Here is a 200,217-nt window from a genome sequence, read left to right as displayed (position 1 = left end):
TTAAATAATACTGAAATATAAAGAATAGAAATAATTAAGATTTTACTCAGAAAACTATTATATAATGAAATAGAAGACATACAGATTACACAAATACTGTATGTCTTCTATTTCATTATATAAACATATTATTATTTCATCAATTTAACAAGGACAGCCTTTTGTGCATGTAATCTATTTTCAGATTCATCAAAGATTGAATTTGCATGTTCTTCTAAAACTTCAGCTGTAATTTCTTCACCTCTATGAGCTGGAAGACAGTGAAGCACCATTACATTTTTATCAGCTACTGCCATTAAATCTTTGTTTATTTGGAAGCCTTCAAAAGCTTTAGCTCTTATTTCAGCTTCTTCTTCATGCCCCATACTAGCCCAAACATCTGTGATTAATACATCAGCATCCTTAGCAGCTTCAGATGGCGAAGTAGTTACTGTAAAGTTAACTCCTTCCTTTTCTGCAATTTCTTTTGCTCTATTTAAGTATTTTTCAGATGATGTATAATCTTTTGGTGATGCAACTGCAAAGTTCATTCCAACTTTTAAGCAACCGATCATTAAAGAATTTGCCATGTTGTTACCATCGCCTATGAAAGCAACCTTTAATCCTTCAAGAATATTTTTATTTTCTCTGATTGTCATTAAGTCAGCTAACACTTGGCATGGATGTTCATCATCTGTTAAACCATTAATAATTGGAATTGATGAATATTTAGCTAATTTTTCAGCTTCTGTATGAGAAAATGTTCTAATCATTATACATTGTATAAATCTTGAAAGAACTCTTGCAGTATCTTCAATTGGTTCGCCACGACCTATTTGTAAATCCTTATCACTTAAGAATAATGAATTTCCGCCTAATTGATACATACCAGCTTCGAAAGAAACTCTAGTTCTAGTAGATGATTTTTCAAATATCATACCTAAGCTTTTGCCTTTTAAGTGATGATGCTCTATACCATGTTTTTGTTCATATTTCAATTGATCTGCTAAATTTAAAATATCTAAGATTTCTTCTTTAGAAAGATCATCCATTTTTAATAAATCTTTTTTCATATATGCCCCCAAAAATAATTTATTCTTCTATCTTAGACAAAATTTCAAGAATAATATCTAATCCTATCTTTAATTCTTTTTTAGTTATAACAAGAGGTGGAAGAAGTCTTACAACATCCTTTCCAGCTGTTAATACTAATAGTCCCTTTTTTATAGCTTCTTTTTGAACTAATGCTGGATCACATTTTACTTTTATTCCAATCATTAATCCCATACCACGTACATCTACAATCTGAGGATTTTTAGCTTCTTCTAAAAGTTCTTTTACATAAGCACCTCTATTAGATATCTTTTCAAAAGTTTTTTCATTGCAAAGCTCATCAAGAACAACTAAAGCACCAACACATACAACTGGATTAGCTCCAAAAGTTGAACCATGATCACCTGGCTTAAATACATCAGCTACTTTAGAAGAGCAAAGTATTCCACCTATAGGAAGTCCAGCTCCAAGACCTTTAGCAACAGTAACTATATCAGCTTCTACATCAAAATTATTATATCCAAACATTTTACCGGTTCTACCTATACCACATTGAACTTCATCAAATATAACAAGTACATCTTTTTCATTACATATTTTAACTACTTCTTGGACAAATTCTTTATATAGTGGAATTACTCCGCCTTCTCCTTGAATTGCTTCTAGCATTATAGCACAAACTTCATCTGTAAGCTTTGCTTTGAAATCTTCCAAGTCACTTGCTTTCACATAATCAAAGCCTTCAGTAAAAGGAAAGAAGTATTTATGAAATTTTTCTTGTCCAGTTGCTTTTAAAGTAGTTATTGTTCTACCATGAAAAGATTGCATTAAAGTAAGAATTGTACTTCTTCCAGCACCATATTTATCATAACTGTATTTTCTAGCTAATTTAATTGCACCTTCATTAGCTTCAGCACCGGAGTTACTAAAAAATACTTTGCTCATATTAGCTTTTTCAGTTAATTCTTTAGCGAGTTTTACACTTGGTTCAGTGTAAAATATATTTGAGACATGAGCAAGAGTTTTTAATTGTTTGCTAGTAGCTTTAACCCATTTTTCATGACCATATCCTAAGCTACTAACACCAATACCACTTGTAAAATCTAAATATCTATTTTCATCTGTGTCATAAAGGTAAATACCTTCACCATGAGTGATTACAGGATCTAAACGACCATAACTATTTACAATATGCTCTTTTGCTTCATTAAAATCATATGACATAAAATTACCTCCCATATAAAATAATTAGTAAATCATTGTCCCAATTCCTTCAGGAGAGAACAATTCTAAAAGAATAGAATGGGGAATACGTCCATCAATAATAAGTGCTCTTTCAACACCCATTCTGATTGCTTCAACGCAACAATCAATTTTAGGAATCATACCACCTTTTATTACTCCTTCTAAACATAACTTAGGAATTTGATGTATTCTTAAAACACTAAGTAATGAGGATGGGTCTTTTGGATCCATAAGAACTCCAGGTACATCAGTAAGTAACATTAATTTTTCAGCTTTTAGAGCAGCAGCAATTTTTGATGCACATATATCAGCATTAATGTTATATGGTTTATTATCTTCTTCACCTAAAGCAATGCTACCAACAACAGGAATGTAACCAGAACTTATAGCCATTTTTATAACTTCAGTATTAACCTTAGTTATTTCACCTACATAACCTAAATCAACATCAGTTTTTAATTTTCTAGCTTTAAGAAGAGAACCATCCATTCCACATAAACCAATAGCTTTGCCACCAAATTTTTCAATTAAAGAAACTAAGTTCTTGTTTACTTTTCCTCCAAGAACCATTTGAACTATATCAATAGTATTTTCACCAGTATATCTTAGACCATTAATAAATTCGCTTTTTTCACCTAATCTATTTAAAAAATCTGAAATATCTGGTCCACCACCATGGACAACAACCGGTTCAATACCAACACATTTCATTAGGATAATATCATTTATAACTGTTTCACGAAGTTCCTCACTTATCATTGCATTTCCACCATATTTTACTACTATAATTTTGCCGTAGTAACGTTGTATATAAGGCAATGCATGAACTAAGACCTCAGCTCTTTCGTTAATATTCAATTTAAAACCCCCAATATTCAATTGATAATTGACAATTGTGCATTGTCAACTGTCAATTAGTTTAACTTCTATAGTCTCCATTTATTTTCACATATTCATAACTTAGATCACAACCCCAAACATAAGCACTATAGTCACCTAAGAATAAATTAACTTTAATAATTATTTCATTTTCACTTAAGACTTCCTTAGCTTTATCTTCATCAAAAGGTAAAGAACTACCAGCTTCACAAACTTTTATAGAGCCGGCAGGGCTTTCAAAGGAAACATCAACTTTCTCAGGATCAAAATCAATTTTTGTATATCCTAGAGCACATAGGATTCTTCCCCAGTTTGCATCACTACCAAACATTGCAGTTTTTACTAAACTAGAATTAATAACACTTTTACCTAAAACAACAGCATCTTCTTCAGTATTCGCACCGATTATTTGACATTCTAATAATTTTGTAGCACCTTCACCATCTTTGGCAATGTTTTTAGCCATAATTGTGTTTAATTCAGTAAGAGCTTTAAGAAAAGCATCATAGTTTTCATCTTTTTCAGTTATAGTGGGATTTTCAGCTAAGCCATTAGCTAAAATTAATATCATGTCATTAGTACTTGTATCACCATCAACACTAACTCTATTGTAAGTAACAGTAACACTTGACTTTAAAGCTTCATCCAGTAATTCTGGAGAAATAGAAAGGTCAGTTGTAAGAAAGGAAAGCATCGTTCCCATATTTGGTTCAATCATTCCAGAACCTTTTGCCATTGAACCTATAGTAACTTTTTTGTCTCCTATGTAAAATTCTAATGCTAATTGCTTTTTGAATGTATCAGTAGTCATAATAGCTGAAGATGCATCATCAAATCCTTCTTTTGATAATTTTTCAGTAAGTAGAGGAATACCGTCTTTAATAGCATCTATATTTAAAGGAACTCCAATTACTCCTGTAGATGCAACTAAAACATCATCTGCTTTTAACTTTAATTCTTTAGCTTGCAATGAAGTCATCTTTTCTGCTTTATGTAAACCATCATCACCATTACAAGTATTTGCATTACCACTATTTATAATTATTGCTTGTGCTTTTTTATTAGTTAAATGCTCTTTTGTAATATAAATAGGAGCACCTTTAACTCTATTTTTAGTATACATTCCAGCAGCTATAGCTGGTACTTCAGAATAGATTAAAGCTAAATCCTTTTGTAAATTATTTTTCTTTAATCCACAGTATATACCTGAAGCTAAAAAGCCATTAGGAGCTGTAACTCCACCATCTATATATTTTATATTCAAATTTATAACCTCCTTAATTTAACTTAAAATGCTGGTGCAATTAAGTTTAATCCTTCTGTTTCATTAAAACCTAAAATGATATTCATATTTTGGATCGCTTGTCCTGCAGCACCTTTAATCATGTTATCTATTGTACTTACAACTATGATTTGATCTTGCCTATGGTTTAAATGTAATGAGATAAAACAATCGTTTGTTAATCTTACATTTTTTATTGAAGCAGTTTCTCCAAGAGGTAAGATGTTAACGAAAGGTTCATCTTTATAACAGTCCACATATATTTTATGAATTTCTTCAATATTTACTTTATTATTTGGAGTACAGTAAATAGTTGAAAGTATACCCCTATTTATTGGAAGTAAATGAGGTGTAAAAGTTATACTTACTTTATCATTTGCCATAGTAGATAAGGTTTCTTCAATTTCAGGTGTATGTCTATGAGCTCCAACTTTATATGGTGCAAAGGTTTCATTTTCTTCTGGAAAATGAGTATTTAAAGTTAAGCCTCTTCCAGCACCTGTAGTTCCAGATTTTGAATCACAAATAATACCATCTAATTTAATTAATGAATTTTTAAGTAGTGGCATTAAGCCTAATTCTATAGTTGTTGGATAGCAACCAGGGTTAGCAATTAAAGAACAGTCTTTAATTTTTTCTTTATTCAATTCTGGAAGTCCATAAACACTGTTTACATGTATGTCAGGTTGTGTAAATTTCTTACCATACCATTCTTCATATTCATCTTCATTAGATAATCTAAAATCGGCACCCATATCAATACAAATCTTTTTATTGTCAATTGCCTTTTTAGCAATATCTTCACTTAATCCATGAGGAAGGGCAGTGAAGATTACATCACATTTTTCAACAACATCATCAGCAGATTCACAAACTAAATCTGTTTTATTTAAAAAGTTTTTATATACGTTACTAATTTCTTGTCCTGCAAAAGAAACTGAGCTTAATGCAGCAACTTCAACTTTTGGATGAGATAATAGTAATCTTAATAGTTCCGCACCAACATATCCTGTAGCACCGATTATTCCGATCTTAACCATCTTTTAATTAGCCCCCTTAATTTATTAAGTATTATATTTCAATTGTCTATAAAATTTCATAAGAGAAACTTGATAATATAAATTTCATAGACAATTGAAATTTTAATGTGCCTTAAAGAAGAAAATTTCAATTTCTTCTTTAAGACTTATAATTATTTTATTTATTTAGATTCATTTATAAAGTTTTCTAATGCAGCAATTTGCATTTTAACCGATTCAGTAGAAGGGCCACCAATAACTTTACGTTCTTCTACACAAGTTACTAAATCTATTGCATGATAGACGTCTTCCTCAAAGATAGGAGAGAAGCCTTTAAGTTCTTCAAGAGTTAATTCTTCAATCATCTTGTTTGCCTTTATACATTCAAGAACTATTTCTCCAACTACTTCATGAGCATTTCTAAATGCCATTCCTTTTTTTACTAGATAATCAGCTACATCAGTAGCATTAGTAAAGCCAAGACCAGCACCTTTTCTCATGTTATCCTTTTTAACTTTCATAGTTTTAACCATTCCACAGAAAGTTTTAAGTGAAAGTGTAACAGTATCTAATCCATCAAAAAGTGCTTCTTTATCTTCTTGCATATCTTTGTTATAAGCAAGAGGAATGCCCTTCATAACAGTAAGTAAAGTCATAAGATCTCCATAAACTCTTCCTGTTTTACCTCTAACTAATTCAGCAACGTCTGGATTTTTCTTTTGAGGCATTATACTACTACCAGTACTATAGCCGTCATCAAGCTCAACAAAACTAAATTCATTAGTACACCAAAGGATTATTTCTTCTGAAAATCTTGATAAATGCATCATTATCATTGAAAGACAAGAAAGTGTTTCAATGGCATAATCTCTATCAGATACAGAATCTAAACTATTTAATGTAACCTTTGAAAAGCCAAGATCACGAGCAACAGATTCTCTATCAACAGGATAAGTAGAAGTAGCTAAAGCTCCAGAACCTAGTGGCATTTCATCTACTCTCTTATAACAATCAGAAAGTCTTCCAAAATCTCTTTTAAGCATTTCAGCATAAGCTAAAATGTGATGAGCAAATGTAATTGGTTGAGCTTTTTGCATATGAGTATATCCAGGCATTATTGTATCTATGTTTTCTGTAGCTTTTTCTAAAAGAACTTTTTCTAAATCTATAATATCTTCTTTTAATCCTACAATTGCCTTTTTTAAATATAATCTTAAATCTAAAGTTACTTGGTCATTTCTACTTCTGCCAGTGTGAAGCATCTTTCCATTTTCACCAATGTAATATGTCAAAGTACCTTCAATAAAACTATGAATATCTTCAGATGTTTCATCAATTTCAATAGCACCACTATCAAGTCTCTTTAAGATTTCAAGAAGGCCAGAAGTAATTCTATCACTAGCTTCTTTTGGTATTATATTTTGATTTCCAAGCATTGAAGCATGAGCAAGACTACCTTCAATATCTTCTCTATACATTCGTGAATCAACATTTATAGAAGAATTAAAATCATTAACTAATTTGTCAGTACCCTTTTTGAATCGTCCGCCCCAAAGCTTCATTATATACCCTCTTTCTTAATTTTTTCTTGCATTTTAGATCTAACAACTGATGGAAGACCAAATAGATTTATGAATCCAGCAGAATCCTTTTGATCATATACGCCGTCTTCTCCAAAAGTTGCATATTCTTCACTGTATAATGAGTATGGTGAAGTCATACCAGCATTGACAATATTACCTTTATATAATTTTAATTTAATTTCGCCAGTAACTGTTTCTTGAGTTTTTGTAACAAATTCAGATAATGCTTCTCTAAGTGGAGTAAACCATTGTCCGTTATATACTATATCAGCAAATTTTAAAGCAATTTGTTCTTTATAATGTGAAGTTTCCTTATCTAAACAAAGTTCTTCTAAATCTTTATGAGCTTTGTAAAGGATAGTTCCACCTGGAGTTTCGTAAACGCCTCTTGATTTCATACCAACAAGTCTGTTTTCTACCATGTCAGTAAGACCAATAGCATTTTCTCCACCAACTTTATTTAATGCATCTAATAATTCAACACTGTTCATTTTTTGTCCGTTTAAAGCAACAGCATTTCCTTTTTCAAAAGTTAAAGTGATATAAGTTGGTTCATTTGGAGCAGCTTCTAGTGTCTTACAAAGTTCTAAAATTTTATCATATTGTGGTTCATTTTCAGGAAATTCTAAATCTAAACCTTCATGACTTAAGTGCCAGATATTTTTATCTTTACTATAGTTTGTTTCACGATTAATTTTTAATGGAATATTTTTAGATTCTGCATAATCTATTTCATCTTCTCTTGATTTAATATCCCAAATTCTCCATGGAGCAATTATTGGCATCTCTGGAGCAAATGTTTTAACTGCTAATTCAAATCTCACTTGGTCATTTCCTTTACCAGTACATCCGTGACAAATTGCATCTGCACCTTCAGCTTTAGCAATTTCAGCTAATCTTTTCCCAATTATTGGTCTAGCAAATGAAGTTCCAAGTAAATATTTTCCTTCATATATAGCACCAGCTTGAATAGTAGGGAATATATAATCATCAACAAATTCTTGTGTTAAATCTTCTATATATAATTTTGATGCTCCTGTCTTTAATGCTTTTTCTTCCAATCCATCTAATTCATCCTTTTGGCCTACATTACCACAAACAGCTATAACTTCACAGCCGTAAGTGTCTTTAAGCCATGGAATGATAATTGATGTATCTAGTCCTCCTGAATAAGCTAAAACTACTTTGTTATATTTTGTCATTTTAAAAGCCCTCCTCAATAAATATGTAAAATATAAATTAAATTAATATAATTTTCTAAGTTAATGTACTGTTTATAATTATACAATTTAATAAAACAATAATCAAGTAGTATTAGTGATAATATTCATAAAACATAAAAAATATACATAAAAACATAAATTTTATGCATGAAAAATTAATTTTTATGCATATAATATTATAAATTTTAATGTTGTAATGATTATGTATATTTATGAAACATTAAAACTTAGGAATATGAAAGAAATAGACCTAGAATACTGACTTGTTATTAAGTATTTTTGTTATTACTAAAGTATATTTTCTAAAGTTGGGATTTGTAATTTTTTTATGTGATCAGCATTATATTTTACTAAGTGCAGCGATGCATGAGCTTCTGTTTCATCTTCATGGACTAAGTATGTTGATAATTTTAATGCTTCATTTAGTAAATTATCAAATTCTTGATGATTAAGATATATAGATGTTATTAAATTTTTCTCTTCAATGGAGTTTAACAACTCAAGAGATTGATAATAGGCATCTTCAATCTTGCCACCTGTAATTTTAAGTTCTATATCTTCGCATTGTGTTTTAATATTATTGCATAAATTAATAATAGAGTTATTTAAAAAGAATATACATATAATAATGGAGAGAAAGAGAAGTACAGATAGTAGTGCATTTCTCATTATTTATCCTCCTTTTCATATTTATCAAAAAGTTGAAATTTAAATTTGCCTTCAGTGTCGTATGAAGCTATTAATACGTGTTTTATTGATGAAATATTATGGTTTTTAAGTAAATTAAGTATCCACTTCTCATCTTTATTCATAGAAGTTAATGAATTTCTATTTATTTTACCATCAGAAATTAATACCCTAGGCAATTTAACTTCAGTTTTTTTAGATGCTAGATTCTCTGAACTGGACTTTTGAGAGGAATTATAATCTACAGGCAAGATGGACATTTGCCCATCATTTTCTAATATTGCATATTGAATTTCATCAAGATTGAAATAATTTGCAAGTCGTAATTCTTCTAATAATTCATCAATATTTAATTGTTGTTTTTTTAAAGTTGAATAATTGATTTTCCCTTTACAAATTAATATACAAGGTTCTCCATCCACAAGCTTTCTTGTAAATTGAAATTTTAATCCTATCTGTGTTAAAACTGTTTTCAAAAATAATAAGGTTATTATAGGAATAATTCCTTGTAATAATGGTAATCTTGCATCTTGCATGGGTAAGGAAGCTAGATCAGAAATCATAATTGTTATTACAAATTCATAAGGTTGAAGTTCACCTATTTGCCTTTTCCCCATTAATCTCATTGTTAATACAACTAATAAATATAAAATTGCAGTTCTAATAGACACTACAAACATAAAAAACCACCTCAAAAATTAATATTTGCAAAAACAAAATTAATATACACACCTTAGAAAAAAGCAGCTATGCTGCAATTAAAATCATTTCACCTTAGAAAAAAACTTTTATCCTTTTTAGTAAAATTGTATATAATATATTTGAAACTATTTAATGATATAAATAAATAGAATGATTAAATTATTTAAAATAAATATGACTTATAACTAAATTGAGAGGAAAGGTTTTAAATTATATGATTAATAAAGAGTTCGAGTCAAAAAATAATATTATTAAAGCTAAAAAGGGAATAACATTTTATAATTTAATTATTGATAATTATAAAGATAAAGTTAAAGATGTGGCTATATGCAAGCTTAATGGGAAATATTATGAATTAACTGAAGTTATAAAAAGTGATGGAGATGTAGAACTCATAGGCTTTGATACAGAACTTGGAATAAAAATTTATGCTAAAACGTTACAATTTATTTTTATTAAGGTAGCTTTAGAATTATTTTCAGAAGCTAAAATAACCATAGAGCATACTATAAGTAAGGCAGTATATGGTGAAGTTCATAAAGAAATTCCGTTAAATAAGGATGATATTAATAAAATTAAGACAAGAATGCAAGAAATAATAAATAGTGATGTACCAATAAAGAGTATTATGACTTCAAAAGAAGAGGCTATAGAAATTTTTAAAAATTACAAAATGAATGATAAAGTTAATCTTTTAAAGTATTGTGATGTAAAGGATGTACATCTTTATGAACTTGAAGGAAGATACGATTATTTTTATGGACATATGGGATATTCTACAGGTATAATAAAAAAATTTAATGTATTTAATTATGAATCAGGATTTATTTTGCAAATACCCTTAAGAAAAAAATTAAATGAACTTCCTGAATTTAAAGAACAAAAAAGCTTAACTAAGATTTTTATAGAAGCACAGAAGTGGCTCAATATATTAGGGATAGAAGATGTTGGAGAATTAAATGAAAGAGTTATTAATAATGAATTGAGAAATATAATTATGGTTTCGGAAGGTCTTCATGAAAAGAAGATAGCTAATATTGCAGATGAAATTTTGAATAAAAGAGATGTAAAAATTATACTTATTGCAGGACCATCTTCTTCAGGAAAGACTACTTTTGCTAATAGATTAAGTATACAACTGAGGGTAAATGGATTGATACCTACTCCATTATCTTTGGATAATTACTTTGTAAATCGTTTAGAGACACCTAAAGATGAGAAGGGTGATTATGATTATGAATCAATTAATGCTTTGGATTTAAAATTATTAAATAAAGATTTACAACAACTAATGAATGGAGAAGAAGTTGATCTACCGATTTATAATTTTAGAACTGGAGAAAAGGAATGGCATGATTATAAAGTTAAAATACCTAAAAACGGAGTATTAATACTTGAAGGAATTCATGGATTAAACCCAAAGCTAATTTCAAGTGATCTAAACAGTAATTTATTTAAGATATATATTTCAGCATTAACCCAATTAAATATAGACAATCATAATAGAATTTCTACGACTGATGTAAGAAAAGTAAGAAGAATAGTTAGAGATTCATTATCAAGGGGATACAAAGCAGAGGACACTTTAAAGATGTGGGATTCTATAAGAAAAGGAGAAAAAAAGAATATATTTGTTTATCAAGAAGAAGCAGATGTTGCATTTAACTCCACATTAGTCTATGAGCTTGGAGTATTAAAGACGCATGCATTAAAAGAATTAAATAAAATAACTGAGGAAAGTCCAGTGTATTCCGAAGCTATAAGATTAAAAGCTTTATTAAGCTTTTTTAAAGAAATTGATATTGAGGAAGTACCAAAGAATTCACTTTTAAGAGAATTTATTGGCGGATCGGCTTTTTATGAATATTAAAATAATGCATACATTCTAATATGGAAAAATTTACACAATATATGTTTTCGAAGAATATGATTGTAAAATGTGAATCGAATTTTTTTACTCCATAGCAGATAGTTCTTGAAATAGCAAAACTATCTGCTATTTTTGTTATATAATATTAAATTTCAATAATCATAGAAAAGCAAAGACATAGGGCTTAAATAAATGAAAAACTTATATAAACATGAATTGGCATATAGCATTTAATACATCTATAAGTTTTATGACTAATACCAATTTACAAGACTACACAGGAGAATTAAATCTAACTAATCTTTCTCAAATGATTGTAATTATATTTATGATGTTTACATCTGCTGCAACAGGATTTGCTGCAAGTGGGGAATTTATTAAAGGAATTACAGGGAATGAGTTAGGGGATTTTTATAAGGATTTAATAAGAATAATAACAAGATTATTGTTACCTGTATCAATAGTTATGATATGGCAGGGGGCACCACAAACCTTCCAGGCTCATAAATTTGTACAAATATTAGAAGGTGGTACATAAACTTTAGCTTATGGACCAATTGCAGTGCTAGAAAGGATTAAACAGTTGGGAATAAATGGTGGTAGATTCTTTGGTGCAAATTCAGCACATCCATTTGAAAATCCAACTCCATTCACTAATATATTAGAAATATTATTAATGATGTTTACACCAGGGGCATACTTTATTTTCGCTTGTTACTACTGCCTTTACAACAGGCTCTGTAAACAACATGCATGATTCTTTAACACCAATAGGCGGAGTAATTACCATGTGGAACATGATGCTTAATGTGGTTTTTGGTAGAAAAGGTGTAGGTTTTATGAACTTAATTATATATGCAATGTTAGCAGTCTTCATATGTGGACTCATGGTAGGCAGAACTCCAGAGTTCTTGAGAAGGAAAAGAAATGAAACTTATGGCAGCTGTAATTCTGATTCATCCAATATTAATATTATTGCCAACAGCATTAGTAGCAGCAATAGGACAAGCTATACCACTCTCGCTGAAAGTATCAATGCAACTAATAGAATGGCTTAACTGCAAAAGTCAAGCCATTATTATTTTTTATAATTATTTAACATATTCATAATAAGGTAGTTTAATTGTAATTCCTGTTTCATCAAATTTATAATTTGTACCATTGAGAGGATAAGCGCCAGAGACTAGATTCATTCCTATGGTATAGATTGCGTTTGCATGAGCACGTGGATCTTGCACAACAGTACCCGTCATAACACCTTGTTTAATTAATTCTTGAGCTTCTGGCAAAGCATCAACTCCAACAACTGGAATATATTTTGAGCTAGCACCTTTATTGTATCCATATTTCTGAAGTGCTTTAATAGCACCTATTGCCATAGCATCATTATTGGCAATTATTGCTTCAATTTTACCATCAAGCGTTAATAAATTTGATTCCATTGCAGTTTTAGCACATTCTTCTTCCCAATTACAAACGACTGATAAAAGCTGCTGTGTTTTTATTCCTGCCTCATTAATTGTTTGAATGGAATACTTAGTTCTTGCAATTGTTTCTGGACTATTAGCTGGCCCTTTTAACATAACATATTGCATTATATTATCTTGATTTTTATCTAAATTTTCTTTATTAGCATTCCACGTATCAACAAGGATTGTACCTTGTCGAATCCCAGATTCATTAATATCTGTATCAATAATAACAGCGTTATGGTAAGGTTTAAGAAAATTTACTATTGGTGTAGTTTGTGCGTAGTATAGAATTAATGGAATATTTTTCTGTTCTATTTCATTAAGAATACCTTTAAGGTTATCTATGTTAGTACTAACTGGATTTAATATAAGAAGGTTAAAGTCTTGATTAAGTGCTTGATCAATACCTTGATTTTGGACAACTTGATTCCCTTTTGCATCAAAAAAAGTAAATTGAACTTTATTTTCATTTTCTTTTTGAATATCCTCTAAGTTTTTTTTGACATTAGAAATGAATTGATCGTTAAAATCATTTAAGAATACAGCTACTTTAAGTGGATTTTGAGGACTAATATCTGGACTAGCATATGCAGTATTTTTAATACTATGCAATAATAATATAGAGATAAAAGTAAGTGATAATATCTTTTTTAATATCTTCATTTTAACCCTCCATGCATATTTGTTGAATTGCAATATTTAGTATTAGGTTATCATTTGATCTAAAATTTATTCGTATTATAGGTAATATCGTATAAATATAAAAACAATAGTATAAAAATCATTTTAAATTTATTTATAATTTGGAATATACAGAAGGGAATACATAAATTAATATCCTAAACCATATCTATTCTAAGGTATATTACCATATATATTCTTCAGAATATGCGGGGAAAATGCGGATTTAGGGGATTCACTCAAAAAAACACCTCATGAAAATTGATGGTTCACATCAGTTTTCATGAGGTGTTTTTTTCTTTCACGTGCCTTATATTGAATTATAAGGAACTACAATTATTTGAATATCCTTAGCTTGTTCCAAAAACTTATTAGTTGTAGATCCTCTAAAAAGTCTTTGGAACTTAGTACGTTTTGGATGCTCTATAACAAGTTTGGTTACATGTTTTTCATGGGCAATTTGCAATAAGGTTTTAGAAACTGAAGTTCCTTCTAATTTTATAACTGTACCGTTAAGCTTTTCAGCCAATTCTATATTACTATTAAGCCCATTAATTATTTCAGGTCATAAGTGTTGATTAACCCAAAAAACGGAAATAAAAATATATAAAAAATGAGGTCATTCTGTAGTAATATTAAAGTGCAAACAAAAACAATACTAAGGAGAATGCCCTCATGAAAAAATACTACCACTATATTTGATATATTTCAGTTCATCAGGTGACTGTCACCCTTGCAACCCTTGCACATTGGATGTAAAAACGCTCATTTATAGTATATCTTCTAATATGGAAGAATTTACACAATATATGCTTTCGAAGAATATGATTGTAAAATGTGAGCCGAGTTTTTTTACTTCATAGTAGATAGTGGTTGAGATAGCAAAACTATCTGCTATTTTTGTTATATAATATTAAATTTCAATAATCATAGAAAAGCAAAGATATAAGGCTTAAATAAATGAAAAACCTATATAAATATGAATGTAATCAGCTGATATTACGGAAAATAACAAATAATTCACTTAAATCATATTGTTTAACTAGAACAGTGGAAGTATAATTCAGTTCATGGTTAAATTTTAATTTTAGGGGTGATTACATGGAATGGCTATCTTTAGTTATACTCATAGGATTATTTGTATTAATATCAATTTACATTGGTAAATACATGTACAATATTTTATTTAAAACAAAGTCATTTGTGGATCCAGTTATGGACAAGGCTGATAATGTTATATATAAAATAGCAGGAATAGAAGACAAAGAAATGAATTGGAAAGAATATATAAAGGCGTTACTTACAACTAATATTGTAATGATAGTTATAATTTTTATATTACTTATGGTGCAGCAATTTATTGTAGGAACTATAAATCCTAATCTTAACATGAATTGGCATACAGCATTTAATACAGCTATAAGCTTTATGACTAATACAAATTTACAAGACTATACAGGAGAATTAAATCTAACTAATATTTCTCAAATGATTGTAATTATATTTATGATGTTTACATCTGCTGCAACAGGATTTGCTGCAAGTGGTGCATTTATCAAAGGAATTACAGGGAACGAGTTAGGAAATTTTCATAAGGATTTAATAAGAATAATAACAAGATTATTGTTACCTATATCGATAATTGTATCAATAATTATGATATGGCAGGGAGTACCACAAACCTTGCAGACTCATAAAGTTGTACAAACATTAGAAGGTGGTACACAAACATTAGCTTATGGACCAGTTGCAGCTTTAGAAAGTATTAAACATTTAGGAACAAATGGTGGTGGCTTCTTTGGTGCTAACTCAGCACATCCTTTTGAAAATCCAACTCCATTTACTAATATATTAGAAATATTATTAATGATGTTTACACCAGGGGCATACTTTTATGTATTTGGAAAGGCAACTAAAAACAAAAAACAAGGAGTTGCATTATTTTCAGCAGCATTAATTTTATTCATAGCAGTTATTCCAATAATGTATCATTTTGAATTTTTGGGCAACCCAGTTATGAATAATATTGGGATAACTAATACTTTAGGTAACATGGAAGGCAAAGAAGTAAGATTTGGAATGTTTGATTCATCTTTATTTTCGGTTGTTACTACAGCATTTACAACAGGCTCAGTAAACAATATGCACGATTCTTTAACACCAATAGGAGGAGCAATTACCATGTGGAACATGATGCTTAATGTAGTTTTTGGTGGAAAAGGTGTAGGGTTTATGAATTTGATTATATATGCAATGCTAGCAGTTTTCATATGTGGACTCATGGTAGGTAGAACTCCAGAGTTTTTGATAAGAAAAATCGAAGGAAAAGAAATGAAACTTATGGCAGCTGTAATTTTAATTCATCCAATATTAATATTATTGCCAACAGCATTAGCAGCAGCGATAGGACAAGCATCCTTAAGTGGATATCATGGATTATCACAGGTCCTATATCAATTTACTACTTCGGCAGCAAACAATGGTTCAAGATTTGAAGGGCTAACAGATACAACCGTATTTTGGAATGTATCAACAGGTATAGTAATGTTTTTAGGTAGATATGTTTCTATGATATTATTATTAGCTTTAGCAGGATCAATGAAAGAAAAGAGATTGGTAGCTGAAGGAGCAGTATCATTTAGAACAGATACATCCTTATTTGTAGGGGTGTTAATAGCAGTAATTATAGTAATTGGAGCATTAACATTTTTACCAGTACTAGTACTTGGACCTGGTGCAGAATTCTTGACAATATGTTGATTGGAGGAGTAAGAAATGAAAAGTAGTAAAAAGAGCTTTATTACAAATAAAATGCTTAAAAGTGCTATAAAAGATTCTTTTAAAAAGTTAAATCCAAGGGATATGATTAAGAATCCAGTAATGTTTGTAGCATATATAGGTATGATAATTACAGCAATTTTAACATTATTTCCTCAAATAGCAGGGGGAAATGGAAAAATATATAATGGGATAGTTACAGTAATTTTATTTGCAACAATAGTGTTTGCTAATTTTGCAGAAGCTATTGCAGAAGGTAGAGGTAAAGCACAAGCTGATACTTTAAAATCAACTAAAAAGGATACAAAGGCAAAGCTTTTAAAGTCTGATGGAAGCTATACTATAGTAAATGCATCTGAACTTAGAAAAGGAAACATAGTTTTAGTTGAAGCAGGGGACATGATACCTAATGATGGTGAAGTTATTGAGGGACTCGCATCAGTTAATGAATCAGCAATAACCGGTGAATCAGCACCAGTTATTAAGGAAACAGGTGGAGATTTTTCCTGCGTTACAGGAGGTACTACAGTAGTATCAGATTGGATTAAAGTGGAAATTACATCAGAACCAGGAGAGTCATTTTTAGATAAGATGATTTCCCTTGTTGAAGGTGCTTCAAGGAAGAAAACTCCAAATGAAATAGCACTTTCAACTTTGCTTATAGCCCTTACAGTAATATTTTTAGTAGTAATTATATCCTTGTATCCAATAGCAAGTTTTGTAGGAGTAAAACTTGAAGTTTCAACTTTAGTTGCATTATTGGTTTGCTTAATACCTACTACAATAGGAGGTTTATTATCTTCAATAGGAATAGCAGGTATGGATAGAGTTACAAGATTTAATGTTATAGCAATGAGTGGTAAAGCAGTAGAGGCTTGTGGTGATGTTGATGTAATGATATTAGATAAGACCGGAACTATTACATTTGGTAATAGATTAGCAGCTGATTTTATACCAGTTGAAGGAGTAGCAAAGGATGAAATAATAAAATATGCCCTTATAACTTCTATTAAAGATACAACTCCAGAAGGAAAATCAACAATAGAACTTGGACAAAAGCTAGGCTTTCAAATAGATGAAAAAGAATATGCACAAGACGAATTTATAGAATTCACAGCTCAAACTAAAAGTAGTGGAGTGAATCTTAAAAATGGAGAGAAGATTAGAAAAGGTGCTACGTCAGCAATCATGGAATTTGTCAAAAATAATGGTGGTACTGTTCCTAAAGATTTAAAAGAAAAAGTAGATGGAATATCTAAATTAGGTGGAACTCCATTAGTTGTAGCTAAAGATGATAGAATTTATGGAGTGATCTATTTAAAAGATACAGTAAAACCAGGGCTTACAGAAAGATTTGTAAAACTTAGAGAAATGGGAATAAAAACTATAATGTGTACAGGGGATAATCCATTAACAGCAGCTACAATTGCTAAGGAAGCTGGTGTGGATGAATATATAGCTGAATGTACACCAGAAGATAAGATTGAAGCAATTAAAAGAGAACAAGAAATGGGAAAGATTGTTGCAATGACTGGTGATGGAACTAATGATGCACCAGCACTTGCACAAGCAAATGTTGGAATTGCAATGAATTCAGGAACTATAGCAGCAAAGGAAGCAGCTAATATGGTTGATTTAGATTCTGATCCAACTAAGATATTAGACGTAGTAGGAATAGGCAAACAGCTTTTAATAACTAGAAGCGCGCTTACAACATTTTCAATTGCTAATGATGTAGCTAAATATTTTGCGATAATACCTGCTATGTTTATGATAGCAATTCCTCAAATGCAAATATTAAATATTATGAGACTATCTAGCTCAAAATCAGCTATAATAGCAGCATTAATATTTAATGCAATAATAATACCACTTTTAATTCCAATAGCCCTAAAGGGTGTTAAGTATGTCCCTATGAAACCTGAAAAAATATTAAAGAGGAATTTAAGTATATATGGTCTTGGAGGAGTGTTAGTACCTTTCATTGGTATTAAGATAATAGATATAATAATAACACCATTATTAGCCTTATTAGGTATGTAGGAGGAACAGATTATGAATGAATTAAAAAAAGCAATAAAATTAACTTTAGTATTAATAGTAATTTGTGGTCTAGCTTATCCACTACTTATTACAGGAATTGGACAAGTATTATTTCCAAGCCAAGCAAATGGAAGTGTAATAACTCATAATGGAAAAGAAGTTGGTTCAAAACTTATTGGACAACAATATAATGATGATGGTAATTTTGTAGGCAGGATATCAGCTGTAAATTACAATACTTCAGCTGATGGGAAAGAAATTGATGCCACATCAGGCTCAGAAAATTTAGGACCAACAAGTGATGTTTTAAAAGAAAGAGTTGAAGGAGATATTAAATCATTTTTAGAGAAGAATCCAACTTTATCTAAAGAAGATATATCATCAGAACTTATATCACAGTCAGGTTCAGGACTTGATCCAGATATAACTCCGAGTGGTGCTAAGATACAAATAGATAGGATATCAAAGGCGACTGGAATTTCAAAAGACGATTTAAATAATTTAATTGATGAAAATACAAAAGGAAAATGGCTAGGATTGTTTGGAGAAGAACATGTTAATGTATTAGAATTAAATATGTCAGTAGATGATTTGAAAAAATAAAATAATAAGATGATTTCTGCATTGATGGAAATCATCTTATTTGACATTGATAAGAAATACAAAAATGATAAAATAGAGATAATAGATTATTATGAAATTAATGTTAAAGTTGAAAACTTAAATTTATATTTAAATGAATAGCTTAAATTTGAATGTTATATGTAGGACTAGGAGGAATGAATTGTAAATGATGTCTATCAGCATAACCGTAATTTTAATAGCAGTAATTTTAATAGCACTTATTTTTGCACTTTCGAATGGGCTGCATGATGCAAGTTCTGTAGTTGCAACTTGTATTGTTTGCGGTGCAGCAACGCCAAAGCAAGCAATTGGAATTGCATCAGTTTTTGGAATGATTGGTTCTATTTTCGGTGGAAGTGCAGTAGCGGATACTATCTCTAAGGTGATAGATTTACCAGTGAATACTTCGATACTCACAATACTTTTTGCAGCAATTATGGGAGCAGTTATATGGAATTTAGTAACTTGGAGATTAGGATTGCCATCAAGCTCTACACATGCTTTGATAGGAGGAATTATTGGATCAGTATGGGTATCTTCAGGTTATAAACATATACTATGGGGCTGGAATGAACTAATTGGTGGACAGCATCAACTCACTGGAATTGTGAAAGTAGTTGCAGGTTTAATAATTTCACCGATGCTTGGATTTATAATTGCGTTTATTCTTCAAAAAGTTATGAAGGTGTTACTAAGAAATGCAAAATTTACATTAAATAATACTTTGAATAAGCTGCAATTAGGAATAGCGGCAGCACTTGCCTACAGTCATGGTGCTAATGACACTCAAAAAATAATTGGAATAATAACATTAGCACTGATGGCAGGAAAGGGTATAGCTACAACACCACTTTGGGTAAGAATAGCTGGCGGACTTGTAATGTTTATTGGAACAATGCTTGGAGGATGGACAATAATGAGAACTATCGGTAGAGGAATATTTAAAATAAGGGTTATTCATAGTGTAAACTCTCAATTAGCTTCTTCAGGGTCATTACTATTGGCTACTTTTATTGGAGCACCTGTTTCTACTACTCATGTAGTAGTTGGTAGTGTTATGGGAGTTGGTGCAGCTGACGAATATAAAATGGTTCATTGGGGTGTAGCAAAGGAGATTATTTTAGCTTGGTTTATTACAATACCACTATCTGCGGTAGTTTCTGCATTGATATATAGTTTATCTGATTTTATTTTCAAAGTAATATAAAGTGAGGGCAGGGAATATGGATAAAAGAAATGTTTTTGATAGGTTTTTTCCAGTAAAATATGATTTTTACGGAATGTTAAATAAACAGGCAGAGCTTAATATGTTAGGTATTCATATGTTACATAAATGGTTGAGTAGTAGATCAAAGAATGAAAAGAAAGAACTTCTACAGTATGTTAAAGAAGCAGATGAAGTTAGATTGGATATGGAAAGTAAACTGATAGAGGCGTTTATAACACCTTTTGATAGGGAAGATATTTATTCTATTTCCGTTGAAATGGATAAGGTAATTGAGTTTGCTAAATCAACATTAGAATCAATGGAAGCATATGAAGTGGAACCAAATGATGTCATTATTAATATGGTCGAAAAGCTTAAGGAAGGTACGGATTTTCTATTTGAATCCTTAACAATATTGGAAAGCAATCCAATAAAATCGCAGCAAAACATTATAAAAATGAGGGAAACATATGTTGAAGTAGAACAGCTTTATCGAGATGGAATGGCTGAATTGTTTAAGTGTAATGATCCAATGCATGCTCTTAAACAAAGAGAAGTGTACCATCATATAAAAGATGCCTCAGCTTATTTAGAATATACTGTTGATATATTTCACAGGATAATTGTAAGAAGAGTATAATTTGGGGAGTTTTTTTATTATAAGTAATCCATATAGGCTGCAGAATTATATAAAAAAGCTTATTATTTAACTTTCAATTATCCATCAAATCTACACAATCTGTAGATTTAATGTTGTATATAAAAAAGTTGTCCTAATAATAAATTATAAGGACAATTGTATAAATATATAAATTGACTGTGAAATTAAATACTATTTAAAATTAAGTATCTATTTTTCAATTGTAATAGCTATTTCACCACTACCAATTACTGCAATGCGATCATCATCTAAGATAGTACCTAAGTTTACAGGATCATTTACAGTATTAAATTTTTTATAAAAAACTTCATTGCCACTAGGATCAATTATAATTAGACTCATAGTGGTGTTTGGTGTTGTAAGCATAGCTGTAGCTTTAACTTGTGGCGTATTTGTAATGTCATAGACTCCTTCTTTATAGGTATTTGACTCAAAAATTGCTTTTGGGGTTTCTGTTAAAGCAATTGTAAATATTAAGAAAACTATTAAAAATTTTTTGAAATTCATTGTATACACCTCACAATATTATATTTTGTTTACTTTGATAAAAATATACAATGAAAGTCATATATGCGATATTGAAATTGTTGGAAAGTAATGAATTGTAAAAGGACCATAGGTAATGCACAATACTAATTTAATTTTAAAATGCTTAGTGTTTTTTATTAATTATATGGCTAAAATGTTATTAAATCACCTAAAAAAGGTGAAGATTATTCTTATTTAAATAGAACTGTTACTATTATAATGAATCATAAGGAACTATAATTACTTGAATATCTTTGGCATGCTCTAAAAACTTATTGGTAGTAGATCCTCTAAAAAGTCTTTGAAGTCTAGTACGTTTTGGATGTCCTATAACAAGTTTGGTTACATGCTTTTCGTGGGCAATTTGTAATAAGGCTTTAGAAACTGAAGGTCCTTCTAATTTTATAAATGTCCCATTAAGTTTTTCAGCTAATTCGATATTACTATTAAGCCCATTGATTATTTCAGGTGTTTCTTTAGGAGACATAAAATGAGTACAATTAACATAAACAACATACCAAGGGCATTTATACGTTTTAGCTAATCTAGCACCAAATCGTATCAATCGTTTAGATTTTGGGTTAGAGGAAATTGATACCATAATTTTCTCGGAAGTATACCAGTTATCATGAATGTCATGTTTGTTTTTATATTCCTCTAAATCTTCATCAACTTCATCTGCAATTTGCCTTAGGGTTAATTCTCTAAGAGCGCTAAGGTTACCAACTCTAAAAAAGTTTTTAAGTGCTGATTCTATTAGATAAGGTTTGTATATATTACCTCGTTCTAATCTTTTTCTTAGAGCTTCAGGGGGCATGTCTATAACAACTACTTCAGCATCAGCAATAATGTTGTCAGGAATAGTTTCATTAACACCTATACCTGTTATTTGTTTTACAATGTCGTTAAGACTTTCTAGATGTTGAAGATTAACAGTTGAATAGACATTAATACCAGCATCTAATATTTCCAATACATCTTCATATCGTTTCTTATTCTTAGATCCAGGTGCATTAGTATGAGCTAACTCATCAACTAATACTAACTCAGGTTTCCTTTCTATTATAGCTTCTACATCCATTTCTTTTAATGTAATTGAATTATAGGTTATTTCTTTTAAAGGAATTACAGGTAAATTTTTAAGCTGCTTAATTGTCTGTTCCCTTTCATGGCTTTCAAAATATCCTATAACTACATCTTTTCCACGTTCAAACCTTCTATTAGCTTCATTTAACATGGTAAAAGTTTTGCCTACTCCTGGGGCATATCCCAAAAATATCTTAAGATTACCTCTAGTTTGTTTTCTATATTCTTTTAATGCTTCTTCGGGGGTAATTCGTTGTTTTTCATCAAAGTCCATATAAATCACCTGGGCACATTCAAAAAATAACAAGTCATATGCTAGTCTATTTCGCGTTTTTGATTTGTTATTTTCTTTCACATGCTTTACTTCAAATTTTTTAATTCTTCAGAGAATTTTATAAATAAAGTTCCTTTTTCAATTTCACCTTTTGATATTAATAAATCACCAAATTTTTTATAAGCCAGAGGATCTGTAGAAATAACGTTATTTGATAAATCTATATGTTCTTTAAGTGATTTATTATTTGATGTGTAAGGAACAGATAGGTTGTTATAGTCAGGAAATATTTCATCTAGTATCTTATGTATTGTATTGGCGGTGAATGGTTTTTGAAGATAAGCCATTGCACCAAGTTTAGTAGTTGTGACTGCATTTTTTATTGTTGCAAAGGCAGTCATTATTACTATATTAAATTCATAGCCATCTTTTCTAATTTGTTCAAGAAGAGCAGTACCACTCATTGTTGGCATTTTAATATCAATAAAGGCAATGTCAAAATCTATAACAGATATTAATTCTAGTGCTTCACTGCCATTACTAGCACAATGCACTGTAAATCCTGAATCTTTTAAGCAATGAGATAAAAGAATTCTTATATTCTTTGTATCATCAACTATTAATGCAGTTTTCATAAGAAATCCTCCTGTAGTAGGCACATTAAAGAGAATAATAAATTAGCATGCGACTTGCTATTTTTTTAATATGCCTTAATAAATTTATACTACTTTAGATTAATTTTTTTATCAATAATAAATACTTTGAGTAAAGTAGATTATATTAACAAAAACAAACGCAATAGGAAGGAGATTTAAAATAACGGTCACTAAAAGTATGGATTATAAATTAACAAAGAATTATGGGAGTTAGATAATGCACTATAAGGTATAATATAATTTAATAAGTATGTTAGGCACGTGAAATAAAATAAAAAGTCAAAGATTCAATGTATATTTTATCTTGTTATTTTTTGAATGTGTCTTATAGGGAGGATAAAAATGATAAAGAGCATAAAATCTAAGATTTCTCTAATTTTAATAGTATTTATATTATTAACCATAGGGAACAGCTTTGTATCAATTAACTTTTTTAATAAATTACAAAAATCTATAGATTCAATAATGCATGCTAATTATGATAGTGTAGTTTATGCTCAAAATATGAATAATTCATTAGAAAGGCAAGATAGTTTAGAACTTTCTTTTATCTTTGAGAATAATTTAGAACTTTTACCTGAGTATGAATTAAATCATACTAATTTTTTAGAGTGGTTAGGTAAAGCTAAAAATAATATCACAGAAGAAGGGGAACAGGAGACTATAGATTTAATTGAAAAAAATTATACTGATTATACAACTAATGTTGAAATATTAATAAGTATTAAAAAAAATCAAGGAGGCAATGAAGCAAGTAAATATTATTATAGTAATGTTTTTCCAAAGTTTAAAGATGTAAAAGAAAATTGCAATACTCTTTTAGATATTAATCAAAAATCAATGATAAATATGAAAGAAAAATCAAAAGAATTAGTGACTACAGCGAAAAAATTTACACTAGGAATTGCTGGAGTGGCTCTTATAATAGGAATTTCTATAATAAGTTATTTACTACGAAAGATTATACATCCAATTGAAGATTTAGCAATTGGAATAAATAAGGTATCAGAAGGAAATTATGAATATACGATTCCATTAAGAAGAGAAAAGGAAATTAATTTTATATTTGATTGCTTTAATAACATGGTAGAGAAATTGAAAGAATATGATAGGTTAAATGTAAATAAAATTTTAAGAGAAAAACAAAGAACTGAAGCAATAATAGAAAGCATAAAATCCCCAATAATAGTTACAGACGATAAAAATAAAATAATAATGTTAAATCAGTCAGCTGAAAGATTATTTGACGTGAAAGAAAAGAAGGTTATTAACAGAAAGTTTTTAGATGGAATTAAAGAAAAAAAGATATTTGATATGATACAGGAGGCACGCAATTCCATTGAAGATTATAAAGCTTTTGAGGACATAGAGCTGGGAAATAATCAGCATAAGGACTACTATAGAATAACAATAAGTCCTATTTGGTTTACTGATATTGAGAATTTAGGAGCTGTTACTATTATGCAAGATATAACAAAATTTAAAGAATTAGATGAAATGAAAACAGATTTTATATCAAATGTATCCCATGAATTTAGAACTCCTTTAACATCCATTTGTATGGCAGTTGGATTACTTCGTGATAGAAATGTAGATATTAATGATGATGAAATGGAACTATTAACAATAATAAAAGAAGACAGTGATAAATTAGACAATTTGGTTGGTGAATTATTAGATTTATCCAAAATGAAATCAGGGAAGATTGAAATGGAGATAAGGGATATAGATATAAATGAGGTTATATCTCAAATAAAAAGAGCATTTAAAATTCAAATTGAAGAGAAGAATGTAACATTGAATATTGATACTAATCGAATAGTAAAAAAAGTAAAAGCAGACATAAATAGAATATCCTGGGTAATAGCAAACTTACTTGGAAATGCTTTAAGATATATTAAAACTGATGGTACGGGAATTATAGAAATAAAAGCAAGAGAAGTAAACAATACGATGTTAGTATCTATTTGTGATAATGGAGAAGGAATTGCAGAAGAGTACCAAGAATTAATATTTGAAAAATTTATGCAAATAAAAGATAAGAATGGAGAGACAACTGGAAGTTCAGGATTAGGGCTTGCTATATGTAAAGAAATTGTAAAGGCTCATGGTGAAGAAATATGGGTAGATAGCACGGTTGGAGAAGGTAGTTTATTTTACTTTACACTTAAATCCGGAGAAGCATTATGATTTATAGAAATACTTTTTGAGGGTACTAATTACTCAAGGAATTTAGGCTATGTTGATGCTAAATTAATAAAATCTTATCTGTTTTGAATATGTCTTAACTAAATATGTGTTATGATAGCAATAATGTCACATTCTATTATTGCTACAACATATAAGTATATCTTCTATTTGATTTTAGAATATATACTTGTAGGTAGAAAAACAGGATAACCTAACGTAAAACAGTATTTACCATATATACAATAATATTGATGAACATAAATATTTAATCATTGAATAATTGATATTTATATAATAAAATAAATTAAGATTCATAGTTTTAATCAATATTTACCTAATCAAAATTCATTATATTGAATAAAATACCATTCGTATTATTCAAATGAAAAAATTTATTTTTTACGAGGTTATCCTAGTAGAAAAACATATAAAGAAATCATAATCTTTATTACATCTTTAGCTATAGTTGATGATTGAGGGCTATTATCATAATTGATATATTTTATAATAATATATATTAAACTAAATATAACTAAAAAATTTATTTTGGGGGGCTTAGAATGGAAAAAATTATAGAGCTTGAAGGGAAAATGTTAAAAAATCTTAGCCGTAAGGCGCTTGAAAATAATAAAATTAATGCTGAATTATTTACAAAATACCAGGTTAAAAGGGGACTTAGAGATATTGATGGGAGGGGCGTGCTTGTTGGTCTTACAGAAATTGGAGATGTGCGCTCATATATAGTTGAGGAAAATGAAATGGTTCCTATGCCTGGGAAGTTGTTTTATAGGGGGTTTGATATCTCCGATATTGTTAATGGTTTTATGAAAAAAGACTCTTTTGGCTTTGAAGAGACATGCTATTTGCTTTTGTTTGGCAATCTTCCTACAAAAGAGGAACTGAATGATTTTGAACAGCTTTTGTCAGAATACAGAAATTTACCAGATGATTTTGTGCGTGATATGATATTAAAAATGCCTAGCAAAGACATTATGAATTCAATTGCGAGAAGTGTGTTAGCATTTTATAGCTTGGATGATTCAGCAGAGGATACTTCTATAGAAAATGTATTAAGGCAATGTTTAATACTAATAGCATGTTTTCCACTAATGGCGGTTTACGGTTATCAGGCTTGTACTCATTATCACGATAATAACAGTCTGTTTATACACAGTCCACAGCCAGATTTAAGTACTGCTGAAAATATTCTTCATATGCTTAGACCAAACAGCCAATATACAAAGCTTGAAGCAGCTCTTCTTGATCTTGCACTTGTTCTTCATGCAGAACATGGTGGAGGAAATAACTCAACCTTTGTCACACATGTTGTTACCTCATCAGGTTCCGATACATATTCGGTTATGGCTGCTGCTCTTGGCTCCTTAAAAGGTCCAAGGCATGGAGGCGCAAATATCAAAGTTGTACAGATGTTTGACGATATAAAACAAAATATCAAGGACTGGGATAATGATGCAGAGGTTGAAGAATATCTTATGAAAATACTCAATAAGGAAGCCTTTGATCATTCTGGACTGATTTATGGAATCGGCCATGCGGTTTATTCTATATCAGATCCAAGAGCTGTTATTTTTAAAGAGCATGTCGCAAAGCTTGCAAAAGAAAAAGGTTTCGAGAATGAATATAATTTGTATGATAAAATTGAAAAGCTTGCACCTGAAGTAGTTGGCAAGAAACATAAAATTTACAAGGGTGTAAGTGCAAATGTGGATTTTTACTCAGGTTTTGTATATAGAATGCTTGATATACCACCAGAGTTATTTACACCAATTTTTGCTATTTCAAGAATAAGTGGCTGGAGTGCCCACCGTATTGAAGAAATTGTGAATTCGGGTAAAATAATTAGACCTGCATATAAGAATGTTGTTAAAAGGAAGACATATGTTGATATAGAGCAAAGATGATGTTTTTAAGAATTCATTTTACAGACTAATTCTCAAGCTAATAGTAAAACTCTAATAGATGCTAGAACGGTGTCTATTAGAGTTTTTTTCGTGTAAAAAATATTTTGATGTTTTGAGAAAAATAATTTTGCAACAGTCTCTATATTAAAATTAATGATAATATGGTTTAATAAATATAAAAATAAACAAATTAATGATGTATTTACATATGAATGTTGTGAGAAAGAGGAGCAATAATGAAAGGAATAGGAGTTTTTGATATTTTAGGACCCATTATGATAGGTCCATCAAGTTCACATACAGCAGGTGCAGCAAGACTTGGGAAAATTGCAAGTAGTATAGCTGGGGGGGATATAGCAGAGGTAACATTCTTATTGCATGGCTCCTTTGCAAAAACATATAAAGGACATGGAACAGATAGAGCATTGGTTGCTGGAATCTTGGGAATGGAACCAAGTGATGAAAGGCTTAAAAATTCTATAGATGTAGCAAAAGAAAAAGGAATTAAATTTTTATTTAAGGAAGCTGATTTGGGTGATGTTCATCCTAATACAGTGAAATTTATTATGAGGACAACAAATGATAAATATTGTGAAGTTATGGGGTCATCTATTGGTGGAGGAAATATTCAAATTATAGAAGTTAATGACAATGAAGTTGATTTTACTGGAATGTATGAAACTTTAATAGTAGCTCATAAAGATGCTCCTGGTGTTATTAACAGTGTAACTAGTGTTCTTTATAGTGAAAATATAAATGTAGCATTTATGAGAGTTTTTAGGCATACTAAAGGTCAAGAAGCTACAATGATTTTTGAAATGGATAATAAGATAAGTGATGAAATAATAGAAAAGATTAGAAATATTGAATTAATACATAATACAATTTCAATAAGTCCAGCTAAAATCAGTTAACAATTAACAATTAACAATTAACAATTAACAATTAACAATTAACAATTAGCGGGGAAGAAATATAATAGTAATTCATTAAAATTTACAGTATATATTTATAATTAGATTGTAAGAAAATTAATTGTGCGGAAATTTAATATATACAGAAGAAGACAATAGTTAAGGAAGGTGGAGCAGTTTTTTATGATAGCAAGGACAGGAGTAGAATTGTTAGAAATATGTGAGAAACATAATATTTCATTAAGTGAATATGCCATAAGATGTGAAGTAGAGGAAAAGCAATTAACAAGAGATAAAGTTATAGAAATGATGAGAAAAAACTTAAAGGTTATGATTTCAGCAGCTAATGAAGGCATGGAAAAGGAAGTTTATTCAGTTAGTGGATTAATAGGCGGAGATGGTTTTAAGTTACATAATTATGCTAAAGAGGGCAAAACGCTTACAGGTACTGTAACAAATATGGCAATGGCAATGGCACTTTCTTCATCAGAAGTTAATGCATCTATGGGAAAGATAGTTGCATGCCCAACAGCAGGTTCTTGTGGTATATTGCCAGCAGTAATTTTATCCACAGGTAAACAGCTTAACTTAGATGAAGAAGAACTTTTAAAAGGATTATTTGCAGCAGCAGCTATTGGAATTATTATTGGATTAAATGCTACATTATCAGGAGCAGAAGGTGGATGCCAGGCAGAGTGCGGCTCAGCTTCTGCAATGGGAGCAGCTGCTGTTGTTGAAATGATGGGTGGAACTCCTCAAATGAGTTTAGATGCAGCAGCAATAATACTTAAAAATGTTTTAGGGCTCGTTTGTGATCCAGTTGCAGGACTTGTTGAAATACCTTGTGCTAAGAGAAATGCTCAAGGGGCTATAACTGCATTATGTACAGCAGATATGGTAATGGCTGGTGTAGCATCTAAGATTCCTTTTGATGATACAGTAAGTGCTATGTATAAGGTTGGAAAAAGTTTACCAGAATCTCTTAGGGAAACAGCTTTAGGAGGAGTTGCTGTAACTAAAGAAGGTTTAAGACTTAAGGAACAAGTTTTTGGTAAGAAGTAATATTCCAGTAATGTATAATTTACAATTCACAATGAAGGATAAAAAGCCTAAGGGCTTTTCAGAAAAAGAAATTATGAAGTGATTTTATTCTTAATTGTTTATTGCAAATTGTTAATTATCAATTAATAAAAACATTATTGAGGTAGGGGGAGTAATATTTGAATTCATTAGCAAAAGAACAAATTAATATTCTTATAGTGGATGATGAAAAAAGCATAGTTGATTTTATAAAAATGGGATTAGAAGCAGAAGGGTATAATGTATATGAGTCTTTCGATGGAAATGAAGCAATTAAATTAGCTCAAAAAATAAATCCACATATAATTATATTGGATATTATGCTGCCAGGAATGGATGGATATGAAGTATGCTCAAGGATTAAAAAATCCATGAAAACATCAATTATTATGCTTACAGCAAGAGATGAAGTTGATGATAAAGTAAAAGGATTAAATACTGGAGCAGATGATTATATGGCAAAGCCTTTTAGTTTTAAGGAACTTTTAGCACGTATTAATGCTAGGATAAGAAATAGTTTTCCTGAATTAAATAATGTTACTAGAATAGGTGATTTTACTATAGATGATGGAGCACATGAATTTACTTATAGTGGAAAAGTATTGGATTTACCACCTACGCAGTATAATTTATTAAGATTTTTACTTATGAATAATGGAATGGTATTAAGTAAATCATTAATACTTGAAAAAGTATGGGGATATGACTTTAATGGAGAGGAAAATATTGTTGAAGTATACATAAGATATTTAAGAGATAAAATTGAGGATAAAGAACATAATATTATTAAAACTGTTCGTGGTGTTGGATATAAAATGGTGGCACAATGAAAAAGTTAAAAAATAAGTTTAAAATAAAGAGTTTAAAGTGGCAATTATTATCTCGTTTTTTCATGATATTAATTGTTTTGTTAGTTTCAATGGGAGTTTTTCAATATATAAGTATGAAGAATTATTTATTTCAAACTAAAAGACAAGTATTACAACAAAAGTTTCATAATTTAGATTTTAGTACCTTATCAAAACAAAATATAGAAACTATGACGAAAGAAGATATTATTAAAATTTTAAAGAAATTAAAAGATAAAAATATAAGTATTTCATTAATTAATAAAAATGGGGAATTAATAACTGAAGAAACTAATGTAGATAATATAGTTGAAGAAGAAGATAATGATGGTGATGAGGATTCTAAGGAGATAGATGAAAAGAAAATAAAAGAGGTATCAGTACCGGTGCTTTCTAAAGAGAAATATATAAATATTCTTAATGAAACTGGTAATTTAGAACATATGCATGAAATTGCAGAAGATGAAGATAATAAGTGCCAAATGATTGCATGGATAAAGATAGGAGATTTAGACTCACCATCTGGATTAATACAATTGAGTACACCAATAGATGATGTTAAGGAAATATTAGACCGTGAAGTATACATGCATACAAGTCTTTCAATTTTAATTTTAATAATAGGTGCAGTACTTGGAACTACAATTTTTAAACATACATTAAACCCTTTATATAATATAACAGACACTGTAGAAAAAATAAATGTAACAGATTTAGATAAAAGATTGAGTGAAGAAAGTGGTCAGCTTGAAATTGATAGATTAGCAAAATCATTTAATATTATGCTTAAAAGAATAGAGACATCATTTCAAAAAGAGCAGTACATTAAGGAAAAAATGAGGCGTTTTGTATCAGATGCTTCACACGAATTACGTACACCATTAACCTCAATTCATGGGTTTGTTGAAGTGTTATTAAGAGGGGCGGCTAAAAATGAAAAGCAATTGGATTTAGCATTGAACAGTATATTAATGGAAAGTGAAAGACTCACTAAATTAGTAAATGATCTTTTAATGTTAACAAGATTAGATCAGCAGCCGATTGTAGAAATAAATAGAGAGAATATAAATGGTGTAATAAATGAGATATATCCACAGCTTCAGATTCTTTCTAAAGACAGGACTTTAAATTTAGAATTAAAAGATAATATAAATGTATATATAAATAAAAATCAAATTAAGCAAGTTATATTCAATATAGCCCAAAATGCAGTAATTCATACTGATAAAGACAATGGTATTATAACAGTATCTACTGGCATAGAAGATTTTGAAGATGAAACTTTTGCAGTTTTAAGGATATCTGATAATGGAACTGGCATACCAGAAGAGCATCTAAGTAAAATATATGATAGATTTTTTAGAAGTGATGCTCATAGATCTAGAGAACAAGGCGGATATGGATTAGGACTTTCTATAGTGAAATCTATAATAGATAGCAATGGTGGTAAAATTAAAGTAAAAAGTCAACTAAATGTTGGAACAACATTTTCTATATATTTAAAATTATTAAAGTAAAATTTAAGGGGGATTTTCTTAAGAAAGACAATCCTCCTTAAATTTTTTTATTTTCTCAGCAAATTCTCAGTTTAAATTCAGAAACAATTAAGGCTTAGTTGCTATACTTCAAATAGTAAGGTATATGAAATAACGAAATAAGTAGGTGATTTAATTTGATTATAAGTGGAATAGGAGTGCAATTATTAATAATTGCCATTATAGTAGGTTTAATTTTGCTTTTTATATTTACTACTGGAAAATATGAAAAACCAAAAGTAGTAAAAAGCAGTTATGCTCTTGGAACTATAATAAATTTAAGTGCATATGGCAACAAGGGAGAACAAGCAATTGAAAAGGCAATAGAAAAATTAAATGATATTGATGATAAGATGTCAGCTTTTAAGGAATATAGTGAAATATCCAAAATAAATGTTGCAGCGGGAATTTCTGCGGGAAGTGTAAGCAAGGATACTTATTATGTAGTAAAAAAGGCTATAGAGTATAGCAAAGTATTAGAGGGAACTTTTGATCCAACAATAAGACCATTGGTAAGCCTTTGGAATATAGGAACAAAAGAAGAAACAATTCCTGAAAATTCTCAAATAGAAGAAAAATTAAAACTTGTAAATTACAATGATGTGATTTTAGATGAAAATAATCACTCAATAATGCTAAAGAATAGGAAACAGGCTTTGGATGTTGGTGGAATAGCTAAAGGATTTGCAGCTGATGAAGTTCGAGATATTTTTCATCAACATAATATTAAAAGTGCTCTAATTGATTTGGGTGGGAATATTTTTGCTCTTGGAAGTAGAACAGATGGAAAATCTTGGAGAGTTGGAATTCAAAATCCAATTGAACCTAGAGGAGAGTATATTGGAATATTGAGTGTCAAAAATAAATCAATTGTTACATCTGGTAATTATGAAAGATATTTTATGAAAGATGGAAAGAGATTTCATCATATAATTGATCCTAAAACAGGGTATCCATCAGAAAGTAAAATTATAAGTGCAACTATTATATCAGATAATTCTATTGATGGAGATGGATTATCAACAGGTGTTTATATTCTTGGTGTAGATAAAGCATTAAGCATTATAGAAGAAATTAAGGGGATAGATGCAATACTTGTCACAGAAGATAAGAAAGTATATATGACAGCTGGTATTAAGGATAGTTTTGTGTTAACAGATGAGGAATTTATATTAAATTAGGCACATGGACTTGTTATTTTTTTGATTGTGCCTTAAGAAGTTATGAATAACTTAATTGTTAATAATTAGATATTTCAATTTGCAATTGTGGATAAATATTAAGTTTAGAATGGAGAAACAAATATGGCTAAGAAAATAAAGAAATCGCAAATTTTAAGACATGGTATACAATTAATTTTATTTATATTGCTGCCTGGCCTTTATGCAATGACATTTAATGAAGTAAAAACAGTTTATCAAATGATTATGGGAGGAAATTTTGATTTTCTTCAAGCATTACCCAATTTAATGGAATTTGCAGCTGTAATGCTAATAACGATGGTAATGGGAAGATGGTTTTGTGGCTGGATATGTTCTTTTGGAGCCTATAACGATTTAATATATTTTATATCAAAAAAAATCTTTAAAGGAAAATTTAAAGTAAATGAAAAAGTTGATTCTATATTAAAGTATACCAAATATGTAATATTACTATTTATAATAATTGTTTCATGGACAATTGGAAGCAACATTCTAGAAAGTGTAAGTCCTTGGGATGCATTTGGACAAATAACTAATTTACCTACTGTGTTTTCTACTTTACTAATTGGTTTAATACTTTTAGTGTTAATTACAATAGGGGCAGCATTTATTGAAAGATTTTTTTGTAGATATTTATGTCCTTTAGGAGCTATATTTGCAATAATATCTAAAATTGGAATAACAAAAATTAATAAGCCTAAAGATGATTGCGGCAAGTGCAGAGCATGTACAGTGAATTGTTCTATGGGATTAAAACTTTATAAAGTGAATGCTGCTAGAGGTGGCGATTGTATCAATTGTTTAAAATGCACAGAAGTATGTCCTAGAAGAAATGCTAACATAAACATTCTTGGACAAGATTTAAATCAAAATTTAGCTGGTTCTGTAGCAATGGCTGCAATGTTAGGTGTTTATGGACTTACAAACTTTGGAGTAGATGCTTTAACTAAGGCTGGTGTAATTTCAAACAATAACACAATTTCAACTTCAGATAGTTCAGCCTCTGACAGTTCTTCAAAAAAATATAAAGATGGAACATATACAGGAACTGGTACAGGTTTTGGAGGTGCAACAACTAAAATTTCTGTTAATATAGCAGATGGAAAGATAACTGATATACAAACTGTATCAAATGGGGATACTCCAAGTTACTACGACAGAGCTTTTGGAACAATATCTAAAGGAATAATGTCAAATCAAACAACTCAAGTTAATACAGTATCAGGAGCTACATATAGTTCAAAGGGAATAATAAACGCAGTAAAAGATGCATTAAATCAAGCTGCTGTTTCAAGTTCAGATATTGATACTTCAAACAATGATAGTGCAGCTAAAAGTGAAACAGCAGCTTCAAGCCCAACAGAAAATTCAAATAGTATAGCTTCAAGTACAACTTTTGATAACTCATCAAAAACATATAAAGATGGAACATATACTGGAAGTGGACAAGGATTTCATGGAGGAACAACTAAAGTTTTGGTTACTATAGCTGATGGAAAGATAGCCAATATAGAAATTTTATCGAATGGAGATACTCCACAGTATTTTGAAAGAGTTTTAGGAACTATAACAAAAGAAATACTTTCAAAACAATCAACTTCAGTAGATACAGTTTCAGGAGCTACTTATAGTTCAAAAGGAATCATGAGTGCAGTAGCAAATTCTTTGAGTCAAGCAAAATAATAAAACATTCTTTAATAGGCACTTTTCAATGAATATGATAACTTCATTGAAAAGTGGTTATTTATTAAGAGGAAAATATTAACATATAATTTTAATTCAACAATTCATGCATATTAAATATACCTAAGATGATTACATGATAACTAACACATTTATAGAAATTGTTAATATAATAATTGAAGGATTTATAATATTAACAGGAGTATGATATAAATGCCAAGCAAAAATAGAACTAGAAATAATATAGATAAAAGCTCTAACATGGTACCAATAAAGCGAATTAAAACAAAGAAAGAGACAATTTTAATTGAAGTTGCAAAAAATCAAGTTATAGATCAATTTGTTAATGGCTTTGAAGTAATAAAACCTGTGAAAAGGTATGGGAAATATTATGTATTAGCAAAGAATAAGTAAAATATATACTTGACGTTTTAAGCTTAATGTTATAATCTTTAGGTTGTGAACGATAATTTTAGAATTGAATAACTAGGGGGGCTAATATTTTAGCTGAGATTGGAGAGATTGATTTCCTGACTCTTATAACCTGATTTGGTTAATACCAACGTAGGGAAGTATATTGATATTTGTGCATATTTTATTGATGTATTCCTTAGGGGATACATTTTTTTGCGTAAAAGTAATAAACCTCTTTAATGTTAATCGATTTAATGAAATATTATTTCACAAGAAAATAATCTATTATTTTAAGGGGGGAAGATTGTAAATGCAAGAAAAAAGTAAAGCACAAAAAATTGCATTAAGTGGGGTATTAATTGGTATTTCAGTTATTTTTGGAACATTTTCAATGCCGATTGGAGTAGCTAAAATATCACCAGTACAACATTTTGTAAATGTAGTAGGAGCAATAACACTTGGACCAATTTATGCACTCTTAAATGCATTCGTTACATCATTTATAAGAAACATTATGGGAACAGGAAGTTTACTAGCGTTTCCAGGAAGTATGGTAGGTGCGCTGCTTGCAGGTATTCTTTATAAGAAATTTAGAAAACCAGTTATAGCTGTAATTGGAGAAATAATTGGAACAGGAATAATAGGAGCATTACTAGCTTATCCAATAGCATCAATACTTTTAGGCAAAGAAGTAGCACTTTTTGTATATATAATTCCATTTACAATGAGTTGTAGTTCAGGAGCTGCCATAGCATATCTCTTTGTGAAGATTCCTATTATAAGGAAAACATTAATAAATAATTAGTCACCAATAAATGAGAAAGATTCGAAAAATACAAAAGAAATTTAGATGATTTTAAATTGTATATTATTAAAAATTGAAAAATAATTTAAATAAGAATGTAAATGAAAGGATGATTTTATGTTTAGAGGATTAACTATTGCAGGGTCTGATACTTGTGGAGGAGCAGGAATTCAAGCTGATCTAAAATCTTTTTCAGCTAATGGAGTTTACGGCATGAGTGTTATTACAGCTGTAACTGTTCAAAATACTATGGGTGTTTTTGGCATTCAAGACATAAATCCAGAAATAATTGAAGCGCAAATTGATGTTATTTTTGATGATATTAGAGTTGATGCTATTAAAATAGGAATGGTATCACAAATTCCATCTATTAAAGCAATATCGAAAGCTTTAAGAAAAATAGAAAAACTACCAGCAATAGTTTTAGATCCAGTTATGATTTCTAAAAGTGGATTCAATCTATTATCAAAGGATGCAAAAGATACTTTGGTTAAGGAATTATTTCCTTTAGCAACATTAATCACTCCTAATTTACCAGAAGCAGAAGAAATTTTAGGAATTAAGATAAAAACTTTAGATGAAATGAAAGATGCTGCTTTAAAACTTAAGGAACTTGGACCGAAAGCTGTTTTAGTTAAAGGTGGACATTTAGAAGGAGAAGCTACTGATTTATTATTTGATGGAAAGGAATTTATATTCTTACCACAAGAAAGAATTAATACTACTCATACTCATGGAACAGGATGCACTTTATCTTCTGCTATAGCTGCCAATTTAGCTAAAAATATGACTATGGACGAAGCAGTTAGAGAAGGAAAGAGATACATAACATGTGCCATTGAACATGGATTTGATCTTGGAAAGGGTGTTGGACCTACTAATCATTTTTATGAACTTTATAAAAAGGCAGGAATGCTTTAACAGTTCACAATTTATAATGCACAATTTAGGAGCAAGCTCACAGAGAAAGTTCTAGGCTCTAAATATAAAATACGAGTTAAGGTATAATTAAATTAAAAAATAGATGTAAGGAGAGAATAAAAATGAATTATAAAACACAAATGGAAGCAGCTAAAAAAGGTATAGTTACTAAGGAAATGCAGGTGGTAGCTAAGAAGGAAAATATCTCAGAAGAAAAATTAATGAAGCTTGTAGCAGAAGGTAAGGTAGCTATTCCAGCTAATATTAATCATAAATCACTTAGCCCAGAAGGGATTGGTGATGGACTAAAAACAAAAATAAACGTAAACTTAGGTGTTTCAGGAGATTGCATTGATTATTCAAACGAAATGGAAAAAGTAAAAATGGCAATTGAGTTTGGTGCTGAAGCTATAATGGATTTAAGTAACTATGGAAAGACTCAAGAGTTTAGAGAAAAACTTATTGAATATTCTCCAGCTATGATAGGTACAGTTCCAATGTATGATGCAATTGGATATCTTGAAAAAGATCTTTTGGATATAAAGGCTGAGGATTTTCTTCGTGTAGTTAGACAACATGCAAAAGCTGGAGTTGATTTTGTTACTATTCATGCTGGAATAAATAAAAGAACAATTTCATTATTTAAAGAAGATAAGAGAAAATTAAATATTGTATCTCGTGGAGGATCTTTATTATTTGCTTGGATGGAAATGACAGGAAATGAAAATCCATTTTATGAGTATTATGATGAATTACTTGAAATTCTAAGAGAATATGATGTAACAATAAGTCTTGGAGATGCAATGAGACCAGGTTGTATTGATGACTCAACTGATGCAGGACAAATTACAGAACTTATAGAATTAGGTTTATTAACAAAGAGAGCTTGGGCAAAAGACGTTCAAGTTATGATTGAAGGACCAGGACATATGGCTATGAATGAAATAGCAGCTAATATGCAAATTGAAAAAAGATTATGTCATGGGGCACCATTTTATGTACTTGGACCTCTTGTTACAGATATCGCGCCAGGATATGATCATATAACGTCAGCTATTGGCGGAGCTATTGCAGCAACAAATGGAGCAAACTTCCTTTGTTATGTAACACCAGCTGAACATTTAAGACTTCCAGATTTATCAGATGTTAAAGAAGGAATCATAGCATCAAAAATTGCAGCACATGCAGCAGATATAGCTAATGGTATTCCAGGCGCAAGAGATAGAGATAATGCAATGGCAGATGCTCGTCAAAAGCTTGATTGGGAAGAAATGTTTAAGGTTGCTATTGATGGAGAAAAAGCTAGAACATATTTTGAAAGTCTGCCACCAGAAGAAAAACATAGCTGTTCTATGTGTGGGAAAATGTGTGCTGTAAGAACAACTAATAGAATTTTAAATGGTGAGAAAGTAGAGTTGCTTCAAAAAGAGGTGAAATAATTATTAGTAATGAAATAGTTATATTATGTGCAATTAACAATTAAGGTGAAGGTCATTACGTCATTTTTATAAAATATGTTCAAAAAATTCCTTGAAGGAATTTTAATACAAATGATTTGTTAAATATAAAATTTAAGTTTAAGAAGGAGGGGAGTTTAGTAGGAATTTTGGTATTATTAAATCTAAATTCTTGCTAAGATTTTTATGGACAATAAGATTGTTTTGGAGATAGGAAAGTTATTAGAAGAAGTTAGAAACAAGAAGCCTCTTGTACATAACATAACTAATTATGTTACTGTTAATGATTGTGCAAATATACTACTTGCAATAGGTACATCACCAATTATGGCTGATGATATTAATGAAGCAGCAGATATTACTAAAATTTCTTCTGCTCTTGTAATAAACATTGGTACATTAAATGAAAGAACAATTGAATCTATGATTGTATCAGGAAAGAAAGCAAATGAATTAAACATTCCAGTTGTTTTTGATCCAGTAGGTGCAGGTGCATCTGAATTTAGAAATGTAACTACTAAGAGAATAATAGAGGAAGTTAAAATAAGTGTTTTGCGTGGAAATATGTCTGAAATTAAATTTATAGCAGGTTTACAATCTACTACTAAGGGTGTTGATGCTTCGGAAGTAGATACTAAAGGTGGAAATGATGAAGGTATTAATGTAGCTAAAAATTTAGCTAGTAAACTTAATTGTACAGTTGCAATAACAGGAGTAACTGATATTGTATCAGATGGGAAACGGGTAGCAATGCTTGAAAATGGACATAAAATGCTTGCAAATGTTACAGGAACAGGTTGCATGACAACTGCATTAGTTGGTGGATTTTGTGGTGCAGGTTCAGATTTTTTTGTAGCAGCTGTTTCAGGAATTATTTCCATGGGTATAGCTGGAGAAATTGCTTTTGAAAAAGCAGGACAAATAGGAACAGGCAGTTTCCATATTGCAATTATAGATGCAATTAGTAATTTAGATAATGAAATTATTAATAATATGGTTAAAGTTAAAGAGCTAAAATAATAATTATTATGAAGGCATATGAAAAAATAACAATTCCATGATTATGGGAGTAGTTATTTCCTTTCATATGCCTAAAATGATTTTCATATTATATAAGCCCTAATTAGTATTGTACACCTTAATTAGACAAAGTAATTTTAGAAATTCTGAAAGAATTTCATCCTTTCATTATTAATTGACAATTGTACGTTGTTACTTGGAACATATATAATATGATTAAAAAATAATTTTAAGGAGGAAAAATAATGAAATCTAAGATAGATTACAGTATTTATCTTGTAACAGATAGAGATTTAATGAGCACAGAAACTTTAGAAGAGGCTGTAGAGCAGGCTATTATTGGTGGCTGTACATTAGTCCAATTAAGAGAGAAGGATTGTTCATCTCTTGATTTCTATAATACTGCAGTTAAAGTAAAAGAAATAACAGATAAATATAATATTCCATTATTAATAAATGATAGAGTAGATATTGCATTAGCAGTTGATGCAGCGGGGGTACATGTGGGGCAAAGTGATTTACCTTTAACAGTTGTTAGAAAAATTGTAGGTGAAGGAAAGATTATTGGAGTTTCAACAGGTACTTTAGAAGAAGCACTTAAAGCACAAAAAGAAGGAGCAGATTACTTAGGAGTTGGAGCCATGTATGCAACTGGAACTAAAAAAGATGCAAATCCAACTAGTATGGAAGAATTAAAGAAAATAAGAGAAAATGTATCTATACCTATAGTGGCAATAGGTGGAATAAATAAAGATAGAGTCAAAGATTTTGATGGCATGGGAATTGATGGACTTGCAATAATTTCAGCTATTATTGCTCAAAAAGACATTACGAAGGCTACGAGAGAGATAAAAAATCTATTGATATAAAAATAATTTTTATTTAAAAAGAATAAAACTTTTTTGTTAATATTTTTAAGAATGAAAGTTTTTTAATTTATATGCTTAAATGTTTTAATTTAATCATTGAATAATTTATATTTATATAATAAAATAAGTTAATATTTATAGTTTTAAGAGGGATCTACATAATCAAAATCCATTATATAGAATTGAATACCATTCGCATTATTCAAATGGAAAAGTTTACTTTTTACTAGGTTATGCTATTTTATGTGGGAATTTACTTGATTATAATCTTTTTACTGTGGTAATATAAGAAGGAAGTGTAATTAATTAAAATGTGGTATTTAAGAAAGTAATAATAAAACAATCCTAGTATATCAGTAATCTTTACAAAAAATATAAAATTTAATAAAATATTAATAAATATATTGGTAAAGGAATTTGATTATGGGTACAGAAAAAAATAAGAAATTAAATTAAATTTTAGATTCAAACATTAAATTTATTACAACTTTTAATGATAGTCATTATGGTTTAATAAAGTGGAAGCAAGAAGACCAATATGGTAAAAGTTGTTATGTTCACTTTACTAATCTTGACTTTGTAAAATTTGCGGAAAGTATCTATGCAAAAGGATACCATGTAGAAAATGCAGAAGATTTAATTCTAACATTGGAAGAGGCATTTAAGCAAAATGTAGCAGTAGTTATTGATTGTCAAGTTGATTATGTTGAAAATGTAAAATTAACAGAGCATCTAAAGGAAGTTTATGAAAATCTTTAGACATTTAATGTAGAAATAACATTAAAAAACTCAAACAAATTAACTTAGGTTATATAAAAACATGAAATTATTCTACAAGGTAAGTTCATGTTTTTATTATCCATAAATTTATGAAGGAATATTATGGGTATAAGTAATATACTTAACTTAAGCAGATGAGAAAAATATCATTAGATATAGTGTAAAATTAGAAATTAATTTTTGAAAATTTATGTTTATGAAGGGGTTAGATTATATGTTTTTATTAGATGAAGCAAATAGATGTTTATTGTGTAAAAATCCAAAGTGTCAAGCCAATTGTCCCATAAATACTCCGATTCCGGAAATAATAGCACTGTATAAAGATGGAAGGTTAAAAGAAGCAGGCGAAATTCTATTTAATAACAATCCACTTTCAGTAATATGTTCAATTGTTTGTCCTCATGAAAATCAATGTGCAGGAAACTGCATAAGAGGGATAAAGCAAGAACCAGTTAAATTTTATGATATTGAAAAAGAAATATCAGAAGGATATTTAGATGCAGTAAAATTTGAAAATTTACCAAAGGATAAAGATAGAATTGCTATTATAGGAGGCGGGCCAGCAGGACTGACAATTGCTTTTATATTGGCAAGAAAAGGATACAAGGTGACAATTTTTGATTCAAAAAATAAAATTGGAGGGGTATTACGTTACGGAATTCCAGAATATAGGTTACCTAATTATTTAATAGACAAACTTGAGGATAAGCTTATTGAGCTTGGTGTCATGATTAGACCTAACACACTTATAGGACCAGTTATAAGTATTGATAGATTATTTGAAGAAGATTATAAAGCTATATTTATTGGAACGGGTGTATGGAATGCTAAAACTTTAAATATTAAGGGAGAAACATTAGGAAACGTACATTTTGCCATAGATTATCTTAGATCACCAGAAACATATAGGTTGGGCAATAAAGTTGCAATAATTGGTGCTGGAAACGTTGCTATGGATGCTGCAAGAACAGCAAAAAGAAATGGTTGTAATGAGGTTACAGTTATTTATAGAGGTAATTTTGAAGATATGAGTGCTACTAAAAGAGAAATAGAAGAGGCTAAAGAAGATGGTATTTTATTTAAGTTATATAGTTCTCCAATTGAATTAACAGAAGAGGGAGTAAAAATAATTAATAAAGAAAATCAGAATAATGAAAAGGAAGAATTATTTGAATGTAATTCTACAATTATTGCAATAAGTCAATCACCTAAAACCAATATAGTTTCTAATACTACTAAACTTGAAACTAATAGCGCAGGACTTATTATTGCAGATGAAAAAGGTAACACTACAAGGTCAGGAGTATTTGGTTCAGGAGACGTAGTTACAGGTGCAAGAACTGTTGTTGAAGCAGTAGCACATGCTAAGATAGTTGCAGAAGCTATAGAAGAATATTGTAGATCCACAATTTGAAGTTATGAAAATTACAGGTGATCAATACTATAATGAAGCAGAATTTGTTAACAATATGTCTGATGAAACAACAAAAGCTATATTACAGACTGCAGTAACTGCACAAAGTCAAGCAGAGATGGTTGAAAAACTTAGTGAAATAGCACAAGAATTCAAAATTTAAGTATGCTAAAGGGCATTCAATTCTTATAAGGGTTGAGTGCTTTTTATTATGATAAAAGCATTAAACTTTTCAGCACAACTTTCGGGTGGAGAGCAGCACAGAGTAGCAATAACATTGGTAAAAAATCCATTACTTTATGGAAAATTTAGTAGCATTAATGCGAAACTCTAGTTTTGAAGTTATTTAAAAGTGTTTTTTTAATTTGTGTTTAAGAAATAAAAAGTGTGGTATATACTGTTACTAAGGTATAATTTTTAAGGAGATAATTTAATTTCAGTTTATTTAAATAAAGAAAGGTAAATTAAAGTTGGATAACAAAGAAAAAATTTTTTATGTTTTAAAAAAATGTTATGGATTTGATACTTTAAGAAAAGGTCAATTTGAAATTATAAATAACATTTTAAATGGTGCAGACACTTTTTGCCTTATGCCAACAGGCGGTGGTAAGTCTGTTTGTTATCAGATTCCAGCAATAATATTTCAAGGGATAACTATTGTAATATCACCTTTGATTTCACTTATGAAAGATCAAGTAGATAATCTAGTAGGTGTTGGAATTAAGGCAGCATATATTAATAGTACTCAAAATATGGATATGATAAAAAATATATTAATTGAAGCATCTATGGGGGAATATAAGATAATTTACATTTCCCCTGAAAGGCTTGAATCTAAAATATTCAGAGATATGATTAAAGACCTTCATATTTCTCAAATTGCAATAGATGAAGCTCACTGTGTATCACAATGGGGGCATGATTTTAGAAAAAGTTATTTAGAAATTTCAAGTTTTTATAACATTCTTAAAAATAAACCAGTTGTTTCAGCATTTACAGCTACTGCAACAGAAGAGGCTAGAGAAGATTCGATAAAACTTCTAGGCTTAAATAACCCATATGTATATAAAGGAGATATTAATAGGGAAAATCTAAATCTTAATGTGCTAAAAGAAGTAGATAAACTTGAAATACTTAAAGATATAATAAGAGATAATGAGAGCGAAGCAGGAATAGTTTATTGTGCATCTAGAAAAGAAGTGGATGATCTTTATTATTATTTAAAGGACTTAGGATATAATGTAGGCAAATATCATGGTGGGCTTAAAGATGAAGAAAAAGAAAAATTTCAAGAAGATTTTTTATATGAGAATTTGGATATAATTATTGCAACTAACGCCTTTGGTATGGGAATAGATAAATCTAATATAAGATTTATTATTCATTTTACGCTTCCACAGAATATAGAATCCTACTATCAAGAAATAGGTAGGGGAGGAAGAGATGGAGAAAAATGCGATTGTTATTTATTTTATTGTGAAGCTGATATAAGAAGAGTAGAATATATAATAAATAAGAGCTCTTCGATGAATAGAAGAGAAGTGCAACTTAGAAAGTTTCAATCCATGATTAATTATTGCAATTTAAAAGAATGTTACAGAAAATATATATTAAATTACTTCAAAAATGAACGTAAGTTAAGTTACTGTAATAATTGTAGTAATTGTTTAAATGATGATGAATTAAAAGATTTTACAAGAGAGAGCCAAATGATTTTATCCACAGTTTTTAGAACTAAAGAACAATATGGTATATCTGTTCTTGTGGATATCTTAAAGGGATTTAAAGGACCTAAAATAATACAGAACAATTTGGATAAGGTAACCACATACGCAATAATGAAAGAGTATGGTAATGGTTTTATAAAAGATTTAATTAAAAGTTTATTAAATGAAGGGTTTGTTGATTTAAAGGAAGGTACATACTCAATGCTAAAACTTAATGCTAGATCAATGAAGATATTAAAAAGTAAGGAAACAGTAGTATTCAAGATTTTAGACAAGGAAGAACCAATTTTAAATAAAGAGTTATTTGAGGTCTTAAAGAAGTGGAGAAAAGAAAAATCTTATAAAGAAAAAATAAAACCATACATAATATTTTCTGATACAAGCTTAATTGCTATATCAAATAGTAAACCTAAAACTTTAGATGAGCTATTAGAAATTAGAGGTGTTGGTACTAAGAAGATTGAAGCTTATGGAAAAGAATTATTGAATATAATACAACTAGCTAGTGAAAAAGAAGTCAAACGATAAATACAAGGTTGGAATTAAAATTAATGTTTCAGCCTTTTTCAACCCTGTCAGGCTTACAAAATAATTCGTTTTATTCTCATATATATGTTTTAGAATAATCCAAATATATTTATTATTTTTGTTTTATGAAAGTACAAATAAAATTTAAAATATGTTAAAATAAATACTATTACATCAAAAAAAGTTTATAATAAATATGTGAATTGATAGTCAATAATTAAGTTAATTTAATATTGACTATATATTTTGTGTCCTAAAGTCTATTTATAGAGTTTAATGTTTTTACAAAGGAGCTTAATAAATGAAATATTTTAAAGAAAGTATAGAATCTGTTCTAAAAAACCTAGATGTTAACTTTGAAGTTGGTTTAAATGACTCAAAAGTAAAAGAGAGAAATGAAAAGTATGGAAGAAATGAATTTACACGTAAAGAAGAAGGAAGCATATTTAATGATATAAAGAATGCTTTATTAGAACCAATGATGCTTATTTTATTGGTAGCAGCTTTAGTTAGCGGAATTATTGGAGAATATTATGATGCCATTGGTATAGTGTGTGCAGTGGCTATAGGAATTACAATTGGAATAATAACTGAAGGGAAATCCAAAAAGGCAGCTGAAGCTTTAGCTAAAATGACAGAAGATATTGTGGTAAAAGTACTTAGGAATGGTACAGTAACACAAGTTAGTAAAAGTGATTTAGTCCCAGGAGATGTTGTTTATCTTGAAACAGGAGATATGATACCAGCAGATGGAAGATTCATTGAAACAATAGATTTAAAAGTTAGAGAAGATATGCTAACAGGTGAATCGGATGATGTTAAAAAAGATGCTAAAGCTATAATTAGCATGGAAGAAATAGAGGGAAGTGGTGTTAAGAAAATTCAGGACCCAATCCCAGCTAAACAAATTAATATGGGATTTGGAGGAACGTTAATTGCCTATGGTAAAGCGATTATGGTTGTGACTGGCATTGGTGACAATACTGAAATGGGTAGAATAGCTCAAACACTTCAAATTGAAGAAGAAGAAACTCCACTTCAAAGGAAATTGGGCAATTTAGGAAAAACAATTACTAAAATATCTAGTGTTATAGCAGGACTACTATTTATATTTATGGTAGCAAAAATGATTTTATCTAATGTATTAAATGTAGATATGTCAGGGATAATACCTTTTTTAAATTCAATAGATGCTGTGAAGACAGCTTTTGTTGTATGTATTGCTTTAATAGTTGCAGCGGTACCAGAAGGCTTACCAACTATGATTAATATGACACTTGCAATCACAATGCAAAAAATGGCTAAGATTAATGCATTAGTTACTAAAAAAGAAGCTTGTGAAACTATAGGTTCTGTCAGCGTGATCTGTTCAGATAAAACTGGAACTTTAACACAAAACAGAATGACTGTAGAAAATCTTTATTTGAACGGAAAATTTTTCACAGATAAAGAAGCTATTGATGATCACTTTATAAAAAATTGCCTTGTAAATTCAACTGCACATATTAGTTTTGAAGATGATAAATTGAACTACTTAGGGAATTCAACAGAGTGTGCATTGCTTGCATATTTAGAGGATTATGATTATAAAAGGGAAAGAAAAGAAAATGAAATTATTCATCAGATTCCTTTTAATTCTAAAAACAAGTTTATGGCAACAATTATGAAGATTAAAGAAAACAATGTAGTGCTTGTAAAGGGTGCTCCAGAGATAATATTATCAAATTCTACTAATGAAGTAATAGATGGTAAATTTGCTAATTTAACAGAAGATAGAAAAAATGAAATAATAAAAGAGATACAAAAATTGCAAGCAAAATCTATGAGAATTTTAGGTTTTGGATTTAGAATTATAGAAGATGTAGAAGCAGAGGTTGCGGTTACAAGTGAAATAAGCATTTTAAAGCCAGAATTATCAAATGGAAATAATGAATTAGTGTTTAGTGGCTTTGTTGCCATAAGAGATCCGTTAAGACCAGATGTAATTGAAGCTATTGCAACAGCTAAAAAAGCTGGTGTTGAAACTAAGATGTTAACTGGAGATAATATAAATACAGCGATTGCAATAGGAGAAGAGCTTGGAATGCTTAAAGATGGTAAAAAAGCTGTAGAAGCAACTTATATTGATACTTTAAGTGATGAAGAATTAAAAGATGAAATTAAAAGTATAGCTATTGTAGCTAGAAGTAAGCCAGAAACAAAGATGAGAATTGTAGGAGCACTTCAAGATAATGGAGAAGTAGTCGGCGTAACTGGAGATGGAATAAATGATGCACCAGCTTTGACAAAAGCCGATGTTGGTATAGCAATGGGAATTTCAGGATCAGAAGTTTCAAAAAATGCTGCTGATATAATCTTAACAGACGATAACTTCACTACAATTATTCATGGAATAAAGTGGGGAAGAGGAGTATATCAAAATTTCCAAAGATTCATACAATTCCAAATTACAGTAAATATAATTGCATTTTTAATTGCAATTATATCACAAATTTTAAATTTTGATATGCCATTTACTACAATTCAATTGTTATGGATTAACATTATAATGGATGGACCACCAGCATTGGTTCTAGGCTTAGAACCAATTAGAAATAATCTATTTAATAAAAAACCTGTAGATAGAAACGCAAATATAATTACAAAAACTATGATTACATGTATAGTTTTAAATGCTATATATGTAACATCAATTTTACTTATACAAATGAAATTTAATATTTTAGGAGCATCAACAGAAAAGATTGGATTTGCTAGCGAAATGGAAACTGTTTTATTTGGATTGTTTGCATTTAGTGCTTTATTTAATGCATTTAACTGTAGAGAATTTGGAACAGATAGTATATTCCCTAATTTCTTAAAAAATACTATAGCAATTAAGACAATATGTATTACAGGAGTAGCACAAATTATATTTACACAAGTATTTACTAGTTTCTTTAGTTCAGTAGCATTACCACCATTAATGTGGATTAAGGTCTTAGGATTAGCATTTATGATAATAGTAATAAATGAAATTGTAAAATATGTTTTAAGAAAATACAAAAGACAAAAATAAAATATTTCATAAGAGATTAAATGACTTAATCTTTAATTAAAACTATAGAAGATGCATAAGTGATGAAATATGTAGAGAAGAAACAAGTAAAAAATCAAGGTATAATGTATGATTCTAAAATTGCAGGATGTATGCTTAAAAATTGAAAAAGATATTAGATAAGGTTTATAATTAAAGTTGTAACTATATATAGTTTTTTCTATAGTATAGTTACAATTTTTTGCGTAATAACAATAATAAATGCACACACCTCTATTTTAATAAAATATCTGCATAAGCATAATTTTTGCTTTGGATATCTATAAAAAATTATAAATAAGGTAAATTACCTCCAACTAAAAAGTTAGATATCTCTTTTTCATTAAGATACACATCACCTATTATTCCATGGGCTCTATAAAATTCATTGCAACTATGAAAATCTGAGCCAGCTGTATAAAGTAAATTTTTATCTTTAGCTACTTTTAAAAAGTATTCAGTATCCTCATCTCTATTACTGAAGTATTTAGCTTCAAGTCCATCAAAATCCATTTTTATAATAGCCTTAAAATCAGCTCTGTTTAAAAGGACAGGATGTGCTAAAACAACTGTGGCCCCAAAGAATTTTAGAATTTCAATGCCTGTCTCTACGCATAGTTTATCTTTTCGAACATGAAAGTTTATATGCTTTCCTAATATATGTCTAATGCCTGAGAGTTTATGAGCTTTTACATTTTTTAATACTTCAACAAGTAGCTCATTTTTATAACTATCATCTTTAAAATATCCCAAAACATGTACGCCAACATTATTATATCTGGTCGAAAGTTCAACTCCAGGAATGACTTTGATTCCAAACTCTTTTCCAGCCATAATAGCTTCATCTAAACCACAAGTGTTATTGTGATCTGTTAAAGCAATAATATCTACGTTCCTTTTCTTAGATAGCATAACGACTTCCCTAGGGGTATATCCTCCATCTGAGTAAACAGAGTGAATATGAAAATCACCTTTTTTATACATTATAACTCCTATTTAAATGTTATCCACTTTTTAGTATATGTGAATTGTTAAAGCATATATTCATAGATAATATTAAAAGGATAATTCTTGTATTATACAATAGCTACAATATTTCTTGAATATGCCTAATGATAGAATTGTTAAAGGAATAAAATGTATTGGTGAAATTTTAAAGTAATATGTATAAAAAAAGTGGTTTTAAGTGAATGTTAATAAAGAGTTGTTTTAAGATAATTAAAGTACTTTAAAAGAGCTCTTTACTATTTAAAATGCTAAGTTTGAGGATACAGTCTTACAAATGTCTTAAAGAAAAATGGATTGACGAGCTTTAGATTTATTTGAAAATAGTGTTCAATTTTATAATTATATAAATAAACTTTGGTATAATATATATAAGATTTAATTAAAACGGTTAAGGAGAGGATTCAAAATGATAAAACTTATTGCATCAGATATGGATGGGACTCTATTAAATGAAAAACATAAAATAGATGAAGAAACGGTAGTTGCTATAAAGAAAGCAGAAGAGGCTGGAATTGTATTTGCAATTTCAACAGGTAGAGAATATGATACTGTTGAACCTGTTTTAAAAGAAAATAATATAAAGTGTCAATGTGTTCTTATGAATGGTGCAGAATATAGAGATGAAGAGGGAAATATATTACAAGAAATTAATATAGAACAAAATACTGCAACTAGAATAATACATATTCTACAAGAAGAAAAAGTAACTGCAAGAATATTTACTAATAAAGGAATATATACTACTGATACAAAGGAAGAAGCACTAAAAGAAATGTTTTATAGAACTTTATCATTTAATCCACATTTTACCCAAGATAAAGCTATGGAAGTTGCTAAGGTTCAACCATACTTTGTTAATCTTAAATATATTTCAGATTTAGATGAATTTTTAAATAGTGACATGGAAATTAGAAAGTTTGTAGCTTTTCATAATAATATAGAACTTATAAATAAAATGAAAAAAATCATAGGAGAAATAAAAGGAGTTGCTGTTTCATCTTCTTTTAAAGATAATATAGAAATTACCAATATAACTGCACAAAAAGGAATTATACTTGCAAAAGTAGCTGAAAAAATGGGATTCAAAAGAGATGAAGTCTTAGTACTAGGAGATAGCTTCAATGATTATTCTATGTTTACAGAATTCACTGAATCAGTTGCAATGGGAAATGCTATTCCAGAAATAAAAGAAATAGCAAAATACACAACTGATACTAACATTAACTTAGGAGTTGCAAAAGCAATTTATAAAGTTTTAGAAGAACAAAAATAAATAGTTAACAAGAAAGATAATTAAATATTACGGATTGGTTTTTTAGCTTTGCTAGAATATATATTTGTGATAAAATGATAATATAATCTGACTTTGAAGATAAAACCTAGAAGAAAGATTTATCTGATGTCTAGTCGTTCTAAAACTCTCATCTCTTTAGATTAAGCTAAGAATGACCCGACCCTAGACTTTGTAAAAACGAAATCGTTCTGAAGTACATGAGGGTTAGTCCCAAATGATAAGGCGGTATTATAAGATAGCTTTGAATACACTATCTCTGTGCCTTTTTTTGCACAGAGATTATTTTTTTGAAAGGAAATAATTAATATGGGTACAAGAATTGCATTAATTGGAATCGTAGTAGAAGATACCAATGTTACAGAAAAAGTGAATACTATTTTGCATGAATATGGGCAATGTATTATTGGCAGAATGGGAATACCTTATAGGGAAAAGAATGTGAGCATAATAAGTGTAGTTATTGATGCTACTAATGATGTTATAAGTTCATTATCAGGGAAATTAGGTATGATTGAGGGCATAAACGTTAAAACAGTTTATTCGAAAATTGGAAAATAAATTTATGCAATAAGTTAATTGCCATTCAAAAAAATATAAGCTAATAAATAGATTTAATAAATAAATTTATCTTATGAACACCTTTAGAGACACCCAAAGAGGTAAGAAAAGAAAAATTTAATTAAAGAAGGAAGAGATAAATATATGTATAACGTAAAATCAAAAATAGCAACAGAATTTATTGATGACAAGGAAATTCTAGAAAGTCTTGAATATGCTAAGGTAAATAAAAACAACAGAGAATTAATCAATGAAATTTTAGAAAAAGCTAAAGAGTGCAAGGGACTTTCACACAGAGAAGCAATAGTTTTACTTGAATGTGAATTAGAAGATGAAAATGAGAAAATTTATAAACTTGCACAAGAAATTAAGCAAAAATTTTATGGCAATAGAATAGTGATGTTTGCTCCGTTATATCTTTCTAACTACTGCGTGAATGGATGTATTTATTGTCCATATCATCATAACAACAAACATATAGCAAGAAAAAAACTTACTCAAGAAGAAATTAAGAAAGAAGTAATAGCACTTCAAGACCTTGGACATAAAAGACTTGCATTAGAAACTGGAGAAGATCCAATAAATTCTCCAATTGAGTATGTGCTTGAGAGTATAAAAACAATTTATAGCATAAAACATAAAAATGGAGACATTAGAAGAGTTAATGTAAATATTGCAGCTACAACTGTTGAAAATTACGCAAAGTTAAAGGAAGCAGGAATCGGAACATACATATTATTCCAAGAAACATATAACAAGAAAATATATGAAGAACTTCACCCAACAGGACCAAAGCATGATTATGATTACCATACAGAAGCAATGGACAGAGCAATGGAAGGTGGGATTGATGATGTTGGCATGGGTGTATTATTTGGATTGAATATGTACAGATATGATTTTGTTGGACTTCTTATGCATGCAGAACATTTAGAAGCAGCTAAGGGAGTTGGACCACATACACTAAGTGTACCAAGAATAAGACCAGCTGATGATATAAATCCAGATGAATTTACTAATGCAATTTCAGATGATATATTTGCTAAAATAGTAGCAATACTTAGAATTGCAGTTCCATACACAGGCATTATTGTTTCAACTAGAGAGTCTCAAAAATCAAGAGAAAGAGTGCTTCATCTTGGAGTCTCTCAAATAAGTGGAGCATCATCTACAAGTGTTGGCGGATATGCAGAGAAAGAAAAAGAAGAAGAGAATTCAGCTCAATTTGATGTAAATGATGATAGAACTTTAGATGAAATAGTAAATTGGTTGCTTGAAATGGGCTATATTCCAAGTTTCTGTACTGCTTGCTATAGAGAAGGAAGAACAGGAGATAGATTTATGAGTCTTGTTAAGTCAGGGCAAATAGCAAATTGCTGTCAACCTAATTCACTTATGACTTTAAAAGAGTATTTAGAAGACTATGCGTCAGAAGATACAAGAAGAAAAGGTGAAGAAGTAATTAAAAATGAAATTCCAAAGATTCCAAGTGAAAAAGTTAAGAAAATTGTTGAAGAAAATTTAAGTAAATTAAATGAAGGAAAACGTGATTTTAGATTTTAGTAAACAAGTTAGTGAAAATATAATTAAAAAAATCAATCAGTTCAATTTTGAGCTGGTTGATTTTTTCAATGTAGTTAACACCCTTCAGTCGTTAACTAAGTTCGAGAAACCAAATGTAAAATTTGGACTCTCACTTAAGAAATTTGATAAAAGTATGAAGAATTTCGTATGGAGAGTAAATCATAAGGTATATATAATTAGTGATGTAAGCAAAAACAAAACCAAACACTTTTTTTATATAAGTTAAATAAAGGCGATGCAGCTAATCAAGGTAAAGCTACTGTTAATATTCATATGCCAGGGGTAGATTTTTATAAAACTAAGAAAGAGGTGGAGAAAATTGTATTCATATTAAGAAACTTCACCTGAAATTAAGAATCACTTTATAAATCATCAACATCTTGTTCCTCTCCATATCTAACAGTTCCTTCAGAACTAAAACTATCATTTGGATTTTTTTCAATAAAGTATCCATCATTAGGCTCTTTTGAAGGTTTAGCATGTTTGGTAGAAGTGAGCGATTGAATAACATTTGTGAAATCTTTAATATATTTCATTTTTGACATAATAAAACCCCTACTTTCATTTTATATTACTCTTAGTATTACCAATAGTTAAAATAATATTTTAATATTCAATAGTGGGTAATAATAATAAACTTTCACCATTCATATTTAGAAGGAATTTAGTATTACTTACTAGTATAAACTTTTTTATTAAAATGCATAATAGAAGTATAAAACTATACTCAATTAAAATAGGTGTATTATTATACAGATTTGATGATGTTTACATTTCGCTAGTTCACCAAAATTTAGAAGAAATTCAAAAAGGAAATAAAGGAAAGGTTGAATTTACTTTTTATGATGGCAAGAATGATCAGTCCATACAAAATAAGAGTATTGATACATTACTTGAAAAAACAATGTGGATCTTTTATTATTAAATTTAGTGAAAACAAACAGTATACGAGTAGTTATTAATAAAATTAAAGAAAAGAATATTCCAGTAATTCTGTTTAATAGGAAACCTGTTGCCATAGAGTCTATCAGATCTTATAGTAAATCTTGTTATACTAGGAACAGAGACGGAAGAAGTTGGGGTGTTACAAGGAAAAGTTGTTATTAAGGCATGGAATAGTAATAAAGCAACTATATATAAAAAAATAATAATGTACTGCAATATATTATGTTAATGGGTGAAAGTAATAATCTAGAAGCAGTTACAAGAACAAAATATTCTTTACAACACTCCAAACTTAACTTAATATTAATTTAATAAAATAAATATATGTAAGATACCAACTAAATTTACGAGGATGTGGGGCTAAATGAGTAAATTAGAACAAATAATAGATTATAATAGAAATTTTATAAACAATAAGGGTTATGAAGAGTACGTAACAACTAAAATACCTAAGAAAAAAATGGTGATATTATCATGTATGGATACAAGATTGACAGAACTATTACCGAAAGCGCTGAATATAAAAAATGGTGATGCAAAAATAATAAAAGATGCAGGGGCAACTGTTATGCATCCTTTTGGTGGGGTAATGAGAAGTATATTAGTTTCAGTATATGAATTTGGAGCAGAAGATGTTTTTGTAATAGGACACCATGGCTGTGGAATGAGTAATTTAGACACAAAAAGTCTTATTAATAAAATGATAGATAGAGGGATAAAAGAAGAAACTTTGTTAATATTAAAAAATGCAGGAGTTAATGTTGAAAGGTGGCTTCATGGATTTGAATCTGTTGAAGAATCAATAAAAGAAAGCGTAAGAATAATAAAGGATCACCCTTTATTTCCCAAAGGTGTAAAAGTACATGGTCTTATTATGAGTCCAGAAACAGGAGAAATAGAAATCATAATAAATGGAGACAACTAGTGTCGCAAGATTTAATTAAGTGGACACTATACATTTGAGTAAATTTGATTTTTTTTCATTTAATTACTTGTAAAAAGAATAAAAAATATGCATGATAGTATTGCTTAAACCAACTTTAAAAAAAGAAGAGTACTATCATGCATAATAAAACCATGACTAAAATTCAAATTACCATATTAGTAGCGTATATTGTATCTTCTTCTACTATAAGTTTTTGTTGAATAGCAAAATTTATAAGTCTGTTTATCTCATAGTTTATCATTTTGAGTTCCTCTTATTTAGGGTCTCCATAGCCATCTGGATGATTTTTATGCCATCCCCAAGCAGTACTTATGACATCTTTTACATCTGTATATTTAGGATCCCAACCTAATATTTTCTTTGCTTTTTCATTTGAAGCAATTAATTTTGCAGGATCTCCAGCACGTCGTGCGCCTATGATAATTTTAATATCTTCATTAGTAGCTTCTTTTGCACAATCAATCATTTCCTTAACACTAAAGCCAACGCCATTACCAAGGTTGAAAATATTACTTTCATTACCTTTTTGTAAATATTCAACAGCTTTTATATGAGCATCTGCTAAGTCAAGTACATGAATATAATCTCTAATACAAGTACCGTCCGGAGTTTCATAATCATCTCCAAAAACAGTTATAGCATCTCTCTTCTTTAATGGAACTTGAAGAATTAATGGTATTAAGTGACTTTCAGGAAAATGATCTTCACCGATACTTCCATCGGAAAGAGCACCACATGCATTAAAGTATCTTAAAGAAACATAAGTTATTCCATAAGCTTTGCTAACCCATTTCATCATTTTTTCCATAGTTAATTTTGTTTCGCCATAAGTATTAGTTGGATTTGTTTCATCGTCTTCAAGAATAGGAATTTTCTTTGGTTCTCCATATACTGCAGCAGTTGAAGAGAAAACTATATTTTTAATGTTATGTTTTACCATACTTTCAAGTAGAATTTGCATTCCATATACATTATTGTTGAAATATAACAGAGGTTTTTCCATACTTTCCCCAACTAAGGAATTAGCAGCAAAATGTATCACAGCTTCAATGTTATTTTCAAAAAAAACTTTATCTAAAAATTCAGCATCTCTTATATCACCTTTATAAAACTTTGCTTTAGGATTTATAGCTTTTATATGACCTGTTTGTAAATTATCAACTATTATAACGTCCTTATTTTGATTTATAAGTTCATGTACTGTATGTGAGCCGATATATCCAGCACCACCACAAACTAAAATTGACATAATAACATCTCCTTTTATTTTCGAATATATTAATTATAATAAGCTTATTTTAGGCGGATATCAACTTAGTTTTCTTTAACAATACTAACTGTACATCCACCGAAGCCTGCTCCTGTCATACGAGCACTAACCACGCCATCAGTTTCCAAAGCTAAAGAAACCAAGGTATCTAATTCTACTCCAGTAACTTCATAATCATCTCTTAAAGAAATATATTAAATTAACCCTTCCAGGAGAAAAGAAAACATTTTCAGAATGTTTTTGAAATAATTCAATAAAATCAATTTTTAACTTAGGTGTCTGTAGGATAATAGAAGAACATTGGGGTAAGATAGAAAAGGGTTACTGATATTGTAAGGGAATAAGAACTTAAAATTATTCTAAACGCATACTTAAAGTTAATTATAATAAGTAGCTTAGAACTTAAGCTACTTATTATAATTCATATTATTTTTTTGAATGAGAATGTCTACTTGAATTATTATTTACAGGATTCATGTTGTTCATATTTCCTGTGTTATTTTGATTTCCCATTAACATGCTTAAAAGTGAATTGATATCACCCATGTTGTTCATGTTAGTATTAGTACTATTCATATTAGCATTATTCCTATTAGAATTATTTCCATTCATATTATTAAAAGGATTACTGTTAGCATTGCCACCACCCATACTATTCATTAACATGCTCATTAAAGGATTTCCATTCATAGAATTTCCACCGCCCATGGCTCCCATAAGCATATTTAATAATGGATTAGCAGCCATCATATTAATATTAGGATTACCACTTATTTGGTTTAAATTATTTCCTCTATTTTGATTAGGCATCATAGGATTCATCATGTTATTTCCCATTCCCCCTACCATACCAGAAAAAATTGAAGAAATTATCATGCTTAATAAAGGATTCATTTTACCACCTTTTTTGTTAATTGCTTTAGTATAATCTATTGCAGTTAAGGGGAAAACGATACAGATAAATTATTTTTTTAGAATTAAAAAAATATATTGAAAATCAAAGAATGAAATGAGGTAAAATAATGTTAAAAGCTTATAAATACAGAGTGTATCCAAATAAAGAACAAAAAAACATACCTAGCTAAAACTTTTTCTAATCCTAAGCACTTAAAAAAATCAGAAAAAAGGTTAACATAGCGCCATCTATTTCTATAAGTGGTGGTAGTTCACATACAGTAATCGTGTTATTAACTACAAATGATGCTAATAAGTGAAATTTGAATGTATATAAAATAATGAAATAAGGAAAAACAAAAAGAGAATATATTTTTAAGAATTCAGGAGTAATTTATGAGAATTGGAGACGTTGAGTTAGAAATAATTGATATAATCACATTTATAGGAATAATAATTACTTTTTTTACAGGAGTATTGAACTTATTTCTAAATAAAAAGGGTCTTTATATAAATAATATTACAAAATTTAGAGTAATATGGATTACTACACTGAGGGGACATATTGCAACGCTGAAAGAATTGAGCAATATAACTAATTTATATATTATAACTAAAGAGGGAACTAATAAAATAGCTTATAGAAGAGAGCTGGAGAAAAATGTATCATTAATAAAAATGTATCTTGATTTTACATCAAAGCTCGATAGTAAATTAATTTCTAAAATTGAGGAATTAAAAGATACAATTAATAGTTATTTGTTAATGTATTATTGTAGAAATACTATTAAAGCTGTGGATAATGATGATGAACTTGTGACTAAATTTTATGAAGTTGTGGATGTAATAAGTGAAAGAAAAGTATTAATCGAGATTTTGAATATAGCAATAAATAATAAAAAAATTCAAAGGATAACTGAAATAAAAGAGACGAATTTATTGGGTTTAAGAAATAATGCTAAAGTAGCTTATAAGGATGATTGTGTACTAATAAGAGAAATAGTTAAACAAAGTGATTATATAATAAATGATTGGGAGAATGAGATTGAAAAATTAAATAGAGATATAGAAGATATTGTGCAAATATATTTAAAAGCAGAGTGGATTAGGTGTAAAATAGAAACTAAAATGTGGCCATTTAATAGATATAATGAAGAAAATGTAGTAAGTAAATTGCAAAAAGAATATAAGGCAAATTCAAAAAAATATGCAGGTTTTAAAGTATAGATATTTCTCTATAAACAAAACCCGCATTTATTTGTTAGGTGTAAATTAGATGATAAAAATTCAATAACAGCAATAATTAAACATTCAGGAGAGATAACAGGATATGAACTTTCCAATGGAGAACAAATAACAAAAGAAAGAGGTGTAGAATTAGCTAAAGCTGGCACTATATCTGGAGTATCGGTTGCAACATCAAGAAAAGGTAAAGAATACTTAAGAAGTTTGTGAGATGAGGATGAATTAAACAATTTAAGTTCTTTACCAATTATAGAAGAATAAAAAAATTTTTCAAAATATAATGTAAGTGTAAAATATTATGGAATTGTAACAATTGAAATAAAAATATATGAATTATAAAACTCATATCATTATAATAGAATGATATGAGTTTTTTGATAAAAGTGTTAAAATGATAAAAGAGGCATAAGAATGAATAGATATATGCCTTTAGGGAAAAATTAACAATAATAAAAACTTGGTTAATGTTAGGAGATGTATGAATGAGTGATTTAAGTGATTTAAAAGAATTGACGAAGGCTAAAGCAGCGCAAGAAAAGAAAGAATTAAAAGATAGAATAATAGAAAGATTAAGATCTATTAAAAGAGAGGGAATAGATGAATTAATAAAATATCTTGTAGATAGAACAGATTATTTTACTGCACCAGCATCTACAAAGTTTCATTCAAACTTTGATGGAGGATTAGCATTTCATTCAGATAATGTTGTTGAATTATTAATTCAGAAGAATAAACAATATAAGCTCGGATTAAGTAATGATACGATTTATTTAACTGGGTATTTACATGATCTTTGTAAATGTAATCTCTACGAAAAAACAATGCGATTAAAAAAGAATGAGTTGACAGGAAAATGGATAGGATATGCGTCTTATGAATTTGATGAGAAAATTCCTTTAGGACATGGAGAAAAGAGTGTGATTTTACTTCAACAATTTGTTAAATTAACATTAGAAGAATGTTTAATGATAAGATGGCATATGGGGGCTTATGTACCTAAAGATGAATATAGAGATTTTAATAAGGCAATAGAAATGCATAAATCAGTCTTAGCATTTACTAATGCTGATGCAGAAGCATCACATTTCTTAGAAGAAGTAAGAGAACCACAACTTTATACAATAGAAGAATATAACCAATATGTAAAAGATAAGGCTATGAAAAAAAGTAATTAACTATTTTTCATTTATATGTATAAGAAATAGGAAGTATTTTAAAATAAAATGGAGCATAAGCGACTTGAAATGAATTTATAAATGTATATAAGAAATATTGTCATAAATAGTAGCAATTTTAAAGATAATATAGTAAAATGTCAATGTTGTATGATAAAATGTTTTATTAGATAAACTTAAAATTAAGTATTTGTAATATTTTAATTATTAAGTTTTTAAAACAAATTCTAATGCAAATTTAATTTAATTTGAACTAGAAAGGTTGTGATGTTAGGGTTGGACAACAAGCTGAAATTATACGGCTTTAACAACCTCACAAAAACACTTAGCTTTAACATCTATGATGTATGCTATGCAAAAAGTGAGCGAGAACAAAAGGACTATATTGCATATATTGATGAGCAATACAATTCAGAAAGACTTACAAGGATTCTGTGTGATGTAACAGAAAGTATTGGTGCACATGTACTTAATATTTCAAAACAAGATTACGATCCTCAAGGAGCGAGTGTAACTATTTTAATATCAGAAGAGACTTTAGCAGTTAAGGAAATAGATGCATCTTGTAATAAAGGTGAAATTGACATTTTGAAGACGAGAGATACTGTTGTAGGACACTTAGATAAGAGTCATGTAACTGTGCATACTTATCCAGAATATCATCCAGATAACTCAATTGCTACTTTTCGTGTGGATATTGATGTAGCCACTTGTGGAGAAGTTTCTCCTTTAAATGCATTAAACTACCTTATAGGAAGTTTTGATTCAGATATCATAACCATAGATTATCGTGTCAGAGGCTTTACTCGAGATGTTGATGGTAAGAAATTGTTTATAGATCACAAAATTACATCAATACAAGATTATATTGATGAAGGTACTTTGAAGAAATATGATGCTATGGATATAAATGTATATCAGTCGAACATATTTCATACTAAAATGTTAATTAAAGAAATTGAACTTCAAAATTATCTTTTCAATAGGGATGTTTATGAAATTAAGCCAAAAGAAAGACTTGAAATCGAAAGCAACCTACGTAAAGAAATGATTGAAATTTTCAGTGGAACTAATATATATTAATGGGGGGATGAGCCAAAATGAAAAATAAAGAATCCCACTCAAAAGCACCTATTTATGAAGCTCTAATGGAATATAAAAAGGCAAGAGTGGTTCCTTTTGATGTTCCAGGTCATAAGCAAGGTCGAGGAAATGCTATGCTTAGAGAATTTTTGGGTGAGCAATGTCTTTCAGTAGATGTAAATTCAATGAAACCACTTGATAATCTTTGTCATCCAGTATCAGTTATAAAGGAAGCAGAAGAACTTGCGGCAGGTGCTTTTGGGTCTAAATATGCATTTTTAATGGTAAATGGAACAAGTTCATCAGTTCAAGCTATGGTTATGAGTGTTTGCAAAAAGGGCGAAAAGATTATAATGCCACGTAATGTCCATAGAAGTGCAATTAATGCATTAGTAATTAGTGGGGCAGTTCCAATTTATATAAATCCAGGTGTTAATAAAAAACTTGGTATACCGCTTGGAATGTCAGTTGAAGATGTAAAAAAAGCAATTAAAGAAAATCCAGATGCTAAAGCTGTACTTGTAAACAATCCAACTTATTATGGAATTTGCTCTAATCTAAAAGAAATTACTAAACTTGCTCATGAATATGGAATGTATGTTTTAGTAGATGAAGCACATGGAACACATTTTTATTTTGGAGAAAATATGCCAATATCAGCTGTAGAAGCAGGAGCCGATATGGCAGCAGTTAGTATGCATAAAACAGGAGGTTCTTTAACTCAAAGTTCTTTTTTATTATTAAACTGTGATTTACATGTTGGATATGTTCGTCAAATAATTAATTTAACACAAACAACAAGTGGTTCATATCTTTTAATGTCATCACTTGATTTAGCAAGAAGAGATCTTGTACTACATGGGAGCGAAATCTTTAAAAAGGTAACACAAATTGCAGAGTATGCAAGAAGCGAAATAAATAAAATAGGTGGTTATTATGCTTTTTCAAAAGAATTAATTGATAACGACGCAGTTTATGATTTTGATGTGACCAAGTTATCTATATTTACTAGAGAAATAGGACTTGCAGGAATTGAAGTATATGATCTTTTAAGAGATGAGTATGGCATACAAATTGAATTTGGTGATATTGGAAATATACTTGCAATAATTTCTGTTGGGGATCGTAATCTTGCAATCGAAAGATTAATTTCTTCATTATCAGAAATTAAGAGATTACATTCAAAAGATGGAGCAGGAATGTTTGATCATGAATATATAAATCCAGAAGTTGTACTTACGCCTCAAGAGGCATTTTACTCTTCAAAGATTTCTGTACCTATGAATGAAAGCGACAAAAAGATATGTTCTGAATTTGTAATGTGTTATCCACCAGGAATACCAATTCTTGCTCCGGGAGAAAGAATTACTAAAGAAATCTTAGATTACATAGATTATGCAAAAGAAAAGGGCTGTTTTTTAACTGGAACAGAAGATATTAAAATTGAAAATATTAATATTGTGGAGGAAAAATAAATGGAGTTATGGTATACAGAACAACATACAGAAAATGTTAGATTTTCAATTAAGGTTGAAAATCAAATACATACTGAACAAACTGAATTTCAGAGAATAGATATTCTAGAAGCAAAGGAATTTGGGAAATTTTTTACGTTAGATGGATTAATGATGATAACGGAAAAAGATGAGTTTATTTATCACGATATGATAGTTCATGTACCAATGGCAACTAATCCTAATATTAAAAAAGTTCTAGTTATAGGTGCTGGAGATGGTGGAACAATAAGAGAACTTACAAGATACAAAACAATTGAGAAAATAGATATGGTTGAAATTGACAAGAGGGTTGTTGATGTATGTAGAGAATATTTTCCACAAACAGCATGTAAGCTTGATGAACCAAGAGTTAACTTATTCTTTGAAGATGGGTTGAAATTTGTACGAACTAAAGAAAATGAATATGACTTAATTATAGTAGACTCAACAGATCCTTTTGGACCAGGAGAAGGACTATTCACTAAAGAATTTTATGGAAACTGTTATAAAGCATTAAACGAAGATGGAATTTTGGTTAATCAACATGAAAGCCCCTATTATAATAATGATGCGATAGCAATGAAAGAGGCTCATGAAAAAATAATAGGGTTCTTTCCAATTATCAAAGTATATCAAGCACACATTCCAACTTATCCATCAGGACATTGGTTATTTGGATTTGCTTCAAAAAAATATAATCCGATTAAAGATTTAAATACAGATGCTTGGAATAAATTAGGTATAAAAACAAAATACTATAATACAGATCTTCATGTGGGATGTTTTGCTTTACCTAATTATGTTAAAGATATGTTAAATGGACTTACTGAATAGAAATTAATATTTTATATTGTAATACTTGTAATTAAAAAAATATATTAATTTAGACATATTCCAGAAAATAGTAAGTCAATATGCTAATATATTTGACTTGTTATTTTCTTTTATATGCCTTAAATTATAAATTGGTAAATCATAAATTTATAAAGAAATTGGAGGAATTAGAATGGGAAAAGCTTTAATTATTGGTGCTGGCGGAGTTGCTAGCGTTGCTATTCATAAATGTTGCCAAAACTCAGAGGTATTTGAAGAAATTTGTATTGCTAGCAGAACTTTATCAAAATGTGATGCTATAAAAGCTTCACTAGAAGAAAAGACTAACACTAAAATACAAACAGCTAAGGTAGATGCTGATAATGTACCTGAGTTAGTAGCACTTATTGAAAAATTTAAACCAGATGTTGTAATCAATCTTGCACTTCCATATCAAGATTTAACAATAATGGATGCTTGTCTTGAAACAAAAACTGATTATGTGGACACAGCTAATTATGAACCACTTGATACAGCTAAGTTTGAATATAAATGGCAATGGGCATATAAAGAAAAGTTTGAAAAAGCAGGAATAACAGCATTACTTGGTAGTGGTTTTGATCCAGGTGTTACAGGTGTGTTTAGTGCTTATGCTCAAAAACATTATTTTGATGAAATTAACTATATTGACATTTTAGATGCTAATGCAGGTGATCATGGATATCCTTTTGCAACTAACTTCAATCCAGAAATTAATATACGAGAAATAACAGCTAAGGGTAGCTATTGGGAGGAAGGAAAGTGGATAGAAACAGAACCTCTTGAATTAAAAGAAGTTTATGATTTTCCTGAAATAGGACCAAAGGACATGTATTTATTGCACCATGAAGAATTAGAATCTTTAGGTTTAAATATAAAAGGAATTAAGAGAATTAGATTTTGGATGACATTCTCACAAAAGTATATAACACATTTAAATGTACTTGAAAATGTTGGTATGACTTCTATTGAACCAATTGAATATGAAGGAAAACAAATAGTTCCATTACAATTTTTAAAAGCAATTTTACCAGATCCAGCATCACTTGGACCAAGAACAAAGGGTAAAACTAACATAGGATGTATTTTCCAAGGTAAAAAAGATGGAAAAGAAAAGACTTACTATGTGTATAATGTATGTGATCATGAGGAATGTTATAAAGAAGTTGGTTCACAAGCAATTTCATATACAACAGGAGTTCCAGCTATGATAGGTGCAAGCTTAGTAATGAAAGGCTTATGGAAGAAACCAGGAGTGTATAATGTAGAAGAATTTGATCCAGATCCATTCATGGAAGAGTTAAATAAATGGGGATTACCATGGAAAGAAGATTTTTCTCCAACTTTAGTAAAGTAATATAGGAAATTACAATAGAAGAAAGTCATTGGCTTTCTTCTATATATTTTCATTGGTATTTTTACGAAGGATATCCTAAAGGAGATTAATTATTAACTAAAAAGGAGGAATTTTAATGATAGATATAGATGTGAGTGAATTACCATCTCCATGTTATGTGGTAGATGAAAGACTTCTTACAAAGAATTTAGAAATCTTAAAATATGTTCAAGATAGTACAGGATGTAATATTATTCTTGCGACAAAGGCATTTTCAATGTTTTCAACTTTTCCTTTAATAGGAAAGTATCTAAAAGGAGTTACATCAAGTTCTTTACATGAAGCTAGGCTTGGATATGAAGAAATGGGTAAAGAAGTGCATATTTATGCGCCAGCATATAGAGAAGATGAATTTGATGAAATTATGAAATATTCTGATCATATAGTTTTTAATTCATTTAACCAATGGAAAAAATTTAGAGATAAGGTTAAAGATGTTCAAGGGAAAAAAATTGAATGTGCTATAAGAATTAACCCTGAATATTCTGAAATAGAAACAGACATATATAATCCATGCTTTGAAAATTCAAGAATGGGAGTTACTTTAGCTAATTTTGAAGAAGAAGAGCTTGACGGAATAGATGGATTACACTTCCATACAATGTGTGAACAAAATTCTGATACCCTTGAACGTACAATAAAAGTGGTAGATGAAAAGTTTGGAAAATACATTAAGAATATGAAGTGGATTAACTTTGGTGGTGGTCATCATATTACTAGACCAGATTATGATATAGAAACACTAATTAGATCTATTAACTTCATAAAAGATAAGTATGGAGTAGAGGTGTATCTTGAACCAGGCGAAGCCATTGCTTTAAATACAGGTTTTCTTGTGTCAACAGTTTTAGATACAATTAAAAATGGAATGGATATAGCAATACTAGATACTTCAGCAGAATGCCACATGCCAGATGTACTTGCAATGCCATATAGACCTAATATAAAAGATGCTGGAAATCCAAATGAATTTGAGTTTACTTATAGACTTGGAGGACCAACTTGCCTTGCAGGGGATATTATAGGAGATTATTCATTTAAAGAACCATTAAAACCAGGAGATAAGCTTGTATTCTGTGATATGGCTATTTATTCAATGGTTAAAAATAATACTTTTAATGGAATTAATCTTCCTGCAATCGTAAAATATAGTGAAGAAAAAGGTATTAAAGTAGTAAAAGAATTTGGATATGAAGATTTTAAATCTAGACTATCTTAAGTGATAAGTGATGCTCTAAATTTTACGTTTGATTAGCAGAACTTAGTTAACTTTTAAATCATCTTATGGTAAAAGGAATGTTAGTATATTCAGGAGGAGTTACATTTGGAAAGCCAAAGACTCATTTAGGATATGTACATATAAATGAAATTGAAGAAAATGAAGATGAAAATGCAAGAACATTTGGTGAAAGAATTGCAAAAAAGATAAATCAAATATTTTAGAAAATTATATGAAATGGAGATGTTATTATGAATGAAGTATTACAAAATATATTAACAAGAAGAAGTGTAAGAACATTTAAGGAAGAACAAATAAAGGCTGAAGAATTAGATTTAATCTTAAAAGCTGGAACATATGCACCAAGTGGTATGAATAAACAAAGCTGGCAATTTACTGTTGTTCAAAATAAAGAAAAGATAGAATTACTTGCAAAAGTTGTTAGGGAAGCTTTGAGTAGAGATGCAGGGTATAATTTTTATGCACCTCCAACTTTAATAATGCTATCTAATGAGAAGGATAATGTAAATGGACTTGCAGATTGTGCTTGTGCTCTTGAAAATATATTTTTAATGGCAAATTCATTAGGAATAGGTTCATGTTGGATTAATCAATTGAGAACTATTTGTGATGAAAAAGAAGTAAGAGAAGTACTAACAAGCTTTGGAATACCCGAAAATCATATTGTTTGGGGAATGGCATCAATTGGATACCCTAATAGTGTAGCCAAAGGACATGAAAGAAATGATGGAGTTGTTAAATTTGTTAAATAAGTATTAATTTACTATTATATGTAGTAGATAACAATATTTTAATTTGTGATATTTTTATTTATATAATGTAGGCATAATCAAAAAAATAACAAGTCAATATACTAGTCTATTTCGTGTCATACTTCGTCAGCTTAAAGCAAAGAAACTCACAAAGTGAGATTCTTTGCTTATTTTTTATATACAAAGAAAATTTTCTTACAATGAACTGATTAGATACAAAACTGTTAATAAGTTTAAATATTAGGTTTGTTAGATATTTTTGTTAATGAACGTAATACTTCAAATTTATTTGCTTCCAACCTCTAAAGATACATCTATTCCCCTATGTTCAACTGCTGTAGAAAAAACTATTTGGGTCTCTGTATTCCCGAATTTTTGAAGTTCGCCAATGAAAACATCTAATTCTAAAGTTGTATGATAAGCTACTTTAATTAGCATAGAATATTTACCTGTTACACAATTACATTCAAGGACATTTGGACATTCAGCTATAAAAGGATAAAACTCAGGTTTTTGCTTTGGTGTCATTTCCAAATTAATAAATGCTTTAATGTTATATCCAAGTTTTAAAGGATCTACATGTGCTGCATATCCTGTTATAACTCCTGATTGTTCTAACTTTTCGATACGTGCTGATACTGCTGGTGTTGATAAAAACACTTCTTCAGCTAAATGTTTAAGCGGATAACGCGCATTTTTTTGTAAAAGTTCAATAATTTTAAAATCAATTTTATCCATTAAGTTTACCTCTATTCTTTATAAATTTTTATTTCATTTCTATGATTAAATCGAATAATAAAAAAGCGTATCAAAAATAATACTTAGTTTTTGATGCGCTTCTTTGCGTTATTGTATTAGATTATTTTCAGTTTAATTGTTAATCATTAATATATTGAAATAAACATATGATGCATAATTATTCATTTCTTGTTCATGTAATAATTATATTTAACATATACTGTTTGTAATATCTAATTTACTAATATTAATTTTTTATTTATATATACTAATTAGCTGATATTTTATACATTAATTTTATTTATGGGTATTCTATTTATATTCTAAAGTTGTAGATCAAAATATGCAAGTGTTTTTTACTATATCAATTAAAAATATTAACCTAATAGCCTCACTATGAGACAAACATACTTCTTTGTCTGACACGAAATATACATCGAATCATTGACTTATTATTTTAAATTTTCATTCGTATTAGCTATTTAATTATATACTTTATAATATTAAGCATTTTTGTATATTAATTAATTTTAATTAAGTACATTATATTCATTCTTAGTTTTTATTCACAATTTTTAAAAAATATTTACATTGATTTTAAAGCATGATAATCTTCAATATGTCAAGAGAATTAGTAATAAAATACAAATTTAATTTGTTTTATATTTCAAATATTAAAAATTATAAAAATATAGAAATGGGGAATTTTATATGAAAATGCGAATGGAATCTGACTCAATAGGAAGCATGGAAATACCAATAGATTCTTATTATGGAATTCAATCTTTAAGAGCAAGTATGAATTTTCAAATCACAAACAAGACAATTCATAGTGAGCTTATAGTAAGTCTTGCTGAAGTAAAGAAAGCTGCGGCTATTACAAATAGAAATGCAAATCTTTTAGATTCTACTATTGCTAATGCAATAATAAATGCTTGTGATGAAATAATTTGTGGTAAGCTACACAAAGAATTTATAGTTGATCCAATTCAAGGTGGCGCAGGCACTTCTACGAATATGAATGCTAATGAAGTTATTGCGAATCGTGGTATTGAATTGCTTGGCGGTACAAAAGGTGATTATAATATCATACACCCAAATGATCATGTAAATATGGCTCAATCTACTAATGATGTTTTTCCAACTGCCGGAAAACTTACAGTTCTAAAAATGTTACCAAAAGCCATTTTAGAACTTCAACGTTTATATAATGCACTAGAACTAAAGTCTTTAGAGTTTAATAATGTTATCAAAATGGGACGTACTCAGCTTCAGGATGCAGTTCCAATTAGACTTGGTCAATCATTTCATGCATTTGCCTCAATGATAAAACGTGATATTAACCGTTTAAGAGAAGCCGAGAAAGAAATGTTAACTGTAAATATTGGAGGTACAGCTATTGGGACATGCATAAATGTAAGTGCTGAATATTTATATAATATTACAGATAATCTGAAAAAAGTAAGTGGATATAATATAGTTCAATCAAAAGATTTAATTGATGCAACTCAAAACCTTGATGGATTTGTAAGTGTTTCAGGAATTTTAAAAACATGTGCAGTTAATCTTTCTAAAATGGCAAATGATTTAAGATTATTATCAAGTGGACCTAAAACTGGTCTTTCTGAAATCAATTTACCACCAATGCAAAATGGGTCATCTATTATGCCCGGTAAAGTGAATCCTGTTATTTTAGAAGTGGTTTCTCAAGTTGCTTTTAACATTATTGGTAATGATTTTACAATAACAATGGCTGCAGAAGCTGGGCAAATGGAGCTAAATGCTTTTGAACCTGTTCTTTTCTATAACTTATTTGAATCTATAGAAACTCTTAAAAATGCTACTATGACTTTAGTAGATAACTGCATTTTAGGTATTACTGCTAATGAAATTAGATGTAAGGAGCTTTTAGACAATAGTGTAGGAATTGTAACAGCACTTTGTCCTTATATTGGATATAAAAAGTCTGCTGATATTGCTAAAAAATCATTGAAATCTGGAATTCCTGTTAGAGAACTTGTGTTAAATGAAGGAATATTAACATTTAGAGAATTAGAAAAAATCTTAGATCCGCTTTCAATGACACAAGTAGATTACTCTTCAATTTTAGAATCAAAATCAAAAATTAATAAAGCAATATAAGGCATATTCAAATTATTTCTTTCTTATAATTGTACATTGTGCACTAAAATATTGTTAAGAGAAGTTATAGAATTTATATTTTGAATATGTTACTATTATTCAGACGAAGATGTCTTTATTATTTATAAAGGCATCTTTTTTTATCTAGTAACTAGTAAGATTGTAACCTGCATTTTAGAATATTAATGAATAAAGGCTTTGGATTTTTATTTTAATATTCTTTATATTTAAATAACAGTTTAGCTTAAAGAGTAATTAAATTATTGAGGAGGAATTAGTATGAAGTTCAATTATAATTTACCAGTGAATCTTTTATTCGGAAGAGGAAGAATAAATGAAGTAGGGAATCAAGTAGCAAAGTATGGAAAGAAAGCTCTTATAGTAACTGGTAGAGGTAGTACAAAGAAAAGTGGTTTACTTGATAAAACAGTGAATTTATTAAAAGAAGCAAATATTGAATGTGAAATTTTTGATAAGGTAGAACAAAATCCACTTACTACAACTGTATATGAAGGCGTAGATGTTATAAAAGAAACAGGTTGTGATGTTGTTTTAGGACTTGGAGGTGGTAGTATAATGGATGCAGCTAAAAGCATTGCATTTTCTGCTAAAAATCCTGGAGATATATCAGAATACATATTTGGAATAAAGCAAGGAAGTGAAGCGCTACCTATAATTTTAGTACCAACAACATGTGGAACAGGAAGTGAAGGAAATTGTTTCTCTGTGCTTACTAATCCAGAGACTAAGGATAAGAAATCTCTTAGAACAAATTCAATCATTGCAAAAGCATCAATTATTGATCCAGAACTTATGATTACAATGCCGAAAAGTATACTTGCATCTGTTGGATTTGATGCATTAGCACATAATATGGAAGCTTATGTATCTAAAATAGGACAACCGTTAACAGATATGAAGGCTCTTTATGGAATTAAATTAGTGGCACAAAATTTAACTAAATTATATAATGATCCAACTGATTTAGACGCATGGGAAAATGTGAGTTTAGCTAGTACTTTAGGTGGTATGGTAATTGGGGTAGCAGGAGTAACAGCACCTCATGGTATGGAACATCCAGCAAGTGGACTTTATGATATTGTTCATGGAAAAGGTCTTGCTGCACTTACACCAGTGATTGTTGAAAAGTCATGGGAAAGTGATATAGAGAAATATAGTGATATATCAAGATTACTAGGAGGTACTGATGCAAAAGATTGTGCAGATATTATAAGAAAATTTCTTGAAAAGATTGATTTGAAAGTGACTTTAGGTGAATTAGGAATCGGAGAAAAGGATGTTGAATGGATAGCAGAAAATTGTATGAAAGTATCAAAGCCAAGCATTGTAAATCATCCTAGAGAATTTACTTTAGAAGAAATTAAGGATATTTATTATAAAGCATTATAGGCAATTAACAATATACAATTCACAATGAGGGAACAAATTGCTAGGTCACTTGTAAAAATATATAGTTTTAGAAATCCCAAGGGATTTCATCAATACTTGTGAATTGAAAAAAAGGAGAGTTAATTATGAGTAAATTTAAAGAGTGCAAGGTGAAATTAGTTGTAAAAAGTTCAAAGTGTGAATTATATAAAGCAGGAGATGAAATTTACTTAGATGGAGCTGTGTTAAATAAAGAAAAATCAGCGAATTTTTGCTTAACAGCAATAAATGCTTTTTATCCATTCATATATGCAGCGCGAAAGAGAGTAACAGCAGAGCAAATGGGATTTGATGAATTGACATTTCAATGCCCGGATTGTCCTGAAACAGTAGAATTTACAATAATACAGTATGAATAATAATATTCTTAAAGGTTATGGAGCACTAAAACTCTATAGCCTTATTTTTTATATGTGAAAAGTACTACTAAAATTTCCATCATAAGCCTTTATTTTTTTTATTTTGCAAATATATATGGGAATATGATAATATAAAAAATATAAAAGTAAGAAGAAAAAATTTTTACATATTAATATATATGTAAGCTTATTTATATTTTCATTGGGGAGATGTGAGTGATGCTATGTCAATTATAGTAAAAGATATTCAAAAATTGGAATCTCTTAAAGAAATGGAACTAGTAGCAGGGAATACAGGATTGGAAAGAACTGTAGAATGGATATATGTAGCAGAATGTTTTGAAGATCCATTAGAAGGAATTAAGTGGTTACAAGGTGGAGAGATAGTCTTTATTACAGGTGTTGGTATGAAAGATGATATGAGTGTATTAACAAAGCTTATTAAAGGAATTAATGAAAAAAATGGTTCGGGATTAATAATAAATATAGGGCCATACATTGAAAGTATTCCTGAAGAGGCAGTTAACCTTGCAAATGAAATTGAATTTCCTTTATTCTCACTACCTTGGAAAGCAAAATTAGTTGAAATTTCCAAGGAAATAAGTAATGCCATCGTATTATCGCGTATTGAAGAAAATTCACTAACTCATTTTTTGAGTAACATTCTTTTTGGAGATGGTGAATTAGAAGGTGAAGCAATAGAGAAAGCTGCTTATTTTGGATATAATTTAGATGGTGAATGTTGTATATGTGTTATAGATATTGATGGATTTGAAAGATTTTTAAAAGCAAAGAACTTAGAAGATGAGATAAGTATATCTAAGCTTAAGATTACATTTAGAAAGATAGTTCAAGACATATTAGAAAAATATGCATTAAAAGTCCCAATTATTGATAAAGATGATTCAGTAATCTTTTTTAGCAGATGTGAAGAAAATTATATGAATAGAGTGGACAAGGCTTTGAAAGAAATAAAAGAGGTGATTAAAAAACGTATAGATGGACTTTCCGTAAGTGTTGGAATAGGTAATTCATATAGAGATTTAAAGATGATGAAACAATCATTAAATGAAGCTGAATTAGCTATTAATAGTGCAAAGTGCAAAGGCTTAGATGATACAATTACTAAATATAAAGATATAGGAATTTATGGACTTCTTTTCAGTATTAAAAATAGAAAAGTATTGGAAAATTATTATTTAGATATCTTAGGGCCAATTGATGAAAATGATAATAAAAATAGTAGTTTACTTCAAATATTAGAAACCTATTTAAATGAAAATTGTAATATTACAGTTACGGCAGAAAAATTATTTTTACATAGAAATACTCTAAAATATCGTATAAAGAAAATAGAAGAACTTTTAAATTGCGATTTGCATAATTTTGATGATTGTATGAAAGTAAAAATGGGATTATACATAAATAATATGTTAAAGTAAAGAAAAATAGTTTGGTCAATGTGGACAAAAATATTATATTGCATGGCTATAGAAAAGACAAAGATAAAGTATTATGATATAAACAAGTTAAAAAACAAGAAACAAAGATGTTTGTTGTTTTTTAATAAAAAAGTGTGAATTTCACAAAGACAGGTCTATAAAATTAAAAACAGTTTAAAGACAAAGGAGTCTATCATATGTTTAATGTGGTAGGCTCCTTTTTTAGATAAAATTAATAAATTTTATCTAAGGTATATTCAAAAAATAAAGATTGAGGTGGATTATTATGAAGAAGATAGAAATAATTACAAGACCAGATAAATTAGAAGGATTAAAAGAGCTTTTAACTGCTCATAATTGTCATGGAATGACTGTATCTACAGTTATGGGGTGTGGTAAACAAAGAGGATATGTTGCTGAAATGAATTTACCAGAATTAAACATAAATTTATTACCTAAGATATTTGTTATGACAGTAATTGAAGACATTGAACTAGATAAAGTTTTAACTGACATTTATGAAGCTTTAGGAACTGGTACTGTTGGAGATGGTAAAGTATTTGTTTACGATGTTGTAGAAGTAATGAGAATACGTACAGGAGAAAGAGGTGAAAAGGCATTATAATTTATGAATAATTTAATATATTAATAGCCAAAGGAGGTTAACTACATTTTAACTAACTTTGGCTATTTTTATTTTAAATAAGGCATATTCAAAAAATAGACTTGCATATTGACTTGTTATTTTCTTTCATATGCCTAAATTATAAGCAACACCAGAGAATAATAAGGAGCGTGAAAAATATGAGTGAACCAATTGTAGCGATTGTAAATGTTGAAAAATTTTATGGTGATAATAAAGTTGTTAAAAACTTAAACATGAATATTGAAGAGGGAGAATTCCTAACAATGCTTGGACCTTCAGGATGTGGAAAAACCACAACCCTAAGGATGATAGCAGGCTTTGAAGATGCTACTTCAGGAATAATTAAAGTTGAAAATGAAAGAGTTGAAGATAAAGAACCTTATGAACGTAATGTAAATACAGTGTTTCAAAATTATGCTTTATTCCCACATATGACAGTATTTGATAATATAGCATATGGTTTAAATATTAAGAAAGTGCCAAAAGTAGAAATAAAAGAAAGAGTAACTGAAATGCTTGAGTTAGTACAATTAACAGGTTTTGAAAAAAGAAAACCTGCTCAAATGTCTGGTGGACAAAAGCAACGTGTTGCTATTGCTAGAGCTTTGGTTAATAGACCAAAAGTATTACTATTAGATGAACCATTAGGAGCATTAGACTTAAAACTTAGAAAACAAATGCAAGTAGAGCTTAAAAGACTACAAAGAAAGTTAAAAACAACATTTGTTTATGTAACTCATGATCAAGAAGAAGCATTAACTATGAGTGATAGAATTGCAATCATGAATGGAGGTCACTTAGAACAACTTGGAACACCCAATGAAATATATGAACATCCAAAGACTAAATTTGTAGCAAGTTTTATAGGAGAGTCTAATATTTTAGAAGGAGTTGTAACGAAAAAAGAAAATGGAAAGCTAATAATCGCAGCTGAGTGTGGAAATATCCAAACTGAGGATGATGGATTTTCAGTTAATGAAACTTTATATGTATCAATTAGACCTGAAAATATGAAGTATTCAAAGACACCTGTAGATGGATTTTCCCTTGCAGGAGTTGTAAAAGATCATATTTATGTTGGAGCATTAATAAAAACTATAGTTGTCCTGTCTAATGGAGAAGAAATAAAAGTAAATAGATTTCCAAATTCAGAGAAATTAAAAGAAAATGAAGTTGTTTATTTATATTGGGATGAAAATGGAGGGGTTCCTATTAAGCGTAATGATGATAAATTAGTAGATTTATTAGATAAGACGCAAAAGGAGGGAATTAAATGAAAAAAGGAAGAGCAATAGAAGAATCAATTAATAATAAAAAGAATAAAAGAAAGCTAAAAAATAAAATAGCACCTGCACTTTCAATGGTTGGACCAATTTCTTTTTGGATGATAATTTTTGTAATTGTTCCTTTGATTTATATAGGATTTATGAGCTTTATGACAAGAGGAACCTACGGGGGGATTGATTACAAATTTACATTAGAAAATTATAAAACAATTTTTGATCCATTGTATTTTAAAGTAATTTTGAATTCAATTGGAATTGCAATTAATTCATCTGTAATTTGCATTTTAATTGGATATCCTTTTGCTTATTATCTTACAAAGCTACCACTTAAAAAGCGTGGAATAATGATTATGCTAATAATGATACCATTCTGGACTAGCTCATTGGTAAGAACATATAGTTGGGTTATTCTCTTTCATGCATCTGGAATAGTAAATAAATTTTTAATGACAATTGGAGTAATAAAAGAACCTTTGCAATTATTATACAATGATTATGCTGTTACTGTAGGAATAGTTTATATATTATTACCATTTGCGATATTACCACTTTACAGTGCTATTGAAAAACTTGATAAATCATTAATAGAAGCATCAAATGATCTTGGTGCAAAACCATATGAAACATTTATAAAAGTAACTCTTCCACTTACATCATCAGGAATTTTTGCTAGTGTTATATTAACATTCATACCATCTCTAGGATATTACTTTACTGCTGATATTTTAGGTGGTGGAAAAACCTTGATGATTGGTAATTTAATTAAAAACCAATTTACAACAGCTAAGAACTGGCCTTTTGGTGCAGCTATATCGTTAGTATTAATTGCTATTACATTATTAGTATTATATATGTATAGCCGTGTTGGAGATCTAGATGATCTGGGGGTGGCAAAATAAATGAGTAAGAGAGAAAGAAGAAAGAAAATTAAAAGCTTAAGTTCTTCAATATTTTCAATGTTAGTTTATTCTTATATATACATACCAGTTATTATTTTAGTAATTTTCTCATTCAATAATCAAAAAGCAAATACAAATTGGGTAGGATTCACTACTGAATGGTATGTAAAATTATTTCATGATTCGGAATTATTATCTACATTTGGAAATACAATGATTATTGCTGTAGTAAGTACAATTCTTGCAGTTATCATAGGAACCATAGGTGCAGTTGGGCTAGCAAGATTTAATTTTAAAGGAAAATCAGTTATAAATAATGCATTATATGTTCCAATAGTTATTCCAGAAATTGTTTTAGCAGTTGCATTGTTATCAATATTTAGTGCAGTTAGTTTTCCACTTGGAATGTTAACACTTATTTTAGGACATACAACTTTAACGGTTCCATTTGTTATCATTACTATAAAATCAAGACTAAGTGGTTTTGATCAATCTGTAGAAGAAGCTTCTATGGATTTAGGGGCCAACAGAAGAACAACATTTTTAAAAGTAACATTACCAATGATAATGCCAGGGGTAATGTCAGGTGGATTCTTAGCATTTACACTTTCATTAGATGATTTAATAATAAGTAATTTTATTGCAGGTACAAAGTGTATGACTTTCCCAGTTAAGGTATATTCAATGGTTAAAGCAGGAATATCTCCAGAAGTCAATGCACTTACAACAATTATCATTGGATTATTCTTATTAGGATTATTAGTGTCAAAATTGTTAGAAAGAAAAAGAGCCTAAAAGTTAGTTATTAAAAAATATATAATGCTTTAATTATTAAGGAGGAATTAGATTATGAAAAAATTTATATCAATAATTTCAGTTATGCTATTAATGCTTTCCTTTGTAGGATGTGGTAAGCAAGAAGAGAAGACTGCAGGGGGGTATGCAAAGGAATTAAATCTATTTGTTTGGTCAGAATATATATCTGATGATGCAATAAAAGGATTTGAAGACAAGTATGGTATTAAAGTTAATGTAAGTTACTTTACATCAACTGATGAAATGAATGCTAAGTTAATGTCAGGTAACGGCAAGGACTATGACCTTGTTCAAGCTGGTAATAGCCAAGTAGAAAACTTAATAAACCAAAAATATATACAAGAATTAGACTTTAATAATATTACAAATATAAAAAATATTAATAAATCAGCACTTAATCAAGCATTTGATCCAGAACAAAAATACTCAATTGAATATCTTTCATCATACACTGTAATTGGTTATAACAAAAAGACATGTCCTATAGAAATTAAATCTGTGAAGGATTTATTAAATCCAGCACTTAAAGGTACAATAGTTTCTATTACATCTTCTAGAAGAATAATGGCGCTAATTTTAGATTCTTTAGGATATGACCCAAATACAAAAGATGAAAAACAAATTAAAGAAGCTACTGATTTCTTAAAGAAAATGAAAGAAAATGTAAAAGTATTTGATGGAGATGCTCCAAGAAAATCTTTATTAAATGGGGAGTGTAGTGTTGCTTTAATTTATAATGGTGATTTAGCAATTGCTATGAATGAACAACCAGACACATATGCAGTTGCAAATATTGATACTGGTTATGTAAGAGCAAGTAATCAATGGTGTGTTCCTACAGGGGCAGCACATAAAAAAGAAGCAGAGTTATTTATTAACTATATGTTAGAGCCAGATGTTATGGCAAAAAATCTTGATGTATATCCATATAATTGTCCAAATGATGAAGCACTTAACGTGGTAAGTGATCAATATAAGAAAAATCCAGCTCTTAATTTACCAGAAGAAACAATGAAAAAAGCTGTTTCTGTAAAAGAAGTTGGAGAAGCAGAAGTTGTTTATGATAAATACTGGTCAGAATTCATGAGTGAATAGTTTTTTAGGAGTATTAGGAAGATTAAAAAATAACTATTAAAACACATTAATATGCTAAAAAGTCAGAAGATACATAAAGCTTTGTAACATATAGCTTGGTGTCTTCTGCTTTTTAGTTAAGCATATTGAAAAAATATACATTACATCTTTGAATTACTATATTCTTTCATATGCCTTAGAAAGGGGTGATTATCATGTCAATTATGGTAAAAGATATATTGAAATTAGAAACTCTTAGAGGAATGCAATTAGTTGGTGGAAAATTAGGACTAGAAAGATGTATAGAGTGGATATATGTATCAGAGTGTTTTGAAGACCCTTTAGAAGGAATAAAGTGGCTACAAGGAGGAGAACTTGTATTTATTACTGGTGTTGGGATGAAGGGAGATATCACTGCATTAACTAAACTTATTAAAGGGATTAGTAAAAAAAAAGGTGTTGGATTAATTGTAAACATAGGTAAGTATATAAAGAATATTCCAAGTGAGTCTATTGAAATTGCAAATAAATTAGAAATTCCTTTATTTACATTGCCATGGGAAATTAAATTGGTAGAAGTTTCTAAAGAAATAAGTAATGCTATTATATTATCACGTATTGAGGAAAATTCCATGAATCATTTTTTTAGTAATATATTGTTTGGCGATGGAGAATTAGAAGGAAATGCTGCTCAGAAAGCTGCTTATTTTGGATATAACCTTGATAGAAAGTGTTGCATATGTGTTATACGTATAGATGAATTTGAAAAATTTTTAAGTGTAAAAAAAATAGATGATGATATAAATGTGTCAAAAATTAAATTTACCTTTAGAAAAGTTGTACAAGGAATATTAGAAAAATATTCTTTGAAGGTTCCTATTATTGATCATCAAGATGAAATTATATTTTTTTATAGAGCAGAAGAAAATTCTATGAATAGGTTAGACAAAGCTTTGAAAGAAATACAAGAAGCAATAATAAAGCGTGTAAACGGACTTTCAGTAAGCGTTGGTATTGGAAATGCTTATGATGATTTGAAAATGATGAAACAATCATTAAATGAAGCACAACTAGCTATTGATAGTGGAAAATGCCAAGACTTAAATAATACAATTAGAAAATATAAAGAAATAGGAATTTATAGAATTCTTTTTAGTATTGAAGATAAAGGTGTCTTAGAAAATTACTATTCTGATATTTTAGGACCAATTATAGAAAATAATAAAAGTATTCTTTCAGTTCAAATATTAGAAAATTATTTAAATGAGAACTGCAACATTACAAGTACAGCAGAAAAATTATTTATGCATAGGAATACATTAAAATACCGTATTAAAAAAATAGAAGAAGCACTGGGATGTGATTTGCATAATTTCGAACAATGTATGAAGGTGAAAGTAGCGCTATATATTAATAAGATATTAAAATAACAAAAGATCCATTGGTCAACATGAACAAAAATATTATTGTTAGTGGACATAGAAAAGAAAATCAAAAAGGATTATTATATAGACAGTTAAGAAATTTAAAACAAAGATGTTTAGACAGTTTAAACAAATAATCAAAAATCACTGAAAATAAAAAATTAATTAAGTAGACAATGAAGTCTTTTGTGTATATAAGCATGAAGACTTTTTTTTCTTTATAAATGTTTAAAAACTAAAATTAGAATTGAGAAATAATAAATATAAATTGGGGGGATTAGAAATGATAAAAGAAACAAATGTAAAATTAATAACAGCTATACCAGGACCAAAGTCAAAGGAATTAATAGAAGAAAGAAAGAAATATGTAGCGAATGGAGTATCTATGACAGTAGATATAGCTGTAGAAGAAGCTAAAGGAGCATTACTTAAAGATGTTGATGGAAATGTATTTCTTGACTTTGCAGCAGGTATAGGAGTACAAAATATAGGACACTGTGATGATGAAGTAATAGCAGCTATAAAAGAGCAAGCAGATAGATATATACATCCTTGTTTCCATGTGGCTACTTATGAACCATATGTAAAACTTTCTAAGAAATTAACAGAAATAACAGTAGGAGATTATGAGAAAAAAGTAATGCTTGCAAATAGTGGAGCAGAAGCTTTAGAGAATGCTATAAAAGTAGCTAAGACTTATACTAAGAAAATAGGAATACTTTCAGCTACTGGTTCTTTCCATGGACGTACAAATATGACTATGTCTATAACAAGTAAATATAAACCTTATAAAAATGGTTTTGGACCATTTGCACCAGAAACTTATAAATTTGATTATCCATATGCATATAGAGCACCTCTTGGGGTTTCACCAGAGGATTATGCAGATGAATGTCTTGAAAAATTAAGAACTATGCTTAAGACAACAATATCTCCAGACATGATAGCTTGTTTAATTGTTGAACCACTACAAGGTGAAGGTGGATTTGTAGTACCATCTGCAAAATATATGAAAGGCTTGCAAGAAATATGTAATCAAAATGGTATAGTATTTATAGTTGATGAAGTACAAGCTGGATTTGCTAGAACAGGAAAGATGTTTGCTCATGAACATTATGGCATTAAACCAGACATAATAACTATGTCGAAATCAATAGCAGCAGGAGTTCCATTAAGTGCAGTAGTTGGTAAAAAGGAAATAATGGATTCAGCTTGTGTTGGCGGAATTGGAGGAACTTATGGTGGAAGCCCACTTGCCTGTGTAGCTGCACTTAAAGTAATTGAAAAAATAGAAAAAGAAGATTTATGTGAAAAATCACTTAAACTTGGAGAATACATTACTGGAAGACTTAATGATATGAAAGAAAAATATAGTGTTATAGGTGATGTAAGAGGACTCGGTTCTATGATAGGTTTAGAATTTGTAAAAGATAGAACAACAAAAGAACCAGCAGTAGATTTAGCGAAAAGAATAATTAAAAAATGTTATACAAAAGGAGTTATACTTCTAGGAGCAGGAATTTTAAGCAATGTAATTCGTTTCTTACCACCATTAGTTATGACTGAAGAACAAGTTAAATATGGAATGGATGCATTAGAAGAAGCAATTGCTGAAAGTATATAAGCTCAATCAGAATATAAAATAGATTGGCATACTGACTTGTTATTTTTTCAATATGTCTAAATCTATAAGCAAAAATAATTGACAATAAAATTTTCAAGTAGTAATATTAAGTTAAGGCAAAGAAGCTCACAAAGTGAGATTCTTTGCTTGTTTTTATATATATGAAAATTTTTTTACAATTAACATAATTAGTTAGATAGTTTTTACAATAAGACTAATACATTCCTTGAAATAAGAAGTTTTCGAGACTGTATTTAATAAATTGAAGTGAAAAGCAATATGCTAATTAGATGGAGGATAATATGGTAGAGACAGTAGTATCTATAGGACTTGCAGTTGATGAAAAGATGATAATAAAGAAAAATAGGATTCAACTTGCAAATTTAAAGGGAAATGAGAAAAGAATATGTATTGTTACAGGGATTCATGGGGATGAGCTTGAAGGACAGTATGTATGTTATGAATTAATTAGAAAAATAAATGAAAATATACAGTTTCTAAATGGCATAGTGGATATATACCCAGCACTTAATCCACTTGGAATAGATACAATACATAGGGGCATGCCAACATTTGATTTGGACATGAATAGAATATTTCCAGGGTCAGAAAATGGTGCTATGGCTGAACATGTTGCAGCAAAAATTATGGAAGATATAGACAGTGCAGATATATGTATAGATTTACATGCTAGTAACATATTTTTAAAAGAAGTGCCTCAAGTTAGAATAAGTGAAAATATGAAAGATAAGCTAGTACCTTTTGCAAAGTTATTAAATATAGATTTTATATGGGTACATCCAGAATCAACTGTTTTAGAATCGACACTTTCATATAACTTAAATAATAGGAATATACCTACTTTGCTTGTAGAAATGGGAGTTGGAATGCGAATTACAAAGGAATATGGTGACCAATTAGTAGATGGAATATTTAATTTGATGAGGAAATTAAATATTTGGTTAGGAGAAGTTAATGCCATTAGAGAGCCTATTATATCTGCTGAAAAAGAAGTGAATTTCATAAATGCTAATATGTCAGGGGTATTTATGCCTTGTGTACAACATTTAGATAAAATAAAAGAAGGAGAAGAAATTGGAGAAATTTTCAATTCCTTAACTGGTGAAATAGATGAGAAAGTTGTCTCGCCTTGTGATGGAGTAATATTTACATTAAGAGAGTATCCTGTAGTTTATGAAGGTTCTCTTATTGCAAGGGTAATTGGAGGTGCAAAATGATGAAAGAAATATTATATACACTAAAGTCACCTCACCGTGATGATATGAGAATAACAGGATACAAGTTTGGAAAAGGCGAAAAAACAGCATGCATAGTAGGTACAATTAGAGGAAATGAAATCCAACAATTATATACTTGTTCTCAGTTAATTAAAACATTGACTAAGTTAGAACATAAAGGAGCAATTTCAAAAGACCGTGAAATTCTTGTTATTCCTTGCGTAAATCCACATTCTATGAATATAGGAAAAAGATTTTGGACAATGGATAATACTGATATAAATAGAATGTTTCCGGGAGAAGCAAACGGAGAAACAACTCAAAGAATTGCGAATGGTGTTTTTGAACAAGTAAGAGACTATCCATACGGAATCCAATTCACTAGTTTTTATATGCCGGGAGATTTTATACCTCATATAAGAATGATGGAAACAGGATATCAAAGTCCAAGTCTTGCAAATTTGTTTGGTCTTCAATATGTGGTAATTCGTAAGCCTAAACCTTATGATAAAATGACACTAAATTATAACTGGCAAATGTGGGAATCAAGCGCCTTCTCATTATATACCAATGCTACAGATCAAATTGATGAAGTTTCAGCTAAACATGCAGTTGTTGCTGTTTTGAGATTCTTAACAAGAATGGGAGTAATAAAATATGCTAGTCATAGTGGATATATAGCAAGTGTATTAAAAGAAGATGATTTGCTTTCTGTTAAAACTACTGCGGGTGGAATATATAGAAGATTAAAGAATCCAGGTGATGGTGTTGAGAGAGGCGATGTTCTTGGAGAAATAATTCATCCTTATGAAGGTAAAGTTTTAGAACAAGTTATATCACCAACAGATGGAATAATATTTTTTGCACATACATCACCATTAGCAATGGAGAATGTGGTTGTATATAAAATAATTAGAAGACTTCATGAATAAAGGAAAATAGTTGCTTGAATTATATAGAAGTGCCGTAAAGTGATTTGGATAAATCACTTTACGGCACTTTTAATATATTTAAATTTTATTAAATATATATCTTACTTGATTTTATGTGGGGTTTGCAAAAGAAAGGATCTATGGGGATTAAGAATCTATGAATTATTTAAAGGTGTGGTTATTTTTGAAAACTTAAGTATAAATTAAGGTAAATTTAATATTTATACCAGCATTTATTAAGAAGAATTATGTATAATAAAAATATGGTATAAAGTTAATTATTAACATTAATTGTATTTTTATTATAAAAAATAAGTATTTACAGGGGGAAAGAAAAATGAAATTAAAAAAGACATTAGCACTAATTATGACAGCAGCTTTGACTGTTGGAACAATGGCTGGATGTAGCCAAGCAACACTTAATTATTCAAACGAACTTTCCGATACAGCAAAATGGGAAGCAACAATATCTAATATAGAAGGTAAAGTTAATGTTGATGCACAAGGAATAAAGGAAGAAATAACATTCACTGTTACTGGATATAAATCAAAGGATTTATCATATGTAGATATGACATTCAAAGATCCAAGTGGTAAATTTAATATCCCAGAAATCAAAGCATATAGTGATGGAACTACAAGTTATATTAACAAGAGTTATTATGAAGGGATATTTGCTTTAATGGGACAAACTGTTCCGGAAGGATTAGCTAAGATAAAAGAAGAGTATATAGGAATTGATTTAGCATCTGTGGAAATGGATGTAAATCAAATAAAAGCATTAACAGCTCAACCAGATGCAATGGTACAATTAGAAAAGTTAGTATTTGGAGAGAATAGTGATATTGATTTACCTTTTGTTCAAAATGGAAGAGAATACACAATTAATCTTGATGCTGATAAAATAGTAGATCTAAGTGCAAAAGCTGTTAAGGCTGCAGGCAATAACATAGATAATATTAATAACGTTTTTAAATTAAAATTACCTGCCGAAGCTATTACACAAATCAAAACAGTAGTTAATGATGCACAATTTGATGCAAGCTTAAAGGATATTAAGACAGCATTAGCTGGTTCAACTATAGCTTCAAAAGAAGTATTTACAGATAATAGCTATACTTCAGACTTTAATATGAATTTACAATCTAAAGATTTTGGGAAAATTTCATTTGTAATGAAATCAACAGCTACAAAGAGTGAAGTGAGGACATTTACTTTTCCAACTAGCAAAATTAAACTTACAGCAGAAGAATTTGCTAATATATCTGCTCCAACAAATACAACTGTACCATCAACTACAAATGTTATAGCAAAATAATATAAAATAGTTTTACCTAAATAAAAGTTGTATCAAAATGATTCGAAATCATTTTGATACAACTTTTTTCTTTAAGAAATAGTATGTAAAATCTGCGAACAATTTTAGTGGAAATATTTTAAAAATGAAAATTTGTTTTAAAAATAAATTTATAAAAATAAATAATTTTTTACATGAACATATTGTTTTGAACAGTGAAAGATGTTAGTATAGTATTGTTCAAAAAATGAACTAAGGAAATAAAAAAACAAATATTTAGGTTGGATAAGAAGAGATATTGAAAATAGTATGTTAAAGATAATGTTTTAGATATAGAGAGGGGTGCTATGAATTAATGAGAAAAGTAAAAACAGCTGTAATTTTAGCGGCTGGAATGGGATCAAGATTACAAGATATAACTAATGACATGTTACCAAAGGGGCTTATGAAGATAAATGGCAAAAGCTTAGTACAAAGATCTATTGAAAAATTAAGAAGTTTAGGCATAGAAAAAATTTATATAGTCACAGGTCATTTAAATGAATTTTATGATGAATTGGCAAAAGAAAATAATTATATAGAAACAAGGAAAAATAGAAAATATAAGGCTACAGGAAGTATGACTTCTCTGTCAATATTAGAAGATGAATTAAAGGAAGATTTCTTATTACTTGAAAGTGATCTTATATATGAAGTTTATGGATTAATTAAGGTTATTAATTATGAAAAAGATGATTGCATTTTATTAAGTGGAAAGACAGATTCTGGGGATGAATGTTATGTGGAAGTTAGAAATGATAATTTATACAAGATATCTAAAGATAAGCAAGAAATAGAGCAGGTGTATGGAGAATTAGTTGGAATTTCAAAAATATCACTAGAGTTATATAAAGAGATGCTAAAAGAATATAAAGATTTTAATAATAAAATAAATGATTATAAAAAAGAGGATAACTTTTTTAAAAGTGAAAATAAAAAAGCAAAGAAATATGATTATGAAAATGCAATATTTGACGCTGCACAAAAAAGAAAGGTTGGATATTTAAAAATTGAAAATCTAGTATGGGGAGAAATTGATGATAAAGACCATCTTGAAAGAATAAAAACAATTATACTTCCTAAGTTAGAGAAAAGTATGAAGGAGAGTGTTAATATATGAAAAAAGTTTATGTTGCTATGAGTGCTGATATAATTCACCAAGGACATTTGAATGTAATAAATGAAGCAAGAAATCTTGGAGATGTAATAATAGGCTTACATACTGATGATGTTATAAGAGGCTATTGGAGAAATCCTATAATGAGGTATGAAGAAAGAAAAGAAGTAGTTAGTAATATTAAGGGCATTGTATCTGTAGTACCTCAAGATAGTTTAGATCAAGTTCCAAATCTTATGGAACTTAAACCGGATTATGTTGTTCATGGAGACGATTGGTTGGAGGGCTCTCAAAAAGAACTTAGGGAAAAAGTTATAGATGCAATAAAAGAATGGGGAGGAGAACTTGTTGAAGTGCCATATACTCATGGAGTTTCTATTTCGAAATTAGATGAGGAATTAATGCAAATAGGTATAACGCCTCAAATGAGAATGAAAAGTCTTAAGAAATTAATTTATTCAAAAAAACCAGTTAGGATACTTGAAGCACATAATGGATTAACTGGGCTTATTGTTGAAAAAACTAAAGTTGAAAAAGATGGGAAAATAAAAGAATTTGATGGTATGTGGATAAGTTCCTTATGTGATTCAACTGCTAAAGGTAAGCCAGATATAGAATTAGTAGATTTAACATCAAGATTAAATACTATTAATGATATTTTAGAAGTTACTAGAAAACCTATAATTGTTGATGGAGATACAGGCGGGCAAATTGAACATTTTGTTTATACAGTTAAAACATTAGAAAGATTAGGCGTTTCAGCAATTATCATTGAAGATAAGACTGGACTTAAGAAAAATTCATTATTCGGTACTGATGTTACTCAAACTCAAGATACTATAGAACATTTTAGTGACAAGATAAGAGCAGGTAGAGAAGCTAGAGTAACAAGTGACTTTATGATAATTTCAAGAATTGAAAGTTTAATTGCAGGTGCAGGCATGGAAGATGCAATAAATAGAGCAAAGGCTTATATCGAAGCTGGCACGGATGGAATTATGATTCATAGCAAAGAAAAAGATGGAAAAGAGGTAGCTGAATTCTGCAGAAGATATAATGAATTTGAAAATAGAGTTCCATTAATAGTAGTTCCAACTTCATATAATTTCATGAAAGAAGATGAATTAGTAGATCTGGGAATTAATGTGATTATTTATGCAAATCATTTATTAAGAAGTGCATATCCAGCAATGGTAAATACTGCAAAGAGCATCTTAGAAAATGAAAGATCAAAAGAAGCTTCAGTTAATTGCATGCCTATAAAAGAAATTCTCACTCTAATTCCAGGTGGAATGTAGAAATATTGTGCAAACTTGAAATTAAGGAGTTAAATTAAATGGTTGAAGTTAAAGAGTTTTATAATGAACTATTAAATAATGATATAAGTTTTTTTACAGGAGTCCCAGATTCTTTATTAAAATCTTTTTGTGCTTATATTAAGGATAATGTAAGTAGTGAAAAGAATATAGTTTCAGCTAATGAAGGAAATGCCATAGGATTAGCTTCAGGATATTATTTAGGAACAAGAAAAATTGCGCTTGTATACATGCAAAATTCAGGAGTTGGGAATGCGATGAATCCACTTACTTCTCTTGCTGATAAATTAGTCTATAGTATACCAATGCTTTTAGTAATTGGATGGAGAGGTGAGCCAAATCAGAAAGATGAGCCTCAACATAAGAAGCAAGGATTAATAACTACTGAAACATTAGAAATGTTAGGAATTAAATATGAAATTTTAGATGAAACCACAAGCAATGATGTAATGAGATCAAAGGTAAAAAAGGCATATAGTTATATGAAGGAAAACAATGAGCCATATGCATTGGTAATAAAAAAGAATACCTTTGATGAATATAAACTTAAGAATAATACTATTTTTGATTTTGAAATGGCTAGGGAAGATGCTATAGAAATTGTAGTATCTAAGATGAAAGAAAATTCAGCAATAGTATCAACAACAGGAATGGCATCTAGAGAACTTTTTGAATTAAGAGAAAAACATAAAGAAAATCATAATAAAGATTTTTTAACAGTAGGTTCTATGGGGCATGCCTCTCAAATTGCCTTGGGGATTGCTTTAAGCAATAAAGATAAAGATGTTTATTGCATTGACGGAGATGGGGCTTTATTAATGCATCTTGGGGGTTTAGCTATAATAGGAAATGCAGAACCTAGGAATTTTAGACATATATTAATAAATAACGGAGCACATGATTCAGTAGGAGGACAAGAAACAGTTGGATTTAAAATAGATATTTTAGCTATTGCAAAAGCTTGTGGCTATAAGGAATACTATTCATGCAGCTCGAAAGTAGAGTTATTAAATTTATCAGAAAAAATAACAAACATAGAAGGTCCTGTATTATTAGAAATTAAAGTAAAAAAAGGTGCACGAAAAGATTTAGGAAGACCTACTACAACACCAATTGAAAATAAGGAAATTTTTATGAAGTTTTTAGACAAGGCATATGAAAGAAAATAAACTATATAAGTTTCAATAATGATTTTATTAAATATGCCTTATAGGGAGGAGTCAAATTGGAGATTAAGAGAAATATATTATTAAATCCAGGGCCTGCAACAACTTCTGATACAGTAAAGTTTGCTCAAGTTGTACCAGATATTTGTCCGAGAGAAAAAGAATTTGGAGATGTTATGGAATTTGTATCAAAAGAGCTTACTAATTTTGTAGGCTCAAATGATAAGTATACTACTATATTGTTTGGAGGTTCAGGAACAGCATCAGTTGAAGCTATTTTGAGCTCAGTAGTAGACGATGGGACAATTATAATAATTAACAATGGTGCTTATGGTAAAAGAATGTGTGAGATAGCAGAAATATATAATTTGAATTATATAGAATTTAAAAGTTCACCCATAGAAGAAATAAAATTAAATGAATTAGAAGAGATTATAAAAACACATAATTCAAAGAGTATCAGATCTGATAAAACGCCTATCAGTCATATAGCAGTAATTCATCATGAAACTACAACAGGAATATTAAATGACATAAAATCCATAGGAAGTATTTGTGAAAAATATGAAATAGATATGATTGTTGATGCTATGAGTTCTTTTGCAGGAATTCCTATAGATATGGATGAAATGAATATAAAATATTTAGCTTCAAGTTCAAATAAGTGTATACAAGGGATGGCTGGGATAAGCTTTGTAATAGCCAATAAGGAATCTTTAGAAACAACTAAGAATATTAAACAAAGAAATCTATACCTTAATATATATAAACAATATTCATATTTTAAAGACAACTATCAAATGAGATTTACTCCACCAGTACAAGTTCTTTATGCTTTAAAACAAGCTATAATAGAAGCAAAAGAAGAAACAATAGAAAATAGATATGAAAGATATAAAGAATGTTGTAAAATTCTTTGGAATGGCTTAGACAAATTAAATTTAAAAAAATTAGTCAATGAAAAAGTATCATCTATGCTTTTAACTTCAATTATTGAACCCAAAATTGAAGGTTATTGTTTTGATGATTTGCATGATTACTTATATAATAAAGGATTTACAATTTATCCAGGTAAAGTATCTTCTGAAAATACATTTAGAATAGCAAACATAGGGAAAATATATCCAGAGAACATGAACAAATTCATAGAAATATTAGAAGAATATTTTGCAACTATTGTATAATACCTGTAATTCAAGCATATTCAAAAAAATAACAAGTCCAATATACATCGCATATTGGGCTTGTTATTTTATATGTATTTATTAATTTTCATAGTTAAAAAATCTCGCGAAAGTTAAAGTTAGTAATAGGAATATAACTGATGTTAATGCTATAGTACCTCCTGGGGCACTGTTTATGTAATAAGAGAGTACTAGTCCTATCATAACATCTAAAAATCCAAATAGGATTGCGAAAATTAGGGTTTCAGTGAATCCTTTTCTTAGTTGCATGGCTGTTGCTACAGGGACAACTATTATTGAAGAAACAACAAGGATACCCATTACTCTGATGGAAAGAGAAATTGTAGCACCAACAAGTAATGTAAAAATATAGTTTACTAATTTAACATTAATACCTGCTGTTTTCGCACTAGTTTCATCAAAAGTCACATAAATTAACTTATTATAGAGCAATAAAAGAGTTATAAGACAAATTCCACCTACGATAGTAATTAGCCAGATATCAGATTTTGTTACAGTTAAAATACTCCCAAAGAGAAATGAATCAACTTTAGCTGAAACCTTACCACTACTTATTAGAGTAATCGCGATACCTAAACTTAAGGTCAAAACAATGGACATTACAAGCTCAGCATATTTCTTATAATAAGTTCTTAAAGCCTCTATAACAAGAGCACAAACACTAGTGAATAAGAAAGCAGTTAAAAGGGGATTAGTTCCTATAACAAGACCAATTGCAACTCCAGCAAAAGATGAATGCGACAAGGTATCACCAATCATTGAATAACGCCTAAGCACAATAAAAAGTCCTATAAATGGGCAAAGTATAGAAACAATAGAACCTACAATAAATGCATTTTGCATAAAACCTAATTCAAACATATATAATTACCTTCCTAATATCTATATTATTTTAGAAATTGAATCTTCAGCATCTAAATGTTTTATAAAATCTTCTTTTGTAAATAATTTTGGATTACCATTTTCTATTTGTAAAATATGTGTTGAATATTTTAATGCAATCTTAGTATTGTGTTCAACAGAAATTATAGTTTTCCCTAAATCTTTATTCAAAGTTTGGAGTAATGGATAAATTTCATTTTGACTTTTTTCATCTATTCCAGTTGATGGTTCATCTAATATTATTAAATCTGGATTTCCAAGCAATGCTCTTGCAATAAAAATTCTTTGCTGTTGCCCACCAGATAAATTTCCAATTAAATTGTTACTAAATTCACACATATTAACTTTGTGTAAAGATTCTAGAACGCTTTTTGAATTTTTTATACCAATAGTCTTTGCATGACAATATAATGCTTCTTTAACTGTGATTGGAAATTCCGAATTGAAATTATCTAATTTTTGTGAAACATAAGAAATTTTATTTGAATCTAAAGTAATTCTCCCAGAATCTGGCTTTAAAATGCCTAATATAAGCTTTATTAATGTACTTTTACAGCTTCCGTTTTCACCAAGAATAGATAAATAAATTCCATTAGGAATATTGAGATTAACATTTTTCAACAATTGAGATCCTTTTGTATATGAAAATGATAGATTTTTTATAGCAATCAAATAACCAACTCCTTAAAACATTATTATATTATACACTTAAATGCAAATTATTTGCAATAGTGCATAAGTCATATTGAAAAAATAATAAGTCAGAAGATTAGTATACTTTGTTTAATACTAACTTGAATTGCTCATTTAATATAAAAATCATTGAGTGAATATTTTTTCCAAGTACCAGCTTTTATTGTTGTCTTTTTTAAAGCTTCCTTTAATAGAAATATTTTTATGAGGTTGATTTTTTGAAAGTCCAGTAGCTTCAACAACAGCAGTTTCACCATCATAATAAATTAAAGACATTTTTTGAACTCTAAGAAGTTTATTTTCTGATGAAAAGCCTGTAGTGAAATTATACTCAACAGCAAATTCAAGATCCTTGGAATTATTATATACATATAAATTATATGTTATGAAAAAAGAAGTAGTGGTTATAAGTGCTATAGAAATAATTAATGATAAGATAGCTCTTCTTTTAGGTCTTATTTTAATATTTCTTTCAAACCTACGTCTTTTTTTATAAACAAAAGATTCTTCTTGAAGTGGCAGATTATTCATAATAATGAATACCTCCTTTAATATATATTGTAATTAATAATGTACAGTTAACAATGAACAATTAAGTAACAAATGGGATAAACAAGAAATATAAAGTATTTATAGATAAAGAATTACTATATGAAAATACTACCATATTTTTACATGTAATAAAATTAAAACTCAATGACAATGTAAGGTAAGAAATATAACAATACGAGTAAATTCTAATAATTAAAAGTGCATATTTTATTTTTATGGTTATAAAATGTCTTTTTTGATATAATTTTAAATAAGGCATTTGTGCAGTTATTTTATTTGAATTGCCTAAGAAAAACTAATAGGATGGTGAATTTATGGATTTTTCAAGTTTAGTATTAATAGAAAAAGATAAAGAAACAGGATTTATAAAAAAAGAATTAGGAAGTTTTGAAGTAAATGAAGGAGCTTTGTTTGTAAAAAAGCTTTATGTATTAGATGAAATTGTGTATATGTACTTTGACACAAATAAAAATGTGGAAGAATGGGAATACTCAGCAATATATGATTTATTTAATATTGAAGTATTTACAGAAAGAGGTTATGAGATAGAAGAAGATTTAGATGAATATAATCCTGCATATATAATAAAATTTAAGTATGAGAATGATTATGATTTAATGAAGAAAAAGATACAAGAAGTTGTATCAATAATAGACAACGAAATGAATTTAGTATTTGAATCTATTAAAGGAAAAGAATCTGAGTATACAGAGTAATTGTAGATACCTAACTCCTAAGTTATACTTATACATTAAATTATAATTTAGAAGTATTAGTTGCCAATGTTCAATTATAAATTATTGACTATTGCACATTGGATATTAATAATTCAATAAGAAAGGTGTGTTAAGATGAGTGAGTTAAAAAAAAGAGAAGAAATTGAAGAGAAGTTCAAGTGGAAGATAGATAAGGTATACAAAAATATAGAAGACTGGGAAAAAGATTTTGAAGCTGTAAAGAATGAAGCAATTAAATTAAAAGACTACTCTGGAAAGTTAATAAATGGGGAAAAGATTTTAGAATATTTAAAATTAAATGAAGAAATATCTAGAAAAGCAGAAACTTTATATATTTATGCACATTTAAAATCTGATGAAGATACTTCAAATCCTACTTATCAAGGTTTAATGAGCAAAGTTGATATATATATGGCTGAATTTGCAAGTTATACAGCTTTCTTTGTACCAGAAATTTTAAGTTTAGAAGATAAATTTATTGAAAGTGAAATAAACAGATTAGATGAATTAAAGACATTTGAATTTTTAATTAAAGATATATTAAAAGAAAAGCCACATATATTATCAAAAGAAATGGAAGAACTCTTAGCAGCAGCTTCGGATTGTTTAGACGCACCTTCAGCAATACACAACATTTTAACTAATGCAGATATGACATTTGGGCAAATAGAAAATGAAGAAGGAATTAAAGTAGAATTAACAGAAGGAAATTATTCTTCATTTATAAAAAGTAAAAATAGAAATGTAAGAAAAGCAGCATTTGAAAGATTATTTGGAGAGTACGATAAGTTGAAAAATACTTTAGCTACTTCATTAACTTGTTCAATCAAAACCTTTAATTTTAGTAGTAAGGTAAGGAACTATACTAGTGCACTAGAAGCTTCACTAAATCCTAATAACATTTCTTTAGAAGTTTATAAAAATGCAATAAAGGTTATAAATGATAATTTAGATTCTATTCATAGATATGTTAAAATTAAGAAAAAACTACTAGGATTAAATGAAATCCATATGTATGATTTATATGTCCCTGTGATCGAAATACCAAAAGAAAAAAATGAATTTAATAATGGTGTAGATATAGTATTAGATGCATTAAAACCATTAGGAACAGAATATTTAGACATATTCAAGAGTGGAATAAAAGATGGATGGATAGATATATACGAAAACAAAGGTAAAAAAGGTGGAGCGTATTCATGGGGTGGATATGATACTATGCCTTATGTCCTATTAAATTACAACAATGAACTAGGAGATGTATCAACATTAGCTCATGAAATGGGACATTCAATTCATTCATATTATTCAAGAAAAGAGCAACCATATTATTATGCAGGCTATACTTTATTTTGTGCAGAAGTTGCATCAACAACAAATGAATCGTTACTTATTCATTATCTAATTGAAAAAGAAATAGATGAAAAGAAAAAACTTTATTTGATAAATCAAGAATTAGAACAAATAAGAACAACAGTATTTAGGCAATTAATGTTTGCAGAATTTGAACTATATACTCATGAAACTTTAGAAAAAGGAATGCCTTTAACAGCAGAAGATTATAATCAGGCATGGCATGATTTAAATGTTAAATATTTTGGAAGTGAAATAATAATAGATAAAGAAGTAGATGTAGAATGGTCAAGAATTCCTCATTTTTATTCTGATTTCTATGTTTATCAATATGCTACAGGATATGCAGCTGCATCAGCTTTTTCAAAGTCAATTTTAGAAGGAAAAGAAAATGCAGTAGAAAAATATAAAGGTTTCTTAAAATCAGGAGGTAGTGATTATCCAATAAACATTTTGAAAAATGCAGGAGTAGATATGACTACAAATATACCTATAGAAGCTACTATAAAAAGATTTAATGAACTTTTAGATATGATAGATAAATAAATTTTATATAATGTATAATTTATGCCATTTATGGGTGCCCCTTGTGGGCAATTAGGGAATAAAGTTACAGAGAAAATTTGAGGGCTCAAATATGAAATTTGGGCTCTCACTTTTCTGAGGAATCAAAAAAATATATTTTTAGAAATGTTACCATAACTTTCGATTTAAGCGTCTTCCTTAATTGTGCATTGCCCACAGAATATCTAAAGAGCATGAACTGTGAATTGTTCATTGAATTTATATAGGAATAGGTAAAGAATATGAAGAAATTTAAAGAAAATTTTTATGAAACTTTAATAAATAGAGAAAGCTTTTATATGAAACAATATTATAGTAATTTTCATAAGAAAGACAAATTTTTTGGTATTAAGGAACTAAAAGATAGTATATATTGTGTTTTAATAAGCGATGAGAAAAATGAAGAAATAGATTATTCAGAAGCTATTGCGTATATAAAAACACTAGAAAAGACATTTTCTTTAAATATGATAATTTTATGTAATAAGGAATATATACATACAGATTATTCATCTATGGCACATAAACTCATTATAAATAAGGAAAACTATAATATTATTTCATGTGATGAATTTTGTATGCCATTAAAACAAATATTTAAAACTGTTCTACAAGAAAATGAAGAAAAAAGTATTCATAAAAAAGATAATTTTTTAAAAAATAAAATACTTACATTAGTTATAATATTAATAAATATAATAATATTCATAATTACTCAAGTTGTAATTTATAATATTACTAATTATGTACGTGCATCTTCAACTGTATCAGAAGAAATACTAAATGTGATAAATAATTCAGTGTTAATAAGTTTTGGAGCTAAGTATAATACATTAATTGAACAAGGGGAGGTTTGGAGGCTATTAACTAGTGCCTTTTTACATTCTAATTTAGTTCATATAGCATGTAATATGTATTCTTTATATATAATAGGACCTCAAATTCAGCAAATCTATGGCACTAAAAAATATCTAATAATATATATTATCTCATGTATAACATCAAGTTCATTAAGTTATTTTATGAGTCCTAATAGCATATCAGTAGGTGCATCAGGTGGTATATTTGGTCTTATGGGAGCATTGTTAGCATTTGCAATTATAGAGAAACATAAAATACAAAAAAAGTATTTATCAAGTTTAATGCAAATAATAGTAATAAATTTATTTATAGGTTTAAGTATTAAAAATATTGATAACTTTGGGCATATTGGAGGCCTTATTGGTGGTATATTCGTAGGATATATTATTTATAGAAAATTAAATAAAAGAATATAGGAATAAAATAATTATATTAGATTTAATTAATGAGATTAAAGAAGTGAAAATAGGTAGAATTAAATATTATTTAATATCTGTTTCTACTACAAAATATGAGGGCGGATGTATTAATATTTGGGGAATATTAATTTTATCTTAATAAATATAGGGTTGATTTTTTCTTTGTATTGAAATATTATTAAATAGGTATAGTATGTAAATAATTATCATTAAATATTAGGAGTGAATGTATTGGGAAATTATATTTTAACCATAACAGCTTTCTTTCAAATTTTTGTTTTTGTAATAACATGTTATTATTTAGTTTTAGGATTAATAGGTCTTTTTAGAAAACAAGAAAAGAAAAATTATACGCCTAAAAATAAGTTCGCATTATTAATTGCAGCACATAATGAAGAAGTAGTTATTAGTAGTCTTATAGAAAGTATGTTAAAACTAGATTATCCTAAAGACATGTATGATGTTTTCGTTATTGCAGATAATTGTACAGATGATACAGCTAAAATAGCTAAAGGTTATGGCGTAAATGTTTGTGAAAGATTTTCAGAGGATAAAAAAGGTAAAGGTTATGCATTAGAATGGATGTTTGCAAAGTTATTTAAGAGTGAAAATAAATATGATGCTATTGCTATATTTGATGCAGATAATCTTGTACATAAGGATTTCCTAAAAGAAATTAATTCTAAATTACAGGATGGATACAAAGTTGTACAGGGATATATAGATAGCAAAAATCCAGAGGATTCATGGATTGCTGCAGCATATTCTATAGCTTTTTGGACTCAAAATAGAATGTTCCAATTAGCTAGAGCAAATGTAGGCTTTTCTAACCAAATTGGTGGTACAGGATTTGTTGTAGAAACTAATGCATTAAAAAAATTAGGTTGGGGTGCTACTTGCTTAACAGAAGACTTAGAGTTCACTTGTAAACTTGTCTTAAACGGAGAAAAAGTAGGCTGGGCTCATGATGCTATTATATATGATGAAAAGCCATTAAAGCTTAAGCAATCATGGAATCAAAGGAAAAGATGGATGCAAGGATTTACAGATGTTGCTTCAAGGTATTTCTTTAAATTAGTCAAGAAAGCAATTGTAGATAGAAAATTTTATGTTTTTGACTGTGCATTATATGTATTGCAACCTTTTGTAACATTACTAGTGGGTATTTCAGCTGTGTTAACATTAATGCAGGTAAATACTGAAAGTGGGTTAAATATATTTATTATAAACCAACTCTTTAGTGATGTAGGCTTTAAAGTATTTGCAATCGCTCAATTTTTAATTACACCATTGATACTAGCAATTGATAAGAAAGTTACAAAATCCTTTTTAGTTATGATGGCATTATATTCAAGTAATGTTTTTGTAGTTCCTTATTTAGCTTCTATTGTAGGCGATTGGAGGATTGGGAGTTTAATAGGAATCGGTTATAACTTATTATTCTTAATATTAACAGGAATATTCTTAGGAAAGAAAGACTTAATATTATTCTTTAGATTCTGGTTATATGGATTATATACATTAACATGGATACCAATTACAATTCAAGGTATTTTAAATAAGAATAATAAAGAATGGAGCCATACAAAACATGTTAGAAAGATAGAAATATGTGATGTATAGGACTTTGAAAATTTCTATTTTGTTTTTTTAGAGTGTATTATTTTTATAGTACACTCTTTTTTGATGATATAGAATGTAGGTATAAGGTACTTATTTAAGTTTTTTTGACATTAAAGCAGAAAGGAAGTATATTTTTATAGAGTAGATGAATTACAAGCAAATAAGAACTGGTGTTCAAAATGGAGGAATTTTATGGAATTTAAAAAGACTAATGCTTATGATGTCACGGATTTAACATCACTTGAAAAATTAGAACCAGTGAGAGTAAGACCAGGAATGTATATAGGTTCTACAGGAAGCAAGGGGCTACATCATTGTATATGGGAAATAATTGATAACTCCATAGATGAAATAGCTAATGGATATGGAAATAAGGTAACTATAGCTCTAAATGAAGATAAAAGTGTAACAATAATAGATAATGGAAGAGGAATTCCTACGGGGATTCATCCGATTAAAAAGAAATCTGGAGTTGAAATGGTATTTACAGAACTACATACAGGAGGGAAGTTTGATAATAAAAATTATAAAACTTCTGGAGGTCTTCATGGAGTTGGAGCTGCGGTTGTAAATGCTCTATCAAAGTGGTTAGAAGTTGAAGTATATCAAAATGGTAATATATATAGACAAAGATTTGAATATGTTTTTGATAAAGAATTAAAAAGAGATATGCCAGGAACAGCAGTTGGAAGTTTAAAGATAATTGGAAAAACAGATAAGATCGGAACAAAAGTTACATTTAAACCAGATAAAGAAATTTTCTCAACAACTGATTTTAAATTTGACATAATAGATAGTAGATTGCAAGAATTGGCATTTCAAAATAAAGGTATAACTTTAGAATTAATAGATAAAAGAAAAGGGCAAGAAATTACTAAAGAATATTATTCAGAAAATGGTCTTTTAGATTTTATTAATTATTTAAATGAAAGTAAAACGCCGATTCATGAAGAACCTATAATTTTTGATGGTGAAAGAATAGTTGGAAATCTTCAAATGTATGGAGAAGTTTGCATGCAATTTACAGATTCAACTACTGAATATATTGCAAGTTATGTAAATAATATTCCTACAACAGAAGCAGGGACTCATGAAACAGGTTTTAAAACTGGAATGACAAGAGCTTTTAAAGAATGGTCAAAGAGGCTTGGGTTGATTAAGGAAAAGGATAAAGAATTCGAGGGAGATGACTTAAGAGAAGGTATGACAGCTATTGTAAGAATTAAAATTACAAATCCTGTCTTTGAAGGTCAAACTAAAACTAAGCTTGGTAATAATGAAGCATATACTATGATGAATGATTTAGTTTATACTAAATTTTCTGAATGGATTGAAGATAATAAAACTTTAGCAACAAGCCTAATAAATAATGCATTAGAAGCAGCAAAAAGAAGAGATAAGATTAAGAAAATAAATGAAGCAGAAAAAAAGAAAATAGGTAAAGGAACTGCACCACTTGCAGGTAAGGTTGCAGTATGTACATTGAAAGATAAAACCGTAAATGAATTTATAGTTGTGGAAGGAGATTCAGCTGGAGGCTCTGCAAAGCAAGCTAGAGATAGAAGATTCCAAACTATAATGCCATCTAAAGGTAAAATAATGAATACAGAAAAACAAAAGCTTGAAAATGTATTAGCTTCAGAAGAACTGAAAATATTTAATACAGCTGTTGGAACTGGAACTTTAGATAACTATAAAGAAGCAGATTTAAAATATGATAAGATAATAATAATGAGTGATGCTGATGTGGATGGATATCATATTAGAACACTTTGGATGACTTATATTTATAGATATATGAAACCATTAATTGCAAATGGTCATCTATATTTGGCACAACCTCCTTTATATAAGGTGTATAGAGAAACAAAAGGTAAAACTATGATGAAGTATGCTTATAGTAATGAAGAATTAGAAAAAACAAAGAAAGAAATAGGAAAAGGTGCATTAATTCAAAGATATAAAGGTCTTGGAGAAATGAATCCAGATCAATTGTGGGATACAACATTAAATCCAGAAAGCAGAACACTTCTTCAAGTGACTATAGATGATGCAGCAAAAGCTGAAAAGATGGTTTCACTACTGATGGGAGATATTGTAGAACCTAGAAAGAACTATATGTATAAGTACGGAGAATTTAATTAACAATACACAATTTCCGTGCATTGTACGTTGAAAAAGGAGAAAAGTATGGCAAAGAAAAATGATAATATTATACCTAAAGATAATAATATAATTGGCATTCCTTTAGAAGAAGCAATGCCTGAAAATTATTTACCATATGCAATAGAAGTTGCAAAAGACAGAGCACTTCCGGATGTCAGAGATGGGCTTAAGCCTGTACATAGAAGAATTTTATACGGTGCATATATGCTGAAGGCATTTCCAGACAGACCTTATTTTAAATCTGCTAGAATAGTTGGAGATATTTTAGGTAAGTTTCATCCTCATGGAGACTCATCTGTATATGAAGCTATGGTAATTTTGGCTCAAGAATTTTCAACTAGAGTGCCTCTCATAGAAGGCCACGGAAATTGGGGTTCAATAGATGGTGATGGGGCAGCGGCAATGAGGTATACAGAAGCTAGACTTTCACCTATTGCCATGGAAATGCTACGGGATATTGAAAAAGATACTGTAGATATGATTCCTAATTACTCAGATAGCGAAATGGAACCTAAAGTATTGCCAAGTAGATACCCAAATCTTTTGGTAAATGGAACTTTTGGTATAGCAGTTGGTCTTGCAACTAATATACCACCACATAATTTAGAGGAAGTAACGAATGGAGTATTGGCTTACATAGATAATAATGATATAACCACTTCAGAACTTATGGAATATATAAAAGGACCAGATTTACCTACAGGTGGAATTTTGATTGGAGAAAAATCAATTTTATCAGCTTATGAAACTGGAGAAGGAAAGGTTGCATATAGAGCTAAGACTTCAATTGAAAAATTGGAGAATGGAAGATTAGGAATAGTAATAACTGAATTTCCATATAGGAGAAATAAGGCTAAGCTTCTTCAATTAATATCTGAAATGACAGGCGATAAAAGACATGCAAAAGCATTAGAGTCAATAACAGATATTAGAGATGAATCTGATAGAAATGGAATAAGGGCTGTAATTGAATTAAAGAAAAACACTGAAAAAGATATTGCAGATAAAGTGCTAAAATATTTATTTAAAAAGACTGATTTGCAATGTAACATAAGCTTTAATATGGTTGCACTTGCAAATGGAAAGCCAGAGACTATGAGTTTAAAGGCTATAATAAAATATTATGTTGAACACCAAAAAGAAATCTTAACTAGAAGAACTCAAAAGGAACTGGATACGGCAAAAAAGAGATTTCACATAGTTGAAGGTTTGATTAAAGCGATAAATATTTTAGATGAAATTATAGCAACTATTAGAGGCTCAAAATCTAAAAAAGATGCTTCTGATAACTTAATAAGCAAGTTTGAATTTTCAGAAGCACAAGCGCAAGCAATATTAGAACTTATGTTATATAGACTAACAGGTCTTGAAATAGATATATTTGAAAAAGAATATGCACAGCTTGAAAGATTTATTAAAAAGCTTGAGAAGATCTTATCTAGTGAAAAAGAACTTTTTAAGGTAATTAAAACTGAGTTAAAAGAAATAAGTGATAAATATGGAAACAAGAGAAGAACTGCAGTTATAAAAGATGATAATGAAAGTAAAATTGATATTGAAGAACTGATTATAGTAGAGGAAGTCATGATTACACTATCAAAAGATGGCTTTATTAAGAGAATACCTCTTAAAAATTATAATAGATCAAGTTCTAATCCGGAGGACATTGAGTATAGAGAAGGCGATTCATTAAAATATTTAATAAACTCAAATACTAAGGATACTTTACTTATATTTACTAATAAAGGGTTTATGTATCAAACAAAGGGAATTAATATCCCGGAAATGAAGTGGAAGGAAAAAGGAGAGAGATTAGATCAAGTAATTAAAACTGTAAATCTCGATAACGAAAAGATAGTTGGAGCTATATCTTTAGATAATTTTAATCCAAGTAAAGCATTTAGATTTATAACTAAGCATGGAGGAATTAAGATAAGTTCATTAGAAAAATTCCAAACTGCATATGGTAGGCTCCAAGCTCTAAAGCTTAGGGATGAAGACGAACTAATCAATGTATCCATAAGAGAATTAGAAAAAGAAAGTACGTTCTTAAGAATTAAAAGTAAATTAGGTTTAGAATTTACTCTTGAGGTGCAAAATCTTGAGAATACTTCTAGAAATATATTACCTATACAATTATTCAATTTTGCACAAGAAGATGAAGTTATTGAAATAGAAGATACAGAGGGAATTGAATATTTTGAACTAAGTCTTGGGATTACAGATAAGAATAAGCTTAAAGCTTATGGAAGAATGAAAGAAGATTCTCTAAAGGTTAAAACTAATTCATTAAAACAATTATTGATGTTTAGTAATAAAGGATATGTGTATAAACTACCAGTATTTTTAATGAAGAATGTTATAAGTGAAGAGATGCCAGTAGAGTCATTCTTAGGAAAGTTAGAAAAGGGAGAAAAGATAATCAGTTTGGTTTCAATTGATTCCTATGATGAAGAGTTCGGAGTTTACACATTTACTAAAAAAGGTATGGTGAAGAAGACCTTATTAAAAGAATTTGAAGGCGATTTCTTTAAGCAAGCCTGTTATAAATTTAAATTTGAAGATGATAAAGTGGTTTCAGTAGAGGTGAACGAAACAAAACTTGGTTATTTGGTTATGATAACTAAAAAAGGAATGGGAATAAGATTCCCTGTTGAAAATGTTAATACAATGGGGAGAGTAGCTTCAGGTGTTACGGGAATGAGTTTAAGAGATGAAGATGAAGTTATCTTTGGAAAATATCATAGTAATTACATAAGCAATGAGGGAAATAGTATAAATTTATCTACAGATAAAGCTGAAGTAGTGTTAACTTCTAAATCTAAAGAAAAAGCAGTAATTAAAATAAATGACATTAAACTGCAAAATAGAGCGGGTAGAGGAACAAATATAATGATGATTACACTTGATGATGAAGTCAAAGATGTAATCTTAAATTAATTCGCTGAGGAAGTTCAAATAGCAAAATATAAAATCTTGACTCTCACTTATGGTGGCTGAGTTGTAAATGAGTTATAATGAATATATAGATAAAAAATGAAGAATGAGGGTATTCTAAGGATGATTTTAGAATATCCTCATTTGAATTGAGGAGGAGATTTTAATGAAAAATGTATGTGTATTGTTAGCAGATGGTTTTGAAGAAATAGAAGCATTAACAGTATCAGATGTAATGAGAAGAGCAAATGTAACTTGTGATTTAGTGTCAATTAAAGAAAAACAAGTTAAATCAAGTCATGGATTAGTAGTTCAGGCTGATAAGCTCTTGGGTGAAGATATGGAATATGATTTGGTAGTGATTCCAGGCGGTATTCCAGGAGCAACTAATTTAAGAGATGATGAAAGAGTAATAAAACTTATAAAAAAGCAAAATAAAGAAGGTAAATTAATAGGGGCGATTTGTGCGGGACCAATAGTACTTGGAAAGGCTGAAATTACAGAGGGTAAAAATATAACTTCTTATCCAGGATATGAAGATGAATTACCAAACTGTAAATATTTAGAAGAGGCTGTAGTGGTTGATGGGAATATAATAACGAGTAGGGGACCTGCAACAGCAATGGCATTTTCTTATAAATTATTAGAAAAGCTTGGATATGAGCATGCAGTTGAAGGGATTTCTTCTGGGATGTTATATAAGATGTTTATAGGCTAAGTTACAATGTACAATTGACAATGCACAATAATTGTCGATTGTACGTTGTTAATTGTAGTGTCTATGAGAGGAGAAATAATGGCAGAAAGATGGTTTATAAAAAACAAAAAAGCTGATTATAAGCAAATATCGAATAAATATGGAATTACAGAGCTTATGAGTAAACTTATAATAAATAGAGATATTACAAATGATGACATGATAAAAAGTTATATAACCCCAGACTTTGATAAACTTCACAATCCAAGAGAAATGAAAGATTTAGAAAAAGCTATAGAAATACTTAATGATAAAATTAAACTAAATAAGAAAATTCGAATTGTTGGAGATTACGATGTAGATGGTGTAATAAGTGTTTATATTTTATTTACAGCATTAAAAAAGTGCAATGCAAATGTAGATTATGAAATTCCAGATAGGATAAAAGATGGATATGGAATAAATATTAATATAATAAAGCAGGCTAAAGAAGATGGAATAGATACTATTTTAACTTGTGATAATGGAATATCAGCTATAGATCCAATAAAATATGCTAAAGAGTTGGGAATTACTGTGATAGTTACAGATCACCATGATATCCCATTTGTTGAAGATGAAAATAAAACTAGAAAATTTATAAGCTCAAGTGCAGATGCTATAATAAATCCAAAGCAAAAGGAATGTAATTATAAATTCAAGCAATTATGTGGAGCAGGAGTAGCATTTAAACTTGTAGAAGTGCTTTATGAAAAATTAAGTATAGATAAAAAGGAATGTTATAAATTTATAGAATTTCTTGCAATTGCAACAGTTTGTGATGTTGTAGATTTAATTGATGAAAATAGAATTTTTGTTAAAAAAGGATTGGAATTTATAAATAGTACTACTAATTTAGGTCTTCAAGAATTAATAAGAGAATGTGAAATGAATGAGAAAACTTTATCAGTATATCATTTGGGTTTTATCATAGGACCATGTATAAATGCATGCGGAAGATTAGATTCAGCTAAGAAGGGACTACAGCTGTTGCTTTCAAAAGAAGAAGAGGAAGCAACTAAGCTTGCAAAGGAATTAGTTAAGCTAAATGAAGAAAGAAAAGACATGACCATGAAGGGTGTGGAAACTGCTATAGAAATTGTAGAAGAGAATAATATGATAAATGATAAAGTATTTGTTATTTATATTTCTGATGTGCATGAAAGTTTAGCAGGAATAATATCGGGAAGAATAAGAGAAAAATATAATGTTCCAACTTTAATAATAACAAAAAGTGAAAATGGAGCAAAGGGCTCAGGGAGATCTATAGAAGAATATAATATGTTTGAGGAACTTGTTAAATGCAAAGACTTACTTGGAAATTTTGGTGGGCATCCTATGGCTGCAGGATTTTCTTTGAAGGAAGAGAATATAGATGAGTTCAGAAGAAGATTAAATGAAAATACAATATTGAAAGATGATGATTTACTAAGAAAAGTTACTATAGATTGTACCTTACCCCTCGATTCAATAAATTATGAATTAATTAATGAGTTAGAACGATTAGAGCCTTTTGGCAAAGCAAATTCTAAACCTTTGTTTGCTGAGAAAAATATTAATATATTAAAAGCTACAATATTAGGCAAGAATAAAAATGTATTGAAATTTAAGCTGAAAACCAAATTTAATAAAGCTTTGGATGCTATTTATTTTGGCGACATTTGTGAGTTTGAAGAAGTGATAAATGATAAATATGGAAAAAAAGAACTACAAAAACTTTATGATGGGGCGTATAATGATGTACAGTTGGATTTAGTATTTTATCCAAACGTTAATGAATATAATGGTAATACAAGTATTCAAATTGTAGTACAGAATTATAGAATAGCCAACAATTAACAATTAAGAAACAAACTCCTACGGAGTTTGAAAAAAATATATTAAAAAATCCTAAAAGGATTTTATCCATAACTGTACAGTTTTAACTTTTAACTGTTAACAGAAGAAAGGGTGATAGTGTTTGTATAAATACAAAATAATAATGACAGGGGGAGGAACTGCAGGGCATGTAACTCCTAATTTAGCATTAATACCTAAATTAAAACAAAAAGGTTTTGAAATAAAATATATTGGTAGTATTGATGGTGTTGAAAAAGAAATAATAACACAAAAAAAAATTCCTTTCTTTGGAATTTCATGCGGAAAGTTAAGAAGATATTTCGATGTGAAAAATTTCATGGATCCATTTAAAATAGTAAAGGGAGTTGCACAAGCAATAAAAATATTATCAAAAGAAAAGCCAGATGTTATTTTTTCAAAAGGAGGTTTTGTAGCAGTACCAGTTGTTATTGCAGCATTTATAAAAAAAATACCTGTAGTAGCGCATGAATCTGATATGACTCCAGGCCTTGCTAATAAATTATCAGCACCATTTTGTAATAAGTTATGCGTAACTTTTAGAGAAAGTTTAAAATTTATAGATGGGAATAAGGGGATACTTACAGGAAGTCCTATAAGAGAAGAAATATTTCATGGAGATAAGGCTAAAGGAAGAAAAATATGCGGATTTGCTGATAATAAAGAAGTATTGTTTATTATGGGTGGAAGTCTTGGATCAAGACTCATAAATGAAGAAATAAGAAAAAACTTAAACGCGCTTTTAAAAGAATTCAATATAATTCATATTTGTGGTAAAGGGAATGTAGATGAAAAGTTTATAAATAAAGCAGGATATAAGCAGTTTGAATATGTAAATGAAGAATTACCAGACTTTATGAAAACTGCCGATTATATAATTTCAAGAGCGGGAGCAAATTCTATATTTGAATTTTTAACATTAAAAAAGCCAACGTTATTAATACCTCTTTCTAAGAAGGCGAGTAGAGGAGATCAAATTTTAAATTCTAAGTCTTTTGAAAAAGAAGGTTATTCATTAATGTTAGAAGAAGAAGAACTTAAAGATGATATATTGTATAAGAAAATTTTAGAACTTAAAGGCAGAAAAACAGAACTTATTAATAATATGGAAAGAAGCCAAGCTAAAAATGGAGTAGAAGCAATAATAGATGTATTATTAGAGAACATAAAGAAATAGATTGCTGAAATATATAATTATCACTTAAAATATTACAAAATGCACAATCAAATCTTGCAAAAAAAAATATGTGAGCTATAATAAAAGGGTGAGTTTATTTTAGTGAAAAACAAGAGTTAATTATTTAACTAGAAGATGAGGTGCTATTTTAATGAAAAAAGTGTCAATCATTTATTGGAGCTGTGGGGGAAATATAGAAGCCCTTGCAAATGTGATGGCAGATGGTGCTAGAGAACAAGGTGCAGAAGTAATTGTAAAACATGTTACAGATGCAACGATAGAAGATGTTTTAGAAGCTGACTCTGTTGCTTTTGGAAGTCCTGCAGTGGATTCAACTAAAATAGAACAAGAAGAAATGAAACCATTTCTAAAACAATTAAAAGATTTAAATCAAGAAAATAAAAATAAAAATTGTATTTTATTTGCAACTTATGGATGGTTTGAAGATACTTTCATGAAAATATGGAAAGAAGAAATGGTATCCTATGGGTTTAATGTAATTGAAGATTTAGCAATTAAAGAATCACCAAATAAAAAGCAAGTAAATCTTATTAAGGAATTAGGAAAAGAATTAGCAAAATAATATAAGGTTTATAAATATTGCTTATGTGTGTAAAGATTGGAAATAAGATTTTAATTAGCTAAAATTAGTATGTTTATTGGTAGTCTTTAAGACTTACTTATAATATAAAAATTTAAGTTCTAAAAATAGAAAGAGGGGTCAACGCGATGAGAAAAATGAAAACTATGGATGGTAATACTGCAGCAGCTCATATATCTTATGCATTTACAGAAGTTTCTGCAATATTCCCAATTACACCATCATCACCAATGGCAGAACATGTAGATGAATGGGTAGCACAAGGAAGAAAGAACATATTCGGTCAACCTGTAAAAGTTATGGAAATGCAATCAGAAGCTGGAGCAGCTGGTGCTGTTCATGGATCTTTACAAGCTGGAGCATTAACAACAACTTATACTGCTTCACAAGGTTTATTATTAATGATACCAAATATGTATAAAATCGCTGGTGAAATGTTACCATGCGTATTCCACGTATCAGCTAGAGCATTAGCTACATCTTCTCTAAATATATTTGGGGATCACCAAGATGTTATGGCAGCAAGACAAACTGGTTTTGCAATGCTTGCAGAAGGATCAGTTCAAGAAGTAATGGATTTATCAGCAGTAGCACATTTAACTGCTATTAAATCAAGAATTCCGTTCTGTAACTTCTTTGATGGTTTCAGAACTTCTCATGAAATTCAAAAAATCGAAGTGCTTGAATATGATGAATTAGCTAAATTAGTAGATATGGATTCTATTAAAGCATTTAGAGAAAGAGCTTTAAACCCAAATCACCCTGTAACTAGAGGTACAGCTCAAAATGCAGATATCTACTTCCAAGAAAGAGAATCTGTAAATAAATTCTACAATGAATTACCAGAATTAGTTGAAAGCTACATGGCTGAAATTACTAAATTAACTGGTAGAGAATATCATTGCTTCGATTACTATGGAGCACCAGATGCTGATAGAGTAATCATAGCTATGGGTTCAGTAACAGACGTAGCTGAAGAAACTGTAGATTACTTAAATGCACATGGACAAAAAGTTGGTGTTGTTAAAGTAAGACTTTACAGACCATTCTCAGTAGAAAAATTAATAGCAGCTATTCCAAACACTGTTAAGAGAATTGCTGTTTTAGATAAGACTAAGGAACCAGGTGCAGATGGAGAACCATTATACTTAGATGTTAGAAATGCATTCTATGGAAAAGAAAATGCTCCATTAATAATAGGTGGAAGATTTGGTCTAGGATCAAAAGATCCAAATCCAGGACATATTGCTGCAGTTTATGCAAACTTAGTACAAGCTGAACCAAAGAACGGCTTTACAATTGGAATAGTTGATGATGTTACAAATACTTCATTAGAAGTAACAGAAGATATCGATGCTACTCCAGAAGGAACTACATCTTGTAAGTTCTGGGGATTAGGATCAGATGGTACTGTTGGAGCAAACAAGAGTGCAATCAAAATCATTGGAGATAATACAGACATGTATGCTCAAGCATATTTCTTCTATGATTCAAAGAAATCAGGAGGAATTACAGTATCTCACTTAAGATTTGGTAAGAAAGCAATTAAGTCACCATACTTAATAAACAAAGCAGACTTTGTTTCATGTTCTAACCAATCATACATCCACAAATACAATGTACTTGAAGGATTAAAACCAGGTTCTACTTTCTTATTAAATACTATCTGGTCTCCAGAAGATTTAGAAGAAAAATTACCAGCAGCATATAAGAGATTCTTAGCAAACAACAACATTAAGTTCTACATTTTAAATGCTGTAGGTATTGCTCAAGAAATCGGTCTTGGTGGAAGAATCAACATGATAATGCAATCAGCTTTCTTCAAGTTAGCTAACATTATCCCAGTTGAAGATGCTATTAAGCACTTAAAAGATTCAGTTGTATCTTCTTATGGTAAGAAGGGTGAAAAAGTTGTTAACATGAATAACGCTGCTATAGATAGAGGTGTTGAATCAATTGTTGCAATAAATATTCCAGAAGCTTGGAAGACAGTTGCAGATGATGAAGCAGTAGAAGTTAAGCATGCTACTAAGTTTGTTAAAGATATAGTTATTCCAATGAACAGACAAGAAGGAGATCAACTTCCAGTTTCAGCATTTGCAGGAATGGAAGATGGTACTTTTGAAAATGGTACTGCAGCATTCGAAAAAAGAGGAATTGCAGTAAATGTTCCTGAATGGGATTCAGAAAAATGTATTCAATGTAACCAATGTTCAATGGTATGTCCACATGCTGCTATAAGACCATTCTTATTAACTGATGCAGAAAACAATGCTGCACCAAGTGCAAATAAGGCTGTAGCTGCTAAGGGATTAAAAACAGAAGAACCATTATTATATACAATGGGTGTAACACCACTTGACTGTTCAGGTTGTGGAAATTGTGCTCAAATATGTCCAGCACCAGGAAAAGCATTAGTTATGAAACCACAAGAATCTCAACATGATCAAATTGAAGTTTGGGATTACTTAACTTATGAAGTTTCAGCTAAGAAGAATCCAATGAATAAGAAAACAGTTAAAGGTAGCCAATTTGAGCAACCATTACTTGAGTTCTCAGGAGCTTGTGCAGGTTGTGGAGAAACTCCATATGTTAAAGCTATAACTCAATTAGTTGGTGATAGAATGATGGTTGCTAATGCAACTGGATGTACATCAATTTGGGGTGGATCAGCACCTTCAACTCCATATACTAAGAATAAAGAAGGACACGGTCCAGCTTGGGCTAACTCATTATTCGAAGATAATGCTGAATATGGATTAGGTATGTTCTTAGGAGTTAAAGCTATAAGAGAAAGAATTGAAGGAGAAGCAAAAGCTGCTATAGCTGCAAATGATCCAGCAAAAGCTGAATTACAAGATTGGTTAGACAATGTTGATGAAGGCGAAGGAACTAGAGAAAGAGCTGATAAATTAGTTGCTGCTCTAGAAAAATCAGGAACTGAAGCTGCTAAATCAATTTTAGCTCAAAAAGATTACTTCGTTAAGAGATCTCAATGGATCTTTGGAGGAGATGGATGGGCTTACGACATCGGATACGGTGGAGTTGACCATGTATTAGCTTCAGGAGAAGACGTAAATATATTAGTAGTAGATACAGAAGTTTACTCAAACACTGGTGGTCAATCATCTAAATCTACTCCAACTGCTGCAATAGCTAAATTTGCTGCAAGTGGTAAGAAGACTAAGAAGAAAGATCTTGGAATGATGGCTATGAGCTATGGTTATGTATATGTAGCTCAAATTAACATGGGAGCTGATAAGAACCAAGTTATTAAAGCAATTGCAGAAGCAGAAGCATATAAAGGACCATCATTAATCATTGCTTATGCACCATGTATTAATCATGGACTAAGAATTGGTATGGGTAACAGCCAAGAAGAAGCTAAGAGAGCAACTGCTTGTGGATATTGGCAAATGTACAGATTCAACCCAGAGTTAAAAGAAGCTGGAAAGAATCCATTTATATTAGATTCAAAAGAACCAACAGCAGACTTCAAGGAATTCTTAATGGGAGAAGTTAGATACTCTTCACTTGCTAAGGCATTCCCAGAAGCAGCAGATGCTTTATTCGAAAAGACTAAAAAAGATGCTATGGAAAGATTAGAAGGATACAAGAAATTAGCTAATCAACAATAGTATTAATTATAAGTTAAAAAGGTTGAGGTAATTTATTTACCTCAACCTTTTTTATGTATGGGCGAGGAAGGTATAAGTTTTTAGAGAATTGTAAAAAATATTTTTATTTTAGGCTTTTAATTTTATTCAATTAAGGGTAAAATTAATTAAGATATCTGAACAGTTATTTTTTCAGGTAACTAGAACCAAAAAGGAGGTTAGAAGATGGAAAAAGATTTAGAAAAATGTGGATGTAATGATGGAGAAAACAAATGTGGATGTGGTGGACATCAACATGATGAAGATCATGGATGTAATTGTGACCATGACGATCATGAATGTGGATGTGGATGTAATGATGAAGAGGAAAACTTCGTTATAGATTTAGAAGATGAAAATGGGAATGTAGTTACATGTCCTATAATTGATGAATTTGAATTTGAAGAAAAATCATACTACTTAGCTCAAAATCCAGAAGAAGATTCAGTTTATCTTTTTAGACTTGATGAAGAGGAGCTTGTAGTTCCTGATGAAGAAGAATTTGATAGAGTATCAGCTTACTATCAAAATGAATTAGTAGGCGAAGAAGAATAAAATTAAGGACTTTAGTATTTATTGCTAAGGTCTTTTGTTTATATATATGAGTAAATTATGTTAAAGAGCTTAGTTTAACTACTTATGTTATATCCTAACAAATTAGTAATTTAAGTAAAACTAATTATGACATTTACAAAGAAGTTTATTAATGATATATTTTTATTATGTGACAAAATTACACAATTGAATTAAGACATATTCAAAAATAGCTAGCCAGTATGTTTGCTTATTTTGCGTCATACTGTGTGAATAAAATATAAATAGCATCTTTAGTAAGTTATTTTTTTATGTCTAAACTGGAGGGAATAAAGCAATGCAATTATCTAAAAAAGCGGAAAATATCGATCCGTCAATTACACTAGCAATTACTGCTAAAGCTAATGAATTAAAGAGTCAAGGCATTGATGTAGTAAGCTTTGGGGCTGGGGAGCCAGATTTTAATACACCAGAAAATATAATTCAGGCTGCTATAAAAGCAATGCAGGATGGAAAAACTAAATATACTCCAGCTGGAGGAATATTAGAATTAAAACAAACTATATGTAACAAATTTAAAAATGACAATGATTTAGAATATAAGCCAAGTCAAATAACAATTTCTACAGGTGCTAAGCAATGTTTAGCTAATGTTTTTATGGCTATTTTAAATCCAGAAGATGAAGTATTAATTCCAGTACCATATTGGGTTAGTTATCCTGAATTAGTAAAGTTAGCTGATGGAGTGCCAGTATTTGTAGAAACATCTAAAGAAAATAATTATAAATATACAATATCTGATTTAGAGAAAGTTATTACAGATAAAACGAAAGCAATATTAATAAATAGCCCTAATAATCCAACTGGAACCATTTATCATGAAGAAGAATTATTAGAAATAGCGAATTTTGCTAAAGAACATAATTTGTTAATTATATCGGATGAAATTTATGAAAAATTAATATATGATGGAGAAAGACACATAAGTATAGCAGCTTTAAATGAAGATGCATACGAGAGAACAATAGTAATAAATGGCGTGTCTAAAACATATTCAATGACAGGATGGAGATTGGGATATGCAGCAGCAAGTGAAAAAATAACTAAACTTATGACTAGTATTCAAAGCCATATGACATCAAATGCAAATACAATAGCACAATATGCAGCAATAGAAGCATTGAATGGGCCAATAGAAGATTTAAACAATATGATTAAAGAGTTTGAAAATAGAAGAAATTTTATGATATCTAAATTGGAAAAATTAAGTGAAATATCTATTATAAAACCAAGTGGTGCATTTTATATAATGGTAAATATATCTGCATATTTAAATACTACTTTTAAAGAACAATCTATTAATAATTCAGTAGATTTTGCAAAAGTATTATTAGAAGAAGAAAGAGTGGCAGTAATACCTGGAACAGGTTTTGGATTAGATAATTACATAAGATTATCATATGCAACATCTATTGATATAATAGAAAATGGAATAGATAGAATTTCAACATTTTTAAGCAAAATCAAATAATAAATCTATAGATACCCAAAGTGAAAATCATACTTATGCAAATAACCACTGAAATAAAGGTCATGCATTTGTTCAGGTTACGTGAGGATTTAGCTGTGAATTTCTAATAGCAGAAGTTGTACCCAAAATGCAACCTCAAAGGCAAGCGCTCACAGAGAAAGTTCGAAGAACGAAATGTAAAATTTCGATTCTCACTTTTTGAACAAGCGCTTTGGAATAACTTCTACTAAAGAAATATCTACAGCTAAATCCTCAATGTAACACTTCCACAAAAGCATGACCTTTATTTCTAGTTTGGGTATATTTTCATAGTGTAATCTTAAATTATTAGTGTTCATTAAACATTGATAATTAAATTTTAAAGTATAAATAAAGTTTTGGCTATGAGTATCTATAGTATTAATTAATAAATAATATTTAAATCTAAACACTTAATATTTAGAATATAGTCTAAATATTTAAGATTGAGTGCTTAGAATTAAATATTAGAAGTTAAAACATAAACTAAGATTAAAAAGGTAGGTATTATATTTTGAAAAAACTTGCTATATTTGATATAGATTATACTATTACTAAAAAAGAAACCTTAATGGAGTTATTTAAATATGTAATAAAAAATGATAAAAGAAATATTCGTTTTTTACCTAGAACTATATATTGTGGGAGTATGTATGCTTTAAGGATATATGATGAGAGAAAAGTAAAAGAAAAATTTTTAAAATTTATAGATGGAATAAAAGAACAAGATTTAGCAAAGCTTGTAAAAAAATTTTATAATGAAAAATTAAAAACAATATTATATGAAGATGCACTAAAAATGATGAAAAAACTTAAAAATGAAGGATATGATATATATTTAATTTCAGCATCACCTGAATTTTATATTAATGAATTTTATAATATAAAAGAAGTTGATAAAATAATAGGAACTAAATTTAATTTTAGTGATGGGATTTTTACAAGGAAGATGGAAGGGAAGAATTGTAAGGGTGAAGAAAAGGTACGAAGACTAAAAGAAGTTCTTAAAAAGGAAAAAATAGAGGTGGATTTTAAAGAATCATACATGTTTTCAGATTCATTATCAGACAAACCATTATTAGATTTAGTTGGAAAACCATACTTAATAAATTATAGAAAAAAGCATGAGATAGAAATATTGAAGTGGAGATAAGTAACATGAAATAAAATAACCGATCCAATATACAAGCATGTTGGACTGTTGTTTTTTGAATGTGACTAAGTATAGATAGGAGTGATAAAGATGGAAGATAAAATAATATATGAAGTACTTAGAGTTATAAATGGCAAACCAATTTTTCTGGAAACTCATTTGAGAAGAATGAAAAACTCATTTGAATTAATTAATAAGGAATTTAAATTTAGTTATGAAGAAATAAATATGGAAATAAATGATTTAATAAAAACTGAAAATAAATCTGAAGGTAATATAAAAATAACATATGGAGTACATGAAAAGATATTAAGAATATTTTTTATAGAACATTCATATCCTTCATCTGAAATGTATCAAAGTGGTGTTAAAACAATACTATATTTTGGTGAAAGAGAAAATCCTAATGCAAAAATAGTTAATGAAAATTTTAGAGAAAAGGTAAACCGCGAAATAAAAGATAAAAATGCCTATGAAGCTATATTAGTTGATAAAAATGGATATATAACAGAAGGAAGTAAATCTAATATATTTATGGTTAAAGATAATGAACTTTTAACATCACCTATAAAAGCAGTATTGCCAGGGGTTACTAGAGGCGAAATTATAAAAATAGCAAAAAAAATTGGGATTGAGATTAAAGAAGTAGAGTATAAATATTCAGATATTGACAAATTAGATGGGATGTTTATTTCTGGTACATCTCCTAAGATATTGCCAATAAAAGAAGTAAACGATATAAGTCTAAATCCTAATAATATTATTATTAGAAAATTAAGGATTGAATACGACAATGAGATAAACCGATATATAAAAAATCACTAAAAAACAAGTTTAATTGTAATTTGATGGAACATAAAATGGATTAATATAACTTTAAATGTAAAATTAAACTAGGATATGGTATACTTAAAGTAACAAGGTTTTTTATGGGGGACTAGTTATGAACGTAAAATTTTCTGCAACGTCTTTAGAAGAATGTATTGAAAAGGCATCTTCTGAATTGAATATTTCGAAAGAAGCTCTAAAATATAGAGTGACTAAAGAAGAAAAGAGATTTTTCAAAAAGAAAGTGGAAATAGAAATATTAAATGACAGCAAAAACACTGAAATAAAACTTGAAGAAAAAGAAATAATAGTGAATGAAGAAGAAATAGAAGATAAGGAAGAATTTGGGGCTAAGGTAGAAAATGGGAAAATAATAATAACAGAATCTCAAAACAATGATGAGATTATTACAATAAAGTCATGTCAAGGCGTGAATTTGTTTATTAATGGAGAAAAAAGTGATCTAATAACTATAGTAACATGTGAAGATAAAATTGAATATAAATTTGAAGAAACAGAACCTATAAGAAATGTAGATGTGTCGATTACAACTGATAAAATGGAAGCTTATATTAATATACAATCTGTTTTGCAGCATAAATATGAATTAGTTGATCAAGGATATCATAAAAATTTGACGCTGATAAAGAAAAAAGTTGGTGATAAGTATCCATCTCAATATACACCAAATGAATTAAAAGAATTACTTAAAAGTAAAGGTATTCGATATGGAATTATAGAAGATGAACTTGATAATATATGTAATGAACATCAAATAAATAATAAATTAATAGCTAAGGGATTACACGTTGAAGATGATATACCAGATGAAATCCAGACTTTATTTAAAGGTGAAGAGGAATTAATTCAACATATGGATTCGGAGGAAAAAGTAGATTATAGAAATAGATACTTAATTTCTAATGTAAATATAGGTGATGTTATAGGTCAAATAATACCAGGTAAAGTAGGCTATGATGGCATAGACGTATTAGGAATTCCTATAAAGAGGAAAACAGCTAAAAAACTTGTGGTAAAAGCTGGAGAAGGATGCAAAATTGAAAACAATAATATTATAGCAACTACAGAGGGTAAACCTACTCTTAAAGGTAGTACTTTTAATGTGAACAAGCTATATAAAGTAGATGCAGTTGATTTAAAAAGTGGAAATATAGATTTTGTTGGGAATGTAGAAGTAGTTGGAGCAGTTGCAGAAGCCATGGAAGTTAAAGCTGGAAATGAAATTTATGTTGGAAAAAATGTGGAATCAGCAATATTAAGAGCTTCAGGAGAAATTGTTATTAACGGTAATGTATTAAACTCAACAGTAACTGTCGGGTGTGAAAATGTTGAAAGAAGACAGTATTTAGATAATTTAATTAATTTCAAAAGTATTTTAAATGACTTGGGTTGTGCAGCAGAACAAATAGAGCAAAACAATTTATTAGGGGTTAAGGAATATGGTGAAATTATTAAAATATTAATAGAAAATAAGTTTAAGTTACTACCTAAAATATCTAGAAGTATTTTAAATTATAATATGTCCCAAGGGATTCAACAAAATGATATAACTACATTTATAATAAATAAGTTATTAGGACTTGGACCATTAAAAATAAAAAAAATTAATGAATTTGAACATTTTCTAGAAATATTGAAAGAAGAAATTCAAGAAATAGAAGATTCAGTAGTAGTCCCAGCAGATATTTATTTATCATATGCACAAGGTGCTAATATAGAGGCATCAGGAAATGTTTTTATAACAGGAAAAGGACAATATACTTCTACTATAACAGCATTAAATAATATAGAATTTACTGGTGATAATTCTGTTTGTAGAGGGGGCACCTTATGTGCTGGTTCTGAAATAAAATTAAAGACAGTAGGAAGCACCGCTGGAGTTAATACTATATTGAAGGTTCCTAAGACGGGTCGTATTATGGCTGACATAGCGTATAATAATACAATTTTTTGCTTTGAAGAAAGACAAATTGTGTTAGAAGAATCAGTTAAAAATGTAGAAGCATATATAGATAAAACTGGGCAAATTACAATTGATAAATTTAATTTATAGGAGGTTTAAAAGTAATGGCAAATAATGAAATTAAAATGTTGATATTTGGATTAAATGGAGAGCATTATGCAACAGATATAAAGGAAGTTGAAAGAATTTTGGGATATCAAGAACCAACAGTTCTTCCAGATGCACCTATCTTTGTAAAAGGAGTAATAAACTATGAACAAACCATACTTCCAATAATAAGTTTATCAAGAAAGTTTAATTTTGGAGAAGATAAAGAAAGTGAAAATAGAAAAATAATAGTTGTAAAAAGAAAAGAAAATAAATTTGGAATTATTGTAGAAAATGTCTATGAAGTAAGAGATGTTAATAGCGACTTAATGGAAGCTGCACCTCCTATAACATCTACAATTGATAGAAAATATATTGCAGGATTAATAAAATTAGAAAATAATATAGTTATTTTATTAGATTTAGAAAAAATATTGTCTTCAGAGGATGAAGATAATATCTTCTAGGGGGGGAATATGGTAATTACAGAGATAAAAGTTGGAATAGCTGATTTGAATTTAGTACTAGATCCAGGATCAATAATGACAATCGGATTAGGCTCATGTATAGGTATAGCCCTATATGATAAAACTCTTAAAGTGGCGGGGTTAGCTCACATAATGCTTCCAGATAGTACTCAGTTTAAAAGTAATACAAACCCCATGAAATTTGCAGATTTAGCTATTCCGATGCTAATTGAAAAAATGGAGGAACAAGGCTGTAAAAAGAGAAACCTCATAGCAAAGATTGCAGGGGGAGCTTCAATGTTTAATTTTTCTGATAAAAGTATAATAAGTGATATTGGAAAGCGAAATGGTGAAGCAGTTAAAAAGACTTTAAAAGATGAAGCTATTCCGATAGTTGCTGAAGAAATTGGAGGAAACAAAGGAAGAACTATGATTGTTCAAGCTAATGATGGAAAAGTAGTACTTAAAGTTGTAGGTCATGGGATCATTGAATTATAAAGAAAGGTGTGAGATAGATGGGTAAAATCAAGATTATAGTTGTTGATGATTCAGCATTTATGAGAAAAGCAATATCAGATATGATAGAATCAGAAAATAATTTTGAAGTTGTAGCTAAATTTAGAGATGGAAGAGAACTAGTTGAAATGGTAGATAAGTATAATCCAGATATTATCACACTAGACGTACATATGAGAGATTTAGATGGACTTGCAACTCTTAAGGAGTTAAAAAGACTAGGAAAAAGTTATCCAGTATTAATGGTTAGTAGTGCAACAACAGAAGGATCTGAATTAACTTTAGAATGTTTAGATAATGGAGCTATTAGTTTTATAACTAAGCCGTCAGGAAGCATTTCTTTAGATATAATAAAAGTTCAAAAAAACTTAATAGAAGAAATAAAAAGTATAACAAGTAATGTGAATTCTAAAAGAAAGATAATCAGCACAAATGATAAGACAAGCTATAAATATAATAATACTGTAATAATAAAGGACAAAAGTATTAAAAGAGAGAATACAATCTCTATACATAAAAATAAAAAGATAGATGCAGTTGTTATCGGAGCATCGACTGGAGGACCCAAGGCACTTCAAGAGGTATTAACTAGACTTCCAGGAAACTTAGGAGTTCCAGTTTTTGTAGTTCAACATATGCCGGAAGGTTTTACAAAAGTATTTTCAGAAAGATTAGATAAAGCTTGTGAAATGAAAGTGATTGAAGCAAGTGAAGGAATGAAGATAAGTAAAAACACAATATATATTTCTAAAGGTGGTCAACATATGACTATAGGTTCTAATAATGTAATAAAGCTAAATGAAGAACCTCCTATATGGGGTGTAAGACCAGCTGTAGATAAATTATTTAACTCTGCTATAAAAGTATATGGGGGAAATTTAGTATCAGTAATTTTAACGGGAATGGGTAGAGATGGTGCCGATGGAACTAGCAATATAAAAGATAGTGGTGGTATAACAATATCAGAAGATAAATCTACATGTACAATTTATGGTATGCCAAAAGCTGCATTTGAAACTGGAAAAGTAGATTTAGTAATTCCACTTAATGAAATAGCTAATAAGATAATAGAAATAGTACATGGAGTATAGGAGGGAATATGGATTTTAATGAATTTCATAAATGGGTTCATAAAGAATTAGGAATAAATTTATCAGCATATAAACCTGAACAACTTAATAGAAGAATAAATAGTTTGATGACAAGAGTTGGAATAAAAACATTAGATGAATATTCAAAGGTTATAAAAAATAATCCTGAGCAAAAACAAAAATTCTTAGATTTTATAACAATAAATGTAACAGAATTTTTTAGAAATCCAGAATTGTTTGTTGATTTGGAAAAACAAATTTTAAAAGAATTATTACCTAATACTCCTAGTTTGAAAATTTGGAGTGCAGCTTGTTCAATAGGCTGTGAGCCATATACTGTAGGAATAATATTAGATAAGTTAACACCAAGTGGAAGGCATAATATAATAGCAACTGATATAGATGATACTATACTTGCAAGAGCTAAAGTTGGAGAATACACAAAAAATGAAATGAAAGGTGTAAATAATGCTGATTTAAGTAAATATTTTAAAATAAAAGACGATAAATATTATATAGAGTCTAAAATTAAGAATATGGTAACTTTTAAAAAGCATGATTTGATTTTAGATAGATATGAAACTGGTTTTGATTTGATAATATGTAGAAATGTTGTTATTTATTTTAACAATGATACAAAACACGATATTTATAAAAGATTTAGTAATTCATTAAAAAAAGGTGGGCTTTTATTTGTAGGAGCTACAGAAAGCATTTATAATTATAGAGACTACGGATTTGAAAAAGCATCTACATTTATATACAAAAAAATATAAAGGAGGAGTAAAGATGGATACATCCCAATATATGTCAATGTTTTTAGAAGAATCGTTAGAAAATTTACAAACATTAAATGAATCTCTATTAGATTTAGAACAAAATCCAGAAGATATAGATAAGGTGAATGCAATCTTTAGAGTTGCCCATACAATTAAAGGAATGGCAGCAACTATGGGATTTACAGATCTTGCAGAACTTACACATAAAATGGAGGATGTATTAGCTGAGTTTAGAGAAGGAGAATTAAAAGTAACTCAAGATGTAGTAACAGTATTGTTTGATTGTCTTGATACGTTGGAAAAAATGGTTGATAATGTTCAAGAAGGATCTGATGAAAAAATAGAAATAGATAATATAATTAGACATTTGGTTGAAATAAAAAATAATGGCAAGAAAAATGGGACATCAGAGCAAATTGAAATTAAAAAAAACATAGAAAAAGATGTTATAACTGTAGGTAATGATGATTTAAACCTAGACTTAAATCAATATGATATATCTGTAATTAGGCAAGCAAAAGAAAAGGGATTTAATTCAATTGAAATAAAAGTAACATTAAGTGAAAATACATTGCTAAAATCTGTAAGAGCATTTTTAATTGTTAAAGATCTTGAAGAACATGGTGAAATTTTAAAATCAGATCCATCAACTCAAGATATTGAAAATGAAGAATTTGATTTTGAATTGAAGTTTGTTTTAATAACTAAAAATACTGTTGATGAAATAATAGCTGTTTTAAATGGAATTTCAGAAGTAGCAAAAGTTGAAACTGCATTGATTGAATTTGAAGATATTGAAGTAGAAGTGCAAAAAGAAATAGAAAATAAAGAAGTGGAACAAATACAAATAATAGAAGAAAAAATTTCAAGAGAAAAGCCAGTATTACAAAAGGCTGAAGTTGAAAAAGTACTAGAAAAGAAACCAGCTCAAAAGAAAGAAGTTAAAAAAACACATCAATCTGTAAGAGTTGATTTAGAGAGAATAGATAATTTAATGAATATGGTTTCTGAACTTGTAATTTATAGAACAAGATTAGAACAAATAGTTGTTTCACATAAATCACAAGAATTAAATGAAACTTTAGAGCAAGTAGGAAGAACAACATCGGATCTTCAAGATTTAGTTATGAAGATTAGAATGTTGCCATTAGATACAGTATTTAATAGATTTCCAAGAATGATAAGAGATATATCAGTAGAATTAAACAAGGAAATCAACTTTATTATTGAAGGTGCTGATACAGAACTTGATAGAACTGTTATTGATGAAATTGGAGAACCACTGATTCATTTATTGAGAAATGCGGCAGATCATGGTGTAGAATCAGCAGAAAAGAGGATTGCACAAGGTAAGTCACCAATTGGAACAGTTAAGTTAATTGCATATCAAGAAGGAACAAAAGCATTAATAAAAGTAATAGATGATGGTTCGGGAATAAATCTTGAAAGAGTAAAAGCAAAAGCTGAGAAAAAGGGAATAAATACAGACGGAATGTCAGATAATGATATTAAAAACTTAATTTTTGCACAAGGCTTTAGTACTAATGAAGTAGTAACAGATATTTCGGGTAGAGGAGTTGGAATGGATGTTGTTAAGACAAAAATTGCAGCACTCGGAGGTACAGTGGATTTATATAGTGAAGAAGGCAAAGGATCAACTTTTGTTATTAAACTTCCACTTACATTACAAATAATACAAGCCCTACTTGTAAAAATAGGTGAAGAAACACTTGCCATATCACTAGGATTCATAGATAGAGTAATAGATTATAAGGAAGAAAATATAAAGAAAAGCAATGGAAGAGAAGTTATTGTTTACAGAGAAAATGTAATTCCATTAGTAAGATTAAATGAAACTTTAGATATAGAGGCTAGCGAAACTGATAAGAAATTTGTTATAATAGTAAATGTAGGGGATAAAACTATAGGTTTATTAGTTGATTCATTACTTGGACAACAAGAAATAGTAATAAAACCACTGGGAAAAACATTAAAAAGTTTAGATCAATATATTGGTGCAACAATACTTGGAAATGGTTTAGTAACACTAATATTAGATGTAGGAGCATTACTATAACAGCTAGATAAGAATTTTTAAGGAGGGGTATAAGTGGAGTACTGTGATTTTAGTGCTTTACAATTAGATGCACTTAAAGAAGTCTCTAACATAGGTGCAGGAAATGCAGCAACTGCTCTTTCTATGATGATAGGAAAAAAAGTAGATATGACAGTGCCAGCAGTGAATATAGTAAGATTAGAAGATATAGTTGAAGAAAATGGAGAGTGTGAAGTTGCTGGTACAGTTGTTAGGGTACTTGGGGATATTGCAGGCAATATTCTTTTGGTATTCGAAAAGCCAACAGCTGAAAATGTAATAGAAAAATTAGTTGGAAGCAAGCAGTCACCTGAAAGCGAGATGGGTAGTTCTGTATTATGTGAGATAGCCAATATAATATCAGCATCTTATATGAATTCCATATCACAATTAACTAATCTTGCTATGGCACCATCAGTGCCAGCCACATCATATGATATGTTAGGTGCAATACTCACAACAACATTTATAGAATCTAATCAATATGATGAATATATATTAGATATTGAGACTGTGTTTTTAGATGAAACAAAAGAAAAGATAGGAGGACATTTTTATTATATCCCCATGCCGGGATCATTAGAAAAAATATTGAAATCTATAGGAATAAATTAAATTTTGGAGGGAAAATTATATGGCTAGAGTTTTAATTGTAGACGATGCAGCATTTATGAGAATGATGATAAAGGACATTTTAGAAAAGAATAATTTTGAAATAGTAGGAGAGGCAAATAACGGAATAGTTGCATTAGATCTTTATAAGAAGGAAAAACCAGATGTTGTTACAATGGATATAACCATGCCTGACATGGATGGTATTGAAGCAGTTAAACAAATAAAAGCATTTGATCCAGATGCTAAGGTAATCATGTGTTCTGCAATGGGACAACAATCAATGGTTATGGATGCAATAAGAGCAGGGGCAAAGGACTTTATAGTAAAACCATTCCAAGCAGATAGAGTTTTAGAAGCCATAAAGAAAGTTGTAGGCTAATAATTAATTAACAATGGACAATTAAGGAATAAAATCTAATAGATTTTAAAATATTTTTACAAATTTTAAAGAAATTTGAACATTAATTGTCAATCGTACATTTTCAATTATCAATTGAAAAGGGGAGGCTAAGAAAATGCAAATAGTAGTATTCAAATTAGGCGAAGAACATTTTGCAGTAGAAACAGAAAGAGTTCAAAGTATCAATGATACTATGGGAATTACAAAAGTTCCTAAGGCTCCGAGTTATATTAAAGGATTAATAAATTTACGCGGAAGCATTAAATCTCTTGTTGACATAAATTTGTTATTGAATGTAACTCCTGGTAAAGAACAAAATAATATAATCATTTTAACAGTTCAAGATGAAGAAATAGGAATATCAGTAGATGAAGTTGAAGAAGTTTTAGATATAGATGAAAAAAGTATACAAAAAGTAGATAAGGAAGCTGATGAGGAACAGCCTTATATAAAAGGTATACTAAACTATGATGAAAAGCTTCTTACAATAATAGATATTGATAAATTATTAAATTAATTATGTAATTAATTTTTGAAATGAGGAGAAAATATGGCAGATGTATTATCGCAAAATGAAATAGATGCCTTGTTATCTGCCCTATCTACAGGGGAATTAGAATCAGAAGAAATTGGTAAAGATGATGAAAATCACAAAGTTAAACTTTATGATTTTAGGAGTCCTCAAAAATTTTCTAAAGAACATATAAGAACTCTTGAAATGATCCATGATAATTATGCAAGAATCATTTCAAATTACTTAACTGGTCAAACAAGACAAAATGTTAAAGTAAAAATAGAAACTGTAGAGCAGATATCATATGAGGAATTTATACATTCTGTACAAAATCCTACTATTATTACAATATTTAAAATGCCACCATTATCAGGCACAATAATACTTGAAACTAATCCTCAGTTTTCACTTCAGATAATAGATATTTTACTTGGAGGAAAAGGAGATAGGAAAATTGAAACAAAAGAATTCACAGAGATAGATAAAAATATAATGCACCAAGTAAATGCTGGAATGATAAGTAATCTGAGATTAGCATGGGAATCTATTCTAGATGTTGAACCTGAAATCGAAGCAGTTGAAACAAATCCTGGAGTAAATCAGACCATGGCACCCAATGATCCAGTAGCATTAATAACATTTTCAGTAGAAATGAATAAGCATAGTACTTTTATAAATATGTGCATTCCTTATTTAAGTGTAGAAAAAATATTAGATAAATTGGTAATACAATACGCCTTCAGAAATGATGATCAAAGTTTGATGGCTGAATCAAGAGAAAAAATAGAAAAAGGTATTAACAAAGTTGATGTTGATGTGACTGCTGAACTTGGACATACTAATATAACGGTAGATGATTTCCTGAAATTAACAGTAGGTGATGTACTTAAGCTTGATACCAAGAGTTCGGCTCCAATAAAAGTGTATGTAAGTGATGAAGAGTGCTACTATGCGAAACCTGGTATAGCAGGAAAGAATATGGGTGTCATTATTTTAGACATAACAGATAAGGAAGTGAATGAGTATGAGTAATAACTTTTTATCACAAGAAGAAATAAATGCATTATTATCAGGAGAAGATACATCTTCTAGTGAAAGTGAAAATACATCATCTGATGAATATAAGTCAGAATCGGAGTCTATAACTGACATTGACAAAGATTTATTGGGTGAAATTGGAAATATATCCATGGGATCAGCTTCAACAGCATTATATCAACTTATAAATCAACAAGTTAATATAACTACACCTGTAGTAAGCGTAACAACTTTAAGAGAAATAAAAGAAGGTTTTGAAACTCCTAATATTGTTTTAGATATTCAATATGTTGCAGGTATAGTAGGAAGAAATATCTTAATTATAAAAATTTCAGATAGTTTAGTTATATCAAATCTTATGATGGGTGGAGATGGAAATGTAACAGACAACCACGAAATATCTGAGATAGAAATTAGTGCAGTGTCAGAAGCAATGAATCAAATGATAGGTTCAGCAGCAACATCAATGGCTACTATGTTTGGAAGAAAAGTTGATATATCACCACCAACATCGAAAGTAGTAACAGATGGATCTATACCACTTTCAGATGAAATATCAGAAGATGAACCAATAGTTAGAGTATCATTTAAGATGACTATTGGAGATATTGTAGATAGTAATATAATGCAAATATTCCCAATATCAACTGCTAAAAATATTGTATCTATAATGACAGGTGAAGATAAAGTAGAAGAAGTGGCAAAGCCAGAACCTGCCAAAGCTAAATCAAGTGAACCAATTGTGAATAAAGAAATAATTCGAAGTCCAGATCCAGTTAGAGTAGAGCAACAATGTGAACCAGAACCACAATATCAAATGCAACAGCAATATGAACAACCAGTGCAAAGAATGGAACAACCCGTAGAAGTTCATCAAGCTGCATTTGAACAATTAGTTCCTCAAAGTAATGTTCCGCCAATAAAAAATATAGATTTAATATTGGATGTTCCTTTAGATATATCTGTAGTTCTAGGCAGAACTAAAAAAAGCATACAGGATATCTTAAATTTAGGAACTGGTTCATTAATAGAATTAGATAAACTTGCAGAAGATCCAGTTGAAATATTAGTTAATGGAAAGCAAATAGCACTTGGAGAAGTTGTTGTTGTTGATGAGAACTTTGGAATAAGAATAACTGATATAGTAAGTAGTGTTGAAAGAATAAAGAAATTAAGATAAAAACTCCCAAAAGGGAGTTTTTTTGTTTTAGGCATCCCAGATAAATGTGATGATAAAATTAATTTGGATATGGAAAATGAAAAAACTGTTGGCAGTCAACATAATAATTCACCAGTAATTTTAGATATGAAAAAGAAACAAAAAACAAATAAAAAGAATAAAAAAGTAAATAAGAAGAAAATTAACGACGAGATAATTGAAACTGGTGAAGATAATCCTGCAGAAAATATAGGCAGTATAGAAAATATAGAAGAAGAGAAAGAAGATGTATGTTTTTTGACTAATGGAGAAGAAGTTAGTTTGAAGCATGGGGAAAAATTACTGATAAAATGGGCATTTTAAATTAATAACTTGAACTTTTAGTAAAGAAGTTAGGAGATAAAAAACTGTTTTAATTTTGAATAGAATAAAGCAGTTAGCAGGAGATAACTATTTTTCTTAATTTTTTCTATAAATTTATAAAGGAAAAGTACGATAATTATAATAATAGAGTTAGGATTGGAGAGATGAAGTATGAGTATTAATAGAATAAATAGATCAACATATATAAATGCATATAGTTCAAATACCAGTAAGACTGTAGATAAAGTGAATAAAACTAAAGAGGTGGATAGGATTGAAATTTCAGAACTTGGAAAGAGCCTTAAGGATTATTCATTAAGCAGTGATATTGGAAATACAAAAAAAGTGGCTGATATCAAAAATAAAGTAGACAGTGGAACATACAATGTTGATGCTAGATTGACTGCAAAAAGTTTATTAAATGCAATGAAGGGGAGCAATTTATAGATATGATAAATGAACTTATTAATTTAATGCAAAACCAAAATGAAGAACTACAAAAACTCTTAGAATTACTAGAAACTCAATATAAGATGATAATGAGCAAAGATGTATTTGGTTTGGAAGGATTAGTTGATAAGATTAATGAGTGCGGAAAGAAAATTGCACAAGAAGAAGTTAATAGAAGAAAATTAATAGGTGATGAAAGTATTAAAGAAATTGTAAGCAATTCGGATAATGAAGAATTAAAAGAAGTATTTGGAAAAATACAAAGTACATTAAATAATGTAGTATTAAAAAAAGAAACAAACGATATGTTATTAAAGCAACAAATATTATTTAATAATAAAATGCTGCAAATAATTAATCCAAGTAGGGAAATTAAAACTTATAATTCTTATGGAAACTTGAAGAGATAGAATTTTCATTCATCACCCCAGGGGTGCTTATGCTTGTAAAAAGAAAGGTAGGAAAAACATATGTCAGGACTATTTGATACATTTACCATTGCGAAAAGGGGATTAAATGTACAACAAGGTGCTATAAATACAACATCACACAATATAGCTAATGCAAACACAGAGGGTTATTCAAGGCAAAGGGCAGTAGCGGAAGCAACAAAGCCTTTTGGAGGAATGTCAAGATTTGATACTTGCTCAGTTGGACAAGTTGGAACAGGAGCAGAAATAACATCTATACAAAGAATTAGAGATTATTTTATAGATTATCAAGTAAGAAATGAAACGGGAACATCAGGGTATTATACACAAACAAGTGAAACTTTATCAAAAGTTGAAGATATTTTTGGAGAACCATCAGATACAGGAATACAAGAGCTTACAAATCAATTCTTTAATGCATTCCAAGAGGTGTCAAAAAGTCCAGATAAAACAGATGTGAAAACAGTAGCTATTAAGGATGCATCAGCACTTGCAGATGCAATAAACTATACTTATAATCAACTTGAAAAGACTTGTGAGGATAGCCAGTCACTTCTTCAAACTAATGTTACAGATGTTAATAGTTATTTAGATCAAATAAATGAATTAAATAAGCAAATAAGAAGTGTTTCGGCAGTTGGACAAACAGCAAATGATTTAATGGATAAAAGAGATAATCTTTTAGATAAATTAAGTAATGAATTTGGAATAAAAGTTGATAGAGACAGCCTTGATACTATAAATCTTTCATCAACAGAGTATCCAGATGCAGCTTTAGTTAAATCAGATCCAAATGATACAGATTATTCAAGGCTTTCATATGTTAAAAGTGCTGTTGGTAAAGCGGATGGTACTGTTGAGGTGGAATATTACCTATTAGGAAATGAAAATTCTACACCAAAAACATTTACGATAACAGCAGCAGATGCTAATGAGGCTAAAAGTTTAGCTGAAAGTTTGCTGCAAAATAGAGTTTTAATTGCTGATAAAGATGGTAATGCTATGGGAATGACCAAAACTTCAGTTACAGATCAAACTCCGGCACCATCTTTGGGAACAAATACAGTAACGACAGGAAGTGGAGCAACAGCAGTAACAACTACAACAACAGTAACGGTTGTAACAAATGCAGATAGTTCAAAAACATATACAACATTAGTAAAATCAGTGCCACCAACAACTGCTGAAGAATTAGTAGGTGGAACATTCCAAACTTATCAAGATGAGAGTCAAAGCACAATAAAGAGTGGAGAAAATGATGTAGATAACAACCATATAAGAGGAGCAATAGCTGCTAATCAAAAAGTACAGGAAATCACAAAAGGATACATGGATAAGTTAGACAGGCTTGCAGCAGGACTGGCTTATAGTGTTAACGCAATTCAAGTAGGAAGTACAGGTACAGCAAATACTAATTTATCAAGTAGTGATCTTATATTTGTTACATATGATGATACTACAAAAACAAATTTAACAACAGATAAAGGAATAACTGCTAAAACTATAAGAATAAATGATAATTTACTAACAACTCCCAATTTATTAAATTGTAATACAAAATCAACAAGTGGTGAGGGAGATGGTAAAAGGGCTAATGCAATAGCTAATCTTAATTCAATAAAAATGAATTTAAGCAAAGTAGAATCTACAGAAGATTTAACTACAATGGATAGAGCAACTTTCCTAAGCGAAGCAGGAATAACAGGATTTTCAGATTCTACTACATGTTTGGAGTTGAAAGCTGGAACAGATGGGTCAACAGTTGATTCTTATTATAAATCTATAATAAATAATCTTGCAACAACTAACCAAGAGGCCAGTAGACAAGTTGATAATCAAGAGGCAATACTATCTAATTTAGAAGATCAAAAAAATTCGGTTTCAGGAGTATCATTAGATGAAGAAATGACAAATTTAATTCAATATCAGCACGCATATCAGGCAAATGCAAAAATGATATCAACAATAGATGAATTATTAGATGTAGTAATAAATGGATTAAAGAGATAGGAGGTAAATTTATGTCTTCAAGAATAACAAGCAGCATGTTAAGTTCAAATTACTTAAGAAACATGCAAAAAAATATGAATAATATGAAATCATTACAAAATCAATTAGCGTCAGGAAAGACTATACAAAACGCCTCTGATAATCCTTATATAGCATCAAGAAGCATGCAATTGAATGCTGAAATTTCTTATAATAAACAATATAATGAAAATATAAAAGATACCTCAAATTGGCTAGATACTACAGATACAGCATTATCTCAAATGGGTAATATTTTTGGAAGAATAGAGACATTACTTGTAAATGCAGGAAATGGAACTTATGGAGATGATGAAAAAGCTGCAATTCAAGATGAAATAAAAGAAAAGGTTAATGAATTATCCCAAATTTTAAACACTAGTTTTGATGGGTCTTATATCTTCGGGGGAACTAAGACAGGATCCAAACCTACTACTGTAGATTCTAATGGTAAATTGCAATATGCTAATAAAGAAGGAAAGGCAATAATTACGTATCTTAATGCAGCTGGTGAAGTTACTAATTCTTCGACTTCTGATAATACATTATTAACTTCAACTGATAAATTATATTTAGATTCAAATGGAAAAATTACAACGGCATCCAGCGCATTAGATGGAACAGCAAATACATCAATAGTACAAAGAAGTTCTTTATATCTAGATTCAGATAGAAAAATTACAACAGCATCGAGTGCATCAGGTGGAACAGCAAACAAATCTATTTTATTAGAGGATACTTTATATACAGATATTAATGGGAATATAACAACGTCAAAAAATACAGAAAATACATTAATAACTTCAGCAGATACTTTATATGTTGATCAAAATAAAAATGTTACAACATCAAAAACCACAGATAATACGCTGATAACATCAAAAGATATTTTATATAAAGATACTAGTGGAAATGTAACAAATTCACCAATTGATAAAGATGGAAACAAAAACACAGTAGTAAATTCAGGAGAATCATTATATGTAGATTCTAAAGGAAGTATAACAACAACTAGTACGGGAAATACATTAATTACGTCAGAAGATACATTATACGTTGACCAAAATAAAAATATAACAACGTTAAAAAATACAGCTAATACCCTTATAACATCAACTGATACTTTATATACAGACGCTAAAGGGAATGTAACAACAAATAGCTCAGGAAATACATTGATAGCATCAGGGCAATCATTATATCAAGATGCTAAAGGAAATGTTTCTAGCTTACCGGCTAGAATAAATGAAGGGATATATAAGGATGTATCTTTATACTATGATAACAATGGTAATATTAAAAACTCAAAAATTACAGAAAATAAATTAGTAACTTCAGAAGATAACATATACAAAGATTCTAACGGAAATGTAACAAATTCAGTTGTAGATGAAAATGGAAACTATAATGAAGTAATAACTTCAGATGATACCTTATATAAGGATACTAGTGGAAATGTAACAATTTCATCTACAGATGCTAGTGGAAATAGTAATACGTTAATAGGATCTGATGAATCTTTGTATATAGATTCAGAAGGAAATATAACAACTTCATCATTTACAGTAAATAATGATTTAGATGCTAATGCGACTTTATATTATGATAACAGCGGTAATATCATAAAATCGCAAACTACAGCAAATAAATCAATACCTTCAGATAGTATTTTATACGTGGATGCTAATGGAAATGTAACAAATTCAATAGTGGATAAAGACGGAAATAACAATACATTAATAACTTCAGAAGATACTTTATATAAAGATACTAATGGGAATGTAACAATTTCTCCATTGGATAGGAATGGAAATGGAAATACATCGATAACAACAGGAGATTCTTTATATGTGAACTCTGAAGGAAACGTAACAACATTATCGACTACAGAAAATAATGAGTTAAGTACTAATGCATATTTATATTATGATGACAAAGGCAATGTAACAACATCAATAACTACAGAAAACACATTGATAACTTCAGAAAATCATTTATATACTGATGCTAATGGAAATGTAACAACTTCAATGATTGATAAAAGTGGAAATAATAATACATTGATAAATTCATTAGATATTTTATATGTAGATGGTAATGGAAATGTAACAAATTCTTCTGTAGATAAAGATGGAAATGCCAATGAAGTTATAAAATCAGGGGAATCCTTATATGCAGATGCTGATGGTGATGGAAATGTAACAACAGCATCATTTACTATAAAGCACAAGTTAGATACTGAGTCATCTTTATATTATGATGCAAATAAATCTGTTTTATTAAAAGATCCTTTATTTGTTGATAAAAATGGAAATGTAACAACATCAGAAACTACCCAAAATACATTGGTAACTTCACAAAATAATTTATATATAGATGTTAATCAAAATGTAACAAATTTGCCAGTAGATAAGGATGGAAATGTGAATACATTAATAACTTCAATAGATACTTTATATAGAGATGGCAATGGAAATGTAACTAATTCATCGGTAGATAAAGATGGAAACGACAATGTATTAATAAAATCAGGTGATGCTTTATATGTTGATATTACAGGAAATGTAACAACATCATCAGCTACAGTAAATGAAAAGTTAGATAATAATGCATCTTTATACTATGATAATGGCACTATTACAACATCTGAAACAGCATCAGATGGAACAGCTAATAAGGTGATAATATTAAATAATTCTTTATACACAGATGGAAATGGAAATATTATAGCATCAGAAGACGGAACGATTTTAGCAGGATCACCACAAGTAACGTCAGGTACTACTTTATATTTAGACAAAACAGCAAATTGTCTTACAACATCAGCGACAGCATCAGATGGAACAGAAAATACGAAAATGGTATTAGGAGATACTTTGTATTTGGATGGGGATGACAATATTACAGCATCACCAACAACATCAAATACGTTGATAAAATCAAGTGACTCATTATATGTGGATAGTAATGGTAATGTTACAAAGTCTGCTGCAACATCAAGTGGAACAAAAAATACATTATTAACTTCAGATGCTGTTTTATATGTAGATAGTACAGGAAACATTACAACAAATAGTACAGGAAACACAGTATTAAATTCTGGTCAGTCTATATATTCTGATAGTAAAGGTAATGTAACAACATCATCAACGACACCAAATACAGAGTTAACAGCAAATGACAAGATTTATTCAGATGCAGCAGGAAATCTTACAATTTCATCAACTCATGAAAATGAAAAGCTAACTATGTCAGCAATAGCAATAAAAGATCTTAAAAATGAATTACAAGCATCAACTACCACGCAGAAAAGAAAAACTGAAATTAATAAAATATTAAATAGTGAAGAAGTGGCGCAATTAGTACAAATTGATTCAGATCTGAACGTAGATATTGCCCAAGGAATTAAAACTGCTTATAACAAAAACGCAGCTGATATATTAGAATTTAAAGATAAGACAGGAAAGAGTATAAATGTTTCTGATCTTATATCAAAGATAATAAATGATTTAGGATCAACAGGAACTAATGCAGACATTATCACTACTGATTTGTCTGATATACAATCTGTAACATCCAATCTGCTGCAAAAAAGATCAGAAGTTGGAACGATGCAAAATAGAATGGATTCAGCACAAGCAAACAATGAAACTCAAAATTATAATATGACGGATATATTATCAAAGACAGAAGATATAGACTTTGCAGAAACTACAATGAATTATTCTATGATGCAGACAGTATATACAGCTGCACTTCAGACTAGTGCCAAAATATTACCAATGACCATATTAAGTTATTTATAGTTGGGAGAAGATGAATATGAAGTTTATTTCTAAAATTCATGGTGAAATAGAATATGAAGAAAATAATATAATTACTTTTAACAAAGGAATTCCAGGATTTAATGAATTAAAGAAATTTATTCTTTTAGATTTACAAGGGTATGAACCTTTTAAGATGTTACAATCATTAGAAAAAGATGAAATTGCACTTATCATAACTTCACCATATGAATTTTTTAAGGATTATGAAATTAAATTAAGTGAAGAAACAATTAAAAATTTAAAAATAAATTCTCCAGAGCAAGTAATGATTTTAACTACAGTAACATTAAATTCAGATGTAAAAAAAATCACAACTAATTTGCAAGGACCTATAGTTATAAATACTTCTAATAATTTAGGGGAACAAATAATATTAGATAATTCTAAATATAAAGTAAAAAGTCCTTTGGGATAAGGAGGTAAAAGATGCTAATTATAACTAGAAAAAAAGGTGAATCTCTTATGATTGGTGATGATATAGAGATTGTTATTAGTAAGATAGATGATGGAAGTGTAAAAATTGGAATAAAGGCTCCTAAAGATGTTCAAATATTAAGAAAAGAGCTATATGAGGAAATAGAAAATGAAAATAAAGAAGCAACTAAAATTGATTTTAGTATGTTAGGAAATATAAAGAAAAAATAAGAGGATTAAAAAATTAAACATGGAGGTAAGGTAGACATGGATGTTAAGAGTGTAGGGCAAAATTTAGTTAATTTAAATAATTACCAAAATTCAAATGCATCAGAATATGGCGTAAATAATGCAGAGGTGGCAACACAACAAGTACAAAAAGTTGAAACTCAATCACAAGATGTTAATAATAATAATCAAAGTAAACAATATGATAAAAAAGAGATAGATGATGCATTAAAAAAAATTAATAACTTTCTAAAAGATGATAAGACTCGTGCAGAATATACTTATAATGAAGAAATGAAAACAATGATGATAAAGATAATAGATGAAAAGACTAAAGAAGTTGTATTAGAAGTTCCACCAAAAAAGATTTTAGATATGGTTGCTAGTATGATGAGACAAGTAGGTTTGTTAGATAAAAAAGCTTAATTTAATATTAAAATTAAAGGAGGCAATAATTATTTGGAATTTAAATTAAATAAGATTGATACTGATATTAGAAAAAAAATGCAGGAAGAAATTAAAGAAGATAAGATTCATTCTGGTAAAGGTATAAATATAAAAAAAGATATAAAAGATGAAAGACATGAGAATATAGGAGCTCAAGATTATGGGGAACATGAAAAAAGATATATTACAATAGATGGAATAAAATATAATCGCAAAAACATAGATATAAAAGCAGAAAAAATACAAGAAATAAATGAAGAGAATTCTAAAGGAAGAATTTTAGATACAACGAAGTAGGAGGAGTTACAATGTATTCTAATGGATATAATGTATATAAAAACAATTCTGTAAATCATGCATCAAAAGAACAAATGCTGCTTATGTTAGTTGAGGGTGCAGTTAAGTTTTGTAAAATAGGCAGACAAGCTATAGTAGATAAAGATATAAAAAGAGCAAATGATGCATTAGTAAGAACTCAGGATATATTTTCAGAGCTTATGATAAGTTTAGATACATCAGTAGGAGAGTGGGCGGTTCAATTGTTTAGGGTATACGCTTTTATTAAAGAAAAGTTAATTGAAGCTAATATGACTAAAAGTTTAGAAATTATAGATGAAATCCTTCCACTTATAGAAGATATAAATGAAACATGGAAAGAAGCTTATAAGAGAGCTAAGAAATAATTAAATAGTTGAGAGTTGAAAGTGGAGAGTGGAGAGTTAAGGATGAAATCCTGTTGGGATTTCTGATAAATATATTTTTCAAATTACTTTGTGATTTGATTACTAAATAACAATTGAAAATTGTTATTTTAACTCTCAACTTTCAATTCTCAACTCTCAACTTAAAAAAGAAGGAGTGAGAAAAAATGTCAACAATACAAAGAATAACAGGAACTAATTCTGGATTGGATGTGGATGCTCTTGTTAAGTCAGCAATGACAACTTATACCACAAAAGTTGATAAAGAAACTCAAAACAAAAAAGTTTTAGAATATCAACAGGAACAATATAAAAAAATAATGAGCGATGCATCAGATTTTTATGACAAATATTTTGATATTTTAAAAACTGGAAATTTAATGATGACAAGTAGTTATCAAACAGAAAGTTTTACATCTAGTGATAGTTCAAAAGTAATTGCAAAAGGATTTGCAGGAGCGAGTATTGACAATTACACAGTAAATGTAACTCAATTAGCATCGAAAGCAACAAGTATTTTAGCTGACGGTGCAACTGGAAATAAAACAATGACATTTGGTTCGGGAGCAAATTTAGTAACATTAGATGCGTTTGCGGTTGGAAGTGATGCAGGCAAAACAGCAGCAGAAAATGCTGCTACAACAATTGCTAATTATAATACAAAACTAACTGCAAAAAAAGCAGAATTGAATAATGCATACACTACAGCAAATGCAGCAGATAAACTGATAATTCAACAAAAATTAAAAAGTTTAAATGTAACTGCTACTTATAGTGAATTTAATAAAGGTATAGTTTTTACAGCAGATCAAATGGGGGAAGGTGGATTTACGCTTGATGGTAGTAGTGCAGTAGATAAAGAGCTTCAAGGAACAATAACTAAAGGCGGGACATCTTATACATTAAGTGGAACATCTAATACTGTTAATATTGATAATGTGCAGTTTACTTTAAAAGGAGTAACAAGTAAGACATCGAATATAACATCATCATCTATAACAAATCTTTTAGAAGAGCATATTAGTAATACATCATATACGCTTAGTAATGGACGTAAAATAACAATAGGAAATGATGGGACAACAACAATAGATGCATCATTTGTGAGCAATGGAAAAACTTTTAATACTGATGGAAGTATAACAAGTAGTACGCAAATAACAACAGGATCAACATCAACATCAATAACGAGTCTTTTTGGAGATAATATTACTAAAACATTAAATAATCATGATACTGCTAATAATACTGATACAGCAGAATATACTCTTAATAATGGAGTGAAAATAAAAATATGTATTGATAATAATACTCCTGCTAATAGTAAAGTAACAATAATGGATGGGGAAAACGCACTTGATTCTACAGATACAGTAGAATTTACAAATACTGATGGAACAAAAATGACAATTAAAGGTGATGGAACTGTAACAAATAGTACACAAATAACATCATCATCAATAAATAAACTTTTAGAAGAGAATAATCTTAGTGTAAGTGATACAGTATATACACTTGACAATACGGATAGCAATAAAATAAAAATAGCAAGTGATGGAACAATAAAAATAATGGAATCCGATGGAACAACAGAAATTACTGATCCAATAGAATTAACAAATGATGATGGATCAATAATAAAAATTAATAAGGATGGAACCTTAACAACAAATGGAACAGATAATTCAGTAACGTTAACAGGATCAACAGATGTTACTGCATTAAAAGATAAGATTGTAAATTTTGTTAATGATTATAATACGTTGCTGAAAAGTATAAATACAAAGCTTTTTGAAAAAAGAGATAAAGATTATATGCCTTTAACAGATGAACAAAAGAAAGCAATGAGTGAAGATCAAATTACATCTTGGGAGAAAAAGTCACAAACGGGATTACTTAGAAGAGATAGTGATCTTGAAAGAATAGCAAATGCAATGAAAAGTGCTATGTCATCTGTAATGTCAGGTTCAGGTTCGTATTTGGAGCAAATGGGAATAACTCCAGTAAAAGACTATACTGATAAAAATGGAATGTTTACTATAAATGAAGATAAACTAACAAAAGCTCTAGAGGAAAATGCAACAAATGTAAAAGATTTATTTACAAGAGATGCATCAACTACAGATAAAGGTGGAGTACTTACTCAGCTTGCAGCAGCATTGAAGAGTGAATTTAAAACAAGTACGTCATCATTAGCTAAAAAAGCTGGATTAGTAGGAAGCAGTACAGAATATGATAATACTTTAACTAAAAGCATTAGTGAGAAAACAGCTCTAATAAAGAAGTTAAATACCCAATTATCAACTAAAGAAACTGCATTATACAAAAAATATTCAGATTTAGAAACAATTATGGGAAAATTAAATTCACAACAATCATCATTAGCTAGTATGCTGGGACAAGCATAAATATAATAAGGGAGTTGAGAGTTGAAAATTGATAGTTGATAATGAATTAGAAAACTCAAGATTTTGAACGATAACTCTCAACTCTCAATTAACAGTTATTGAAACATTAGTTGTTTTAATGACTTATTTTAAATATAAAATAGTAAAGAGGATAGAACTTATGGATTTACGTGAATATTTAGAAGAATATAAAGCTTTAACCTTAACTTTAATTGATGAAATCTCAAAAGATGGACAATTAAGCTTTTTAATTGAAAAAAGAGAAGATATTTTAAAATCAATTAATAATATTAACTTCGATAAAGAGGAAATTAAGACAATTGGAAATTCGTTAAAGCTATTAGAATTAGAAGAAGAACTACAGAATTCAGTTAAAAAAGAAGAAGTGAAAATTAAGAAAGAAATACAAACTTTAAAGAAAGCTAGACAGGCTAATGCAAATTATAATAGTATTGAAAATAAAGCTAGGGTATTCAATAAAAATATTTAAAAATAAGATAAAAATATTATAAAGTATTAAAATTTACAAACGAATATATAAGTATAAGATTTAAATATTTATTACTTAAAACATAATAAATAAAAAGTTAGAAATAAACTCTAAAGTAATAGGTAATTAAATCGAATATAAAAGTATAGACTAACAGTTGAGAGTTGAAAAGGGAGAGTGAAGAGTTAAGGATGTTTTTCTTCACTTTGTTCAGAAAAACTAACAATTAAATTTAAGATTTTTCGTAGAAACATCAACTTTCCACTTTCAATTTTCAACTGAAGAAGCTCTTAACTGAATAAATTCAAGGTAGTGTGTCTAAAATTTTAGATATATTAATGAATTTAGGAGGTTAAAAAGTTGAAGGAAAGTTTAGTCTATGAAAAAGCTTTTAAGTTTGCTATACGTATAGTTAATTTATACAAACACTTATGTAAAGAAAAGAATGAATACATTCTTTCAAAACAAGTTCTTAGATCAGGAACAAGTATAGGTGCAAATGCAAAAGAAGCAGTACAAGCATCGAGTAAACGAGATTTCTTGATGAAGATGAATATAGCCTTAAAGGAAGCATCAGAAACTGACTATTGGCTAGAACTTCTCAAGTCAACTGATTATCTAGATGCGAAAACATCAGAATCAATCATAAATGACTGTAAAGAACTAAATAAAATACTTGCATCTATAGTCAAAACAACAAAAGAGAATTTGAAAGCCAATGAACGCGTGAGATAACTCTCAACTTTCCACTCTCAATTCTCAACTAAAAACTGTTAGTAAACTCAAAGAGTTTAACTATAAATATAGTGGAACAAGGATGTCCACTTTGAAAATCAAGGAGGGAATTTTTATGATAATTAATCACAATTTACCAGGTATGAATGCAATAAACAAAATGAATGCTAATGGTGCAACTGCTAGCAAATCAATGCAAAAACTTTCTTCAGGTCTTAGAATTAATAGTGCAGCAGATGATGCAGCAGGATTAGCTATATCTGAAAAAATGAGGGGACAAATAAGAGGTCTTGATACAGCTTCAGCTAATGCTCAAGATGGTATATCAATGATTCAAACAGCTGAAGGTGCATTAAATGAAACTACTTCAATTCTTCAAAGAATGAGAGAATTAGCTACTCAATCAGCTAATGATACTAATGTTAGTTCTGATAGAACTGCAATACAAAAAGAAATGAATCAATTAACATCAGAAATTAACAGAATAGGTAATACTACTGAATTTAATACTCAAAAATTATTAAATGGTGGTGCATCAGCAAATACTTTAGCAATTGGTAGTAATGAAGCTACAGGTACTGGAGCTAAAGCAGCGGTCGTATCTAATATTAATGCAGATGCAGTAAAAACAACAAATACTTTCTCATTAGCTGGCTTAGCTGATTTAGGATTATATGTTGGAGGAATTGATGATACAACTGGTATTGCAAAAGGTATTAAATTTGATTTTAGTGACGCTGTAGGTAAAGCAAATAAAGATGTATTAGCGGCATATGCAGGTGGAACAAAAGTTACGGTTGCAGGCACTGAAATAGATTTTGCTGGAAAAACTGGTACAGCTGAAGGGATGCAGTTAGCATTAGAAAATTTAACTGATGATAGTGGATTGGTTAAATTGGGAAGTTTGGTAAATGTTACTGTAAAAGATAATGGAGAACTAAGTTTTGCTACTAAGGGAACTGGTATTGATCAAAACTTAACACTTGCATCAAATGCTAATGATGGAACTGGAAAAGTAGATACTACTAAAGATATAACAGCTGAGTTAGCTCAATTAGGATTTGGAAATATGAACTACGATGCTGGTGCTTCCGCTACTTGGGATGTTTTAGCTACTGCAAAAGGAACATCTGTATCTGTAGGTCAAGATGGAACAGCAGCTAAAGTTACTGGTAATACTGTAGCAACAACATCCTTTGGAACTGATTCAGATAAAATAAATGCTGATACAGCTCAAGGTAAAAAAATTGATGTTACTTTAAATGGTACAAATTACACTGTGACTTTAAATGATGCTGCAATTAAAGTGGCTGGTGGTCTTGCAGCAGCTGATACTATAGTTGGTTTAACAGCATCACTTAATGAAGCATTGAAAACTGCTGTAGATAAGGATGGAAATACTGTAGACTTGACATCTAAGCTTCAAGCTTCACAAGCATCAGATAAAATATCATTTGAGATGCAAACAGGTGCAATTCCAACAGATGGAGCTACACCAACATTAAAGGTATCAGGAGACTATGCAGCAACATTACTAGGTGGAATCACTGATGGTCAAGATGCATCAGGTGGTACATTTAAAGCTACTTTACAAATTGGAGCTAATCAAGGACAAAGTTTTGAAATTGCAATAGGAGATATGAGATCAAAAGCTCTTGGAGTGTCTGGAGACATATCTGGAGCATCAGCAGGTACTGAAGGAGCAGCATTTACAAAAGATACAACAGTAACTAATGGAACAACTAGTACTAATACAGAATATGCTCTTGATATATCAGATCATGATAAAGCAACTGCAGCTATTAAGGTTATAGATAATGCTATAAAATCAGTATCTGGCCAAAGAGCTGACTTAGGTGCTTCTCAAAACAGATTAGAACACACAATTAATAACTTGGGAACTTCATCAGAAAACTTAACTTCTGCTGAATCAAGAATTAGAGACGTTGATATGGCTAAAGAAATGTCAACATTCTCAAAGAATAATATTCTTTCTCAAGCTGCTCAAGCTATGTTGGCTCAAGCAAATAATCAACCTCAACAAGTGTTACAACTTCTTAGGTAATTGATTATTTAAGGGTCTCTTAAAGAGTAATCTTTAAGCACACATTGGGTGAATTGCTGGAACTTCCTTAAGCCGTTTCTCTACAGCGGAGTTTGAAAAGACAAACGTGATAGATTGAAAAGCAAACGGATTGGATAATCAGCAGCCAAGCTCCTGGACTGAAAAGTTGGAGAAGGCTCAACGACTAGAGTATACCACCTAAAGCGAGTAGCCATGGTGATGAAACTCGTAGGGATGAGGTTTCCCGAAGTGCCCAACCCCGAGGATTAGTTGATAGTGGAAAGTGGAAAATTGAAAGTTTGGGTAATATATAACTCTCAATTCTGAAGTTTCAACTAAAAACGGGTGAAGATATAGTCTGGCAATGATTGAAAGGTCATTGATGAAACGCAAGCAAATCAACAACCTCAACAAGTTCTTCAATTATTAAGATAAGCAGCGAACCTAAATCTATGATTTTAAGTGAGTCGCTTACTCTGTGAGTACTCATTCGACGTAAGGAGAAGGAGTTTCATATATTTGATGAATTTATAGAAGTAATAATTAGGAGTCAGAGTTATAAGCTCTGGCTCTTTTTAAATATTTAGGAGAAAATGTTTATGGTAGAAATAAGCCTAAGTTGTTTCTTTATTAAAGTGATTGCTATTGGAAAAAATAGTAAATTGGAGGTGGTTATATGGATATAGCAGTGTTATCAATGATAATGAGTCAATCTAGAGTACAACAAGATGCTGGTATAGCAGTGATGAAGATGGCAATGGATACAGGTAAGGAAAATGCAAACCAAATGACAGAAATGATAAAGAATGTTGCGTTAGACCCTAATCTAGGTAATCACATAGATGTGAGTGTCTAATACAGGTGGATGAAAGAAAAGAACTAAAGCAAGAATTGGAAGAAGAACTTCAGTTGGTGCAGTATAGAATGAAGATGTTGTATATAATGGAGGAAAAGCTATTGCAAATGAAGCAGCTAGCAGAGCAGGCTGAGCAGAAAAGTCTTACTCAAGAAGAAATGGAAGCACTAAACTCTAAACTAAATGATTTAGCAATACAGGTTAGAGCATTAGATGGAGAAAGTAGAACAACAGAAGATGGAAAAATACTAGAATGAGCATCAATGGCTGTAGAAATAGCTGTTGATGCTGATTTTTTGAATAGTTTTTTATAATTTAAAACAAAGTGTAAATAGTAGGTTGTTTTGTACGATAATTATATATAGATATTTTAGCAAATAAAAACTATAAAGCAAGAGGAGAATATATATGAAAATTTTAAAGCCATTTTATTATGATGATTTTAAATGCATTGCTGATAAATGTAAAGATAGTTGTTGTATAGGTTGGACGGTACATATTGATAAGAAAAGTTATAATAAATACAAAAAGGTCAAGGGTGATTTTGGGAGAAGTCTAAATAAGAATATTGTAAGAAATAGAAAAGATTTAAATGATTTGGCATATGGAAAAATGAAACTAAATTCTAGTAGATGTCCACTATTAAGTGAAGATAATCTTTGTGAATTGTATATAAATTTAGGCAAAGATTATTTATGTAATACATGTAAAATATATCCTAGAATGGTGAGGAAATACGGGGAGATTTATGAAAAGTATTTAACACTATCCTGTCCAGAGGTTGCTAGAATTATTAGTAGTTTCAATAATCCATTTAGTTTTAATTTGGATGATGAACCATTAACTGATTTTGAAAAAGAATACATTAGTGAAGAAAAATATAATAATAAACTATATAATTTATTATGGGAAGCGAGATCATTATCAATTGAAATTGCTCAATTCAGAGAAATAGAAATTTGGAAGAGACTTTTATTTATAAAATTAGTTGAAGAAAAGATACAAAATATAATAAATACATCAGAATATGATCAAGCAGATAATTTAATTAATAGTTTGAGAGAAAGTGTAATTGATTCGCGAATAATAGAATCATTGGATGAAATTAAAAAAGTTGATAAAGTTAAACTTTTATTTATAAGTACGTTCCTTAAAGCAAGATCAAATTCTGGTATAACTAATAATACTTTTTTTAGTTTGTTATTTGATTTTAATGTTCTTGTTAATGAAAAGAGTGAAGATGAAGTATTAGAGCTGTTGGAAAATAAAGAAAAAGAATTTAATGAGTATTTTAAAGAAAAAGAGTATATTTTAGAAAATTATATAGTTTATAACTTATATAATAATTATATGAAAGCATTATATAGTAAAGATTTGAATAAAGAAATTGTGAGATTAATATTAAGTTATTCTGTGATAAAGGTATTATTGATAGCTAGATGGAGTAAAAGTGATAAATTATTAAAAGAAGAAGATATTATAGATGTTTTATATTCTTTTTCTAGAGTACTAGAGCATAGTGAAAAATTTATTGAGATAATTTATAAAAACATAAAAGAGGCAGGATATGATACACTAGCATATTTAACTATATTAGTTAGGTAATATATTAAGTGAGTAACTAGAAAGTAGGGTTAAGAAAAATTTCGGAAGGTTTCTAGATATTCCTACTATATAGTCTCTTACATTATATATCGTTTCTGAGAAGAAATAAAAATGTACAAAAAATGTTTATAGTATGGATTAGTGTTAGTCATATATAAAATCCTATATCTAGGATCCATAGGGTCCTAGATTAAATTTTTCTTTAGTCTGCGTAATTTATCTACTACTCCCCAATAAGGTCGATTGAGAGTTTTGGCAATTTCTTTAGTTGATGTTCCTTTTTTCTTTGATTCTATAATAAATGATATCTCTTCTTTGCTATAAGAATTATCAATAACATTTTTAGTCCAAGAATTGATGTTTGCATAACTAAGTTTTTTAACGCTAAATTTCTTTTCTTCAAATCTCTCTTCTAAATCAATTTTATATTTCATACATGGAATCTGAGATACATAAGGTCTTACGATATTGATGAACTTAATGATTTCTTCTTTTTTGTTTATTTCAATAATGGTTTTCTTGCCATCTTTTCTATATTTAAGCTTTGTTTTAATATTAAATGTACTTTCTAAATGATTTTTTATAATAATATTCTCAACTTTAGAAAAACTTAAAGTATATAAAGATATTCTTGGGAAAATATAAACAGAATTATTTTTGCGTTTTGTTGAATCTATAACTAATGTTCCATCATCCATGTAAAAACAAGCTAAACCTACTGGATGAGTAAGTAACTTTATATTATCAGTAGTAATGGTTTTAATACCATTAATATAAAATTTATTGTACAACTCAGTAAAAAATATATTACTATGGGAAGAAAGTTTTGCATACTTACAATTTGTGTTTAGATTAAAATCTAAATTGTTTAGCTTTTTACATTTCCATAATCTATAAGGTATTTGTTCAGTACAGCCATGTTCTCTATAATAGGCATTTTTACTTCTACCATATAGTGCAAGACTTCCATCTCCAAAAAGGCTTCCTACAATAATATTTTGTTCTATTTCTGTAATATTATATATTTTATTAATGTATGTATTCATTTTTTAAACTCCTAATTTTAGATTATGTGATATATTATTATTTGTAATTTACTATAGATTTATGCTGGAATATCCTATATTTATCTAAAGAAAATTTAGAATATAATTACATTAAAAAACAATATTTTGCAAATTTATAAAGGAACTAGTAAAGATATAGCGAATAATAAATTGAAGTGAGGTGAAACTTATGATATTATTTAAAGCTAAATCAGATAAAATTGTTTTTGATCAATACATTAATTTTAAGCAGAAGTCTATAGGAGGAATAAGATGTTGACTTTATGCATGATACTTAAAAATGAAGAAGAAAGTCTTGAAAATTGCTTATCTAAAGTGGCAAATTTCGTAGATGAAATAATTGTAGTAGATACAGGTTCTAATGATAATACAAAGATTATTGCATCAGAATTTACTGATAAAATTTATGATTTTAAATGGTGTAATGATTTTTCAAAAGCAAGAAATTTCGCTATATCTAAGTCTTCTAACGATTGGATACTTATACTAGATGCAGATGAATTTATTACAGATTTCTCAAGAGATAGTTTATATGGATTTATAAATAATTCTTTAAACCAAAATAAAGTTGGAAGGATTCAACGAATTAACATAATGGAGGATTCAAATGAAACTAAGAAATATGTAGAGAGAGTAAATAGACTTTTTAATAAGCATTATTTTCATTATCAAGGAATAATTCATGAGCAGATTGTAGCTTTAAATGGTAAAGTTTATGAAACAGAAAATATAGATATAACTGTGGATCATGTAGGCTATACAAAGGAAGTATTAAGTAGAACAGATAAGCTTAAGAGGAATGTAGATTTGCTGCAGCAAGCAGTAAAAGATAATTCTGAAGATCCATATCTCTATTTTCAACTAGGTAAGTCCTATTATATGTTGAAAGATTATAAAACTTCTACCAAATACTTTGAGAAGGCATTATCTTTTCAGTTGGATTTTAAGTTAGAATATGTGGAGGATTTGGTTGAGACCTACGGATATTCTCTAATTAACAGTGGTAGATATTCAGATGCTCTTATTTTAGAAAATTGTCTTGAAATCTACTCAAAATGTTCTGATTTTCACTTTCTTATGGGATTAATATATATGAATAATGCTAAATTTACACAGGCAGTGAAAAGTTTTTTAGAATGTACGAAATTTTCATATAGTAAGGTAGAAGGGATAACTACATATAGTGCCTATTATAATATAGGAGTTATATATAATGTATTAGGTTTTAGAGAAAAAGCTATAGAATATTATAGTATGTGTGGTGATTATGAACCAGCAAGAAATGGGCTTAAAGCACAGTTGAATTAGCAGAATAGTTTCAAAGATTATTAAAAATAATTGTGGTTTAGAAAAAATGAATAAATATCTGAGTGGTAAATATTTGGGTGGGGGGGAGATTAGATGGATGAAAGAGGCGAGTTGAAGAAAGAATTAGAACAGGAAATTCAGTGGATAAAGTACAGACAGAGGATATTGGATATTATTGATGAGAAGTTACTACAAATGAGACAGTTGGCAGAAAAGGCTAAGCAGAACAATCTTACAGAAGAAGAACTGGAAGTAATAAACGTTAGGTTAAACGACTTAGCAATACAAGTTAGAGCATTAGATAGTGAAAGTAGAAAAAACGAAGATGGAAGAATACTTGAATGAGTATCAATGGCTGAAGTAGTAGCTGTTGATGCTTGTTTTTGGTACTAACACCCCAGGGGTGTAAAAGATGTTGTTGTAGTTTTTGTGATATAATAAGGAAAAAGATAAAAGTTTTGCTAAATATGTGAGGGGGAGATAATAATGAAGAAAAACATATGCTCAAAAATTATTGGAATAGTTCTTGCAATGCTATTATTGATTCAGGTAAGTGGAGTTACTTCAATAACAGCTAGTGCAGCAGTAACTACACCAGTAAAAGTAACATCCATAACATTAAATACAAATAAGATGAATTTGAAAGTAGGACCTTTAAAAGCAACAGTTCTGCCAAGCAATGCAACTAATAAAAGTGTAACATGGAAATCAAACAATATAAAAGTAGCAACTGTAGATGCTAATGGAAATGTAACAGCAGTAGGGGCAGGAACAGCAACAATAACATGTACAGCAAACGACGGAAGTGGAAAATATGCAACTTGTACAGTAATATTAGCAGATCAAAATGAAATAACTCTTAATAGTACTAATGCAGATGTTGCAAATGGAGTATTAACTCCGAAGTCTAAATTAAATTATAGTAAAATTATAATCCCATCAGAAATAAATGGACAAACTATTACCGGTATAGGGGATAAGGCATTTTATAATTATAGTAAATTAACAACAGTAACAATTCCTGATAGTGTTAAAAGTATAGATTCTAGTGCATTTAGCGGTTGTAATAACTTAACAGCAGTAACAATACCAGAAGGTGCCACAACTATAGGCGATAATGCATTTAATGGTTGTTCTAAGTTAACAAAAGTAACGATTCCAGATAGTGTTACAAGCATAGGTGCTAGCGCATTTAATGGCTGTGGCGATTTATCAACAGTAACAATGGTCGATAATAGTGTTACAAGTATAGGTGAAAATGCATTTAGTGGTTGTGGTAACTTAACAACCATAACAATTCCAGAAGGTGTCACAAGCATAGGTGATGGAGCATTTGGTGGTTGTGTTAGATTAACAACAGTAACAATTCCAGATACTGTAACAAGTATAAGTGATAATACATTTAAGGGATGTATTAGGTTGTCAGCAGTAACAATCTCAGAGAATGTTACAAGTGTAGGGGAAAATGCATTTAGTGGTTGTAATAACTTAACAATAGTAACGATAGATGGTAATAATCTAACAAGCATAGGAAATAATGCATTTAGTGGTTGTGCTAGATTAACAACAGTAACAATTCCAAATAGTGTAACCAATATAGGTGAAAATGCATTTAATGGTTGCAGTAATTTAACAACAGTAGCAATTCCAGATGGTATCACAAGTATAGGTGAGGGAACATTTAGTGGTTGTGTTAGATTAACAACAGTAACAATTCCAACCAGTGTTATAAGTATAGGAAATAACGCATTTTACAATTGTAGCAGCTTAACAATAGCACCTATTAATAATATTACAAGCATAGGTTCTAATGCATTTAGTGGCTGTTCTAGTCTAACAACAGTAACAATTCCAAGCAGTGTGACTAGCATGGGAGTACGTGCGTTCTATAATTGTAGTAAATTAGCAACAGTGACAATTGAAACTGGTATCAATAGAATAAGTTCTAGTGCATTTGGTTATTGTAGTAAATTAACAACAGTAACAATTCCAAGTAGTGTGACAAGCATAGGAGATAATGCATTTAGCGGTTGTGGTAGTTTAACAGCAATAACAATTCCAACTGGTGTAACAAGTATAGGTTCTGGTGCATTTTATAATTGTAGCAAATTAACAACAATAACACTTCCAAGCAGTGTCACTAGTATGGGTGATCGTGCATTTAGTTATTGTTATGGATTAACAGCAGTAACAATTCCAACTACTGTAACAAGTATAGGTTCTGGTGCATTTAGTTATTGTAGTAAATATGTTAAATATAATCTAAGTGGTAGTGTAACTGTACAAGACTTACTTATTAAGAGTACGCCATCAATTAATAAAAAAACTCAAATAATTTAGGCATATGGACTTGTTATTTATTTGAATGTGCCTTAGTGATTTAAGATTAAGAAAATATCTATACAAGCATCGGTGGTTAAATTAATAGCTATTGGTGCTTGTTTTAACTTGGGATTCAGGCTAATAGTTCTGCAAGCAAATACCATAAATGACGTGGAACAAAATTTATAAGAATAACAAGGATGTATTACTAAAGATATTTTTGATTTTTACGATAATAAATTATGTTTAGATATATGGATATAAAATAGAGTGGAATATTAAAATTACTTTTGTCAAAAGAAGGGATTTGATCTTATGGATATAGCTGCAATGTCAGTAGGTATGCATCAGGCATCATTGCAAAGTGCAGTATCAATATCAGTTATGAAGTTAGCGATGAATAATGGAATTGAAACAGCAACTCAAATTACAGATATGATGAGCAATATGGCAGTAGATACAAGTAGAGGAAACAATATAGATGCAAGAGCATAAATTAGCTCATATTTTTTGTTTACTTGTGATCAATAAAGAATTAAAGGAGGTAACAAAGTGAGACTTAATCATAATATGTATTCCTTAAGTATATATAAAACATATAAAGGTAGAATTACTGATGAATCAAAAGCACTAAATAATATAAGTACTGGTAGTAGATTGAATTCTGCTAAAGATAATCCTGGGAAGATAGGAAAAAATGAAACATTAAAGATACAAGTATTAACAAATGATGCAGCAAGTAAAAATATTCAAGATACTAATTCTATGCTTCAGACTTATGATGGTGCTCTTCAAGGGATTAATGACAACTTAAATAGAATGAGGGAATTAACAGTTAGTGCTGGATCAGGGGCTTTAACAGAAGAAGATAGAAATAATATTAAAGCTGAAATTGAAAGTATAAAGAAGGATATAGATGCTTTAGCAAATAATACGGAATTTAATGGAATTAAACTATCTGATTCTGGTTTAAGTGGAAGTGCAACTAAAACAATAAAAACTGCTATTGGAACAATGGAAGGTGAAAGTATGGATATACCTTTTTATAATGTTAGTGCAGATAATTTAGGTGTTGGCAGCACATTGGATATAAGTGATGTAAATTCATCTCTTGAAGCTATTGATAAAGCAACTCAAACTGTTAGTAAAATAAGAAGTAAATATGGATCAATTCAAAACAGATTAGAAGGAACAGCTGATTATTTAAGCAGTAAAGATATTTCTATTCAAACAGCTCAAAGTAGAATTGGGGATGCAGATATTGCAGAGGAAATGATGAATTTTTCAAAAAGTCAATTATTAGTTAATTCTTCAATTGGATTACTGGCACAAAGCAATAATTTTCCTAAAGATGCATTAAATATTTTAGCTAATGTTAAATAGTTATTAAAATGATATTTTAAATAATAAGCTATAGTAAATTTAAATGTTTAAAATTTACTATAGCTTATTATTTTTGTAGATTTAAAGTATAAATATTTAAAAGGAGATGTTGAGTTAATTTTGTTAGAAGTTATGACATTATTGTATAAATATAACTTATAAATATGACTATGTTGGTAATTGTAATGCTAATTTAACAAACTTATTATAATATAATTATGTAAAATTTATCGAAAATTAGAAAATAGTTGTGGCAAAAACCTTTGGAATATTTTATAATTTAAAAGAGTAAATTATAAATGATAATAGCACACTTATTGAAAAATAAGGTCGCAAAACCATGAGTCTAAGGGAAATTTTATTTTCTATGATCGTCAGGCTGCCAAAATATGATTGTAATAAATTTTATATTTGTTTATGTTCGTTATATTTTGGTGTCTATGATTACATAGACACCTTTTATTTTAGAAAAGTATTATAAAGTCAAATCTGTGTATAATTTTATGAAAATGGGGAGGAGATGTAGTTTTGAAATAAGATTTTTTTGAGATATATCATTAGTTTATAGAATAATATGTTAAAAGATATATAAATAGATAATATTGGTAAATAAATTATAGAAAAATTGTGAGAAAATTATGGATAAAACACTTTAATTATTCTATAATTAGAATATTAGCAATTTATAAGAAAAATATGAGATTTTAGTTGAATAAAATTTATTAGAGAAAAAATAATTTTACAAATTATAGTTGATAACGTAAAATCTATATTTATAGAGGGAATTTTGAATATTTATGAATATAAAAGGAAAAATGTAAGGATGTGAAATTGTGGCAATACAATCTATTAATTCTGATGCTACTTATGAGCTAATTAAATCAGGGATTAAGGCATCAAACATTAGGGCAAAGGCAATCGCTAATAATATGGCAAATATCAATACTAAGGATTATAAGAAATTTAATGTGGTTTTTGAAGAGAACTTAAAAAAAGAAAATAATTCGTCAGGATTAGAATTAAAGAGAACCAACTCTGCTCATTTTGCTAGTAGTAATTCAGAAAATGAGAATATATCAATAGAACAAGACAATAGTACTAGCATGAGAAGTGATGGTAACAATGTTGACTTAGATATAGAAAAAGTTAATCAAGCGGCTAATACACTTAAGTATAATGCTCTAATTACTAATATAAATAATAAATTCAATAATTTAAAAACGGTTATTAAATAATAGAGAAACAAATTAAATTATTTAAAAATTGTTATTTAGAGAAGGGGGATTGTAAATGAACGCATTTAGTTCTATGCAAATAAGTGCAACAGGTCTTTCTGCAGAAAGATTAAGAATGGATACTATAACTTCTAATATGGCAAATGCAAGTACAACAAGAAGTGCTGATGGAACGGGTCCCTATGTTAGAAAGATAGCTGTCTTTCAAGAAGCTCTTGATGCTAATAAGGAAATGGCTGGAGTTAAGGCAGTGAAAATTGAAAAAGATAATTCACCTTTAAGAAAAGTATATGATCCTACTAATCCAGATGCAGATGCAACAGGATATGTTACTATGCCTAATGTAAATGTGTTAAATGAAATGGCTGATATGATGGTAGCAACAAGGTCTTATGAGGCAAATGTTGATACTTTTAATGCCCTAAAAAGTATGTTTTCAAAAGCTTTAGAAATTGGAAGGTAGAGAGGGATTGAAATATGAGAATAGAAGATAATTTTGCATTAAATGAAGTAATGTTTAATAATAAATTTAAAAATATTGGTAGCAGTGAAAATAAAGAAGAAAAAAGTGATTCAATTGGGTTTGGAGATGTTCTGAAAAAGTGCATTGATGATACTAATGATAAGATAGTAAAATCTGATTCAGCTGCAACTAGCTTTATTAAGGGAGAAGACGTTAATATTGATGAAGTAATGATTAAAAATCAAGAAGCTAGTTTAAATTTACAATTTTTAACTCAAACCAGAGATAAATTATTGGAAGGGTATAATCAATTATCAAGGTTGCAATTGTAGTAAGATGAGGAGAGCTAAATAATGAAAAAACTTTTAGAAAAAGTTAAAGGGCTTTTGGAAAAGTTTAAATCCAAGAGTAAGAAAATAAAAATTGCAGTAATAGTATCAATTATAGCAGTTTTTATTGCTATAATAAGTGCAATTTTCTATTCGTCTTCTAACCAATATCAAGTTTTATTTTCTAACCTTGATGATGCAAATTTACAAACTGTAATGAATACTTTAAACAATAAAAAAGTAGATGCCAAAATAGATAAAAGTACAAATACTATTACAGTTCCTGGAAGTCAAGTGGACAAACTAAGGCTGGAATTAGCTCCAAGTCTAACAACGGGAAGCACGGGATTTGAGCTTATGGATAGCGGAAGTTCCTTTGGTATGACAGATGAAGAATTTAAAATTAAAAAAGTTAGAATGCAACAAGGTGAGCTAGAAAAAACTATAAAAAGTTTTCCGCAAGTGCAAGATGCAAGAGTACATATAACTGAGGCTACAACTTCTGTTTTTGCAAAGGATGCAACACCAGGAAAAGCAGCTGTTTATTTGAAATTAAAAAATGGGACAACTATTAATGAAGATCAAGTTAAATCAATAGTAGCCTTAGTATCAGGAAGTACTGAAAATATTCCAAGAGAGAACATAGATGTTATAGATGATAAGATGAATTTACTTACTAAGGATATTAATACAGATAAAGCTGATTCAGTAAGTTCTGAAACTATATCAAAGCAACAAGATGCAGAAAAAGCTTATGAAGATAAGCTTCAAAAAGCAATTGTTACTTTGTTAGAGCCAATTGTCGGCAAAGATAAAGTTAAAGCAACTGTTAATGTTAATTTAGATTTTGACTCAAAGCAAAAGACGCAAACAGTAGTAGATCCTAATAAAGTTATTATAAGCCAAGAAAATTCTAAAGAGTTGAATAATTCAGGTACAGGGACTACAACAGGTCAAAGCCCTGTAGATAATAATATGACCAATTCAATAACATCAACTACTACTAATGGTGATAAGTCAACTTCAAGTAAGGAAGATCAAAAGACTAACTATGAGGTTGGTAAAAGTGAATCAAAAGTTATTAGTGCACCAGGAGAAGTCAAGAGACTTACTGCATCAGTTGTAGTTGATGGAAATTTAGATTCTGCAACACAGCAGACACTTCAAAATGCAGTAGGAAATGCAATTGGATTGGATGCACTTAGGGGAGATCAAGTTTCAGTGCTTGGAATGGCATTTGATACAACTGTTCAAGATCAAGCTAAGGCAGAGGTAGATGCAATGAATGCAGAAGCAGCTACAGCTAGTAGGAATAAAATGATGATTATAGCAGGAATTTTAGGAACATTACTTTTAGGGATAATTATTGGCTTTATTATAAAGAGAAGAAAGAAAAAGAAAGTAGAAGAGGAACAACTATTAGATACATTAATAGATGATACTATAATACCTAAGGAAACTGAAGCTTATCAGCCAATAGAATTTGAAGCAAAAACTAAAAAGTCTCATTTAGAAGACGAAATTAAGAAATACGCAACAGAAAAACCAGAACAAGTTGTAGAGATAATTAAATCATGGTTAGCTGAAAATGAGAGGTAGGTTATAGCTATGGCAAAAGAAACAATGGAATTAACAGGAGTTCATAAAGCAGCTATATTATTTATAACCCTTGGACCAGAAGCATCATCTGGAATATTGAAAAAATTACCGGAAGCTGAAATTCAAAAAATAACTTATGAAATTGCTAATATAACATCTGTTACGCCAGAACAAAGAGAAGAAATATTAAATGAATTTTTACAAATAAATAAGGCAAGAGATTATATAATTGAAGGTGGTATGGACTATGCTAAGGCATTATTGTCAAAAGCATTAGGATCTCAAAGGGCAAATGAAATATTGGAAAAGGTATCAGAAGCTACAGCTCAATACAGACCTTTTTCAATTGCAAGGAAGGCAGATTCTCATCAATTATTAAATGTAATTATATCAGAACAGCCACAAACTATTGCTTTGATTTTATGTTATCTTCAAGCTGATAAAGCAGCTCAAGTTATGGCAGAATTACCAGAAGAGACACAAAGTGAAGTTGCATATAGAATAGCAACTATGAGCAATACGTCTCCTATGGTAATTAAAGAAATAGAATCTGTACTTGAAAGCAAATTATCTTCAGTAGTAAGAACTGAGATGACAAGCTTAGGTGGAGTAGAAACGTTAGTTAATATATTGAATGCAGTTGATAGAACAACTGAAAAGAATATTACTGAAGGTTTAGAAAGAGAAGATGCAGAACTTGCTGATCAAGTTAAAAGTTCAATGTTTGTATTTGAGGATATTGTTTCTCTTGATGATGTATCTATTCAAAGAATTCTTAGAGAAATTGAAATTAACGAGCTCGCACTTGCACTTAAAGGATGTTCTGAGGAAGTTGCTAACAGCATTTACAAGAATCAATCAAAGAGAGCTGCTGCTTCATTAAAGGAAGATATGGAATTCTTAGGACCAGTAAGACTTATGGATGTTGAAAAAGCACAACAAAAGATTGTTTCTGTTATTAGGAGGTTAGATGATGCTAACGAAATCATCATTTCAAGAGGTGGAGAAGATGCAATCATCGTATAGCTTAATAAAGAAAGCGTCTGTAAAGCAAGGCGAACATAAGGTTGTTTCAACGAAATATATTAGGAAGAGTTCAGTGTCAGAAAAGATTGAAGAAGAAAAAGACGAAGAGGTTATAGTAAAAGCACCTCAAATTGATCCAGAAGAACTTTTAAAACGTTATGAAGACATTGGAGAAAGAATAATACAAGATGCAAAAAAAGAAAAACAAGTTATTTTATTAAGAGCACAAATGGATGCCAATGTTGCAGAAAAGAAGGCTTATGAAAAAGGTTATGAACAAGGAATTCAAAATGGATATGATGATGGATATAAAAAAGCTTATGATGAGACTATTGATGTAGCAAAAGCAGAGGCAGCTGAAATTGTAAATAAAGCAGAACTAATTTTAAAGTGTGCATATGAGAATTATTCCAAATATTTAGATGATAAAAAAGCAGATATAGTAAATTTAGCACTAGAGATAGCTGAAAGTATTGCACAAAAAACATTAAGCAGGGATGATTCAATGAATTCAATTATTGAAGAGGCTTTTAAAATTTCAAAAAGAGAAGATAATGTTATTTTAAAAGCAAATTCAATTCATGTTAAAGAATTAAAATCTCAAGTTGAAAGATGGAAGATATCATATGGAATAAAAAATGAGATTTTTATAATTGCTGATGATTTTATGAATCCAGGAAATGCAACTTTGGAAAAACCTAGTGGTATAGTAAAAGTTGGCGTAGATACTGGAATGGAACAAATACGAAAAGCTCTAATCAGTTAACAAGGAACAGTTAATAATAAACAGTTTAGAAAAAAACTCCTTCAGAGTTTAAAAAATTCGTAGAAATTCCATCATACATTATTAACTGCTAACTGTTAACTATCAACTGAAAAAGGTGGGGGTAGTTTTATATGTTAGAGTTGGACTTAGATTTTAATAAATTAATTAAAAAAGTCAAGAGTATATCAACAATATATAGTGAAGGTGTTGTTAAGAAGGTAATAGGACTTACTATTGAAGTACAAGGTATTAAGGCATTTGTTGGTGAACTTTGTATAATATATAACGAGAAAAATACTTCTGTAAATTGTGAAGTTGTAGGTTTTAGAGATGAATTTATAATTCTTATGCCTCTTGATGAGCTTATAGGGATTTCACCGGGCTGTAGAGTTGTACCACAACGCAAACCATTAAGTGTTAAATGTTCAGATAAGTTACTTGGGCATATAATCGATGGACTTGGAAATCCTCTAGATTGTGATTATATATCAATTGAAGGTGAAGATTATCTACTAGAAAATGATGCTCCAGACCCTTTAAAAAGAAAACGGATAACGGATATAATGCCAACTGGAGTCAGAGCAATAGATGGATTTTTAACTTGTGGCGATGGACAAAGAATTGGTATTTTTGCAGGTAGTGGAGTTGGTAAGAGTACTACACTAGGAATGATTGCAAGAGAAGCTAAAGCAGATGTTAATGTTATTGCATTAATAGGTGAAAGAGGCAGAGAGATCTTAGAATTTATAGAGAAGGATTTAGGACCGGAAGGTATGAAGAAATCTGTTGTAGTTTGTGCTACATCAGACAAGCCTGCTTTAATAAGAATTAAAGGAGCACTAACAGCTACAGCAATAGCAGAATACTTTAGAGATAAAGGCAAAAAAGTAATTCTCATGATGGATTCAGTTACTAGATTTGCCATGGCTCAAAGAGAAGTTGGACTTGCTATAGGCGAGCCACCAGCAACTAAAGGCTATACACCTTCAGTATTTGCAAAGCTTCCTAAACTTATGGAAAGGTCGGGTACATCTTCAGATGGATCAATAACAGCATTTTATACAGTACTTGTTGATGGTGATGATTTTAATGAGCCTATAGCAGATGCTGTTAGAGGTATACTAGATGGACATATAGTGTTATCAAGAGATTTAGCACATAAAAATCATTATCCAGCTATTGATACATTAAATAGCGTTAGTAGACTTATGAGTCAAATAGCACCTAAGGAACATAAAGAAGCAGCGTCTATGGCAAGAGATCTTTTAGCAACTTATAAGGATTCAGAAGATTTAATAAATATAGGTGCTTATGTTAAAGGAAGTAACAAAAAAATTGATATGGCAATCAATTATAATGATGTATTAAATAATTTTCTGTGTCAAGGGATTGATGAAAAATCAAGTTTTGAAGTGACAGAAGAGGCTTTGATATCAATGTTTAAATAATAATCCAGATGTATTATTTAATCAATAAAAGGGGGGTCCACTTTGGCTGAAAGATTTAAGTTTGGTTTAGATAAACTTCTTCAAATTAGAAATGAAAAAGAAGAAGAAAGCAAAAGGTTATTTACTGAAAGTCAGAGAGAAAAAAAGAAAATAGAAGAAAAACTAGAAGAACTTAATGAAAATTATCATAAATATAAGGGCATAGATCCTAATGAAGATATAATATATCAAAAACTAAAAAGATACTATATTCAAGGAGTACAAAGTGGAATAAAGTCAACTGAAAAAGACTTAGTTATAAAAAATCAAGAAATTGATAAAAGAAGAAGAGATTTAACAGTAAAGCAAATGGAAAGAAAAACTGTTGAAACCTTAAAGGATAAAAAATATGAAGCATATGTAAGGGATCAAGATAGGGTAGAACAAATAAATCTTGATGAATTAGCTCTTTATGCGTATGCGAGAAATCAATATAAGTAGAAAATATACACTTCTGAAAAAAGCGCGAAGAGCAACAAAGATCATTTCACTGCTGAAAAAAGTGCGAAGCACAACCAAGATCATTTGGCTGCTGAAAAAAGTGCGAAGCACGACCAAGATCAATTTTAATGGATATTTTCAAAATTCCTTAGGAGTTTGTTCATTAATTGTGAATTATACATTATCAATTGTAAATTGAAGGGGGGTGAGAATAATGGTTGCAGCTACAAAAACATCAATTAATTCTACAACTAATAGCATAGACATTTCAGTAAAAGATTCTAAGACAAATTTATCTAGTAAATCTACCACAGAATTATATAAAGCAGAGAATAGTAAAACTACTTCAGGATCTGAAAGTTCTAAAAGTGAAAATTTTAAAGATGTACTAAGTTCAAAAGCTAATTCTAAAGAGGCAGATGCTCAAAAAGTAGATAACACTAATAAAACTAAAACTAAAGATACTGCTAAAATTGATGAATTAAAAGGGAAACTTGAAGAACTAGAGAAAGATAGTAAATCTGCTTCTAAAGATGATGTTAATAATATTTTAAATGAATTACTAAGTTTACTTGCGAAATTAGGCATTAAGGAAGACGATTTGAAATCAAAAGTCGAAATTAATTCTGATAATTTAAAAAATATGATTAATGGAATTGGTGCAGATGGATTAGATACTGATTCATTAAAATTGATGGAAAAGCTTTTAAGTAATTTAAGTACTAATCTTGCAGATGATAATACTGAAGCTACAAAAGATATTAAAAGTGGTATAAAAAATTTAATGTCAGAAATATCTAACATGCTAGATAATAAGCAAAATCAAAATGGAAAAGTTTTAACTCTTGAAGATATGTTAAATAAAAACTATTCACAAGATAATAAAGAAAGTTCAACTGAAAATGAAAGTAATAATGCTACAAGATCAAAGGATAGCAAGGAAGTTTCAAAAGAAGATAAATTTTTAAATTCTTTAATTGATGATGATAAGGATAGTTCTTTAAATAAAATAAATTTATTTGCATCAAGAACTCAAACTGTTCAAAATCAAGGTGTTGATACTGTTAGAGGACTTACAATAGATAAGGCTACTTTTACAGATGATTTAATAAAAGATGTTAAATTTATGAGTAATAATGGACTTAAGGAATTAACACTTAAAGTTAACCCAGGAAATTTGGGGGAGATAACTATAAAATTAGTGCAAGAAGATGGTATTATGAAAGCTAACTTAAAAGCTAGCTCAAAGGAAACAACTTCACTACTTTCACAAAATCTAACAGATATTAAAAAGCAATTAAGTGAACAAAACATAAAAATATCAGATGTTAATATTGAACTTTATCAAGATGATACAACTTTCTTTAAGGAACAAGGTTTTGGTGGACAACTTTCTGGAGAACAAGAAAGAAGCAATAATAACAACAGTAATACGAGCAATAATACAAAAATCAATGAAGAAGAGTTGATAGATAATATTACATCAGATAATAACAATATAGAATTTTTTGCATAGGAGGTAAAAATATGAGTAGTTCTGTAAACGCCTTGAATGATTCTACTGTTAATGTTGCAACTTCAGGAACCACTAGTAATGGAACTAAAATTGTACCAAAATCATCAACTGGCGGTGATATGGATAAAAATTCGTTTTTGAAGATTTTGGCAGCACAATTAAGTAATTTAGATCCAACACAAAATCAAGATTCAAGTGCTTATGTTAGTCAAATGGCTCAATTTGCGTCAATGGAACAAATGACAAATTTAAATACTACTATGTCAGATTCTGCGTATCAACAAATGGTTGGTAAAACAGTAATAACAAATGAAAAAGATGATAATGGTGCATATGTTCAAGGTTCTGTAACTGGGGTAATAAAAAAATCTGGAGGAACTTATTTGAATATGCTGATTGATGGAAAAAAAGAAGAAATTTCTGTTGCAAATGTAATAGGAACTGTACAAACAACAGATACTAACACAGTTTCAAATAGCAGAGCGGCACTTAATTCGGATTTTTTAGCGGCTTCAGCTTTGGCAGCTAACAAAAAAAATGTTGTTCTAGCAGAAGTAGGTACGGATGGTAAGACTACTCTTGTAAAAGGAACAGCAAGTGGTGCTTATATTGATACTGTTAGTAGTGCAACAGTAAAAATAAAAGTTGATGTTTTAGATTCAGATGGAAATTCAACAACTAAGACATATGACTATGGAGATATTGTAAGAGCTGGTGATTTAACAGCTGATGAGATGAATGTACAACTACCAACTACAACTACTGGCACCACAACAGATATAGCAACTAGCACATCAGGCACTACTACAACAGATACAGCAACTACCACCGCAACAACAGGAGCATAGATGAGTTATAGAATTATTAACGGACAAGCATATTCAGTAGGGAATTTTGGACAAATTACTAGTACACAAACTAAGATAAGTAATACAACTAATTCTAAGGATAAAACAAGCTTTAAAGATGTTTTAGATAATGTTAAGAATAAAGATAAAGGTTTTACTATATCTAAACATGCAGCTCTAAGACTAAATCAAATTAATTTTACAGAGGAAGACATGAAACAAATAGAAAAAGGATTTAAAATTGCAAAAGATAAAAATTCAAAAAATACAGTTATGTTATATAAAGACGTGGCACTAATTGCAAGCGTTGAAAACAAAACACTTATAACAGCTGTTGAAAAAGAGCGAGCAAAAGATAACATATTTACAAATATAGACAGTGTAGTGATTTTATAGGCTGGACTTAAATCAGTTAATAGTGAACAAGGAACAGTTAATGAACAAAGCACTTTGTGCTTTGAGAAAATATATAAATAATAAATGCTAAAAGCATTTATTAGCAACTGTTAATTGTTAACTGATATGCGGGGGCCTCAACTTGGTGAACGATAGAATCAAGTTAAATAAAAAAATGATTTGGAGGAACGTTTATGTTAAGATGTATGTATTCTGGAATAAGCGGAATGAAAGTTAATCAAACTAAATTAGACGTTATAGGTAATAATATAGCCAATGTAGGTACTACCTCATTTAAGTCTTCAAGAGCAGAGTTTAGCGATATGTTATATCAAAATGCTGGAGAAGCAAGTGCACCTACATCAACTAAAGGTGGAACAAATGCTAAACAAGTAGGACTTGGAGCAAAATTATCAAGTATAAACAAAGTAATGTCACAAGGAAATGCCTTATCAACAGGAAGATCACTTGATGTTTGTGTTGATGGGGATGGATATTTAATGGTTGGAAAAGGAGCTGTAGATGGAAATATTGCATTAACTTCTAATGCAATAACTGGTGGAACTATGCAAGAAACTTTATATACGAGAGATGGAAATTTAACTTTGGACAAAGATGGAAATTTATTAACAGCAGATGGATATAGAGTTATGGGTTACAATGTTGGTTCAGCACTTACACAGGCTACCACTGGAACAACAGCTACCTATGTAAATGCTGATGATACAACTCAAACAGCAGATGAGTCAAAGTTAATTCCATTAATAATACCAGATTCAGTAACTAATGGTTCTATACAAGATCCAATTAAAAAATTTGAAATAGGAAAAGACGGTCGTATTACAGCTGTACTTGGAAGTGGTAGTAGAACTGTTCTTGGTCAAATAGCTATGGCAAATTTTAAAAATCCAGAAGGTTTAACAGGTATTGGAGGTAATCTGCTACAAGTGTCATCAAATTCAGGAGCTACTATAGTAAAATCTGGATATGGATCATCTACTGACAATAGTGGTGGTTATGGAGATTTAGTTCAAGGTTGTCTTGAAGGATCAAATGTAGATTTAACAGAACAATTTACAGATATGATTACAGCAACTAGAAGTTTTCAAGCAGCAGGTAAGATGATAACAACAGGAGATGAAATTCTTCAAACTATTACTGGATTGATGAGATAGTTTTTATAAGTTAGTAATAGTATAATATAATAATAAGCAAGTTGAGTATAGATTTCTCAACTTGCAAATATTTATTAAATTACAATGCATAATGCAGAATACACATAATAAAATTCATTATTGAATTATTTTAATGTATAGAAATTATAGAATTTTTAGTGACCAAAATATAATGGACAATTGAAAAGTGTGTATTGTGAATTGTACATTGATGAATTAGAAAAAATAAGGGGTGAAAATTTATGATAGACGTAACAGGAATGAACCACGAGAAATTCATACTTAATGATGATCATATTGAAAAAATAGAAGAGGTACCTGAAACAATAATAACATTGACAAATGGGAAAAAATATATAGTCCTAGAAAGTGTAGAAGAAGTAATAAGTGCAGTTATAAAGTACAAAAATAAGATATTTAAGTGCAAAATATAAAAATTAACATTTTAATTGTTGCAATAGTAAGGAGTGATAATAATGGCTTTTGGAAAAGGCAAAGAAAAAGAAAAGGGTGAAAACACTGGTAAAAGTAATAAAGGAGTTATGGTAATATTATTTATTTTAGGGTTGATAGTTTTAGGAGCAGCGACTTTTGGGGGAGTATATTTATATATGAAAACTAGTAAAACAATAGAAGCCCAAGAGGTTGTTGTAGAAAACACATATGTGGATTTGGCAGAATTTACAGTTAATTTAGCTGATGAAGGTGGAAAAAGATATTTTAAAGGGGAAATATCTTTAGGTTATGATAAGACAAAAACAAAGCTAACTGAAGAATTAACAGCTAATCAAGTAGTTGTAAGAGATGATATTATATTCTATTTAAAAAGTCAAAAAGCTGAATATATAAATAATGTAGAAAATAAAGAAGCTATGAAAAAACAACTGATGGATGCTATTAATAAGGACTTAACAAAAGGGAAGATTACAGATATAAGATTTAAAAGTATGATAGTTCAGTAGGGTGAAAAAATGAATTTTGAATTATTAGGAATGATAGCAAAGCTTATTTTAGCTTTAGGAGTAACACTCGGATTAATGTTTTTAAGCTTTAAATTAATGGGTACAAAACTGAGTGCAATTAATAATAATAAATATGTTAAGGTTATTGAGAGAGTACAAGTAACAAAAGAAAATACTATATTAATAGTTAAAATTGGACAAAAAGGGTATGTTATGACTAGCACTGCAGGACATATGGAAAAATTATCAGAACTATCTGAAGAAGAAATTAATATTGTTGAAGAAGATAAGAAAAAAGTAGCTCAAGAGATAAATGAGAATTATAATAAACTAATATTGAAATTAAAAAATAGTTTTTCTAAGATAGTAAAGAATATAAAATCAAAGGAAGAGAAACATGAAAAATAATAAAAAAAGAGTTATATTTACTCTCATGATGGCTCTTGGAATCATGATGTTTTGCACTATAAATGCATATGCTGCTCCAAGTAGTACAGATTTACCTCAACTTAATATATCACTTGGAGATAAAAGTGGTACACCACAAGATTATGTATCAAGCATTAAAATATTAATATTTTTTACAATTATATCATTATTACCATCTATAGTAATAATGATGACATCTTTCACTAGAATTATAGTTGTTTTTTCATTCCTTAAAAGTGCAATGGGAGTACAACAGGCAGTTCCAAATCAAATTTTGACAGGTCTTGCTATATTCTTAACTCTGTTTATTATGTCGCCTGTTTATTATGAAATTAATACTAATGGAATTCAACCATATTTAGAAAATAAAATAACTCAGGAACAAGCATTTGAAGAATCTTCAAAGCCATTAAAATCATTTATGTTAAAACAAACAAGAGAAAAGGATTTAGAATTATTTATTGAAATTAGTGGAGTTGATAAAACGAATTTAACAAAAGAAAATGTTTCATTTACTACATTAATTCCTGCTTTTGCGATAAGTGAATTAAAAACAGCATTTCAAATAGGATTTTTAATATATTTGCCATTTCTTGTGATAGATATGGTGATATCTAGTGTTTTAATGGCCATGGGTATGTTTATGTTGCCACCTACAATGGTATCTCTTCCATTTAAGTTAATAGTATTTGTAATGGTTGATGGATGGTATCTATTGACAAAATCTTTAGTACAGAGTTTTATGTGAGGTGAGATGTTATGACACAAACAATGCTTAATGCAGTAGTTAAAGATACAATAATAACAGCAGCAAAAGTATCGGCACCTATATTAATAATAGTTCTTGTACTAGGATTAATTATAAGTATTTTACAAGCAACTACTCAAATACAAGAACAAACATTAACTTTTGTCCCTAAATTAATAGCAACAGCTGTTGTTGGAATATTTTTAGGTAGCTGGATGCTTGAAACAATTATGTCTTTTACTACTAGAATCTTTGATTTAATTTCAAAGATTACCACATAAGGAGGTAAGCCACTGTGATAGATGCAGTCTACTTCCTTGCATTGTTTTTGATTTTTTTAAGAATAACTTCATATTTTATAGCTGTTGAAATATTTTTTCCAACTGGAACACCTCAAGTTTTTCAAGGTGTTTTCTCACTTATACTTTCATTTGGAATTATATCTGGAATAGATCATTCCACAGTAAATGCTATAAACAATGGCTATATTTTAGTATTTTATGCAATAAGTGAAATAATGACTGGGTTAATACTAGGTTACATAACCAATTTAGTTTTTCAAGCAGTAAAACTAGCAGGAGCATGGATGGATATTCATGCAGGCTTTTCAATGGTATCTATATTAGATCCAACAAGCCATACTACATCAACTTTACTTGGGAATTTTTCATATTTTATTTCTCTAGCTTTCTTTTTTATAGTTGATGGACACCATGTAGTTATTAAGATGCTAGTTGAAAGTACAAAAATAGTACCAATTGGCAAAACAATAGTTTATCAAGAAACATTGATGGGAGTTATGCAAACTATTTTTAGTTACTTTACATTAGGTGTGAAAATAGCAATACCTTTGGTATTGATAATTGTTATAACAGACGTATGCTTGGGATTAATTTCAAGAACAGTACCAACAATACCAATTATGATTTTTGGTATGCCTATTAAAAATATGCTTGGTTTTGTAACATTTATTATATTATTACCACTAATGCTTAAATTAGTAGGTACAGCTATATATAATTTACCGAATATTTTCCGGGAAATAGTTAATTTAGTACCAGCAGTTCCATTAGCATTAATTTTTGCAAGTGATGATAAAACAGAAGAAGCAACTCCAAAGAAAAAATCAGATTCTAGAAATAAAGGTCAATTAGCTAGAAGTAAAGATGTATCAGTTGCAATTACAATGCTTATTTGTACAATGCTTATTTCTTCTTTATGGGGAATGTTAACATCTGGATTTAAAGATGTAATCATTTATTTTTTGAAACTTCCTATGTTAGAAAATTTTGATAAAGGAACACTTTCTAATATCGTGATTACTGTTATTTTAAAAATAGCAGCTCTGCTTTTACCTTTTGCATTACCTATAATGATCGGTGGAATTATTGCAAGTTTGCTTCAAACAGGTTTTTTATTTACAGGAGAACCTTTAAAACCTTCCTTTGGAAAATTGAATCCAATATCAGGAATGAAAAATATTATGTCCAAAAGAAGTTTAGTGGATTTGGGAAAAAATATGATAATAATAACTATAATATCAATTTTAGCGTATAATTATATAGCAAAAAATTATCAAAGTATATTAGGTATTTCAAATTTATACTTACCTTCATTGGGAGATGAAGTTAAAAATTTAGTAGTGGGTATTTTTAAACAAATATGTTTAGTTCTTGTTATTGTTGCAGCTATTGATTATTTTCTTCAAGTTAGAATGCATAGTAAAGATATGAAGATGACAAAGCAGGAAATTAAGGATGAATATAAACAATCAGAAGGAGACCCAAAAGTAAAAGGGCAAATTAAGCAAAGGCAAAGGGAAATGGGTATGAAAAGAATGATGTCATCTGTTGCAGATGCTACAGTTGTAATAACAAACCCTACTCACTTGGCTATTGCTTTAAAATATGAAGAAGATGGGAATATGGAGGCTCCCAAAGTTGTAGCTAAAGGAGCAGATTATGTTGCACTTAATATAAAGAGTATGGCAAAGAAACATGAAGTTCCAGTTATTGAAAATAAACCATTTGCAAGAATGATGTATGATAGGGTAGAAATAGATGATGATATACCACAAGATTTATATCAAGGTGTTGCAGAAATTTTAGCAGTGGTAATTAAACTTAAAAAATAAGGAGGTTTAAAGTTTGGAATTTGGTAATAAAAGGCTAAATATAAAAAACAATTTGGATGTAATAGTGGCATTGGGCGTTATTACCATAGTACTTATGATAATAATACCGCTGCCTAAACAACTAATTGATTTACTTTTAGCCTTAAATATAACACTTTCTATAGTTATAATTATGATTACAATGTTTACAACTAGTGTATTACAACTTTCAGTATTCCCTACATTGTTGCTGGTTACAACATTATTTAGATTAGCACTTAACATATCTTCAACAAGATTAATACTTACAGAGGCAGATGCGGGAACTATTATTACAGCCTTTGGTAAGTTCGTTATACGTGGAAACTATGTAGTTGGTATAGTTATATTTTTAATTATAGTAGTAATACAATTTATGGTTATTACAAATGGTGCTGGAAGAGTTGCAGAAGTATCAGCTAGATTTACACTTGATGCTATGCCAGGTAAACAAATGAGCATTGATGCAGATTTAAATTCAGGAATGATTGATGAAGCTGTAGCTAAAAAGAGAAGACAAGACCTTCAATCAGAAGCAGATTTTTATGGATCTATGGATGGTGCATCTAAATTTGTTAAAGGTGATGCCATAGCAGGTATTATTATTACAGTTATAAATATAGTAGCTGGGGTTATAATAGGTGTACTTCAAAAAAATATGAGTGCAGCAGTGGCGGCTCAAACTTATGTTATTTTAACTGTTGGTGATGGTCTTGTAAGTCAAGTTCCAGCACTACTTATATCAACAGCATCAGGTATTTTAGTTACACGTTCAGGCAGTTCAGATAATTTTGGAGATACTTTATCAACACAATTAACAGCTTTTCCAGTTGCTACAGGAATTGCAAGTGGGTTAATGTTATTTTTGGGACTTGTGCCCGGTATGCCTAAAGTTCCGTTTTTTACAGCTTCTATAGCTACGGGAGGATTAACTTATTTACTTTATAAAGAGGCAGCAGTTAAAGAAGCAAGAGAAATTGTATCAGAAGAAGAGGAAATCATTCAATCAGAACGTAAAGAACCAGAAAATGTTATGAATTTAATTTCTGTAGAATCAATGGAAGTTGAAATAGGGTATGGTCTTATACCTCTTGCAGATGAAGCATCAGGAGGAGATTTACTTCAAAGAATTGCATCTGTTAGAAGGCAGTGTGCTATAGAAATGGGAATTGTGGTTCAGCCTATAAGAATTAGGGATAATCTACAACTTAGGACTAATGAATACATAATAAAAATTAGAGGTACAATGGTTGTTTCTTCAGAATTAATGCCAAGTATGTTACTTTGTATGGATCCAACTGGAGAAAACTCAGATATACCAGGTATAAAGACAATTGAACCAACCTTTGGTCTTCCAGCAGTTTGGATAAATAAGGATCAAAGAGAAGAAGCAGAAATTAAGGGCTTAACAGTAGTTGACCCAACAACAGTTATGGTAACTCACTTAACTGAAACTATAAAAAACCATTCTTATGAATTGCTGGGAAGACAAGAAGTTAAACTTATTGTTGAAAATGCAAAAGAAAAATATAGTGCAGTTGTTGAGGAACTTATACCAGATTTGCTATCAATTGGTGAGCTTCAAAAGGTATTACAAAATTTACTGAAAGAAAAAGTACCAATCAAAGATATTGTAACTATAATGGAATCTTTAGCTGATAATTCTAAAAATACTAGAGATTTAGAAACTTTAACTGAATATGTCAGATTTTCATTAGCTAGAACTATTTGCAATCAAATAGTTAATGAGAATAGGACAATTACAGTAGTAACTTTGGACCCTAACATAGAAGAAATGATTGCGAATAATACCCAAAAATCTGTTCAAGGTTCTTTTCCAACAGTAAATCCAGATATAACTACAAAGATACTTAATGGTATAAAAAACACTGTGGAATCAGTTTATTTTTACAATAATCAACCAATTATATTGGTTTCTCCAAATATAAGACCTGTATTTAGAAAATTAATAGAAATGGTATTTTCTCATATTATGGTGATTTCTTTAAATGAAGTGCCAAATGATGTTCAAATTAATAGTGAAGGAGTCGTAAGAATATAGATGGTTATTAAAAAATATCTTGTGAAAAATATGAATGAAGGTTTGACTCGTATTAGATATGAAATGGGAAAAGATGCTATTATAATAAGTCAAAGAAAGGTCAGAAGTCCAGGGTTAAAAGGGTTATTTTCAAAAAAAATAATTGAAGTTACAGCAGCAGTTGAAAATTCATCAAATGTAGAAAAAAATAATTTTAATCAAGATAAAAATTATTTAAAAAAAGATGAAGAATTTCAAAATTCTTTAGAAAGCATTAAAAGATTGATGCAAGATGAAGTATTGGTTTCAAGGGAATCAGTAAAATTTAAAGAAACTGAAAAGCCTGAAACATTAAATAGTAGAATATTTGAACATAATTCTAATATAGAAAAAGGGGTTTCTAAAGTTAATATAGAGAAAGAAGATAAAAAGTTAGAAGATACCAATATAGAAGCTATACATAAAGACGTAAGTGAATTAAAAAGTTTATTTAAAAAAGTAATAGAGGGTACACCATACCAAGAAAAATCAACTGATTCTTTAAAAGAGAAATTAAAGAATTTAGATATTGATGAAGAATTTCAAAATGAAATTGTACAAGCAATAAAGGAAGAATCTAATGAAATCAAGGATGAAATAGAAGCCCTAAGAGATGTTTTTGAAAAAGACATTTTGATATCTAGACAAGGTTTAAGTGGAAGAGTTGTATTAGTAGGACCAACTGGTGTTGGAAAAACTACTACTATAGCAAAACTTGCAGGAAGACTTGCTCTTGTTGAAAAAAAGAAAGTTGGATTAATAACAGTAGACACATATAGAATTGGAGCTGTAGAGCAACTTAAAACTTATGCTGAAATAATGAATATTCCTTTTGAAGTAGTTATCACTATGAAAGAAATGGAAGAAGCTATTGAAAATATGAAGGAATGTGAGGTTGTACTTATAGATACTACAGGAAGAAGTAGTAAAAATGCAATGCAAATCTCAGAGCTTAGAGCTTTTGTTCAAAAAGCAAATCCTGATCATGTAAATATGGTAATAAGTGCAACTACAAAAAATAGTGATATAAAGAGTATACTAAAAGGTTATGCAGAACTTAAATATGATAATATTATTATTACAAAACTTGATGAAACTACTGTATATGGATCTTTGTATAATATAGCTAAGATTGCTAATAAACCAGTTAATTTTATAACTATAGGACAAAATGTACCCGATGATATAAAGGTGCCTACAAAAGAAGAAATTACAAGTTTCATTCTAGGGGAGGAAATTCTATGCTAGATCAAGCAGAATCGTTACGAAAATTGATAAATAGTGAAGATCAGAAAAATAAAAAAACATCTACTAAATTTATAACAGTAACATCAGGAAAAGGTGGCGTTGGAAAAAGTAATTTTGTTGTTAATTTAGCTATAGTTCTTCAAAATAAGGGTAAAAGGGTTTTGATTTTTGATGCAGATTTAGGTATGGGAAATGATGATGTTTTAATGGGTATTTATCCTAAAAATAATATATTTGATATAATATTTACTGATTTGGGAATAAAAGATATAATTGTAGAAGGAACTAATGGAGTAAGTTTAATTCCAGCAGGATCTGCATTGAGTAAGGCTCAAGACTTAGAAGAAAACGATAAAAAAATATTTTTAGAAAAATTGGATACATTAGATGAGTATGATTACATACTAATGGATACAGGAGCGGGGGTTAATAAAGATGTTTTATCATTTATAGCAGCATCCGAAGAATTAATCCTTATAACTACGCCTGAACCGACTTCCCTTACAGATGGATATAGTTTAATAAAGGCTATAGATCATTATAAACTTAAAACTAGCGCAAAAGTAATAGTAAATAAAGCATTTACTAGAGAAGAAGGAGAAGACACTTATAATCGGTTTAATATAGCAGTTAGTAAATTCTTGAAAATTAATATTGAATATTTGGGATGCATACTAGATGATAAGAAATTAGTACAAAGTGTAAGACAGCAAAAACCTTTTGTTGTGTTGTATCCTAATTGTGATGCAGCTAAAGATATAGAAAATATCGCGATGAAACTTATGGGTCAAGAAATGAACTCATTAAATGGAGCAAAAGGATTATTTAAGAGATGGTTTAATTTATTTTCATAGGGGGATTTTAAGGTGGATGATATTAACTTAAAAGTTAATGACAAAATAGAAGTAGTGACAGGGGAAAAAATATATAAAGCCTTAATTATAGATGTACAAGATGATTTTTTAAGAATAAATTTGCCAGTTAATGATGGTGAATATCTAATGGTACATATAAATGAGAAAATTGAAATGAATTCTTTTTTAGATGATGGAAGATGTTTTAAATTTTATTCTAAGGTAATTTCAAGGGGGAAAGAAGGAAATATAATATATTATAAGATATCAAAACCTTTTGACATAAAAAAAATACAAAGAAGAAATTTTTTTAGAGTAAGTTTATTTGATACTATAAATTATAAAATAATTACTGATATAGATAAAAAAGAATTCGATAGTATATCTTATAAAGAAGCATATATGATAGATTTAAGTGGTGGGGGATTAAAAATTAAAGTAAACGATGAGATAAAAAAAGAGGATTTACTTTTAATTAAGATAAAAATAAAAGGACATGAAATTGAATTAAAGTGCAATATTGTGAGAATTGAAAGTACAGAAAATAAAGAAAAATTGTATGGTTTAAAATTTTTAGATATTACACCAGTTCAAACTGATATTATAATTCAAGGACTTTTTGAACTAGTGAGAAAACAAAGAGCTAAGTTATAAATTAAAAAACATGGATGTAGGGGATATTAACTAATGATATAGAAAAAGTCAGGGGGATAATATGCACGCTGTAAATGATGTGGATAAAAAAGAACAAATAATACAAGAATATATTCCATTAGTAAAGTATATTGCCTCTAGAGTCATGTTTGGAAAAAACAAATACATGGAGTATGAGGATTTAGTGAGTTATGGCTTTATCGGACTTATGGATGCAATAAATAAGTTTGACAATACCAAGGGAATGAAATTTTCATCTTATGCATCTATAAGAATTAAAGGTTCAATGATAGATGAATTAAGAAAAAATAGACCAATATCTAAAGGTGCTATGGATAAATTAAATAAATACAATAAAGCTATTGATGATTTACAAATGAAGTTATTAAGAGAACCTACAAATGATGAAATAGCAAAACATTTAGAGATTTCTTTAAGTAAAGTAGCAGAAATTGAAAATTATATAAACTATATTTCAATGGTATCTTTAGAAAATGTTATTTTTTCAGACGATGAAGATATAAATCTTATTGGCATTATAGAAGATAAAAATAGTCCGAGTCCTGATGCTTATCTTCAAGATAAGGAGCAATTAGAGATTTTAACACAAGCAATAAATTTGCTTAAGGAAAAGGATAGAACTATATTAAATCTTTATTATTACGAAGGCTTAACATTAAAGGAAATAGGAACAGTATTAAGTGTTTCTGAATCTAGAGTTTGCCAATTACATAGTAGATCCATTAGTAATTTAAGAGAATGTATGAAAAAATTGCATTACATAAATTAATACCAATGTACAGTTAAAAATTTACAATGTACAATTAAGGAGAAAGCACAAAGAGAAAGTTCAACTAACCAAATGAAAGAAAACCAACTTACAGTTGTTCCTTAACTGTTAACTGAATTGAGGTGTTTTATGCCATTAATATTAATAACAATAGGTCTTGTTTTAATAATTTATAATTATCATGCTATGAAAGAAGAAAATGAAATTGAAAGAGAAGAGGATATTTTAAATATATCTTTTCAAAGTGTATTGCAAGATAATAAAGAAGAGCTAAACGATTATAAAATGGAAATTGGGATTTTAAGAAGAGATATAGCTGAAAGTTTAACAGAATTGCAAGAAGAAATTGTAGATATAAGAAAGAATCTAAATAAACTCAAGAATGATAAAGAAATGTACGAAAATAAAGAGGGTTTAGAAAATGATATAGATAGTAATATAAATAATGAATATAATAAAGTTAATAATCAAAAAGTAGAAGAGCTTAACCAAGTAGATAAGATCATGGAGGAAATAGACAAAACTTTGTTTGTTGATTCAGATATAGCAGATGGAATAATATCTGAAATTGATTTTTCAGAAAATGTAGATAGCAGTAAAACTCAAAAAATTAAAAAACTTTTAAAAGAAGGATTAACAGAAGAACAAATATGTCATGAATTATCTGTGAGTAAGGGGGAAGTATTATTAGTAAAGGGGTTATTCAAAAAATAAAGAAAAATATATATTTTCTCATAGATAAAAAAATTTTATTTGGAATAGGAATAGGGCTAGTTTTAGGGGTTATATGTATGCTTGGATATAAATATACAATTAATCTTTCTGATAGCCAAATAGAGGAAAAAGCTAGGAATTTAGGCATGATTTATGAAAATGAGAGTAAGTCAATTTTAAAAGGAGCGGATTAAATTGATTAGAGGATTTTATACTTCTGTTTCAGGATTAATAACATTACAAAATGAGCAAGACGTAATTACTAATAATATTGCAAATGTAAATAATACTGGTTATAAGAAACGTGAATTGACAAAACAAAGTTTTGAAGATGTTATGATATCTAATAGACAAAAGCTTTTAGGTGATAAATATGTTAGAAATGATATTGGTAATTTAAACTTAGGAGTGAAGGTAAGAGATGTAGAAACAACTTTTACTCAAGGCTCTTTTAAATCTACAGATAATATAACTGATTTTGCTATTGATGGAAGAGGATTTTTCGTAGCTCAAAATGGTAATAAAGAGGTTTATACAAGAGATGGAAATTTCAAGGTTAATCAACAAGGATATTTAATAACAAGTGATGGATGTGAAGTATTAGGTGTAAACAATACTACTGGTGCAAGAGAACCAATATATGTAGGAGATATGAAATTTTCATTAGATGGAGAAAATAATATTGATATTGAAGGAACTGGCGCAACTCATAAATTATTAACAGCTGATTTTAATAATTATAATAATTTAAAACCAATGGGAGATAATTATGTAACACTAGATAGTCCTATTTATAATGCTAAGGTTAATGTAGCACAGAATACACTTGAGAGTTCAAATGTAGATCCTTCAACAGAATTAGTAAAGCTTATGGAAGTAAAAAGACAATTTGAAACAAATCAAAAGTTTGTTAAGATGCAAGATGAAACAGTACAAAAAGCTGCAACTGAATTAGGTCGTGTATAGGGTAAATAGAGGAGGAAATAATTATGTTTAATATTTTTGCTACTGCAAAAAGTGGTATGAGTGCATATCAAGAAAAACTTGACTATCTTTCAAATGACTTAGTTAATAGTGCAACAACGGGGTATAAAAGTACGGATGTAGAATTTAAAGACCTTTTAACAGAATCACTAGATAGAAAAGGTACTCCACTTGTAGATAAAACAGCAATAAATGGTACTGGAGTTAAACTTGGAATAAATTATGCAACAAATAAACAAGGAAATCTTTTAACAACAGGTGGAAAAACTGACCTAGCTATAGATGGAAAAGGATATTTTGCTCTTACGCAAAATGATGGAAGTATAGTATATACTAGAGATGGTAATTTTAAGATTGATTCAAGTGGAACTTTAGTAGATTCAAATGGCACAAAAGTATATATTCAATATGAAAATGGGGCTTCAGAAGGAAATCCAGCTTTAGAAAGTGATAATATATCTATAGATAAAGATGGCGGAATAACAATGAATGTTGGAGATCAAACAGCTAGAATTGGAAGTATTCCAATTTTTACAGCTATAGGTGATAAAGGATTTCTACCCATAGGAAACAATTGTTTTACTCCAAGTTTAGATGCGCAAGTAACATTAAGTACTAATTATAATGTAGTACAAGGTGCTTTAGAATCATCAAATGTAGACACTGGTGAAGTATTTTCAGATATTATATTAACTCAAAGAGCTTTTCAACTTAATTCAAAAGCAATAACAACAGCAGATGATCTTTGGAGTATGATAAATAATATGAGGTAGTAGTCTTTACATTGTTTCACTTTATAAGTAAAATAAGTATGTATTATAAAATGAAAATTCATAGGAGGAATTATTTTGGAAAATATAGTTTATGTAACTGGGCATAAAAATCCTGATTCAGATTCTATTTGTGCTGCATATGGTTATTCTGAATTTAAAAATAAGACTAGTAATCTTCCAACTATACCCGTAAGATTAGGTAATGTAAATACGGAAACACAATTTATTTTAGATTACTTTGGTGTCACTGCTCCAAGATTATTGGAAACAGTTAAACTTAAAGTGGAAGATTTAGATATCGATACTATTGCATCAATATTACCAAGTATTTCTTTGAAGATGGCATGGATTATTATGAGAGATAATCATATTAAATCTTTACCAGTAGTTGATGAAAATGAGAGATTAGTAGGAATTCTTTCAATATCAAACTTAGCATCATCATATATGGATATATTAGATAATAATATATTAGCTAAAAGTAAAACATCAATAGAAAATATATTAGATGCACTTTCAGCTAGTAGTATATACATAAATGAAGATTGTAAAATATTTAAGGGTAAGATTATAGTTACTGCAATGCAACCAGAAAGCGTAAAAGAAATTGCTGGTGAAGGTGATATTGCAATTGTAGGAGATAGACCTGATGTGCAAGAAGCTTTAATAGATATAAAAGCTTCATTAATTATAATAACTGGTTCCCATCAAATTGCAGGTAATTTACTTTCTAAAGCTAAGGAAAATGGAGTTACTATAATAAGCACACCACATCATTCTTTTACAGCTTCAAGATTATTAATTCAAAGTATACCAGTAAGTTATGTTATGGCTACTGATGATTTAATATCATTTTCAAAGGATGATTTAGTTGAAGATATTAAGGATACTATGGCTGAAACCAGATATAATAGCTATCCTGTAAGTGATGAGGATGGAAGAGTTATTGGAACTGTTTCAAGATATCATCTTATTTCAAATCATAAGAAAAAGGTCATTCAAGTAGATCATAATGAAAGAGGTCAATCTGTTGATGGTTTAGATGAAGCAGAAGTTCTTGAAGTCATAGACCATCATAGGGTTGCAGATATTCAAACAAGCAATCCAATATATTTTAGAAATGAACCACTAGGAAGTTCTTCAACTATAGTTGGTAAATGTTATTTTGAGCATGGTATAACTCCATCTAAAGAAGTTGCAGGACTATTATGTGGAGCTATCATTTCAGATACTTTATTATTTAAGAGTCCTACTTGTACAGATCAAGATAAGGAAGTATGCAATAAATTAGCTGAACTTGCTGGAATCTCAAGTTTAGAAGAATTTGCAAAGGAAATGTTTAAAGCAGGAACTTCTTTAAAAGGAATGAGTTTATCTCAAATATTTAACCAAGACTTCAAACCATTTAAAATGGGAGAGGCTAAAGTTGGAGTAGCTCAAGTTAATACTATGGATATTGATGGATTCATGCCATTAAAAGATGAAATGTTGAGTTTCATGAAAAGTGAAGTAGATAGCAAAGGTTATGATGTAGTGATGCTACTTTTAACTGACATATTAACTGAAGGTTCACAAGTGTTAGTTGCAGGTGAAAGACATGACTATGTTGAAAAGACATTTAATGTTGAATTAAAAGATTCAATGGCATTCTTACCTGGAGTACTATCAAGAAAGAAACAAGTAATACCACCACTTACAAATGTAATTAATTCAATGAAATAAAGTGAAACTTTTCAGGTGGACTTTTATACTCCACCTGAATTTAGTTGAACTTATAACCTCAAGGGGCACCTCGTCTAGGATCGTGCCGTTCTTAGCTCACATCTAAAGAGATAGGAGTGTTAGAACGGCTAGACATCAGATAGAATATTGAGAGTGCAAGGGTCGAATTAAATATCTGTATTATAAGATATCTTAGAATGAGTAATATGTCATTTTAAGATATCTTTTTTATACGTTTAAAGTTTTTTGTGTTTTCTTTTAATTGTGTAAAGTTATTAGTACTTTTTGTGGATTTAGTTTTTAATCCTTTTTTTATGTAAAAAGATCTTAGTTGTGCTAAAGCACTTTTTAAAAAGGTAAAAAGATTATATTTGTGCTACGCACTTTTTTTTAATGTGAAAAGATCTTAGTTGTGCTAAAGCACTTTTTTAAAAAGGTGCAAAGATTATATTTGTGCTAAAGCACTTTTTAAAAAGGTAAAAAGATTATATTTGTGCTACGCACTTTTTTTTAATGTGCATAACTTTTATAAAGGAAAATATATATAGTATATAGTCTATATTTAGGAGGAAAAAGTTGTGATACAGGAAAAGGAATTTACATCTGGTCTCACCACGAAGGAAGCAGAAAAGAGAATTAATAACTTTGGGTTTAATGAATTGAAGCACAATAAGAAAGCATCAGCATTTAAGATATTTTTATCTCAATTTAATGACTTTATTGTTTGGGTGTTAATTGCAGCAACTATAATTTCAGGGGTGATTGGGGATAAAGCAGATGCGGTTACTATACTTATAATAGTTGTTATTAATGCAATATTAGGATTTGTTCAAGAATTTAGAACTGAGAAATCATTAGAGGCATTAAAGGAACTAGCAGCTCCAACTTGTAAAGTTTTAAGGGATTCTAGTATAAAAATTATAAATTCAATTTATTTAACAATTGGAGATATTGTTATTTTAGAAGCTGGAGACAGAATACCAGCTGATGGATTTTTTATTGAAAGTTCAGGAATAGTTGTTGATGAATCTTTATTAACTGGAGAGTCAGTTGGTGTAAATAAAGATGCTAAGCAATATGAAATTAATAATAGAAAAATGAAAGTAGAAAATGAGAATAATGGTCATAAGTTAGAGAAGGCAAAGAAAAATAATGTAGGATTTATGGGCACCACTGTAGTAAAGGGAAAAGGCTTATTTAAAATTGATTGCATAGGCATGAAAACTGAGATGGGTAAAATAGCAGATTTAATTCAAAGTATTGAGGAAGAAAAATCCCCTTTAAATAAACGATTAGATTCATTAGGGAAAGTTTTAGTAATTATCTGCATTATAATATGTGCTATTGTTACTGCAATGGGAATAATAAGAGGAAATGATGTAACAGAGATGTTCTTACTTGGCGTTAGTCTTGCAGTTGCTGCAATTCCAGAAGGGCTAGCTGCTATTGTTACAGTTTCATTAGCGCTTGGAGTATCGAGAATGCTTAAGAAAAATGCCCTTGTAAGAAAACTCCCAGCAGTAGAGACATTAGGATGCACATCTGTAATATGTTCTGATAAGACTGGGACTTTAACTCAAAATAAAATGACTGTAAAAGAAGTGTATATAAATGGTAGACTTCATGAACTTGAGAAAGAAAAAATAAGCGATTGTTCAAAATTTATGAAAGCTCTTATTTATTGTAATGATTGTAATTATGATTTTACTAAGAAAAAAATGAGTGAAGCACTTCATGGAGATCCAACAGAAACTGCATTAATAAATATGTTTTTTCATGACGTTAATGATCTTGAAAATTTTATAAAAAAGAGTACTAGAGTATTTGATATACCTTTTGACTCAAATAGAAAGATGATGTCAGTTATAGTTAAGGATGGAGAAAAGGAAACTTGTTATGTAAAAGGTGCACCAGAAAGAATAATAGAAAGATGCGATTATATATTAGAAAATAATAAAATTAAACCTTTCACATATCAAAAGAAAAAGCAAGTATCTGATTTTATTACAGCAATGTCATCTAGGGCACTAAGATGTATAGCAGGGGCGTATAAAGAAGAGAATTTAATAAAGGGCGAAAACTTGGAACAAAATTTAATTTTCTTAGGCATAGCAGGAAGCATAGATCCGCCTAGAGAAGAAGCTAGGGATGCAGTTTTAAAATGCAAGCTTGCAGGGATAAAGCCTATTATGATAACAGGCGATCATCAAAACACTGCCCTTGCAATAGCTAAATCTTTAAATATATGTAATACTTCTGAGCAAGTTATGACAGGTGAGGAAATTGAAGCAATAAGTGATTTAGAATTAGAAGGCAAAATAAAAAAAATAAGGGTATTTGCAAGAGTTTCACCTAGTCACAAATTAAGAATTGTAAGATCATTTAAGAAAAAAGGAAACATTGTTGCTATGACAGGAGATGGCGTAAATGATGCACCTGCTATTAAAGAATCAGATATAGGTATTGCAATGGGAGTTTCAGGTACAGATGTAACTAAAGAAGCATCATCTATGATTCTTATGGATGATAATTTTGCAACTATAGTTGCAGCGGTGGAAGAGGGAAGAATAATATATGATAATATAAGAAAGTTTATAAGATATTTGTTATCTTGCAACCTTGGAGAAGTATTAACAATGTTTTTAGCAACAATGTTTTATTTACCTAATCCATTAAGTCCAATACAAATTTTACTTGTAAATTTAGCAACTGATGGACTTCCAGCCATAGCACTTGGAGTTGATCCACCAGAACAAGATATAATGAGACAACCTCCAAGAGACAAGAAGGAAAGTATATTTGCAAGAGGATTAGTTGAAAAGATAGCGATTAGAGGAGCTTTAATAGGATTATGTACTTTATTATCATTTATGGTAGGTAGATATTACAAAATGAATTTGGAAACATGTAGAACTTTAGCTTTATGTACATTAGTTATGTCTCAGCTTATACATGTATTCGAATGTAGATCAGAAAGACATTCTATTTTCCAAATAAAATTATTTACAAATCCATATTTAGTTGGAGCTGTTACAATATCAATATTACTAATATGTTCAGTATTATATGTACCATTTTTACAAGGTGTATTCCATACAGTAGCATTATCGCTTAATCAATGGCTTATTGTAATGTTCTTTTCTGGGATAATTGCATTTATTAATAGTGTTTATTTATTGATTAAATCAAAATAAAATTAATGCACAATTAACAATTGTTAATTGTGCATTAATTTTAAGTACTATCTTCTCATGTTCATTTGTTGTTGGCGTGATTTTTTTAGTTGACTGTGATCTATTGGTACTAAATCCTTTTTTGTTGTAAGGTTTAGCACATTCATAATTTGTACTTGTTGTGAATTTTCCTTCTTGCTATTCTTTTCTCCTGTAACACCCATAATAATAACTTTATTTCCTTGTTTTACAGAAATGAATTCAGGTTTTTTAAACCATCTATTTTTTTTGTACCAACACTTAACAATTGTCTTGCCAACTTCAGGCTTAATAACCATTTCAACCATTAATCTATTGAAGATAATATAACTCTTTTCAATAAGCTTTACAGATAAAACAGTTCCAGATATACTTGTAATTCTGTCTCCGTATTTTTTCATATAAGCACTTTGAAAATAGTTACTAAATTTACCGCTTAATTTTTCTTTAAAACCCATAATAATTGCTCCCTTACATAAAATATCGTTAATAACGCTATTGTACTAATAATACTTTATCATTATACCATATGTAATGAATTAATAGGTAATATTTTTGATTCATTACATATGGTATAGTAAACCTAAGGTTTCGTATGTCTAAAGTAGTTAAATAATCTATAAAGAAGTTGAATTAATTTTATCTATTGGATATCTTATAATAAATTTTTATATGTTTTTATTTTTTTATGCTTAAGAATATTCGTTGCATTAAATAAATATTTTTAAGCATATTACTTTATAATCAGAAAAATTTAGAAAAGTATATCTATTTTGGTATTTTAAGAATATTAATATTATATACTATAAATTTAGGGAGGAGTCTGCTTTGGAATGTTATTTTTTCCATGTGCCTTAGATTACCCAATAATAACTTCAAAGTAGGATAAAATATGAAAAAAGAATTAACTCCAAGTGAAATTATTTTTTGTGCATCTTGTACAGATACTGTTAAGAAAAATAATATTAATAGAATACTCGAAACTACATCTACTTTAAATAAAATAAAAAAGAGTTTGAGCATTCAAAAGGACGGATACAATATATATTATGTAGATTCATTTTCAAAAGAAAAATTAGAAAGTTTAGTGGAACATGTTAAGAATATATATGAAAAACTTCCTCCACCTAAGGATATTTGTTATGTGACAGAACAAGATCAATTAAATCCTATTCCTTTATTTTTACCAAATGGTAAGGGCAATTTATTAAAAGAAATGATTGAAGATATTAAAGAAAAATATTTTGAATGTATAATGGACTTTTACAGTAGTTCTTCAGATGATGAAAAAGAAGATGTAATTGAAGAGATAAGCGAAAAAAGGAATGATTATATAACTAAGCTTATGGATTCAGCAAAGACTAAAAATTTTGATGTTAAAGCAACTAGTGGTGGATTTGTTTTTATTCCGTTAAAAGATGAAGGAGATGAGATGACTCAAAATGAATATGATAAATTAGAAAATCTCACTCAAGAAACCATTGAAAAGCAAGCATCAAAGCTAAAAAAAGAAGCAGAATCTATCTTAGAAACATTAAAAAATATTGAAATAAAATCAATTGAAAAACTTAAGAAGCTTTATAGAGAATATATAAAAAACAATATGCAGAAAGATAAAGATGATTTATTACTTCAGTTTATATCTCAAGATGAGGCTTATAAATATTTGATTCAAATGTATGATGATTTTGAGGAAACAATAGTTGAATGTTATACAATAAATTTAGAAGATGATGAGGAATCTATAAAAAATATATTTTCTAAATATAATGTGAATGTGATTGTTGATAATTCTAAAGAAAGTCACCCGAATGTCATATATGAAGATGACCCTACTATTGGAAATTTAATTGGAAATATTGAATACAGGAATAATAATGGTGGATATAGTACAGATGTTTCTTTAATTAGTGCAGGAAGTTTATTAAGAGCTAATGAAGGCTGTTTAATACTAAGATTATCTTCTTTAATAAGTAGTGGGTTAAGTTATTATTATTTAAAAAAGACATTGATTCATGGAAAAGCAAATTATAATTATACGAAAAGCTATTTAGAAGTACTTTCTATTGCGGGGCTAAAACCAGAATCTATTCCTATTAGTGTAAAGGTTATTTTAATAGGAGATTATGAAAGTTTTCAAATATTATATGATAATGATGAGGATTTTAAAAGAATATTTCCACTTAGAATTGATGCAGATATTGAATTGAAATATTGTGATACTAATAGAAATTATATTTTGGAAATGATTAATGAGAAAATAAGAAAAGACAATTTATTAAATATAACTGATGATGCAATTAATGAAATGATTAAATATTTAGTTAGAGTTACAGGCCAAAGAAATAAGCTTTCTATAGATGATTACTATATAAATAAATTATTATATTTAGCAAATAACAATGCAAAAGAGGATAATAGAAAAAATATAGAAAGGCAAGATATAATAGATGTTGCTTATGAAGATGAAAAAATTTTAGAGGATATAATGGATAACTATAAAAATAAAAAGACATTAATTACTACAAGTGGAAAAAAAGTTGGAATAATTAATGCACTTGCTGTAGTTGGAAACGGATGCTATAGTTTTGGTAAGCCTATGAGAGTGACATGTTTATCTCATATAGGAGAGGGTAGAATAATTGATATTCATAAGGAATGTAAAATGAGTGGGAACATTCATGAAAAATCAATTAGTATACTTCGAGGACTTTTAAGTGATTTAATAAGTCCATATGAAAAATTACCTGTAGATTTTCAATTAAGCTTCGAACAAACCTATGGGATGATTGAAGGTGATAGTGCATCTGTTGCAGAGATAATTTGCACTTTATCAGCATTAAGCAAACGAGGGATAAGACAAAATATTGCAGTAACTGGATCTATAAATCAGTTTGGAGAAATTCAAGCAATTGGTGGTGTTAATGAAAAAATTGAAGGTTTTCATAGGGTTTGTAGTATTATAGATAAAATAAATGGTAAGGGTGTTTTAATTCCAAGTACAAATGTTGATGAATTAATATTGAGAAGTGAAGTTGAAGAGGATATTAGAAAGAAAAAATTTCATATTTATACTATGGAAACTTTAGAAGATGCTATTGAGGTATTGATTCTTGATCAAGGTGAATCTGTAAATAGTTTTTTTAAAGAAATAGAAAATGAAATTTTGAAATATAAAGGTGGAAAAAAGAAAAAATAAAATATATAACTTGATTGCAAATAAATGGAATATGCCTAAAGTGAAGAAAAATAGAAGATATCTTTGTTTGGTAGATTTATAAAAATCAAACAAAGGTATCTTTCATTTTCTAGAATTAAAGATATGATGATAATTATATAATTATTCTAGAAATTAATGATTAAAACACTATGAAATAGAAAAAAACTTGAATAAATAGTTTGACGTTAAATAAAAAACCATGTTAAAATATGGTAAAAGGATTAAGCGAAGGTAAAGAAGGAGGTGAAATCAAGATATCTCAACACCAAGATATATAAGTTTAATTTATAATATATATGTTGCAATTAATAATCTACTCTAACTGTCATCAATAAAACATTATCAGTTGTAAATTTGAAGATATATTATATTTTAAAATTTAATTTGAGATATTCTTAATTAATATGTATTTAAAATTTGAAAAGCAGGAAAATATTCTAATTACTACTCTTAGTGGAGAACTAGATCATAATAGTGCCGAGGAGGTTAGAGTAAAGATTGATGATAGAATTGATAGGGATAATATAGAAAAGGTAATTTTAAATTTTTCAGGAGTTACTTTTATGGATAGTTCAGGAATTGGAGCAGTGCTAGGTAGATATAAGAAGCTATCCAATAAAGGGGGAGCGCTTTGCATTGCAGAACCTAACAAAAATGTTAATAGAATCTTTGAACTGGCAGGTTTATATAAGGTAATTAAAAATTATAATACTGTAGATGAAGCAGTAAGGTGCATTTAGATGGAGGGGTTATCATGTCTGACAATAAAATGAGCATAGAATTTGTAAGCAAATCTCAAAATGAGGGTTTTGCAAGAGTTGCTGTTGCAGCTTTTGTTGCTCAATTGGACCCAACAATTGATGAAATAAATGATGTAAAAACAGCAGTATCTGAAGCAGTTACTAATTCTATAATACATGGATATGAGAATAAAGAAGATAAATTAATTAGAATTGAAGCAGAAATTAATGACAATGAAGTTATAATAGTCATCATTGATGAGGGGATTGGAATTGATGATATAGAGCAAGCTATGCAGCCATTATATACGTCAAGACCAGATATAGAAAGATCAGGTATGGGATTTACTGTAATGGAAACATTTATGGATGATTTAAAGGTCGAAAGTGAAAAGGGAATTGGCACAAAGGTGGTAATCAAGAAGAAATTCAACGTGGTAAGTTAGGTGAAATATATGGAGAAAGAGGATTTAAAACGAGAGGATTATAATTATGACAAGAATCCAGAACTAATAGCTTTAGCTAGAAATGGTGATGTTGATGCTATGAATAAATTAATAGAAATGAATTTACCATTAGTATCATCTATAAGTAAAAAGTTTTTAAATAGAGGATATGATTATGAAGATATATTTCAAATAGGATCAATTGGATTAGTTAAAGCTATAAATAATTTTGATTTAACTTATAATGTTAAGTTTTCAACTTATGCAGTTCCTATGATTATAGGAGAAATTAAAAGATTCTTAAGAGATGATGGAATGATAAAAGTAAGTCGTAATGTTAAAAGCTTAGCCAGAAAAATATATTTCTACAAAGAAGTTTTAACTAAAAAACTTAAGAGATCACCTACCATAGAAGAACTTGCAGAGTATGCAGATGTTAACAAGGAAGAAATTTTATTTGCAATAGAATCTTCTAATAGTTTACAGTATTTATATGATACAATACACCAAGATGATGGAGCACCAGTTCTTTTAATAGATAAATTAAGTGAAAAGAGTGTAGATGATGGAAATCTTATTGAAAAGATAGCTCTTAAAGAAGCTTTAAGTAGTTTAGATAATAAGGCAAGACAAATTATATTGTTACGCTATTTTAAAGATAAGACACAAGTTCAAGTGGCTAATATGCTTGGAATAAACCAAGTTCAAGTATCTAGAATTGAGAAAAAAGTTTTAGCTGAAATGAGAAAAAAATTAGAATAATAAAATACAACAAAAATAAAGAAATAGAATGTTTATTTGTTTAAATTCATTAAGAAAATTGAACAAATAGCATTCTATTTTTTTATATATGTTACCAGAAAATAACATGATTAGTTTTCATAATTTTGTAAAGCATAGATATATAGGTAAAAAGGAGAGTGGATTATTTTGAGTAGCAATAGGGAAATAAAAGAAGCAAAAATTAAAGAAAAGTATAAGACTATGGCAAATGAAGCCACACCAAAATCTAAGATATTTCAAAATTGTTTGAAGGCTTTTCTAGTTGGAGGTTTAATTTGTGATATAGGTCAACTTATTAATAATATAGCAACGAACTATGGATTTCCTAAAGAACAAGTTGCGAATATTATTCCAATTGTAATGATTTTTTTAGGGGCACTGTTAACAGGAACAGGGATATATGGTAAGTTAGCTCAATTTGGTGGAGCAGGTACAGTTGTTCCTATAACAGGCTTCTCAAATGCAGTAGTTTCTCCTGCAATAGAATTTAAAAAAGAAGGATTTATATTTGGAGTTGCAGCAAAGATGTTTACAATTGCAGGTCCAGTTTTAGTATATGGTATTGGGACTTCTGTAATTATAGGCATAGTTCATTATATAATCACATTATTCAGTTAAAGATTGTAGAAGGAGTGGATAATATGAAAATGCATAATAAAAAAATGGGTAATCAAACAGTAAAGTTTGATAATCCGCCTAAAATAATAGCAGTACATTCTATAGTAGGACCTAAGGAAGGTCAAGGACCTTTGAGCGGATATTTTGATGAAGTCTTAAATGATGATACATTGGGAAAAGATAGTTATGAAAAAGCAGAGAGTCAAATGATGTTTACAGCTATAACTAAAACATTAAAGAAAGCAAAACTTAAAGAAACTGATATAGATTATTTGTTTTCTGGAGATTTATTAAATCAAATAATTTCATCAAGCTTTGCAGCAAGGGAATTTAGTATTCCATTCTTTGGACTATATGGAGCATGTTCTACCATGTCAGAATCTTTAAGTTTAGCTGCAATTATAATGGATGGCGGATTTGCTAAGCATGTAATTGCAACAACTTCTTCTCACTTTAGCTCAGCAGAAAGGCAATTTAGATTTCCGCTTGAATATGGTTCTCAAAGAGCACAGACAGCTCAATGGACAGTAACAGGGTCGGGAGCATTGATTTTAGGATATGAGGGAAATTATCCAGAAGTAACTCATGTAACAACTGGAAAGGTAAAAGATTTTGGGCAGAAAGATGCTAATAACATGGGAGCTGCCATGGCACCAGCAGCTGTTGATACAATAGTAAATCATTTTAAAGATACGGGAAGAAAACCAAGTGATTATGATGTAATAGCAACTGGGGATTTGGGGGTAATAGGAAGAGAACTTGCTGATAAATTAATACAAGAATTTGGTTATGATATTAGGAAGCAACATATAGATTGCGGTGAGATTATCTTTGATAAGGAAAAACAAAAAACTGAATCTGGAGGAAGTGGATGTGGATGTTCAGCAGTTGTATTTACAGGATATTTATATAAGAAACTTATGAAAAAAGAAATAAAGAAATTATTGTTGGTTTCAACAGGTGCACTTATGAGTACAACATCTTCACTTCAAGGGGAAACAATTCCAGGAATAGCGCATGCAGTTGCTATTGAAATGAAGTAAATTTAGAATGGAAAATGTGTGAAAAATATTCAAGATAAAAAATTATTAATTCTATAAAGATAATGTTAATAGAAAGGAAGGTATGTTTAAATGGATTATATAAGTGCATTTATAGTTGGAGGCATGATTTGTGTTATAGGTCAAATATTAATAGATGTTACCAAATTAACACCAGGAAGAATATTAGTTGTATTTGTTGTACTTGGAGCAATAGTAGGAGCTTTTGGATGGTATGATAAATTAGTTGATATTGGTGGAGCTGGGGCTACAGTTCCGTTGCCAAGCTTTGGAAATGCTTTATCTAAGGCTGCAATAAAGGAAGTAAAAGAAATTGGATTATTAGGAGCATTTACAGGTGGTATTAAAGGAGCCGCAGCAGGAATTACAGCATCAATATTCTTTGGATATTTAATGGCACTTATATTTAATCCCAAAACAAAAAAATAGTAATATATATTTTTAATTAAAATAAGTAAAAAATCAGGCATTTTAATGAAGAAAGTACTAACTTGAGTTAAAATTAACATATAGGGCAATGTAGCATTAAGCAGAAACAAGAATTTATTGAAAAAATCATATTATATTAAAACTTTGCCTTTTGTTGTATTAGCAATTATAATTATACTATGAGATAAATATAACTATATAAAATGATAAATTACAGTATAATGATTAAAGAAAAATATAATAAAGAGATTTAGAATGGTGGGGTTCTTTTGGAAAAGTATTGTATTAATTCCTGGGCTCAAATAGTTGAACAATTAAATAGTAATATTCAAAATGGAATTAGTGAAAATGATTGTGAAGCAATAAGATTGAAATATGGTACAAATAAAATTGATTTGCCAAGTGGAAATGGACTTTATAAGCATATATTTAATGGGGTAAAACAAAAAGCTATAATTATATATATAATAATTACAATAATATTATTTGTATTTAGGTTTTATTTATTTGGTGGAATAGCAGCATTAATGTTAATATCAAATTTAACAATAATGATAATTCATACTACAAAAAGAGATAAAGAAATTGGAGTTTTAGAAAGATTAAATTCTGCAGATACAGTAGTTATTAGAGATAGAGTATGCAAAATTATTAAGTCTGAAGAATTAGTAATGGGAGATATAGTTAAGTTTAAGAGGGATTCTGTTATACCAGCAGATTTAAGAATAATAAGTGCTAAGGATATAAAGGTAGATGAAAAGAGTATAACAGGAGAAAATTTCTATAAAGAAAAATTTGAAAGTAAAATAGTGGGAAATATTTCGTCACTTGCAGATATGAAGAATATATTATTTAAAGGTTCTGTAATAAAATCTGGTGATGGTTTAGGAATAGTTATTGCAACTGGAAACTTTACACAATTAGGAAGAGTTCTTGCAATGCTTACGTATGCAAGTAATAGGAAACATAATTTTGGGACAATGATATCAAAGATTTTAGAAAAATATTTATTAATATATTTTCTAGGAATTGTAGTTATAGGTTCATACTTTGTGTATACAGGACAAGATGTACAAAATAATTATATATGTACAGCATTATTTGCATTAGCTTGTTTTCCATGTGCTATAATTGCAAATCTTATTTTAAAAAATGTAGTTAAAAGTTTCTTAAAGGAAAATATTGAAATAATAAATTTCTCAGTATTTAATTTAATAAAAGAGATTAATATTTTATTTTTAGATAAGGTTGGAGCCATAAGCAAAAAAGAAATGATTGTAAAAAAGATATTTATTAATAATAATGTTGTATCTGCAAGCAATCCGTATTTAAAAGAAATAACTTTTGATAGAATAATGGAAATATCATTAATATGTAATAATGCAATTTATAACGCAAGTGATGATAGTGGAAAAGGCGAATTAGATGAACTTGCTTTTTTAAGTTATGCGGCTCAAAAGAAAATTTATAAGGCATCAATAGATAGTAGAAATTCAAGAACATTAGAAATACCTATGGATTCTGATAAAAGGTTTTTGACTGTTGTAAGTAATTTCAATAGAAGATATAGGGCAAATACTAGAGGAAATGTGGATGATGTTTTAGAACAATGTAAATATATTATGCTTGAAGGCGTTGAGAGAGAGCTTACAGATGAATATAAAGCTATAATAAAAGAGATAGATATGAATTTATCTATAGAGGGATTAATAACAGAAGGTTTTGCTTATAGAAACTTTAGCTATGAACCATCTAGAGATGAGAACATAGAAAGTAATATGGTTTTTGTGGGGATAATTGGACTTGAGAATCCTCTTGAAGAAAATCTTGAAAATAGCATAGGACGTATTAAGGATAAAGCAATAGTACCGATCTTATTTACTGAAGAAAGCAAATTAAGTGCTATAACAAATGCGAAAAGAGCCAATATAATCAGAAATGATAATCAAGTAGTAGCAGGAATCGAATTAGATTCTTTAAATCACCAAGAACTTAAAGATTTGCTTTGTAGAGTTAGGGTATTTTGTAGAGTAAATCCTGAAATTAAATCAAAAATAGTTTCATTATTCATAAGAGATGGCCATAAAGTTGCAACTACAGGAGAAACTTTAAGAGATTTGCCAGGCCTTAATTTATCTAATGTTGGAATAGGTAAGGGAAAGGCATCTGTAATGGTAAAAAGATTATGCGATGTTTATATTCAAGAAAATTATTTAGATGGATTTTTCAAAATAAGAGATTTTGCAAGAATATTTAATAAGAATATAGATAGAGGTTTTAAAATATATTTTATGACTATTCTTTCAGAACTTTTAGTTTTACTAGGTTGTCTTATAATGGGACAAACTGAAAGCATAGATTTTTGGAACATCTTATTTGTAAATGGAATTTTATTTATTCCATTATCTTTAATAATTTTGTTGAAAAGTGGACGAGATGTTAGTAATAATGAAGTGATAACTAGAGCTTCATTATTAAGTATAATTACTATGATTTCAATTTATAAGGTTAATGGTAAGGAAGCAACATTAATACCGTTAACTATTCTATCAATGGGAATTCTATTGTTCACCTTGTTTAATAGTAATGTTTCAATACGAAAATCATCTAAGGAATTAATTATGGGAATAGTATCATTTTTAATAATTATTATAGCTGTAGTTTGTGTTATATTAATTAATAATATATTACCTAGAGATATAATTATAATTGAATTATTAGTTTCAATAATATTTTTAATCATTTTTGAAATTTTAGCTAGAAAGTGGCAAAACTCATTAATGAGGTGAGTTGATGTTTTCTAAAAAAATAAAGGAAGTAGGAAATCCAATAGTATATATTTTTTTAACATTAGCAATTAGTTGTATTTCTTATGGAATAAATCAAGAATTTAGAGGGCTTACGATATTTATTGTAGCCTCCTTTTTTATGTGCATATTTTATTATTGTGGAATTAATTTTACCTTAATTATGATTACATTTTTTACTATTGGAATACTTATGAATTTTTCATATTATAGAATTCAAAATAAAATCAGTGGTGAAGTAAGAATAGTAAAGGTAAATAACTATAGTATTATAGCAAGTTATGAAGGGAAAAATATTACATTAAAAACTGATAATAAAAATTTATATGTAGGAGAAAAATATAAGGTTATAGGTAAAGTTAAAAATATACAAGATAAAAGTAATGGAATTGTTGGAGAATTTGAACCCCAGGTAATAAATAAAATTGATGGAGATTTTATAACTAAACTTTATGATTTTAAAAGAAATATATATACTAATTTAGAAGAAAACTTAGGCAGAAGAAAAGCAGGGTTAATAGCATCAATTGCTTTTGGATATTCTGATTCTTTAGGTAAAGAAGATAAGGATGACATGAAAAATTTTGGAGTTATACATAGCATAAGTGTTTCAGGATTACATGTAGCTATAGTTTATGGCTTTTTAAGAATTTTTATGGGAGGTAAGTTTGGACTTTTAGCTACAATGATATACGTTATATTTACTGGTTATAATTATTCAAGCATAAGAGCTTTCGCAATGCTTTCATGCGTAGAAGTGGGACATATATTGAAAAGGAATAATAGTTCAATTTCAGCACTATGTCTTTCTGCTATTATTTTAATGATTTATCAGCCTTATAGTATTTTCAGCATATCTTTTCATTTGTCTTACTTAGCTACACTTGGAATAATAATGTTTAATAAGAAATTTAATAATATACTATACAAAGTGCATGTTAAGCTAAGGCAATCACTAAGTTTAACATTAAGTGCTCAAGTTTTTACAATACCATATTTAATTTTAATATTTAAGGACTTTTCTGTAAATTTCATTATTGGTAATTTATTTTTAGTTCCCTTTGTAGATCTTATAGTTATTACTGGAAATATATTAGCACTTACATATGTATTTCCTAAATTATTTGATTTTTGTAGCTATTTAAATTTAAATATAATAAAAATGTTTGATTGGATGTTAGATACTATTGATAAAATTTCGCTACCAATGTTTTATGGAAATGAGTATGTAGTATTTTTCTATTTGTTTTTAATGTTAAGTTTTTATTTCGTAAGAAAAGGATATAAAAAGTTTATTTATTTGCCGCTTATATCTATATTAGTAATTGGACTTCAAATATATAGTCCAATTCTTAATATAAAATATTATACAGAAGGGGCTATTTTAGTTAACTATGGAAATCAAAGAGTGCTTATTGCTAATAAAAATCAAATTGATTTAAAAAGACTTTCACAAGCTACAATGGCAACAAGAACTTATAGATATGGAAAATCAATTAATATTGATGGAATTTGTAATGTTAAATTACAGGGGAAGAATTATGTTTTAGAGACTTCAAAAGAAAGATATTTATTAAAAATGGTAAGTGGCAAGGCATTAACCGAATATGATATAATAAATTTTAAAGATGGACTTACTAATAAGCTATTTGTAATAGATGGTGAAGTTATAGAGGCCTGTTCATAAAGTTATACGAGAGGAAAATTAAATTGATTAATTATGAAGTTTATGAAGAAGAAATTGAAAAAAATAATGTAAAGAATGGATATATATTTTGTGGATTAGATGAAGGGCTTATTAAAGATGGAATAGAACTAATTATTAAAAGAGAAGTATCACAAGAATTCAGAGAGCTTAATTTAATCAAAATAGATGGGATGAATACGAGTTTTAATGACATTATGAATGCTTGTGAAACAATGCCTTTTATTAGTGAAAAGAAAGTTGTGATTGTTTATAGAGCAAGCTTTTTGCAGGATAAAAGTGATTCAACAGGTACTAAAATATATAATGATATTAAGAATTATGTATCGAATTTACCTCCATATACTATTTTAATAATGTATTATTTATTAAATGACAAGAGAGATAGACCTAATAAAAATAAAAAATTAACTGCTTTAAGTAAGTTTTTACCTATAGTATATTGCGATAAGATAAAAAGAGATAAGTATTTGAAAAAGGTTTCTGAGGTATTTAAAGAAAAGGGAAAGCAAATTGGGAGAGTTGAATTAATGTATTTTTGTGAGAAGGTGCAAAATAATTTTGATATTATAAAAAGAGAAGCTGATAAGCTTACATCTTATTGCGAAGGTAGAGAAATTAAGAAAGATGACATTAATTTACTTATTTCAAATTCCAATGAAGATGATATTTTTGATTTAGTAGAATTGATAGCTACAAGAAAAATTGATAAGGCTATAGATATAATGAAAGAAATTCTATATAAATCAGACCAACATATGCTTATAATAAGTTCGATTCAAAAACACTTTTTAAGATTATATGAAATAAAAATTAAAATTAATAAAGGAAAAAAATTAGAAGATATTATATCAGAATATAGATTACCACAGTTTGTATGTGAAAAATTAATAACTCAAGCCAATAGATTTACCGAAAAACATTTAACGGAATTAATTAAACTTTGTGTTAAAACAGAAACAAAATTAAAATCCACAGGAGTGGACAAAACCATGGAGATGGAATTTCTCCTAATAAATACTCTTACAGTTAAGAAATAAACTACAGATTTTGTGAAGCACAATCAATGAAAATTAAAGTGCTTTGCACTTTTGTAATTTCAGCAAAAAAATAACCCATCTAGTGGTAGATGGGTTTAAAGATTATGCCATAGCGTGTAACTTTGTAGCTAATCTTGATTTCTTTCTAGCAGCCATATTTTTATGAACAACTCCCTTAGTAGTAGCCATATCTAATGACTTAACAACTGATGTATATAAAGTTGTAGCTTCTTCGATATTCTTAGCTTCTACAGCAGTTTCAAATTTCTTTATTGCAGTCTTTAAAGCAGACTTAACCATTCTATTCTTTAAAGTCTTAGTTTCAGTAACTTTGATTCTCTTTTTTGCTGATTTTATATTTGCCATTCTTAATTCACCCCCTTAAATTTTTATAGGGTCTCTGCAGCTTTTGGGGAAATCTGCGTACGAGTTCATATTCAACAAACCTTATTATAGCATCAGAAGTTATGTAATTCAAGTATTAAATTCAAAGAAAAAGGAAAAATAAGACTGATTAAATTAATAATGAGGTGTTTATATGATAAATATTAGAACTGATCTAGTACTTGAAGCAAGGGAAATCTATAAAGAAAACCATAAAGATGAGGTTGATATAGATGGAATTGAAGTTATTGAAGAAACTGAAAAAGATATTAAAGTAACTACAGTGAAAGTAAAAAATGAAGATGGAGCTAAAAAAATTGGAAAGCCAAAAGGGAATTATATAACTATAAATATTCCTGAATTTACTGCTTATGATGGAGAAACTATGGATAGAGTTTCGGAGGTGGTAGCAGAAGTTTTAGAAAGATTAATTGAAATTGGTACTGAAAAAACAGCATTAATTGTAGGGCTTGGAAATTGGCAAGTAACTCCAGATGCGTTAGGTCCCAAAGTAACAGAAAAAATAATGGTAACAAGGCATTTGAAAGCAGTCATGCCTGAAGCAATTGATGACTCTGTTAGACCAGTTTGCTCAATTGCTCCGGGAGTATTAGGAGTTACAGGTATTGAAACTGTGGAAATAATTAAGGGCGTTGTGGAAAAAATCAAACCAGATTTAGTAATATGTATAGATGCATTAGCTGCAAGAAGGGTTGAAAGGGTAAATACAACAATTCAAATTGGAGATACAGGAATATCACCAGGTGCTGGAGTCGGGAATAATAGAAAGCAAATAAATGAAGAAAATTTAGGAGTTAAGGTCATTGCTATAGGAGTACCAACAGTTGTAGATGCAATCACAATTGCTAATGATACTATAGACTTAGTTGTAGATTCACTAATAAACAATTCATCAAATGGGAATGACTTTTATAAAATGCTAAAATCTCTTGATAAAAATGAAAAAGAGAATCTCATTAAGGAAGTAATGTTATCAAAAAATAGTGCAGAAATGATAGTTACACCAAAAGATATTGACTTGGTTATTAGTTCTTTATCAAAAATAATAGCTAATGGGATAAATATGGCTGTGCAACCTAATATGGATATGGAAGATATTAATAAATTTATGGGATAAATGGCTAGAATGTGAAGGTAATGTACAATTGATTTAGGCATATGAAAGAAAATAACAAGTCAATGATGCGATGTGTATTTTGTCTTAAGATAGGTTCAACTAGATTCAGCTGGAATGTAAAGTTTCACCTTACGTCAGATGAGGAGCAGGCTATTAGGTGAATATACCGACGTAGTATCACACGAAATAGACTAGCATGCTGGCTTGTTATTTTTTCAATTAAAAAATGTGGCGCAGCAACTTTCGTCGTTTTGTATTTTTAATTCTTAATTTAATCAGAATAATTATGTAAATTCATTAATATAATTATATAGTGATTCTTAGCTTCAAGTAGAGTTTTCTTAAATAAGAATACAATTTTTATTCACCTGAAGTTTAGAAGAACTTATCCAGGAGCGTGCAGCCGTTATCTCCCTATTCATATATATTGGAGTGTTACGGATGCTAGATATCGGATAAAAAAGTACAAGGGGGGGATTAAGGTGATATATATGAGCAGAAGAGGAAATAAATATAACATCAATAATAAAATGAAAACAAAACCTAATATTAATATAGGTGTAGTAGTGCTGATTTTGCTTATAAGTATCTTATTTATAAGGCTTGGCAATGTTTTAAAAGAGAATAAAGAAAGAGGAGCTTTTGCTTATGTTCAATTATTAAATTTAGGAATGCCAATAGTACAATCTCAAATTTATGATGAAGGGACTTATGCTGAAAATAAGCTTTCAATAAAAAATGTTTGCGTTGAAGTATTGGGTTTAAACAATTTTAGTTACAGAGGAATAATACAAAATGAAATTAGTTTTTTTTATAATATAGATGATAATGACACTAAATCAACTTTTACGTTTAATCCATTCCAAGTAAGTGAAGATAGTATTTCTAAATTACCAACAAATAATGATAGCAAAAATACACAGATTTATGATTCAAGTTTAAAAAAAGAAATAAATAAGTCAAAGCCAGAAGTATTAATTTATCATAGTCATACTACTGAAAATTATAATGCAGCAGAACCAGAAAGCTCAGATGAAAATACAAATGTAGTTGGGGTAGGGGATGTTCTTTCTAAGGAACTTGAAGAGAATTATGGTATTTCAGTAATACACGATAAGACGGATCATTGTATTTCTTATAATGATAGTTATACAAGATCTGGAGAAACTGTTGATAAGTATTTAAAGCAATATGGAGATTTTAAAATGATTATAGATTTGCATAGAGATTCAGTAGAGAATAAGTCCTTGACTACAACGCAAGTTTACGGAATGAGCGCATCGAAAGTAATGTTTGTAAATGCTAAAAATAGTACAAGATATAATAAGAATAAAGAACTTACAGATAAGGTGTTTGCTAAAACTTCTGAATTGTTCCCAAGTTTACCTATAAAAATATTAACTTATAATAGAGGAAAAAATGCATTTAATCAAAGTAAGAGCGATGGATGTTTGCTTTTTGAAATAGGTTCACATACTAATACTCCAGATGAATCAAAGGTTACAGCAGAATGCATGGCTAGAGTAATTGCGGAAATTATAAATAAATAAATAACCTAGATATTCTCGTATAATGTAGTTAAGAATTTAATACACTCTACTATTATTCCTTAACGAACATTATACGAATTTTCTTTATATATCTTACATTTCTATAACATATCTTATAAACTTAGTATCATTTCTCTTAAATGTTCAACCAATTAAATTATTATTTGTAAAATTCGAGTTAATACAGTATTAGATTAAAAAATTAATTATGGTATATCTATCAATAACATAATATTAGTGAAGTAATGAATAATACTTTTTTAATGTGGAAAGAATCTAAGTAAAGTGAAACTTTTCAAGCAAAAGTTTGAAGAGAATTTTATTAGAAAGTTAAAATATAAATTTATTGAAATGGGTGTTTGTTTATTGAAGAATATTTTTAAAGGATACATATTAAAAAAAGTATTACCAGCATTTTTAATTTTATTTTTTGTTTTAGCTGGAATTATTAAAGTAGATGTGATTAATACTAAAGCATTATCACCTCTTGGGAATACAACTGAAAATTATAACCTTGTAAGTGAAAAATTTGGAGAAGATTTTTCGAATTTTATAAAAGATAATTCATTTTTAAAAATTTATAAAGAATTAGGAAACGACACATTAGTAAGATTAGGAGATAGTAATTTTAAAATAAAAAATGAATCTGTGTTCATAAATAAAATAGAAGAAATGATAAAAAACATACACAGATAAAAAAGCACGCACAACTGAAAAAGTGCAAAGAACATTAAAAACTTATTAAGCGTAATCAAGATCATTTAAAAGATAAAAAAACGTGAAACACAACCCAGAAATTATAACATGAAGAAATTACAAAGTAATTTCATCCATAATTGTGCATTGAAAAGTTTATGAAGCAGATTTTCTTATAGCCTTTTTAAATGGATGTATGTTATAATTTAGCTGATTTAATTATAACGGGGGTGAAGGAACTGCCTCAAGTTCGAAAAGGCAGTTATGCGTATGAAAAGTGAAAGACAAGAACATATCAGAAATTTTTCAATAGTAGCACATATTGATCATGGTAAGTCAACCCTTGCTGATAGATTACTTGAAACTACAGGGACATTAACTAAAAGGGAAATGGAAGAACAAGTTCTAGATAATATGGATATAGAAAAAGAAAGAGGAATCACAATAAAGTCTCAAGCAGCGAGACTTATATATAAAAGAGATAATGGTGAAGAATATATTCTTAATTTAATTGATACTCCAGGACATGTAGATTTTAATTATGAAGTGTCAAGAAGTTTAGCAGCCTGTGAAGGTGCTATATTGGTTGTTGATGCAACACAAGGTGTTCAAGCTCAAACTTTAGCTAATTGCTATTTAGCATTAGATAATAATTTGGAAATTGCACCAGTAATAAATAAGATTGATTTGCCATCTGCCAGACCAGAAGAAATTAAAAAAGAAATTGAAGATGTAATAGGAATAGATGCATCAGAAGCACCTATGATATCTGCTAAAACAGGGCTTAATATAGGCGATGTGTTAGAATATGTTGTTAAGAATATACCGTCACCAGATGGGGACGAAGAAGCACCTTTAAAGTCATTAATTTTTGATTCATATTATGATAGCTATAAGGGCGTTGTGTGTATAGTAAGAGTAATGGATGGAAAAATAAAAATTGGAAGCAAAATTAAGCTTATGGCAACTAATAAATCCTATGAGGTTACTGAAGTAGGAGTATTTACTCCAGGAGTACTTCCAATTGATGAATTAAGAGCAGGAGATGTTGGTTATGTAACAGCATCAATTAAAAATGTTAGAGATGCTAGAGTTGGAGATACTATAACAGAAGCTAATAGACCAACAGAAAAGGCACTTGCAGGTTATAAACCTGCTATACCAATGGTTTATTCAGGAATATTTCCAGTAGATGGAGCAAAGTATGATGAATTAAGAGAAGCTCTAGAAAAATTGCAAATAAATGATGCAGCATTAAACTTTGAACCAGAAACATCGATGGCCTTAGGATTTGGATTTAGATGTGGATTCTTAGGATTATTACATATGGAAATAATTCAAGAAAGAGTTGAAAGAGAGTTTAATTTAGACATAATTACAACTGCACCATCAGTTATATATAAAATAATCAAAACAGATGATGAAATATTAGAAATAACAAATCCAACTAATTTACCACCTTTAACTGAAGTGGATTATATGGAAGAACCTGTGGTTAAGGCATCTATAATTACTCCGAAAGATTATGTTGGATCAGTTATGGAATTATGTCAAGACAGAAGAGGCGTATATATTGATATGGAATATGTAGAAGAAACTAGAGCAGTTGTAAAATATGATATTCCACTAAATGAAATAATATATGATTTCTTTGACACCTTAAAATCTAGAACTAAAGGATATGCATCTTTAGATTATGAATTAAAAGGATATATTAGAACTAAGCTAGTTAAGTTAGATATATTATTAAATGGAGATATAGTTGATGCACTATCAATGATAGTTCCAGAGGAAAGGGCATATCATAAAGGAAGAGGAATAGCTGAAAAATTAAAAGAAGCAATTCCAAGACAAATGTTTGAAGTTCCAATTCAAGCAGCAATTGGAGGTAAGATTATAGCAAGAGAAACTGTAAAGGCTATGAGAAAAGATGTATTAGCTAAATGTTATGGTGGAGATATTTCTAGAAAGAAGAAATTGCTTGAAAAGCAAAAGGAAGGAAAAAAGAGAATGAGACAGGTTGGATCAGTTGAAGTTCCACAAGAAGCATTTATGGCAATCTTAAAAGTAGATTAATATACATAGCATCTTTGACTTGTTATTTTATCTCATATCCCTAAATTTCTAAGAAGTATAATAAAAAATTAATAAATGTATAAAATAAAAGTATATTATTTTTAAGGAATTATTTGTATAATAATTAGTATTATACAAATAATTTTTATTGGGAGAAATTTAGGAGGGGTTTAAATGTTTTTAAATGAATTAAGTAAAAGTGAAGGAATTGCTTTTATGCAATTGGTTAGAGATCTTGTAAATTCAGATAATACTTTCGCAAAAGAAGAAAAGAATCTTTATAATGATTATCTAGAGGAACTAAATATAAAAGAAAATGAAATATCAGACATAAATTTAAATTCTGTATATGAAACTTTAAAAAATTCTTCTGAAAGAAACAAGAATATTATTTATTTTGAATTAATAGGTCTTGCACTTATTGATGGGGAATACGATGAAAAAGAAGTTGATTTTTTGGAGGAAATAGGTAAAAATTTAGATATAAAACGTAATAAAAGAATATCTTTTGCCAATTATTTCTATAATTTTGTAGATGTATATGGTTTTTCTGTTGTAGATGCAGAAAGCAAAATTATTTTACTAAAAGAACAAGCAGAAAAACTATTAGCATAAGAATTTGTAATATAAAAGATACTTGCAGTAAATTTAATGATTAAATATTACTGCAAGTATTTTTTCTGATATTAAAAAAATTAGAGGAGGATTATATGAAGGAGATATCTTTATATATACATATTCCATTTTGTAAGCAAAAATGTCTTTATTGTGATTTTCCATCTTTTTCGGGAAAAGAAAAGTTCATGAATGAATATATAGATGCGTTAAATAAAGAAATATTACAAAAGGCTGAAAAATATAGTATAAATAGTATATTTATTGGTGGGGGTACACCTTCTTACTTAACGGACTCAAATTTACAAAGCTTGTTAGTTACTTTAAATAATTTGAAATTAAAAGAAAATTTAGAATTTACAGTAGAATGTAACCCTGGAACATTAAATAAAAAAAAGCTTGATGTTATGAAAAAATATAATGTAAATAGGATTAGCATAGGGCTACAAGCTACAAAAAATTCCATTTTAAAAGAAATTGGAAGAATACATAATTATGAAGAATTTAAAAACAATTATTTTTTAGCTAGAGATATAGGCTTTGACAACATAAATGTGGATTTAATGTTTGGATTGCCAAATCAAAATTTTGAAGATTGGAAACAATCTTTAGAGGAGATAGCAAAGCTTGAACCAAATCATATATCGGCATACAGCTTGATAATTGAGGAAGGAACACATTTTTACAATTTATATGAACAAGATAAATTGAATTTGCCGGAAGAAGATAAAGAAAGATTTATGTATTTAGCTACAAAGGAGATTCTAAATAAATATGGTTATCATCAATATGAAATATCTAATTTTGCAAAGGTAGGTAAAGAGTGTTTTCATAATAAAGTTTATTGGAAATGTAATGAATACTTAGGATTAGGTGTGTCAGCTAGCTCATTTATAGATGAAAAGCGGATTAAGAATATAGATGATATTGAAGAGTATATAAAAAAGATAAATGAAGATGAAAATGTAATAGAACAAATTCATGTAAATGATATAAGCGATGATATGGAAGAATTTATTTTTATGGGACTTAGAATGATTGAAGGAATAAAAATAAATGAATTTAAGAAAAGATTTAATAAAGATATTTATGAAGTCTATGGCGATATAATTGAAAAAAATATAAAAAGGGAATTATTAATTTGTAATTCGGAGAAACTATTCTTAAGTTCTAGAGGCATGGAAATATCTAATTATGTGATGAGTGATTTTATATTGTCATAGGAAATATATATTAAAAAGATTATAATAAATATTTAAAATTTACATATAAAAATAAATAACATAGGAAATCAAAGTAAACAGCAGAAATAATGAGATAAATTAATAAGATTAATTTATTTTGAACTGTAGAAAGCTATAATAAATAGAAATGGAATTGACAAAAAACATCATAAATAATATATTAAAAACATAGTCATTAGCACTCGAGGTTAATGAGTGCTAACAAAAAGAGGTGAAGTTATGAGTATTGAGGACAGAAAAATAAAAATACTTCAAGCTATTATCAATGACTATATTCGTACAGGAGATCCTGTAGGGTCAAGAACAATTGCTAAAAACTATAACTTGGGTATCGGCTCTGCAACTATAAGAAATGAAATGGCCGATCTTGAAGATATGGGATACTTAGAACAACCTCATGCTTCTGCAGGCAGAATTCCTTCTAGTAAGGGATATAGATTATATGTTGATAAACTTATGGATAATCAAAGGCTAACAGTTGAGGAAGATTTGAAAATCAAGCAATATATAATTGATTCTGCAATGCTTGAAGTAGATAAAATTGTAAAACAAACTAGTGCATTATTATCAGAGCTTACTAAACTGACCTGTGTGATTGAATCTCCATCAGTTAAAAAGAGCTTTGTTAAATCAATTCAGCTTATTAAGATTGATGATTATAATTTAATATCCGTTTTTTTAACAGATACTGGACTTATAAAAAATCACATAATGAAATTAAATAGCAGAGTTCCACCAATTGAAACTTTAATGCGAATAAATCAAGTTATTAATAATAGATTAGTAAATCTTTCCATAGAAGAAATTAATCTAGAAGTAATTAATAATCTTAAAAAAGATTTAGGGGAATATGAAGAAATATTTAATGCAATTTTACCTGTTTTATATGAGACATTAAATGTATCAGATTCATCAGAAGTATTTATGGATGGGACAACAAATATATTCAATTATGCAGAATATAATGATATTGATAAAGCTAAAGAAATATTATCACTTTTTAACGATAAAGAATCTTTAATGGATTTATTCAATCCACAAGAGAATATCACAATTAGTATAGGTGATGAGAATTATAAACAACAAGCTAAGGAATGTAGTATAATATCTGCTGAATATTCTTTTAGAGATAGACCAATTGGCAAAATTGGATTAATTGGGCCTAGAAGAATTAATTATTCAAAGGTAATAACAATTATGTCTGAAGTCATAAAAGAACTTAATAATATGTTAAATAATCAAAAAATATAGATGTTAATTTGAAGAGAAGAGGTGTGTTTTTAGAGCTATGAAAGAAAAGAAAGATATAAAAAATGAAGAACTTAAAAATGAGACAGAAACTAAAGAAAATGAAAAAGAAACTACAAATAATGGCCAAATAGAAAATGAGGAATCTAGTGAAACATGTGATGGAGTTTCTGAAAATCAAGAGACTACAGAAGACGATGAATTAAATATAGTAAAAAAACAAAAAGAGGAAAATAAGAAATTACAAGAAGAATTAGATATGACTAAAGATAGACTTTTAAGATTAACAGCTGAATATGACAATTATAGAAAAAGAACTACTAAAGAAAAAGAAGGAATATATAGTGATGCATATGTAGATGTATTAAAAGAAATTGTTCCAATTCTTGATAATTTAGAAAGAGCTGTTGTAGCTGATGGAAGCATAGAAGACTTGAAAAAAGGAATTGAAATGACAATAAAAGGTTGTCAAGATTCATTTACAAAGCTTGGAGTTGAAGAAATAGATACTTCAGGAGAATTTGATCCTAATGTTCACAATGCAGTAATGCATGTAGACGATGAAAACTTAGGCACAAATGTAATAGCAGAAGTGTTCCAAAAAGGATATAAAAAGGATGACAAAATAATAAGACATACAATGGTTAAAGTAGCTAATTAAAAAATTTAATTTTAGAATTTATAGCTAAAATATAAATTTAAAATATATAAATGCAAAATTGAAATTAAAAATAAACGAATAAAGTTTTAGGAGGAATATAAAATGGGAAAGATTATAGGAATTGATTTAGGAACTACAAATTCATGTGTAGCAGTTATGGAAGGTGGAGAACCAACTGTTATTGCAAATGCAGAGGGATCTAGAACTACTCCATCAGTAGTATCATTTCAAGCAAATGGAGAAAGATTAGTTGGTCAAGTTGCAAAGAGACAATCAATAACAAATCCAGATAAAACAATTATCTCAATAAAGAGACATATGGGAACAGGATTCAAAGTTGATATAGATGGAAAACAATATTCACCACAAGAAATTTCAGCTATGGTACTTCAAAAAATTAAAGCAGATGCAGAAGCTTATTTAGGTGAAACAGTAACTCAAGCAGTTATTACTGTACCAGCTTACTTTAATGATAGCCAAAGACAAGCGACTAAAGATGCAGGAAAAATTGCAGGTCTTGAAGTTTTAAGAATAATAAATGAACCAACAGCAGCATCGCTAGCTTATGGCTTAGATAAAACAGACAATAATCACAAAATCTTAGTTTATGACTTAGGTGGTGGTACTTTCGACGTATCTATTCTAGATTTAGGAGATGGAGTATTCGAAGTATTATCAACGAATGGAGATACAAAACTTGGTGGAGATGACTTTGATGAAAAGATCATGCACTATATTGCAGATACATTTAAAGCTGAAAATGGAATTGATTTAATGCAAGATAAAATGGCACTTCAAAGATTAAAAGAAGCTGCTGAAAAAGCAAAGATCGAATTATCAGCATCAATGCAAACAAGTATTAATTTACCATTTATTACAGCTGATGCAACAGGTCCAAAGCATATAGATTTAACTTTAACTAGAGCTAAATTTAACGAAATTACTCATGATTTAGTTCAAAGATCAATTGAGCCAATGAAAAAAGCATTAGCTGATGCTAAACTTTCATTAAGTGATATTGAAAAAATAATCTTAGTTGGTGGTTCAACAAGAATTCCAGCAGTAGTAGAAGCAGTTAAAAACTTTACAGGAAAAGAACCATCTAAGGGAGTTAATCCAGACGAATGCGTTGCAGTTGGTGCAGCTATTCAAGCAGGTGTATTAACCGGAGAAGTTAAAGATGTAGTATTACTTGATGTTACTCCATTAACACTTGGAATTGAAACAGCAGGTGGAATCGCTACTCCATTAATCGAAAGAAATACAACTATTCCAACAAAGAAGAGCCAAGTATTCTCAACTGCAGCAGATAGCCAAACATCAGTTGAAATAAATGTAGTTCAAGGTGAAAGACAAATGGCTATGGATAATAAGTCATTAGGACAATTCACACTTTCAGGAATAGCTCCAGCACCAAGAGGAATTCCTCAAATCGAAGTAACATTTGATATAGACGCAAACGGTATCATGAACGTTTCAGCTAAAGATATGGGAACTGGTAAAGAGCAGGCCATAACAATAACTGCTTCAACCAAATTATCACAGGATGAAATCGACCAGAAAATTAAAGACGCTGAAATGCACGCTGAAGAAGATAAGAAGAGACAGGAAGAAATTCAGGTCAGAAATGATGCAGACTCCATGATCTACACTTCAGAAAAAACTCTCGAAGAACTCGGCGAAAAAGTAGATAAGGACCAGAAAGAGAAAATAGAAGCTTTAGTTAAAGAACTCAGGGATTTAATTGGCGGAGACGATATTTCTGCAATTAAAAGCAAAACTGAAGAGTTAACTAAAGTAGTTCAAGAAGTAGGTGCTAAAATCTACCAGGAAGCACAGCAGGCTCAACAAGCCCAGCAACAGGCAGGGCAAGATGCACAGGGTGCTCAAGGAAGCCAGCAAGGCGGAGATGATGACGCCGTTGATGCAGATTATGAAGTTAAAAAATAAACTTCATCTTTAAAATATTGAAATTTAAAGGAGTAGTTTACTACTTCTTATAAATATAAATATGAAAAATCTTATAGATAAATAAGATAAAAAGATTGGGGAAAAATCCTCCTTCTATTTTTAAAGCCTCAAAAAAACAAAGTTTTTTTGTGGTTCGGAAATTCATAGAATTTTGAGAATTTCCTCAACCTAAAAAAAACAAAGCTGACAAACACGAAGCATTCGAAAATTGTAAATTTTCGATGCAAGCAAAAATCAAAGATTTTTGCAGTTGCGGAACAGAGTTTCGCAAACATCGAAATCGTAGATTTCGATAGCTTGTGAAAACTCCGTTTTCGCTGCGTCAAACACAAAGTGTTTGACAGTGTTTATCGCCCACGAACATTTCATGTTCGGGGCCGGGGGAATTAAACAAACAAATCTTTGATTTGTTGCCCCGAAATCATAGATTTCGAGGGTTTCCTACGGCGTCAAAATTATAAATTTTGACAGTTTTTTTGGCACGAAAATCGCAGATTTTCGATTGACTCGAAAAAATTGATTTTCGAGACATATCCTCTCAATTTTTGAGAGTTTTTAGTAAATAAA

Annotated in this window: 177 protein-coding genes, 4 pseudogenes and 2 riboswitches; of the genes and pseudogenes, 154 read left to right on the top strand and 27 right to left on the bottom strand. The window is 29.1% G+C overall.

Features of this window, described 5'->3' with window-relative positions; all coding sequences use genetic code 11:
- Positions 1-131: 131 nt before the first annotated feature.
- The 9 genes from argF to LLF98_RS06305 form a co-directional block, all read right to left on the bottom strand.
- On the bottom strand, positions 132-1,052 hold the full coding sequence (gene argF, locus LLF98_RS06345) for an ornithine carbamoyltransferase (protein ID WP_291701973.1): 921 nt from the start codon (positions 1,050-1,052) through the stop codon (positions 132-134).
- Between the two features lie 19 nt (positions 1,053-1,071).
- Complete coding sequence (locus LLF98_RS06340; protein ID WP_291701971.1) at positions 1,072-2,256, bottom strand: aspartate aminotransferase family protein; 1,185 nt, start codon at positions 2,254-2,256, stop codon at positions 1,072-1,074.
- A 24-nt stretch (positions 2,257-2,280) separates the two neighbouring features.
- Positions 2,281-3,135, bottom strand: coding sequence for an acetylglutamate kinase (gene argB, locus LLF98_RS06335; protein ID WP_291701969.1), 855 nt, complete (start codon positions 3,133-3,135; stop codon positions 2,281-2,283).
- A gap of 61 nt (positions 3,136-3,196) precedes the next feature.
- Complete coding sequence (argJ, locus tag LLF98_RS06330; RefSeq protein WP_291701967.1) at positions 3,197-4,420, bottom strand: bifunctional glutamate N-acetyltransferase/amino-acid acetyltransferase ArgJ; 1,224 nt, start codon at positions 4,418-4,420, stop codon at positions 3,197-3,199.
- A gap of 23 nt (positions 4,421-4,443) precedes the next feature.
- Positions 4,444-5,478, bottom strand: coding sequence for an N-acetyl-gamma-glutamyl-phosphate reductase (gene argC / locus LLF98_RS06325; RefSeq protein ID WP_291701965.1), 1,035 nt, complete (start codon positions 5,476-5,478; stop codon positions 4,444-4,446).
- A 161-nt stretch (positions 5,479-5,639) separates the two neighbouring features.
- Entirely contained in the window at positions 5,640-7,019 is a 1,380-nt protein-coding gene (gene argH, locus LLF98_RS06320; RefSeq protein ID WP_291701963.1) for an argininosuccinate lyase, read from the bottom strand.
- Positions 7,019-8,242 carry an argininosuccinate synthase gene (locus LLF98_RS06315; RefSeq protein ID WP_291701961.1) on the bottom strand — a complete coding sequence of 408 codons (1,224 nt, stop codon included), beginning with the start codon at positions 8,240-8,242 and terminating at the stop codon, positions 7,019-7,021. The genes argH and LLF98_RS06315 overlap by 1 nt, the downstream gene beginning before the upstream one ends.
- A 309-nt stretch (positions 8,243-8,551) precedes the next feature.
- Positions 8,552-8,932, bottom strand: coding sequence for a DUF4363 family protein (locus LLF98_RS06310; protein ID WP_291701960.1), 381 nt, complete (start codon positions 8,930-8,932; stop codon positions 8,552-8,554).
- Positions 8,932-9,630 carry a DUF421 domain-containing protein gene (locus LLF98_RS06305; protein ID WP_291701958.1) on the bottom strand — a complete coding sequence of 233 codons (699 nt, stop codon included), beginning with the start codon at positions 9,628-9,630 and terminating at the stop codon, positions 8,932-8,934. Before LLF98_RS06305 ends, LLF98_RS06310 begins: the two co-directional genes overlap by 1 nt.
- Before the next feature lie 236 nt (positions 9,631-9,866).
- On the opposite strand from LLF98_RS06305, the gene LLF98_RS06300 reads away from it, so the two are divergent.
- Positions 9,867-11,522, top strand: coding sequence for a nucleoside kinase (locus LLF98_RS06300; protein ID WP_291701956.1), 1,656 nt, complete (start codon positions 9,867-9,869; stop codon positions 11,520-11,522).
- A gap of 223 nt (positions 11,523-11,745) precedes the next feature.
- Positions 11,746-12,512, top strand: a pseudogene (locus LLF98_RS06295) (potassium-transporting ATPase subunit KdpA); the annotation flags it as partial.
- Between the two features lie 101 nt (positions 12,513-12,613).
- On the opposite strand, the gene LLF98_RS06290 reads toward LLF98_RS06295, so the two are convergent.
- Both LLF98_RS06290 and LLF98_RS06285 read right to left on the bottom strand, forming a co-directional pair.
- On the bottom strand, positions 12,614-13,657 hold the full coding sequence (locus tag LLF98_RS06290) for a galactose ABC transporter substrate-binding protein (protein ID WP_291701954.1): 1,044 nt from the start codon (positions 13,655-13,657) through the stop codon (positions 12,614-12,616).
- A gap of 328 nt (positions 13,658-13,985) precedes the next feature.
- Positions 13,986-14,204, bottom strand: a complete 219-nt coding sequence (locus LLF98_RS06285) for a universal stress protein (RefSeq protein WP_291701952.1) — start codon at positions 14,202-14,204, stop codon at positions 13,986-13,988.
- Positions 14,205-14,776: 572 nt separating this feature from the next.
- On the opposite strand from LLF98_RS06285, the gene kdpA reads away from it, so the two are divergent.
- The 5 genes from kdpA (at position 14,777) to LLF98_RS06260 (ending at position 20,967) form a co-directional block, all read left to right on the top strand.
- Positions 14,777-16,435 (top strand): potassium-transporting ATPase subunit KdpA, encoded by a 1,659-nt coding sequence (kdpA, locus tag LLF98_RS06280; protein WP_291701950.1) that lies wholly within the window; start codon positions 14,777-14,779, stop codon positions 16,433-16,435.
- 15 nt (positions 16,436-16,450) lie between these two features.
- Positions 16,451-18,496 (top strand): potassium-transporting ATPase subunit KdpB, encoded by a 2,046-nt coding sequence (kdpB, locus tag LLF98_RS06275; RefSeq protein WP_291701948.1) that lies wholly within the window; start codon positions 16,451-16,453, stop codon positions 18,494-18,496.
- Between the two features lie 12 nt (positions 18,497-18,508).
- The gene (gene kdpC / locus LLF98_RS06270; protein WP_291701946.1) at positions 18,509-19,099 is read left to right on the top strand and encodes a potassium-transporting ATPase subunit KdpC; all 591 of its coding nucleotides are present in this window, start codon (positions 18,509-18,511) and stop codon (positions 19,097-19,099) included.
- A gap of 187 nt (positions 19,100-19,286) precedes the next feature.
- On the top strand, positions 19,287-20,327 hold the full coding sequence (locus LLF98_RS06265) for an inorganic phosphate transporter (RefSeq protein ID WP_291701944.1): 1,041 nt from the start codon (positions 19,287-19,289) through the stop codon (positions 20,325-20,327).
- Positions 20,328-20,343: 16 nt separating this feature from the next.
- Entirely contained in the window at positions 20,344-20,967 is a 624-nt protein-coding gene (locus LLF98_RS06260) for a DUF47 family protein (protein ID WP_291701942.1), read from the top strand.
- 210 nt (positions 20,968-21,177) lie between these two features.
- On the opposite strand, the gene LLF98_RS06255 is transcribed toward LLF98_RS06260, so the two are convergent.
- From LLF98_RS06255 to LLF98_RS06245, 3 genes are all read right to left on the bottom strand, one after another.
- A complete protein-coding gene (locus LLF98_RS06255; RefSeq protein ID WP_291701940.1) occupies positions 21,178-21,495 on the bottom strand; it encodes a hypothetical protein in 318 nt (105 codons plus the stop codon).
- 235 nt (positions 21,496-21,730) lie between these two features.
- On the bottom strand, positions 21,731-22,876 hold the full coding sequence (locus LLF98_RS06250; RefSeq protein ID WP_291701938.1) for a universal stress protein: 1,146 nt from the start codon (positions 22,874-22,876) through the stop codon (positions 21,731-21,733).
- A gap of 86 nt (positions 22,877-22,962) precedes the next feature.
- Complete coding sequence (locus tag LLF98_RS06245) at positions 22,963-23,511, bottom strand: response regulator (RefSeq protein WP_291701936.1); 549 nt, start codon at positions 23,509-23,511, stop codon at positions 22,963-22,965.
- Between the two features lie 363 nt (positions 23,512-23,874).
- Between LLF98_RS06245 and LLF98_RS06240 the strand changes: the two genes are divergently transcribed.
- The 19 genes and pseudogenes from LLF98_RS06240 to LLF98_RS06150 all read left to right on the top strand — a co-directional run bounded on the left by LLF98_RS06240 (position 23,875) and on the right by LLF98_RS06150 (position 47,899).
- Positions 23,875-25,722, top strand: coding sequence for an ATP-binding protein (locus LLF98_RS06240; protein ID WP_291701935.1), 1,848 nt, complete (start codon positions 23,875-23,877; stop codon positions 25,720-25,722).
- 560 nt (positions 25,723-26,282) lie between these two features.
- Complete coding sequence (locus LLF98_RS06235; protein ID WP_291701933.1) at positions 26,283-27,644, top strand: citrate/2-methylcitrate synthase; 1,362 nt, start codon at positions 26,283-26,285, stop codon at positions 27,642-27,644.
- 236 nt (positions 27,645-27,880) lie between these two features.
- Positions 27,881-28,558: an L-serine ammonia-lyase, iron-sulfur-dependent subunit beta gene (sdaAB, locus tag LLF98_RS06230; RefSeq protein ID WP_291701931.1), complete on the top strand. Its 678-nt coding sequence runs from the start codon at positions 27,881-27,883 to the stop codon at positions 28,556-28,558.
- A gap of 183 nt (positions 28,559-28,741) precedes the next feature.
- On the top strand, positions 28,742-29,620 hold the full coding sequence (gene sdaAA / locus LLF98_RS06225; protein ID WP_291701929.1) for an L-serine ammonia-lyase, iron-sulfur-dependent, subunit alpha: 879 nt from the start codon (positions 28,742-28,744) through the stop codon (positions 29,618-29,620).
- Positions 29,621-29,778: 158 nt separating this feature from the next.
- Positions 29,779-30,468 (top strand): response regulator transcription factor, encoded by a 690-nt coding sequence (locus LLF98_RS06220; RefSeq protein WP_291701927.1) that lies wholly within the window; start codon positions 29,779-29,781, stop codon positions 30,466-30,468.
- Positions 30,465-32,003: an ATP-binding protein gene (locus tag LLF98_RS06215; RefSeq protein WP_291701925.1), complete on the top strand. Its 1,539-nt coding sequence runs from the start codon at positions 30,465-30,467 to the stop codon at positions 32,001-32,003. Before LLF98_RS06220 ends, LLF98_RS06215 begins: the two co-directional genes overlap by 4 nt.
- A gap of 212 nt (positions 32,004-32,215) precedes the next feature.
- Positions 32,216-33,202, top strand: a complete 987-nt coding sequence (locus LLF98_RS06210) for an FAD:protein FMN transferase (RefSeq protein ID WP_366512075.1) — start codon at positions 32,216-32,218, stop codon at positions 33,200-33,202.
- Between the two features lie 123 nt (positions 33,203-33,325).
- Complete coding sequence (locus LLF98_RS06205) at positions 33,326-34,906, top strand: FMN-binding protein (RefSeq protein WP_291701923.1); 1,581 nt, start codon at positions 33,326-33,328, stop codon at positions 34,904-34,906.
- A 213-nt stretch (positions 34,907-35,119) separates the two neighbouring features.
- The gene (locus LLF98_RS06200) at positions 35,120-35,320 is read left to right on the top strand and encodes a hypothetical protein (RefSeq protein WP_291701921.1); all 201 of its coding nucleotides are present in this window, start codon (positions 35,120-35,122) and stop codon (positions 35,318-35,320) included.
- Between the two features lie 64 nt (positions 35,321-35,384).
- Positions 35,385-35,494, top strand: a riboswitch (TPP riboswitch).
- Positions 35,495-35,630: 136 nt separating this feature from the next.
- Entirely contained in the window at positions 35,631-36,125 is a 495-nt protein-coding gene (thiW, locus tag LLF98_RS06195) for an energy coupling factor transporter S component ThiW (RefSeq protein WP_291701919.1), read from the top strand.
- Positions 36,126-36,242: 117 nt separating this feature from the next.
- Positions 36,243-37,046, top strand: coding sequence for a bifunctional hydroxymethylpyrimidine kinase/phosphomethylpyrimidine kinase (thiD, locus tag LLF98_RS06190; RefSeq protein ID WP_291701917.1), 804 nt, complete (start codon positions 36,243-36,245; stop codon positions 37,044-37,046).
- 122 nt (positions 37,047-37,168) lie between these two features.
- Positions 37,169-38,485 carry a phosphomethylpyrimidine synthase ThiC gene (thiC, locus tag LLF98_RS06185; RefSeq protein WP_291701915.1) on the top strand — a complete coding sequence of 439 codons (1,317 nt, stop codon included), beginning with the start codon at positions 37,169-37,171 and terminating at the stop codon, positions 38,483-38,485.
- Between the two features lie 204 nt (positions 38,486-38,689).
- Positions 38,690-39,523, top strand: a complete 834-nt coding sequence (gene thiM / locus LLF98_RS06180; protein WP_291701913.1) for a hydroxyethylthiazole kinase — start codon at positions 38,690-38,692, stop codon at positions 39,521-39,523.
- 245 nt (positions 39,524-39,768) lie between these two features.
- Complete coding sequence (gene thiE / locus LLF98_RS06175) at positions 39,769-40,392, top strand: thiamine phosphate synthase (RefSeq protein ID WP_291701912.1); 624 nt, start codon at positions 39,769-39,771, stop codon at positions 40,390-40,392.
- 489 nt (positions 40,393-40,881) lie between these two features.
- Positions 40,882-41,151: pseudogene (locus LLF98_RS06170) on the top strand (thiamine pyrophosphate-dependent enzyme); the annotation flags it as partial.
- A gap of 235 nt (positions 41,152-41,386) precedes the next feature.
- Positions 41,387-42,586: an NAD(P)-dependent oxidoreductase gene (locus tag LLF98_RS06165; protein WP_291701910.1), complete on the top strand. Its 1,200-nt coding sequence runs from the start codon at positions 41,387-41,389 to the stop codon at positions 42,584-42,586.
- Between the two features lie 4 nt (positions 42,587-42,590).
- On the top strand, positions 42,591-42,749 hold the full coding sequence (locus tag LLF98_RS06160) for a hypothetical protein (RefSeq protein WP_291701908.1): 159 nt from the start codon (positions 42,591-42,593) through the stop codon (positions 42,747-42,749).
- Between the two features lie 307 nt (positions 42,750-43,056).
- Complete coding sequence (recQ, locus tag LLF98_RS06155; protein ID WP_291701906.1) at positions 43,057-44,841, top strand: DNA helicase RecQ; 1,785 nt, start codon at positions 43,057-43,059, stop codon at positions 44,839-44,841.
- A gap of 301 nt (positions 44,842-45,142) precedes the next feature.
- Entirely contained in the window at positions 45,143-47,899 is a 2,757-nt protein-coding gene (locus tag LLF98_RS06150; RefSeq protein ID WP_291701904.1) for a calcium-translocating P-type ATPase, PMCA-type, read from the top strand.
- Between the two features lie 309 nt (positions 47,900-48,208).
- Here LLF98_RS06150 and LLF98_RS06145 read toward each other — a convergent pair whose 3' ends face one another.
- The gene (locus LLF98_RS06145) at positions 48,209-48,901 is read right to left on the bottom strand and encodes a PHP domain-containing protein (protein WP_291701902.1); all 693 of its coding nucleotides are present in this window, start codon (positions 48,899-48,901) and stop codon (positions 48,209-48,211) included.
- A 430-nt stretch (positions 48,902-49,331) separates the two neighbouring features.
- Between LLF98_RS06145 and LLF98_RS06140 the strand changes: the two genes are divergently transcribed.
- The 3 genes from LLF98_RS06140 (at position 49,332) to hydG (ending at position 52,340) form a co-directional block, all read left to right on the top strand.
- Complete coding sequence (locus tag LLF98_RS06140; protein WP_291701900.1) at positions 49,332-50,198, top strand: Cof-type HAD-IIB family hydrolase; 867 nt, start codon at positions 49,332-49,334, stop codon at positions 50,196-50,198.
- 327 nt (positions 50,199-50,525) lie between these two features.
- Positions 50,526-50,777: a TM1266 family iron-only hydrogenase system putative regulator gene (locus LLF98_RS06135; protein WP_291701898.1), complete on the top strand. Its 252-nt coding sequence runs from the start codon at positions 50,526-50,528 to the stop codon at positions 50,775-50,777.
- Positions 50,778-50,921: 144 nt separating this feature from the next.
- Positions 50,922-52,340 carry a [FeFe] hydrogenase H-cluster radical SAM maturase HydG gene (hydG, locus tag LLF98_RS06130; RefSeq protein ID WP_291701896.1) on the top strand — a complete coding sequence of 473 codons (1,419 nt, stop codon included), beginning with the start codon at positions 50,922-50,924 and terminating at the stop codon, positions 52,338-52,340.
- A 383-nt stretch (positions 52,341-52,723) separates the two neighbouring features.
- On the opposite strand, the gene LLF98_RS06125 is transcribed toward hydG, so the two are convergent.
- Entirely contained in the window at positions 52,724-52,906 is a 183-nt protein-coding gene (locus tag LLF98_RS06125; protein WP_291701894.1) for a hypothetical protein, read from the bottom strand.
- A gap of 764 nt (positions 52,907-53,670) precedes the next feature.
- On the opposite strand from LLF98_RS06125, the gene LLF98_RS06120 reads away from it, so the two are divergent.
- On the top strand, positions 53,671-54,231 hold the full coding sequence (locus LLF98_RS06120; RefSeq protein ID WP_291701892.1) for a carbonic anhydrase: 561 nt from the start codon (positions 53,671-53,673) through the stop codon (positions 54,229-54,231).
- A gap of 274 nt (positions 54,232-54,505) precedes the next feature.
- Here the strand turns inward: LLF98_RS06120 and galE are convergent, their stop codons facing one another.
- The 4 genes and pseudogenes from galE to LLF98_RS06105 all read right to left on the bottom strand — a co-directional run bounded on the left by galE (position 54,506) and on the right by LLF98_RS06105 (position 56,416).
- Positions 54,506-55,501: a UDP-glucose 4-epimerase GalE gene (gene galE, locus LLF98_RS06115; RefSeq protein WP_291701890.1), complete on the bottom strand. Its 996-nt coding sequence runs from the start codon at positions 55,499-55,501 to the stop codon at positions 54,506-54,508.
- Positions 55,502-55,569: 68 nt separating this feature from the next.
- Positions 55,570-55,716: pseudogene (locus LLF98_RS06110) on the bottom strand (galactokinase); the annotation flags it as partial.
- On the bottom strand, positions 55,697-55,777 hold the full coding sequence (locus tag LLF98_RS15410; protein ID WP_366512074.1) for a hypothetical protein: 81 nt from the start codon (positions 55,775-55,777) through the stop codon (positions 55,697-55,699). The gene LLF98_RS15410 and the pseudogene LLF98_RS06110, both read right to left, overlap by 20 nt.
- Positions 55,778-55,948: 171 nt before the next feature.
- Positions 55,949-56,416 carry an RNA-binding protein gene (locus LLF98_RS06105; RefSeq protein WP_291701888.1) on the bottom strand — a complete coding sequence of 156 codons (468 nt, stop codon included), beginning with the start codon at positions 56,414-56,416 and terminating at the stop codon, positions 55,949-55,951.
- A gap of 128 nt (positions 56,417-56,544) precedes the next feature.
- Between LLF98_RS06105 and LLF98_RS15405 the strand changes: the two genes are divergently transcribed.
- From LLF98_RS15405 to LLF98_RS06055, 11 genes and pseudogenes are all read left to right on the top strand, one after another.
- Positions 56,545-56,607, top strand: a complete 63-nt coding sequence (locus LLF98_RS15405) for a helix-turn-helix domain-containing protein (RefSeq protein ID WP_366512073.1) — start codon at positions 56,545-56,547, stop codon at positions 56,605-56,607.
- A gap of 205 nt (positions 56,608-56,812) precedes the next feature.
- Positions 56,813-57,643 carry a hypothetical protein gene (locus LLF98_RS06100; RefSeq protein WP_291701887.1) on the top strand — a complete coding sequence of 277 codons (831 nt, stop codon included), beginning with the start codon at positions 56,813-56,815 and terminating at the stop codon, positions 57,641-57,643.
- A gap of 60 nt (positions 57,644-57,703) precedes the next feature.
- Positions 57,704-57,871 (top strand): annotated as a pseudogene (locus tag LLF98_RS06095) (DUF3892 domain-containing protein); the annotation flags it as partial.
- A 272-nt stretch (positions 57,872-58,143) separates the two neighbouring features.
- Positions 58,144-58,836, top strand: coding sequence for a hypothetical protein (locus LLF98_RS06090; RefSeq protein ID WP_291701885.1), 693 nt, complete (start codon positions 58,144-58,146; stop codon positions 58,834-58,836).
- Positions 58,837-59,100: 264 nt separating this feature from the next.
- The gene (speD, locus tag LLF98_RS06085) at positions 59,101-59,919 is read left to right on the top strand and encodes an adenosylmethionine decarboxylase (RefSeq protein WP_291701883.1); all 819 of its coding nucleotides are present in this window, start codon (positions 59,101-59,103) and stop codon (positions 59,917-59,919) included.
- Between the two features lie 17 nt (positions 59,920-59,936).
- Positions 59,937-61,394 (top strand): aminotransferase class I/II-fold pyridoxal phosphate-dependent enzyme, encoded by a 1,458-nt coding sequence (locus LLF98_RS06080; protein ID WP_291701881.1) that lies wholly within the window; start codon positions 59,937-59,939, stop codon positions 61,392-61,394.
- On the top strand, positions 61,395-62,249 hold the full coding sequence (gene speE, locus LLF98_RS06075) for a polyamine aminopropyltransferase (protein WP_291701879.1): 855 nt from the start codon (positions 61,395-61,397) through the stop codon (positions 62,247-62,249).
- Positions 62,250-62,421: 172 nt separating this feature from the next.
- On the top strand, positions 62,422-63,624 hold the full coding sequence (locus LLF98_RS06070; RefSeq protein WP_291701877.1) for a saccharopine dehydrogenase family protein: 1,203 nt from the start codon (positions 62,422-62,424) through the stop codon (positions 63,622-63,624).
- Between the two features lie 115 nt (positions 63,625-63,739).
- Complete coding sequence (gene nspC, locus LLF98_RS06065) at positions 63,740-64,882, top strand: carboxynorspermidine decarboxylase (RefSeq protein WP_291701875.1); 1,143 nt, start codon at positions 63,740-63,742, stop codon at positions 64,880-64,882.
- Between the two features lie 77 nt (positions 64,883-64,959).
- Complete coding sequence (locus LLF98_RS06060; RefSeq protein WP_291701873.1) at positions 64,960-65,106, top strand: hypothetical protein; 147 nt, start codon at positions 64,960-64,962, stop codon at positions 65,104-65,106.
- A 27-nt stretch (positions 65,107-65,133) separates the two neighbouring features.
- The gene (locus LLF98_RS06055) at positions 65,134-65,655 is read left to right on the top strand and encodes a nitroreductase (RefSeq protein ID WP_291701871.1); all 522 of its coding nucleotides are present in this window, start codon (positions 65,134-65,136) and stop codon (positions 65,653-65,655) included.
- Between the two features lie 285 nt (positions 65,656-65,940).
- On the opposite strand, the gene LLF98_RS06050 is transcribed toward LLF98_RS06055, so the two are convergent.
- On the bottom strand, positions 65,941-66,393 hold the full coding sequence (locus LLF98_RS06050) for an Lrp/AsnC family transcriptional regulator (RefSeq protein WP_291701869.1): 453 nt from the start codon (positions 66,391-66,393) through the stop codon (positions 65,941-65,943).
- A 711-nt stretch (positions 66,394-67,104) separates the two neighbouring features.
- On the opposite strand from LLF98_RS06050, the gene LLF98_RS06045 reads away from it, so the two are divergent.
- From LLF98_RS06045 to LLF98_RS05960, 18 genes are all read left to right on the top strand, one after another.
- Positions 67,105-68,535: an aspartate ammonia-lyase gene (locus LLF98_RS06045; RefSeq protein WP_291701867.1), complete on the top strand. Its 1,431-nt coding sequence runs from the start codon at positions 67,105-67,107 to the stop codon at positions 68,533-68,535.
- Between the two features lie 279 nt (positions 68,536-68,814).
- Positions 68,815-69,945 (top strand): iron-containing alcohol dehydrogenase, encoded by a 1,131-nt coding sequence (locus LLF98_RS06040; RefSeq protein WP_291701865.1) that lies wholly within the window; start codon positions 68,815-68,817, stop codon positions 69,943-69,945.
- 125 nt (positions 69,946-70,070) lie between these two features.
- A complete protein-coding gene (locus tag LLF98_RS06035) occupies positions 70,071-70,343 on the top strand; it encodes a TIGR04076 family protein (protein ID WP_291701863.1) in 273 nt (90 codons plus the stop codon).
- A 224-nt stretch (positions 70,344-70,567) separates the two neighbouring features.
- A complete protein-coding gene (locus LLF98_RS06030; RefSeq protein WP_291701861.1) occupies positions 70,568-71,785 on the top strand; it encodes a PucR family transcriptional regulator in 1,218 nt (405 codons plus the stop codon).
- A gap of 286 nt (positions 71,786-72,071) precedes the next feature.
- Positions 72,072-72,410: a P-II family nitrogen regulator gene (locus LLF98_RS06025; protein ID WP_291701859.1), complete on the top strand. Its 339-nt coding sequence runs from the start codon at positions 72,072-72,074 to the stop codon at positions 72,408-72,410.
- 179 nt (positions 72,411-72,589) lie between these two features.
- Positions 72,590-73,708, top strand: coding sequence for an ABC transporter ATP-binding protein (locus LLF98_RS06020; protein ID WP_291701857.1), 1,119 nt, complete (start codon positions 72,590-72,592; stop codon positions 73,706-73,708).
- Positions 73,705-74,616 (top strand): ABC transporter permease, encoded by a 912-nt coding sequence (locus tag LLF98_RS06015; protein ID WP_291701855.1) that lies wholly within the window; start codon positions 73,705-73,707, stop codon positions 74,614-74,616. Before LLF98_RS06020 ends, LLF98_RS06015 begins: the two co-directional genes overlap by 4 nt.
- Positions 74,617-75,411 carry an ABC transporter permease gene (locus LLF98_RS06010; RefSeq protein ID WP_291701853.1) on the top strand — a complete coding sequence of 265 codons (795 nt, stop codon included), beginning with the start codon at positions 74,617-74,619 and terminating at the stop codon, positions 75,409-75,411.
- Between the two features lie 54 nt (positions 75,412-75,465).
- Positions 75,466-76,527 (top strand): spermidine/putrescine ABC transporter substrate-binding protein, encoded by a 1,062-nt coding sequence (locus LLF98_RS06005; protein ID WP_291701852.1) that lies wholly within the window; start codon positions 75,466-75,468, stop codon positions 76,525-76,527.
- Positions 76,528-76,721: 194 nt separating this feature from the next.
- On the top strand, positions 76,722-77,936 hold the full coding sequence (locus LLF98_RS06000; RefSeq protein ID WP_291701850.1) for a PucR family transcriptional regulator: 1,215 nt from the start codon (positions 76,722-76,724) through the stop codon (positions 77,934-77,936).
- 277 nt (positions 77,937-78,213) lie between these two features.
- Positions 78,214-79,554 (top strand): 4-aminobutyrate--2-oxoglutarate transaminase, encoded by a 1,341-nt coding sequence (gene gabT / locus LLF98_RS05995; RefSeq protein WP_291701848.1) that lies wholly within the window; start codon positions 78,214-78,216, stop codon positions 79,552-79,554.
- A 302-nt stretch (positions 79,555-79,856) separates the two neighbouring features.
- Positions 79,857-80,792, top strand: coding sequence for a M14 family metallopeptidase (locus LLF98_RS05990; RefSeq protein WP_291701846.1), 936 nt, complete (start codon positions 79,857-79,859; stop codon positions 80,790-80,792).
- Positions 80,789-81,724, top strand: coding sequence for a M14 family metallopeptidase (locus LLF98_RS05985; protein WP_291701844.1), 936 nt, complete (start codon positions 80,789-80,791; stop codon positions 81,722-81,724). Before LLF98_RS05990 ends, LLF98_RS05985 begins: the two co-directional genes overlap by 4 nt.
- Positions 81,725-82,061: 337 nt before the next feature.
- Entirely contained in the window at positions 82,062-83,042 is a 981-nt protein-coding gene (locus tag LLF98_RS05980; protein ID WP_291701842.1) for a hypothetical protein, read from the top strand.
- 334 nt (positions 83,043-83,376) lie between these two features.
- Complete coding sequence (locus LLF98_RS05975) at positions 83,377-84,180, top strand: phosphocholine cytidylyltransferase family protein (RefSeq protein ID WP_291701840.1); 804 nt, start codon at positions 83,377-83,379, stop codon at positions 84,178-84,180.
- Positions 84,177-85,475 carry a phosphoenolpyruvate mutase gene (gene aepX, locus LLF98_RS05970; protein WP_291701838.1) on the top strand — a complete coding sequence of 433 codons (1,299 nt, stop codon included), beginning with the start codon at positions 84,177-84,179 and terminating at the stop codon, positions 85,473-85,475. Before LLF98_RS05975 ends, aepX begins: the two co-directional genes overlap by 4 nt.
- Positions 85,476-85,513: 38 nt before the next feature.
- The gene (gene aepY / locus LLF98_RS05965) at positions 85,514-86,662 is read left to right on the top strand and encodes a phosphonopyruvate decarboxylase (RefSeq protein ID WP_291701835.1); all 1,149 of its coding nucleotides are present in this window, start codon (positions 85,514-85,516) and stop codon (positions 86,660-86,662) included.
- 56 nt (positions 86,663-86,718) lie between these two features.
- Positions 86,719-87,843 (top strand): 2-aminoethylphosphonate aminotransferase, encoded by a 1,125-nt coding sequence (locus LLF98_RS05960; RefSeq protein ID WP_291701833.1) that lies wholly within the window; start codon positions 86,719-86,721, stop codon positions 87,841-87,843.
- Positions 87,844-87,924: 81 nt separating this feature from the next.
- Here LLF98_RS05960 and LLF98_RS05955 read toward each other — a convergent pair whose 3' ends face one another.
- From LLF98_RS05955 to LLF98_RS05945, 3 genes are all read right to left on the bottom strand, one after another.
- Entirely contained in the window at positions 87,925-88,725 is an 801-nt protein-coding gene (locus tag LLF98_RS05955) for a metal ABC transporter permease (protein WP_291701832.1), read from the bottom strand.
- Positions 88,726-88,746: 21 nt separating this feature from the next.
- On the bottom strand, positions 88,747-89,418 hold the full coding sequence (locus LLF98_RS05950; protein WP_291701830.1) for a metal ABC transporter ATP-binding protein: 672 nt from the start codon (positions 89,416-89,418) through the stop codon (positions 88,747-88,749).
- 147 nt (positions 89,419-89,565) lie between these two features.
- Positions 89,566-89,970 (bottom strand): hypothetical protein, encoded by a 405-nt coding sequence (locus tag LLF98_RS05945; RefSeq protein ID WP_291701828.1) that lies wholly within the window; start codon positions 89,968-89,970, stop codon positions 89,566-89,568.
- A 335-nt stretch (positions 89,971-90,305) separates the two neighbouring features.
- On the opposite strand from LLF98_RS05945, the gene LLF98_RS05940 reads away from it, so the two are divergent.
- The 43 genes from LLF98_RS05940 (at position 90,306) to fliB (ending at position 140,535) form a co-directional block, all read left to right on the top strand.
- Positions 90,306-90,707: a DUF6762 family protein gene (locus tag LLF98_RS05940; protein ID WP_291701826.1), complete on the top strand. Its 402-nt coding sequence runs from the start codon at positions 90,306-90,308 to the stop codon at positions 90,705-90,707.
- A 135-nt stretch (positions 90,708-90,842) separates the two neighbouring features.
- A complete protein-coding gene (pepF, locus tag LLF98_RS05935) occupies positions 90,843-92,627 on the top strand; it encodes an oligoendopeptidase F (RefSeq protein ID WP_291701824.1) in 1,785 nt (594 codons plus the stop codon).
- A gap of 260 nt (positions 92,628-92,887) precedes the next feature.
- On the top strand, positions 92,888-93,922 hold the full coding sequence (locus LLF98_RS05930) for a rhomboid family intramembrane serine protease (RefSeq protein ID WP_291701822.1): 1,035 nt from the start codon (positions 92,888-92,890) through the stop codon (positions 93,920-93,922).
- 234 nt (positions 93,923-94,156) lie between these two features.
- Positions 94,157-95,548 (top strand): glycosyltransferase family 2 protein, encoded by a 1,392-nt coding sequence (locus LLF98_RS05925; protein WP_291701820.1) that lies wholly within the window; start codon positions 94,157-94,159, stop codon positions 95,546-95,548.
- A gap of 192 nt (positions 95,549-95,740) precedes the next feature.
- Positions 95,741-97,693, top strand: coding sequence for a DNA topoisomerase IV subunit B (locus LLF98_RS05920; RefSeq protein WP_291701818.1), 1,953 nt, complete (start codon positions 95,741-95,743; stop codon positions 97,691-97,693).
- Between the two features lie 45 nt (positions 97,694-97,738).
- Entirely contained in the window at positions 97,739-100,654 is a 2,916-nt protein-coding gene (locus tag LLF98_RS05915; RefSeq protein ID WP_291701816.1) for a DNA topoisomerase IV subunit A, read from the top strand.
- Positions 100,655-100,817: 163 nt separating this feature from the next.
- Positions 100,818-101,369, top strand: coding sequence for a DJ-1 family glyoxalase III (locus tag LLF98_RS05910; protein WP_291701814.1), 552 nt, complete (start codon positions 100,818-100,820; stop codon positions 101,367-101,369).
- Positions 101,370-101,447: 78 nt separating this feature from the next.
- Positions 101,448-103,226 (top strand): single-stranded-DNA-specific exonuclease RecJ, encoded by a 1,779-nt coding sequence (gene recJ / locus LLF98_RS05905; RefSeq protein ID WP_291701813.1) that lies wholly within the window; start codon positions 101,448-101,450, stop codon positions 103,224-103,226.
- 121 nt (positions 103,227-103,347) lie between these two features.
- A complete protein-coding gene (locus LLF98_RS05900) occupies positions 103,348-104,421 on the top strand; it encodes an undecaprenyldiphospho-muramoylpentapeptide beta-N-acetylglucosaminyltransferase (protein ID WP_291701811.1) in 1,074 nt (357 codons plus the stop codon).
- 151 nt (positions 104,422-104,572) lie between these two features.
- The gene (locus LLF98_RS05895; protein ID WP_291701809.1) at positions 104,573-105,004 is read left to right on the top strand and encodes a flavodoxin domain-containing protein; all 432 of its coding nucleotides are present in this window, start codon (positions 104,573-104,575) and stop codon (positions 105,002-105,004) included.
- Between the two features lie 146 nt (positions 105,005-105,150).
- A complete protein-coding gene (gene nifJ / locus LLF98_RS05890) occupies positions 105,151-108,660 on the top strand; it encodes a pyruvate:ferredoxin (flavodoxin) oxidoreductase (RefSeq protein WP_291701806.1) in 3,510 nt (1,169 codons plus the stop codon).
- A gap of 204 nt (positions 108,661-108,864) precedes the next feature.
- Complete coding sequence (locus tag LLF98_RS05885) at positions 108,865-109,233, top strand: DUF1292 domain-containing protein (RefSeq protein ID WP_291701804.1); 369 nt, start codon at positions 108,865-108,867, stop codon at positions 109,231-109,233.
- Between the two features lie 316 nt (positions 109,234-109,549).
- Complete coding sequence (locus LLF98_RS05880; RefSeq protein ID WP_291701802.1) at positions 109,550-110,743, top strand: pyridoxal phosphate-dependent aminotransferase; 1,194 nt, start codon at positions 109,550-109,552, stop codon at positions 110,741-110,743.
- Between the two features lie 532 nt (positions 110,744-111,275).
- Positions 111,276-111,914, top strand: coding sequence for an HAD-IB family hydrolase (locus tag LLF98_RS05875; RefSeq protein ID WP_291701800.1), 639 nt, complete (start codon positions 111,276-111,278; stop codon positions 111,912-111,914).
- Positions 111,915-112,004: 90 nt separating this feature from the next.
- Complete coding sequence (locus tag LLF98_RS05870) at positions 112,005-112,739, top strand: aminotransferase class IV (RefSeq protein WP_291701799.1); 735 nt, start codon at positions 112,005-112,007, stop codon at positions 112,737-112,739.
- A gap of 118 nt (positions 112,740-112,857) precedes the next feature.
- Complete coding sequence (locus LLF98_RS05865; protein WP_291701797.1) at positions 112,858-114,816, top strand: FapA family protein; 1,959 nt, start codon at positions 112,858-112,860, stop codon at positions 114,814-114,816.
- Positions 114,817-114,830: 14 nt separating this feature from the next.
- Positions 114,831-115,280, top strand: coding sequence for a chemotaxis protein CheW (locus LLF98_RS05860; protein WP_291701795.1), 450 nt, complete (start codon positions 114,831-114,833; stop codon positions 115,278-115,280).
- Positions 115,281-115,289: 9 nt separating this feature from the next.
- The gene (locus LLF98_RS05855) at positions 115,290-115,778 is read left to right on the top strand and encodes a chemotaxis protein CheD (RefSeq protein ID WP_291701793.1); all 489 of its coding nucleotides are present in this window, start codon (positions 115,290-115,292) and stop codon (positions 115,776-115,778) included.
- A 17-nt stretch (positions 115,779-115,795) separates the two neighbouring features.
- On the top strand, positions 115,796-116,887 hold the full coding sequence (locus LLF98_RS05850; RefSeq protein ID WP_291701791.1) for a chemotaxis response regulator protein-glutamate methylesterase: 1,092 nt from the start codon (positions 115,796-115,798) through the stop codon (positions 116,885-116,887).
- An 8-nt stretch (positions 116,888-116,895) separates the two neighbouring features.
- On the top strand, positions 116,896-117,663 hold the full coding sequence (locus LLF98_RS05845) for a protein-glutamate O-methyltransferase CheR (RefSeq protein WP_291701790.1): 768 nt from the start codon (positions 116,896-116,898) through the stop codon (positions 117,661-117,663).
- 13 nt (positions 117,664-117,676) lie between these two features.
- The gene (locus LLF98_RS05840) at positions 117,677-119,743 is read left to right on the top strand and encodes a chemotaxis protein CheA (protein WP_291701788.1); all 2,067 of its coding nucleotides are present in this window, start codon (positions 117,677-117,679) and stop codon (positions 119,741-119,743) included.
- A 33-nt stretch (positions 119,744-119,776) separates the two neighbouring features.
- A complete protein-coding gene (locus LLF98_RS05835; protein ID WP_291701786.1) occupies positions 119,777-120,376 on the top strand; it encodes a chemotaxis protein CheC in 600 nt (199 codons plus the stop codon).
- Between the two features lie 19 nt (positions 120,377-120,395).
- Positions 120,396-120,755 carry a response regulator gene (locus LLF98_RS05830; RefSeq protein ID WP_291701784.1) on the top strand — a complete coding sequence of 120 codons (360 nt, stop codon included), beginning with the start codon at positions 120,396-120,398 and terminating at the stop codon, positions 120,753-120,755.
- 136 nt (positions 120,756-120,891) lie between these two features.
- On the top strand, positions 120,892-121,293 hold the full coding sequence (locus LLF98_RS05825) for a chemotaxis protein CheW (protein ID WP_291701782.1): 402 nt from the start codon (positions 120,892-120,894) through the stop codon (positions 121,291-121,293).
- 33 nt (positions 121,294-121,326) lie between these two features.
- Positions 121,327-122,322, top strand: coding sequence for a flagellar motor switch protein FliM (gene fliM / locus LLF98_RS05820; RefSeq protein WP_291701780.1), 996 nt, complete (start codon positions 121,327-121,329; stop codon positions 122,320-122,322).
- Complete coding sequence (gene fliY, locus LLF98_RS05815) at positions 122,309-123,508, top strand: flagellar motor switch phosphatase FliY (protein ID WP_291701778.1); 1,200 nt, start codon at positions 122,309-122,311, stop codon at positions 123,506-123,508. The genes fliM and fliY overlap by 14 nt, the downstream gene beginning before the upstream one ends.
- Before the next feature lie 63 nt (positions 123,509-123,571).
- The gene (locus LLF98_RS05810) at positions 123,572-123,850 is read left to right on the top strand and encodes a hypothetical protein (protein WP_291701777.1); all 279 of its coding nucleotides are present in this window, start codon (positions 123,572-123,574) and stop codon (positions 123,848-123,850) included.
- A gap of 171 nt (positions 123,851-124,021) precedes the next feature.
- Positions 124,022-124,297 (top strand): flagellar biosynthesis anti-sigma factor FlgM, encoded by a 276-nt coding sequence (gene flgM, locus LLF98_RS05805; protein ID WP_291701775.1) that lies wholly within the window; start codon positions 124,022-124,024, stop codon positions 124,295-124,297.
- A 2-nt stretch (positions 124,298-124,299) separates the two neighbouring features.
- Positions 124,300-124,710 (top strand): flagellar protein FlgN, encoded by a 411-nt coding sequence (locus tag LLF98_RS05800; protein WP_291701773.1) that lies wholly within the window; start codon positions 124,300-124,302, stop codon positions 124,708-124,710.
- Between the two features lie 60 nt (positions 124,711-124,770).
- Positions 124,771-126,741, top strand: coding sequence for a flagellar hook-associated protein FlgK (gene flgK, locus LLF98_RS05795; RefSeq protein ID WP_291701772.1), 1,971 nt, complete (start codon positions 124,771-124,773; stop codon positions 126,739-126,741).
- Between the two features lie 11 nt (positions 126,742-126,752).
- Entirely contained in the window at positions 126,753-130,565 is a 3,813-nt protein-coding gene (gene flgL, locus LLF98_RS05790) for a flagellar hook-associated protein FlgL (RefSeq protein WP_291701770.1), read from the top strand.
- Positions 130,566-130,581: 16 nt separating this feature from the next.
- The gene (fliW, locus tag LLF98_RS05785) at positions 130,582-131,001 is read left to right on the top strand and encodes a flagellar assembly protein FliW (RefSeq protein WP_291701768.1); all 420 of its coding nucleotides are present in this window, start codon (positions 130,582-130,584) and stop codon (positions 130,999-131,001) included.
- Between the two features lie 11 nt (positions 131,002-131,012).
- Positions 131,013-131,231 carry a carbon storage regulator CsrA gene (csrA, locus tag LLF98_RS05780; protein WP_291701766.1) on the top strand — a complete coding sequence of 73 codons (219 nt, stop codon included), beginning with the start codon at positions 131,013-131,015 and terminating at the stop codon, positions 131,229-131,231.
- Between the two features lie 36 nt (positions 131,232-131,267).
- Positions 131,268-131,654: a flagellar protein FlaG gene (locus LLF98_RS05775; protein ID WP_291701764.1), complete on the top strand. Its 387-nt coding sequence runs from the start codon at positions 131,268-131,270 to the stop codon at positions 131,652-131,654.
- 33 nt (positions 131,655-131,687) lie between these two features.
- Positions 131,688-131,972, top strand: a complete 285-nt coding sequence (locus LLF98_RS05770; protein WP_291701762.1) for a hypothetical protein — start codon at positions 131,688-131,690, stop codon at positions 131,970-131,972.
- A gap of 11 nt (positions 131,973-131,983) precedes the next feature.
- On the top strand, positions 131,984-132,358 hold the full coding sequence (gene fliS, locus LLF98_RS05765) for a flagellar export chaperone FliS (protein WP_291701759.1): 375 nt from the start codon (positions 131,984-131,986) through the stop codon (positions 132,356-132,358).
- Between the two features lie 185 nt (positions 132,359-132,543).
- Positions 132,544-134,784 (top strand): flagellar filament capping protein FliD, encoded by a 2,241-nt coding sequence (fliD, locus tag LLF98_RS05760; RefSeq protein ID WP_291701757.1) that lies wholly within the window; start codon positions 132,544-132,546, stop codon positions 134,782-134,784.
- 160 nt (positions 134,785-134,944) lie between these two features.
- Positions 134,945-135,274: a hypothetical protein gene (locus LLF98_RS05755; RefSeq protein WP_291701756.1), complete on the top strand. Its 330-nt coding sequence runs from the start codon at positions 134,945-134,947 to the stop codon at positions 135,272-135,274.
- 360 nt (positions 135,275-135,634) lie between these two features.
- The gene (locus tag LLF98_RS05750; RefSeq protein WP_291701754.1) at positions 135,635-136,009 is read left to right on the top strand and encodes a four helix bundle protein; all 375 of its coding nucleotides are present in this window, start codon (positions 135,635-135,637) and stop codon (positions 136,007-136,009) included.
- 115 nt (positions 136,010-136,124) lie between these two features.
- Complete coding sequence (locus LLF98_RS05745) at positions 136,125-138,074, top strand: flagellin (protein ID WP_291701751.1); 1,950 nt, start codon at positions 136,125-136,127, stop codon at positions 138,072-138,074.
- Positions 138,075-138,750: 676 nt separating this feature from the next.
- Complete coding sequence (locus tag LLF98_RS05740) at positions 138,751-138,930, top strand: YjfB family protein (RefSeq protein WP_291701749.1); 180 nt, start codon at positions 138,751-138,753, stop codon at positions 138,928-138,930.
- Positions 138,931-138,935: 5 nt separating this feature from the next.
- The gene (locus LLF98_RS05735; RefSeq protein ID WP_291701747.1) at positions 138,936-139,187 is read left to right on the top strand and encodes a hypothetical protein; all 252 of its coding nucleotides are present in this window, start codon (positions 138,936-138,938) and stop codon (positions 139,185-139,187) included.
- A 151-nt stretch (positions 139,188-139,338) separates the two neighbouring features.
- Positions 139,339-140,535, top strand: a complete 1,197-nt coding sequence (fliB, locus tag LLF98_RS05730) for a flagellin lysine-N-methylase (RefSeq protein WP_291701746.1) — start codon at positions 139,339-139,341, stop codon at positions 140,533-140,535.
- A 185-nt stretch (positions 140,536-140,720) separates the two neighbouring features.
- Here fliB and LLF98_RS05725 read toward each other — a convergent pair whose 3' ends face one another.
- Entirely contained in the window at positions 140,721-141,581 is an 861-nt protein-coding gene (locus LLF98_RS05725; protein WP_291701744.1) for a hypothetical protein, read from the bottom strand.
- Between the two features lie 273 nt (positions 141,582-141,854).
- Here LLF98_RS05725 and LLF98_RS05720 point away from each other — a divergent pair, with 273 nt between their 5' ends.
- From LLF98_RS05720 to LLF98_RS05560, 33 genes are all read left to right on the top strand, one after another.
- Positions 141,855-142,910, top strand: a complete 1,056-nt coding sequence (locus LLF98_RS05720) for a glycosyltransferase (protein ID WP_291701742.1) — start codon at positions 141,855-141,857, stop codon at positions 142,908-142,910.
- 93 nt (positions 142,911-143,003) lie between these two features.
- A complete protein-coding gene (locus LLF98_RS05715; RefSeq protein ID WP_291701740.1) occupies positions 143,004-143,255 on the top strand; it encodes a hypothetical protein in 252 nt (83 codons plus the stop codon).
- 141 nt (positions 143,256-143,396) lie between these two features.
- The gene (locus tag LLF98_RS05710) at positions 143,397-145,250 is read left to right on the top strand and encodes a leucine-rich repeat protein (protein ID WP_291701738.1); all 1,854 of its coding nucleotides are present in this window, start codon (positions 143,397-143,399) and stop codon (positions 145,248-145,250) included.
- Positions 145,251-145,547: 297 nt separating this feature from the next.
- Entirely contained in the window at positions 145,548-145,727 is a 180-nt protein-coding gene (locus LLF98_RS05705; RefSeq protein ID WP_291701736.1) for a YjfB family protein, read from the top strand.
- A 57-nt stretch (positions 145,728-145,784) separates the two neighbouring features.
- Complete coding sequence (locus LLF98_RS05700) at positions 145,785-146,615, top strand: flagellin (RefSeq protein ID WP_291701734.1); 831 nt, start codon at positions 145,785-145,787, stop codon at positions 146,613-146,615.
- A gap of 297 nt (positions 146,616-146,912) precedes the next feature.
- Positions 146,913-147,002, top strand: a riboswitch (cyclic di-GMP riboswitch).
- 446 nt (positions 147,003-147,448) lie between these two features.
- The gene (gene flgB, locus LLF98_RS05695; protein WP_291701732.1) at positions 147,449-147,850 is read left to right on the top strand and encodes a flagellar basal body rod protein FlgB; all 402 of its coding nucleotides are present in this window, start codon (positions 147,449-147,451) and stop codon (positions 147,848-147,850) included.
- Positions 147,851-147,905: 55 nt separating this feature from the next.
- Positions 147,906-148,313, top strand: a complete 408-nt coding sequence (gene flgC / locus LLF98_RS05690; RefSeq protein ID WP_291701730.1) for a flagellar basal body rod protein FlgC — start codon at positions 147,906-147,908, stop codon at positions 148,311-148,313.
- Positions 148,314-148,327: 14 nt separating this feature from the next.
- Positions 148,328-148,645: a flagellar hook-basal body complex protein FliE gene (gene fliE, locus LLF98_RS05685; RefSeq protein ID WP_291701728.1), complete on the top strand. Its 318-nt coding sequence runs from the start codon at positions 148,328-148,330 to the stop codon at positions 148,643-148,645.
- Positions 148,646-148,666: 21 nt separating this feature from the next.
- Entirely contained in the window at positions 148,667-150,241 is a 1,575-nt protein-coding gene (gene fliF, locus LLF98_RS05680; protein WP_291701726.1) for a flagellar basal-body MS-ring/collar protein FliF, read from the top strand.
- Positions 150,242-150,250: 9 nt separating this feature from the next.
- The gene (gene fliG, locus LLF98_RS05675) at positions 150,251-151,267 is read left to right on the top strand and encodes a flagellar motor switch protein FliG (protein ID WP_291701724.1); all 1,017 of its coding nucleotides are present in this window, start codon (positions 150,251-150,253) and stop codon (positions 151,265-151,267) included.
- On the top strand, positions 151,251-152,033 hold the full coding sequence (locus LLF98_RS05670) for a flagellar biosynthesis protein (RefSeq protein ID WP_291701976.1): 783 nt from the start codon (positions 151,251-151,253) through the stop codon (positions 152,031-152,033). Before fliG ends, LLF98_RS05670 begins: the two co-directional genes overlap by 17 nt.
- A 131-nt stretch (positions 152,034-152,164) precedes the next feature.
- A complete protein-coding gene (gene fliI, locus LLF98_RS05665; RefSeq protein WP_291701722.1) occupies positions 152,165-153,481 on the top strand; it encodes a flagellar protein export ATPase FliI in 1,317 nt (438 codons plus the stop codon).
- A gap of 42 nt (positions 153,482-153,523) precedes the next feature.
- On the top strand, positions 153,524-153,961 hold the full coding sequence (fliJ, locus tag LLF98_RS05660; RefSeq protein WP_291701720.1) for a flagellar export protein FliJ: 438 nt from the start codon (positions 153,524-153,526) through the stop codon (positions 153,959-153,961).
- A gap of 214 nt (positions 153,962-154,175) precedes the next feature.
- Positions 154,176-155,477: a flagellar hook-length control protein FliK gene (locus LLF98_RS05655; RefSeq protein ID WP_291701718.1), complete on the top strand. Its 1,302-nt coding sequence runs from the start codon at positions 154,176-154,178 to the stop codon at positions 155,475-155,477.
- 11 nt (positions 155,478-155,488) lie between these two features.
- Positions 155,489-156,325 carry a flagellar hook capping FlgD N-terminal domain-containing protein gene (locus LLF98_RS05650; RefSeq protein ID WP_291701716.1) on the top strand — a complete coding sequence of 279 codons (837 nt, stop codon included), beginning with the start codon at positions 155,489-155,491 and terminating at the stop codon, positions 156,323-156,325.
- Positions 156,326-156,721 carry a TIGR02530 family flagellar biosynthesis protein gene (locus tag LLF98_RS05645; protein ID WP_291701714.1) on the top strand — a complete coding sequence of 132 codons (396 nt, stop codon included), beginning with the start codon at positions 156,326-156,328 and terminating at the stop codon, positions 156,719-156,721. It begins immediately after the preceding gene.
- A gap of 194 nt (positions 156,722-156,915) precedes the next feature.
- Entirely contained in the window at positions 156,916-157,896 is a 981-nt protein-coding gene (locus LLF98_RS05640) for a flagellar hook-basal body complex protein (RefSeq protein ID WP_291701713.1), read from the top strand.
- Between the two features lie 242 nt (positions 157,897-158,138).
- On the top strand, positions 158,139-158,330 hold the full coding sequence (locus LLF98_RS05635) for a flagellar FlbD family protein (protein ID WP_291701711.1): 192 nt from the start codon (positions 158,139-158,141) through the stop codon (positions 158,328-158,330).
- A 42-nt stretch (positions 158,331-158,372) separates the two neighbouring features.
- Positions 158,373-158,858 (top strand): flagellar basal body-associated FliL family protein, encoded by a 486-nt coding sequence (locus LLF98_RS05630; protein WP_291701709.1) that lies wholly within the window; start codon positions 158,373-158,375, stop codon positions 158,856-158,858.
- A gap of 9 nt (positions 158,859-158,867) precedes the next feature.
- Complete coding sequence (locus LLF98_RS05625) at positions 158,868-159,266, top strand: flagellar biosynthetic protein FliO (protein WP_291701707.1); 399 nt, start codon at positions 158,868-158,870, stop codon at positions 159,264-159,266.
- Positions 159,256-160,035: a flagellar type III secretion system pore protein FliP gene (fliP, locus tag LLF98_RS05620; RefSeq protein WP_291701705.1), complete on the top strand. Its 780-nt coding sequence runs from the start codon at positions 159,256-159,258 to the stop codon at positions 160,033-160,035. The genes LLF98_RS05625 and fliP overlap by 11 nt, the downstream gene beginning before the upstream one ends.
- An 11-nt stretch (positions 160,036-160,046) precedes the next feature.
- A complete protein-coding gene (gene fliQ, locus LLF98_RS05615; RefSeq protein WP_291701703.1) occupies positions 160,047-160,316 on the top strand; it encodes a flagellar biosynthesis protein FliQ in 270 nt (89 codons plus the stop codon).
- 14 nt (positions 160,317-160,330) lie between these two features.
- Positions 160,331-162,169, top strand: a complete 1,839-nt coding sequence (locus LLF98_RS05610; protein ID WP_291701701.1) for a fused FliR family export protein/FlhB family type III secretion system protein — start codon at positions 160,331-160,333, stop codon at positions 162,167-162,169.
- Positions 162,170-162,182: 13 nt separating this feature from the next.
- Positions 162,183-164,249, top strand: a complete 2,067-nt coding sequence (flhA, locus tag LLF98_RS05605; protein WP_291701699.1) for a flagellar biosynthesis protein FlhA — start codon at positions 162,183-162,185, stop codon at positions 164,247-164,249.
- A complete protein-coding gene (flhF, locus tag LLF98_RS05600; RefSeq protein WP_291701698.1) occupies positions 164,250-165,515 on the top strand; it encodes a flagellar biosynthesis protein FlhF in 1,266 nt (421 codons plus the stop codon).
- Entirely contained in the window at positions 165,509-166,369 is an 861-nt protein-coding gene (locus LLF98_RS05595) for a MinD/ParA family protein (protein WP_291701696.1), read from the top strand. Before flhF ends, LLF98_RS05595 begins: the two co-directional genes overlap by 7 nt.
- Positions 166,370-166,381: 12 nt before the next feature.
- A complete protein-coding gene (locus tag LLF98_RS05590) occupies positions 166,382-167,023 on the top strand; it encodes a PilZ domain-containing protein (protein ID WP_291701694.1) in 642 nt (213 codons plus the stop codon).
- 61 nt (positions 167,024-167,084) lie between these two features.
- Complete coding sequence (locus LLF98_RS05585) at positions 167,085-167,813, top strand: FliA/WhiG family RNA polymerase sigma factor (protein WP_291701692.1); 729 nt, start codon at positions 167,085-167,087, stop codon at positions 167,811-167,813.
- A 129-nt stretch (positions 167,814-167,942) separates the two neighbouring features.
- Positions 167,943-168,527 (top strand): hypothetical protein, encoded by a 585-nt coding sequence (locus LLF98_RS05580; protein WP_291701690.1) that lies wholly within the window; start codon positions 167,943-167,945, stop codon positions 168,525-168,527.
- 195 nt (positions 168,528-168,722) lie between these two features.
- Entirely contained in the window at positions 168,723-169,493 is a 771-nt protein-coding gene (locus LLF98_RS05575; RefSeq protein WP_291701688.1) for a flagellar basal-body rod protein FlgG, read from the top strand.
- A 23-nt stretch (positions 169,494-169,516) separates the two neighbouring features.
- Positions 169,517-170,284 (top strand): flagellar hook-basal body complex protein, encoded by a 768-nt coding sequence (locus LLF98_RS05570; protein WP_291701686.1) that lies wholly within the window; start codon positions 169,517-169,519, stop codon positions 170,282-170,284.
- A 75-nt stretch (positions 170,285-170,359) separates the two neighbouring features.
- The gene (locus LLF98_RS05565; protein ID WP_291701684.1) at positions 170,360-172,006 is read left to right on the top strand and encodes a putative manganese-dependent inorganic diphosphatase; all 1,647 of its coding nucleotides are present in this window, start codon (positions 170,360-170,362) and stop codon (positions 172,004-172,006) included.
- A 578-nt stretch (positions 172,007-172,584) separates the two neighbouring features.
- Positions 172,585-175,200: a cation-translocating P-type ATPase gene (locus LLF98_RS05560; protein ID WP_291701682.1), complete on the top strand. Its 2,616-nt coding sequence runs from the start codon at positions 172,585-172,587 to the stop codon at positions 175,198-175,200.
- Between the two features lie 47 nt (positions 175,201-175,247).
- On the opposite strand, the gene LLF98_RS05555 is transcribed toward LLF98_RS05560, so the two are convergent.
- A complete protein-coding gene (locus LLF98_RS05555; protein ID WP_291701680.1) occupies positions 175,248-175,676 on the bottom strand; it encodes a hypothetical protein in 429 nt (142 codons plus the stop codon).
- A 434-nt stretch (positions 175,677-176,110) separates the two neighbouring features.
- Here LLF98_RS05555 and LLF98_RS05550 point away from each other — a divergent pair, with 434 nt between their 5' ends.
- The 10 genes from LLF98_RS05550 (at position 176,111) to holA (ending at position 188,067) form a co-directional block, all read left to right on the top strand.
- Complete coding sequence (locus LLF98_RS05550) at positions 176,111-178,417, top strand: AAA family ATPase (protein ID WP_291701678.1); 2,307 nt, start codon at positions 176,111-176,113, stop codon at positions 178,415-178,417.
- A gap of 425 nt (positions 178,418-178,842) precedes the next feature.
- Complete coding sequence (gene spoIIAA, locus LLF98_RS05545; RefSeq protein WP_291701676.1) at positions 178,843-179,178, top strand: anti-sigma F factor antagonist; 336 nt, start codon at positions 178,843-178,845, stop codon at positions 179,176-179,178.
- Between the two features lie 14 nt (positions 179,179-179,192).
- The gene (spoIIAB, locus tag LLF98_RS05540) at positions 179,193-179,624 is read left to right on the top strand and encodes an anti-sigma F factor (protein ID WP_291701675.1); all 432 of its coding nucleotides are present in this window, start codon (positions 179,193-179,195) and stop codon (positions 179,622-179,624) included.
- Positions 179,625-179,633: 9 nt separating this feature from the next.
- Positions 179,634-180,386, top strand: coding sequence for an RNA polymerase sporulation sigma factor SigF (sigF, locus tag LLF98_RS05535; RefSeq protein WP_291701673.1), 753 nt, complete (start codon positions 179,634-179,636; stop codon positions 180,384-180,386).
- Positions 180,387-180,554: 168 nt separating this feature from the next.
- Positions 180,555-181,025, top strand: a complete 471-nt coding sequence (spoVAC, locus tag LLF98_RS05530; protein WP_291701671.1) for a stage V sporulation protein AC — start codon at positions 180,555-180,557, stop codon at positions 181,023-181,025.
- 23 nt (positions 181,026-181,048) lie between these two features.
- Positions 181,049-182,068 carry a stage V sporulation protein AD gene (gene spoVAD, locus LLF98_RS05525; RefSeq protein ID WP_291701669.1) on the top strand — a complete coding sequence of 340 codons (1,020 nt, stop codon included), beginning with the start codon at positions 181,049-181,051 and terminating at the stop codon, positions 182,066-182,068.
- Positions 182,069-182,158: 90 nt separating this feature from the next.
- Entirely contained in the window at positions 182,159-182,515 is a 357-nt protein-coding gene (gene spoVAE / locus LLF98_RS05520; RefSeq protein WP_291701667.1) for a stage V sporulation protein AE, read from the top strand.
- A 269-nt stretch (positions 182,516-182,784) separates the two neighbouring features.
- The gene (locus tag LLF98_RS05515; protein WP_291701665.1) at positions 182,785-185,304 is read left to right on the top strand and encodes a cation-transporting P-type ATPase; all 2,520 of its coding nucleotides are present in this window, start codon (positions 182,785-182,787) and stop codon (positions 185,302-185,304) included.
- A 4-nt stretch (positions 185,305-185,308) separates the two neighbouring features.
- Positions 185,309-187,009: a ComEC/Rec2 family competence protein gene (locus LLF98_RS05510; protein ID WP_291701663.1), complete on the top strand. Its 1,701-nt coding sequence runs from the start codon at positions 185,309-185,311 to the stop codon at positions 187,007-187,009.
- Positions 187,010-187,032: 23 nt separating this feature from the next.
- Positions 187,033-188,067 carry a DNA polymerase III subunit delta gene (holA, locus tag LLF98_RS05505; RefSeq protein ID WP_291701661.1) on the top strand — a complete coding sequence of 345 codons (1,035 nt, stop codon included), beginning with the start codon at positions 187,033-187,035 and terminating at the stop codon, positions 188,065-188,067.
- A gap of 102 nt (positions 188,068-188,169) precedes the next feature.
- Here the strand turns inward: holA and rpsT are convergent, their stop codons facing one another.
- Entirely contained in the window at positions 188,170-188,433 is a 264-nt protein-coding gene (rpsT, locus tag LLF98_RS05500) for a 30S ribosomal protein S20 (RefSeq protein ID WP_291701659.1), read from the bottom strand.
- 172 nt (positions 188,434-188,605) lie between these two features.
- On the opposite strand from rpsT, the gene gpr reads away from it, so the two are divergent.
- The 9 genes from gpr (at position 188,606) to dnaK (ending at position 199,629) form a co-directional block, all read left to right on the top strand.
- Positions 188,606-189,589, top strand: a complete 984-nt coding sequence (gpr, locus tag LLF98_RS05495) for a GPR endopeptidase (RefSeq protein ID WP_291701656.1) — start codon at positions 188,606-188,608, stop codon at positions 189,587-189,589.
- A gap of 491 nt (positions 189,590-190,080) precedes the next feature.
- The gene (locus LLF98_RS05490) at positions 190,081-191,139 is read left to right on the top strand and encodes a stage II sporulation protein P (RefSeq protein ID WP_291701975.1); all 1,059 of its coding nucleotides are present in this window, start codon (positions 190,081-190,083) and stop codon (positions 191,137-191,139) included.
- 366 nt (positions 191,140-191,505) lie between these two features.
- Positions 191,506-191,835: a hypothetical protein gene (locus LLF98_RS05485; RefSeq protein WP_291701654.1), complete on the top strand. Its 330-nt coding sequence runs from the start codon at positions 191,506-191,508 to the stop codon at positions 191,833-191,835.
- Positions 191,836-192,105: 270 nt separating this feature from the next.
- Positions 192,106-193,911, top strand: a complete 1,806-nt coding sequence (lepA, locus tag LLF98_RS05480) for a translation elongation factor 4 (RefSeq protein WP_291701653.1) — start codon at positions 192,106-192,108, stop codon at positions 193,909-193,911.
- Positions 193,912-194,085: 174 nt separating this feature from the next.
- Positions 194,086-194,526 (top strand): hypothetical protein, encoded by a 441-nt coding sequence (locus LLF98_RS05475; protein ID WP_291701651.1) that lies wholly within the window; start codon positions 194,086-194,088, stop codon positions 194,524-194,526.
- Between the two features lie 95 nt (positions 194,527-194,621).
- Positions 194,622-195,749 carry a radical SAM family heme chaperone HemW gene (gene hemW, locus LLF98_RS05470; RefSeq protein WP_291701649.1) on the top strand — a complete coding sequence of 376 codons (1,128 nt, stop codon included), beginning with the start codon at positions 194,622-194,624 and terminating at the stop codon, positions 195,747-195,749.
- A gap of 240 nt (positions 195,750-195,989) precedes the next feature.
- A complete protein-coding gene (gene hrcA / locus LLF98_RS05465) occupies positions 195,990-197,021 on the top strand; it encodes a heat-inducible transcriptional repressor HrcA (protein WP_291701647.1) in 1,032 nt (343 codons plus the stop codon).
- A 37-nt stretch (positions 197,022-197,058) separates the two neighbouring features.
- Positions 197,059-197,679 (top strand): nucleotide exchange factor GrpE, encoded by a 621-nt coding sequence (grpE, locus tag LLF98_RS05460; protein WP_291701646.1) that lies wholly within the window; start codon positions 197,059-197,061, stop codon positions 197,677-197,679.
- A gap of 102 nt (positions 197,680-197,781) precedes the next feature.
- Positions 197,782-199,629 (top strand): molecular chaperone DnaK, encoded by a 1,848-nt coding sequence (dnaK, locus tag LLF98_RS05455; protein ID WP_291701644.1) that lies wholly within the window; start codon positions 197,782-197,784, stop codon positions 199,627-199,629.
- The last annotated feature ends 588 nt before the right edge of the window (positions 199,630-200,217 follow it).

The sequence above is a fragment of the Clostridium sp. genome (assembly GCF_021372645.1).
Lineage (GTDB): Bacteria > Bacillota > Clostridia > Clostridiales > Clostridiaceae > Clostridium.
This window is presented reverse-complemented; position numbering and strand designations above follow the sequence as displayed.

Bases quoted from the DNA above. Each gene is read 5' to 3' on its own strand.
- LLF98_RS05865 (WP_291701797.1), top strand. From the start codon at position 112,858: ATGAACGTAAAATTTTCTGCAACGTCTTTAGAAGAATGTATTGAAAAG.
- LLF98_RS06250 (WP_291701938.1), bottom strand. From the start codon at position 22,876: ATGGACTTTGATGAAAAACAACGAATTACCCCCGAAGAAGCATTAAAA.
- gpr (WP_291701656.1), top strand. From the start codon at position 188,606: ATGATAAATATTAGAACTGATCTAGTACTTGAAGCAAGGGAAATCTAT.
- LLF98_RS05720 (WP_291701742.1), top strand. From the start codon at position 141,855: ATGTTGACTTTATGCATGATACTTAAAAATGAAGAAGAAAGTCTTGAA.
- LLF98_RS05800 (WP_291701773.1), top strand. From the start codon at position 124,300: ATGATAAATGAACTTATTAATTTAATGCAAAACCAAAATGAAGAACTA.
- spoVAE (WP_291701667.1), top strand. From the start codon at position 182,159: ATGGATTATATAAGTGCATTTATAGTTGGAGGCATGATTTGTGTTATA.
- LLF98_RS05645 (WP_291701714.1), top strand. From the start codon at position 156,326: ATGAGTTATAGAATTATTAACGGACAAGCATATTCAGTAGGGAATTTT.
- LLF98_RS06340 (WP_291701971.1), bottom strand. From the start codon at position 2,256: ATGTCATATGATTTTAATGAAGCAAAAGAGCATATTGTAAATAGTTAT.
- LLF98_RS06235 (WP_291701933.1), top strand. From the start codon at position 26,283: ATGGAAAAAATTATAGAGCTTGAAGGGAAAATGTTAAAAAATCTTAGC.
- csrA (WP_291701766.1), top strand. From the start codon at position 131,013: ATGCTAATTATAACTAGAAAAAAAGGTGAATCTCTTATGATTGGTGAT.
- LLF98_RS05845 (WP_291701790.1), top strand. From the start codon at position 116,896: ATGGATTTTAATGAATTTCATAAATGGGTTCATAAAGAATTAGGAATA.
- thiC (WP_291701915.1), top strand. From the start codon at position 37,169: ATGAATTATAAAACACAAATGGAAGCAGCTAAAAAAGGTATAGTTACT.
- LLF98_RS06215 (WP_291701925.1), top strand. From the start codon at position 30,465: ATGAAAAAGTTAAAAAATAAGTTTAAAATAAAGAGTTTAAAGTGGCAA.
- LLF98_RS05640 (WP_291701713.1), top strand. From the start codon at position 156,916: ATGTTAAGATGTATGTATTCTGGAATAAGCGGAATGAAAGTTAATCAA.
- grpE (WP_291701646.1), top strand. From the start codon at position 197,059: ATGAAAGAAAAGAAAGATATAAAAAATGAAGAACTTAAAAATGAGACA.
- LLF98_RS05915 (WP_291701816.1), top strand. From the start codon at position 97,739: ATGGCAAAGAAAAATGATAATATTATACCTAAAGATAATAATATAATT.
- LLF98_RS06080 (WP_291701881.1), top strand. From the start codon at position 59,937: ATGAAAAATAAAGAATCCCACTCAAAAGCACCTATTTATGAAGCTCTA.
- gabT (WP_291701848.1), top strand. From the start codon at position 78,214: ATGATAAAAGAAACAAATGTAAAATTAATAACAGCTATACCAGGACCA.
- LLF98_RS06050 (WP_291701869.1), bottom strand. From the start codon at position 66,393: ATGGATAAAATTGATTTTAAAATTATTGAACTTTTACAAAAAAATGCG.
- fliM (WP_291701780.1), top strand. From the start codon at position 121,327: ATGGCAGATGTATTATCGCAAAATGAAATAGATGCCTTGTTATCTGCC.
- kdpA (WP_291701950.1), top strand. From the start codon at position 14,777: ATGGAATGGCTATCTTTAGTTATACTCATAGGATTATTTGTATTAATA.
- fliY (WP_291701778.1), top strand. From the start codon at position 122,309: ATGAGTATGAGTAATAACTTTTTATCACAAGAAGAAATAAATGCATTA.
- LLF98_RS05625 (WP_291701707.1), top strand. From the start codon at position 158,868: ATGAATTTTGAATTATTAGGAATGATAGCAAAGCTTATTTTAGCTTTA.
- LLF98_RS05870 (WP_291701799.1), top strand. From the start codon at position 112,005: ATGGAAGATAAAATAATATATGAAGTACTTAGAGTTATAAATGGCAAA.
- LLF98_RS05510 (WP_291701663.1), top strand. From the start codon at position 185,309: ATGTTTTCTAAAAAAATAAAGGAAGTAGGAAATCCAATAGTATATATT.
- spoVAD (WP_291701669.1), top strand. From the start codon at position 181,049: ATGAAAATGCATAATAAAAAAATGGGTAATCAAACAGTAAAGTTTGAT.
- LLF98_RS06040 (WP_291701865.1), top strand. From the start codon at position 68,815: ATGAAGTTCAATTATAATTTACCAGTGAATCTTTTATTCGGAAGAGGA.
- LLF98_RS06030 (WP_291701861.1), top strand. From the start codon at position 70,568: ATGTCAATTATAGTAAAAGATATTCAAAAATTGGAATCTCTTAAAGAA.
- LLF98_RS06160 (WP_291701908.1), top strand. From the start codon at position 42,591: ATGAAAATTACAGGTGATCAATACTATAATGAAGCAGAATTTGTTAAC.
- LLF98_RS05555 (WP_291701680.1), bottom strand. From the start codon at position 175,676: ATGGGTTTTAAAGAAAAATTAAGCGGTAAATTTAGTAACTATTTTCAA.
- LLF98_RS06025 (WP_291701859.1), top strand. From the start codon at position 72,072: ATGAAGAAGATAGAAATAATTACAAGACCAGATAAATTAGAAGGATTA.
- thiD (WP_291701917.1), top strand. From the start codon at position 36,243: ATGTTTAGAGGATTAACTATTGCAGGGTCTGATACTTGTGGAGGAGCA.
- sdaAA (WP_291701929.1), top strand. From the start codon at position 28,742: ATGATAGCAAGGACAGGAGTAGAATTGTTAGAAATATGTGAGAAACAT.
- LLF98_RS06045 (WP_291701867.1), top strand. From the start codon at position 67,105: ATGAAAATGCGAATGGAATCTGACTCAATAGGAAGCATGGAAATACCA.
- LLF98_RS06265 (WP_291701944.1), top strand. From the start codon at position 19,287: ATGATGTCTATCAGCATAACCGTAATTTTAATAGCAGTAATTTTAATA.
- LLF98_RS06105 (WP_291701888.1), bottom strand. From the start codon at position 56,416: ATGAATCCTTTATTAAGCATGATAATTTCTTCAATTTTTTCTGGTATG.
- hemW (WP_291701649.1), top strand. From the start codon at position 194,622: ATGAAGGAGATATCTTTATATATACATATTCCATTTTGTAAGCAAAAA.
- LLF98_RS06200 (WP_291701921.1), top strand. From the start codon at position 35,120: ATGCCAAGCAAAAATAGAACTAGAAATAATATAGATAAAAGCTCTAAC.
- thiW (WP_291701919.1), top strand. From the start codon at position 35,631: ATGCAAGAAAAAAGTAAAGCACAAAAAATTGCATTAAGTGGGGTATTA.
- fliG (WP_291701724.1), top strand. From the start codon at position 150,251: ATGGCAAAAGAAACAATGGAATTAACAGGAGTTCATAAAGCAGCTATA.
- LLF98_RS05850 (WP_291701791.1), top strand. From the start codon at position 115,796: ATGGGTAAAATCAAGATTATAGTTGTTGATGATTCAGCATTTATGAGA.
- LLF98_RS05860 (WP_291701795.1), top strand. From the start codon at position 114,831: ATGGCAAATAATGAAATTAAAATGTTGATATTTGGATTAAATGGAGAG.
- lepA (WP_291701653.1), top strand. From the start codon at position 192,106: ATGAAAAGTGAAAGACAAGAACATATCAGAAATTTTTCAATAGTAGCA.
- LLF98_RS06315 (WP_291701961.1), bottom strand. From the start codon at position 8,242: ATGACAAAATATAACAAAGTAGTTTTAGCTTATTCAGGAGGACTAGAT.
- LLF98_RS06260 (WP_291701942.1), top strand. From the start codon at position 20,344: ATGGATAAAAGAAATGTTTTTGATAGGTTTTTTCCAGTAAAATATGAT.
- LLF98_RS05895 (WP_291701809.1), top strand. From the start codon at position 104,573: ATGAAAAAAGTGTCAATCATTTATTGGAGCTGTGGGGGAAATATAGAA.
- LLF98_RS05740 (WP_291701749.1), top strand. From the start codon at position 138,751: ATGGATATAGCAGTGTTATCAATGATAATGAGTCAATCTAGAGTACAA.
- thiE (WP_291701912.1), top strand. From the start codon at position 39,769: ATGAAATCTAAGATAGATTACAGTATTTATCTTGTAACAGATAGAGAT.
- LLF98_RS05570 (WP_291701686.1), top strand. From the start codon at position 169,517: ATGTTTAATATTTTTGCTACTGCAAAAAGTGGTATGAGTGCATATCAA.
- sigF (WP_291701673.1), top strand. From the start codon at position 179,634: ATGGAGAAAGAGGATTTAAAACGAGAGGATTATAATTATGACAAGAAT.
- LLF98_RS06310 (WP_291701960.1), bottom strand. From the start codon at position 8,932: ATGAGAAATGCACTACTATCTGTACTTCTCTTTCTCTCCATTATTATA.
- spoIIAB (WP_291701675.1), top strand. From the start codon at position 179,193: ATGTCTGACAATAAAATGAGCATAGAATTTGTAAGCAAATCTCAAAAT.
- fliI (WP_291701722.1), top strand. From the start codon at position 152,165: ATGTTAGAGTTGGACTTAGATTTTAATAAATTAATTAAAAAAGTCAAG.
- LLF98_RS05930 (WP_291701822.1), top strand. From the start codon at position 92,888: ATGAAGAAATTTAAAGAAAATTTTTATGAAACTTTAATAAATAGAGAA.
- LLF98_RS06245 (WP_291701936.1), bottom strand. From the start codon at position 23,511: ATGAAAACTGCATTAATAGTTGATGATACAAAGAATATAAGAATTCTT.
- LLF98_RS05880 (WP_291701802.1), top strand. From the start codon at position 109,550: ATGCAATTATCTAAAAAAGCGGAAAATATCGATCCGTCAATTACACTA.
- fliE (WP_291701728.1), top strand. From the start codon at position 148,328: ATGAGAATAGAAGATAATTTTGCATTAAATGAAGTAATGTTTAATAAT.
- kdpB (WP_291701948.1), top strand. From the start codon at position 16,451: ATGAAAAGTAGTAAAAAGAGCTTTATTACAAATAAAATGCTTAAAAGT.
- hydG (WP_291701896.1), top strand. From the start codon at position 50,922: ATGTATAACGTAAAATCAAAAATAGCAACAGAATTTATTGATGACAAG.
- fliW (WP_291701768.1), top strand. From the start codon at position 130,582: ATGAAGTTTATTTCTAAAATTCATGGTGAAATAGAATATGAAGAAAAT.
- LLF98_RS05830 (WP_291701784.1), top strand. From the start codon at position 120,396: ATGGCTAGAGTTTTAATTGTAGACGATGCAGCATTTATGAGAATGATG.
- thiM (WP_291701913.1), top strand. From the start codon at position 38,690: ATGGACAATAAGATTGTTTTGGAGATAGGAAAGTTATTAGAAGAAGTT.
- LLF98_RS05650 (WP_291701716.1), top strand. From the start codon at position 155,489: ATGAGTAGTTCTGTAAACGCCTTGAATGATTCTACTGTTAATGTTGCA.
- LLF98_RS06300 (WP_291701956.1), top strand. From the start codon at position 9,867: ATGATTAATAAAGAGTTCGAGTCAAAAAATAATATTATTAAAGCTAAA.
- LLF98_RS06015 (WP_291701855.1), top strand. From the start codon at position 73,705: ATGAAAAAAGGAAGAGCAATAGAAGAATCAATTAATAATAAAAAGAAT.
- LLF98_RS05635 (WP_291701711.1), top strand. From the start codon at position 158,139: ATGATAGACGTAACAGGAATGAACCACGAGAAATTCATACTTAATGAT.
- LLF98_RS06010 (WP_291701853.1), top strand. From the start codon at position 74,617: ATGAGTAAGAGAGAAAGAAGAAAGAAAATTAAAAGCTTAAGTTCTTCA.
- flgK (WP_291701772.1), top strand. From the start codon at position 124,771: ATGTCAGGACTATTTGATACATTTACCATTGCGAAAAGGGGATTAAAT.
- LLF98_RS05490 (WP_291701975.1), top strand. From the start codon at position 190,081: ATGAGCAGAAGAGGAAATAAATATAACATCAATAATAAAATGAAAACA.
- LLF98_RS06060 (WP_291701873.1), top strand. From the start codon at position 64,960: ATGTTAGTATATTCAGGAGGAGTTACATTTGGAAAGCCAAAGACTCAT.
- LLF98_RS05585 (WP_291701692.1), top strand. From the start codon at position 167,085: ATGCACGCTGTAAATGATGTGGATAAAAAAGAACAAATAATACAAGAA.
- sdaAB (WP_291701931.1), top strand. From the start codon at position 27,881: ATGAAAGGAATAGGAGTTTTTGATATTTTAGGACCCATTATGATAGGT.
- LLF98_RS05945 (WP_291701828.1), bottom strand. From the start codon at position 89,970: ATGAATAATCTGCCACTTCAAGAAGAATCTTTTGTTTATAAAAAAAGA.
- flgM (WP_291701775.1), top strand. From the start codon at position 124,022: ATGAGTATTAATAGAATAAATAGATCAACATATATAAATGCATATAGT.
- aepX (WP_291701838.1), top strand. From the start codon at position 84,177: ATGAAAAAAGTTTATGTTGCTATGAGTGCTGATATAATTCACCAAGGA.
- dnaK (WP_291701644.1), top strand. From the start codon at position 197,782: ATGGGAAAGATTATAGGAATTGATTTAGGAACTACAAATTCATGTGTA.
- fliP (WP_291701705.1), top strand. From the start codon at position 159,256: ATGAAAAATAATAAAAAAAGAGTTATATTTACTCTCATGATGGCTCTT.
- LLF98_RS06125 (WP_291701894.1), bottom strand. From the start codon at position 52,906: ATGTCAAAAATGAAATATATTAAAGATTTCACAAATGTTATTCAATCG.
- fliD (WP_291701757.1), top strand. From the start codon at position 132,544: ATGTCAACAATACAAAGAATAACAGGAACTAATTCTGGATTGGATGTG.
- aepY (WP_291701835.1), top strand. From the start codon at position 85,514: ATGGTTGAAGTTAAAGAGTTTTATAATGAACTATTAAATAATGATATA.
- LLF98_RS05975 (WP_291701840.1), top strand. From the start codon at position 83,377: ATGAGAAAAGTAAAAACAGCTGTAATTTTAGCGGCTGGAATGGGATCA.
- rpsT (WP_291701659.1), bottom strand. From the start codon at position 188,433: ATGGCAAATATAAAATCAGCAAAAAAGAGAATCAAAGTTACTGAAACT.
- LLF98_RS05910 (WP_291701814.1), top strand. From the start codon at position 100,818: ATGAAAAATGTATGTGTATTGTTAGCAGATGGTTTTGAAGAAATAGAA.
- nifJ (WP_291701806.1), top strand. From the start codon at position 105,151: ATGAGAAAAATGAAAACTATGGATGGTAATACTGCAGCAGCTCATATA.
- LLF98_RS05980 (WP_291701842.1), top strand. From the start codon at position 82,062: ATGAAATTAAAAAAGACATTAGCACTAATTATGACAGCAGCTTTGACT.
- LLF98_RS06255 (WP_291701940.1), bottom strand. From the start codon at position 21,495: ATGAATTTCAAAAAATTTTTAATAGTTTTCTTAATATTTACAATTGCT.
- LLF98_RS05725 (WP_291701744.1), bottom strand. From the start codon at position 141,581: ATGAATACATACATTAATAAAATATATAATATTACAGAAATAGAACAA.
- LLF98_RS05595 (WP_291701696.1), top strand. From the start codon at position 165,509: ATGCTAGATCAAGCAGAATCGTTACGAAAATTGATAAATAGTGAAGAT.
- argC (WP_291701965.1), bottom strand. From the start codon at position 5,478: ATGGTTAAGATCGGAATAATCGGTGCTACAGGATATGTTGGTGCGGAA.
- LLF98_RS05955 (WP_291701832.1), bottom strand. From the start codon at position 88,725: ATGTTTGAATTAGGTTTTATGCAAAATGCATTTATTGTAGGTTCTATT.
- LLF98_RS05670 (WP_291701976.1), top strand. From the start codon at position 151,251: ATGCAATCATCGTATAGCTTAATAAAGAAAGCGTCTGTAAAGCAAGGC.
- nspC (WP_291701875.1), top strand. From the start codon at position 63,740: ATGATAGATATAGATGTGAGTGAATTACCATCTCCATGTTATGTGGTA.
- LLF98_RS06055 (WP_291701871.1), top strand. From the start codon at position 65,134: ATGAATGAAGTATTACAAAATATATTAACAAGAAGAAGTGTAAGAACA.
- LLF98_RS05855 (WP_291701793.1), top strand. From the start codon at position 115,290: ATGGTAATTACAGAGATAAAAGTTGGAATAGCTGATTTGAATTTAGTA.
- LLF98_RS06305 (WP_291701958.1), bottom strand. From the start codon at position 9,630: ATGTTTGTAGTGTCTATTAGAACTGCAATTTTATATTTATTAGTTGTA.
- speE (WP_291701879.1), top strand. From the start codon at position 61,395: ATGGAGTTATGGTATACAGAACAACATACAGAAAATGTTAGATTTTCA.
- spoIIAA (WP_291701676.1), top strand. From the start codon at position 178,843: ATGTATTTAAAATTTGAAAAGCAGGAAAATATTCTAATTACTACTCTT.
- kdpC (WP_291701946.1), top strand. From the start codon at position 18,509: ATGAATGAATTAAAAAAAGCAATAAAATTAACTTTAGTATTAATAGTA.
- hrcA (WP_291701647.1), top strand. From the start codon at position 195,990: ATGAGTATTGAGGACAGAAAAATAAAAATACTTCAAGCTATTATCAAT.
- LLF98_RS05550 (WP_291701678.1), top strand. From the start codon at position 176,111: ATGAAAAAAGAATTAACTCCAAGTGAAATTATTTTTTGTGCATCTTGT.
- LLF98_RS05990 (WP_291701846.1), top strand. From the start codon at position 79,857: ATGGTAGAGACAGTAGTATCTATAGGACTTGCAGTTGATGAAAAGATG.
- LLF98_RS05705 (WP_291701736.1), top strand. From the start codon at position 145,548: ATGGATATAGCTGCAATGTCAGTAGGTATGCATCAGGCATCATTGCAA.
- LLF98_RS06290 (WP_291701954.1), bottom strand. From the start codon at position 13,657: ATGAAGATATTAAAAAAGATATTATCACTTACTTTTATCTCTATATTA.
- galE (WP_291701890.1), bottom strand. From the start codon at position 55,501: ATGTCAATTTTAGTTTGTGGTGGTGCTGGATATATCGGCTCACATACA.
- LLF98_RS05985 (WP_291701844.1), top strand. From the start codon at position 80,789: ATGATGAAAGAAATATTATATACACTAAAGTCACCTCACCGTGATGAT.
- LLF98_RS06100 (WP_291701887.1), top strand. From the start codon at position 56,813: ATGAGAATTGGAGACGTTGAGTTAGAAATAATTGATATAATCACATTT.
- LLF98_RS06135 (WP_291701898.1), top strand. From the start codon at position 50,526: ATGGGTACAAGAATTGCATTAATTGGAATCGTAGTAGAAGATACCAAT.
- fliB (WP_291701746.1), top strand. From the start codon at position 139,339: ATGAAAATTTTAAAGCCATTTTATTATGATGATTTTAAATGCATTGCT.
- fliQ (WP_291701703.1), top strand. From the start codon at position 160,047: ATGACACAAACAATGCTTAATGCAGTAGTTAAAGATACAATAATAACA.
- LLF98_RS06020 (WP_291701857.1), top strand. From the start codon at position 72,590: ATGAGTGAACCAATTGTAGCGATTGTAAATGTTGAAAAATTTTATGGT.
- LLF98_RS06090 (WP_291701885.1), top strand. From the start codon at position 58,144: ATGAGTGATTTAAGTGATTTAAAAGAATTGACGAAGGCTAAAGCAGCG.
- flgL (WP_291701770.1), top strand. From the start codon at position 126,753: ATGTCTTCAAGAATAACAAGCAGCATGTTAAGTTCAAATTACTTAAGA.
- LLF98_RS05920 (WP_291701818.1), top strand. From the start codon at position 95,741: ATGGAATTTAAAAAGACTAATGCTTATGATGTCACGGATTTAACATCA.
- LLF98_RS06140 (WP_291701900.1), top strand. From the start codon at position 49,332: ATGATAAAACTTATTGCATCAGATATGGATGGGACTCTATTAAATGAA.
- LLF98_RS05745 (WP_291701751.1), top strand. From the start codon at position 136,125: ATGATAATTAATCACAATTTACCAGGTATGAATGCAATAAACAAAATG.
- pepF (WP_291701824.1), top strand. From the start codon at position 90,843: ATGAGTGAGTTAAAAAAAAGAGAAGAAATTGAAGAGAAGTTCAAGTGG.
- LLF98_RS05715 (WP_291701740.1), top strand. From the start codon at position 143,004: ATGGATGAAAGAGGCGAGTTGAAGAAAGAATTAGAACAGGAAATTCAG.
- LLF98_RS05840 (WP_291701788.1), top strand. From the start codon at position 117,677: ATGGATACATCCCAATATATGTCAATGTTTTTAGAAGAATCGTTAGAA.
- LLF98_RS05710 (WP_291701738.1), top strand. From the start codon at position 143,397: ATGAAGAAAAACATATGCTCAAAAATTATTGGAATAGTTCTTGCAATG.
- LLF98_RS05655 (WP_291701718.1), top strand. From the start codon at position 154,176: ATGGTTGCAGCTACAAAAACATCAATTAATTCTACAACTAATAGCATA.
- LLF98_RS06165 (WP_291701910.1), top strand. From the start codon at position 41,387: ATGTTTTTATTAGATGAAGCAAATAGATGTTTATTGTGTAAAAATCCA.
- flhF (WP_291701698.1), top strand. From the start codon at position 164,250: ATGGTTATTAAAAAATATCTTGTGAAAAATATGAATGAAGGTTTGACT.
- LLF98_RS06000 (WP_291701850.1), top strand. From the start codon at position 76,722: ATGTCAATTATGGTAAAAGATATATTGAAATTAGAAACTCTTAGAGGA.
- flgC (WP_291701730.1), top strand. From the start codon at position 147,906: ATGAACGCATTTAGTTCTATGCAAATAAGTGCAACAGGTCTTTCTGCA.
- recJ (WP_291701813.1), top strand. From the start codon at position 101,448: ATGGCAGAAAGATGGTTTATAAAAAACAAAAAAGCTGATTATAAGCAA.
- LLF98_RS06035 (WP_291701863.1), top strand. From the start codon at position 70,071: ATGAGTAAATTTAAAGAGTGCAAGGTGAAATTAGTTGTAAAAAGTTCA.
- LLF98_RS06150 (WP_291701904.1), top strand. From the start codon at position 45,143: ATGAAATATTTTAAAGAAAGTATAGAATCTGTTCTAAAAAACCTAGAT.
- LLF98_RS06145 (WP_291701902.1), bottom strand. From the start codon at position 48,901: ATGTATAAAAAAGGTGATTTTCATATTCACTCTGTTTACTCAGATGGA.
- fliF (WP_291701726.1), top strand. From the start codon at position 148,667: ATGAAAAAACTTTTAGAAAAAGTTAAAGGGCTTTTGGAAAAGTTTAAA.
- argH (WP_291701963.1), bottom strand. From the start codon at position 7,019: ATGAAGCTTTGGGGCGGACGATTCAAAAAGGGTACTGACAAATTAGTT.
- argF (WP_291701973.1), bottom strand. From the start codon at position 1,052: ATGAAAAAAGATTTATTAAAAATGGATGATCTTTCTAAAGAAGAAATC.
- LLF98_RS05885 (WP_291701804.1), top strand. From the start codon at position 108,865: ATGGAAAAAGATTTAGAAAAATGTGGATGTAATGATGGAGAAAACAAA.
- LLF98_RS05630 (WP_291701709.1), top strand. From the start codon at position 158,373: ATGGCTTTTGGAAAAGGCAAAGAAAAAGAAAAGGGTGAAAACACTGGT.
- LLF98_RS05580 (WP_291701690.1), top strand. From the start codon at position 167,943: ATGCCATTAATATTAATAACAATAGGTCTTGTTTTAATAATTTATAAT.
- fliS (WP_291701759.1), top strand. From the start codon at position 131,984: ATGTATTCTAATGGATATAATGTATATAAAAACAATTCTGTAAATCAT.
- LLF98_RS06070 (WP_291701877.1), top strand. From the start codon at position 62,422: ATGGGAAAAGCTTTAATTATTGGTGCTGGCGGAGTTGCTAGCGTTGCT.
- LLF98_RS05475 (WP_291701651.1), top strand. From the start codon at position 194,086: ATGTTTTTAAATGAATTAAGTAAAAGTGAAGGAATTGCTTTTATGCAA.
- LLF98_RS06240 (WP_291701935.1), top strand. From the start codon at position 23,875: ATGATAAAGAGCATAAAATCTAAGATTTCTCTAATTTTAATAGTATTT.
- LLF98_RS05755 (WP_291701756.1), top strand. From the start codon at position 134,945: ATGGATTTACGTGAATATTTAGAAGAATATAAAGCTTTAACCTTAACT.
- LLF98_RS05775 (WP_291701764.1), top strand. From the start codon at position 131,268: ATGGATGTTAAGAGTGTAGGGCAAAATTTAGTTAATTTAAATAATTAC.
- LLF98_RS05940 (WP_291701826.1), top strand. From the start codon at position 90,306: ATGGATTTTTCAAGTTTAGTATTAATAGAAAAAGATAAAGAAACAGGA.
- LLF98_RS06120 (WP_291701892.1), top strand. From the start codon at position 53,671: ATGAGTAAATTAGAACAAATAATAGATTATAATAGAAATTTTATAAAC.
- LLF98_RS06005 (WP_291701852.1), top strand. From the start codon at position 75,466: ATGAAAAAATTTATATCAATAATTTCAGTTATGCTATTAATGCTTTCC.
- LLF98_RS06205 (WP_291701923.1), top strand. From the start codon at position 33,326: ATGGCTAAGAAAATAAAGAAATCGCAAATTTTAAGACATGGTATACAA.
- LLF98_RS05825 (WP_291701782.1), top strand. From the start codon at position 120,892: ATGCAAATAGTAGTATTCAAATTAGGCGAAGAACATTTTGCAGTAGAA.